The following is a 230,686-nucleotide window of genomic DNA, read 5'->3' on the forward strand; positions in this document are numbered from 1 at the left end:
ATCGAAATCAGCCCCCGCCCCTTGCCCGCCGCATCCAGCAACTTCGCCAGGTTGGCGACGATGCGCCCGCCCGTGGCGGCAAACGGATGCCCCGCCGCCAGTGAGCTGCCCTTGACGTTGAGCTTGCTGCGGTCGATCGAGCCCAGCGCCGTATCGAGCCCGAGACGGGTTTTGCAGTACTCCGGATCTTCCCAGGCCTTCAAGGTGCACAGCACTTGCGCGGCGAAGGCTTCGTGGATTTCGTAGTAGTCGAAGTCCTGCAAGGACAGACCATTGCGCGCGAGCAAGCGCGGTACGGCGTAGACCGGCGCCATCAACAACCCTTCGGCACCGTTGACGAAATCCACCGCCGCCGCCTCACCGTCACGCCAGTAGGCCAGAATCGGTAACCCGCGTGCGTTGGCCCACTCCTCGCTGCCCAGCAGCACCAGTGACGCGCCATCGGTCAGTGGCGTGGAGTTGCCGGCGGTCAGGGTGCCCTTGGCGCTTTTCTCATAGGCCGGCTTGAGCGCGGCGAGCTTTTCCAGCGTGGAGTCCGGGCGCAGGTTGTTGTCGCGGGTCAGGCCCAGGAACGGTGTCATCAGGTCGTTGTGCCAGCCCTCGGCGTAGGACGCCGCCAGTTTCTGATGGCTCTCAAGCGCCAATTGATCCTGTGCCTGGCGAGGGATGTTCCAGGTCTGGGCCATCAGCTCGCAATGCTGGCCCATGGACAACCCGGTACGCGGCTCGCCGTTGCGCGGGAATTCGGGGATCAGATGTTTGGGACGCAATTGCAGGAAGGTTTTCAGTTTGTCGCCGGTGGTTTTCGCGCGGTTGGCTTGCAGGAGGATTTTGCGCAGCCCCTCGCTGACGCTGATTGGCGCATCCGAGGTGGTGTCCACGCCACCGGCGATGCCGCAGTCGATCTGGCCCAGGGCAATCTTGTTCGCCACCAGCAACGCCGCCTCCAGCCCGGTACCGCACGCCTGCTGGATGTCATAGGCCGGGGTGGCAGGCGACAGTCGCGAACCCAGTACGCACTCGCGCGTGAGGTTCATGTCTCGCGACAACTTGAGCACCGCCCCGGCGACCACTTCACCAATGCGCTGGCCGTGCAGATTGTAACGTTCGATCAGGCCTTCGAGGGCGGCGGTGAGCATCACCTGGTTACTGGCCGTGGCATAGGGGCCGTTGGAGCGGGCGAAGGGAATCCGGTTACCGCCGATGATCGCGACGCGGTGCAGTTGGGTCATGAAAAGCTCCTGATGAATGATCTGAACCGAACACAGCCCCCTGTGGGAGCGGGCTTGCTCGCGAAAGGGCCGGCACACTCAACATCGTTGTTGGCTGATACACCGCCATCGCGAGCAAGCTCGCTCCTACAATGTAACCAAGCGTAGGCCTTATCTCGTGGATCGAACGACTGATCGCCATTCATGGTCCACACTTTGATCCCCAGCTTTCGGAGCGTGTTCCATGTCTGACCGCTATATCGACTTCGCCAATTCGTCCATCGGCCATCGCCTGGTCGGCGCCCTGGGGTTGCCGACACCGACCAGACTGGAGCGCTGGCAAGCCGGCCGGTTGCGACCTGTAGAAGGCGCCCTGCTGATTGGAGGCGGGCCGTTGGCCGAACACGTCAGCGCTTTCGCCAACCGTCTGACCGACGCAATCTACAGCTACGGCGCCGAGCCTTCGATGGCCACGGCCTGGATTCCCGGCCACGGACCGAAACTCAAGGCCGTGGTGTTCGACGCCAGTGACCTGCTGCACACCGATCAGCTCAAGCAACTTCGCGAGTTTTTCCAGCCGCTGATGAAAAACCTCGACCACTGTGCGCACCTGGTGATTCTCGGGCGCGATCCGCAAACCTTGCGCGACCCGTTCGCCGCCAGTGCCCAGCGTGCCCTGGAAGGTTTCAGCCGTTCACTGGCCAAGGAGTTACGCAGCGGTGGCACCCTGCAATTGATCTACGTCGGTGAAGGTGCCGAGGGGCAACTGGAAGGCCCACTGCGGTTTTTCCTCTCACCGAAAAGCGCCTTCGTGTCCGGGCAGGTCATTCGCTTGAGTCCGTGTTTGACGCCCGTCACCGACTGGACACGCCCGCTCGCCGGGCGCAAGGCACTGGTCACCGGTGCGGCGCGCGGTATCGGTGCCGCCATTGCAGAAACCCTGGCCCGCGATGGTGCCGACGTCATCCTGCTCGACGTGCCGCCGGCCAAAAACGATCTCGAAGCCCTCGCCTCGCGCCTCGGCGGGCGCACCATCACCCTCGACATCTGCGCCGAAGACGCCGCCGCGCAGTTGATTGAACAACTGCCCGACGGGCTCGACATCGTGGTGCACAACGCCGGCATCACCCGGGATAAAACCCTGGCCAACATGACCCCGGAATTCTGGGACGCGGTGCTGGCGGTCAACCTCAATGCGCCGCAAGTGCTGACCAAAGCCCTGCTCGACAGCGGCGCCCTGCACGACAACGGCCGGGTGATCCTGCTGGCGTCCATCAGCGGCATCGCCGGCAATCGCGGGCAAACCAATTACGCGGCGAGCAAGGCCGGGCTGATCGGATTGGCGCAAGCCTGGGCGCCGCTACTCCACGAGCGCAGCATCAGCATCAACGCCGTGGCACCGGGCTTCATCGAAACACAGATGACCGCGCACATTCCCTTCGGCCTGCGCGAAGCCGGACGCCGCATGAGTTCGCTTGGCCAGGGCGGCCTGCCGCAGGACGTCGCCGAGGCCGTGGCCTGGCTCGCGCAACCGGGCACCGGCGCGTTTACCGGGCAAGCGTTGCGTGTATGCGGGCAAAGCGTTCTGGGGGCTTAAGGATGATCACCGACTGGCACACACTCAACCGCGAACCCGGCCTGCCGGGATTGTACGCACGAGCGGCGACACGGCGAAAAATCACGGGCACCACCCTACCCGATTCGGGTTTGAGTTGCTGGGTCGAAGTCGATCCCAAGCGCCTGGCGGCTTATCGCAAGGTCTGTGGTTTCGCCGACAACGGCCTGCTGCCACCGACCTACCCGCACATCCTCGGGTTTGCCTTGCAGATGCAACTGCTCACGACCAGGGACTTCCCGTTCCCGCTACTGGGCCTGATTCACCTGAGCAATCGCGTTCGTGTACTGCGTCCCATGGGTGGAGTGAATCGGGTGCGCGTCAGCGTGCAAGTGCAGAACCTGCAACCCCACGCCAAAGGCGCGACGTTCGATCTGCTGACCACCCTCGACGATCAGTTGGGGCCGTTGTGGGAAGCAGAAAGCCGGATGCTCTGTCGCGGCGTCAAACTCGAGGGTGAACCGCTCGAAGAGAGCCTGGTATCCAGCCTGGCCCTGAGCGAAGTCGAGCACTGGAAAGCGCCTTCGGACATCGGCCGGCAATACGCCAAGGTGTCCGGCGACTACAACCCCATCCACCTCAGCGCGGCCAGCGCCCGACTCTTCGGCTTCCCGACCGCCATCGCCCATGGCCTGTGGAACAAGGCGCGCACGCTGGCTGCACTGGCCGGGCATCTGCCTGTAGCGAATGTCGAGATCGCGGTGCAGTTCAAGAAACCGGTACGGTTGCCCAGCGAGGTGACGTTACTGGCCAGTGCGCCAGGGCCGAGCGGGGATTTTCAGTTGGTGGGTGTCGGGGAGCTGGAGCATATGGTCGGGCATTGGCGGCCGGTTGCCTGATAAAGCTGATACCTCGACGTGGCGAGGGCGCTGGCTCCTCGCCACAAAAGCTCCGCGGTTAGTTTTGCGGATCGAGATTATCCAACGCCCGGTTCACCGCCAGCTCACCCAGCATGATCACCTGCGCAATCCCCAGCAGGGTGTTGCGCTGCGAGCCCTCCAGAAAACCTGCGAAATCACTCGCCATCACACTCGCCGACGCCAGCGACTCACAGGCGTGGGCCAGCAGGGTCTCGGTATCGATGTCCGGGGCGATGACGAACATAGTGCTGGGTTTGTGAACGGCAGGTGGCTTGGGCGGATTGAGGTAGTGATCGAGGGCGCGGTCGGCGGCTTCGTGGAATTTATTTGAGTGAGGGGATTGGTAGGGAGAAACGTCGTCGGATTCGGGGGGATTTGGGGTGGGTTTGAACATGGTGAAGCTCCATTCTTGGATTTGGAGTTCGCCATCACTGCGACCAAGCAGAAGGGTGGCGAACCGTACGCAGGTTGGTCGACCAGGGAATGGAAACCCGGCAGGGCCTAAGCCCTCCCACGCACAGCTCGCCATTAAGCAAGCACAAAAATGCCGCTCACGCGGCACTGTGCGCCATTCTAAACCCGGGCGACCAAACCCGATCACTGATTTTGCAGCGACCGACAAAGGCTAGAGATCGCGCTTCCGACGGACAACCTGAGAAACATGTCGGAGATTTCCTCGGGATCTGAGGAAAACTACACAGGAATGTGTTGGCTGAAAGGACGTCATCGCGAGCAGGCTCCTACAGTTGGGCTGGGTACATCTGAAAGAAATAGATCGGCTGGCAGGCCGTCTTCGCGGGCAAGCCCGCTCCCACAGGGTCGAGGTACATCCGCCAAATTCAGTTCGGCTGTCAGGCCGCCTTCGCGAGCAAGCCCGCTCCCACAATAAGTCGGCGTACACCCGCTGCTTCTCACCACTCATCAGGCCGAGCGTTAGCTCGCCTGCAGCTCTTGATCTTGATCCACCCGCCCCCTCGGAAGGCTGAGTGGAGGTGTTCATCCGGGGACAGGCGCGCAGCGCCGTTCGACGCAGTCGAACTCATTGCATGTAGGTCGAAGCGAAGCCGACCGGAGGGCAATGCCCCCGGATGAATACCGCAGCGAAGGAACCCCGAGCCTAAGCGAGGGGCCGTACGTAAGGGGCGAGACCTTTTGGTTCCTTTTGGGGCGTTTGCCAAAAGGGACTCGCCGTAAGGGCGAAACCGCCAGCCGCCGTTACCGCAGCAATGGATATGTACACAACCCAAACCTCCATTTTGGCGGAATGATTCTATGCTGACATTACTCAGTGATGGTCAAGGTAGACGCACTCATGAAAGCCAGCCTCCCCCACAAACAAAAAAGTGCCGCCGCGAATGAGTTCGCCCTGGGATTGCTGACCGCCGCCATTCATCCGAATCTGCCGGCGACCCTCACGACCAGTGCGAGCCTGCAATTTTGAGTGCCGGGGACAAACTCTTCGGGCGCCTGCTCCATCGCCATCCGCCGCCCCCGCCGGAGCCGCAAGAGGCACCGCGGGTGCACAGTTTCGGATTGCAGATGCAGCTCAATGCCGAGGGGCGTGTCGTTCAACTGAGCGGTCCGCTGCGGCACTTGCTGGCCCAGCACCCCCCCAGCGAGCAGGCACCGCATCTGTTCGACTTCCTGTTGCCCCACAGCAGCCTCGTCATCGAAGGCTCGCCGGCGGACTGGCAGGGGCAAACCCTGGACCTGGACTTCTACAGCCTCAACGGCCCCCCGCTGCATTTGCGCGGCTGGGCGCAGCCCTTGGCCGATACCTGGTTGTTGCAGATGCTGGACATCGGCGACTTGCTGCTTGAGCGCCTGCAATCGCGCAACCGCGAACAATGCCAGGTGCTGGCGCAGCAAATCGCCGAACAGTTGCGCCTGTGCAGCCTGACGCGCCTGCCCGAGGTGCTGACCGAGCAACTGCAAAGCCTGGCCCAGCGTTTTCAGATCCCCTGCATTGCTCTCGCCTTGCTCGATGAGCAGGAACATGGTTGGCAGATTCACCAGCACTACGCAGCCCTGGATGCACCGCAACTGTGGCAAAACGGTCAACGCCTGGGCACGGGGCTGGACAGTTTGAGCGGCTCGGCACCGCAGCACCTGACCCCGCGCGAACACCCGCGCCTGCAAGGTGCGTTCGGCAATACCGATGGCTTCGCCGTGCCCTATCATGATGCGCAAGGGGTGGTCGCCTGGTTGCTGTGCGGTTTCTTCACGGCGCAAAAACGCGCCCCCGATGTCACGGAACGCGACTGGCTACAAATCACCGCCGCGCTCGCCAGTCCCTTGCTCGGGCGCCTGCGCGAGCACCGGCATCACCTGCAACTGGAACGCCTGGAATCGCTGCAAGCCTTGCTGGGAACAGGCTGGTGGGAAGTTTTCAGCGACAGCGACGAGGTTCAGTTGGCACCTTCGCTGGCCACTACCCTGAACCTTGGAATGTCGCGTTTATCCATGCAGGACTGGCTCGATCAGGTGTATCCCGCCGACCGCGAAGAGCTGCGCATCTGCCTGCAAGACTTGCAGGAGACTGGCACTCCCCTGCTGCTGTGCGTGCGCCTGTATCGCCCCTACGGTGCGCCCGCACCCGCCTGGTATCGCCTGCAAGGCCAGGCTCTTGGCGCGGGGAAAAACCGTCGTCTGGTGGGGTTCATGCTCGACATCAGCGACATCAAGAACCAGGAACAGAGCGCCATCGCCGCCCATGCACGCCTGGACAATCTGATCGCCAGCTCTCCGGCGGTGATTTACGTACAGCGCTATGTCGACGGTGCGTTGCACCCGGTGTTTTTCAGCGACAGCCTGTTGCCACTGCTCGGCTGGACCCTCGCCGACTGCGCACCCGGGGCGCTCGTGGAGCGGGTGCATCCCGACGACCGACCGCAGTATTTCGAGCGCACGCGGCTGTTGCTGCGTGAAGGCTCGGTGCGCGCCCGCTATCGGTTGCGTGACAGTCACGGCGACTATCACTGGCTGCTGGATGAAGCGAAGTTGTTGCGCAACGACCTCGGCCTGCCGGTGGAAGCCGTGGGTCTGTGGCTGGACATCACCGAAGCGACCCTGGCCACCGAACAGGTCAGGCAGAGTGAAGAACGCTACCGGATGTTGGTGGAAGACTCGCCGGCGATGATCTGCCGCTACCAGCCGGACCTGACCCTGACCTTCGGCAACCGCCCGCTGGCCACCTGTCTGGAGTTGGCGCCCGAACAATTGCCGGGGGTGAATCTGGGCGACTGGATGTCCGGGGAACAGCGCACTGCATTCATCCAGCGGCTGAACCGACTGAGCCCCGAGTTTCCGGTCAGCACCGCCGAGATCAACCTGCAACTGCCCGGCTGCGAACACGCCTGGTGGGTCTGGTCCGATCGTGGGGTGTTCGATGAACACGGCCGGTTGCTCGAGGTCCAGGCCGTGGGGCGCGACAACACCGAGGTGAGGCGCGCGCAGCAGCAGCTCACACAAAGCGCGAAAATGGCCACCCTCGGAGAAATGGCCACCGGCCTGGCCCATGAGATCAACCAGCCGCTGAACGTGATGCGCATGGCTATCGTCAACGTACTCAAGCGCCTGAACAACGGCGATGTACAGGTCGATTACCTGATCGACAAGCTCACGCGCATCGACACGCAAGTGCAGCGCGCCGCGCGGGTGGTGGACCACATGCGGGTGTTCGGCCGCCGCTCGGAAACCGAGCAGCAACCGTTCAACCCGGTCCAGGCCATCGAAGGCACGCTCTCACTGTTGTCCGAGGACCTGCGCGACAAAGGCGTCGACCTGCGCATCAGCGAAACCGGTTTTGAAGTGCAGGTGCGCGGCTATGTCGATCAGCTTGAACAGGTACTGATCAACCTGATGGTCAACGCCCGGGACGCGCTGCTCGGCAAGCGCGAAACCCTGCCCGGGTTCAAGCCGTGGATTTCGCTGTACACCGAACGGGATACACACTCGGTACGCCTGTGGGTCGAGGACAACGGCGGCGGTATCGACCCGCGTTTGCTGGAGCGGATTTTCGAGCCGTTCTTCACCACCAAACCGGTGGGCTTCGGCACCGGTCTGGGGCTCTCGGTGAGCTATGACATTGTCGAGAACATGGGCGGCAAGCTGAGCGTCAGGAACTCCACCGAGGGTGCGCGTTTCTGCATAGAACTGCCGATTGTGCTGCCGGATCAGATCGCCGGGGATGGGCGTCCCGAGTGACAACGGAGGTTGGCACCCACCTCGACTTTGTTCAGGTCGATCCCCAGGCTCGCCAGTGCCAGGCATAAAAACCCCTGTAGGGCACAGGGGTTGAGAGACTGGCTGACTCTAGGATGCGTGCGGCGGGTAGTTGGCCAATATCCGCGTGACCGTTTCCCAGATGGCATCGCGACGATCCGTCGGGTTCGGCGTGCGGCTGAGTATCTGTTCGTCACTGCCACGCCACACCAGTTTGCCGTCCTTGCCATCGAGCAGGTCGATCTGGATGGTCGCCACTTTGTAGCTGACGTTGCGGGTTTCGTTATACATGGGGGCGCCGTAGTAGCCATACCACGGGTTACCCCAGCCGCCACCGTAATTGGTGGTCACCTGTTGTTGCCGCTCTTCGACAATCAGGTAGGTCTGCACATTCAAATCGCCCTTGGCGCCTGCGGCGGCCGGGCGCAGACCGCGCTGATCCAGTTGATCGGCAACCGCCTGACGGATGCGCTGCTCGGTCAGGTCGCTCTTGATCCGTGGATCGTCGGGACGGTATTGCAGGGCGGGTTCTTTCCAGGTCCAGCTGCGATAGGCAGCAAAGTCGCGGCTGGCGTCGAAGTCATGATTGACCTGGTTGGCGGCGCAGGCACTGAGCAGCGCGGCCACTGCCAGTAAAACAAAACGGCGGAACATGATGAGTCTCCGGTTGAAGGCATGATCCTGCGGAATGCTTCTTATCTACAAGAAGCTAACTAGGAGGATACGCCGACATTGCCTTTTTCACAGCCTCCCGTATGGCATCGGCCCGCTCGCTTTCGCTGCCCCGGTTGCCGGTTTCAGCGCTGGAGCTCCACACCGGCTGGCCGCTCCTGGCGTCAAACATATCCACCTGAACCACCACGACTTGCTCCTGATAGGTACGAACGACAGGTACGGTGGCGTACCCGCCATATCCAGGGCCGTAGCCGTTGTAGCCACCATAACCGCCGCCGTAATAGTCGTCCTGTACCTGGCGCAAACGGGTTTCCAGGCGCAGGTCGGCGCTGACAAACAGGTCGGCCGGGCGATTGTCGTGCAACGGGCGCAAGCCGCGTTGATCCAGCGCATTGCTGACCGCTTCGGCGATCTGTGCCGAGTCGGCCCAGGCGGTGCCCGGTGGCAGATGCCCGTCGAGCCAGGCCCAACTGCGGTAGCGCCCATAGTCACGGGGGGCTGCCGGGTAAGCGCTGCGGTCAAAGGTGTTGGCGGCCTGGGGCGGCGCCGGTGGCAATGGGTTGGACGTGGCGACATAGGGGTTGCTGCCCTGACAGGCAGCCAGCCCCAGGCAGAACACCAGTACACCTGAATGACTTTTCATTGCGTGCTCCGATCAGACAGGCCGACAGATCCAGTGCAAGTAACGTCCAAGCCCGGCAAAGCTCGGATGACGACGGTGGGCCAGTTCCATTTCCAGCAGATCCGCCAGCTCGGCGCGGGCCTGGAATTCCACCGGCATGTAATCGTGGAAAACCCGCACGCCACTCATGGTTTCGACCTGCCACAGACCTTCAAGTTGCGCCGCCAGCTCGCGCGGATCAAGGGGCTGTTGCGGGGTCAGGCTCTGCTTTTCGCCGGCCATGTCGTTCTTGCGCATCTTGCGGAAATGCCCCTTGAGCAAGTTGCGATATATCAGCGCGTCACGGTTGTAGAACGCCAGGGACAGCCAGCCGTCAGCCTTGGTCAGCTGATGCAGCACCGGCAGGATGGCGTGGGGTTCGGCCAGCCATTCCAGCACGGCGTGGCACAACACCAGGTCGTAGGGTTCGGTGAGTTGCCCGAGCAGCTCCTGCCAGGGTGCCTGAATGAACGTGGCGCTCTGCCCTGCTTCGGCAAAACGCTGGCGGGCGCCTTCGAGCATCGGCTCGGCAGGCTCGGCGAGGGTCACCTGATGGCCGCGCTCGGCCAGCCACAACGACATGTGGCCAAGCCCGGCGCCGATATCGAGCACGCGCAGCGGCCGGTCGGGCAAGATTTCGGCCAGATCGGCCTGCAACACCGCCAGACGGATCGCTCCTTTGGCACCGCCGTAGATTTTTTCGGCGAAACGGGTCGCCAGTTGATCGAAATGACGGTCGCTCATCAGCTGAACCTCCGTTCGCTGTCCGCCAGCTTGCTGCGCACCACGGCGTCCATGTCCAGGCCCAGTTCGCTGCACAGCAGCAATAGATAAAGCACGATGTCACCGACTTCCTGCCCGGCGTGGGCGAGTTTGTCCGCCGGCAACTGGCGTGACTGGTCTTCGGTCAGCCACTGGAAAATTTCCACCAGCTCGGACATTTCCACGCTCGCGGCCATGGCCAGGTTTTTCGGGCTGTGAAATTGCCGCCAGTCATTGCGGTCACGGATGGCGTGCAGGCGTTCGGTCAGTTCAACAAGGTTCATCGGGCTCTCCTGAAGACGTATAGCTTCGGGGGGATCACAGGTGAAGGCAAGTGACAAAGTTGGAGCGGTTGGCATTGTTTTTTTGTGGGAGCGGGCTTGCTCGCGAAAGCTGACTGATAGTCAACATTGATGTTGAATGTCATGACACCTTCGCGAGCAAGCCCGCTCCCACAGGTATTGTGCAACCCTCTATGCTTGTGGAAACTCGGCAGCATGATCGACAGCCCAAGACTCAATTCTCTTTAAACAGGACGTTCACTTCATGCAGGTAGAAGGTTTTTCCGAATGGCTCGGCCAGGTACTCGGCTCGATCATCCGCTTCATCGTTGATGGCCTCAGTGGTCTGTTCAATCTGTTGAGCAACGCCAGCAGCAATTTCATCGAAGGCCTGTCCCAGGCGCTGGGCATGGATACCTCGGTCATCAGCATCGTGACCTTGATCCTCGGCCTGATCCTGCTGTGGTCAGCGATCCGCGCCTTTCTCAATGCGTCGTTCATCATGGGTTTCATCTGGTTGCTGCTGGGGCTGTGGTTGCTCAGCTGGATCATCCACTGACACCACACAAATCACTGTGGGAGCGGGCTTGCTCGCGAAGACGGCAGGTCAGTCGAGTCATTATTGACTGGACGACCGCTTTCGCGAGCAAGCCCGCTCCCACAATTGATCGCGGCTCGCCCTCGATGTGCCGCTACAATGCCCGCTCCTCCAAGGAGCCTGCATGTCCAACCTGACCGCCGACTGGCGCGACCGCCCTACCCATCGCCGGGTCTGGGCACTCGCCGCGCCGATGATTCTCTCGAACATTTCCGTACCGCTGGTGGCATTGGTCGACAGCACCGTCATCGGTCACCTGCCCCACGCCCATCAACTCGGTGCCGTCGCGGTCGGGGCCAGTCTGTACACCTTCCTTGCCTGGGCCATGGGCTTTCTGCGCATGGGCTCCACCGGGTTCGCCGCCCAGGCAGCGGGGCGTGGGGATGGTGCCGCCTTGCGGCAGATTCTGTTGCAAGGCCTGCTGCTCGCCATCGGCCTGGCCGTGGTCCTGGGTGCGGTGGGCGTGCCTTTGAGCGGGGTCGCGTTGCATTTCATGCAACCGTCGGCTGAGCTCGATCAGCTGACCCGCGAGTTCTTCCATACCCGCCTGTTCGGCCTGCCGGCGGCGCTCGCCAGTTATGCCCTGGTCGGCTGGTTCCTCGGCACCCAGAATGCCCGGGCACCCCTGGCGATTTTGCTGAGCACCAACCTGGTCAACATTGCCCTGAACCTGTGGTTCGTCCTCGGCCTGGAATGGGGCGTGGTCGGTGCTGCCCGGGCCTCGGTGATTGCCGAATGGACCGGCGCACTGATCGGTTTGCTGATGACCCGCAAAGCCCTGCGCGCCTACCCCGGGCATATCGTCTGGGCGGCATTGGCGCTGTGGCAGAGTTGGCGGCCATTGCTGGCGGTCAACCGCGATATCTTTATCCGCAGCCTGGCACTGCAATCGGTGTTCTTCCTGATCACTGTGCAAGGCGCACGGCTGGGCGACGCCACGGTCGCGGCCAACGCTCTCTTGCTCAATGGCCTGCTGCTGACCGCCCACGCCCTCGATGGCCTGGCCCACGCTGTCGAAGCCCTGTGCGGACATGCTCTTGGCGCCCGTAACCGCGATGCCCTGCGCCGTTCATTGGTGGTGGCCGGTGGCTGGTCGTTGCTCGCAAGCCTGGGCTTTGCCGCGCTGTTTCTGTTCGCCGGGCATCTGTTCATCGAGATGCAGACCGACATTCAAAGTGTGCGCGACACCGCGTTCATCTACCTGCCCTACCTCGCCGTACTGCCGCTGATTGCCGTCTGGAGTTACCTGCTCGACGGCCTGTTCATCGGCGCCACCCGCGCCCGGGAGATGCGCAACGGCATGCTGCTGACCGTGGCGCTGGTGCTGCCTTTCGGCTGGGCACTGCAAGGCGGGGGCAACCATGGCCTGTGGATAACCTTTCTGTTGTTCATGCTGCTGCGCAGCCTGACCCTTGGCATGATCGCCTGGCGCCTGCGCCGTAACGATGGCTGGTTCGCCGGCGGTATTCACTGATCGGGCGTGGCCCCGACAATTAATTTCGACCTCATGGCCAGGGTGGATCGTTCTGCCACCGGTTTCGCAGGTGATCGAGGCGTTCCTGTTGAGTTCCGCCCGGCAACGGCTGCACGGGCACCGCGTCGGGATACTGCAGGCGTAGCCATATCCAGCCATCAAGCACCGGGCGCTCGCTGAACCCCAGCGCGATCCCCTCCTGCACATGAGCCCACAGGCGGGGAAAATCGACACCGGTGGATCGGCTCCAGCGCCAGGCATGCTGCTCGAGCAGGCAGGTTTGCAATTTTCCCTGCTGCCCAACGCTGAGGCTTTCCTCGACTGCCAACGGGCTGACCGACAACCCCGGGTTGGACAAGCGCTGCCAGCCCTCACACCCCATCGCGCGGTCGGCACAACTACCGCCGAACCAGCGTAACTGGTGGATAGGTCCTAGCCATCGACTCAGTTCAACCGCATCGCAGGCATCGAAAAAATAACTGGCCGTGGTTGGGTTGTAGTAACTCAAAAGGGCCCGGTGCAGGCCAAGCGTGACCGTGAGCATGCGCCGCAAATGCGCCAGCAACGACGAAGCGCCCGCCTCGCTGACCACCAGCAGTCCGGGCCAGCGTTTTCCGTCGACGATGCATAAATCGGCCAGTGCCGGGCAGGTGCGCAGATCGACCAGGACCGGCCCCTGTTCATGCAGTGCATGCCACTCCGTGCCTTCGAACAACCCGAACCATCGGGCCTGGGCAAACATTTGCCGAAGTGTGACACCCGCCTGCGGCGTGCCCGGCACATCCAGCAACAGCCACTGCGGGGGTGCCTCGGGCGTACGTGTGGCAATCATGCTCCAGAGCTCTGGCCAAGCTGCGTCGCCAGACGACAGGTGCACAAAGCCTGTGCGCAATGGTTGAAGCTGCCGCCACCGGGTAGCAGACACAACATCAGCAATGGCTCCCCCGAGCGCAACCATTGCTCCAGGCCCTCATCATGGGTGCAGCCGGGCTGGGGGGTGTCGGCGTCCGTCACCTCGACCGTTGCCGGCGCATGCAGCACCCCGGTTATCTGCGGTTGATCGGGATCGCCCTCGACAAAACCCACGACCAGCTCAGTCCCTTCCCGTATCGGCGTGAACGTCGAACCCTGCAACTGCCTGGCCAGGGGCAGCCAGCAATGACTGGGCGTCGCCCCTTCGCCCTGATAAAGCCAGTCGAATTGCACCGGTACCGGCCTTTGCGGGTCAGGGCTTGGCTCATCGACCTCGACGACCCACGCCCGTTGCGGGCCATGCATCCTTGGTTCGATCGTCGCACAGGGCGGTTTGATGGGTGCCGGCCAGTGCAGGGCACGGGCCTGGTTGTGGTAAGGCGTCGTCGTATCCTGGCTGCCCCAATGCTCAACGCTGGTCAGCAGCCAGAGCCGATTGCAATCGGCAACCGGATGACCGGACAGCGGCATCAGTCGACCGCTGCGCAAGGTTGCCAGGTCCGTCCGGCATTCGGCGCACTGCACGGCCGTCCCACCGCTACGCCGACGTTCGAACTGCCGCACCACCGGTCGATCGCCCTCGCTGCGCAATACCACAGGTTCGCCGGTTGGAAAATGCTGCCGGTCATCACCAAACACCACACAGTGCCCGCGGGCCCGGTGTTCGAAGTGGTAGTGAAGCCCCTCCTGGGCGCACAGTCGCTGGAGAAATTGCAGGTCTGACTCTCGATATTGTGTGCAAAAATCCCGGGGCGGGTATTGGCCACTTAGCTCCAGACGTCGATCCTTGCCGGTAATGCCGTGCTCCTTGAGGATCTGGTCAAGGATTTGCGGCACTGATCGGGCACTGAAGATTCGCTGGCTGAAGCGCTGGGCCAGGCAAGCCAGTTTTGGCCCCAGGCGCACCTGGCAGAGTCGGGGTCCTCTGGCGTGGTCACGCTGGACGAGCTCATGCAATTGTCCATGCACGTAGCTTCCGGCTGGTCCGAAATGCAACGAGGCAGGGCGATACAGCAAACTGGCAAGGTCAAGCACCGGGTCTTCGATCAGCAGTTCCAGGTCGAACACGAACGGCTCGCTGATGGCTTCTCTGCCGGTAAAGACCAGGACCTCTAAGGAATCGGGCAGACCTGCTACATCCAGACGAAATGACGGTTCGCTGACTGGATTGAACATCGGCGTTTCTCTACAGGAGGGGCGGCCGGGGATTCTCGCTGAGAGACATGGCCGAGTAGAGTGCCGAAATACAAATTAGGAAATAACCTACGCGAAAAGAAGACCAAATGCGTTGGGTCGTCGAAGATGCTGGAAATTTCGCCTGGAACAGGAGAATTGCCGCACCAGGTCATCTGAAATTTCCGCAGCGAACGGTAAATTTTCAGACGACCTGATGAGCGTGACGCTTACCTCAGGAAGACAGGTAAGACGAACGGGTCAGCCCCAGACGCAAGGCATCGAGGAACTGCGTGCGCTCGGTTGCGCTGATGCGGGCACTGGCGCACTTGTCGCGGTAGTGGGTCATCAGTTCTTCCGGCGACAAGTGCACGTAACGCAGCATGTCTTCGATGGTGTCGTGGGTTTCGATACCGGCGTGGTACACGCTGCCATCGGCGTTCTGGTAGATGTTCACCGAATCCGTGTCACCGAACAGGTTGTGCATGTCGCCAAGAATTTCCTGGTAGGCACCGACCAGGAACACACCCAGCAAGTAGTCCTCACCTTCTTTCAACGCGTGCACCGGCAAGCTGGTCTCGATGCTCTGCTCGTCGACGTACTGGTTGATCTTGCCGTCGGAGTCACAGGTCAGGTCTTGCAGTACCGCACGACGCAGCGGCTCTTCATCGAGACGGTGCAGCGGGATGATCGGCAGGACCTGGTCGATGGCCCAGGTGTCCGGCAGGCTCTGGAACACCGAGAAGTTGCAGATGTACTTGTCGGCCAGCTTGTCGTTGAGTTCGTCCAGCACCTGACGGTGGGAACGCTGGCGTGCCTTCAACGAGTTGTGCAGGCGACGGCACACGGCGAAGTAGCACTGCTCGGCCAGGGCTTTCTCGGCCAGGGTCAGCTTGCCGTCGGCGTACTGGGAGGCAACATCACTCATGTAGTGCGTGGCGCGCCAGTAGGTTTCGGTGACCATTTCGATGTCGGTCGGACCCAGCAGGTCCACCAGCCACTGCACGGTTTCCGGCAGCGCTTCCTTGTTCTCGATCTGCGGCACGTCGTCGTTGTGTTTCTCGACGTCGGTCACCTGGATCACCAGCATCGCGTGGTGCGCGGTCAGGGAACGGCCGCTTTCGGAGAAGATGTTCGGGTGCGGCAGGCTCTGCGCATCGCAGAATTCCTTGAGCATCCCGACCACGACACCAGCGTAGTCGTCCATGTCGTAGTTGATCGAACTGGCATTACGCGAGTGCGTGCCGTCGTAGTCCACGCCCAGGCCACCGCCGACGTCGATGTGATCCACCGGAAGGCCGAGGTTGCGCAGTTCGCCGTAGTAACGGATCGCTTCCTTGAAACCGTGCTGGTAGTCCGCCAGGTTGGCGATCTGCGAGCCCATGTGGAAGTGCAGCAGGCGAATGCCCTGGTCCAGGCCCGCCGCGCGGAAACGCTCGACCACCGACAGCAGTTGCGCCGCCGACAGGCCGAACTTGGATTTTTCACCGCCGGTGTCCGCCCACTTGCTCGAGGCCAGGGACGACAGGCGCACGCGCAGGCCGACCTGAGGCTTGACCTTGAGCGAAGCCGCTTCTTCGATCACCAGGCCGACTTCGGATTCTTTCTCGATCACGATGAACACGTTGTGGCCGAGCTTCTGGCCCATCAGCGCCAGGCGAATGAACTCGCGGTCCTTGTAGCCGTTGCAGACGATGGTGCCGCCCTTCGGCGCCAGTGCCAGCACCGCCAGCAGTTCAGGCTTGGAGCCGGCTTCCAGGCCGATGGAAACGTTCTGGGTGGCGATGATGTTTTCGATCACCGCTTCCTGCTGGTTCACCTTGATCGGGTACAGCGCGGTGTACTTGCTCTGGTATTCCAGACGCTCGATGTTGGCGTCGAATGCGCCGGTCAGCTGACGCACGCGGTCTTGCAGGATGTCCGGGAAACGGACCAGCAATGGCAAGGACAGGCCGCTTTTGCGCAGCTGGTCGACTTGCTCGTACAGGTCGATAGGCGAGCTGCTCGGACCGTTCGGACGAACTTCGACGCGACCGGCGTCATTGATCGCGAAATACCCGGCCCCCCAATGGCGAATCCCGTAAACACTGCGGCTGTCCGCAACTGTCCATTGGCTGCCATCGTCTTTGCGTGTGCGTCGTACGGACATCGAAGTCCCCTATAAAGAAGTCATAGTGCGTCGCCTGGGTTCAGGCCGGCGCAGTCTAAAGAATGAAAATGACGGTTCGTCAACGAGGCAATAGACCCCGCCGACCGCAGTGAGTTTAGATACCGGTCATGAACAGGCTCTGTGAAAACCATGTAGACGATGCCGGACCTGAATGTCATCAGGACCGGATCAAGCCGAGGGTGGTTTTCACAGAGGCTGCTAGCCGCCGGACTTCTTCGCTTTGAAACCGAGCTTGATCAGTTCTGCCAAGAGTAGCTCGACATGATCGCCCTGGATTTCGATGACACCGTCTTTCAGCGCCCCACCGGTACCACAACGTTTCTTCAACGTCGTGGCCAGGTCCTTGAGCGCGTCTTCAGCCAACGGCACGCCGGTGATGGTGGTCACCGTCTTGCCGCCACGGCCCTTGCTTTCGCGACGCACGCGAGCGATGCCGTCGCCGGCCGGGATAACGGTCTGTCTGCAGATGCAGGCGTCCACCGGTTTACTGCATTCCGGGCAATGACGACCTGCGTCGGTGGAAAATACCAGGCCGCCCAAGGCGGCGAAGGATGCGGCTTTTTTGGCCACCGGCAATCCTCTTCGGAGGACAAAGACTGGTCGCAGCACTTGGGAAGGCTATCGACCGCGAAGCCCCACTCAGGCAGGGGCAGCGCTACTGAAACGGTACGACATTCATTTCACTGTAGGAGCGAGCTCGCGATGGACGTCAACGATGACGCGGGACGTCAGACAGCCCGTGTCGTTCTTGCGTTTTTCGCGAGCAGGCTCGCTCCTACAGGAAGCCATACCGGTTCAGTTTAAAAAGGTCGCGCAGTGTAACGGCAAAAACGCCGATTGCTAAGAGCCAATCGGCGCCAATTTATAGCTGTTTTGCGACGTCGATCCGGCGTGAGCGCAAATAGCGCTTCAATGCGGCCAGAGAGTCCGGGCAATAAGGCTTTTGCTCGATTTCCAGCATGACCTGATCGATAGGGATAAAGCGCGCTTCGAGCACCTCTTCCGGTTGCAGGATCAACGGGCCGTCCCACACCGCCGAGAACGCCGAACACCACAGGCGATTGCCGGTGTCCTCAAAGTAAAAGTGGTCATGGGCGGTCAGTTCCACGCCACTCACGCCCAGTTCTTCCTCCAGCTCCCTTGCCGCCGACTCGGCATAGGTTTCACTGGCGAGCACCATGCCCCCCGCCGCCACGTCCCAGAAACCGGGATAGATTGCCTTGCTCAGGGTGCGGCGATGCACGCACAGCTCGCCAGCGGAGTTGAACAACATAATGTAGGTGCCGCGCCCGATCAGCCCGCGCTCGCGCAAATCGGAACGGACCAGGGCGCCGAGCAGGTTGTCCTGCTCGTCAACCCAGGCGATCTGTTCGGCATCGGAAGCCGCACGGTGCGCGGCCTCCCTGGCATTATCGACCATGACTCAGCCCTGATTGAGCAGTTGACGCAAATCGATCACCGCCGCGTTGGCCCGGGAAATATAGTTGGCCATGACCAGCGAGTGGTTGGCCAGTACGCCGAAGCCACTGCCGTTGAGGATCATCGGACTCCACACCGGCTCCTGCGACGCTTCCAGTTCACGAATGATCTGGCGCACGCTGACCGTGGCGTTCTTCTTGGCCAGCACATCGGCGAAGTCGACTTCAATGGCGCGCAGCAAATGCGAGAGAGCCCAGGCCTGGCCGCGAGCTTCGTAGAACACGTTGTCGATCTGCAGCCATGGGGTTTCGACGATTTCCTCATCGACTTGCGGCGCCACACCCGGCGTCACCACCTCGGTCTTCAGCGCAGTGTTGAGCTTGACCCGGCCCACACTGGCCGACAGTCGTTGCGACAGCGAACCCAGACGGGTGCCGACGTCACCCAGCCAGTTGTTCAGGTTGTCGGCACGGGCATAGAACAACGCGCTCTTCTGGTTAGGATCGGACAGTCGCGCCTGATAGCGGCTCAGGGAATTGATGCCTTCCTGGTACTCGGACTCACTGGACGGCAGCACCCAGCTCTTGTTGTCGAAGTTGAAACGCGGCTCGGCCTTTGCCAGGTCGGCGTCTTCGGCAGACTGCGACTGCGAACGGGCGAAGTCTTTACGCAGTGCCCGGCTCAGGTCGCGGACCTGCACCAGCACGCCATATTCCCAGCTCGGCATGTTGTCCATCCACAGGCCTGGCGGGAATCGGTCGTTGGAAATATAGCCGCCCGGCTTGGTCAGCAAGGTGCCGGCTACGGTCTTGAGGGTTTCCACCGTGGTGTAGCCGACGACCATCTGCTTGCCTTCTTTCTCGGCCGCCAGTTGAGCGGTTTGCTGGACCGGGAACAGCGCCGGCTCCTGGCTCCAGTACCAGCCCAGGACACTCGCCACCAACAGGTAGATGCCCAGCAGAGTGGCCAGCGCCCGGCTGAACAACAGACCACCCAGATAACTGCGGGTCTCCGACTTCGGTTCAGCGGTACGTTCAGGCGCACTGTCTGTGCGGTTCTTCCAGTCCAGCATGGCGATATCCTTTCAAGCTCTTGAGTTCAACGGTTCGACCACAACCATACAACAACGTGCCTTGGCCCGGCACCCGCCATCGCACCGATGTGGAAAATTACCGGGCTTGCGGATCAAAAGAACGTCTGTGCACCCGACGACGCTGCGACCCTCAAAATCCCCCCTAATGGTTTGGATTGCCACCCTAAGGGAATCCCCGACCCTCTAAAGCCCAAAAAAACGGGCCGATCAGCACTGGCAAAAAAATCATGAATGGCCGGCGTTCCGTCACTCGTCCACTTCCACCCCGCGCCCGCCAAGTGCCCTGATTCAGGCACTTCGCCCCTTAAAACCGCGACTTGAAAGGCTAGAACAAGACCGGCCAGTCACAAACTGAATAAAGACACATTGCAGATTATTGACGTACAGCACTCATGTAATGGAAAAGTGGTGCTAGCATAGAGCCACCACTCGACCTCAGTGTGCACCCTAACTAGTAGTCAGGATATGACCGAGCCAGAAGATCCCAGCCGCGAGCGCCTCAAGCACCACTTTGCCCAGCGGGTAATTCATCAGGCTCGTCAGATTCTTGAGATATGGCAGCGCCTGCAACGCAGTGAGTGGTCCACCGCCGACCTTTCGGAACTGAGCGAGGCCAATCTGCGCCTGCTGCGTTTCGCCGAGCGTTTCGAACAACCGGAACACTCGCAACTGGCACGCCACATCGGTCAGTCACTGGAAGCGGTCGACGCCAATCGCGGACGCCTGAGCAGTGGCCTGATCACCGATCTCAACCGCTTGATGCAGCGCCTGTCACGCACCGGCCTGCGCCATGGCGACCAACTCGATCAAACCTTCCTGCCGCCGCTGCGCAAGCCCATCTACGTGATGTTGCAGGATCACGACCGCGCCGAGCGCCTGGCCAAACAACTGGAATTCTTCGGCCTCAGCGCCCAGTCCCTGGACAGCGTAGACGCGTTTCGCTCATCGATGGTCGAGCGCATGCCGGCGGCGATTGTCATGGACGTGGACTTTAGTGGCACCGGTGTCGGCCTGAAACTGGCCGCCGAAGCCCAGGAAGGCCTCGATCATCAGCTGCCGCTGCTGTTCTTCAGCCTGCACGAAACCGACACCCCGACCCGCCTGGCCGCCGTGCGTGCCGGCGGCCAGGAATTCCTTACCGGCACCCTCGAAGCGTCGAGCCTGCTGGAGAAGATCGAAGTCCTGACCTGCGTTGCCCAGTACGAGCCTTATAAAGTGCTGATCATCGACGACTCCCGCGCCCAGGCCTTGCACACCGAGCGCCTGCTCAACAGCGCCGGGATCGTCACCCGCACGCTCATCGAGCCGATCCAGGCCATGGCCGAACTGGCGGACTTCCAGCCGGACCTGATCATCCTCGACATGTACATGCCGGCCTGCACCGGTACGGAACTGGCCAAGGTGATCCGCCATAACGATCGTTACGTCAGCGTGCCGATCATTTACCTGTCGGCCGAAGACGACCTGGACAAGCAGCTCGACGCCATGAGCGAGGGCGGCGACGACTTCCTGACCAAACCGATCAAGCCCCGGCACCTGATCACCACCGTGCGCAACCGCGCGGCCCGGGCACGCAACCTCAAGGCACGGATGGTCCGCGACAGTCTCACCGGGTTATACAACCACACGCATATCCTGCAATTGCTCGAAGACTGCTCGTTCCGCGCCCGCCGCGAAAGCAAGCCGCTGAGCTTTGCCATGCTCGACATTGACCACTTCAAACGGGTCAATGACAGCCACGGCCACCCCATGGGTGACCGGGTCATCAAGAGCCTGGCGCTGTTTCTCAAGCAACGCCTGCGCAAAACCGACTTCATCGGCCGCTACGGTGGCGAAGAGTTCGCCATCGTCATGCCGGATACCGATATCGAAGCGGCCTACAACGTGCTCGATGAAATCCGTCAGCGCTTTGCCGAGATTCACTACCCCGCGCAACCCGAGGATCTGTGGTGCACCTTCAGTGCCGGAGTGGTTGAGCTTTGCGAAAGCTCCGACAGCCTGATGATGGCCAACCAGGCGGACGAAGCGCTGTATCGCGCCAAACACGGCGGACGCAATCGCGTACAGGGCGCACGCACATCAAAGCAAAGTGCCACTTTTTTATCGGAATCGACCGATACGGTCATAACCCTGTAACAGAAACGCAATAACTTCAGGCACTTACCATTTCTGCCGTTGGTAGTCCGTAATGCGCCTGAAGCTGCTGACCAATCTCAATACCCTCCTTCTGGTGGCCGTGTGCGTGGCCCTCGGCGCTACGCTGTGGTGGTCGCAGAAAGCCCTGGAGCGTCCATATCTATTAATGGAGCGCTACCTGGGCCTGTCGCAGCAATTTCAGAATGACGTCGCCCGCAGCATTGAGGATTACCTGGGCAGCGGCGATGCGCTGCGCCTGAGCAGTGCCGCCCAAGGCATCGACAGCCTGCAAAAAGAACTCGGCGAATTGCCACCGGCCTTGGCCGAGGCGTTGCGCCCCAGCCTGTCGACCCTTGAAGAATTCAGCAAGACCGACCTGCTGGCCGCCGGCAAACTGGCAGGTGATCCGCAGGCCTTGCTGCTGCAGGCCGAGCGGGAACTGGGTGCCAGTCTCGATCAGCTCAGCCAGTACGCCAGTGGCAATGCGGCCTACCTCACGCCGCTGCTCACCGCATCGCAACACTTGGGAAAATTGTCCCTGACCCGGGACAAACTGGTCAGCAGCGGCCGCAGCGAGCTGGCCGCCGATGTCGAACGCGAAGTGGCCAACATCCGTATCCAGGCAGAGAAACTCGACGCCCTGCCATTGCTGGGCGTGACCACCAGCAGCGAGTCGAACACCGATGATTTCGCCTCGATGATGGGCCTTGAGAACACGGAAAAAACCGTCACCGAAGATGCCGGCGTCGGCCTGAAGCGCGAGCTCAACAGCCTGCTCATCCGCTATCCGGCCGAGCTCTCGCGCACTCGCGATCAAATCCGCAAGCGCGCCGACCTCAGCGCGGCGACCCACCTGAAAATCGCCGACGTGCAACAGGCCATTGCCGGGATGGAACCGGTGGTGCGCGCCCAGCACGGGCAGATCCAGGGTGAAGTACGGCTGATGCAAGGCGTGATGATCGGCTTGATTCTGTTGATCGCATTGCTGATCGACACCCTGCAACGCAAACTCGCCCGGACCCTGACCAACCTCGCCCCGGCCCTCTCGACCTGGGCCGAAGGTGACTTCAGCCGCGACATTCAACTGGGCAACACCAACCGCGAATTGCATGACATTGAAGCCTCCCTCAACCGCTTGCGCGCTTATCTGGTGGACCTGGTGGGGACCATTCGCCGCAATGCCGAACAGGTGGCCGGCAGCAGCCGCACCCTGGCCGACCTGAGCAACGACCTGCATGAAGGTGCCGAGCATCAGGCCGGTGATACGGCACTGATCCGCGACTCCCTCAGCGAACTGGAAGCGACCATTCAACAAGTCGCCGGCGACGCCAGCCAGGCCGCCGAAGCCAGCCGCCACGCCGGCCTGGCCGTGGAGCACGGACAGAAAGTCATCGGTCTGAGCCTCACCGGCCTGCATGCGCTGGTGGATGAAGTGCAAGGCAATGCGCAAATGATCGAACACCTGGCCGAAGAGTCGGCCACCATCGGCGGCGTGTTGACGGTGATCCGCTCGATTGCCGACCAGACCAACCTGCTGGCCTTGAACGCCGCCATTGAGGCGGCCCGGGCCGGGGAAATGGGTCGAGGCTTTGCGGTGGTGGCCGAAGAGGTGCGCTCACTGGCGCAACGTACCGCCGGGGCCACCGCAGAAATCCAGACGCTGATCGCAGGGCTGCAAACCGCCGCGCGGCAATCGGTGGAGGGCATGCGAGCCCAGGTCGAACACGCCGAAGCCACGGCCAGCCAGGCCCAGGCCGCTGATGGCGCGCTGGATAAAATCGTCGGGGCGATCCAGACCATTTCCGACACAGCGGTACGCATCGCCGATGTCACCGCCCAGCAAAGCGGTGCTGTCAGCGAAATCCGTGACCACAGTGAGCGTATTCATCAGTTGGGAGGGGATAACCTGCTGCGTATCGGCGAAGGCCGTGAACAGGGAGAAAATCTTCTGGTGTTGGGTGGTCGATTGCATACAGCCGTGCAGGCCTTCCGCGTCTGATAGATTGCTTTCGCGAGCAAGCCCGCTCCCACATTGGTTCTGTTGTGTGCACATCATTTGTGAACACCAGAGATCAAATGTGGGAGCGGGCTTGCTCGCGAAGGCATCAGAACATTCACCACAAAGCTCCCCCGCTGCACACCCTGCAACTGTCCGCTATCATCCCCCCAATTCCGATACGCGAGATCGTCATGCGCCGCTTGCTCTGCCTGTTGTTTTTAGTGTTCGTCCTGCCGGCCAGCGCCACTGGTTTGCTGGAGAACCGACCCAGCTCAAGCCTGGGCTCGATCAACAACAGCGCCGACTTCCTGCCGGTGCGCGAAGCTTTCCAGCTGAGTCTGGTTGACAGCACGCCGCAATCGATCAAGTTGCGTTTCGTCGCCGCCGAAGGTTATTACCTCTACCGCCACCGCTTTCAATTTCGCGCCGATCCGGCCGATATCCTCCTCGGCGCGGCGAAACTGCCCAACGGCCAGAAAAAGCACGATGAATACTTCGGCGATGTCGAGGTCTACCACGGCATTCTCGACATCGAATTGCCGCGCACCGACCAACGCGCCTTCACCCTGGTCGTGACCTATCAGGGATGCGCTGACAAAGGCCTGTGCTATCCGCCGGAAACCGAGCGCCTGAGCATCGACGGCAGCGGCGCTCCGGCGACGGCTTATCAATGGAGCTGGCGCGAACTGGCCTTGTTTTTCCTCGCCGGCCTGGGCCTGACGTTCACGCCATGCGTGCTGCCCATGCTGCCGATCCTTTCCGGGGTGGTGCTGCGCGGTCAGGTCGGTGGCTGGCGCGGTTTCAATCTTTCACTGGCCTATGTGCTGCCGATGGCCGCCTGTTTTGCCCTGCTCGGCGCCCTGATGGGCCTGTTCGGCGCCCAGCTCAATCTACAGGCGCGGCTGCAATCGGCCTGGGTGCTGGTGCCGTTCGCGATGTTTTTTGCAGTGTTTGCCTTGGCGATGTTCGGCGTCTTCGAACTCAAGCTGCCGCATGCCATCAGCAGTCGCCTGGACCGCATCGCCGGCCGCACCGAAGGCGGGTCACTGTGGGGCGCCGCGGTGTTGGGCGTGGTCTCCAGCTTGCTGGTTTCACCCTGCGTTTCGGCGCCATTGGCCGGGGCGCTGCTGTACATCAGCGCCAGTGGCGATGCGCTGGGCGGCGGCTTGAAACTGTTCGTGCTCGGCCTCGGCATGGGCGCGCCGCTGTTGCTGGTGGCCACCGGTGGCGCAGCCTGGCTGCCGAAGAGCGGTCCGTGGCTGGTCTACGTGAAAAACGCGATTGGTGTGTTGTTGCTCGGGTTGGCCGTTGGCCTGCTCGGCCGCGTCTTGCCGGGCCAGGTCACCTTGCTGCTGATCGGCTTGCTGGCCGGCGGTGTCGGCTTGTTCATGGGTGCGCTGGAGTTCGTCTATAAACCACCACGCAAACGCCTGGGGCAATTGTTCGGCATGTTCCTGCTGTTTTACGCACTGGCCTGCTGGTATGGCGCCTTCAGCGGCCAGACCGATCCGTTCAACCCGATCGGCCAGCCCCGTATCGCTGACAACAACGGACCCGCGCAAAACACCAGCACCTGGCAAACCGTCAGCACTTCCGCCGATCTGGACCGCGTGCTCGCTGAGGCCCGGTCGTCCGGCACACCGCTGCTGCTCGACTGGTACGCCGACTGGTGCATCAGCTGCAAGGTCATCGAGCGCGAGGTACTGGATGACCCTGTCGTCATCGAACGCCTCAAGGGTTACCGGCTGATCCGCTTCGACATCACCGCCAGCAACGCCGAGCAACGCGCCCTGCTCGATCGCTACCAGTTGTTCGGCCCCCCGGCCCTGATGTTTTTCGGCAAGGACGGTGTCGAACGCGCCGATGTGCGGGTGATCGGCGAGATCAACGCCAGGGACTTCGCCGAACGTGTAACCAGGGCGAATGACCAATTTTAATCAAGCAGTCATATATTTCGCGCAAACATCGGTCATCGTGCTGGCTATTGCAGAGAACTGGACAGTCACAAAGGCTTTGCGGCATAGTCGCCGGGTTCTGACAATTGCTCACAGATAACATAGGAACCGCCGATGGCGACGTTACTCGTTCTGCACGGACCCAACCTGAACCTGCTCGGCACTCGCGAACCGGGCACCTACGGCGCCACGACGCTGGCGCAGATCAACCAGGACCTGGAACGCCGTGCCCGCGAAGCCGGTCACCATTTGCTGCACCTGCAAAGCAACGCCGAGTACGAATTGATCGACCGCATCCACGCTGCCCGCAGTGAAGGCGTGGACTTCATTCTGATCAACCCAGCAGCTTTTACACATACAAGTGTCGCATTACGTGACGCGCTGCTGGCGGTGAGCATCCCATTCATCGAAGTGCATTTGTCTAACGTGCACAAACGCGAACCTTTCCGCCATCACTCTTACTTCTCCGACGTAGCGGTGGGAGTGATCTGCGGCCTTGGCGCCAGCGGTTATCGACTGGCCCTGGAGGCCGCCCTGGAACAGCTTGAACAACAAGTTAACCGCCCCTGACCGACCCTTGGGAGTTGATGATTCATGGATATCCGTAAAGTTAAGAAACTGATCGAATTGCTGGAAGAGTCCGGCATCGACGAGCTCGAGATCAAGGAAGGCGAAGAGTCCGTACGCATCAGCCGTCATAGCAAGACCCCGGCTCAGCAGTACTACGCGCCAGCTCCAATGCATGCTCCGGCTGCCGCGCCTGTCGCTGCCGCCGCTCCGGTTGCCGCTGCCGCACCTGCTGCCGCCGCCGCGCCAGCACTGAACGGCACCGTTGCCCGTTCGCCGATGGTCGGTACGTTCTATCGCAAGTCTTCGCCAACCTCGCCGTCCTTCGTAGAAGTCGGCCAGACCGTGAAGAAAGGCGACACCCTGTGCATCGTTGAAGCCATGAAGATGATGAACCACATCGAAGCTGAAACCAGCGGTGTGATCGAATCCATCCTCGTCGAAGACGGCCAGCCGGTTGAGTACGACCAACCGCTGTTCACCATCGTTTGAACCGCGGAGAGCCTTTGATGACTGCGAAGTTGGAAAAAGTTCTGATCGCCAACCGCGGTGAGATCGCCCTGCGGATCCTGCGCGCCTGCAAAGAGATGGGCATCAAGACCGTCGCCGTTTACTCCAAGGCTGACAAGGAACTGATGCACCTGGGCCTGGCAGACGAATCCGTCTGCATCGGTCCGGCATCGGCCGCCCACTCCTACCTGCACATTCCGGCAATCATTGCCGCGGCCGAAGTGACTGGCGCCACCGCCATTCACCCGGGCTACGGCTTCCTTGCGGAAAACGCCGACTTCGCCGAGCAGGTCGAGAAATCCGGCTTTGCGTTCATTGGCCCGAAAGCCGAAACCATTCGCCTGATGGGCGACAAGGTATCGGCCAAGCACGCCATGATCGCTGCCGGCGTACCGACTGTTCCGGGTTCTGACGGCCCGCTGCCGGAAGACGAAGAAACCGCTCTGCGCATTGGTCGCGAAGTCGGTTACCCGGTGATCATCAAGGCCGCTGGCGGCGGCGGTGGTCGCGGCATGCGCGTTGTGCACAAGGAAGAAGACCTGATTGCCTCGGCGAAACTGACCCGCTCCGAAGCAGGCGCGGCGTTCGGCAACCCGATGGTCTATCTGGAAAAATTCCTGACCAACCCACGTCACGTGGAAGTCCAGGTCCTTTCCGATGGCCAGGGCCAGGCCATCCATCTGGGCGACCGCGACTGCTCGCTGCAACGTCGTCACCAGAAGGTTCTTGAAGAAGCGCCGGCACCGGGTATCGACGAAAACGCACGTGAGGAAGTACTCGCACGCTGCGTCAGGGCTTGCATCGATATCGGCTACCGTGGCGCAGGCACTTTCGAGTTCCTGTACGAAAACGGCCGCTTCTACTTCATCGAGATGAACACTCGTGTCCAGGTAGAGCACCCGGTTTCGGAAATGGTCACCGGCATCGACATCGTCAAGGAGATGCTCAGCATCGCCGCCGGCAACAAGCTGTCGTTCACCCAGGATGACGTGGTCATCCGCGGTCACGCGCTGGAATGCCGGATCAACGCCGAAGACCCGAAAACCTTCATGCCGAGCCCGGGCACGGTCAAGCATTTCCACGCTCCAGGCGGCAACGGCGTTCGCGTCGACTCGCACCTGTACAGTGGCTATGCGGTTCCGCCGAACTACGATTCGTTGATCGGCAAGCTGATCACCTACGGCGCAACCCGCGACGAAGCCATGGCGCGCATGCGCAATGCGCTGGACGAAATCGTGGTCGACGGGATCAAGACCAACATCCCGCTGCACCGCGACCTGACCCGCGATGAAGGCTTCTGCAAAGGGGGCGTGAACATTCACTACCTCGAGCACAAGCTGGCTGGCGAGAAGCACTAAGCTTCGACCCGATCAACAAAGCCGCCTTCGGGCGGCTTTGTTGTTTCTAAAGGTTTCACCCCCCCCTGTGGGAGCGGGCTTGCTCGCGAAGAGGGTGTGTCAGGCAAACATTTATTGACTGGCATACCGCTTTCGCGAGCAAGCCCGCTCCCACAGGCACAGTGGACTCCCACAAAAGCCCCGCGCTCGCGTAAACTTGCGCGCTTCTCGCAGCCCGCTAGGCTGCAATCAATATTTTTCAAAGGTGCCCGCCATGCCTTGGCTGCAAGTCCGTCTCGCCATCAGCCCAGAACAAGCCGAAACCTATGAAGACGCTTTCCTTGAAGTGGGCGCCGTATCGGTGACCTTCATGGATGCCGAAGATCAGCCGATCTTCGAGCCGGAACTCAACACCACGCCGCTGTGGTCCCACACGCACCTGCTGGCCTTGTTCGAAGGCGGCACCGAGCCAGGCCCGGTATTGGCCCATCTGGAGCTGTTGACCGGCAGCCCGCTTCCCGAGCACCACAGCGAAGTGATCGAAGACCAGGACTGGGAACGCAGCTGGATGGACGGATTCCAGCCAATGCGTTTCGGCCAGCGCCTGTGGATCGTGCCGAGCTGGCACGCCGCGCCGGAGCCTGATGCAGTGAATTTGCTGCTGGACCCGGGCCTGGCGTTCGGCACCGGCACCCACCCGACCACCGCACTGTGCCTGGAATGGCTCGACGGCCAGGACCTGAAAGACTGCAACGTGCTGGACTTCGGCTGCGGCTCGGGGATTCTGGCGATTGCCGCCCTGCTGCTGGGCGCCAAGGAGGCCGTGGGTACCGACATCGACGTGCAGGCGCTGGAAGCGTCCCGCGACAACGCCGGGCGCAATAACATCGCTGATGAATTGTTCCCACTGTATCTGCCGGAAGATTTGCCACAGGTTCAAGCCGATGTGCTGGTGGCCAACATTCTCGCCGGCCCGCTGGTTTCCCTGGCGCCGCAGCTGTCGGGCCTGGTCAAGTCGGGCGGTCGCCTGGCGCTGTCGGGCATCCTCGCCGAACAGGGTGACGAAGTCGCTGCCGCCTACGCCAGGGACTTCGATCTGGACCCGATCGCCAATCGCGATGGCTGGGTGCGCATCACTGGCCGTCGGCGCTAGAATGATCGCCTGCATAATCCGGATCGCCGCATGACCGACAGCTTCGTCACCCAGTGCCCGCATTGCCAAACCAGCTTCCGCGTCAGCCATGCCCAGTTGAGCGTGGCTCGCGGGGTGGTTCGTTGCGGCTCCTGCTTGCAGGTATTCAATGCCGCCAGGCAGTTGCTTGAGCAGGCCGGCAAGGAAGCACCGGTCGCGACGCCGCTCCCGCCTGTGCAGCCTGAGGAGCCCCTTGAGCCATCGCCACCGCGCGCCATCAGCCAAAAGCAATGGAGCGCGACCGAACTGGACCTGGACAGTCTCGACCTCGACGAAGAACTCGCCCGGCTCGAACAGCGGGAAATCCAGCCGGCCACCGAACTCGGCCGCCATCGCGACGACTCGCTGAGCGCCCGTCGCGACAGCGCCGGGCAGGACGACGAGGAGCCGTGGTCCGACAGCCTGTTCAGCGCGTCGGCGGCCGATCGTGCGCCAGTCGACGAACCGCTCGACAGCCTTGAAACACCAGAGCCGACGGTCGAAACGAGCAAAACCTCACGCACCGAACCTTCGCTGTCCCTGGAACCGGTTGATCTCGACGACGAATCGCAACCACCCCATTTGCGATTGCACGACCCTCTTGATGCGCCGCTGAACCACGAACGCCTGTCGGCCGCCGACGAGAGCGAAATCGACGACAACCTGCCCTCGATAGAACCGCTGCGCAAGCGACGCGAACGCAGCGAACCGGGCGTACGCGCCGAAGCGCTGCAAGACCTGACCGACGACCCGCTGCAACTGGACTGGCAAAAACGCCGTTCACCTTGGGGCCGACGGCTGTTGTGGTTGCTGCTGGTGCTGATTGCCGCTGGCGCCCTCGCCGGCCAGTACATCGCCTACCATTTCGACGAACTGGCGCGACAGGATCAATATCGCCCGTGGTTCCAGCAACTGTGCCCGCAAATCGGCTGCACCGTGCCCTCCAAAGTCGACATCGCGAAAATCAAAAGCAGCAATCTGGTGGTGCGCAGCCACCCCGAGTTCAATGGCGCCCTGGTGGTCGATGCGATCATCTATAACCGCGCGCCCTTCTCCCAGCCCTTCCCGCTGCTGGAACTGCGTTTCGCCGACCTCAATGGCCATCTGATCGCCAGTCGTCGCTTCAAGCCTGGCGAGTACCTCAATGGCGATCTCGAAGGCATGGCGGAGATGCCTCCGCAAACGCCGATCCACATCGCCCTGGACATTCTCGACCCAGGTGCCAAGGCCGTGAACTACAGTCTGAGCTTCCACTCTCCGGAGTGAAACGCTTCATTACTCCCGGATTAACGCCGGCTTTCTGACTGCTCCAGGCAAACCAAACCACGGGTAATAACAGAATAACTGTTCAGAATTTGTTCAATTCAGCCTTTATCCAGTCATCGAGAGCGGGTATCATGCCAACCCTTTTTCGAACTCTCATGATCCGGCCCCACAACAGGGAAGTCCTATGTCGGCGGTACGCATCGGCCCATACACATTACATAACAGCTTGATTCTCGCCCCCATGGCGGGTGTCACCGACCAGCCCTTTCGTCAGCTGTGCAAGCGCTTGGGCGCGGGACTGGTCGTCTCGGAAATGGTCACCAGCGACATGAGTTTGTGGAACACCCGCAAGTCGCGCATGCGCATGATCCACGAAGGTGATCCCGAGCCACGCTCGGTACAGATCGCCGGTGGGGACGCGCAGATGCTGGCGGACGCCGCCCGTGCCAACGTTGAAATGGGTGCGCAGATCATTGATATCAACATGGGCTGTCCGGCAAAAAAAGTCTGCAACAAGGCTGCCGGTTCCGCACTGTTGAAGGATGAACCCCTGGTAACCGAGATCCTGCAGGCCGTCGTGGCTGCGGTCGATGTGCCGGTTACCCTGAAGATCCGGACCGGTTGGGACCGGGACAACAAGAACGGCCTGACGGTGGCGAAGATCGCCGAACAGGCAGGCATTACGGCGCTGGCGGTGCATGGCCGCACCCGTGCCGACCTGTACACCGGTGAAGCCGAGTACGACACCATTGCCGCAATCAAGCAGGCGGTGTCGATTCCGGTCTTCGCCAATGGCGATATCGATTCGCCAGAAAAAGCCCGGTACGTGCTCGACGCGACCGGTGCCGATGGCCTGTTGATTGGCCGGGCTGCCCAGGGGCGGCCATGGATTTTTCGCGAGATCGACCATTTCCTGCGTACCGGCGAGAAACTCCCGGCGCTGGAACTGATCGAGGTGGAACGCATTCTGCTAGAGCATCTGGCTGCCCTGCACGCCTTCTATGGTGATGTGATGGGCGTACGCATTGCTCGAAAGCATGTGGGCTGGTATCTCGCAACCCTGCCGGGCGCCAGGGAGTTTCGCGCCCACTTCAATCGTTTGGATGGTACGGATGCACAATGCGCCAACGTTCGGGCGTTTTTCGCCGAGCGTTACAAGAGCCTGACAGGGGACGGAGAGTGGGTGGCCGCATGACGATGATGACCGAGACTTTAGTGAGTGGAACAACACCCGTGAGCGACAACGTGAATTTGAAACAGCACCTCAATACGCCAAGCGAAGAAGGTCAGACCCTTCGCGGGAGTGTCGAGAAGGCGCTGCACAATTATTTCGCCCACCTTGAGGGCGCTGCCGTCACGGATGTGTACAACCTGGTGCTCTCCGAAGTCGAGGCTCCCCTGCTCGAGTGCGTGATGAACTACGTCAAGGGCAACCAGACCAAGGCCAGCGAGATGCTCGGGCTTAACCGGGGCACGCTGCGCAAGAAACTCAAGCAGTACGATTTGTTGTAAGCATTCAATCAAACCAGAAAGGCGCCCGCGTAAAACCGGTCGCCTTTTTTGCTGACTTCCTTTGCTTTTGATGGAAATTGAGATGACCGACCAGACTACCCGCCTGCCGATCCGCCGCGCCTTGATCAGCGTTTCCGACAAGACCGGGATCCTCGAATTCGCCAAGGAGCTTGAAGCCCTGGGCGTCGAGATCCTCTCCACCGGCGGGACGTTCAAGCTGCTGCAGGACAACGGCGTTGCCGCAGTGGAAGTCGCGGATTACACAGGCTTCGCGGAAATGATGGACGGCCGGGTGAAGACCCTGCACCCGAAAATCCACGGCGGGATCCTTGGTCGTCGCGGTATCGACGACGCCATCATGAACGAGCACGGCATCAAGCCGATCGACCTGGTAGCGGTCAACCTGTACCCGTTCGAAGCCACCATCAACAAGCCAGGCTGCGACCTGCCGACCGCCATCGAAAACATCGATATCGGCGGCCCGACCATGGTCCGTTCCGCCGCCAAGAACCACAAGGACGTGGCCATCGTGGTCAACGCCAGCGATTACGCCAGCGTCCTGGAAAACCTCAAGGCCGGTGGCCTGACCTACGCCCAGCGTTTCGACCTGATGCTCAAGGCCTTCGAGCACACCGCCGCCTACGACGGCATGATCGCCAACTACATGGGCACCGTGAACCAGTCGGCCGACACCCTGAGCACCGAAGGTCGCAGCGAGTTCCCGCGCACCTTCAACAGCCAGTTCATCAAGGCCCAGGAAATGCGCTACGGCGAGAACCCGCACCAGAGCGCGGCGTTCTATGTTGAAGCCAAGCCTGCCGAAGTTGGCATCGCCACTGCGACCCAGCTGCAAGGCAAGGAACTGTCGTACAACAACGTGGCCGACACCGACGCCGCGCTGGAATGCGTGAAGAGCTTCGTCAAGCCGGCTTGCGTGATCGTCAAGCACGCCAACCCGTGCGGCGTGGCTGTCAGCCCTGATGCCGAAGGCGGCATCCGCAAGGCCTACGACCTGGCCTACGCCACCGACACCGAATCCGCCTTCGGCGGCATCATCGCCTTCAACCGCGAACTGGACGCCGAGACCGCCAAGGCCATCGTCGAACGTCAGTTCGTCGAAGTGATCATCGCTCCGTCGGTCAGCGAAGAGGCCCGCGCCATTGTCGCTGCCAAAGCCAACGTACGCCTGCTGGCCTGCGGCGAGTGGTCGGCTGACCGCGCTGCCGCCTGGGACTACAAGCGCGTCAACGGTGGCCTGCTGGTACAGAGCCGCGACATCGGCATGATTGGCGCCGACGACCTGAAAGTGGTGACCAAGCGCGCACCGAGCGAGCAGGAAATCCATGACCTGATCTTCGCCTGGAAAGTTGCCAAGTACGTGAAGTCCAACGCCATCGTCTACGCCAAGAATCGCCAGACCATCGGTGTCGGCGCCGGCCAGATGAGCCGCGTGAACTCCGCGCGTATTGCTGCTATCAAAGCGGAACATGCCGGTTTGCAGGTAGCCGGTTCGGTGATGGCTTCCGACGCCTTCTTCCCGTTCCGCGACGGTCTGGACAATGCGGCCAAGGCAGGCGTGACTGCCGTGATCCAGCCAGGCGGCTCGATGCGTGATGCTGAAGTGATTGCAGCTGCCGACGAAGCCGGCATCGCCATGGTCTTTACCGGCATGCGCCACTTCCGTCACTAAGTACGACGATCAACTGTGGGAGCGGGCTTGCTCGCGAATGCAATCTGTCAGCGACATTGATGTTGACTGACACACCGTTTTCGCGAGCAAGCCCGCTCCCACAGAAAAGCGGCTCCAGTGCCGCCTCCAGAATTAGCGTCATCCGAGGTTTTTGAAATGAATGTTTTGATCATTGGCAGCGGTGGCCGTGAACACGCCCTGGCCTGGAAAGTGGCTCAGGATCCGCGCGTGCAGAAGGTGTTCGTGGCTCCGGGGAACGCCGGTACCGCCATCGAAGCCAAGTGCGAGAACGTCGCCATCGACGTACTGGCGCTTGAGCAACTGGCAGACTTTGCCGAGAAAAACGTTTCCCTGACCATCGTTGGCCCTGAAGTGCCGCTGGTTGCCGGTGTTGTAGACCTGTTCCGCAGCCGTGGCCTGGACTGCTTCGGTCCGACCGCCGGCGCTGCGCAGCTGGAAGGCTCGAAAGCCTTCACCAAGGACTTCCTGGCTCGCCACAAGATTCCGACTGCCGACTACCAGAACTTCACCGAAATCGAGCCGGCCCTGGCTTACCTGCGTGAAAAAGGCGCTCCGATCGTGATCAAGGCCGATGGCCTGGCCGCCGGTAAAGGCGTGATCGTCGCCATGACCCTGGCCGAAGCCGAAGACGCCGTGCGCGACATGCTGGCGGGCAATGCCTTTGGCGATGCGGGTTCGCGCGTGGTCATCGAAGAGTTCCTGGACGGCGAAGAAGCCAGTTTCATCGTCATGGTCGACGGCAAGAACGTCCTGCCGATGGCCACCAGCCAGGACCACAAACGCGTCGGCGACGGCGACACCGGTCCAAACACCGGCGGCATGGGTGCTTACTCCCCGGCGCCAGTGGTCACCGCCGAAGTGCACAAGCGTGTCATGGATCTGGTGATCTGGCCGACCGTGCGCGGTATGGCCGAGGAAGGCAACGTCTACACTGGTTTCCTGTACGCCGGTCTGATGATCGACAAGGCTGGTAACCCAAAAGTCATCGAATTCAACTGCCGCTTCGGCGACCCTGAGACCCAACCGGTGATGCTGCGCCTGCAGTCGAGCCTGGTGCTGCTGGTCGAGGCTGCTCTGGCCCAGGCGCTGGACAAAGTAGAAGCGCAATGGGATCCACGCCCGAGCGTCGGCATCGTGCTTGCCGCTGGCGGCTATCCTGGTGACTACGCCAAAGGCGTGGCCATCAAGGGGCTGGATGCAGCCGCCGCACTGGAAGGCAAAGTCTTCCACGCCGGTACTGCGCTCAAGGACGGTCAAGTCGTAACGGCCGGCGGTCGGGTGCTTTGCGCAACGGCCATGGGTGCCAGCGTTGACGCTGCACAGCAGCAGGCCTACAAGCTCGCGGCTTCGATTGACTGGGAAGGCTGCTTCTATCGCAAGGACATTGGCTACCGCGCCATTGCCCGCGAGCGTGGCGAAAATCCGGAATAAGGTAAACACCGCGCCAGGCAATGAACACCGTTTATTGCCTGGCTATTCCGGCGCCGCGCATCGTTATATTCTGGCATCAACCTAACGAAGGGATTTCGCCGTGCGCTGGCTCAGGATTGCCATAAGCTTGACCGTCACTTTGCTGACCTTGCTCTGCATGCTACCGGCCCAGGCCGCGCAAGGCAGTGGCTGGGCGGTATTGCTCGACGAACAGGGCGACCTGCAACTGAGCGACATCCGTTCCGCACGTTACACCAATCAATTCAGCCCTATCGAACTCGACCGCATTACCGCCGCCGAACCCGATGGCGCGTTATGGTTGCGATTCAGGCTTGCACCGGGCAAACATGAACAGTTGCTGCGCGTGTTCGCGCCTGACCTGCGCCAGTTCAACATGTACGTACTGGACGGCGACAAGCTGATCGATCAATCCAGCACGGGCAACGAACACCCCCAATCCGAGCGACCATTGCCCAGCAGCGACTTCATGCTGGCCCTGCCGCAAAGCGACACCCCCCTCGACGTATACCTGCGACTGGCCTCCGACCATCAGTTACGCCCCTACATCACCCTGCAGTCAGCGATCATCTCGGCCGCCAACCAGAACCAGACGCTGATTTATGGCCTGCTGTTCGGTTGCATCGCCATGCTGATCCTGCACAACCTCATCCGCTACGCCTACACCCGCTCGCACAGCGCCCTCTGGTTGGCGACATGCGAAGGGCTGTTGATGCTCAGTCTGCTGTTGTTGCTGAATCTCGCCGGCCCCTGGCTGCCGGACTGGCATGCACTGCAAACGCCAGGGGCTTACCTGGCATTATTAATGACCGCACCCTGCGGCCTGATGCTTGCCTATCGTTTCTTCACCCCGCTCGGGCCACATCCGCTGAACCGGTTGCTGCTTGGCGAGGTCCTGCTGATCACCGCCTGCGGCCTGATGCTGCTGTTCGTCAATACCTTGCCGCTGAACTTCATTACCTACGGCCTGGTCGCCCTGGCTGGCCTGACCATGCTGTTCATAAGCGCCTATCACTGGCAAAAAGGTTATCGCCCGGCTCGCCTCTTCGTGGCGGCCATGGTGGTGTTCAACCTCGGGACACTGGTCATCCTGCCTGCTCTGTTGGGGCTGACCCTGATCGAACCCCATGGCCTGATCACCACATTGCTGGCGTTCATCTGCATCAGCGGCCTGTTGATGAGCATCGCACTGAGCGAGCGCCAGCGACGCATCACCGAAGACCGCTTCAGCATCAGTCGTGACCTGGCGGCCAGCAACGCCGAGATCAACGCCAAAGCCGAGTTCCTGGCGAAAATCAGCCATGAAATCCGAACCCCGATGAACGGCGTCCTCGGCATGACCGAACTGCTGCTGGGCACACCGCTATCGGTCAAGCAACGCGACTACGTACAGACGATCCACAGCGCCGGCAACGAACTGCTGACACTGATCAACGAAATTCTCGACATTTCCAAACTCGAGTCCGGACAGATTGAACTGGACGACGTGCAGTTCGACCTCAACGCGCTGATCGAAGACTGCCTGAGCATCTTCCGCGCCAAGGCCGAGCAGCAAAACGTCGAGTTGATCAGTTTCATCCAGCCGCAAGTGCCGCGGGTGATCAGCGGTGACCCGACACGCTTGCGCCAGACGCTGTTGAGCCTGCTTGAAAACGCCCTGAAAAAAACCGATGAAGGCGAAATCCTGATCGTCGTGGCGCTCGACGAGCGCAACACCAAACCACGCCTGCGTATCGCCGTACAGGACAGCGGCGAGCCCATGGACGCCGAAGAGCGCGACGCCCTGATGCATGCCGAACTGCACAGCCGGCATTTTCTTTCGGCCACCCAGTTGGGCGGCAACCTGGGGCTGGTGATAGCCCGCCAGCTGATCCGCTTGATGCAGGGGGAATTCGGGATCAAGAGCGGCAACAACCAGGGCAGCACCCTGTGGCTGACCCTGCCGCTGGACCCGGATCGCCTCGAACACCCGACCTCCGACCTCGACGGCCCGCTGCAAGGTGCGCGGGTATTGGTGGTGGATGACAATGACACCTGTCGCAAGGTGCTGGTGCAGCAATGCAGCGCCTGGGGCCTGAACGTCAGCGCCGCATCTTCCGGCAAGGAGGCGCTGGCTCTGCTGCGCACCAAGGCTCATTTGCGCGATTACTTCGATATAGTCTTGCTGGACCAGAACATGCCCGGCATGACCGGCATGCAACTGGCGGCCAAGATCAAGGAAGACCCGAGCCTGAACCATGACATCCTGCTGATCATGCTCACCGGCATCAGCAACGCACCGAGCAAGATCATCGCGCGCAACTCCGGGATCAAGCGCATCCTGGCCAAGCCGGTTGCCGGCTACACCCTCAAGACCACTCTGGCCGACGAACTGACTCAGCGCAACAAAGGGCTCGTCGCGACCCAGCCCGTGCCAATCGGCCCGATGCTGCCGGTCAAGGTCCCCTGCGACTTCCGCATTCTGGTGGCTGAAGACAACAGCATCTCGACCAAGGTGATCCGCGGCATGCTGAGCAAGCTCAACCTGCAACCGGATACCGCCTGCAACGGCGAAGAAGCCCTGCAGGCGATGAAAGCCCAGCGTTACGACCTGGTGCTGATGGACTGCGAAATGCCGATCCTCGACGGCTTCTCGGCCACCCAGCAATTGCGTGCCTGGGAAGTCGGCAACCAGCGGGTTCGCACCCCTGTGGTGGCGTTGACCGCCCATATCCTTGCCGAACATAAAGAGCGTGCGCGCCAGGCTGGCATGGACGGACACATGGCCAAGCCGGTGGAACTGTCGCAGTTGCGCGAACTGATCGAACACTGGGTCGCCCAGCGTGATCAGCAGAAACGCACGACGACCCCAACGTCCTGAGCCGACAGACGTCGCAACCCCTGATAGACTCCCCCTCGACTTCCCTCGCCAGTGAGCCCGGCACCATGCTCCATGTGTTGTTCAGCGTTTATCTGAAGATGCTGGTGCTCTATAGCCCATTCTTCGTGTTGTCCTGCTTCATCAGCCTGACCCGTGGTTATTCGCGCAAGGAACAGCGTCGGCTGGCCTGGAAAGTAGCGGTCGCCACCCTGGTCTCCAGCGTTCTGCTGTACTTGTTCGGCCGAGTGATTTTCAGTGTGTTCGGCATTACCGTGGACGCCTTTCGTATCGGTGCCGGTAGTGTGCTGTTCATCTCGGCGCTGGGCATGGCACAAGGCAAATCGGCGGTACAGACCGACAATGTGCAGCAGGATGTCACCATCGTTCCACTGACCATCCCGCTGACAGTCGGCCCCGGCACCATCGGTGCCTTGCTGGTGATGGGCGTGAGCCAGCCGCACTGGGACGACAAGCTCACGGCCATTGTCGGCATTGCCCTGGCCAGTTTTACCGTGGGCGTGGTGCTGTTCTTGTCCAGCCGCATCGAACGGATTCTCGGCGACCAGGGGTTACAGATCGTCAGCCGATTGATGGGGTTGTTCGTGTGTGCACTGGCGGCACAGATCATCTTCACTGGGGTCAGGGGCTACCTGGTACCTTGAACATCAAGCACTCCGATTCTGGCCAATCGTGGGGCCAGAGGACTCGAAGCATCCAGATGTCGCCGTGTGCCTCACCGCTGTACGGCGTCTGCTTCGTACTCCTCGCAATCCCCATGGACGCAAACCGGGTAACCCTTCCCCCTCAACATCCCTACATGTTTCAAACAGACCAGAGACAATCAGCCTCTGACCCGGCTTGATTGAATTCACTGCCTGCGACGCACAAATCTTTTAGCCAACACTTCTTTCCGATTCTGCGCCAGGATAAATTCGACATCATCTTTCACTTCGGCGTAAGCAGAAGGATTGAAGGCGAGAAAGTTGGAGCCCTGGTAAATATCGAGACTTGCAATTTTCAAATCCAGAAACAAAACCCCACCACCCACTTGATCTCCGACATGATTAACGGATGAAAACGAAACCATAACCAATCCGTTCTTCGTTTGTTCACAAGGCAGCAAGGCCAGCTTCACACCCTTAGCCTTAGTAACTTCATAGTTGAAAACCTTGATTGTCTCAGGCTCTTTTTCCAATGCCGACAATGTGCTGTCTGCGACGGCACTTAACACGGTTGCACCAGGAATAGCAGCTTTTGCCGCTTCAACGCCCGCTTGGATAATAGTGCTGACAACATTCCTCATTGTCCCGCTGCCAGACCTCTTTTTGTATTCGATGCTCGCGTTGATGGGAACAGAACACCCCATATCCTCCATACACTGGAGAAAGGCTCGGTGCCAAGCGGCGGGGCTATGACTCTCTTTAGTCTCGCGATCGGCCTCCAACTTCGAAAACTTTATGAGATTTTCGATAATCGTCATATTTTCAAGCGAAATATTGTCGCCATAACCAATGAGCGTATTACCCAAAACCAAAGCATCCAGTTCCCTGGTAGGACTTGAATCGCCCAACGCCTTAAGTGAACTCGACGAGGTGGTCGACATTAATGCTTTTGCACGAGGAACACTGTTCAACAACGCCTTTGACCTGGCAAGACGCGCCTTCCCAATTTCGGTGCATTGCTTGTGAGTAATAAAACCTTCCACGACTTCCATATCGGACAATTCCTTTTAAGTTCGTTTAAGTCTCCAACAGAGACAAAACGAATCTAAACCACTCCAACTCCGTCATCAAACCCGATTAAATGTCGACATATGTAAGCATCCATCAACCTTCACAAACGTGCAGCAATTGTCGAGCCATTCGGCTCGAACAACACTGCACTGAACCTTGATATTAACCTAGTTGATATCGCTTAATTTATCACCATAACTACGCGGCGTATAAACCCACGGCACTCCTTGCGAACGATGAAACACACGAGTCGTGGATGAACCAATCAACACCATGGTCCGCATGTCCACCTGTTCTGGAGTCAATTGAGAGAGGGTCGTCACGCGCAATGTCTGCCCCGGGCGTCCGACATCACGCCCTAGCACGACTGGCGTTCCAGGTGCGCGATGTTGGGCGACGATCTCCAGCGCACGCCCCAATTGCCAAGGTCGGGAACGTGAGATCGGATTGTAGAACGCCATTGCCAGATCAGCTTGCGCTGCCAGATCCAGACGTTTTTCAATGATCGACCAGGGTTTGAGGTTGTCCGATAGCGACAGAACACAGAAATCATGACCCAGCGGCGCACCGGCCTGAGCAGCCGTCGCCAGGGAGGCGGAAACACCCGGCAGAATTTCCAGATCGACGTTGTGCCACTGGACGTCGGTGGACTCGTGCAGCGCCTCAAGCACAGCCGCGGCCATGGCGAAAACCCCGGGATCGCCTGAAGAAACCACCACCACCGAACGCCCCTGGGCCGCCAGTTCAAAAGCGTGGCGGGCACGCTGCATCTCTTCGCGGTTGTCGGTGCAATGCAGCACCTGATCGTCGCGAAACGGACCGGCCATACGCACGTAGGTTTCATAGCCCAATACATCGTTGGCGCGGGCCAGTTCAGCCTTCACAGCCGGCACCATCAGTTCTGCAGCCCCCGGCCCAAGGCCGATCACCGCCAGCCGTCCACGCGGACGGCCGATCTGCAACGGGTCCAGCGGCTGCTCTGCTATCGCAATGGCAACAGTGTCGTTACCAAGCATGGAAACGGGCTGACCCATGGCAGTACGCAGACGCTCGCCAAGCACCTTCCCTGCATGGGCAAAGCGCAACGGCACGCCCAATTCAAGCGCTGCCTCACGCAACGCCGCGCTGGCCATTTCGGTATCGGCGGCCAACAGGCAAGCCAGCGACTGCACGGCGATTCTTGCCTGATGCAATGCCTCGCGCACCGCTCCCGCGACGTTCACCAGGCCAGCGTCCACGGCGACCACCACATTGCGCGGGTAGATCAACAACTCGTTGGCCGCGGGTGTCCGTTCGGCATGACTGACATGCACCGCCAGTCGGGCCTGCGCATCTTCGGGCAACTGCGCCTGCGCCAGCCACGGAGCCTCACCCTCAATGCGCACCGTTTCGCCAGCGAGCAAATCGGAAACGAAACGCTTGCCCAACTCCAGATCACCAAGGGCATAGCCACTGGGCGGGTTGAGCAGGCACGTGCCGAAACGCAACTCGCCGCTGGTGGTGATCGCCGCCGCGACTTCCAGCGCGGCGGCAATCTCCCGCGCCATCACATTTACCCCACCAAGACCACCCAGCAGTGGAACCACTGCGCTACCGTCTTCGGCTACCGCCAACACCGGTGGTTCGGCGCCTTTTTCCAGCAACAAGGGCGCTAGCGTGCGGATCACGATCCCGGCCGCGCACAGGGCAATGATCGGCGTGCCCTGTTGATAGAGTTCGCGCAGGGTCGCACCGAACTCCTGATAGACCCGATCCGCGCCTTCGACCCGTTCGGCCAAGCCATGGATCAGGGCGTCGGGATACACCTGCTGAATACTACGCGCGGTGGCGAGGCTGCCATTGCCAAGAATGACAATCGCCGGAACTGGACGGGTCATCAGCCTTGCCACCTTTCACCAGGAACGATGATCAACGAGAAGTACGGCGAGGACATCGGCTCGACCTGATCCAGCGGCACGATCTTCTGATTGGCCATGGTCGCGCGCTCGACGTACAACGCGCGCTCGGCCAGGCCGAGTTCTTCCAGCACTTGGCGAACCTTGGGAAAGTTGCGCCCAAGCTTCATGATCACCGCCGCATCGGCATCGGCCAGGCGACGCTTGAGTTCGTCGTGCGGCAACACACCGGACAACACCGACAGACTCTGATTGCGATACACCAGCGGCGCACCGAGCACCGAGGCCCCGCCGAGCATCGAGCACACACCGGGCACGACTTCGGCCTGATAACGCTCGGCGAGTCGGTCGTGCAGGTACATGTAGGAGCCGTAGAAGAACGGATCGCCCTCGCAGATCACCGCCACGTCGCGACCGGCATCGAGATGCGTCGCCAGTGCGTCGGCTGCGTCATCGTAGAAGTCGCTGATCACTTGCTCGTAGGACAACGGTGCCGGCAAGGCTTCGGTGGTCACCGGGTACACCAGCGGCAACAAATTCTGCGCTTCCTGCAGATGCGCCTCGATGATGCCGAAGGCGTTGCCTTTCTTGCCCTTGGCCACGAAGTACGCCACCACTGGGGATTCGCGCAGCAAGCGCAGGGCCTTGACGGTAATCAGTTCCGGATCACCGGGACCGACGCCGAGGCCGATCAAACGTCCAGGTTGCTGCATCATTCGATCTCCGTGGCGAGGGCATTGACGGCGGCGGCGGCCATGGCGCTACCGCCCAGGCGACCCTGCATGATGACAAAAGGCACGCCACGGCTGTCAGCCGCCAGCGCGGCCTTGGATTCGGCGGCACCGACGAAGCCCACCGGAAAACCGAGGATCAGCGCCGGTTTTGGCGCGCCGGCGTCGAGCATTTCCAGCAAGTAAAACAGTGCCGTCGGAGCGTTGCCGATGACCACCACGCTGCCTTCCAGATGCGGGCGCCACAGTTCCAGCGCAGCGGCTGAGCGGGTGTTACCCAAATCACGAGCCAGTTCCGGAACACTCTCGTCGCGCAAGGTGCAGATCACCGGATTGTTCGCCGGCAACCGCGCACGGGTCACGCCTTCGGAGACCATCCGCGCATCGCACAAAATCGGCGCGCCGGCCGCCAGCGCATCACGCCCGGCCTTGCCCGCACCTTCGGAAAACTGCAGGCCGTCGATGGCCTCGACCATGCCGCAGGCGTGAATGACACGGACCGCGAGTTTCTCCAGATCGTCCGGGATTCGGTCGAGGTTGGCCTCGGCGCGAATGATCGCGAAGGAGTTGCGATAGATCTCCTGACCGTCGCGGATGTAATCAAGCATCAAGGGGGCTCCGTGAGCGGGCGTCGAGCAGGGTCGCGACCGCTTCAATAGTAAGGTTGCGTGCGTGCAGCGCGCCGAAACCCGGCTGCGCTGCATCGCGAAAATAGAGGTCGTAGTGACCGTGGGCGACGGCCAGTAATGTGACGGGCGCCGTATGCGCGGCGGCGCAGGAGCGCGCGCACCCGCTCAAATGGACACTCGGCGTTTGTCCGTGACGTTGCAGCAATGTCGCCAGTTGCAAGGCATCACCCTTGGTCTCGGCCAGGCTTTTACCGCAGCCGTTTGAGCCGGTGCAGGCGATCAACCGGGACAATGGCAGATCGGCTTCGCACTGCAAGCCCAGACATTGCAATTGCCGAATGACCTCAGCGGCGTTTTCCGTGCGGACATTGGGCAACAGCAGGCTTTGCCAAGGCGTGAAGCGCAGACTGGAGTCACCGAACTCCCGCGCCAGTTGTGCCACACCCCGCAGCATCGCCGGATCGAGTCGCCCCAGCGGCGGGACGGCTCCCACATAGACAACACCGGACTCGGCCTGGGGATGGGCACCCATGTGCAAATCACTGGAGCCCGAAACCCGTTGCCAACCGATAACGGCCTGCAGCGGCACTCGCTCAGCCAGTCGAAGCACAATGCCCCCGATCGGGTACTCGGCCAGCAAATGGCGCATTCGCGTCTGCTCGGGGCGCGCCAGTTCAAGGAACAACTCAAGGACCGCGACTACCAGCGCGTGCCCGTCAGCCAGTGCAACCGAACCGGCGGGGCTGTCCGTCGGACATCCCGCCAGACCGAACGCCAGCCGTCGCTCGCCGTCTTGTTCAAACGCCGAGAGCCACAGGTCATGGGGATGCTCGAGCATCGTCAGGTCTTCACCGCCATCAAGCTGCACGGCGAACTTGGCACTGAGGTCGTGGAACGCTTCCTGGTTTTGCAGTGTGGCGAGGATCTGCCCGGCCAGCGGGCGGGTGTCGAACAGCATGCGCCGATCGATCCCGGCACCGGGGCTGAGCATCAGGTTGCGCACATCGTCGCCAGCCGCCGTACGCGGCCCCAGATCGGCGGCCAGCAGGCTGTCGATCAATGCCGCTTGCTCGTTGCCAATGCCGCGGATCTGCAGGTTGGCCCGGTTGGTCGCCTCGATCGCTCCGCTGGCATATCGCTCGGAGGCATCGGCCACAGCGATTGCCTGGTGCGCACGGATGGCGCCACCGTCGAGTTTGATCCGGCAAATACCACCGTCCAATGCCTGGACGACACGCAACAACCCGGGACAGGCGGAAGGGCGCAAGCGGTTGGGTATCTGACGTGACTTCACAGGACGACCGGTACAAGACGAAGGACAGCATTATGCCTGCTTTGTCCGGCCTGATGAAAAGCCCTGGCAGGTTGACGACGAAAAGCGCGTGATCCCCAGCCCAGGCTTTTCGCCTCAAGACTGAATCGCCATCGCAAGTTCTGATTGAACACTCAGTGAAAAACGCTAACAGCAAGAATCAATTCAACCAACCAGACATATTTAAACCACACACCAACCCTTGTACTTTTCACCACAACCCGAATTAAAACAACGGCAAAAAACCAGCTATTTCAAGGGAACAAAAAATGATATATGAAAAAACAACTGGAATATTGACTGCCCACAACCTTATTTCATGCATCGAAGAAATTTCATTGCAGGATTACGACGACTTCACCCATTGCACACAAATAGCCACCCAGTCCGCAGACAGGGTTGGCAGTCGCTTCGCCGACTCGACAACGTGGCTGAATGAATACGTTGCGACGTTGAATTTTTTCGGCTGGTCTGTCTTTCAGGATGCCATCTTCACCCGCACTCAACACTCCGTTTCGAAAAGCATTGCCGAGTTTCTGGTCCAAAGCGCTCAAACCATGCCGGACAGCAGGCAAGGGAACGCTATGATTGACACACTCGACGCATTGAAACCCAACCAGCCGGCGCTTTATTCACTGGACCAACAAAGTTCCCTGGGAGAGCGCTTTCAAGTAATACCCACACGCTACGACTCAAAGGGGTTTCTTGAAATTGCAGTCTTTAATCTTGAGTTAGTTACCACGATCAAAAAAAGTAGTTTTCTATTCTGGAACATGGAAGATCACGCTGCAAAAATCATCCAGCAACGTGCTTATCTTAAACTGGACAAAAACATACTCGAAAGCAAAAGATCGCTCATCGAACGCAAGCGGCTCGAAATCAGAATGAAGAGATTCGACCTGAAAAAGAACCATTAACTGGATAAGCCCTGATCACGTTTACAGACACCAGCGACAGGCGAACTCAATCCACACCGCGCTATGATGCACCACCGCACAGGTCGACACAGACCGGCAGCGTGATGATTTGGCTTCGATTGATAGAAGAGGAACAGCATGACCCCCTGGCTGACAGTGGTAGGCATTGGAGAAGAAGGCTTCAAGGGGCTTGGCAAAAATGCCCGACACGCTCTGCTGAACGCTACGCGGATCATTGGCGGTCAACGGCAACTGGACTTGTTGCCAGCCTGCATCTGCGGCGTACGGCAATTGTGGCCCAGTCCTTTCGCCCTTGAACCGGTTTTGACGAAACAGGGAGAGCCCGTTTGCGTCCTGGCCAGCGGCGATCCGATGTTTTTTGGGGTGGGTGCCAGTCTCTCCCGACATTTATCCAGCGATGAAATGCTTGTTCTGCCCGCTCCCTCTTCCTGCTCGCTCGCCGCGGCGCGAATGGGCTGGCCTTTGCAGGAAGTGGTCACGTTGTCGGTGGTTGCCCGCCCCGTCGCCGCACTCAACGCGCAATTGTCCAGTGGTGTGCGCTTGCTGGTGTTGAGTAACGATGGTAGCAGCCCCGCCGCCATCGCCGCACTGCTGCGTGAACGTGGTTTCGGCCCGAGCCGGATAACGGTGCTCGAACATTTGGGCGGTGAAGCCGAGCGACGTGTCGACGGCATCGCCAATGACTGGACCGATCCTGTGATCGCCGACCTGAACCTGATCGCTATCGAGTGCATCGCCGAGCCGAACACGCTACGCCTGTCGCGACTGGCCGGCCTGCCGGACTCCGCCTTCAGGCACGACGGCCAACTGACCAAGCGCGATGTGCGTGCCATCACCCTCGCGCGCCTGGCCCCGATCCCCGGCGAACTGTTGTGGGATGTCGGCGCCGGCAGCGGTTCGATCGGCATCGAATGGATGCGCGCCCACCCCGGTTGCCGCGCACTGGCCATCGAGGCAGATGCGGGCCGACAAGCGTTGATCGAACACAACCGCGATGCCCTCGGCGTTCCCGGCCTGCAACTGGTTCGCGGCAGCGCGCCGCAGGCACTGACCGGGCTGGAGCGGCCGGATGCGATTTTCATCGGCGGCGGCGTCACCCGCGAGGGCGTGCTCGATACCTGCTGGGCCGAACTCAAACCCGGTGGCCGGCTGATTGCCAACGCAGTCACACTGCAAAGTGAAATGACCCTGATGGCTTGGCGCGAGCAACACGGCGGGGAGCTGACGCGAATTCATATCGCCCAGGCCCAACCGCTGGGCGACTTCGACACCTGGCGCCAGGCCTTGCCGATTACCTTGCTGGACGTGACGAAGCCCTTCGATGCGTGACGAAACCGCCGAACACCCCGCCCCTCTGCGCAGCGGCCTGACCACCGGCAGTTGCGCCACGGCCACCAGCCTCGCCGCCGCGCGTCTGCTGCTGGCTGGCACATCGGCCGATGCGGTGGAAATCGTGTTGCCCAAGGGCAAACAGGTGCAGATGCGCCTGGAGTTCTGCCGCCTCACCGAGGACGGCGCCGAATCGGGAACCCTCAAGGATGCCGGTGACGATCCGGACGTGACCCACGGTGCCCTGCTCTACTCCCAGGTGCGCCTGAGCAGCGAACCGGGGACGCGCTTCAAGGCCGGTCGCGGTGTCGGCACCGTGACCCGGCCCGGGCTGGTGCTGGGAGTCGGCGAGCCCGCGATCAACCCGGTGCCGCGCAAAATGATCAGCGAACACCTGGCCCGACTGGCTGACGAGCTTGGCTACAGCGGCGGTTTCGAGGTCACGGTCAATGTCGAGAACGGCGAGGCACTGGCACTGAAAACCATGAATCCGCGCCTGGGCATTCTTGGCGGTCTGTCGATCCTCGGCACCAGTGGTATCGTCCGGCCGTTTTCCTGTGCGGCCTACATCGCCTCGATCCACCAGGGCATCGACGTGGCGAAAACCAACGGTTACCTGCACATCGCCGCCTGCACTGGCAACGCCAGCGAAGACACCATGCGCCGGGTCTACAACCTGCCGGAAATCGCCCTGATCGAAATGGGCGACTTCGTTGGCGCCGTGCTCAAGCACCTGCGCAAAGTACCTGTGGATAAACTCAGCCTGTGCGGTGGTTTCGGCAAGATCAGCAAACTGGCGGCCGGGCACATGGATTTGCACAGTCGTCATTCGAGCATTGACTTGCCGCAACTGGCGTTATGGGCGGCGCTGGTCGGCGCCGATGCGACGTTGCAGCAGAACATCCGCGAGGCCAACACCAGCCAGCAGGCACTGGCCATGGCCGCCGCAGCCGGGGTTGCCCTGGGCGATGCCGTCTGTCAGCACGCCCTGGAATTTGCCCGCAGCGTGGTGCCGGCGCAGGTTCAGGTGGAAGTCTTCGCCATCGATCGCCAGGGCGGGATCGTTGGCCATGCGGGAGCCTTTCAATGAAGCGCATCCTGTTGCTCGGCGGCGTGACCGAAGCCATGGCCATTGCCCGCACGCTGGGACCGCAGCACATCTACAGCCTGGCCGGCGTAGGTCGGATACCAACGGATCTGCAATGCCAGGTTCGCGTCGGCGGCTACGGCGGCACCGAGGGTCTGGCGCAATTCATTCGCAAAGAAGGCATCGATCTGCTGCTCGATGCCACTCACCCCTACGCCGCCCAAATCAGCCAGAACGCCGCGACCGCCGCGCGCTTGAGCGGCATTCCTTGCTGGGCGCTGCGGCGTCCGGCCTGGCAAGCCCAGGCGGGTGATGACTGGCGGGAAGTCAGCGATTGGGCGGGACTGATCGACGCCCTGAAGCCCTTCCGTCGACCGCTGTTCACCCTTGGTCGCGAGCCCCTGCAACACCTGGACGAAATTCCAGCGGAACAATTCTGGACCCTGCGCGCACTGGATGTGTATCCGGGCAACGAGCGCTGCGAAGTGATTGGCGCACGTGGGCCCTTCCTGATCGACGATGAACGCGAGTTGTTCGAACGGCGAAACATCGACGTGCTGATCAGCAAGAACAGCGGCAGCACGGCGACCGAACCGAAACTGGAAGTCGCACGTGAACGTGGGGTGCCGGTGATTGTCTTGAAGCGGCCGGTGTTGCCGGGGGTTGATCGGGAGTTCCTGACGCCTGAGGAAACAGTTGGCGCGTTGTCGGTCTTCGTTCATTAGGTCAGGATCATTGGCTTGCATGATAAGTAACCTATTTGTTACCATCAGGGCCGCCTGTGATCACACTCGAAGAATACGTACAGGACAACGAAACCAGCCCCTTCAGTCACTGGTTTTCCAACTTGAATGCGCAGGCAGCGCTCAAGGTATCCACCGCGCTGCTGCGCCTTGAGTTAGGAAACACATCAAACATCAAGTGGTTCGACGGGCTCGGCGAGTACCGGATAAATTGGGGCCCGGGCTATAGAATCTATCTCGTTCAAGAAGGGAAACACCTGATCATCCTTTTTGGTGGCGGTGACAAATCCACACAAAAAACTGACATCAAACAAGCGAAAGTACTGATAGCCGAGTTTCGATCCCGAAAAAAGACTGAACGGCACCGGAGATAACGTCATGGCGCTCACCCGAAGTTACAAACACACCATTGCCGAGCGTGCCCAACGTGATCCCGAGTTCGCCCAGGCACTGTTGGATGAGGCTGCTACTCTGTTTCTTAACGGCGAACCCGAAATGGCCCGGATCATCCTGCGCGATCTCATCAACGCCACCGTTGGTTTTGAAGAACTGGCAAAGGAAACGGCAAAGCCCAGCAAAAGCCTCCATCGAATGTTGTCCGCCAAAGGCAACCCAAGCATGGACAACCTGGCTGCAATATTCGCCGTAATTCGCGCTACGCTTGGAGTAGAAATACAAGTACATGCGGTACGTGCGCACTGAGCTGACGTCTTTTTGCTGCGACACCACACCGCACGCCGCCTTTTTACTTATCGGCCCTGATCAGGCTAAATAGCCCGCGCCTGATCGCCCACCCAAACGGATTTTGTCCCATGTCCCGACACCGGCTCGCAATTGCCTGGATAGCCTGCTTCGCAGTGCTGTTCAACATGCTCGCCATGCCGATGTCCGGAGCGATGGCGCAAACGGCGAAGTCATCCGCCGAACAGTTGTTGTGGGGCAGCTTCTGCAGCTCCAGCGGCACCAGGATGGTGGCGATTTCCATCGGCGACCTTGAACAGAAAGCCCCGCAAAGCGACGATCATTCCAACATGCAGCATTGCTGGTGCTGCTCGGGTTCCGCGCCATTGGTGGCGTTGCCGGGGCATACGCCACAACTGTATTTCGCGCACTTCGAGTCCAACCGAAGCCTGCCTGCCACCTCTCTGGAAAGCCCGTCACCGCGCCAGCAATGGCCGAGTCTCAACCCCCGCGCGTCCCCTCTGGTGTGATTTTTTCTCGCAATTGACTGCGTTTTAAATCGTTCCGGAGAATTGCCATGTTGAACAAATTCGTCGTTCTGGCTGCGTTGCTGCTGCCTGCCTGCTTTGCCAATGCCCACGAATACAAGGTCGGCACACTGGAAATCGCTCATCCGTGGTCCCAGGAGTTGCCGCCCAATGCGCCCACCGTTGCGGCGTATTTCGTGATCAACAATCAAGGCAAGACCGCCGACCGCCTGCTCAGCGTCGACACCCCCATTGCGGGCGAAGCGCAATTGCATGAGCACGTGATGCAAGGCGACATGATGAAAATGCAGCACGTACCGAGCGTGGAAGTGCCCGCCGGTGGCGAGGTCACTTTCGCACCCATGGCCTATCACGTGATGTTGCTGGGCCTCAAGGACCGCAGCCTGCTCACTGACGGCAAGCGCTTCCCCATGACGCTGCACTTCGAGAAGTCCGGTGACGTGACGGTCGAAGTCGCGGTGCAGAAGCAGGCGCCGGACGCCATGCAAGAACACAAGCACGCGCAATAACCACCCGCGCTGTATACGCCCATGCGCCCGCTTAGCGCCAGGTCATCCAGGTCACGCAATCAGGCATTGAGCCTGACACGTGGCAGCTGGATCAGCCTGTTTGCCATGCTGATGATCTTTATCGGTCCGCTGATTTCTCAGTCGATGCCGATGGATTCGCGCGCCATGTCGATGAACATGCCTACGGGTATGAGCATGGACATGTCGGCGATGGAGCATGCCGACCATGGCACGCAAGCCACCGCCGAGCATTGCCCGCCAGCCCCGGGGCACCATGTGCTGTGGGAAAAATGCGGCTATTGCAGCCTGCTGTTCAATTGCCCGGCGCTGACCGGTGGCGTGTCTTTCGCCAACTTCGTCATCCCGCCCGTCAACACCTTCACCACACCCTCTGCGCGCCAGGGCCATGCTCGGCCAACCTTCTTCCCCGGCGCCCGTACCCGCGCCCCGCCCGTCGTCGCGTAAACACTCACTTCTGATTTCACACGGTCCGCAAGACAGCCAAAGCAACCTGTGGGAGCGAGCTTGCTCGCGAAGAGGAAGTGTCAGTCAACGTTGATGTCGTCTGGCACACCGCTTTCGCGAGCAAGCCCGCTCCCACAGGGACAGCCTCAGGCTGCCGGCCGTGTCGTTTACGACTGTTCGATGGAAATTGTCATGTCCAGGTTTTCCGCTGTCCCGTGCTTGAGCCCTGCCCAAGCCTCTTATGCCCTGAACGAATCCGGTGTTCGTTTCAGACACGCCACCGCCATCCTGTGCGGTGCATTGCTGGCGCCTTCTGCGCTGGCCGATGATCATGCCGGTCACACCGAAGAACTGAGCCCGACGGTGATTACCGCCGTTGCGCCCAGCTCGCCCCTGACCATCGTCACCAACCCCAAGGACCCGCGACAACCGGTGCCGGCCAGCGATGGCGCCGATTACCTGAAGACCATCCCCGGCTTTGCCATGGTGCGCAATGGCGGCACCAATGGTGACCCGGTGCTGCGCGGCATGTTCGGCTCGCGGCTGAACATCCTCACCAACGGCAGCATGATGCTCGGTGCCTGCCCGGGCCGGATGGACGCCCCGACCTCCTACATCTCGCCGGAAACCTACGACAAGCTCACAGTGATCAAAGGCCCGCAAACCGTACTGTGGGGACCGGGTTCCTCGGCTGGCACTATCCTGTTCGACCGCGAGCCGGAGCACTTCGGCGCACTCGGCACACGGGTCAACGCCAGCGTGCTGGCCGGCTCCAACGGCCGCTTCGACAAACTGGTGGACGCTGCCGCCGGTGGACAATCGGGTTATGTGCGGGTCATCGGCAACACCGCGCACTCCGACGACTACCAGGACGGCAACAACGACACCGTGGCGTCGCGCTATGACAAATGGAACGGCGACGTGGCCGTCGGCTGGACGCCGAATACCGACACCTTGCTGGAACTGACCGCCGGCCGTGGCGATGGTGAAGCCCGCTACGCCGGGCGCGGCATGGACGGCTCGCAGTTCCTGCGCGAAAGCCTTGGCCTGCGCTTCGAGCAATCCAACATCGGCGAGGTACTGGATAAGGTCGAGGCGCAGGTCTACTACAACTACGCCGATCACGTGATGGACAACTACACCCTGCGCACGCCGTCCGGCACCGGAATGATGGCCGGCCCCATGGCCTCCAACGTCGACCGCCGCACCCTCGGCGCCCGGGTCAAGGCCACCTGGCGCTGGACTGATGTGCAACTGATCAGCGGCATCGACGCGCAGACCAACGAACATCGCCAGCGCGGCGCCATGGGCGTCGACACCTACAAGGACCTGCCGTACACCAAGGATGCCGACTTCCATAACTACGGAGTCTTCGGCGAATTGACCTGGTACGCCGCCGACCGTGACCGCCTGATCAGCGGCGCACGCCTGGACCGCGTCTCGGCCAAGGATTATCGGCAGACCACCGGCTCGGGCATGATGACCCGCCCGAACCCGACCGCCGACGACACCCGCGCCGACACCCTGCCGAGTGGTTTCATCCGCTATGAACATGACCTGGCCGACAGCCCGACCACCCTGTATGCCGGCCTCGGTCACTCCCAGCGGTTCCCGGATTACTGGGAGCTTTTCTCTCCCAAGTCCGGCCCCGCCGGTTCGGTGAATGCCTTCGACTCGATCAAACCGGAAAAAACCACCCAGCTCGATTTCGGCCTGCAATACAAGACCGAAGACCTCGAAGCCTGGGCCTCGGCTTACGTCGGGCAGGTGCGCGATTACATCCTGTTCAACTACACCCCGACAATGATGGGTACGACCTCGCAAGCCGAAAACATCGACGCGCGAATCATGGGCGGCGAACTGGGCGCCGCTTACAACTTCACCGACAACTGGAAAGCCGACGCGACCCTGGCCTACGCCTGGGGCAAGAACAGCAGCGATGGCACTGCGCTGCCGCAAATGCCGCCGCTGGATGCGCGTTTCGGCCTGACCTACAGCGAAGACAACTGGAGCGCCGGCGCACTGTGGAGAGTGGTCGCCGCACAAAACCGTATCGACCAGAACAAGGGCAACGTGGTCGGCAAGGACTTCGACAAGACGCCGGGCTTCGGCGTGTTCTCCCTCAACGGTGCCTATCGGATCAACAGCAACTGGAAGGTCAGCAGCGGCGTCGACAACCTGTTCGGCAAGGCTTACGCCGAACACTTGAACCTGGCCGGCAACGCCGGTTTCGGCTACCCGGCCAATGACCCGCAAGCCATCAAGGAACCGGGGCGCACGCTCTGGACCAAGGTGGACATGAGCTTTTAAGAGCATCGCGGGCAAGCCCGCTCCCCTGTAGGAGCGAGCTTGCTCGCGATCGGTTGCGCAGCAACCGCAAAAACAAACAACTAAAAGATCCAGCCAAGCGGAGCACACGTGATGAAACAGCCCAAAGTGAATTTCTACAACCTGGCCTGGCGATGGCATTTCTATGCCGGATTGTTCGTTGCGCCATTCATGGTGATGCTGGCGTTGACCGGCACCGTCTACCTGTTCAAACCGCAGCTCGACTCGCTGATGTACAGCAGCCTGCTCAACGTCCCGGCCGGTCATCACACCGTCCCGGCCGACGACCTGCTGACACGGGTGAAAACGGCTTACCCACAAGGTCAGGTCACCCAGTACCTGCCGCCGGTCAATGCCGAGCGCAGCGCGCAGTTTGTCGTGCTCAACGATGAAAAGGAGCTGAACGTTTTCGTTGATCCGTACCACGGTGACATCCTCGGTGAACAAGATGCCAAGAAGAACCTGCAAGCCATCGCCCGGTCGATTCACGGCGAGCTGATGATCGGCACCGTTGGCGATCGGCTGATCGAACTGGCCGCCGGATGGGGCGTGGTGCTGGTGGTGTCCGGCATTTTCCTGTGGTGGCCGCGCGGTCAGGCGGCAGGCATTTTGTGGCCACGCCTGAACAGTCGAGGTCGCGTATTGTGGCGCGACCTGCACGCAGTCACCGGGTTCTGGGGCGCGTCCCTGCTGCTGGTGATGCTGCTTAGCGGCATGACCTGGACCGGTTTCTGGGGCAAGCAATACGCCGAAGTGTGGAACGTGTTCCCGGCGGCCATGTGGGATGACGTGCCGAAGTCCGACGTCGAGGCACGCAGCCTCAACACCGCCACCCGCCAGAGCGTGCCGTGGGCCATGGAAAACACCCCGATGCCGATGTCCGGCGACCATGCCGAGCACATGGCCCACGACGGCGCAGCGGCCGGTCCGGCATCGCCGACCATCCGCCTGCAGGACGTACAAAACATCGCCAGAGAGCGCAAAGTCGAACCGGGCTACAGCATCACCCTGCCGACCACCGCGACCGGCGTGTTCACCATCGCCGTATTCGCCGACGACCCACGCAATGACGCCACGCTGCACATCGATCAGTACACCGGCAAGGTCCTGGCCGATGTACGCTTCGAGCAGTACGGCACCGTCGCCCGCGCCACGGAAATCGGCGTGATGCTGCACGAGGGCAAGATGTTCGGTGTGTTCAATCAGATCGTCGTGTTGCTGATCTGCCTGATGATTTTGCTCAGCGCGGTCAGCGGCGTGGTGATCTGGTGGAAGCGCCGTCCGCAAGGAAAACTCGGCGTGCCGCCGCTGCGCCATGACCTGCCAAAATGGAAAACCGCGATGGTGATCATGTTCGCCCTGGCAGTGGCCTTCCCGTTGGTGGGTGCTTCTCTGGTGGCGGTGTGGGTGCTCGATCGCGTGCTGCTGTCGCGCTTTACCCGGCAAACTGAGTCGGCTTCATCTTCATCTTGAAACAGGCGAGATGCGCCGGGCGAAAGGCACTGTAAACTCCCCGCGCATCACCTCAGCCCCTTCGCGAGCAAGCTCGCTCCCACAGGGATTGCGTAAGACCTGTGGGAGCGGGCTTGCCCGCGATGGGGCCATCAGCATCACCTCAAGAGTCACTGCATGACCTCGCTGAATCTGACAAACCTTGCCTGGTCCCCACTGGGTCACGGCCATTGCCACCACCAATTCCAGCTGCGTGACGCCTCGCTACACGTGGCCGCCGGTGAGTTCGTCGGGCTGATCGGCCCCAACGGCAGTGGCAAGACCAGCCTGTTGCGGTGTGCCTGGCGCTTCAATCAACCGGAAAGCGGCGAGGTCAGACTCGATCACCAGAACGTCTGGAAGCACTCCTCGCGCTGGTGCGCGCAACGCATCGCCGTGGTGTTGCAGGAGTTCCCTGATGCCTTCGGCCTGACTGTCGAGGAAGTGGTCGCCATGGGCCGCACGCCGCACAAAGGCTTGTTCGATGGCGACACCCTTGAAGACCGCGACCTGGTCAATCAGGCCCTGGAATCCGTCGGCCTCAAGGGCTTCGAAGACCACGGGTTCGCCACTCTCTCCGGTGGTGAAAAACAGCGGGTCATCCTCGCCCGCGCCCTGGCCCAGCAACCACAACTGCTGATCCTTGACGAGCCGACCAACCACCTCGACCCGCGTTATCAGCTTGAGCTTTTGAAGTTGGTCAAGCGCTTGAATATCGGCACCCTGGCGAGCATCCACGACCTCAATCTGGCGGCGGCCTTTTGTGATCGACTGTACGTGATCAACCATGGTCGTATCGTCGCCAGCGGCACGCCGAAAGAAGTCCTGACCGCTGCGCTGCTGCGCAATGTGTTCGGCGTCCAAGCACTGATCGATGAACATCCACTGCACGGCTACCCACGAATCACCTGGATAACCCAACCATGACTTTGCGTTCCCTGCTGCGTTCCTGCCTCTCTCTCGCGATGCTGCTGGGCAGCACCCAGGCATTGGCCGAAGCCACCCGTTACCCGCTGACAATCAAAAGTTGCAACCGCGAAGTGACCTTCAAGCAGGCACCAAAACATGCGCTCAGCCACGACATCAACATGACCCAGATGATGCTCGCCCTCGGCCTCAAACCACGGATGGCCGGTTACAGTGGCATCAGTGGCTGGAAGGCCGTGACGCCCGAGATGCAGACCATTCTCGACGGCCTGCCGGAACTGGCGGCCAAGTACCCGTCGGTGGAAACCCTGCTCGATGCCAACGTCGATTTTCTCTTCGCCGGTTGGGACTACGGCATGCGCGTCGGTGGCGATCTCACGCCGCAAACCCTGCAGCCGCTGGGCATCAATGTGTATGAACTGACCGAGTCCTGCGCCTTCGTGATGAAGCGCCCTGCCGCGACCCTGGAAGACACTTACAACGACCTGCGCAACCTCGGCAAAATCTTCGATGTGCAGGACCGCGCCAACGCGCTGATCGCCGACATGCAGAATCAGATCGCAGAGATCGGCAAGAACCTGCCGGCAGAAAAGCCGCGGGTTTTTCTCTACGACAGCGGCGAAGACCGCGCCATGACGTCCGGGCGCCTCGGCATGCCGCAAGCGCTGATCGATGCCGCTGGCGGGCACAACATTCTCGATGATGTCGACGCGAGCTGGACCCGGGTCAATTGGGAGACCGTGGTCGAGCGCGATCCGCAGGTGATCGTGATCGTCGACTACAGCGAAATCACCGCAGAGCAGAAGATCCGGTTCCTGCTGAATAACAAGGCGCTGCAATCGGTGGACGCGATCAGGAACCAGCGTTTCATCGTCATCCCTTACGTGCAGGCCACGCCGGGTATCGACAATGTGCTGGCAGCGGCAACCCTCGCCAAAGGTTTCCACGGCGAATGATCAATCGTCGTTTTGCGCTGCTGCTGATCGCCCTGGGCGCCGTGCTGCTGGTGTCGTGCGTGGTGTCGCTGGGCTTCGGCCCGGCCCGGGTGCCGGTGGACGTGGTGTGGCGGATCCTGCTGCACAAGCTGTTCGGCATCGGCGCGCAGGACTGGAGCGCCGGCCAGGATCACATCGTCTGGCTGATCCGCGTCCCGCGCATGTTGCTCGGCGCTCTGGTGGGCGCCGGCCTGGCACTGATCGGCGCGGTGCTGCAAGCAGTGACACGCAACCCGTTGGCGGATCCGCACCTGCTCGGCGCCACCTCCGGCGCCACACTCGGTGCGGTGATTGTGATATTGCATGTCGGCGAAATCGGCGGCCTGCTGACGTTGCCGATCGCCGCGTTCATCGGAGCATTGCTGAGCATGCTGGTGGTGCTGATGATCGCCAGTCGCCACGGGCGCCTGGACAGTGACCGGTTGCTGCTGTGCGGCGTGGCGGTCTCGTTCGTGATGATGGCGATCGCCAATCTGCTTCTGTTCATGGGCGACCATCGCGCCAGTTCCGCCGTGATGTTCTGGATGCTCGGCGGCCTCGGCCTGGCACGCTGGGAGCTGCTCACGCTGCCGGCACTGAGTGTGTTGCTCGGACTGGTCCTGTTGCTCGGCATGGCACGACCGCTGAACGCATTGATGGCCGGAGAACAGACCGCCGTCACCCTGGGCCTGAATGCCCGTGCGGTGCGTCTGCGAGTGTTCGTGATCGCTTCGCTGATGACCGGAGTGCTGGTGTCGATCAGCGGCTCCATCGGCTTTGTCGGGCTGATGGTGCCGCACATTGCGCGTCGACTGGTGGGGGCCGAACATCGTCGGTTGCTGCCGGTTTGTCTGTTGCTCGGCAGCGTATTCCTGATGTGGGTCGATGTCGCTGCCCGCACGCTGATCGCCCCGGAAGACTTGCCTATCGGCGTTGCTACCGCGGCGATTGGCGGGCTGTTCTTTATCGGCCTGATGCGTCGCTGCTGACGTAGTGCACGAACTGTGCGCAGTTACAACTCGTCGCGCTGAAACCTGACCGGTGCCAGTGGCGACTGGAGTCGAACGACCTTCCAGTCTTGACCCAACCGCCCCGTGCGATTCCAGAAATGGGCCGCCTGCAATACCCGCAACTCGCCGGTTTCAGCCAGTTTCGAAATGAAGTCTGCCATCGACAATTTCGTTACCCACCGACCGTCGACGAAATCGATCTGGCGGGTCAGCAGCAACTGCTTTTCTGCCTGTGTATTTTCGGGTACGTACTTGATCAGCGCACCATGGGGCGTCGAGTAGTAGTACGCACTGATGTTGAAGCCTTTAGCCTTCAAGGCATGAGTATGAAGCTGCATCAGCATCGGCGAAGTGAAGCTGCTGTAGACCTGCTCTTCATCGGCTGCCAGAGGAGAGACACCCGACAGGTAGAGCTGATGGCTCGCCATCAGTTTATAGCCAGGCGCAAAGCGGGGGACTTCATTTCTGCGGCTGGTATCAGGATCCGTGAGCGTGCGGAAGATCCGACCGAGGCCGGCAAGGCTGTCATCCGTTTGCGGCAATGGCTCCAGTCCGCAATAGGAATAGGTATCGGGTTTGGCCACTATGGCGCTCTCGTAGGTGGTCACCTGCGTGTAGGCACTTCCCGCGCGCCGCTGAATGTAGCTGGCAGCATCGTCGGGATGATGGAATATCGGCCCCATGGGCAGTTCGGGTTTCCAGCTCCAGAGCTCCTGCTCGGACATGCCCGGATGACGCGGTTGCCAGTATCGCGCCACATACCCCTTCGCCCAGCAATCACTGGATACCAGAACCTCCAGTCTCCCGGCCTTGACCATGCGCTGGATGTAATCGCCCAGAGTGAAGGTGCGCAGGCGGATATTACGCAGGTCGGCATGCGCCTGTTCAAGCGAGCCAAAAGCGCTTTGGGCACTCGCCGACTGACTGGCCGCGTCGGGTGGTACCCCTGGTGTGTAGTAGACTTTTTCAAATTGCAACAGAGCACCATCGGCACAAGAAAAATAAATCGGTCTGTAATCATTGCTGATCCTCGCCCTTGCCAATACCTGATGCACTGCCATGGGCGAGAAGAAAAAGCTCCCGAACTCGTCATCACCTGCGTCTTTCTCCTGGCGCGCGGCGCATAGATAAACACTTGAAACGATGTAACCCGATGGCAATTGCCCTTCGGGAAAGACGCGGTCATATGCCAGTGCCGAGTCCTGCACCGCCACCGGCAAAGTGCTGTGATAGGTGCCAAGGCGCTCGTTGTGCAATATGAACCCGAAACCGGGGGCCGCACGTTCGCCCGCCTGCTCATGGGCAAACCGGGCTGCGGCGGACTCTTGAGCAAACATCGGACTGTAACGCGGCTCGCTGCTCGCCTTGGCATACGAATGTGTGCCGGGCTCCACAAGAGCGACATCGAGCCGATCGACCATACGTGGCCGCCCCCAGGCCGGACTGCCGACCACTACCTGCAAATAGCCATTCCTTGCCAGCGAGTCAATCCAGTCGACCGGGCTCAAATCCCCTTCATGGATACGCTTCCTGATCCACTCCGCATCCAGGTCGTGGGGCAGGTTGCCGAAACCGTTCAGCGCGTTGGCCAGATCGGCATGGAACTGCCTCCAGGTCCCGCAACGGTAACGGATCACCGAACCATCCGGCCCGAACAGGTATTCGTCCAGATACCGCCCGCCTCGCTTGAAAGCGGTGTATACAACCTTGACCGAGAGCATGTTGAGGTACAGTTGCCTCTGCTTTTCTTCCAGGATCACCGGCACAGTCCGGCTCTGGCGCGAACGGTAACGGCCAACCATGGAACAACCGGCAGGAAAAAGCCCCGCGCCGATGCTTACGTCCGGGAAGATCCACTCCACAGCGAAATCCTCATGGAGCGCAATCACTGGTTGAGTGGCGACAAACAAGCCGTCCGAACGCTTCAATACCAGACCGCCATAGACCCTGTCGGTGTCAGCAGGAATTTGGGAGCGCGCGGACAACACCGCATCATTGGCAGTCGCGAAGGCCGCGCTCAACCGGCATCGCTCCAGATTCTGGGCGGGACGCCAGTTGGTGTCGACCAGGCCTTCCCTGTCCCACACAGCATTGGTATGCAAGACGCTCAGTGCGCCACTGTTGGCCACCACCTTCACAAAATCGCTGGGGCTCAGTTTTCCGCTGGCCAGGTTGGACTGAACATCATCCAGCCCCATGTTCGGTGTAGCGTTATCGAATAGCTTGCTGTTCGTGCGCATGACGTACTTGAGCAGTGCACCGTCCTGCGTGCCGATATAGGTCGGGATCACGCCGGGCCCTTCAACGACGAGTGGTCGTCGGGAGTCATACACCGCAACGAACAGATCTCTGGGCACGATGAAGTGCCTGGCCAGCCACTCACGATTGGGACGGGTATGGGTGACACGCTGGCGCGAATAAAAATAGGAGTGGCGCTTAAAGGATTCCGGCGCGACCAGTTCCGAGAAGTCGTGGGTCAAGGAAAAAAGACTGCTACGAGAAAACAACTTGTCGCGAACACCATTGACCGCGACAAGCTCCGTCGCGACGTACTCTTCCTTGCCCTGCTGCTTGAGGATAAAGCCGAACCAGGTCTGTTCCTGGTCGGTCTGCCCCCTCATTCGGGAGAAACGGTCCTGCGCGGCTTCATCCGCCGAGGAAAAAATTGCGCTGTAGGCCACCTGTTGCGGCACCGGCCGTTCGCCAAGCGTCGGTAACGGACTCCACTGACCGGTCACCTTGCCCCGGTATCCCCATGGCGCGTTGTCGACGACGATCCGCAATGTGCCTGCCTGCGCCACCTCCCGAACGAATTCGACCGGCAGGATGCTGCCCTGCTCAAGGCCCTGCGCCAGAGCCCCCGGGTTAGTCGGAGTGCCAAGGCGTTGCAACAGGCTCTGCCAGCCTGCACTGTCTTCCTCGAACCACAACAGACTGTCTTCAGCCCCGGACAAATAGGCCGGGACACCTGACGCGACGATGTGGAACAACTCGTGAATGCTAAACATCTGCAAGCTCACGGTCGCGTCCATGCGCGACCACTTCAGGCGCCGTATCTGCGCCGCATCGAGGGTCGACAGCGCCTGATGCGAGTAGAACCAACTGTCTAATTGATGATTGGCCGGATAGACCGGCCGCCCTCGTCCGTCCACCGCAAACAGCTGAGTTTCCAGCAAGTGGTCCCCGGCCTCGACCGGTTCGGTGACGACAAATCTCTGTGCGCCGCGCTTGAAAATCATCGCGACAAACTTGCGGTCACGTCGTTGGCCGATCTGTTCGTGTGCATACCGAGCCGCGTCATCGGCCGAGAGAAATTCGCGGCTCATCTGAGGCACGGCATTGTTCGGGGTTTTGTTCTCATCCATGAAAGTGCTCCAACCTGAAAACAGACTTAAGTGAGCACTCAGGTTATCCAGTGCAAAAATCCCGGGGTGGTACATATGTATATCGCCAGGCACCACTTGGGCGCACAGCCGTGCCCTGCTCGGCATTGCGCGCCCGAGCATGGTGCGGCGCGCAGGGTTCGTCCGCCGGAGATCGCTCTGAATTGACTGTTTTCACCCTTAGGCACAGCCCTTGCTAAAGACCCTTCAGTCGTCCGCATCTGCCAACCATAAAAACTCAATGTTCATGGAGATCGCACAATGAAGCGTCGCAGTTTGATCAAGGCTTTCACACTCTCGGCATCCATTGCCGCGATGGGCATAACCTGGACTGTCCAGGCCGCCGAGACCATCAAGGTCGGTATTCTGCATTCGTTGTCCGGGACCATGGCGATTTCCGAAACGTCGCTGAAAGACATGGCCTTGATGACCATCGACGAGATCAACGCCAAGGGCGGCGTGAACGGCAAGATGCTTGAGCCTGTGGTGGTCGACCCGGCGTCTAACTGGCCACTGTTCGCCGAGAAGGGGCGTCAGTTGCTGACCCAGGACAAGGTCGCCGTGGTGTTCGGTTGCTGGACCTCGGTGTCGCGCAAATCGGTGCTGCCGGTGTTCGAAGAACTCAACGGCCTGTTGTTCTACCCGGTGCAATACGAAGGCGAAGAGATGTCGCCGAACGTGTTCTACACCGGCGCCGCGCCGAACCAGCAAGCGATCCCCGCCGTTGAATACCTGATGAGCGAAGAAGGCGGCAGCGCCAAACGCTACTTCCTGCTCGGCACCGACTACGTCTACCCGCGCACCACCAACAAGATCCTGCGTTCGTTCCTGCATTCCAAAGGTGTGGCCGACAAGGACATCGAAGAGGTGTACACCCCGTTCGGTCACAGCGACTACCAGACCATCGTCGCCAACATCAAAAAGTTCTCGGCGGGTGGCAAGACAGCCGTTATCTCCACCGTCAACGGCGATTCCAACGTGCCGTTCTACAAAGAGCTGGCGAACCAAGGCCTGAAAGCCACCGACGTTCCGGTCGTGGCGTTCTCGGTCGGCGAAGAAGAATTGCGCGGCATCGACACCAAGCCACTGGTGGGCAACCTCGCGGCGTGGAACTACTTCGAATCGGTCGAGAATCCGGTGAACAAGAAGTTCGTCGATGACTGGAAGGCCTACGCGAAGAAACACAACCTGCCAGGCGCCGACAAGGCCGTGACCAACGACCCGATGGAAGCCACTTATGTCGGCATCCACATGTGGGCGCAAGCGGCGGAAAAAGCCAAGTCCACCGATGTCGACAAAGTCCGCGAAGCCCTGGCCGGCCAGACCTTTGCCGCGCCGTCCGGCTACACGCTCACCATGGACAAGACCAATCACCACCTGCACAAGCCGGTGATGATCGGCGAGATCCAGTCTGACGGTCAGTTCAACGTGGTGTGGCAGACCGAAGGACCGATCCGCGCCCAGCCGTGGAGCCCGTTCATCCCGGGTAACGACAAGAAGCCGGAGTATGCGGTGAAGAGCAACTGAGTCACTGGGTGTCGGTTCCAGGCACGGTGCCTGAGGCCGACACAATTCCCTGTGGGAGCGAGCTTGCTCGCGATGAGGGCGGCACATTCAGCATCACTGTGACTGAACCACCGCTATCGCGAGCAAGCTCGCTCCCACATTGATCGCGTAAGGCCAATGACATGCCCACTGCCCTCTACCGCTACATCCTTGCCCTCGCGCTGCTACTGCCGATGGCCACCCATGCCGGCGACGCCGAAGACTTCGTCGCCGCCAATCCCGTGCAGCAAGCCAGGCTGCTGGAAGCCTGGGCCGCGCAGCCCGATCCGGCCCGCATCGAATTGATCAACGCCCTGCAACAAGGCGAGTTGACCATCGACGGGCAACCGAAAACCCTGCGCCTGAACAACCGCCTGCGGGGTCTCATCGATACGGCCCTGGCCAGTCATCAGCTGCTCGCGGCCGACGCCAAAATTCGTCTGGCCGCCGCACAGCAATTGCAGAAAAGCGCCAAACCCGCGCAGCTGAAATTCCTCGACCAGCAACTGGCTGGTGAAAAAGATGAAGGCGCCCACGCAGCCCTCAGCCTGGCCCTGGCCAATCTGCAACTGGTCGACGCCGATCCGGCCGTGCGTCTCGCCGCCGTGCGTCTGCTCGGCGAAACCGGTGATCCACTGGCCCGTACCCGACTCGAAGGCCTGCTCGATCCCGGGGTCGAAACTGACGCCAGCGTACGCACCGCCGCCGAGACCAGCCTCGCCCAGGTCAAACGCAAGCTGCTGGTAGGCGAGATGCTCGGCCAGGCATTCAGCGGTATGTCGCTGGGCTCGATACTGCTGCTCGCCGCACTCGGTCTGGCGATCACCTTCGGCCTGCTCGGCGTGATCAACATGGCCCACGGCGAGATGCTGATGCTCGGTGCCTACTCGACCTACGTGGTGCAACTGATGTTCCAGCGTTTCGCCCCGCAGGCCATCGAGTTCTATCCGCTGATCGCGCTACCCGTGGCGTTTTTCGTCACCGCGGCCATCGGCATGGCGCTGGAGCGCACGGTGATTCGCCACCTCTACGGCCGTCCGCTGGAAACCCTGCTCGCCACCTGGGGCATCAGCCTCATGCTGATCCAGCTGGTACGCCTGGTGTTCGGCGCGCAGAACGTCGAAGTCGCCAACCCCGCGTGGCTGTCGGGCGGGATTCAGGTGCTGCCCAATCTCGTGCTGCCGTACAACCGCATCGTCATCATTGCCTTTGCGCTGTTCGTGGTGGTGCTCACGTGGCTGCTGCTGAACAAGACACGCCTGGGTCTCAACGTGCGTGCAGTCACCCAGAACCGCAACATGGCCGCCTGTTGCGGCGTGCCCACCGGGCGCGTGGACATGCTCGCCTTCGGCCTCGGCTCGGGCATCGCCGGTCTCGGCGGCGTAGCTCTGAGCCAGATCGGCAACGTCGGCCCGGACCTCGGCCAGAGCTACATCATCGACTCGTTTCTGGTGGTGGTGCTCGGTGGTGTCGGCCAGTTGGCCGGTAGCGTGCTGGCCGCATTCGGCTTAGGGGTTGCCAACAAGATTCTCGAACCGCAGATCGGTGCCGTGCTCGGCAAGATCCTCATCCTCGCGCTGATCATTCTGTTCATCCAGAAACGTCCGCAAGGCCTCTTCGCACTCAAAGGACGGGTGATCGACTGATGAACCAGCCCCTGATGCTCAAGGCCACACAAAAGGCCGGCCCGAAAATCACGATTGCCGTCGGCGCGGTGATCCTCGTTCTGCTGCTGGCGTTACCGCTGCTGTCGCTGTTATCGCCGGACAACACGCTGCACGTTTCCGCTTACACGCTGACGCTGGTGGGCAAGATTCTTTGCTACGCCATCGTCGCACTGGCGCTCGATCTGGTGTGGGGTTACGCCGGCCTGCTGTCCCTCGGCCACGGCCTGTTCTTCGCCCTCGGCGGCTATGCCATGGGCATGTACCTGATGCGCCAGGCCTCGGGCGATGGCTTGCCGGCCTTCATGACGTTCCTGTCGTGGACCGAAATGCCGTGGTTCTGGACCGGTACCAGCAGCTTCCTCTGGACCCTGTGCCTGGTGGTTTTGGCGCCGGGGTTGCTGGCCTTGGTGTTCGGCTTCTTTGCCTTCCGCTCGCGGATCAAGGGTGTGTATTTCTCGATCATGACCCAGGCCCTGACCTTCGCCGGGATGCTGCTGTTTTTCCGCAACGAAACCGGCTTCGGCGGCAACAACGGCTTCACCAACTTCCGCACGATTCTCGGCTTCGGCATCACCGAGCCGGGCACCCGCGCGGTGCTGTTTTTCGCCACGGTGCTGTTGCTGGTGGCGAGCCTGTTTATCGGCTGGCGCCTGGCGCAAAGCAAATTCGGACGAGTACTGACTGCGCTGCGCGATGCAGAAAACCGCCTGATGTTCTGCGGCTACGATCCGCGCGGGTTCAAGTTGTTTGTCTGGGTATTGAGCGCGGTGTTGTGTGGCCTGGCCGGTGCGCTGTACGTGCCGCAAGTGGGGATCATCAACCCGAGTGAGATGTCGCCGACCAACTCTATCGAAGCAGCGGTGTGGGTGGCCCTTGGCGGGCGCGGCACGTTGATCGGTCCGTTGCTCGGAGCCGGTGTGGTCAACGGCATGAAAAGCTGGTTCACCGTAGCGTTCCCCGAGTACTGGCTGTTCTTCCTCGGCGCACTGTTCATCGTCGTGACCCTGTACCTGCCCAAGGGTGTGATCGGTCTGCTGAAAAAAAGAGGTGAATCATGAGAGTCACTGCGACAGCTGAATTCATGCTCGAACCAGCGTTTTTTCCTGTGGAGCCCAACAAGGACGCCGGCAGCAGCCGCGATGCCATCGGTCTCGGCCAACGCGCCGGCAAAGGCCTGAACACCCGCCACGGCACCATCCTGACCCTTGAAGACATCAGCGTCAGCTTCGACGGCTTCCGCGCGCTGAACAATCTGAACCTGTACATCGGCGTTGGTGAGCTGCGCTGCATCATCGGCCCCAACGGCGCGGGCAAGACCACACTGATGGACGTGATCACCGGCAAGACCCGCCCCAGTCACGGCAAGGCCTGGTTCGGCGAAACTCTGGACCTGACACAGATGAGCGAAGTACAGATCGCCCAGGCCGGTATCGGCCGCAAGTTCCAGAAGCCGACGGTGTTCGAAGCCTTGAGCGTGTTTGAAAACCTTGAGCTGGCGCAGAACACCGACAAGTCGGTGTGGGCCAGCCTGCGGGCGCGCTTGAGCGGCGAGCAGAAAGACCGCATCGCCGAAGTGCTCGAGACCATTCGCCTGACCAGCTCGGTCAATCGCCCGGCCGGCTTGCTGTCCCACGGCCAGAAGCAGTTCCTGGAGATCGGCATGTTGCTCATGCAGGACCCGCAATTGCTGCTGCTCGACGAACCGGTCGCGGGCATGACCGACGCCGAAACCGAATTCACCGCCGAGCTGTTCAAGAGCCTGGCCGGCAAGCACTCGCTGATGGTGGTGGAACATGACATGGGCTTCGTCGGATCGATTGCCGACCACGTCACGGTGTTGCATCAGGGCAGCGTGCTGGCCGAAGGGTCGCTGGAGCAGGTGCAGGACAACGAGCGGGTGATCGAGGTGTACCTCGGTCGCTAAACTTGCAAACACCTATCCAACTGTGGGAGCGAGCTTGCTCGCGATAGCGGTGTATCAGTCAACAACAATGTTGAGTGTGCCGACGCCATCGCGAGCAAGCTCGCTCCCACAAGGGATCTGAGGAGAGTCTGGAAATGCTGCAAGTCGAAAAGCTGCACCAGTACTACGGCGGGAGCCACATCCTGCGCGGCCTGACGTTTGACGTGAAGGTCGGTGAAGTCACCTGCCTGCTCGGGCGCAACGGTGTGGGCAAGACCACGCTGCTCAAATGCCTGATGGGCCTGCTGCCGGCCAAAGAAGGCGCGGTCAATTGGGAAGGCAAGCCAATCACCACGTTCAAGCCGCACCAGCGAGTGCATGCCGGTATCGCCTACGTGCCACAGGGCCGGGAGATCTTCGGCCGCCTCACCGTGGAAGAGAACCTGCTGATGGGCCTGTCGCGCTTCCCCGGCAGCGAAGCGAAGGAAGTGCCGGCGTTCATCTACGAGCTGTTCCCGGTGCTGCTGCAAATGAAGCAGCGCCGGGGCGGCGACTTGTCCGGTGGCCAGCAACAACAACTGGCGATCGGTCGTGCACTGGTCAGCCGCCCTCGCCTGCTGATCCTCGATGAGCCCACCGAAGGCATCCAACCGTCGGTGATCAAGGAGATCGGCGCGGTGATCAAGAAACTCGCAGCCCGTGGCGACATGGCCATTCTGCTGGTTGAGCAGTTCTACGACTTCGCCGCCGAGCTGGCCGATCAATACCTGGTGATGTCCCGGGGCGAAATCGTGCAACAGGGTCGCGGCGAGAATATGGAAGCTGAAGGGGTGCGCGGGCTGGTCACGATCTGAGCTTCTGTCCACAGCGGGCTCAAAGCACCATTTTGTCGCACCATCTTCCACGCCGCGCCCCCAACTGGTGCGCGGCGACGTTCAACGGTGCTCTCCTTCCAGTGATGCCCTGCGGCACAGCCTTTGCAACCCTCCTGAGGACCTCTCGATAAGCACTGACCATGACTCTTCCTGCATCCGGCGTTTTGTTTACCCCCAGTTGGCATGCCGAACTGGAACTGGGCTACGCCCGGTTCGACAACACCACCCGCCCGGTCCAGCGCCGTCACAAAGGTCCGTTGCGGGTGCAAAAGCACCTTTACGCCGAAGGGCCTGAAGTCTGCCAGCACATCATCGTCCACCCGCCCGGCGGGATTGCCAGCGGTGATCGACTGGACATTTCGGCCAGCGTCGAGCGTGATGCCTGGGCACAAATCACCAGCCCCGGCGCGGCAAAGTGGTATCGCGCCGCCGGCCCCGCCCATCAGCAGCTGAAGTTGAAGGTGGCGGCCGGTGCGACACTGGAATGGTTGCCCCAGGAGACGATCATTTTCAGTGCGGCGCAGGCTGAACTCAGCACCGGGATTGACCTTGAAGGCGATGCCCGTTTGTTCTACTGGGACGTCGTGGCCCTGGGCCGTCCGGCCAGTGGCGAACGCTTCGACCTTGGGCACTTCCAGGCGCAACTGGATATCCGCCACGACGGCCAGTTGCTCTGGCACGAACGCCAGCGCATTGTCGGGGCTGACGGTTTGCTGGACTCGCCCATCGGGCTCGATGGGCAATCGGTGTTTGCGACATTGCTGGTGACGGGTGAAATTGATAGCGAACTGCTGGAGCGCTGCCGCTCGCTGAGCCATGACGTGCGCGGGGATCTGACGCAGTTGCCGGGGTTGCTGGTTGCCCGATGTCTGGCCAGTGAGGCGCTGTTGGCGCGAGGCTGGCTTATCGACTTATGGCGATTGTTGAGACCGGCGTTATTGGGGCGCGAGGCCGCGCCACCACGAATTTGGAACACGTGAAATACGATTCAATGTGGGAGCGGGCTTGCTCGCGAAAGCGGTGTGTCAGGCGACATACGTGTTGAATGAAGGTCCGCGTTCGCGAGCAAGCCCGCTCCCACAGGGTTCTGTGCAAGCAGATCCCACTCTTTTTAATCTGCCCGGATGGATGTCTACGATGGACCTGACCCCACGCGAAAAAGACAAGTTGCTGATCTTCACCGCCGGCCTGGTGGCCGAGCGACGTTTGGCTCGCGGCGTGAAACTCAATTATCCGGAGGCCATGGCCTACATTTCCGCTGCGCTGCTTGAAGGCGCCCGCGATGGCCAGACCGTGGCCGACCTGATGCACCTGGGCACCACCCTGCTGAGCCGCGAACAAGTGATGGAAGGCATCCCGGAAATGATCCCGGAAATCCAGGTCGAGGCCACGTTCCCCGACGGCACCAAACTGGTCACCGTCCACCAACCCATCGCCTGAGGCCGCGCCATGACCTACCACATCCGCGATGCCGTGCATGCCGACCTGCCAGCCATCCGTGACATTTACAACGACGCGGTACTCAACACCACGGCGATCTGGAACGAGCAGGCGGTCGACCTCGGCAACCGCCAGGCCTGGTTCAGCGCCCGGCAATCCCAGGCTTATCCGATTCTGGTGATTGTCGATGCCGACGACACAGTGCTCGGGTACGCCTCCTTCGGCGACTGGCGACCTTTCGACGGTTTCCGTCACACCGTCGAGCACTCGGTCTACGTGCGCAGCGACCAGCGCGGCAACGGCCTCGGTCCGCAACTGATGGAAGCACTGATCGAGCGCGCCAAAGGCTGCGGCAAGCACGTGATGGTCGCCGCCATCGAAAGCGGTAACGCCGCCTCCATTCGCTTGCATGAGCGCATCGGCTTTATCACCACCGGGCAAATGCCGCAGGTCGGCACCAAGTTCGGCCGCTGGCTGGACCTGACTTTCATGCAATTGACCCTCGACCCCGGCGCGCAGCCGCCCAGCATCAACCAGGAGTAATGCCCGATGAACGCCGCCCAACTGCGACGCGTCAACGTCGAAAGCTTTGCGCATTATCGCCAGGGCCTGATCGACCTGCTGCTCGATGCCGTCGGCTATGGCGCCAGTGTCGGCTTCATGGCTGACCTTGATGCGGCCCAGGCCCACGCCTGGTTCGATGAAGTCCAGGACAACCTGAACAAAGGCAGTGTGCTGCTGTGGGTGGTGGTCAAGGACGAGCAGGTACAGGCCAGCGTGCAACTGAGTCTGTGCCAGAAAGCCAACGGCCTGAACCGCGCCGAAGTGCAGAAGCTGCTGGTGCGCGAACATGCGCGGCGTCGCGGTCTGGGCCAGCAACTGATGAGCGCTCTGGAAGCGGCTGCCCTGCAGCAAAAACGCGGCATGCTTTACCTCGACACCGAAGCCGGTTCGCCCGCCGAGGACTTCTACCAATCGCTGGGCTATACCCGCGCCGGTGAAATCCCCGACTACGCCTGCGACCCAAGCGGCCGCTACAAGCCGACCGCCCTCTATTACAAGATTCTCCAAGGAGCCCATTGATGATTCCCGGTGAATACCAGATCCAGTCCGGCGACATCGAACTTAACGTCGGCCGCCGCACGATCAGCCTGGCGGTGGCCAACAGCGGTGACCGGCCGATCCAGGTCGGTTCGCATTACCACTTTTTCGAAACCAATGACGCCCTGAACTTCGACCGCGCCGCCAGCCGCGGCATGCGCCTGAACATCCCCGCCGGCACCGCCGTGCGCTTCGAACCGGGGCAGAGCCGCGAGGTGGAGTTGGTGGACCTGGCCGGGCATCGTCGGGTGTTTGGGTTTGCCGGGCACATCATGGGTGACCTCTAAGTAATGCGATGTCCCCACTGACGCCTTCGCGAGCAAGCCCGCTCCCACAGGGGAACGCGATCGAATGTGGGAGCGGGCTTGCTCGCGAATCTGTGAGCGAAGCGAACAGTCTCAAACTAAATTGAATTCCAGGGCGAACGAATGAAGATTTCCCGTCAAGCCTACGCCGACATGTTCGGTCCCACCGTCGGCGACAAGGTGCGCCTGGCCGACACCGAGCTGTGGATCGAAGTGGAACAGGACTTCACCACTTACGGCGAAGAAGTGAAATTTGGCGGCGGCAAAGTCATCCGCGACGGCCAGGGCCAAAGCCAGCTGCTCGCCGCCGAAGTGGTCGACACGGTGATTACCAACGCACTGATCATCGATCACTGGGGCATCGTCAAAGCTGACGTCGGCCTCAAGGACGGACGGGTCGCCGGCATCGGCAAGGCGGGCAATCCGGACGTGCAACCGAACGTGACCATCGCCATTGGCGCCAGCACCGAAGTCATCGCTGGCGAAGGCATGATCCTCACCGCCGGCGGTATCGACACCCACATCCACTTCATCTGCCCGCAGCAGATCGAAGAGGCATTGATGAGCGGCGTCACCACCATGATCGGTGGCGGCACCGGACCGGCCACCGGCACCAATGCGACCACATGCACCTCCGGGCCGTGGCACCTGGCGCGCATGCTCCAGGCCGCCGATGCCTTCCCGATGAACATCGGCCTCACCGGCAAAGGCAACGCCAGCCTGCCCGAGCCGTTAATCGAACAGGTCAAGGCCGGTGCCATCGGCCTCAAGTTGCATGAGGACTGGGGCACCACGCCGGCGAGTATCGACAACTGCCTGAGCGTCGCCGACCGGTTCGACGTGCAGGTGGCGATCCACACCGACACCCTCAACGAGTCCGGTTTCGTCGAAGCCACCCTCGCCGCCTTCAAGGGCCGCACCATTCACACCTATCACACCGAAGGTGCCGGTGGCGGTCACGCGCCGGACATCATCAAGGCCTGCGGCTTTGCCAATGTGCTACCCAGCTCCACCAACCCGACACGGCCGTTCACCCGCAACACCATTGATGAACACCTGGACATGCTGATGGTCTGCCACCACCTCGACCCAAGCATTGCCGAAGACGTGGCCTTCGCCGAAAGCCGAATCCGCCGCGAGACGATTGCCGCCGAAGACATCCTCCATGACCTCGGCGCGTTCTCGATGATCAGCTCCGACAGCCAGGCCATGGGGCGGGTCGGCGAAGTCATCACCCGCACCTGGCAGACTGCCGACAAGATGAAAAAACAACGCGGGCCGCTACCCGGCGATGGTGCAGGCAACGACAACTTCCGCGCCAAACGCTATATCGCCAAGTACACCATCAACCCGGCGATCACCCACGGCATCAGCCATGAAGTGGGCTCGGTCGAAGTGGGTAAATGGGCAGACCTGGTGCTCTGGCGCCCGGCGTTTTTTGGCGTGAAACCGACGCTGATTCTCAAGGGTGGTGCCATCGCGGCCAGCCTGATGGGCGACGCCAATGCCTCGATCCCGACGCCACAACCGGTGCACTACCGCCCGATGTTCGCCAGCTACGGAGGTTCGCTGCACGCCACCAGCCTGACCTTCATCAGCCAGGCGGCGCAGGATGCAGGCTTGCCCGAAGCCCTGGGTTTGAAAAAGAAAATCGCGGTGGTCAAAGGCTGTCGCGACGTGCAGAAAACCGACCTGATCCACAACGACTACCTGCCGAACATCGACGTCGATTCGCAGACCTATCAGGTCAAGGCCGACGGTGTGTTGCTATGGTGTGAGCCAGCGCAAACCTTGCCGATGGCCCAGCGTTATTTCCTGTTCTGAGCCGTTTGTTGCACCACACACAAAGGCCTCGCACCCAGGGTGTCGAGGCCTTTGTTTTTTCCGTGATTATTGATCGGCCCCAACCCGCAGCCGGTCCAGCCTGGCCCGCGTCATCGCTTCTCGGGTCAGGTTTTTCAGCTGCTGCGTGATCTGTCGGTCGATGTCATCCATGGCTTGACCATACGCCTCTTCAGTCATCAGCCGACCATCCGCAAAGTCAGTTTCAGGTTTGTCCAATTCGCTGCACAGCCCCTTGATTTCCAACTCCACTGCAGCCTTTTCCTCGGTGGTGAGCCGCGTACCTTCGGCCCTGCGCTGCAACGCATCCTGCAAATCGGTGGTGGCGTCGATCCGGCGTTTCAAGCCATTCAATTCCTCGCTGTAAGTCGATTCCAGCCAGGACTTCCAGAGCGGTTGCTCAAAGACCCGGTCGATCAGCAGATCACCCTCCTCCAGCGCCTTGATCCGCTGGAGCGCTGCCTCGATCATCTCTTTGCTGACCTCGGCGATGCTGCGAAACTGCATGCCCCGTGCCTGCCACGGCAAATCCAGGCGCTGCGCCAGATCGGTCATGTAGGCCAAGTGCACTTCCACTTCATCGATAGTGCCGGTTACTTCGCCATCGGCACCGGCCCGACGGAACTGTTCTCCCTTCGCCAATCGCTCAGACACCCGGTGACGGGCGATGGCGCCGAGTTCATCGAGCCGGGATTTACCCAGGGCCAGCTCAAGCAATTGCGTCTCGACCAGATCCACGCGCACGAGGGCGTAGGCCTCGTGAACCATCACTTGCACGCCCATGGCATTGAACAGTTGCGTCCCGCCATCCACGCATTCGGTGGGGGTTGCGGCTTCGTTGAACAACTTGATGCGCAGTTCAGTGTCGCTGGCCATGGCCTCAAGCATGCGCCAGACCTTGGCCGTAAGCTCTGCCTGATAGGTGCCGCCGGCCTTGAAGTCGGCGGATTGGGTGAGCCTGCGGATTTCGTTGAAGAACGGCACTGAATCGAATTCATCCTCGACCGCGTTCCAGACTTCCTGTTTTGCCTGCCATTGCCGCTCAGACATGCCCGTCGCCCAGTCTGAACTGTCGAGTACGCCAAGGGGCGGATAAGGACGCTCCGGGTCCATGCCGACCGACTCGATGTAAGACTTCAGGATGTCGAGATTTTCCGGCGAAATCCAACGCGGATCCCGGCTGATCACGGTGCGCGCCAGCAACTCTGCGCGAAATGAACCGGGCGCGACGTCGGGTATCCGGTTGATCGGGTTAGCGCTCAGATCAAGATAGATAGCGCGCGGTCGCGACTGCGAAAACAGCCCGACAGGCCAGCTGTCCAGCCCTGTTTCGCGCAACAAAAGCACCTGTAAATGCGGCATTCGGCTGATGTTCGGAATGAGCTTCAGGGGGTTACCACTCAAGCGCAGGGACGTCATGCGCGTCAGATTCTTCAGGCGATCTACCGCCACTGCATCCAGTTCAATTTTATTGCCGTCAAGAAACAGGTGGGTGAGATGACGCATGTCCCCCACCGCTTGCGGAACGGCCGTCAGCAGATTGTCTTGCAGATTGAGGTAGCGCACCTGATGGAACGAGTCGAGAAACGACATGTGTCCGGAGCGCAACTGCCCACCGCGCAAGCTCAGGCCGGTGACATGATCGAACTTGGCCTCCAGCCTCGGCAAGGTTTCCAGCAGCTGGCTCAACTTGGGAATGTTGTCCAGTTTCAACGCTTGGGGCCGCACGATGCCGGAAGCCTCGATGCCCTCCGGCCCGGTGCGCTGCCAGCATTGCCTGAGCGCTTTGTAGATGTTGTTTCGCGCATGCCACTGCGCCACGCCCGCCGGGCTTAAACGAAAGGACTCGGTCGGCGAGTTCATCCAGCGTTGCATGGCGTGGTTCAACTGGTTGAACTCGGCCTCAAGCACCGCCAGTCCTTCATGCGCCGCACCTTCGCCCTGACCGAAGTCCGCCAGCAGCGTCTCGACCTCCTCCGAGGTAAAACCCGGATACAGTGCGCGAGCCCGTCGCCGCAAGCCCATGCCGCGCGGGACCTGTTGCGCATAACCCGGCATACCGCCGCGCAAGCGCATGACGCTCGGGTCGTAGGACGGTTTGAGCAAGGGGTTGTCGCGCAGGATCGGCTCGAGCACAGCTCGGTCCAGTGGCTTTTTCTTTACCGCCTGCTCAAGGCCTGCCGCGTCATGGATTTCAAAACCCAGGGCGGCGCGCTCGGTGTCGGGCAATGCGTGCAGCACGGCGGCATATAGATTGTCCGCGCCGTGCAGGTGTTGATCGCCTGCGTCCCGCGCTTCATATCGGCCATTTTCACTGCGGATCAACACTTTTCGGGTCGGCGCGTCGTCCGGGCCGATGCTGTCGTGCAACGTCCCTGAAAAAGAACGTTCGCGAATTTCCAGACGCAGATCCGAGGGCCAGCCCGACAGGGCTGCCAGAGAGCGCAGCTCCAGGCGCTCGGTGTCGGTGTTGTGCAGCTCGCCGAGGTACAGGCCTTCATACGCTCGCGCCACTCGCAGCTGGTGCGCCGCTTCCCAGGCCTGTTGGGACAACCTCAAGGGCACGCGCTGTTTCTCGGCCCAATGTTGCAGGTCCGAAGGGTGTGCTTGCTCCACAAGCGCTTGCGCCACGCTGGTGGAAAGCGACGACTCGTGCCCCTGGAGCAAGCTCACACGGGGATCGTCTGCACGCTCCCGACGCTCGTACAACTTGTCGAACAAACGCCTTTTGCTGCCCCGCGCCTGCTCGGCCAGGCGATCGCGCAAGGCCTTGGTGCGCGCCGTTTTGTCTCCGGAAAACCACTGCCCCAGCATCTCGCGAAGGGCCTGTTCATCCAGAAACCCGACCACACGTGCAGGCAGCGCACCGGCGAGTAGATCCTGCCAGGTCATCTGCAAGGTATCGGTGGGCACCGCGTCGGCATAGCCCTCCTTGATCGCCGCCCCCGACAGGCCCGGCCCCTGGAACACTTCGATGGCCTTGCCCTCGGGCCAGCCCGGCAACTCAGTCATGAAGCGCACGGCAAGATCGGCCCATTCCTGGCCGACCCGGTCGGCCAGGATCTGTTCTGCGCAAGCTTCGGCGTCGACGTACGCCTTGAAGCGCTTGAGGGTATCGGTCAGCAGCGCGGGCGGGGTTTCGTGCTCCACATGCAGCCGGCGCAATGCATTTTCGTGAACGCCACTGACGGTCAGGATCTGCTCCAGTGTTTCATCGGTGAATCCATCCACCGAAGCGCCCAGACGCTTGAGCAATTGACGCCGATCCCATTCCAGCGGTTGATCGAGTTCGGTTTTCCACAGGCCGGCACCGTTGTGCTCCAGCAAGGGCTGATAGGCATCGGCTCGCGAAGGGTGTTGCAGGCGATGCTCGCCAGTGTTCGGGTCCTGTTTGACTTCGTAGCATTTGTCGTCGAGGCGCAGCAGGTCCTGATCCTGGTGCCGGTACAAGCCTTTTTCACCGACGACGCCATCCTTGGGCAAGGTGACCGATTGTTGATACGGCGTCAGGTCCGGATTCCACAACCGCTGCTTGCCGGCGACTTCCACTGGCTTGAGCCCTTCGACAAAGGGCGAAACCTTGATCGGCGTCAACTGACCGCCTGGTAACCCGTGACCGGCGCCCATCAGCGCCAACTGCGCAAAGTTGATCAGCACACCATTGAAGTAGGCAGAGGCCTCTTCCTTGTCGCCTTTGCTCCAGTCTTCGATGCCTTCGGCCACTTCGGCGAGCATCTGCGCAATCATGATGCCCAGCATCGCTTCGCCCAGACCGGGCACCAGCATCGCGGCGAAATTGAACAGGTTCCAGCCAATGTTCAGGTAACTGGTCAGGCGTTTGAAGCGGGCGCTGGCGTCTTCATCGTCGGTCGGCACCGCGATGCGTCGGGCATCGGCGACGGCCTTGTCTCGGCGCTCAACGAACAATGTCACCCACAGGTCGCCCGTGATCTGATTGGTAATGGGCTCTGCATCGGGATTCTCGACCGCCGTTTCACGCCACCATGGCCCCATGTCCAATGGCTCGCGTTGCTGCCAGGTAAACGTCTTCAGACGTTCGTTGACCCGGCTGAAAAACAGCCCCTTGTCCTTTTGCGCCACGAACCGGCTGAAAAACGCCTGGTACTGCGTGTCTCGCAGCTGACCGATCAGGGTTTTCATGAACGCGGCCAGCGAGGGGTACTCCTTGAGCGGATGTTGCGGATCATCCGGTACATAGGCGATCACGTGGCCGGACAAACGACTTTGATGGTAGATGTCGTCGCGGCGCAAAAGCTCATCGTTGAGCCCCTGCGGCCCATTGGCGAAAAACGCCTGCAGCAATTTGAACCGCTCGTACTCCGCACCAGGCAATATCGAGAGGCGCTGCGACCATTCGCTCCAGAACTTCACTGAGTCGGGGGTCAAGGCATCGATCGCCTGCTTGATCTGCGACGGATCGCTGACGGCACTGAACAGCACGATGCCCGTCAACCGAAAGCCCATCAGCGACAATCGGTGGCTATGCAGCGGCCGGTCGTACAGCGTGGTATCGGCCTTGCTCTCGCGTATCTGCCCGAGTTTGCCGTAGGCATGGTCGCTGATATCGCCTTTCAATCGGGCGACCAGTGACGCCACCTGAAAAACGGCTTTTTCACTGGCCACCGACTCGTCCTGCAAGGCGCGTCGCGCTTCAGTTGTGGTCGGCAGCAGGATGGATTTGATATGCCGCTGGTACTGTCCGCCAATGTCGAGGCTGCGGCACATCGATGCAAACCTGGGCAAGGGAATCGCGGTCTCAAGCGCGAGGCTGCCGCGCTCATCCTTACGATAGATACCCGAACTGCTGCGCCAGGCGTCTTCGGTAGTTTCTGCTTCCTCAAAATTGTGCAACGCCGCTTCCAGCAACGTGGACTGTCGAACGCGACTGGCCCCGGTATCAATGACAAAGGCAATTTTACTGGGTACTTCAAGTTGCACGCTGAGCGCGTCGATGTTTTCCACGGCCTTGAAGTTCGCCTGCATCGACGCATTGAGCAGCGGTGTGGCGAAGGCATTGATGTCGTGTTGCAAATCGCCCAGGGACTTGTCCAGCACGCCTTGCAAGCGTCCTTGTTCTTCAATCAACTCCTTCAGATATTGACGGTCGACTTCCCGTGCCGCGCTGTACCACTCGGGCATCTCAGGCCTTGGTTTTCCGAGGGTTTTCATTCTCGACATCGACGCCTTTTTTATCGCGTCGGGTATGGCGCCGAGTACACGATCGTAATGAACGCCGTTGTTTGGGGCGGGCGTTTCCAGCGAGCTGCTTCCATGCAAATCAGACACTGTTTTTTCACCTTGATGGCTGGGTTGGAGCTAACAGACTTATCCACCCACGCCTGAAACAAAAGTCCAAATTACTGTTGGGCCAAGGCTGAAAAAAGGCACGCAAGGTTCGAAAATCAAGGAGCCATCGATAGATATGTACCACCAGAAATGCCTCCGGTTATGCCGCTGCATGAGCGGTCGTGTTTTTTCCGGCAAAGGGACTACTATTCGAATCGCTGTCCCCGATTCATGCTCAGGTAACCGCCATGCGTCTTTCCGAATTCATCGTGTTACATGTTGATCGCATCGTCGATGAGTGGGAGCAGTTCGCCATAACCATCACCCCGGCCGCCGAAACCATGGACAGCGCTGCCTTGCGCGACCATGCCCGGTCGATCCTGCTGGCCTCGGCGCGGGACATGTGCAAACCCCAGACACCTGCCGAACAGGCGGCCAAGGCGCGCGGCGAAGGACCGGAGAAAACCCCCAGCCTCGACGAGGCCGGTGCCAGCCACGGCGAACTGCGCCATACCGTGGGTTTTGATCTGGTGCAAATGACCAGTGAGTTCCGTCACTTGCGCGCCTGTGTCATCCGCCTGTGGGTCAACAGCCTGCAATCGCCTGACCTGGCCTACTTCCAGGACATGATCCGCTTCAACGAAGCCATCGACGAAGCCCTGGCGGAGTCCACGGCCACTTATGCCGAGCAGGTCAATCGCTCTCGGGACATTTTTCTGGCGATCCTCGGCCACGACCTGCGCGCGCCCCTGCAGGCGGTGAGCATGTCCACCGAACTACTGCTGCGCAAAGCCGTGCTCGATGGTGATGCGCTCAAGTGCGCGGTCAATATCCAGCGCAGTACCAGGCACCTGGCGGTGATGGTCGGGGACTTGCTGGAACTGGTGCGCAGCCGCCTGGGCAAGCGTCTGCCGATCGAGCCGGCGCCCATGGACCTGGCCGAAGCGGCGCGCGAAGCGATTGCCCGGGCCAGTGCCGGTCAACCGGAATGCGAACCGACCCTGGATGTACAGGGTGACACACGTGGCACCTGGGACCTGCGCCGGCTCGATCAGATGCTGCAGAACCTGATCGGCAATGCCTTGCAGCATGGTTCAAGCAAACGCGAGGTGAAGTTGACTCTCAAGGGTGAGACCGACAGCGTCCGACTGACAGTGCACAACGACGGAGCCCCGATCCCCTCCGATGCGATCCCGACCATTTTCGACCCGCTGGTGCGCAGCGCCAGTGAAGAGCTCGGCGAGCCTACTACCAGCCTTGGGTTGGGGTTGTTTATCGTCAAGGAAGTGGTCGACGCCCATGAGGGGACGATTGAAGTCAGCTCCGGCGAGATTGATGGCACGACGTTTACCGTGGTGTTGCCCAGAAAGGTCTGATGCTTTTGTGACGAGGGGGCTTGCCCCCGTTCGAGCGCGAAGCGGTCGCAGAATCGGCGAATGTTGTGTGTCAGGCGATTGGCTGTGAGTGGCTTTTGGGGCTGCTTCGCAACCCAACGGGGCGGTGCGGCGGTCCGACAAGCCCCCTCGCCACAAAATCAGTGTTTGTGCTTGTTGGAAATCATTCCACCACCAACCGCCCCAATCGCTGCTTGAGCATGCGGTTCTCGGCCCGCAACTGCTGGACTTCTTCAAGCAGATCCAACGCCAGGGCCACCCCTTCCCATTCCAGGTCCAGATCGCGCCGCAGCTTGGCGGCGCGTTTGGCCAGGGTCAGTTCGTAATCGGTGAAGAGCCAGTCCTTGGGCACGCTGCCCTGAGGTTCGAGGATGCCGTGCTCGACGATTTCGATCACGTAGACGTCCGACAACTCGGTCGCCTCACAGAATTCGGCCATGTCCAGTTGAACGATCAGGGGACTGCTCATAGTCAGTGACTCCTCGGTTCCAAGGGATCAGAAATGCTCTCGCGGGTCGAAAGCGGCTTTTTTCGCCAGCTCCTGCCACAGGGCCTTGATGTCCTCGTCGGATTTCTTCGGCATCACGGCCTTCAACTGCACGAACAGGTAACCGCGCTCACCGGCCTTGTTCATCAGGCCATGGCCCTTGGCGCGCATGCGCTGGCCGTTCTGGCTGCCGGCCGGGACCTTGAGGTTGATCTTGCCGGTGAGGGTCGGCACGGCGACTTCAGCGCCCAGCGCCAGCTCCCACGGTGCCAGTGGCAAGGTGATGATCAGGTTCTCGCCTTCGACGTCAAACTTCGGGTGCGGTGCAAAACGGATCGTCAGGTACAGGTCGCCATTGGCCCCGCCGCCCACGCCCGGAGCGCCCTGCCCCTTGAGGCGAATGCGCTCGCCGTCGCTCACACCGGCCGGAATCTTCACGTTCAGGCTTTTGCTGGTGTTGCTCACATGCTGGCCGGCCGCGTTGTACTGAGGTACCTGGAAGGTCACCTTCTTCGACTCGGTCGACAGCGTTTCTTCGAGAAAAACCCCAAGCTCCATTTCCACGTCCTGCCCTCGACGTCCGGTGCTGCGACGCGACTGTCCACCACCACCAAAACCTGGCCCACGGTTACCGAAGATCGAACTGAAGAAGTCCGAAAAATCGCCCGTGTCCTGGCCACCGCCACCGAAGCCACCACGGCTCTGCCAGCCCGGAGGTCCCTGGAACGGTTGGCCGTGCTGGCCATAGCGCCGCAAGTCATCATATTCGGCACGTTTGTCGGCGCTTTTCAGCGCTTCATAGGCTTCCGAGGCATCCTTGAACCTGGACTCGGCATCCTTTTCCTTGCTGACGTCGGGGTGGTATTTGCGCGCCAGCTTGCGATAGGCGGCCTTGATCGCCTTGTCGTCTGCGGTCGGCTCCACACCGAGAATCTTGTAATAGTCTTTGAAGTCCATCGAGGGAATCACCATCCGTTATCAGAATCGCGCCGCAGGCCACAGCATGCGCTTGTTTGCAGCCATTGGTTTGACCGATCTCAAGTTTGTGACCGGGCGGCGCAGCAGAAGTTTATCGGCAGCAGGCGGGGCTTCTTGCGAGCACTCCCGCGGCTGTCCGGTTGATGCAGGGTAGTTTGGGGGGGATGCCTCATCTTTCAAGGCATTGTCTGCGAAGAATTAGCAGATAACCGGCCTTCGAATCTGGCGCGCTCTGGCATACACTGCGCGGCCGTTTTTTAACCGGAACCTGAAAGACATGAACAACGCATCTCCAGCCCGTGCCTTGGGTATCGACTTTGGCACGTCCAACTCCACTGTCGGCTGGCTGCGCCCCGGCGTGGAAACGCTGATCGCGCTGGAGGACGACAAGATCACCCTGCCGTCGGTGGTCTTCTTCAACATCGAAGAACGTCGCCCGGTGTACGGCCGGCTGGCGCTGCACGAGTACCTGGAAGGCTACGAAGGCCGCCTGATGCGCTCGCTCAAGAGCCTGCTGGGTTCCAAGCTGATCAAGCACGACACCAGCGTCCTGGGCACGGCGATGCCGTTCAAGGACCTGCTCGGGCTGTTCATCGGCCAGCTCAAGAGCCGTGCCGAAGCGTCCGCTGGTCGGGAGTTCGAAGAAGTTGTACTGGGCCGCCCGGTGTTTTTTGTCGACGATGACCCGATGGCCGACAAGGAAGCCGAAGACACCCTGGTAGACGTGGCGCGCAAGATCGGCTTCAAGGAAGTCTCGTTCCAGTACGAGCCGATTGCCGCCGCGTTCGACTATGAGTCAACCATCGAGAAAGAAGAGCTGGTACTGATCGTCGACATCGGCGGTGGTACCTCCGACTTCTCACTGGTGCGCCTGTCGCCGGAACGTCGGGGTGTGGATAACCGCCACGAGGACATCCTCGCCACCGGCGGTGTGCACATCGGCGGAACCGACTTCGACAAACAGCTCAGCCTGCAAGGCCTGATGCCGCTGTTCGGCTACGGCAGCCGCATGAAGAGCGGCGCCTACATGCCGACCAGTCACCACATGAACCTGGCGACCTGGCACACCATCAACTCGGTGTACTCGCAGAAATCGCAACTGGCCCTGGGCAGCATGCGCTATGACATCGAGGACACCGGCGGCATCGATCGCCTGTTCAAGTTGATCGAACAGCGCGCCGGACACTGGCTGGCCATGGAAGTGGAAGAAACCAAGATCCAGCTGACCCACGCCGACAATCGCCACGTGCCGCTGGATCGCATTGAAGCGGGCTTGAGCGTGGACCTCAGCCGTGCGCTGTTCGAGTCAGCCATCGACAGCCTGCTGGAGCGGGTGCGCAACAGCGTCACCCAACTGCTGGCAGACGCCGATGTGCGGGTCGATCAGGTCGATACGGTGTTTTTCACCGGTGGCTCGAGCGGGATTCCAGCGCTGCGCAACAGTGTTTCGGCGATGTTGCCGAAGGCGCGGCATGTGGAAGGGAACATCTTTGGCAGTATCGGTAGCGGTCTGGCGATCGAGGCTGCAAAACGCTACGGTTCGATGGACTGATCCAAAATCTTTGGTGCGCCCTTCGCGAGCAAGCCCGCTCCCACATTTGACCGTATTCCATCTGGAGGAACTCGGTTGAATGTGGGAGCGGGCTTGCTCGCGATGGGGCCAGCTCAGTCAACAAAGATCCAGCGGATCAAACCATCCCCACCTGCTTCAACTCACTCTTGAGATACGCGTAGTAAATCGGCCCCGCCACCACCCCCGGCAGGCCGAACGCGGCCTCGAACACCAGCATCGCCAGCAGCAACTCCCACGACTTGGCACTGATCTGCCCGCCGACGATGCGCGCGTTGAGGAAGTATTCGAGCTTGTGGATAACAATCAGGTAACCCAGCGCCGCCACAGCGACCCAGATCGACAACGACAAACCGACGATGGTGATCAGGGTGTTCGACATCAGGTTGCCGATCACCGGCAGCAGGCCGAGCAGGAACGTCAGCACGATCAGGGTTTTGGTCAGCGGCAGCTTGATACCGAACATCGGCAAGATCACCGCCAGGAAAATCCCGGTGAAGACGGTATTGAGCAAGGAAATCTTGATCTGGGCGAACACGATGTTGCGAAACGCCTGGACCAGCAGGTGCAGACGTTCGAACAACGCCGCGGCCAGCGGTTTGCGCTTGGTCAGGTCCGGCACGCGCTGCAAGGCAATGATCGCCCCCAGCACCATGCCGATCAGCAAGGTCACGAACATGTGCGCCGCGTCCTTGCCCACCAGTTGCAAATCACTGAGGTGTTTGCTGACCCATTCGCCAATCGCCACGCGGAACTCCGCGGCACTGGCCGGCAGATAGGCGTCGATGAACGGCGGCAATTGCCCACGCGCGCGGTCGACCACTCCCATGAATTTGTCGAGGGACGCGCCGGGGTTTTCCGCCTCGTGCAGCAGGAAGCTGAAGGCACCGGCAAAGATCAGCGACAGCACGCTGACAATCAGAGTCCCCAGCAACGCCACCGCCAGCCAGCGCGCACGCCGGCCTTCGATCAGCCGTTGCAGTTGCGGGGTGAGCATGTTGACCAGTTCGAACACGAGCAACCCGGCGAGCAGGCTGGGCAGCAAACGCAGCGGCAGGACCAGCAGCAGTCCGCCAAAAATGATGACCCAGCTGATGACCAGCAAGACTTGACGCTGAGAAAACGTTGGCATACAGCCTCAAAAACGAACGGCGTAAAAAGGATTGGCAGTCTGCCAGCGATCCGGTGCGAGCACTAGGGATTGTGTGGGGCGACCTTAGTGGTGGTTCAGGATTTCTTGCAGCACCTTCTGCGGCCCCATTGTCGGAGCGCCGCCCGGAGCAGGCTCGCTCCCACAGTGGAACTGAGTACACCGGACAAATGTGGGAGCGAGCCTGCTCGCGATGGGGCCAGCTCAGCCACCACTGTCCTTGAGTCGATCTTATTTCTTCTTCAGGCAATCACTCATGAACGCCTTGCGCTCATCACCCTTCAAGGCTTTGGTGGCCGCATCGGCATTGCAGGTTTTCATTTTCTCTTGCTGCGGGGTCAAGGCTTTGCTGGCACCGTTGGCCGCCGGGGTGGCCTTGAGGCAATTGCTCATGAAGGCTTTGCGCTCATCGCCCTTGAGGGTTTTTGCAGTCGCCTCGGCGTTGCAGGTGGTCATCTTGTTCTGTTGGTCTGTGGCGGCGAAGCTTTGGGAACAGAGCAGCAAACCGATCATCAACAAAGGGGCACGCATTATCTTCATGGAGTTTTCTCCGTGTCGCCGCATCGAGAGATGCGGCCTCCACGAGGAGTGTAGTCAAGCCTTGTTACACCTTCCTCCAGACATAAACGATCATTGCGCCGGGGACTCAGCCGCAGACTCTTCAGCCAACACATCCTTGAATGCCTGCTTATAGCCCGCAAAGGCTGAAATCCGTTTTTCGATCACGGATACGGGCAATCGCTCGAACGACACTCCGACTTCCCCCGACAAACCAAATTGTGTTCCCAATAGCTTTAATGAGGTGAATTGGGCATAAGCCCCCGACTTGTACAGTTTGTTCATTTTTATTTGCCTGAAGGTGTTGTCCCGGGAAACCTCCGGCAACTCCGCCCGTCCCGCCGGCACGTCGTTGATAAAGGCAAAGTCTGCGCTGGCGGGGCCGGGCTCAAGTGTTGCAATGGCCGGCAGTTCGAACTTGAAATAGCCCTTGTCCGCCGTATGGGCGGTTGGGAACTCCGGCCACGAATCGGCAACCACCAGTTGCTTGAGATCGGTCAAGTCATCGCCAATAACCACGTACTGATGATCGAATGCGGTGGCTTTGACCAGGTGGATCCGCGAGGTTCTCGGTTGGCTGGCCAGCAGAGCGAAGGTCACCTTGGAGTTTTCCGAACAATTGCCTCCCTTGATTTCAATGGCTTTACGCGCATGTTCGGCGATAGACATCCGTGCAGTGAATTGACCTTCCTGCAGATCCAGTCCTCGCAGCCCCTTGATTTTCGCGATCGCCGAACCACCCTTTTCCCAGATGCTCGGCAACTGGTTGCCCGATAACGGCAACAATTCCTTGGCCCGATAGATGGCGCGCTGTGCCTGGCGCAAGTTGGCCATGACCTGGGGCGTCACTACGGTCGGCTGCGCTGCCGCCGAAACACCCGAATCCAGATCACCTGCATAGCGCTGTAATGCAGCCCAAGGCTCACTGGGCGGCATGTTATTTTCCCTCACTGCACGTTGCAGCGTCTGATATTCGTCGAGACGCCCGGTTTGCTCGAGATTGCGCGCACTGGCGCCCAGATGGCGCTCGGAGTCCGTGAGCACCACTAAACCGTCCTTAGTGAACAGCCGTTGGATCAACGCGTCGTACTGTGCAGGCGACATCAGTTTTTTCAGATCGGGCAACACCTCAATGCTTTGGACCGTGCGCAGATTGGCCTCGTGGCCCTCGGCGTTCGCCTTCACGAATCCATCCCAGAGCGCGTCCTGGCAATCGATCGGCATACTGTCAACCATCAACTTCAGGCCGCGCAGGTAGTTGTATTGTTCAAACGCAGGGATGCTGGGATGGAAGGCGCAACTGACAAACTCGTTGAAGTCTTGCTCGACGACTTGCAACTGCGCTAACTCCCCCGCCAGGGTGGGAGCCCCCCCACGCAGGCGCATGATCGCAGGATCAAACGTCGGAATTTTCAACTCCGGTAAACCGGAAAGAACACTTAACAGCCTGTAGGGTTTCAGGGCATGGTCGCGCAATGCCGCCTTGAGGACCGGACCCTGACCGATATGAATCTGCAACGCATCACGCTCGGCATCGGGTAATGCCTGCAAGATCGAGGTAAACAAATCACCGCCCGAATGCAGGGCATTGCCTTGCTCGTCGCAAGCCTGGAACACCCCGTTGTCGCTCACGACAAGCGTACGCCGGATGGCGGCATCCTCGGGGCCGATGCTGTCCAGTTGTCGGCCATCGAAACGGTAGTGACGCAGCTCGATCCTCACATTGGCATTCCAGCCAGGCAGGTTTTCCAGGGAATGCAACGCCAAGGCGTCGAAGTCCGGATTTTCGACCGAGTCCAGATAAAAACCCTCATACGCACGGCTGATCCGTACGTCCCTGAGCGCCCAATCGGCGCACCCTTGCAGTCGCTCGGGAAGCCTGCGCAGCTTAAGCGCCTGCAACTCCTCCGGGCGCGCCAGCGCGACCAGCTCTTGTGCAACGACACCGGACATTCCTGGAACCTCGCCCTGGATGAACCTTGCCTCGGCACTGACGGCTTGCCCGACATCTCGGTAACGTTTTTCGAACAACGAGGCCTTGCGCCGCTCTGCCAATTGCGCGAGTTGCCCCCTCAAACGCATGGCATTTTGTGTGCGGCTGCCGATCGGTGCATCAGGCTCGTCACCCAGCAGTTGCCGGGTCTCGGCATCATCGAGAAGCAACAGCAAGGTGTCGATCAGGTCGGTATCCGCCAATTGGTCCGTAGAGAAAGAGACAGGTTCGTCATCGGCCCCGATGGCGTACAGCACTCGTCCATCGGCCCCCTTGAGTTCAATCGCTCTGCCGGGCCACAAGCCGTCCAGCAGTTGAAACTGCCAGAGCGGGTCGGCCTGCAAATAGTCCTGTGCACGGGTGCTGCCGATGTTTTGGATGAAGGTGTGGATATCCCGGTCGATCCTGAACCGGGTCACCGTATCGCTCAGCAAAGGGATTGCCCGTTCGTTATCGGCGTACATGCGTACCAACGCACCGATATCGGCACGGCTGACTGTGCGAATGTCGCCGAACTTGTCGGTCAACCCCTCCACCGACGGACCGAGTCGCTTGATCAGCGCATCGGCATCCCAGGTGTGAGGTGTTTCACCCTCGATTACAAAAGCGCCGGTGCCGTTACTCTCCGCCACCGGCTGATAGGCCTCGGGACGGGTCGGATGCTGAACCCGGTGCTTGCCGGTTTGCGGATCGAACTTGAGTTCGAAATGATCATCGTCCAACGACAGAATCTGCCGGCCCTGATGCTGATGCAGACCGTAAACGTCAGGTTTGGAATCCGTCGCCAGACGCAGGTTTTGTTGCCGGTACGGCTGCAGATTTTCCCCCCATAGCCGCTGCTCACCGTTTCTGAGCGTGACTTGACGGGCGCCTTCGAGGAAGGACGACAACCTGGGCTTCACCACTTGAGTGGCGATAGCACCGCCCACGGCAAACGTGCCCAACTGAATCAGGTTTTCAGCGACGCCGACCAGATGCTCCGCCGCTTCAACGTACTTGCCCTGGGCGAGTTCAACGACACCTTCCACGACCCCGTCTACTAGTTGATAGGCGATATACCCCAGCATGAGCTCCCCGAGCACCGGGACAAAGGGGGTCACGACGAGCAAGGCAACCTGCATGATGTCGAAGAGCATTTTTTCCAGGTTTTCGATCCACGCCCAACGTGCGGCGCTGTCCGCATCGGCGGTGATCACGGCCAGCGCGCGCCCGTCGGCAAAAATCTTGTCAACTTGCTGCTGATAGAGATAAACCCACGGATCGCCGTTATAACGGTTGACGGTATCGTTTTCGAACGATACCGCGGCTATCCGCAAATCGGGGCGATCGACTTGAGTTTCGCGCCAGGCAGGCAGATTGGAGCCCGGTTGTGTGCCGTGGTAAGTGATTTCCCACAGTTTCGCGTTGAGCGCGGCGAAGAAATGACCACGCTGGCATTGATCCACGAATCGACTGAAAAACGCCTGATAGCTGCGCCGGGAAGCGCCGGATGCCTGATCGTTACCCCGTAACTGGCGAGTCAGTTCGAGCGCGAACTCGGCCGTCGAGGCATACTCTTTCAGCGGATGCTCGGGATCGTGCGGTACGTAGGCAATGACGCGCCGGACATTCGCACCGGGGATATCGAGATCGGCGGCGATCAGTACAATCCCGGTCAGACGGGTGTCGAGCATGCTCAAGTGGTAGAAACGCACGGGAGCGCCATCCCACACCAGTCCCTTTTTACCCAGGACCATGTTCAACACGGTCAGGTAGGCCGGTGCCCCGATGTCCTTCTTCATCAATGCCAGATGTGCTGCAGCTTTCATGGCGCTTTTCTGACTGGCGACGATCCGGTGCTGCACCGCCTCCCGAGCCATGGCACCTTCGGGAGCCAGATAACTTTCCAGATATTTTTTATATTGGGACCCGATATCCAGAGTTCGGCACAGTGTCTTGAACTGCTCGATCGTTATTCCCAACTTCTTTATTTCAAACCGCCCGATTTCGTCGGGCTTAGTAATAAATGCAGAGTCGCTGGTAAATACTTCGCCCTCGGCAAAATTTTGCAGCGACGCGTTAAGTAACGAGACAGTTCGACTGCCGACACCGCCGGTGACATTGAATGCCCAGGCGGATGTTTTAGCCGGAAAATACAAACGCAGAAAAATTTCACGAACATCGACCACTACACCGAATTGCTTCTTGAGGGCGTTGGTCAGCAGTGGCTGGGCAAAGGACTCGGCATCTTGCAGCTTCCCGAGCATCCGGTCGACCTTGCTCTGCGCCTGCCAACTGAGCTTTGTGGCTTCTTTCGCTGCCACATGTTGCGTGTGGGACGCCGTTTTGCTCCAGGCGGGAATAACTTTGGGTGTGTTGCGTAAATCACCCATCCGCTGAAGAGATGAGTCGACAATCCAGTCGGGAATGGCGTTTTTGATAAAGTTGTAGTGAATACTGTGCTCTTGTTCTACATCGGGATAGTCTGGCCCACTCGCAGACTTCAACAACAAATCTTTCACAATTATTACTCGCAAACTTAGAGAGAGAGGTTCAAAGCCTACAGTGTCCCAATTCTGTTCCCATGAAGTTTGTTTCGGATAATGCCGTATGAAAATTCTTAACGAGTGCGTTAAAACTTCTTGTTGCGTCGATAGTAGTCGGGCGTGCACCCGGCCTGACGCTGGAACATCGCGATAAACGCCGAACCGGTGCTGTAGCCCATGTCGAAGGCGATTTCCTGAATGCTGCGATGGTTGTCCAGTGCTTCAATCGCGGCCAGGAATCGCAGACGCTGGCGCCACTCACCAAAACTCATGCCCAACTCGCGGACAAACTGCCGCGCCAGGGTCCGTTCACTGACGTGAACCTGCGCCGCCCAATGCGCCAAGGGCCGGTTGTCACCGGGTTCGGCTTGCAGGGCCTCGCATATGCCCAGCAGTCCCGGTGTGCTGGCATAGGGCAGGTAACACTCATGCACCGGCGCCTGTTGCAACTGATCCACCAGAACCTGAGCCAGGCGTTTATCCGCGGCCTGCTCGGGAATCTTGACGTCACGGACGGCGAAGTCCTTGAGGATCGCCTTGAGGATGTCACTGATGGCGAGCGTGCAGGCCTGTTGTGGCAGATCCTCGCAGACCGCCGGCGCCAGGCAAACGGCACGGTAGTTGATCGGCTGGTGGCTGTAGAAGCTGTGCTCGATTTCGGGGGGCACCCACACCGCGTATTGCGGCGGCGAGAGGAAACGGCTGCCGTCGACGTCCATGTGCAACACCCCGTGGGCCGCATACTCCAGAGTGCCCCAGGGATGACGGTGCGCAGCGGCGAATTCGTGGGTATTGAAATCGGCGTAGCGGAAGTACACCGCCGAAGGCAATTCGCTGAAATCCAGCAGATCGATGTGTTTACTGCTCATGCTGTCCGTCATCAGGGGCCGGTTGTCTGGATCGAAGTATAGGCTTGCATCCAGACAAGCGGATAATTGCCCTTCATTAACGTTCTGGTTTTTCCCGATGCAATACGCTTATCCCCTGCTGGCCATTTTTATCTGGGCCGGCAACACCGTGATCACCAAAATGTCGGCCGGGGCGATCTTCCCCGCCGAGATCGGCTTCTACCGCTGGCTGCTGGCCGGGTTGCTGTTCACGCCCTTCATGCTCAAACCGGTGCTCGCCCATTGGTCGCAGATCCGCCCGAAACTAGGCAAGATCTTTGTCCTCGGTGTTCTCGGCATGGCGGTCTATCAAAGCCTGGCGTACTTCGCCGCGAGCCTGACCTCGGCTACCAACATGGGCATCATCCTGTCGCTGATGCCACTGATGTCGCTCGCCATGGCGATCATCAGCCTCGGCCAGCGCCTGACCATGGGTGCCCTGGCCGGTGCGGTGCTGTCGTTTGCAGGTGTCCTGGTGGTGGTGTCGGCCGGCAGCCTTGGCACATTGCTCGAACACGGGGTCAACCTGGGCGACGCGATGATGCTGATCGCCACCCTGGCCTACGCGGTCTACAGCACCCTGTTGAAAAAGTGGCAACTGAAACTGCCGCCGCTGGTGCTTCTGTACCTGCAGGTACTGGTGGCCGTGGTGGTGCTGTTCCCGCTGTTCATCGTCTCACCGAAAGTCGGCCCGACCCTGCAGAACATTCCACTGGTGCTGTACGCCTGCCTGCTGGCTTCGATGGTCGCGCCGCTGGCGTGGATGCAGGCCGTGGTGCGTTTGGGACCGAGCCGGACCACGCAGTTTTTCAATTTGCTGCCGCTGATTACCGCATTGATTGCGGCGGTGGTGCTGCATGAGCAACTGGCGATGTATCACCTGGTGGGCGGGGTGTTGACCTTGGGTGGGGTGATCGTTTCCGAGCGTTGGACGACGGTGTTGGGGCGCAAGGTCAGTGTTGCCTGATCTGACGCCATCGCGAGCAAGCTCGCTCCCACAGGTGTTGTGTCGAACCCGTCTGTTGCGAACGACCGAAAACCTGTGGGAGCGTGGCTTGCCCGCGATGAACGATAATGCGGACTAGAGCCCGGCCGCAGCTAACCGCGCCGCATGCTCGACAAACAACCGGATCGGCTCAGCCCCCTTGCCCACCAGCCCCAGCGACTGGTTGACGATATCGAAGTGATCCAGCGGATACTCATCGCCAATCACCGTGCCCAGGTGCGAGCTGTAGCGCCCGACCATGCCGTCGCAATGCCCGGCTTCGCGGACGAAGGTTTTAGCGAATAACCGACAGCTGCGGTTGGTGCCATCCAGCAGGTTGCGCCCGCGATCGGTAATGCCCGGTTGCAAGGTGCCGGACCAGGAGTAATAGCGCACGCCGTTGACCTCCTCCGGCCCATGACCGCCCCAGGTGTCGGGCAGCCCCTGTGGATAACGCTGGTTGAACAGCGCGACGCCAGCGCTGGTGAGGGAGTGATGGGACGCACGGATATCCACCGGCAGCTTCGGCCCCCGGTAACCGGTATCCAACAACCCCATCAGCGCGCCGACGATCCGTAGCAAAAAGCACAGCAGACGACCACGGACGCTCTCGTGGGGATAATGTTCGTGCAGGTAATCGGCGAGCTCCGAACCGTGGTTCGGCCCCGCCACCGAGGTCACCGATGCCACCAGGTCCGGGCGCTTGGCCGCTGCATAACGGGCGGTCAGCGAGCCCTGGCTATGGCCGATCAGGTTGACCTTGTCGGCCCCGGTTTCCCGCAGGATTTCTTCGATACGCGCCAGCAATTGCTCGCCGCGCACTTCGTTCGAATGAAGCGGCGAGACCTGCACCGCGAACACCACCGCTCCGCCGTGGCGCAACGCCTCGACGATCCCGTACCAATACGGATAAAGCACCAACCGGATGAACCCGAGCATTCCCGGGACCAACACCAGCGGGTAGCGCGGGGCAGAACCTTGCGACATGGGCGGACATCCTTGTAGTCGGGCGGTGACGCAAGGCTGGATGCAAGACATCCGCCAAGCATCACCAGCGAAGATGACAAGTCTATGTCATCCGCCCTACTTCAACCCTACCACGCCCGCCACGATCAGCCCGACCGAGACCAGCTTGATCACGGTCAGGCTTTCACCCAGCAGCGCGAAACCGAGAAACACCGTGCCCAGCGAACCGATGGCGGTCCAGATCGGGTACGCAATGCTCACCGGCAGCTCGCGCATGGCCAGGGTCAGAAAATAGATCCCGCCCACAGCGGCCACTACGGTGACCAGCGAAGGCCAGAGCCGGGTGAAGCCCTCGGCGTACTTCATGCCCATGGCGAAGGTGACTTCGAACCCGGCGGCGACCAGCAGAAACAGCCAGGCCATCTAGAACTCTCCGGCCAGCGCCAACAAGCACTGCTCAGCCTCGGCGGCAGAGATTTGAAAGCTGCGCTCGGCGGACTCCTCGCCCTCGGCAGCCACTACGGTGACGTCCGTGATGCCAATGAATCCAAGCACCGTACGCAGTAGCGTGTCGGCATGGTTCATGGCTTCCAGCTCGCCGCCCGGGCCAAAACCGAAGCCGCCACGGCTGGTGATGATCAGGGCTTTTTTGCCCTGCACCAAAGGTTGGTACTGGGCCACGCCATTGTCCAGGGTGTGATCGAAGGTCACCCCCACCCGCACGATCTGATCGATCCAGGCTTTCAAGCCGCTGGGGACGCTGAAGTTGTGCATCGGCGTGGAAATCAGCAACACATCGTGGCCCAGCAGTTCGCCGACCAGCTCGTCGCTGAACGCCAGGTCGGCCTGCATCGACAGTGGCCGGGCATCGGGCTCGGGGTAAAACGCGGCGGCCACGAATGCCTCGTTGACCGGCGGTATCAGCGCCCGACCGACTTCGCGCCGGGTCAACTGCGCGTGTGGATGACGGGCCTGCCAGGCCGCCAGAAACACTTCGGCCAAACGCCGGGAGTGCGAACGATCACCACGGGGGCTGGCATGAACGGCAAGAATTTTACTCATCTGTCTCTCCTCAGGGCTAAACTCAAACGGCTTGTGGTTTGCAGCTTGAAGCTCACTACCGTCCTAGCTCAAATGAGCAGAAATCAGTCTGGATGAATCCATTTCATCCATGGAGTGTTCAATGTTCGCCTCGTTGCCGCTGACCGCCCTGCGCGCGTTTGAATCCGCCTCACGCCTGCTGAGCTTCAAGGCTGCTGCCGAAGAACTCTCGGTGACGCCGACGGCGGTGTCCCATCAGATCCGCTCCCTGGAGAGCTGGCTCGGCGTGCCGTTGTTCGAGCGCCTGCCACGCCAGGTGCGCCTGACCGAATGCGGCGAACGGCTGTTCCAGAGCCTGCATGGGGCTTTTCTGGAAGTGGCGCAAAGTGTCGATACACTGCGTCCGCAACGCAGTGGCGCCAGCCTGACGGTTTCCACCACCGCCGCCTTCGCCGCCCTGTGGCTGGTGCCACGGTTGGGACGTTTCTACGCCCGACACCCGAATGTCAACGTGCGCCTCGATACCCACTGCGAAGTCATCGATCTGCATCAGGACGCCAGTGTCGACCTGGTGCTGCGCTACAGCCTCGATGATTACCCCAACCTGTACGGCCAGTGCCTGTTCGATGAGTCCTTTGGTGTCTACGGTTCGCCTGAACAAGTGGCCCTGGCGTCGAGTCGCACCCCGACACTGATCAGCGTGCGTTGGCACAACTCCAAACTCTATGCCCACGGCTGGGAGGCCTGGTGCGCTCGCTCCGGCGAAACCTGGCTGAGCGGTCGGCCCGCCGTGCGCGAATACGACGAAGAGCATTACGCCCTGCAAGCGGCGATTGCCGGCCAAGGCCTGGTGCTGGCAAGCAATATTCTGGTGTCGGAAAGCGTGGCCAGTGGTCTGTTGTTGCCGTACCGGGGGGAAATCCAGGTCGATGGAGCCGGCTACAGCGCACTGTGCGTGCCGGGGCGTGAGCGACATCCACCGGTGCGGGCATTCTTTGGGTGGTTGCGTGAGGAGGCGTTGGCATCCGGTCATTCGTTGCGATGAACCCTCATCGACTGTCGATGTAAATAACGACAGTAACAATAGTTACCAGACACCCAACATACTGACCACGAAATAAATCAGACTAACCTCCACCGCCCAAACAACAACGCATGACACTCATCAAGTTACAACTACACCATGGACTAACCCCTCCAAAACCTTATATTCAACTGACAGACAAGAGGTCTGCAAAACATATTAAGGACTGAACAACCATGCACATTGAACAACAACTTGAATTTCTGGACAGCCTGCCCGCCCTGCCTGCTCGACGTGTTACCGACTCTCAAGTACTACCGACCATTCGAAACTTCTCCGCAGACGTTCCACTCGATCCCAATAAGGAAAGCGGCACCGTCGGCCCGGACATGATGAATATCTATGTAGCCGGCGTGTCAGTGCAAAATCGCGAAGATGTCGACAGCTGCAAGCTACTGATGAAAAACGCAGCATCACAAAAATACGACATGGTTAAAGAGTTACATCAGTGGTACAACTTTTACACAGAAGGCCTGCGCAGCCTCGGATGGACGATCAACAAGATTCACGCTCAGGACAAAATCATTAAAAGAACCGGCCTTACGATGGACGCCGTCGCCTTTGACATACTTCAGAGTCTGGTCGGAGCAAACGCTCCACGCTTGGCAGCGCTGGCTGGCAAAGCCGTGGAGGGAGTGAAAGGTGAGGACGGTCTGATCCAGATCTACAATCGTAACGCTCAAAAAGGCTATGAGGCGACATTTGATATTTCCCCGGTCTGGCAAACCCGGGAAGGCTCTCCGATGATGATCCTTAGCTGTACAAGTGTGGATGTCAGGGAAAGTACTCGCGGTATTCTTTGGTGGAAATCGACAACTAAATCCACCGCCGTAAAATCACAGGCAACTCCGGTTTACCTCAACACTCAAATCTATGCGCGAGTGCGCAACAAAGTGCTTGAGAAACTGGGTAAAGCTGCTGACGACTACCTCGACACGATCCCGGGTTTTCAGTAACACCTAAACTTCATACTAGAACTGGGACCGATCACTACTGACGGTCTCAGCGCCACACTTACCTTACTTTATTCGATTGAGATCAACATGAAATCATTATCATCCGAGACTTACATCGTCGACGGCAACATCACACTTTTTTTAGGCGAGCACTCCGAGCAATTTAAAAAAGACGTGTTGCATTCCAGTCTACTGGGAAATTTACTCGCTGACAGCACTCCAGGCAAGTGGTTTACATCGTACAGAACCGTACTGGACAAGTTCTACTGGGCACTTAATGGCTTCAAGAATTACGCTCTTCCAAAAAAATCGGCCAGTCTCTTCAGCATTGCCTCCACCGCATTGGCTGACGCATTACAAAAAGAGCAACTGCAACAACTAGGCAACGCACTTTCAAACATTGCGCAACTACCCAGCGAAGCACCTGCCCGCAAGGCACTCCTGAACAGAATTCAAAAAGAAATCGCGACCAGCCACGGAGAAGGATCGCTTACTGTGAGCACATTGTTGACGATCGTCTGCGAAAACAAAAAAAACATCTCCCTTCAAATGTCCTTCGAAACAACTCGCCCCGTGGACATCACCTTTCTTAGGCAGCCGCTCCCTGAAACGGTCATGCAGGGCGATATTGAAACCAGCTTATGGACCACCTATTTGTCCGAAGACAAGTACGCCAAAATCAGAAATCAGGTTGTCGGCAAACTTGGCAGCAAGCCTCAGACTCACTTGTTCCAAATCCTTGAACCAGCTCCAGCATACTGAGCCCACCTTGAAAAGCCTGCGGCATGCCGCTTTCCGGCATTCAAGAGGTCCTAGCCGCAGGTCTTCAGTTTTTCACCGTCTTCGGCGCCTTGCCCGCCTTCATCTGCTCCAGCAACGGCGCGCACTGGTTCGGCTCGCCGCCACTCGGCGCTATCAGCGCCAACAACCCTGCCGCCGGTGCGGCGATCACGCCCAACGCGACCATCCCGGCTCCACGCAACATCAACGGCACGGCCTTGACCCCGGCATCGGGCTTGATGAACTTGCCCCGCACGTACAGCGGCGAACGCAACGAAATCAAACGCCAGCCCTTTGATTCCGGGGTGATGGTCAGGTCCAGTTGTTCGGTCGCCATGTTCGCCGTGCCATCGATGTAAACAATGGCATTCTCTGTGTCGAACACAAACAAGCGGGTACTCGCCAGGCCGGACTGGATGCCGAAGTCGGCGGCGGCGCAGTTGATCTTCACTTCCTTGTCGCCAAAGATCTTGCCGACCACGTAGTTGCCGACGTTCAGCCCGGCCAACTCCATCAACTCGCGACTGATAGCGCCATCGTTGATCAGCATTTTCAGATTGCCATTGGCGCTGCCCAGCAGTTTAGCCACCGAATTGCCGCGCCCGCTGATATCACCGTCGCCGTTGAGTTCGCCGAAACTGGTTTTCATCGGTTCAAAGCCGGGGAACAACTGCTTGAGCTTGAAGCCTCGCGCCGTGAGTCTGGCATGGCCCTCCAGTGGATCGGTGTGGCCGTTCAGGCGAATCTGCGCATCCAGCTTGCCGCCGGCCACACCGAAACGCAGCGGCTCGAGGCTGAGCACGCCATCGGTGAGTACCAGATGGGTATAGAGATCGTTGAACGGCAGTTTTTCGCTGTGCACGATGCGCTTGCCGGTGAACTCGACATCGGCGTCCATATCGCGCCAGCGATCGGTCTTGAACTCTTCGACCGGCAGCACTTTGTCCGCCGGTTGTTTGCTGTCACCGCCTCGGGCCTTCTGCTCGGCGTTGGAGTCGGCACCAATCAGCGGTGCCAGGTCAGCGAACAGCAATTGATTGGACAACAGCGAACCGCTGAGCTTCGGTCGTGGCTGGCTGGCCACGTAGGTCAGGTTGCCATGGATGTCACTTTCACCGATCTTGCCGTTGAATGCTTCATAGTGGAATACCGCGCCACCCGGCTCGTGTAACTTGGCGATCAGATGGCCGTCGGTGGCATAGGGTGGCGTATCCGGCAGGATCACACCGGTCAGCGGGTAGAGATTGCCCAGGCTGGTACCGGCCAGTTTCAGGCGCAGGTCCAGGGCGCCGAGGTTCAGCGGATCGGTCAGGGTGCCGGCCAGTTCGACGCTGGAATCGGCGATTTTTACCTGTGCCTGAAGCGGAAACGGCCGTGCCGCGTCCTGCAACGCCAACAGCCCGCCAATCTTACCCTGGCCCGCGAGCTTCTGGCCGTGGTACTGGCCGTTGACCTTGAGGGCGAATGCATAGTCCTGGGGTGACGAACCCTTCTCCTGCGCGGCTTTCGCCGCTTTGTCGCCGACGATATCGCTGAACGGAATCGGCTTGCCCAATGGATCGATCAGTACGTCGAGTTGGGTCTTCAGGTTCTGGTCGTCGAGGGTGACATGCCCCTTGTCAAAGCCGATCGCTCCGATATCCACCACCCAGCTCGCAGGCTCGGCGTCCGGATCCTTTGGGTCGAATTTGAAGGTCCAGTTGGCGCGCCCGTCAGCCAGGCGTTGCAGGTGGGCATTGGGCTCGGTGAGATCGATACGCGGGATCACCACCCGCTGCGCCAGCAATGCCAGGGGTGAAATACGCAGTTCCACCCGTTTGAGGGTGATCATCTGCGGCTGTTTCGACCAGTCGGGATTGCCCAGGCTCAAGTCTTCGGCCACCACATGAGGCCACGGTACCCAGGCGCGCCAGCCGCCTTCATCGGACTCGGGTTGCCAGACCACCGACAGATTGCCGTTGATGGCGAAAGCGCGGTGCAGCTCTTCGGAAACTTTGGCGTTGAGCGGCGCTTTGATCCGGTTCCAGTCGAAGAACACGATGATCAGCACCAGCATCACCAACAAGGTAAGGAAAGTGGAAAGGGTCCAGACCAACGTCTTTTGAGTGCGCGTCATTGCACAGGGCTCCTGATACGACCGAGCGCCCCGACTGCGACGCACATGTGAAACGGTGAGCCGCAAACGGCTCGCCATGCAAACTACGACTGATAAAAACCCGGCAGGTTTAATCGAAAGACCGATTTCGCCGATTTCGTCCAGTCCAATACTGACCAGCTGGTCGATCTGCGTTACCGGACCTGCACTTTTGCACAACACAGGTGGGTCGAAAACACCCACAAAAGTGCAAGACAACTCGCCGGAAACGCCCGGCCTAGGGCCTCCGCAGCAAACAATCAATTCCGTTGATTATTACCATTGCGTTTATGAACTTTCATATCGATTTATCGAGAGTAGCATTGCTCTCGTGCCCACTTATTCGCACCCCCACGGAGCAAAACAATCATGAAACGCCAACTACTGCTTAGCCTTACACTTTCGATGCTGGCCAGCACTGCCTTTGCCCTGCCAGCGGCTGACCAGGCCACCCCACAAGTGAAACAAGACCACTCGGTGTTCAGCCAGACCGTCGCCGCCGATGGTTCCGACCGCACCCCACAAGGCCAGACCCTTGCCGAAGGCGGTAATGATCGCCTGAAAGAAAAAGGCCTGATCACTCAGGATGGCTCGGACCGTACTCCACAGGGCCAAACCCTGGCTGCCGATGGTTCCGATCGTACCCCACAAGGCCAGACCCTTGCCGCTGATGGTTCCGACCGTACTCCACAAGGTCAAACCCTGGCTGCTGATGGTTCCGACCGTACTCCACAAGGCCAGACCCTTGCCGCCGACGGTTCGGATCGCACTCCACAAGGTCAAACCCTTGCTGAAGGCGGTGGTGACCGCGTGATCGAACGCAACAGCGCCGTGAGCTAAGCTTCATGGCCGCCTTGAAAAAAAGCCCAATCCCCGGATTGGGCTTTTGAATTTTCATAGGCCCGCTTGATAGATGCCACACTTCCCCGCGTGATCCCCCCACAGTCGTTCGACGCCAGCAAAGCCGATTTGCTAGAGTGCGCCGCGTCCCTGTCCAGAAAACGCCCTTGCGATGCTGCCCCGCGCCGAACAGAAACAACAAACCCGTAACGCCCTGATGGACGCTGCCCGGCGCCTGATGGATGGCGGCCGAGGATTCGGCAGCCTGAGCCTGCGCGAAGTCGCGAAAACCGCCGGCATCGTACCGACTGGTTTCTACCGCCATTTTGCCGACATGGATGAATTAGGCCTGGTACTGGTCAGCGAAGTCGGCCAGACATTCCGCGAAACCATTCGTCTGGTACGACACAACGAATTCGTGATGGGCGGCATCATCGATGCCTCGGTGCGGATCTTTCTCGACGTGGTTAGCGCCAACCGTTCGCAGTTCCTGTTTCTTGCCCGTGAGCAGTACGGCGGTTCAGTGCCGGTGCGCCAGGCCATCGGCCGTTTGCGTGAAAACATCAGCTCGGACCTGGCGGCGGATTTGTCACTGATGCCGAAACTGCAGCATCTGGACATCGCCGACCTGAGCGTCATGGCGGATCTGATCGTCAAGAGCGTGTTCGCCACCCTGCCGGACATCATCGATCCGCCAGCCGAAGCCTTGCCAGAGCACCTGACGCCCCAGGCGAAAATCACCCAGCAGCTGCGGTTTATCTTTATCGGCCTCAAGCATTGGCAAGGGCTTGGAAGTACCGAATAAACCTGTGGGAGCGGGCTTGCTCGCGAAGAACGATAACGCGGTGTGCCTGAAAGACCGTGGCGCCGCATTCGCGAGCAAGCCCGCTCCCACAATGATGTGTATCGCCTCAACTTGGTGCGCAAACCAAAAACAACGCACCAACTTCAACCAAAAAACTCACTCCATCGATACAAATCTCACGTCTCCTTCAGCCATTTCCTACACATCATGTCGATTGGCAAGCCCCTTGCTCTAGCCTGAGCATTGTCCATTGCTGGAAGCCTTCCGATGCTGGTGATTCATCGCAGAGTCGACCCTCAACCCGTTTGGGCCGCCGAACTGCACCTGACGTTCGAAGCCCGCAGCAAAAGCCGATTGCGCTGTTTCAGTGCCGAGGGCGAAGACGTCGGGTTGTTTTTGGAGCGCGGCCAGCCGCCGTTGCGTGACGGCGAATGCCTGCAAGCCGAAGACGGGCGAATCGTGCGTGTCTGCGCCCGCCCCGAACAATTGCTGCACGTCACCTGCGCCAATGCCTTCGAACTGACTCGCGCGGCCTATCACCTGGGCAATCGCCATGTCGCCCTGCAGGTCGGCGACGGCTGGTTGCGCCTGCTCGACGATTACGTGCTCAAGGCCATGCTCGAACAACTCGGTGCCGTTGCCGTGAACATCGAGGCGCCATTCCAGCCGGAACATGGCGCCTACGGTGGTGGCCATCATCATTCGCGTCACGGCGATGAAGACTTCAACTACGCGCCGAAACTGCACCAGTTCGGCGTACGCACATGAACCCGGCCTGGGCGCTGTTGCGCCTGGCCAGTCCGCAATTGCCGATTGGCGGCTACAGCTACTCCCAGGGGCTGGAAATGGCTGTGGACAACGGCCGTGTTCACGACCCCGACAGTGCGCGACGCTGGATCAGCGATCAGTTGCTGCTGAATCTGGCACGCTTCGAAGCACCCTTGCTGCTCGCCCATTGCGTGGCCGCCAGCGAGGAAAACTGGGACGAATTGCTGCAACGCTGCGAGGAACACCGCACCAGCCGCGAAACCCGCGAGCTGCATCAGGAGAGCCGGCAGATGGGCTACTCGTTGCAGCAATTGCTCAATGGCTTGCCGGAGCTCGACGCCCCCGCCCGCGCCTTCCTCGAACAGCGCAGCGAGCCACATCTGGCCCTGGGTTGGGCGCTGGCCGCGCGCGCCTGGCAGATCAGCCCGCAGGACGCCCTGGCCGCATGGCTCTGGAGCTGGCTGGAAAACCAGTTGGCGGTGCTGATGAAGACCCTGCCCCTGGGTCAGCAAGCCGCCCAACGCCTGACCAGCGAACTGTTGCCGCTGCTTCAACAAGCTCAACAGAACGCCACTCAAATCGATCCCTATCATTACGGCAGCGCCGCTTTCGGCCTGTCCCTGGCGTGTATGGGCCACGAGCGCCAGTACAGCCGTCTGTTCCGTTCCTAGGGCCATTTATTTTGGAGAATCACATGAACGCACAACCCCTGCGCGTCGGTATCGGCGGCCCGGTCGGCTCCGGCAAAACCGCCCTGACCCTGGCCCTGTGCCTGGCCCTGCGCGAGCGTTACAACCTGGCCGTCGTGACCAACGACATCTACACCCGCGAAGACGCAGATTTTCTGGTGCGCAACGAAGCCCTGGCACCGGAGCGCATCATCGGCGTGGAAACCGGCGGCTGCCCGCACACGGCCATCCGCGAAGACGCCTCGATCAACCTCGAAGCCGTGGATCAGCTCAACCGCCGTTTTCCGGGGCTGGACCTGATTCTCGTGGAGTCCGGTGGCGACAACCTCTCCGCGACCTTCAGCCCGGAACTGTCCGACCTGACCATCTACGTGATCGACGTCTCGGCCGGCGACAAGCTGCCACGCAAGGGCGGGCCGGGAATCTGCAAATCCGACCTGCTAGTGATCAACAAGATCGACCTGGCACCTCTGGTCGGCGCCTCGCTGGAGATGATGAACAGCGACACCCAACGCATGCGCAACGGCAAACCCTTTGTCTTCAGCAATCAGAAAACCGGCCTGGGCCTGGAAGAGATCATTGCCTTCATCGAACGCCAGGGTTTGCTGACCGCGGCCTGATCACGACTTATCAACAAGGAAGCTTATCCATGACACTCAAACGCATTCTCGCCGCCCTGGCCCTGCTGCTGACTCCGGCCCTCGCCTTCGCCCATCCGGGACACGGCGACAACGGCTTGATCGCCGGTATCAGCCACCCACTTGGCGGTCTCGATCACTTGCTGGCAATGCTCGCGGTCGGCCTGTGGGCAGCACAGCAGCAAGGCGCCGCACGCTGGGCGCTGCCGTGCGCCTTTGTCGGCACTATGTTGATTGGCGGGCTGTTGGGTTTTGAAGGATTGAACCTGCCGGCACTGGAGAGCGGGATTGCCGCTTCCGTGTTGGCTTTGGGGCTGGCGGTTGCCTTGGCAGTGCGTCCACCGTTGGTGATGGCGGTGGGTGCGACGGCGTTGTTTGCGCTGTTTCATGGTGTCGCGCACGGGCTGGAACTGCCGGAAATGTCGAGCCCCTGGACCTACGCCGCAGGCTTTGTTGCGGCGACGGCGGTGTTGCACGCGGCGGGTTATGCGCTGGTGCGGGTGCTGCCGCAGGCCGCAGCGCCCCTGGTGCGACTGGCGGGCGCGGCTTCGGCGGCGACTGGCGTGTGGTTGCTGGCAGGTTGACTCTCTAGTGTCTGACCCGGCCTCTTCGCGGGCAAGCCCGCTCCCACATTGGAATGCGTACACCTGTGGGAGCGGGCTTGCCCCGGGCGGCGTTCCGACGAAGGCGGCCTGACAGACACAGCCTCTCTCAGGCCAGCCTCTCTGCTAACATGTCGCGCAATCGCCCCTGCCGTGACGACGCCAGCCAATGCCGCCTGTTTCCCGCTCTGCCTCTCAGCCTGAACTGACCGCCCTGTTCGCCTCGGTGCAACAGCATTTCCTGAACGTCATCGTGCCGCTCTGGCAAGGTCCGGGCTGGAACGCCGATATGGCGTTGCCTTATGAGGCGCTGGATGCCAAACACCAACCGCTGCCACCGCAACGCTACCGGGCCATGGCCTGTGCGCGGCAGTTGTATCTGTTTGCCAGCCTGATCGGTCAGGTGCCGGGCGCCGAAGAGCGTGCCGCCGCGTTGTTCCGCTCCTTGCAGCGGCACTTTCACGATGCCGAGCACGGCGGCTGGTTCTACAGTGTCGATGCACAAGGTGCGCCGCTGGATCAGCGCAAGGATCTCTACACCCACGCCTTCATCCTGTTCGCCTGCGCCCATTACTGGGACAAGGTCCGCGAGCCGCTGGTGGAGTCGGTGCTCAATGCCTCGCTGGAAGTGGTCGCGCAGCGTTTCGCCACGGACGACGGTCTGTACGAAGCCACGCTCGACCGCGACTGGGCATCGCTGGGCAGCGGCCCTTTGCAAAATCCGCTGATGCACCTGGCCGAAGCTTTCCTCGCCACCCTGTCGGTGCGTGACGACCTCGACGTGCAACAGGCGCTCGTCGGGTTATGCACAGCCATGCACGCGCGCTTTATCGATCCGCAGCACGGCGTGTTGATGGAAAAACCGCTGGGATCTGTGGATAACTGGTTTGAACCGGGGCATCAGTTCGAGTGGTATTTCCTGTTGGAATCCTCGGCGCTGTTGCGCAATTCGACGCTGCATGCCGATCTGGAGCGGGCCTTCGCCTTTACCGAGCAAGCGGGCGTTGATCAGCGGACTGGCGCCGTGCGGGCGATGCTCGATTTCGCGCCCGATGGCGGCACCCGGGACGCCACGCAACGCATCTGGGCCCAGGCCGAGTACCTACGCGCATTAACGCTGCGCCCGGACAGCGAAGCGGCTGTGCTGCGTCAATTGCAGGCATTGCAGCAGCGCTCGCTGCATGCCGACGGCTGGTACGAATGCCGTGACGAGCACGGAGAAGTCAGCCGCCGCGACATGCCATCGACCACGCCCTATCACCTGGCGACCTGTTATCGCGGGTTGGCGGAATATCTCGGCTGACTGTTCGGCCGCTTTCGCGAGCAAGCCCGCTCCCACAGGTTGCATACAATCCCTGTGGGAGCGGGCTTGCTCGCGAATGACCTCGAAGAGGTCGCCTTGTCACTCAATCCACTTGCGGTCCCCGGTAAAGCTGATGGTCAGCCATCGCGCAGCATCCGGCTCGCCAAGTTTTGTGGAAATTTCTTCACGCAAACTGTCCAGTTGCCCCACACCGTCCAGCCAGTAATCCTTCGGCAATACGATGTGAATCTCGATAAAACAGGCTCTGCCGTGTTTCTGCACGTAGGAAATGTAATCGTCGAAACCATGCTCGGCCTTCGCCACTTCCATCACCTGACGCACCTTGTCGTCCAGTTGATCCGGGACGATCCCCAGCACATCGCGCAAGGCCGGCCCGAGGATTTTGAACGCCGGGGGGAGCATGCCCAAAGCCAGCAAAATCAGGATCATCGGGTCGACATACACCGCCCACTTGTCGTAACCCTGAGTCTTGAGCAGCAGTGCGATCAGGAAACTCACCAGCAGTCCCGCCGACAGCATCGCGTCCACCAGCCAACTGATGTTGTCGAACTGGATCAGCGATGAGTTGAGCGTGCGATTGCGTTGGCGGACGTAGAAGAAATATATGAGCTCAACGACAGTGAAGAAGGCCGCGTAGAAAATCACCAGACCGAGTTCGACTTCGCGACCACCACTGATGATGCCGAACACACCGTTGAGAAAGGCATAAATGGCCACCAGGAATATGAAACTGCCTTCGATCACCAGCACCATGGGCTCCAGGTGCCAGGAACCGAACTGAAAGCGCTGGTTGCTTTCCTTGGCGATCAGCCGGGCGGTGATCAGCATCAGGACCTTGATGAAGGCCGCGATCAACGAAAAGAAGCCATCGAACAGAATGGATTGGGCGCCCGAAACAAAACCGGTGATGATCCCGGCGAATGTCACGGCGAGCATCAGGAAGGTCGATTGTTTGAGCAGCGCCTGCTCGCCACGATTACTCACTTGATCTCCTCGGATACCTCTAGACCGCCGGGTGCGGCGGATTGCTTGAGGGAGGAGTCTAGCTGATGTCCGGATTTATCCGCTCCGGCCCCTTCGCGAGCAAGCCCGCTCCCACATTGGATCGCGGTCTAATGTGGGAGCGGGCTTGCTCGCGAAGAACGGTGACTCGGTATTAAGCCTTGCCACCACTGCGATCAATAGCAAACCCGGCCCAGGTCTGGCTCACCGGCATCAGCTCCAGGCTGTTGATGTTGATGTGCGCCGGGGCATTGAGCACCCAGAAGATTGTCTCGGCGATGTCCTGTGGCTGAATCGGCTCGGCGCCAGCGTAAGTGGCGTTGTAGCGCTCCTGGTCACCGGCAAAACGCACCAGCGAGAACTCGCTCTCGCACAGGCCCGGCTCGATGTTGCTGACCCGTACGCCCGTGCCTTGCAGGTCGCAGCGCAGGTTCACGGAGAACTGTTTGACGAACGCCTTGGTCGCGCCATACACGTGGCTGCCCGGGTACGGGTAGTTGCCGGCGATGGACCCCAGGTTGACGATACCGGCACCACGACCGTGGGCGATCAGGCGCGGCAACAGCAGACGGGTGCTGTACATCAGGCCTTTGACGTTGGTATCGACCATGGTGTCCCAGTCGTCCAGGTCGCACTTGGGCGCCGGATCAACCCCCAGGGCCAGCCCGGCGTTGTTGATCAACCCGCGCAGTTTTGCAAAAGATGGCGGCAGATTGGCAATCGCCTCCTCCATGGCCTTGCGATCACGCACATCGAGCACCAGGCCATGGACTTCGGTCTGCTTCGACAGCTCGGCGCACAACGCATTGAGGCGCTCTTCACGACGGCCAGTCAGCACCAGTTTCCAGCCGGCCTCGGCAAAACGACGGGCACAGGCTTCACCAAAACCGGAGGTCGCGCCGGTAATAAACAGGGTGTTGGACATCGTGTTCTCCTTGCTTCGGCTGATCGCCAGCCATTGGAATAGAAAATCAGCAGGCAGCATGCCCGGCCTTGTCCACAGCGGCAACCACCGTTCAATCTGTTCAAAAAACACTCAATCCCGGCAACCCCTTGACCAGCGTGGCCTACAGCCATGTGCGCGCACGTTATCCACAGCCCGGTCCACAGTCTTTGGGGGCAAGTGGAAAAGCTGCAAGCCGCTATCCACAAGGCTTTGCGCGGGGTTTTGAAACTTTTTTGCTTGACCCTCAACCGCCTGCTGTGTAGCCCTTGGCCATTTTCATGACTGACGGGTCAAACCGGCGATGGCGCCAAGCCAGTAACCACGGCCTTCAGCCGAGTCTTTCCAGAGTTTAGTCACAGACTTATCCACAGGCTTGTCCACGCCGATTCCATGCATTTTCATCCCGAACAAAAAGGTTGACAAAGCAGCCTGAAAGCTGCGCAAAAACACTTGATCAAAAAACAACCACACCTCTGCAAGCCACGGTTTAAAAGGCCTGTAGCCAGCTACTCCCACGTTATTCACAGCCGGTTCCACAGCAAACGGGGACAAGTCAAAACCGTGGCAAAACAACTATTTGCAGCGGCTTTATGTCGCGCTTTACGAGCTTGGGAATATTGTTTTCCACAATTTCCTGAATGCACGCCGCAGCCCCCCTGTGGGAGCGGGCTTGCTCGCGAAGACGGCGTCACAGCTTGCATCGTGGAGACTGACACACCGCTATCGCGAGCAAGCTCGCTCCCACAGGGTTCAGTGGTGTTTTGAAGATGTAAAAAAGCCCCGGCGATTGCGCGCCGGGGCTTGTGTACAACCACTGAAACTCAGTGCCCGCCGAGATAGGCGCTACGCACATCCTCGTTGACCAACAACTCTTTGCCAGTGCCGGTCATGCGGATTTCGCCGTTGACCATCACGTAAGCCCGGTCAGACAACCGCAGGGCGTGGTTGGCGTTTTGCTCCACCAGGAAGATGGTCATGCCGGTCTTGGCCAGTTCCCGCAGGGTGGCGAAGATCTGCTTCACCACGATCGGCGCCAGGCCCAGGCTTGGCTCATCGAGCAGCAACAACTTGGGCCGGCTCATCAGGGCCCGGGCGATGGCGAGCATCTGCTGCTCGCCGCCGGACATGGTCATCGCCCGCTGGGTACGCCGCTCTTCGAGCCTGGGGAACAGCTCGAACATGCGCTGCATGTCCTCCTTGGCGTACTTGTCGCCAATGGGGATAGTGCCCATCAACAGGTTTTCTTCGACTGTCATGTCGGGGAACACCCGCCGCCCTTCCGGCGATTGCGCAATGCCGTTGGAGGCGATGTAGTGGGACGACTTGTGGGTAATGTCCACGCCCTGATAGAGGATCTGCCCGTCCGCCGCCCTTGGCTGGCCGAAGATCGACATCAGCAGGGTCGACTTGCCGGCACCGTTGGAGCCGATCAGGCTGACGGTTTCCCCTTCGTTGATGTGCAGCGAGACACCTTTAAGGGCCTGGATCGGCCCGTAAAACACGTCCAGTTCCTTGAGCTCGAGGATGGGTTTACTCATACCACCTCCTCTTCTTCCGCGCCCAGATAAGCGGCAATCACTTTCGGATCGTTGCGGATGTCGTCGGGGCCACCCTCGGCGATGACGATGCCGTGGTCCAGCACCACAATGTGGTCGGAGATACTCATAACCATGCCCATGTCGTGTTCGATCAGCACCACGGTCAGATCGTGCTCGTCGCGCAGCAGCCGGATCATCGCGCTCAGCGCTTCGGTTTCCTGAGGGTTGAGGCCGGCGGCCGGTTCGTCGAGGCAGATGATCTGCGGACGGGTGCACATGGCCCGGGCGATTTCCAGGCGGCGTTGCTGACCGTAGGACAGCTCACCGGCCAGGCGGTTGGCGCAGTCCACCAGATCCACCACTTCCAGCCAGTAGAACGCGTGGTCCAGCGCATCGCTTTCGGCCTTGCGATAGCCCTTGGTGTTGAGGATGCCGGCGAGCATGCTGCGATTGACCCACATGTGCTGGGCCACCAGCAGGTTTTCCAGCACCGACATTTCCTTGAACAGGCGAATGTTCTGGAAGGTCCGCGCCAGGCCGGCGCGGTTCACCAGGTGAGTGCCGCCGAACGCCTTGTAGAACAGCCGACTGGCGAAGGATTTCGGCGAAACGAAATCGGTTGGCTTGAACGACTCCCCCAGCAACTTGATGACATTGGTCTGTTGCCCACGAATGTTGAGTTCGATCCTGCCGCCAGAGGCTTTGTAGAAGCCGGTCAGGCAGTTGAACACCGTGGTTTTGCCGGCGCCGTTAGGACCGATCAGGGCGAAGATCGAGTTGCGGTGCACTTTCAGACTGACATCGCTCAACGCCTTGATGCCGCCGAAGTGCATCATCAGTTTTTCTACACTGAGTACGACTTCGCTCATGGCGCTACTCCTTTACGCGGGGTCACACCGGTACGGCTGATCCGAATCAGGCCGCGCGGTCGCCAGATCATCATCAACACCATCAGGATGCCGAACAGCAGCACGCGGTACTCGGCAAAGCCACGCAGCAGCTCCGGGGCGACGGTCAGCACGAAGGCTGCAATTACGACGCCTATGGTCGAACCCATACCACCCAGTACCACGATGGCGAGGATCAGCGCCGATTCGAAGAAGGTGAACGAGGTCGGGTTGACGAAGCCCTGGTAGGTGGCGAAGAAGACCCCGGCCAGACCGGCCGTCGAGGCGCCGATGGTGAACGCCGAGAGCTTGACCAGCACGTGGTTCAGACCCATGGAGCGGCAGGCGATTTCGTCTTCGCGCAGGGCTTCCCAGGCGCGGCCGACCGGCATGCGGGTCAGGCGATGCTTGATGTGCAGCACGGCCAGGACCACCAGGAACAACACGGCGTAGATGAAGTAGTACTTCACGTCGGGGTTGTAGGCGATGCCGAAGAACTCATGGAACGGCACCCCGCCCTCTTTCGCCCTTTTTCCGAACTCGATGCCGAAGAAAGTGGGCAACGGCGCTGCCATGCCATTCGGGCCGCCGGTCAGGGTCAGCCAGTTATTGAGGATCAACCGAATGATTTCACCGAAGCCCAGGGTCACGATCGCCAGGTAATCACCGTGCAGGCGCAGCACCGGGAAACCGAGGATGCAACCGGCCAGTCCGGCGGTAATCGCCGCCAGCGGCAACACCGTCCAGAAGCCCAGCCCAAGATATTGATAACCGAGCGCCAGGCCGTAGGCACCGATGGCGTAGAACGCCACGTAACCAAGGTCGAGCAGACCGGCCAGGCCGACCACGATGTTCAGCCCCAGCCCCAGCAGCACGTAGATCAGCCCGAGGATGACCACGCCCAACAGGTACGAGTTGGAGAAAAACGGGAATACCACCGCGATAACAATCATCAACGGGATGATCCAGCGCAGCCGGGATTTGTAATCAGGCGGCAGTACATGGACCCCGGACCCGGTGGTTTCAAAACCCTCGAGGATTCTCAGGCCCTTGGGGGTTTGCAGGAACAGGCTAAGGGCAAAACGGCCGGCCATGACGATGGCGACAATCCAGGCCACCCGGGTCGCTTCCAGGTTGAAGCCGTAGCCGTCGAGGACTACGCCGACAATCGGGCCGAACACAATCAGGGCCACCAGGCCGGCAAGAATCGCGTCAACCAGGCTTCTTTTGAGATCAATGGTTTTTTTAGTGGTTGAAGACATCGCTTACACCTTCGACACAAGAGGACGGCCGAGCAGGCCTTGGGGCCGAAAGACCAGAACGAGAACGAGCAGCGAGAAGCTGAAAACGTCTTTGTAGTCCGAGTTCACCAGACCGGAAAACAGCGACTCGGAAATCCCGAGAATGATCCCGCCGAGCATCGCGCCGGGCAGTGAGCCAATCCCGCCGAGCACCGCGGCAGTGAACGCCTTGATCCCGATGATGAAGCCGGCATAGAAGTCGAATGTGCCGTAGTTCATGGTGATCAGCACGCCGGCCAGGGCCGCCATCGCTGCACCGATGATGAACACGTAGGAAATCACCCGATCGGTGTTGATCCCCAGGATCGAAGCCATCTTGCGGTCTTGCTGGGTTGCACGGCACATGCGGCCGAGCTTGGTGTACTTGATGACGTAGGTCAGCAGGCCCATCCCGACGAACGCTGCAACCAGAATGAAGACCTTGGTGTAGGTCAACTGAACGAAACCGGTACCGATATCAACGCGCCAGGCACCCGAGAGCAAAGTCGGAACGCCTTGTTGCTTCGCGCCCTGGGAGATCTGTGCGTAGTTTTGCAGGATCAGAGAGATACCGATCGCACTGATCAGCGGTGCGAGTCGAGTGGAGTTACGCAGGGGTTTGTAGGCGACACGCTCGATGACCCAGCCATACACCGCCGTGACGACGATGGTGAAGATCAGTGTGCCAAGCATCAGCAGCGGGAAAGATTCGATACCGAAGTAAGCCAGCAGAGCCAGACTGATTGCCGCGAGGTAAGCGGAAATCATGTAAACCTCGCCGTGGGCGAAGTTGATCATGCCGATGATGCCATAGACCATTGTGTAGCCGATGGCGATCAGGCCATAGACCGACCCGAGGGTCAGGCCGTTGACCAGTTGCTGCAGGAAAATACCATCCATAACGCAATCTCACGCAATGAGAACCTGCACATGTGGCTGTGCGGTTCCTCTAAGGAAAATACAGATATACGTCGGAGCAATGTCAGCCACGATCAGGCAGGCCACCACGGCCCCCTGTAGGAGCGAGCTTGCTCGCGATTGCGGTTTAACATTCAACGAATGAGTTGCCTGCCAGTCCGTCATCGCGAGCAAGCTCGCTCCCACAGGGGAACCGTGGGGTTCACCCGATTGAGTCAGCCCTTACTTCTGTTTTTCCAGCTGGTGGTATTTGCCATCCTTGTCCCACTGGTAAACCACGTAGTCGGAGATTTTCAGGTCGCCCTTGCTGTCCCAGGTCTTCTCGCCCATGACGGTCTTGACCGGGTTCTTCTTCAGCCATGCAGCCGCTTCTTCGCCCTTGTTGGACTTGGCGCCGTTGAAGGCTGCTGCCAGGGTCTGGACCGAAGCGTAGGCGTACAGGGTGTAGCCTTCAGGCTCGGTACCGGCCTTGCGGAAGGCGTCTACCACGGTCTTGCTGTCTGGCAGCAGACGTGGGTCGGCGCCGAAGGTCATCAGCACGCCGTCAACGAATTGCGGGCCACCAGCGGTGGTCACCAGCTCGTCGGTCACGATGCCGTCGTCGGACATGAACTTGACATCTTTGAGGCCTTGTTCACGCAGTTGACGCACCAGAGGACCGGCTTCCGGGTGCAGACCACCAAAGTAGACGACGTCAGCGCCGGCGCCGCGGATCTTGGTCACGATGGTGCTGAAGTCTTTCTCGCCACGGGTCAGGCCTTCATACAGCACAGGCGTTACGCCGCGCTTGACCAGTTGAGCCTTGGTAGCATCCGCCAGGCCCTGGCCGTAGGTGTCCTTGTCGTGCAGCACGACAACTTTCTTGCCCTTGAGCACGTCGACGATGTAGTCGCCGGCCACGATGCCTTGCTGGTCGTCACGCCCGCACATACGGAACATGGCGCTCAGGCCGCGCTCGGTAACGGCCGGGTTGGTGGAACCCGGGGTGATCGCGATGATGCCCGCTTCGTCGTAGATCTCGGAGGCCGGAATGGTCGAGGAGGAGCAGAAGTGACCGACTACGCCGGCGACTTTCTGGTTGGTTAGATCCTTGGCGACCGTCACAGCTTGTTTCGGTTCGCAGGCGTCATCGCCCTTGACCAGTACGATTTTTTCCCCGTTAACCCCGCCAGCCGCGTTGACCGCATCGGCCGCGGCCTGTGCACCCTTCATGTACTGTTCGCCAAATGCCGCGTTGGCGCCCGTCATTGGTCCCGCTACGCCGATCTTGATGTCAGCCTGAGCAAACGCAGAAACACCCAGCGCAGTTGCCACTGCGAGGGCCAGAAAGCCTTTCTTGTAAAACGTCTGGGACATGAGGTGGTGCTCCATGGTTTTTTTAATTGGCACTGCGACTTCACTGAATGCTCAGAGCAAGGGCCGTGCCATCGGTTTTTTATTCTGAAAAAAGTCGCTGCTTTCTTGTTATTTCGACTGTTTCGGTCCCATTTTCATTGGGCGTGCAACCGTCTAAACCGCGGAAGGTAAAACCATTTTTTATTTGAGGCGCAACCCGACTGCGCCATCATTGCAACCGCGGCTTTAAACAACGTGCAACCAGCCTGTAACAACGTGCGTCACCGAAGTGCACACTGCTGGTGCGGAACTGCTACAACCCGCACCACTACAGGCTAGCCGCAGATCGAAAAAGCGCCGCCTCCCACTGCAAAAATCAACATTCAGATCACGATCCGCAGGCACTGGCCTGCGTGATACAGCGAGAATCCCGCCTCATACAGACAGCTGCGCAACCCCACCCCGGCCAATGGCTGCATGGGTGCAAAGGGAATCGGTAGCGCTTGAGGATTTCCGTTACACAGGTAATCGGCAAAGGCCTTGCCGACCACCGTGCCCGTGGTCACGCCCCGGCCGTTGTAACCGGTGACTGCCACCAAACCGGGCGCTGGTTCGAACAGGCGCATCAAATGATCGGGGGTGAAGGCGATGCAACCGGTCCAGGTGCACTCCCATTCCACCGGCTTGAGGTACGGGAAATAGTGTTGCTGCACGCGGTCGGCCCAGGCCTTGAGGAACCAGGCCGGTTTCTGATTGCCATTACCGAGACTGCCAAGCAGCAGGCGACCGTCTTTGTCTCGACGGATACTGCTGAGTACTTGGCGGGTGTCCCAGGAACCTTGGCCACCGGGCAGAATTTGCCGGGCGGCTTCTTCGGTCAGCGGCACCGAGGCCACCTGATAGTAATAACCAGGGAAGAAATTGCGCCGCAATTCCGTCCAGTCGCCTTCGGTGTAGGCATTGGAGGCAATCACCACTTTCTCGGCCATGACCGAACCCTGGGCGGTTTGCACTGACCAGCGCTGGCCCTGACGTTCAAGTCGGGTGACCGGAGAATGATCGAATAATTGACCGCCCAGGCCGATGGCCGCTTTGGCCAGCCCCGTGGTGTAGGCCATCGGGTTGAGCGTGCCCGCACGGCGATCGAGCAGCGCGGCGGCGATCTTTTTCGTGCCGGTGGCTTGCTCGCAGGCCTGACCGGTGAGCAATTCCACCGGCGCACCGCGACGTTTCCATTGTTCTTCACGACTGCGCAAGTCGGCCTCGCCACGGGCGTTATGCGCCATGTGCAGCGTGCCTTCCCGGCGCAACTGGCAATCGATGTTGTACTTGTCCACAAGGCTGAACACCAGGGATGGTGCGGCGCCCAGCATGCGGTTGAGCTGGCTGCCAACCGCCTCGCCAAACCCGGCTTCGATCTCGTCCGGGGGAATCCACATCCCGGCATTGACCAGCCCGACGTTGCGCCCGGAACCACCATGGCCGGCGCGATGGGCCTCCAGCACGCAAACAGTCTTGCCTTGCTCCAGCAGATGCACCGCCGCCGACAAACCGGTAAACCCGGCGCCGATGACGCAGACATCCACCGTGACCTCACCCTTGAGGGCCGAATTGTCCGGCCTTTGCGGCGTCAGTTTTTCCCACAGACACTCTTCGCGTAACGGCATTGCCAGACTCCGAAAATGAAACCTAACCACCCACACAAATCAGTGTGGGAGCGGGCTTGCTCGCGAAAGCGGTATGTCAGTCACCATTAATATCGGCTGACAGATTGCATTCGCGAGCAAGCCCGCTCCCACAGGGGATCACTGTTCGACACGAGACTTAGTCGAACGTAATACCCTGCGCCAACGGCAACTCCAGCGAATAGTTCACGGTGTTGGTCTGGCGGCGCATGTAGCCGCGCCATGCATCGGAGCCGGACTCACGACCGCCGCCGGTTTCTTTCTCGCCACCAAACGCGCCGCCGATTTCCGCGCCGCTCGGGCCGATGTTGACGTTGGCAATGCCGCAGTCGCTGCCCACCGCCGACATGAACTGCTCGGCTTCACGCACGTCGGTGGTGAAGATGCACGAGGACAGGCCTTGTGGCACGGCGTTGTTCAGGCGCAGGGCTTCCTGGAAATCGCTGTAGCCAACCACGTACAGGATTGGAGCGAAGGTTTCGTGGCAGACCACATCGCTTTGCTCCGGCATTTCGACGATAGCCGGCGACACGTAATAGGCATTAGGGAACTTGTCTTGCAGCTGACGCTCACCGCCAAACACCCGGCCGCCCTCACTCAAGGCCTGCTCCAGCGCATCCTGCATGTTGTCGAAACTTTGCTTGTCGATCAGCGGGCCGATCAGGTTGCCTTCCAGCGGATGGCCGATACGCACTTTCGAGTACGCGGCTTTCAGGCGGGTGACGATTTCTTCTTTCACCGACTCATGGGCGATCAGGCGACGCAGGGTGGTGCAGCGCTGACCGGCGGTGCCGACGGCGCTGAACAGAATCGCGCGAACGGCCATGTCCAGATCGGCGCTCGGGCCGAGGATCATCGCGTTGTTGCCGCCCAGTTCGAGGATGCTGCGGGCAAAACGCGCGGCGATTTTCGGCGCCACTTCACGGCCCATGCGGGTGCTGCCGGTAGCGCTGACCAGTGCGACACGCGGATCATCGACCAGGGCTTCGCCGGCATCGCGACCGCCAATAATCACCTGGCTCAGGTGCGGTGGTGCATCGCTGAAGTTCTTCAGCACGCGATCGAACAGCGCCTGGCAAGCCAGTGCGGTCAGTGGCGTCTTTTCCGACGGTTTCCAGATCACCGGGTTGCCACAGACCAGCGCCAGCGTGGCGTTCCAGGCCCAGACCGCCACCGGGAAGTTGAACGCACTGATCACCCCGACAACGCCCAGCGGATGCCAGGTTTCGCGCATGTGGTGGCCAGGACGCTCGGAGGCGATGGTCAGGCCGTACAACTGACGGGACAGGCCGACGGCGAAGTCGCAGATGTCGATCATTTCCTGAACTTCACCCAGACCTTCCTGGGTGATCTTGCCGGCCTCCCAGGACACCAGCTCGCCGAGGTCGGCCTTGTATTCACGCAGGATGTCACCCAGTTGCCGCACCAGCTCGCCACGGCGCGGTGCCGGAACCTTGCGCCACAGTTCGAACGCATGATCTGCGCGACTGATGTGTTGCTCGACTTCAGCAGCGCCTTCCCAGTTAACGGCGGCGATCCTGCTGCCATCGATCGGCGAATGCACCGGCACTTTGCCGTTCTGGTACAGGGCCGGATTCACACCTAGACGATCAAGCAATGCGGCAACCATGGGTCACTCCTCAAGCAAAAGACAGAACACGTGCAGCCGGAAAATCACGGCTGATCAGACCTGTAGTTTTAGCTGCCCGGAGGTTACTCAACAAACGACCTTTAAGAGAGATATCATTCCGTTTATTCATGCTGTGCATTGCTGGCAATAAGAAATAAGAACCAAGGACCGCCCATGCTGAATAAACGCTACTTGCCATCGATCGCTGCATTGCAGTGCTTCGAGGCCGTCACCCGGCATTTGAGCTTCACCCGGGCCGCCGAAGAGTTGAACCTGACCCAAAGCGCCGTGAGCAAACAGGTCGCGCAACTCGAAGAGCTGTTGCAGCACCTGCTGTTTCGCCGGGTGCGCCGCCGCCTGCAGATGACGCCGGCTGGCGATCTGTACCTGGTTGAGGTGAGAAAAATCCTCACGCAGGTCGAGATGTCGACCCATTACCTGCGTTCCTACGGTGGCGAAACGGAAGTCCTGCGGGTTTCGACGCCCCCCACTTTCGGTGCACGCTGGCTGGTGCCGCGCCTGAAAGGCTGGCGCCTGCGGCATCCGTCGATCCACCTGGACCTGTGCAGCGAGCAGGAAGCCGACGACCTGCTGCAAGGCCGCAGCGACCTGGCGTTCTACTTCGGCCAGGGCTCACGGCCCGGCACCGAATGCCTGAAGCTGTTCGGCGAAGAGCTGGTGCCGGTGTGCGCCCCGGGCAGCCTGCCGGACACACCGTTTACCGATCCGACGCAACTGACTGACCTGGTCCTGCTGCAAAACGCTTCCCGCCCCCAGGCCTGGCATGACTGGTTCGACCATCAGGGCTACCACACCGAGCACAGCTACCACGGCCCGCGCTTCGAAACCTTTTACATGTGCATCCGCGCCGCCCAGGTCGGCTGCGGCGTGGCGCTGTTACCCCGTTTTCTGGTGGAAGAGGAACTGGCCGACGGCAAGCTGGTCATTCCCTGGCAGCATGCAATGCCCAGCACCGACGCCTATTACCTTGCGTACCCGGAACACTCGGCAGAAGTGCCCAAGGTGCGGGACTTTGTGAAGTGGATGCTGGAGCAGATCGATAGTCCGGAGATGTCGCAAATTTAGGGTTGCACGCAGTACCTGTGGGAGCGGGCTTGCTCGCGAAGACTGAGTATCAGGCAGCATCACTGCTGGATGTGAAACCGCTTTCGCGAGCAAGCCCGCTCCCACAGGGATCTGTTGTGATCCAAGAAATTGCTGGCAATTCTGCCCTCTGATATGCGCCACTAGCGCCACTGATCAATACCGCTGCAACGCCGGAGATCCCGTTATGAGCGAGAGTGTGTTTGCCGATCGCATCGTGCAGAACCTGCTCGACACCGACTTCTACAAACTGACGATGATGCAGGCGGTGCTGCATAACTACCCGAACGTCGAAGTCGAATGGGAGTTTCGTTGCCGTAACGGCGAGGACCTGCGCCCGTACCTGGCGGAAATCCGCTTCCAGATCGAGCGCCTGGCCGAACTGAGCCTGAGCGCCGACCAGTTGAGCTTTCTGGAACGCATCAGCTTCCTGAAGCCGGACTTCCTGCGCTTTCTCGGGTTGTTTCGCTTCAACCTGCGTTACATCCACACCGGCCTCGAAAACGGTGAACTGTTTATCCGCCTGCGGGGCCCCTGGCTGCATGTGATCCTGTTCGAAGTGCCGCTGCTTGCGCTGGTCAGCGAGGTGCGCAACCGCTATCGCTACCGCGAAGTCGTGTTGGAACAGGCCCGCGAGCAGCTCTACCGCAAGTTCGACTGGCTGAGCGCCAACGCCAGCAGCGACGAATTGTCAGAATTGCAGGTGGCCGATTTCGGCACCCGTCGTCGCTTTTCCTACCGCGTGCAGGAAGAAGTGGTGAATGTGCTCAAGCACGATTTCCCCGGACGCTTCGTCGGCACCAGCAACGTTCACCTGTCCCGGGAGCTGGACATGAAACCCCTGGGCACCATGGCCCACGAATGGATCATGGCGCACCAGCAACTTGGCCCGCGGCTGATCGACAGCCAGATCGCCGCACTCGATTGCTGGGTCCGTGAATACCGTGGCCTGCTGGGGATTGCCCTGACCGACTGCATCACCATTGATGCCTTCCTCGGCGATTTCGATCTGTTTTTCGCCAAGCTTTTCGACGGTTTGCGCCACGACTCAGGCGATCCGGTGGTTTGGGCGGAAAAAGCCATCGCCCACTATCACAGGCTCGGCATCGACCCGATGAGCAAGACGCTGACTTTCTCCGACAGCCTGACCCTGCCCAAGGCTCTGGAGATATTCCGGGCGCTGCGCGGTCGGATCAATGTCAGCTTCGGCATCGGCACCAACCTGACGTGTGATATTCCGGGTGTCGAACCGATGAGCATCGTGCTTAAAATGACCGCCTGCAACGGCCAGCCGGTGGCGAAGATCTCCGACGAGCCAGGCAAGACGCACTGCAAAGACCCGAATTTCGTCGCTTACTTGCGACACGTTTTCCAGGTTCCTGCCGCCCTTTCAAGTACATCAAGCAAGGAGTGAATTCATGCAAGCCGTACAGCGTGAGATTGCTGAACAGCTCAAGGTCCAGCCGCCATTCGCCGACGAAGCCGCCCTTGAGGCCGAAGTCGCCCGGCGGGTGACCTTCATTCAGGACTGCCTGGTCAATTCCGGGCTCAAGACCCTGGTACTGGGCATCAGTGGTGGTGTCGACTCCCTCACCGCCGGCCTGCTGGCCCAACGGGCCGTCCGTGAACTGCGCCAGCGCAGCGGTGATGCCGCCTACAAATTCATCGCCGTGCGCCTGCCCTACGAAACCCAGTTCGATGAACACGACGCCCAGGCTTCAGTGGATTTCATCAAGCCGGACGAGCGCCACACCGTGAACATCGGTCCGGCGGTCAAATCACTGGCCAATGAAGTGGCGGCCTTCGAAGGCAAACATGCGGTGTCGGTGGACTTCGTGCTCGGCAACACCAAGGCGCGCATGCGCATGGTCGCCCAGTACACCATCGCCGGTGCGGCCCATGGCCTGGTGATCGGCACCGATCACGCGGCGGAAGCGGTGATGGGTTTCTTCACCAAGTTCGGTGACGGCGCCTGCGACCTGGCGCCACTGAGTGGCCTGGTGAAAAATCAGGTCCGCGCCATCGCCCGCAGCTTCGGCGCGCCGGAGTCGCTGGTGGAGAAAGTCCCGACCGCCGATCTGGAGGACCTGTCGCCCGGCAAACCGGACGAAGCGTCCCACGGCGTGACCTATGCCGAGATCGATGCGTTCCTGCACGGCAACCCGGTGCGCGAGGAAGCGTTCAGGATCATTTGCGACACCTACAACAAGACCCATCACAAGCGGGTGATGCCGTTTGCGCCTTGAGGCGTGAGTGAATGAAAAAGCCCGCTGAGGAGTGATCCCCAGCGGGCTTTTCTTTGGCCAAAACATGCGTTGATGCTTCTGGCCCCTTCGCGAGCAAGCCCGCTCCCACAGGTACGGTGGTGGCCCTGTGGGAGCGTGGCTTGCCCGCGATGAACGATAACGCGGTGGTCAGTCTTACTTCAGGGTCACGGTGCCTTTCATCATCGAGATGTGGCCCGGGAACGAGCAGAAGAAACCGTATTTTTCATTGGCGTCGAGCTTCGACACGTCAAAGGTCACCGAGTCGGTTTCCTTGGCGCCGATGATCTTGGTGTGGGCGATCACGCGGGCGTCGCCTTCCTTCAGGTAGTTCTTGTCGATGCCGGCGCTCAGGCCGTCGGTGGCGATCGGCTGCATGTCGGCTTCTTTACTCAGCACCCAGTTATGGCCCATGACGTTCTTCGGCAAGCTGCCGGAATGCTTGAGTTCCACGGTAAACGTCTTGCAGCTCTTGTCGATTTCAATAGCCTTCGTGTCGAAAGACATCTGGTCGGTGGAGTCGACGGTGACTTTGCACTCTGCAGCCATCAATTGGCTGCTGGCCAGTGTCAACAGGGATACCGCAACAAGTTTGGCAAACATGGTGAATCTCCAAGGCAGGGTTAAGGAAATCGCGAATAAACAGAAGACTGCCTGAAAACTTCGCAAGTTCATATGACTTGAATCAAAAATTGTATACAACTTTCGCGCTATGGCACCGATGCGAAATATCTACCGGCCAAGTGTCTGGCCCGGGCCTATCATCAGGCCGTCCCCCTTCAAATGGAATGTCTGTCATGTCGATCAACAGCTTGTTGTGCAGTTTGCTGGCCGCCTACGCCTGCGGCGCCAGCGGCACGTACGAAACCCCGGAACACCAAGTCTAGCCCTTGGAGTGCCGCGCGCCTGCCTTTACTCTGTGGCCCTGATCGACCAAGGAGCAAGGCATGTCTTTAACATCCGTTTGTGTATTTTGTGGTGCCAGCACCGGCACCAACCCGGCTTACCGCGAAGCAGCCGTGGCCCTTGGCCGGGCGTTGGCCGAGCGCAAGCTGACCCTGGTGTATGGTGGTGGCGCCGTGGGCTTGATGGGCATCGTCGCCGATGCGGCCCTGGCGGCCGGCGGTGAAGTGATCGGCATCATCCCGCAAAGCCTCAAGGACAAGGAAATCGGCCACAGCGGCCTGACTCGCCTGGAAGTCGTCGATGGCATGCACGCGCGCAAGGCGCGGATGGCCGAGCTCAGCGATGCCTTTATCGCACTACCCGGCGGCCTTGGCACCCTCGAAGAGCTGTTCGAAGTCTGGACCTGGGGCCAACTCGGCTACCACGGCAAACCGCTGGGTTTGCTGGAAGTGAATGGTTTCTACAGCAAATTGACGTCTTTTCTTGATCACATCGTCGGCGAAGGCTTCGTTCGCGAGCAGCACCGTGACATGCTGCAAGTGAGCGAATCGCCGCAAACCCTGCTCGATGCTCTGGATGCCTGGCAACCGTCCATAGCGCCAAAATGGGCCGAGCAAAAACCCAGCTAACGGCTCGGCACCGATACAGGGCAGAATATGCGCCGCTCAACCTCACCTTCGACCCCAGAGGATCGCCCATGGCCAAACCTAATTATTCCTTCGCCAAACGTCAGAGAGACTTGGCCAAGGAGCAGAAGAAAGAGGAAAAGCTTCAGCGCAAGAAAGCTACAGCTGAAGAAGCGACACTGAACCCTGAGGGTGAAGTGGCGGCAGAAGACGATGTTGATGCACCGAAAGACTCGGCGCCCGACGCCTGAGAACCTCCGGGCCGGTTGATCTGATCAGGCCCACCGGATCTGTGTCCAGGGTTGGCAGCTTTGCTGCCGACCCTCACAGGCCAGTCTGAAACACCCCTATCCAGAAACCACTGCACATCCCCTGTGGGAGCGGGCTTGCTCGCGAAAGCGCAGTGTCAGGCAACATCCTTGTTGAATATGAAATTGCTTTCGCGAGCAAGCCCGCTCCCACATTTTGATCCCTGTTACTCCAGTGGCATCACCGTCACCCGAACTTCCGGGTCGTGGTTCCCTCCCCCAAGAATCACCCCCCGCAACGGCGACACATCGGAAAAATCCCGGCCCCAGGCCAGGGTGATGTGCTCCAGTGCCGGCTGCACATTGTTGGTCGGATCGAAATCCACCCACCCCAGCACCGGGCAAAACACTGACACCCAGGCATGGGAGGCGTCGGCGCCGATCAGTCGTGGCTGGCCCGGCGGTGGCTGGGTCAGCAGGTAGCCGCTGATGTAGCGCGCGGCCAAGCCCCGGGAGCGTACGCAGGCGAGCATCAGGTGGGCAAAATCCTGGCAGACCCCGCGCCGACGCTCCAACACTTCTACCAGCGGCGTCGCCACCTGAGTCGCTTCGGCATCGAAGGTGAACTCTCTGAAGATTTTCTCCATCAAAGCCTGAACGCCGAGCAACAGCGGCCGCCCCGTCGGGAAGCAGCTCTCGGAAAATTCGACGAAGTTGCGCTTTAGATGCACGTAAGGTGATTCGAAGCGGTAACGGCAGGCTTCAAGCAATTCGGGCGACAGCGGCTGACTGCTGTAAGTCAGCGCGCTACGGGTGTCTTCCCATGGGGGTGAAAGATTGAAGTCCAGCACGGGCCGGGGAAGTACCTCGATCGTGAGGCTGGCATTGACCAGCAGCTCATCATGAGGACGTTCAAACGCCAGCCGGGTCAGCGGATTGCCGAATACATCCAGTTCATCGCGGCGCGAGGTCGGCTGCGGACTGATCTGCAATTGCCGGTCGGTGCAGCGCTGCCAGGCACAAGGCCGCGGCCACAAATGCGCCAGTTGCTGGGCCAGGGACACCGGGCTGTCGTAGTGATAATGGGTGTCGTGGAAAATCTGGTAGTGAGCGCTCATCAGACGGACACCGTGCGCTGGCTGACATCATCGACATGGGCGAAATGCCGCAGCGCCAGGCGATCGGAAACCTGCCCGCTGGCGTCGGCGATCTCTTGCAGCAGCGCGGCCAGCCCCTCGATGGCAGCGCGAACACTCGCGTCGCCGAACAGCGGGTTTTCCAGGCAGCCCAGATCGAATCGCGCCAGACGCTCGACCAATTGCGGCAGCGCTGCTTCACGCGGCACGCCAAAGTCATCGTTGAGGCGTTTGAGTGTGCGGGTCACCAGTTTCAATTGGAACAACACGGCGTGAGGGTTCTGCTCGTCGAGCAATAGCAGGTCGAGCACCGGGATCAGCTGCGCCACCGCCAGGTATCGAGAACGGTAAGTGATGCTGCTGTTGCCCAGCTCCAGCAACCACTCCAGCCCGGCCTGATCGAAAACCCCGGCGCCCCGCAGGAACGCCGCCAGGCTGCCGCTGAGAAATTGCAGGCGTTCGATTCGCCGACCAATCATCAGGAAACGCCAGCCTTCATCCCGGGTCATGTCGTCCAGGGCAAAGCCGGACAGCGCCGCCAGGGACATCACCAGACGATTGAGAAAATCCAGCAACTCACCGAAATCCGGCTCTTCGGTTTCCAGCTCCATGGCTTCGCGCTGCAACTCCACCAGCGCCTGCCAGTTTTCCCGCGAGAGCTTGCCGCGCACCTGCGAAGCAGCCCACTGCAAGCGTTGCAGGTTGGAACGCAGACTGAACGGCCAGTCATCGCCGAGCAGCGCCGCCAACAGGCGTTCCGGCAACTCGCCCTCCTCGGGCAGCAACATCAGCCGTTCGCCGAGGTCCACCGCTGCCTGCAGGGCTTGCGGGTCGTCGCCGTCGACATAGCGCGCCAGCATGATGCGCAGTAAACGGGCGCTGTCGTCGCAACGCTCGCAATAACGACCAAACCAGAACAGGTTTTCCACCACCCGCGACGGCAAGTACGGATCGCGCCGCACCAGGTCATGCACACCGATGTTGCGTTGGGCCTTCCATTGTTCGCCGCTCGGCGCACGATCGCCCAGCACCCAGGTGTCTTTACTGGCGCCGCCGCGCTGCATCGACACCACTTCGGCATCGGCTTGGGCGGCGACCCGGGTCAAGCCACCGGGCAGTACCCGATATCCCTCGCGGCTGGCCACTGCATACACGCGCATGCCGATGGCACGGGGTTGCAGTTGACCGTCTTCGGCTTGCCAGATCGGCGCCTGGGACAATTGCGCAAGTTCTTGCGCCACATAGGCATAAGGACGCGCCTGCATGCGCTCTGCGAGCTCGTTGCGCTGCTTATCACTCAAATCACGGCCAAATACCGGTGCAAAGCTCTGGGACGGAAACGCCGGTTTGATCAGCAGCTCTGGAAGTTTCTCCAGGGCCTGGGCCAATACCGGCGCTTCGCCGCACCACCAGGTGGCGATGGACGGCAGGATCAGTTCTTCGCCGAACAGGAATTGATTGATCTTCGGCAGGAAACCCAACAGACCAGGCGACTCCAGCACACCGCTGCCGAGGGCGTTGGCCACCAGCACCCGCCCCTGCCGCACAGCCTCAAGCAGCCCCGGCACACCAAGGGCCGAGTCGGTACGCAGCTCCAGCGGGTCGCAGAAATCATCGTCGAGCCGGCGCATGATCGCGTGGACCCGACGCAGGCCACTCAGGGTCTTCAGGTAGACCGTGGCATCGCGCACCGTCAGGTCGCCGCCCTCCACCAGCGGATAACCGAGCTGACGAGCCAGATACAGATGTTCAAAATAGCTTTCGTTGAAACGCCCCGGTGTCAGCAGCACCACCAACGGTGCGTCTCCGTCACTCGGGGCCTGACGGACCAGGGTTTCCTGCAAGGTGCGGAAGAACCCGGCCAGGTGCTGCACTTTCAGATCACGGTACAGCTCGGGAAAGGCCCGGGACACAATCGTGCGGTTTTCCAGCGCATACCCGGCTCCTGAAGGCGCCTGGGTACGATCCGCCGTCACCCACCAACGGCCATCGGGTGTGCGCGCCAGATCCACGGCATACAGATGCAGAAAGGCTCCGTCAGGCGGACTGATGCCCTGACAGGGCCAAAGGAAGTTGTTGTGACCGAACACCAGCTCGGCGGGCAGCAGACCTTCGGCGATCAGCCGTTGCGGACCGTAAAGGTCAGCCAGCACGGCATTGAGCAACCGCGCCCGCTGAGCGATGCCGGCCGACAACTGTTGCCACTCCTCAGCCGCGATGACATGGGGCAGCAGGTCCAGCTCCCACGGCCGGTCCGCGCCCTTGGGGTCTGCATAGACGTTATAGGTAACGCCGTTTTCCTGAATCTGCCGGGTCAGCAGGGCCTGACGCTGCACCAGTTGTGCCGGCGTGCTGCGTTGCAACTGTTCGAACAGCCGGCGCCAGTGCGGGCGCACGGCGCCACTGTCGTCGAGCAGTTCGTGATAGGTGCCCGCCGTCAGCGGGTAGCGGTCTAGCAGGTCAGGCATGGAAAGCTCGGCAGACAGCAATGAACGGTCAGACTAACGCAGGCTCGTGACGCCCGGATATACGAAAAATCCGAGCGTCGCGTACGGTTTAGAAACGTCGCAAATCGAGTGTCATCGGCAACTCGTCGCTGATTTCCAGATTGGGTACAGGAAACTTTCCCGGCGTGTGTCCGATGCGGAAAAAGCGCGCCATTCGCCGGCTCTCCGCTTCGTTGGCATTCACCGGCAAACTGTCGTAGTTGCGCCCGCCCGGATGGGCGACGTGGTACTGGCAACCGCCCAGCGAGCGCTGCATCCAGGTGTCGAGCAGGTCGAACACCAGGGGCGCGTGGACCGCAATGGTCGGTTGCAGGCAGTTAGCCGGTTGCCAGGCACGGAATCTCACGCCCGCGACGAATTCGCCTACACGCCCGGTGGGCTGCAATGGCACCGGAATGCCGTTGCAGGTCAGCAGATATCGCTGGGGCGGCAAGCCGCTGAGTTTGACCTGCAAACGCTCCAGCGAAGAATCCACGTAGCGCACCGTACCGCCCATGGCGCCCTCTTCGCCCAGCACGTGCCAGGGCTCGAGCGCCTGGCGCAGTTCCAGCGCAATGCCGCTGACGGCGTAGTCGCCAACCTTGGGGAAGCGGAATTCCAGATGCGCGGCGAACCATTCGGCCCGCACCGGATAACCGGCGGCGTTGAGGTCGACGATGACATCGGCGAAGTCTTGCTCGATAAAGTGCGGCAACAGGAAGCGATCGTGCAGCTCCGTGCCCCAGCGCGCCAGTTTCGGCGGCGCATAGGGCTCGCGCCAGAACCGCGCAACCAGCGCCCGCAGCAACAATTGTTGCGCCAGGCTCATGCGCGCATGGGGCGGCATCTCGAACGCACGTAGCTCCAGCAATCCGAGGCGCCCGGTGGCACCGTCCGGCGAATAGAGTTTGTCGATGCAGAACTCGGCGCGGTGGGTGTTGCCGGTTACATCGATCAGCAGGTTGCGCAGCAGTCGATCCACCAGCCATGGCGGACACTCCTCACCCGCTTCAGGCATCTGCGCGAAGGCGATTTCCAGCTCGTACAAGGCATCGTTGCGCGCCTCATCGACCCGCGGCGCCTGGGACGTCGGGCCGATGAACAATCCGGAAAACAGGTAGGACAGCGACGGATGGTTATGCCAGTAGCTGATCAGGCTGCGCAGCAGATCCGGGCGACGCAGAAACGGCGAGTCCCCCGGTGTCGCGCCACCCAGCACGAAATGGTTACCACCGCCCGTGCCGGTATGGCGGCCATCGATCATGAATTTTTCAGTGGTCAGCCGAGTCTGGCGCGCTTGTTCGTAGAGGAATTCGGTGCGTTCGACCAGCTCATCCCAGGTCGCGGACGGCTGCACGTTGACCTCGATCACCCCCGGATCCGGGGTGATGCGCAAGTTGCTCAGGCGTGGATCGCTCGGCGGTTCATAGCCCTCCAGCAACACCGGGCACATCAGCTCTTGCGCGGTGGCTTCGATGGCGGCGACCAGCTCGAGGTATTCCTCGACCCGTTCCAGCGGCGGCATGAACAGGTACAAACGGCCTTCCCGCGCCTCGGCACAGAGCGCCGTGCGGGTCAGCCAGTCGGCGGATTCGTCGAACTTCGGTGTGCGCTCCTGCACCTTGGCAGTCTCGCCCTGGCTTTGCAGTTGCGCGGTATCGGGCAGCGGCGGGAAGTCTTGATTCGGGTCCCGTGGATGAATAAACGGATATTCAGCCGCTTTCACCCACGGCTGCGAACCCAGCGGCAAGCGATAACCCAGCGGCGAGTCCCCCGGGACCAGTCGGCAGTGCTCGTCGCGCAGATACCAGCGGCCACTCTGCCACTGATCGCCCTTGGCGGTGCGCGCCAGCGGAAGGACCTGGCCGATGACCTTGTCCAGGCCTTGACTGAAGACCTTGCGCAGGCGCTTACGCTCCAAAGGCTCTTCCAGGCGTGAGTCTTCGGCGCTGACGTTTTGCGGCAACATTCCTTCGCGCCAGAGGTAATAGAAATTGTCTTCGTAGGCCGGGAACACAAAGCGTGTCGGAATCTTCAAGCGTTCGGCGACACTCGCCAGAAAACGCCCGGCCAGCGCACCGTCGGCGCCATAATCCTCCTGCTCGTCGGCGATCAGCGCGCTGTTGTGCCAGATCGGCACGCCGTCACGGCGCCAGTAGCAATTGAGCGACCAGCGCGGCAGTTGCTCGCCGGGATACCACTTGCCCTGCCCGAAATGTACCAGCCCCTGGGGCGCGTAGTGCTTGCGCATGCGCTGGAACAGTTCGGCGGACAACCGTCGTTTATCCGGCCCCAGTGCCGCGGTATTCCACTCGGCGCCGTCCGGGTCATCAATGGACACAAAGGTCGGCTCGCCGCCCATGGTCAGGCGTACATCGCCTTCCAGCAGATCGGCATCGATCTGCCGGCCCAGGGTTTGAATCGCCTGCCACTGGTCGTCGGTGTAGGGCTTGGTGACCCGTGGTGCTTCCCAAATCCGCTCCACGGACATTTCGTGGCTGAATTCGCACTCGCACGGTTCCACCAGGCCACTGATCGGCGCCGCAGAGGACGGATCGGGACTACAGGCCAACGGAATATGTCCTTCACCAGCAAACAGCCCGGAGGTCGCATCCAGGCCGATCCAGCCGGCACCGGGCAGGTACACCTCGCACCAGGCGTGCAGGTCGGTGAAATCCACTTCGGTGCCGGACGGGCCGTCGAGACTTTTGACGTCGGCGGTCAACTGGATCAGGTAGCCCGACACGAAACGCGCCGCCAGTCCGAGGTTGCGCAGCAGTTGCACCAGCAACCAGGCGGAATCGCGACACGAACCGGAGGCCTGGTCGAGGGTGTGCTCAGGTGTTTGTACGCCGGGCTCCATGCGGATCAGGTAGTCGATGTCTTCGCTCAAACGCTGGTTGAGCGCGACGAGAAAGTCCACGGCGGGTAACGGTGTGCGGTCGATGCCGTCCAGGTAGGCCTTGAACTTCGGCGTCAGGGGCAGGGTTTCCAGGTACGGCGCCAGCTCCTTGCGCTCATCCGCGGCATAGCTGAAGGGGATTTTTTCCGCGTAGGGTTCGAGGAAGAAGTCGAACGGATTGAAGATCGCCATTTCGGCCAGCAGATCGACTTCGATTCGCAACTCTTCGGTTTTTTCCGGGAACACCAGCCGCGCCAGGTAATTGCCCTGAGGGTCCTGCTGCCAGTTGATGAAGTGCTGTTCGGGGGAGACTTTCAACGCATAGGACAGAATCCGCGTGCGGCTGTGGGCGGCGGGACGCAGGCGAACGATCTGCGGGCCGAGTTCGACAGCGCGGTCATAGCGGTAATGCGTGACGTGGTGCAATGCGACATGAATCGACACGGCGTGCCTCCTGCGAGCCTTGAGCGTATTGGAAAGCGCGCAAGACTTATGCCATCCAGCAATGCTGGCGCTTTCCTCGGTTGCCTGAGGCAGTACAGCACCAATATCGGGCGATGCGCAGAATTGGCTTGCAAGAGTTGCACGTATTTGTGGCGTTCAGCTGCATAGTCGCTGCCAAACCCGGCCTCTTCGCGAGCAAGCCCGCTCCCACAGGGATCTGCTGCGAACACACAATCGCGGGCAACCTCGAACACTGTGGGAGCGGGCTTGCTCGCGAAGAGGCCAGTTGCCACACCCCACTTTCAGGCTGTGATACAGCCTTTACTCCTCCAGAAACGCAAAACGCCAACCCGAAGGTTGGCGTTCTGTTCAGTTCAAGCGAGGCTTAGCGCGGCACGACCGGCTTGCGGGTCGGCTTTGGCCCTTTGCCTTTGGCCGCATCCTTGCGTTCCTTGGCCGCCTGCTGGTTGCGGGCGAACGCCGCAGCCTTGGCCTGTTCGCGCTTGTCCCACGGGTTGCCGCCATCGCTGGCACGCGGTGGCAGGCCGGTGTGCTGGGTCAGGATCTTGGTGGTCTTTTCCCCTGCAACCTTATGGCTGCCCGCCGGCGTCGAGTTCTTGCGACGGGCGCTCTGGTAGCTGTCAGTCGACGGCTGATGCAAAGGAATCAACTGGTTCTTGCCCGGCCCGATCAGGTCGGCGCGGCCCATGCGGGTCAGTGCCTCACGCAGCATCGGCCAGCCTTTCGGGTCGTGATAACGCAAGAACGCCTTGTGCAGACGACGCTGCTCCTCGCTCTTGACGATGGTCACCGCGTCACTCTTGTAGGTGACCTTGCGCAGCGGGTTCTTGCCCGAGTGGTACATCGCGGTGGCGGTGGCCATCGGCGACGGGTAGAACGCCTGCACTTGGTCGGCACGGAAGCCGTTGCCCTTGAGCCAAAGGGCCAGGTTCATCATGTCTTCATCGGTGGTGCCCGGGTGGGCGGCGATGAAGTACGGAATCAGGTACTGCTCCTTGCCCGCTTCCTTGGAGTACTTCTCGAACATGCGCTTGAACTTGTCATAGCTGCCGATGCCCGGTTTCATCATCTGGTTGAGCGGACCTTCCTCGGTGTGTTCCGGGGCGATCTTCAGGTAGCCGCCGACGTGGTGGGTCACCAGTTCCTTGACGTACTCCGGCGATTCGACCGCGAGGTCATAGCGCAGGCCGGAAGCGATCAGGATCTTCTTCACACCCGGCAATTCACGGGCACTGCGGTACAACTGGATCAGCGCCGAGTGGTCGGTGTTCAGGTTCGGGCAGATGCCAGGGAACACGCACGATGGCTTGCGGCACGCGGATTCGATTTCCGGGCTCTTGCAGGCAATGCGGTACATGTTCGCGGTCGGGCCGCCGAGGTCGGAGATCACGCCGGTAAAGCCCGGAACCTTGTCACGAATTTCTTCGATTTCGCGAATGATCGACTCGTGGGAACGGTTCTGGATGATCCGGCCTTCGTGCTCGGTGATCGAGCAGAAGGTGCAGCCGCCGAAGCAGCCACGCATGATGTTCACCGAGAAACGGATCATGTCGTAGGCCGGGATTTTTTCCTTGCCATACGCCGGGTGCGGAATGCGCGCGTAAGGCATGCCGAACACGTAGTCCATTTCTTCGGTGGTCATCGGAATCGGCGGCGGGTTGAACCAGACGTCGACTTCGCCGTGCTTCTGCACCAGCGCACGGGCGTTGCCCGGGTTGGTTTCCAGGTGCAACACGCGGTTGGCGTGAGCGTAGAGCACTGCGTCATTACGGACCTTTTCCACCGACGGCAGACGAATCACGGTCTTGTCGCGGGTCATGCGCGGGCTGGCCAGGATCTGCACGACCTTGGCTTCCTGCGGATCTTCAACCGGACCTTTTTCCTGCTCGATGGCGCAGGCCTGGGTGTCCTGGGTGTTGACGTACGGGTTGATGATCTTGTCGATCTTGCCCGGACGGTCGATACGCGTGGAGTCGACTTCGTACCAGCCTTGCGGCGTGTCACGACGGATGAACGCGGTGCCGCGCACGTCGGTGATGTCTTCGATCTTGTGACCGTAGGACAGGCGCTGGGCGACTTCGACAATCGCACGCTCGGCGTTACCGTACAGCAGGATGTCGGCGCTGGCGTCGATCAGGATCGAGTTGCGCACACGGTCCTGCCAGTAGTCGTAGTGGGCGATGCGGCGCAGGGACGCTTCGATGCCGCCGAGCACGATCGGCACGTGCTTGTAGGCTTCCTTGCAGCGCTGGCTGTAGACCAGGCTGGCGCGGTCCGGACGCTTGCCGGCCAGGCCACCCGGCGTGTACGCGTCGTCGGAACGGATTTTCTTGTCCGCTGTGTAGCGGTTGATCATGGAGTCCATGTTGCCGGCCGCGACACCGAAGAACAGGTTCGGCTCGCCGAGCTTCATGAAATCGTCTTTGGACTGCCAGTTCGGCTGGGCAATGATCCCGACGCGGAAGCCCTGGGACTCCAGCAGCCGGCCGATGATCGCCATGCCGAACGACGGGTGGTCGACGTAGGCATCACCGGTGACGATGATGATGTCGCAGGAATCCCAGCCGAGCTGATCCATCTCCTCCCTGCTCATGGGCAGGAACGGCGCTGGCCCGAAACATTCGGCCCAGTACTTGGGATAGTCAAATAACGGCTTGGCTGCTTGCATGTCGATAACCGGTGTTGGCTTTCATTGAATTTCGCGGGCGCGGAATATAGCACAAATTTTGACCAATTCCGACGGCCATGGTCGGAAATTGCGCACAACCCATGTGGGAGCGGGCTTGCTCGCGAAGGCAGTGTGTCAGTCGACATAGATGTTGCCTGACACACTGCCTTCGCGAGCAAGCCCGCTCCCACAGGTTATTCGTCGTCGTCGAAGTTATAGCTACCCGGCGCCAGGTTCTCGAAGCGGGTGTACTTGCCGATGAACGCCAGGCGGATAAAGCCGATCGGCCCGTTACGCTGCTTGCCGATGATGATTTCGGCGATGCCCTTGTGCTCGGTCTCCGGGTGATACACCTCGTCGCGGTAAACGAACATGATCACGTCGGCGTCCTGCTCGATCGCTCCGGATTCCCGCAAGTCGGAGTTCACCGGGCGTTTGTTTGGCCGTTGCTCCAGGGAACGGTTGAGCTGCGAGAGCGCCACCACCGGACAGTTGAATTCCTTGGCCAGGGCTTTCAGGGATCGGGAGATCTCGGAAATCTCGTTGGTCCGGTTGTCACCACTGGAGCCCGGGATCTGCATCAGTTGCAGGTAGTCGATCATGATCAGGCCGACATCGCCGTGTTCACGCACCAGACGGCGGGTCCGGGCGCGCATTTCCGACGGGCTGATGCCGGCGGTATCGTCGATGAACAGCTTGCGGTCGTTGAGCAGGTTGACCGCCGAGGTCAGGCGCGGCCAGTCGTCATCTTCCAGCTGGCCGGAACGGACCTTGGTCTGGTCGATACGCCCCAGGGAAGACAACATACGCATGATCAGCGATTCACCTGGCATCTCGAGGGAGTAAACCAGGACGGCCTTCTCGCTGCGCAACACGGCGTTTTCCACCAGGTTCATCGCAAAGGTGGTTTTACCCATGGATGGACGGCCAGCGACGATGATCAGGTCGGACGGTTGCAGGCCGCTGGTTTTCTCGTCGAGGTCGGTGTAGCCGGTGGACAGGCCGGTGATGGCGTTGTCGGTGTTGAACAGGGTGTCGATGCGGTCGATGGCTTTGGTCAGCAGGTCATTGACGCCCACCGGGCCACCGGTTTTCGGTCGGGCCTCGGCGATCTGGAAGATCTGCCGTTCAGCCTCGTCGAGAATCTCGGCGGCAGTGCGGCCTTCAGGGTTGAACGCGCTGTCGGCGATTTCGGTACTGATACCGATCAGCTGGCGCAACGTCGCCCGTTCGCGAACGATCTGCGCATAGGCCTTGATGTTGGCGACGGACGGGGTGTTTTTCGCCAGTTCACCGAGGTAACCGAGGCCACCGACTTGCGAAGTCTGACCTTCCTTGTCCAGTTGCTCGGACAGGGTCACGACATCGATCGGCATGTTCTGATCGGCCAGCTTGGCGATCGCACGGAAAATCAGGCGGTGGTCATGTCGATAGAAATCGCCGTCGGAGACTTGATCGAGCACGCGTTCCCAGGCGTTGTTGTCCAGCATCAGACCACCGAGCACGGCCTGTTCGGCCTCGATGGAGTGCGGCGGCACCTTCAGGGCGGCGGTTTGCAGATCGTATTGCTCGGGAGCGGAGATATCGTTCATGGCCACTTGTGTTTTGGGTGATGAAAAGCAGGGGGTTCAGAAAGACAAAGGGCACGACCTGTAAACAGGATCGTGCCCGATGTTACCGGCAAGCACCCGAGGGTGCCAGCCGACAAGTGCTGCTTAAGCTGCTACCACGACAACGCGTACGGTGGCTTCAACTTCGGCGTGCAGGTGCACGGCTACGTCGAATTCGCCTACGTTGCGGATGGTGCCGTTCGGCAGACGAACTTCGCTCTTCTGCACTTCAACGCCGGAGGCGGTCAGTGCGTCAGCGATGTCGTGAGTACCGATCGAACCGAACAGCTTGCCTTCGTCGCCAGCGGTGGCAGTGATGGTCACTTCCAGCTCGGCCAGTTGGGCAGCGCGGCTTTCAGCCGATGCTTTGCGATCTGCTGCAGCTTTTTCCAGCTCAGCGCGACGCTCTTCGAACGCAGCCAGGTTGGCTGGGGTCGCAGCGGTAGCTTTGCCGTAAGGCAGCAGGTAGTTACGACCGTAACCAGCCTTAACGTTCACTTTGTCACCCAGGTTGCCCAGGTTGGTGACTTTTTCCAGAAGGATCAGTTGCATGTGAAAATCCTCTTAACTTTTAACCTTCACCGTTCGCGTTATCGGCATCTTTCGGTGCCGAACGACCGCGAAAATCAATCAGGCTGTCGACGATGGCCAGGACCACCAGCAACGGATAGATCAGTTGCATGAACAGCAACAGCGTCACGTACAACCCCACCAGCCAGAACCTGGCCAGTCGCTTCTGCGCCACCAACCCGTGAATCAGGGCCAGCCCGGCGAACACCAGCGGTACGCTGCACAACGGCGTCAACATGGCCATCTGTGAACCGAGATTCGGCCCCAGAAGCATGCACGCCAGCAGCAACATCGCCGGCAACAGCGGGATGCGGATGGCGCGAAACTCGCGACCAAAACCGCCCGGGTTGTACAACAACGCCTGCCAGTAACGCCCGACAAGCAGGCTCAGCAAGCTGACGATTTGCAACAACGCCGCAATCAGGCCGGTCAGGACCGGTGCAATCAGGGACGCGAAACGCGCTTGTTCGTCTACCGACAACTTCTGGTAGACATCACCGAGTAGCGACGGCATGACTTTGATCAAAGCCTGCGCCAGCATCTCGATCTGGGGAGCAAAAGCTGTCCCCAACACCACTGAAAACACCACCCCCATCGCTATGCTGACCAGCAGCACGCGGTTCCAGGACTCGCTTGCGCGCAAAACCAACGCAAGGCTCGCAGACCCCAGCAGCACCAGAAGTGCCCGTGGGTCGTCGGAGTAAAGCCACCAGGCCAATGCCGGCAGCAGTCCCAGAGCAAGAACGCCCAGGGCGTCCCGCAATCCGCGCCGCAGGAGCACAAGGCATCCGGCGGCAGCACCCAACCAATACAACAACGGCAATGCCGCGCATCCAGCCACTACCAGAGTGGCCTGCATACGGCCGCGCATGATGAACTCAGCTATGGCCCGCATGCATTCAATCCTTTGCTACGTGTCGACTGCCCGGTCTCAGCGGCCGTGGCTGTCGGTGTAGGCCAGCAGGGCCAGGAAGCGGGCGCGCTTGATAGCGGTGGCCAGCTGACGCTGATAACGAGCTTTGGTACCGGTGATGCGGCTTGGAACGATTTTGCCGGTCTCGGATACGTAGGCTTTCAGAGTGTTGAGATCTTTGTAATCGATCTCTTTCACGTCTTCAGCGGTGAAGCGGCAGAATTTACGACGACGGAAGAAACGTGCCATGTAATTGGCTCCTTAAAAGGTCCGTGGATTACTCGTCAGCGTTATCGCTGTTGTCGCTGTCATCACTATCAGCGCTTTCAGCGCCTTCGTGCTCAGGACGGTCGCGACGCTCACGGCGCTCACTGCGGTTTTCTTCAGCCTTGAGCATCTCGGACTGGCCGGTAACGGCTTCGTCGCGACGGATGACCAGGTTACGGATCACTGCATCGTTGTAGCGGAAGTTGTCTTCCAGCTCGGCCAGGGCCTTGCCGGTGCACTCAACGTTCAGCATCACGTAGTGAGCCTTGTGAACATTGTTGATTGCGTAGGCCAGTTGACGACGGCCCCAATCTTCCAGACGGTGGATTTTGCCGCCGTCTTCTTCGATCAGCTTGGTGTAACGCTCAACCATGCCGCCGACTTGCTCGCTTTGATCCGGGTGGACCAAAAAGATGATTTCGTAATGACGCATGAATGCTCCTTACGGGTTGTAGCCTGCCGCTCAAAAGCGGTCAGACAAGGAGTGAATGACACTTATGGACTTGCGGACGCTAGACACGTTGGTGCCTGCCATCACAGCAAGGGGCGCAATTGTAGAGAAGGGGCGAGGGAGGCGCAAGGTAATTGGCGATTATTTGAACAGTCCGTTCGAACCACCAATCTTCAACATAACGCATAACCAATGTGGGAGCGGGCTTGCTCGCGAATGCGGTACTACATCCAACATCTTTGCTGAATGTTACTCCGCTTTCGCGAACAAGCCCGCTCCCACATTTTGATTGCGTCGAGCTTAGGACTTCTTGGCAGCAGCCTTGGCTTTGACACTGCGCTGACGCTGCGCTTCGAACAGGCAGACACCCGTCGCCACGGAAACGTTGAGACTGCTGACGCTACCGGCCATCGGCAGGTTGACCAGGTAGTCGCAATGCTCGCGGGTCAGGCGACGCATGCCCTTGCCTTCGGCACCCATGATCAGGATGGTCGGGCCGGTCAGATCCTGGTCATACAGGCTGACCTCAGCTTCACCGGCCGTACCGACAACCCACAAGCCGCGCTGCTGGAGCTTTTCCAGGGTGCGCGCCAGGTTGGTCACGGCAACCAGCGGAATCACTTCCGCCGCACCGCAGGCGATTTTTCGTACAACCGGAGTCAGAGTCGCCGACTTGTCCTTCGGCACGATCACGGCCAGCGCGCCCGCCGCATCGGCGGAGCGCAGGCAGGCGCCGAGGTTGTGCGGATCGGTCACGCCATCGAGCACCAGCAACAACGGTGCGCCGTCGGTGCGATCGAGCAGCTCGTCGAGCATCGCCTCGCCCCAGACCTGGCTCGGACTCACGTCCGCGACCACACCCTGGTGCACGCCTTCAACCCAGGCGTCCATTTCACGGCGCTCGGCCTGGCCGACCTGGACCCGGTTTTCGTTGGCCAGTTCGATCAGTGTCTGGACCCGAGGGTCATTGCGACCTTCGGCCAACCAGATCTGCTTCACGCGTTTCGGGTGGTGACGCAACAACGCTTCTACAGCATGTACGCCGTAGATCTTTTCCAACTGACTCATGGCTTGGCCTTAGGTTTACGCGCCCCGCCACTCTTGGCTGGAGCCGAGCCCGCTTTTGGCGGGCCTTTACGATGTTTGCTCGGTTTGGCTGGCTTGCCGCCGACAGCCTTGTCAGGCGTCGACCGACTGGTCTTTCCCCCAGACGCCGCTTTACCGCCGCTTTTCGCACCGGCGAGCAACGCCTGCTTCATTTCACGACTTTTGCGCACTTCGGCGTTTTTCGCCGCTGCATCGCTCGGGCGATAGGCCTCTACAGCCTTTTCCTTGGCAGGACGACGACCGGTTTTCGCCGGGGCCGGTTCTGCTTCGACTTTCGCAGCGGGTGCCGTGCTTTCGGTACCACGCTTCTTGCGGCCGATCGGCGCGCTGATGGTTTTCTCGGCCATCTCGAAGTCGATCTTGCGTTCGTCGAGGTCGACGCGCATGACACGCACTTCCACGGTATCGCCCAAGCGGAAGCTGCGACCGGTACGCTCACCGGCCAGGCGGTGGTGCACAGGATCGAAGTGGTAGTAATCGCCCGGCAGCGCGGTGACGTGCACCAGGCCTTCGACGTAGATATCGGTCAGTTCGACGAACAGACCAAAACCGGTCACGGCGGTGATCACACCCGGGAACGACTCGCCAACGCGATCTTTCATGAACTCGCACTTGAGCCAGTTCACTACGTCGCGGGTCGCTTCGTCGGCACGACGCTCGCTCATCGAGCACTGCTCGCCGAGTTGCTCCAGGGCCGCTTCGTCGTACGGATAGATGCGCGCTTTCGGAATGGTCATCGCACCGGCACGGCGAACGTGCGGGGTGTTCTGCTTCGAATGGATCACGCTGCGAATCGCCCGGTGCGTGAGCAAGTCCGGGTAGCGGCGAATCGGCGAAGTGAAGTGGGTGTACGCCTCGTAATTCAGGCCGAAGTGGCCCTGGTTGTCGGCGCTGTACACCGCCTGGCTCAACGAACGCAGCATGACAGTCTGGATCAGGTGGAAATCCGGACGATCCTTGATGCCGGCCAGCAGTGCCTGGTAATCCTTCGGCGACGGACCATCCTTGCCTTTGTGCAGGGACAGGCCGAGCTCGCCGAGGAACGCGCGCAGCTTTTCCAGGCGCTCCGGTGGCGGGCCATCGTGAACGCGATACAACGCCGGAATTTCGTGTTTCTTCAGGAATTCGGCGGTGGCCACGTTGGCCGCCAGCATGCACTCCTCGATCAGTTTGTGCGCATCGTTGCGCACGGTCGGACGAATTTCGGCGATCTTGCGCTCGGAACCGAAGATGATCCGGGTTTCCTGGGTTTCGAAATCGATCGCGCCACGTACGTGACGGGCCGCCAGCAACACCTTGTACAGCGAGTACAGCTGCTTGAGGTGCGGCACCACGTCGGTGTATTCACCGCGCAGCTTGCGCCCTTCGGTGGCTTTCGGCGTTTCCAGCATCGCGCTGACCTTGTTGTAGGTCAGGCGCGCATGGGAGTGAATCACCGCTTCGTAGAAGCAGTAGTCGGTCATTTCACCGGACTTGGAGATGGTCATCTCGCAAACCATGGCCAGGCGATCGACTTGCGGGTTCAGCGAGCACAAACCGTTGGACAGCTGCTCAGGCAGCATCGGAATCACGCGCTCGGGGAAGTACACCGAGTTGCCGCGAACCTGCGCTTCGGCATCCAGCGCCGAACCGAGTTTCACGTAGCTGGATACGTCGGCAATCGCCACGTACAGCTTCCAGCCGCCCGAGAACAGGCGCAGCTTGCCCGGACGGGCTTCGCAATAGACCGCATCGTCGAAGTCGCGGGCATCTTCGCCGTCGATGGTGACGAACGGCAGATGACGCAGGTCGATGCGTTTCTCTTTGTCTTTCTCTTCGACTTCCGGCTTGAGCTTGCCGGCTTCCTTGAGCACGGCGTCAGGCCAGACGTGAGGAATGTCGTAGGTACGCAGGGCAACATCGATTTCCATGCCCGGCGCCATGTAGTTGCCCACGACTTCAACCACGTCGCCTTGCGGCTGGAAGCGTGGCGTCGGCCAGTGAGTGATCTTCACTTCGACGAACTGACCGATCTGCGCGTTGGCGTTACGACCCGGCGTCACCAGCACTTCCTGCTGGATCTTCGGATTGTCCGCAACCACGAAACCGATGCCGCCCTCTTCGAAGTAGCGGCCGACGATGGTTTCGTGAGCGCGGGACACCACTTCGACGATCATGCCTTCGCGGCGACCGCGACGGTCCAGGCCGGATACCCGGGCCAGGGCACGGTCACCATCGAACACCAGACGCATCTGCGCCGGGCTCATGAACAGGTCGTCACTGCCGTCGTCCGGCACCAGGAAGCCGAAGCCGTCGCGGTGACCGCTGATGCGACCCAGGATCAGGTCAAGCTTGTCCACCGGTGCATAAGTGCCGCGACGGGTATAGATGAGTTGAGCATCGCGCTCCATGGCGCGCAGACGGCGGCGCAGGGCTTCGATCTGGTCTTCTGTGGTCAGACCAAACTCTTCGACCAGTTGCTCGCGGTTAGCAGGCGAACCTCGATCAGCAAGGTGCTGAAGGATCAGTTCGCGGCTAGGAATAGGGTTTTCATATTTTTCCGCTTCACGAGCGGCCTCGGGATCGAGGGACTGCCAATCGGCCATTAGAGAGTTTTCACCTTGTCTATATGCGGGTTAGTTTGGCATAGGCGTAATGAAACGGGAAATTTCAAGCTAAGACGACCCATCTAAAGCCCTGTATCGACACCTCAAAGCTGAATTGCAGACCGTTGGTGAATTTTTTCAGGTTTTTTTGAGGCCGGGGGTTTACAGTTAAAAAGACGCTCCGTATAGTGCGCGCCATCGACGACGGACAACGTTGCCGATACTGCCCAGATGGTGAAATTGGTAGACACGCCAGCTTCAGGTGCTGGTGACCGCAAGGTCGTGGAAGTTCGAGTCTTCTTCTGGGCACCAATTTCGAGCTTGAGATTAGTTCAATTTCAAGGCTCACACAAAAACCCGCGAAAGCGGGTTTTTGCATTTTTGACCACTGGTTTATTAATTTTAAAATCAGGGGTTTACAGATCAAAACGCTCTCCGTATAGTGCGCCACATCAACAGCGGCAACGCTGAAGATGAATGCCCAGATGGTGAAATTGGTAGACACGCCAGCTTCAGGTGCTGGTGACCTTACGGTCGTGGAAGTTCGAGTCTTCTTCTGGGCACCAATTCAAATTCAAGGTTACGACCTTGGATTTCACAAAAACCCGCGAAAGCGGGTTTTTGCGTTTCTGGCATTTGAAAACATCCCCTCTCCCTTGTAGGAGCGAGCTTGCTCGCGATGGTTGCGCAGGCAACGCATTTCTCCAGACACCCCTCGTTTTCGTTCACGCCCATCGCGAGCAAGCTCGCTCCTACAGGATTTATCGGCGCATTTGAGAAACAATATCGTTTATCATTGTTACAAGTTTTTGCAATGTGACAGTGAGGAACCCTGCGAATGATGTTTCGAAATACCCTGCGCCGCGGCCTGATCACCACCCTCCTCGGCCTGGCACTCGCCACTCCCCTCACCCAAGCCGCCGATCCGGTTGCCCTGACCCTCTACAACGGCCAGCACAAAGAAGTCGGCGACGCGGTCGCCAAGGCCTTCGAAGCCAAGACCGGGATCCACGTCAATGTGCGCAAAGGCAGCAGCAACCAGCTCGCCAGCCAGATCGTCGAAGAAGGCGATCGCTCCCCCGCCGACGTGATCTACACCGAAGAATCGCCACCCCTGAACAAACTCGGCGAACAAGGCCTGCTGGCCAAGACCGATGACGCCACACTGGCCGTTCTGCCCAAGGAATACGTCGCCGGTAACGGCACCTGGATTGGCGTGACCGCCCGGGTGCGCGTCGTTGCGTTCAACCCCAAGCTGATCGATGAAAAAGACCTGCCGACCTCGGTGATGGAATTCTCCGATCCGAAATGGCAAGGCAAGGTCGGCTTCGTACCCACCAGCGGCGCCTTCCAGGAGCAAGCGGTCGCGATCATCAAGGTGCACGGCATGGACGCAGCCGAAGAGTGGCTGACCGGTCTGCGAGCATTCGGCAAGACCTACAGCAACAACATGGTTGCGCTGAAAGCGGTGGAAAATGGCGAAGTCGCCACCGTACTCGTCAACAATTACTACTGGTTCGCCCTGCAGCGTGAAAAAGGCCAGCTCGACTCGAAACTGCATTACTTCAGCGGTGGCGATGTCGGCGGACTGATCACGGTTTCCAGTGCTGCGGTGCTCAATTCCAGCAAACACCCCAAGGAAGCACAGCAGTTGCTCGCCTACATGGCCAGCGAGGAAGGCCAGCGCGTGATCACCCAGACCACCGCCGAATACCCGCTGCACAAAGGCATGGAGTCTGATCGCGGACTCAAGCCATTCAGCGAGTTGCAAGCGCCGAAAGTCACGCCAGCCGACCTCGGCAATGCCGAAGAAGCCCTGGACCTGGAACGTGACGTTGGCTTGAACTGATGAGCGCATCGCTATCTGCCACCAGCCTGCGCAGCAACAACGCACCCCGCCGCAAGCGTCCACCGATAGGGTTGATGTTGCCGGTCTTGCTGCTGGTCGTCCTCAGCTTCCTGCCGCTGGCCTATGTCGGACTCAAAGCCTGGCAAGCAGGTTGGGCAGAAGCACTGCATTTGCTATGGCGACCTTATGTGTTCGGCTTGCTGCGCAACACACTCGCATTGATGATTGGCGTCACCATTGTTTGCGGGGTGATCGGCTTGTCGCTGGCCTGGTTGCTCGAGCGCAGCAATCTGCCGGGCCGACGACTGTGGGGCGTGATTCTCTGCCTGCCGTTTGCCGTACCGGCCTTTGTCAGCAGCTTCACATGGGTTTCCCTCAGCGCTCATTTCGAAGGGCTCGGCGGTGCGATCCTGGTGATGAGCCTGTCCAAGTATCCGTTGATCTTTCTGCCCGTGGCGGCAACCTTGCGCAATCTCGATCCGTCCCTGGAAGAGTCGGCTCGCACGCTGGGGCAAAATCGCTGGGGCGTGTTCTTTCGCGTCACCCTGCCCCTGCTCTGGCCTTCGCTGCTGGCGGGTTCGTTGCTGATTGCCCTGCACATGCTGGTGGAGTTCGGCGCCTTGTCGATCATCGGCCTGCAAACCTTCACCACGGCGATCTATCAGCAGTTCGAGTTGGAGTTCAGCAATGCCAACGCGGCGATGCTCTCCGCCGTACTGCTGATGTTGTGCCTGGCGCTGCTGTGGCTGGAGCTGCGCGTGCGCGGCAAGGGTCGACACGTGCGCACCGGACAGGGTGCGGCGCGACGCGCGGAACAGGTTCAACTGGGACCCTGGGCTGTGGCGGGACAGCTTTATTGCCTGTTGCTGGCAATCATTGGCAGCGGGATTCCGCTGGGGATGCTGGTCTACTGGTTGGCGGTAGGAACATCGGCAGCCTTTCCCGTAGCGGCAATCGGCGAAGCATTGCTGTCGTCCCTCGCTCTGTCGCTGGGTGGCGCTGCTCTGTGCCTGGTGCTGGCGGTGCCGGTCGGCCTGCTGGTCGTGCGCTACAAAGGCCAACTGGCGATCTGGGCCGAGCGCCTGCCCTATCTGCTGCACGCGCTGCCGGGGCTGGTTATTGCCCTGACCCTGGTGTATTTCGCCCTGCACTACGTGCCGATGCTTTACCAGACTTCGGCATTGCTGCTGATCGCCTATGCCCTGCTGTTTCTGCCGCTGGCCCAGGCGCCGATCCGCACCGCCCTGAACAAGGCGGCACCGCAGCTTGAGGAGGCGGCGCGCACACTGGGAGCCTCGTCATTCAGTGCCTTCTGCCGAGTGACACTGCCGATTATTTTCCCGGCGCTGGGGGCGGCTTTTGCCCTGGTGTTCCTGGATGCGATGAAGGAGCTGACGGCGACCTTGCTGCTGAGCCCCACCGGACTCAATACACTGGCGACGGAAGTCTGGGCGCATACCGCGAATGTGGAGTTTGCGGCGGCGGCGCCTTATGCGGCGTTGTTGATATTGGTGTCAGGGTTGCCGGTCTATTTGCTGACGACCCGGATGTATCTGAGTCGCTGAAACCGCTTTCGCGAGCAAGCCCGCTCCCACAGTGGTCCTCTGTCGAACACAAATATGATGTTCACAAAGAGCCAATGTGGAAGCGGGCTTGCTCGCGAAGGGGCCGGCACCAACAACCGATCAAGCCCTGAACTGCCCCAGGCTCGCCTTCAACTGCGCCGCCAGACCATCGAGCACCTTGCCGCTCGCCGTAGTCTCCACGACAGCTTGCGCCGCTTTCTCGGCCTGGGCATGAATGGTCTGCACCCGCCCCCGAACTGCCTGCGCGCCCTGCGCCTGATGCGCTGCAGCCTGGGTAGCCAAACCGATCGCCGCATGGACCTGCTCGACGGATGCCTGCACCGACTGCTGCAACCGCGCACTGTCACGCAGCACCAGTAAACCCTCACTGGCCTGGCGCCCGGCCTGACCGATCGCCGCCACCGCCTCACGCGCACCTTGCTGCAAGGCCACGATGTGCGCCTGAATATCGCCGGTGGAGCTTTGCGTCTTGCTCGCCAGCGCCCGCACCTCATCGGCCACCACGGCAAACCCGCGCCCGGTCTCGCCGGCACGCGCCGCCTCAATCGCTGCGTTCAGCGCCAGCAGGTTGGTCTGTTCGGCGATGCCGTGAATCACCGTCAGCACCACCTCAATCTGCTCACTTTGCTGCGCCAGGCGCTCGATCACTTGCGCGCCAGTGTTGACCTGACCCGCCAACTCCTCGATCAGGCTGCCGACTTTCGCCGAGGTCCGGGTGTTTTCATCGGTGGCCTGACGAATGTCCACCACCTGCTTCAGCGCCGCCTGCATGGCATGGCTTTCCGACTGCGCCTCATCAGCCATTTGCGACAAGGCGCGCAAACTCTCCGCCACCTCGTCGCGCTGCATGCCAGCCGCCGCGTCCGCACCGGCGTTGCGCAAGGTCATGGCGCCGATCTCCACGCCGGTACGCTGGGCGACATCCCCCGCCTCACGCACGATCGGCTGCAACTTATCCACAAAGCGATTGACCGCCGAGGCCATGTCGCCGATTTCATCCTTGCTGTTGATCTGCACACGCTTGGTCAGATCACCCTCGCCCGCCGCCAGGTCATCCATGGCAACGATCAGCATTTTCAGGCGATTGACCACTCGGCGACCGAGCACCACCGCCAACAACAGCAGGACACCGAAGCCCACCACCGCCAGACACACGCCGATGCGCCAGCGCAATGTCGTAGCAGCTTCCTGCACGGTGCTGGTGGTATTGGCCTTCATTTCCGCCGCCGTGGACTGCGCCGACTGCAGACGCGAGCGCATGGCCGTTGCGCTGTCAGCAGCCGCACCCTTGAGGCTGTCGCCCACCAGTTGATCGCTGCTGGCGATCAACGCCGAGAAGCGCTTGTCGAGGGCCGCCAGATCAGTCTCCACGGAAGCCGTCGAGACCCCCATCAGGACCTTGCCGATTTCTACGCCGTTAGGATTGATCGGGGCCTCGATGTAGAACACCGAAGGATCGTTCTTCGCCGCATCCAGCACCTTGTCCAGCGCACGCTCGCCCTGGCCTTTTTCCAGCAGCGCCTTGTTGATCGGGTTTTCCCGATTGAGGTAGCGCGTCAGGTGCTGGCCGGTGGCGTCGTCATACACCACGAACAGCACATTGGGATTGCGCTGGGCCCGGCGGGCGAACTCGGAAAGTGTCGGAATGTCGTTGTCCCACATGGCGCGAGGCGCGACGGAAGCCAGAAGCTGTGCCATGTCGCTGGCGGAGTCCTTCAGGTCCTTTTCCAGGGCCGAACGCAATTGCGCCTGCTCCTGCTCAAGACGCGAGGACAAACCGGCGGTCAGGCGCTGACGCGTACTGGTAGAGAGACTGTCGAGGCTCGATGTGACTTCGCGTCCCGCCTGCTCAAGCTCAGCGGAAAGCTTTTGACTGTCCGCGCCCAGGCGCAGGCCCAGATCGGCTTCCAGCGCGGTCACCGTGCTCCGGGTCAGAGCGACAGCTACCAGCACCTGCACCAAAAGGGCGATACCAAGGGTAACGAACACGGGCCGCAACAAACGGCTCTGTAACAATGAGAGAACGGCCGACACTTGATATCCCTCTGCAAAAGCGCCATTAAATTGATGGCACGCCAAAAGTGACGTTTTAGGCAAAGCTAATAGCAAAGGTCATGCCGTCCAGCAGGCATAAACGACAAAGGCCCCAATTAAGGGGCCTTTGTGTTTTACATCAACGACTTATCAAGCAAACGGATGGCGCAGGACGATGGTTTCGTTGCGATCCGGGCCCGTCGAAATAATGTCGATCGGCGCGCCGATCAGCTCTTCGACGCGCTTGATGTAAGCACGGGCGTTAGCTGGCAGCTCTTCCAGGGTTTTGGCACCCACGGTCGATTCGGTCCAGCCCGGCACTTCTTCGTACACAGGCTGCAGGCCCACGTAGCTGTCAGCATCAGTCGGGGCAACGGCCTTGCCTTCTGCATCTTTGTAGCCGACGCAGATGTTGATGGTTTCCAGACCGTCGAGTACGTCCAGCTTGGTCAGGCAGATGCCCGAGATGCTGTTCACATCGATAGCGCGACGCAGGATAACGGCGTCGAACCAGCCACAACGACGGGCACGGCCGGTAGTCGCGCCGAACTCGTGACCTTGTTTAGCCAGGTGCGCGCCGACTTCGTCGAACAGTTCCGTCGGGAATGGACCCGAACCTACACGGGTGGTGTAAGCCTTGGTGATGCCCAGGATGTAGTCCAGGAACATAGGGCCGACACCCGAACCGGTAGCAACGCCGCCAGCGGTGGTGTTGGAACTGGTCACGTACGGGTAGGTACCGTGGTCGATGTCCAGCAACGAACCTTGTGCGCCTTCAAACATGATGTCTTTGCCAGCACGACGCAGGTCGTGCAGCTCGGCAGTCACGTCCAGCATCAGCGGCTTGAGCAGCTCAGCGTAGTCTTTGCACTCGGCCAGGGTCTTGTCGAAGTCGATGGCTGGTTCTTTGTAGTAACCAACCAGCATGAAGTTGTGGTAATCCACCAGTTCACGCAACTTGTCTTCAAAGCGCGGCATGTTGAGCAGGTCGCCAACACGCAGGCCACGACGTGCAACCTTGTCTTCGTATGCCGGGCCGATGCCACGACCGGTAGTACCGATCTTCAGCTCGCCACGGGCCTTTTCACGGGCCTGGTCCAGCGCAACGTGGAAGGACAGGATCAGCGGGCAGGACGGGCTGATACGCAGGCGCTCGCGCACCGGTACGCCCTTCTCTTCCAGCTTGGTGATTTCCCGCAGCAGAGCGTCGGGTGCAACCACCACGCCGTTGCCGATCAGGCACTGCACGCCTTCGCGCAGCACGCCCGACGGAATCAGGTGCAAGACGGTCTTCTCACCGTCGATCACCAGGGTGTGGCCAGCGTTGTGGCCACCCTGGTAGCGCACTACGGCGGCAGCATGTTCGGTCAGCAGATCAACGATCTTGCCTTTGCCCTCATCACCCCATTGGGTGCCCAGGACTACGACATTCTTACCCATAACACTTGTCCTCATTCGCGCAAACTTGGTGCCGGCGGCAGCCGGCAGGAAAACTCAAGAAGCCAGTGGCGATACTTGCCAAAGCCCGTTCTGCTGAATCAATTGCCGGTCGCAGTCCGCTTCACGGGCGGCGGCCAAAGGTTGTCCAGGCAATGCCTGAACGACACGCTGACCCTCACTGCGCAACTGGCAAACCTGCTGCCAGAGTGCCGCATCCGTACTGTCAGGCATCCAGATACCGCCAGACGGTAGCTCGATCTCAGCACGCCCCAGGGTCACCAGGGTTTTCAAATCGGTGGAGAAGCCGGTCGCCGGACGGGCGCGACCGAAGTCGGCGCCGATGTCGTCGTAACGACCGCCCTGGGCAATGGACTGGCCAACACCCGGTACGAACACAGCGAACACCACACCGGTGTGGTAGTGGTAGCCACGCAGCTCGCCCAGGTCGAAATACAGCGGCAGCTCAGGGAAACGCACGGACAGCCGCTCGGCAATCGCCAGCAAGTCGTCCAGCGCTGCCAGAACAGGGGCCGGCGCCTTGGCCAGACGCTCGCGGGCCGCAGCCAGCACTTCACGACCGCCACACAGGTCGACCAACGCCCGCAGCATGCCCGATAGATCGGCAGGCAAGCCTTCGGTCAAGGTAATGACCTCGTCGATGGCCTTACGTTGCAAGGCATCGAACAACTGCTGCTCGACTTCACCGGACAAACCGGCCGCACGGGCCAGGCCGCGATAGATGCCAACATGACCGAGGTCCATGTGCACATCCGGCACATCGGCCAGTTGCAGCATGGCCAGCATCAGGCTGATGACTTCGACGTCGCTGCTCGGACTGCCGTCGCCGTACAACTCGGCACCCAGTTGAATCGGGCTGCGCGAGGACGACAGGGCGCGAGGCTGAGCGTGCAGGACACTACCGGCATAGCACAGGCGGCTTGGGCCTTCACGACGCAGGGTATGCGCATCGATGCGCGCCACTTGCGGCGTGATGTCGGCGCGGAAACCCATCTGACGGCCCGATTGCGGGTCGATGACCTTGAAGGTGCGCAGATCCAGGTCCTGGCCCGCGCCGGTCAGCAGGGATTCCAGGTACTCGATATGGGGAGTCACGACAAACTCGTAACCCCAGCTCTGGAACAGATCCAACACCTGACGACGCGCGACTTCAATACGCGCAGCTTCCGGTGGCAGTACTTCTTCGATGCCATCTGGCAGAAGCCAGCGGTCTACCGTTGCCATTACGCCTTCCCCTATCTCCGGGCGACCAGCCTGTCGGCGAGCCTTGAGTGAAGCAGAAAATGGTCGGCTTGCGCACAAACCACGCGCATGAGCGACGGAGCGAAAAGCCCTTCTACCGGCTTCGCCAACCACTTTCCTCGAAAAACTGTCGAGCCAATCGGCCCGGCATCTGCTTGAACACAGCAATCAAACATGCAGACGCAAAAAAGCCGGGAATTTCCCGGCTGCCGCATCATACACACGTTTTCCCAAAGGATCACCCCGCCAGAGGTTTTAGCCGCCCGGCGGGGGATAATTCAGGTCAACGCCGTATCAAGGCTTGGCTTTTTCCAGGTAATGGAAGAAGTCGCTGCTTGGGTCGAGGACCATGACGTCGGATTTGTTCGCGAAGCTTTCACGGTAGGCGCGCAGGCTACGGTAGAACGCGTAGAACTCCTGATCCTGACCGTAGGCCTTGGAGTAGATCGCAGCAGCCTGGGCATCGCCGTCACCGCGAACCTCTTCGGATTCACGATAGGCTTCAGCCAGCAGCACGCGGCGTTGACGATCGGCGTCGGCACGGATGCCTTCGGCCAGTTCGTTACCCTTGGCGCGGTGCTCGCGAGCTTCACGCTCACGCTCGGTGCTCATACGCTCGAACACACTGCGGTTCACTTCTTTCGGCAGGTCGATGGTCTTGACCCGAACATCGACCACTTCGATGCCCAGCTCTTTCTCGGCCATCTTGTTCAGCGATGCCGTGATATCAGCCATCAGCGCATCACGCTCACCCGACACCACTTCGTGCAGGGTGCGCTTACCGAACTGGTCACGCAGGCCCGATTCCAGACGACGGGAAAGACGCTCGTCGGCGATCTGCTTGAGGCCGGAAGTCGCGGTGTAGTAACGCTCTGCGTCCTTCACGCGCCACTTGGCGTAGGCATCGACCATCACGGCTTTCTTTTCCAGCGTCAGGAAGCGTTGCGTCGGTGCATCCAGCGTCATCAGGCGTGCGTCGAATTTACGCACCTGGTTAACGTAGGGCACTTTCACATGCAGGCCTGGCTGAACATCGGTCTGGACCACGCGACCGAACTGCAGCAACACCGCACGCTCGGTCTGAGCCACGATGTAGAAGCAGTTCCAGGCAGCGATCGCCACGACGACGCCGACAATAAGGGCGATCAGCGATTTATTGCTCATCAGCGACTCTCCCTGGTACGTGCTGGCTGTTGCTGCAGATCAGCTGCCGCACGCGCATTCGCTTCATTGCTGGTGGCTGCCGCACTGCTCACCTGGGTGCTGGTGCTGCGACCACTTTCGACCATCTTGTCCAGAGGCAGGTACAACAGGTTGTTCTGGCCGTTCTTGTTGCCGGTCACGAGAACCTTGCTGGTGTTGGTGAAGACTTCCTGCATGGTGTCCAGATATAGACGCTGGCGGGTGACTTCAGGGGCCTTGCGGTACTCGGCGACCAGCTTGGTGAAGCGATCGGCCTCACCCTTGGCGCGCGAGACGGTCTCGTCACGGTAACCATTGGCATCCTCAAGGATGCGCTGGGCCTGACCACGAGCTTCCGGCACGACGCCGTTGGCATAGGTTTCGGCCTGGTTGCGCGAACGCTGTTCGTCTTCCCGGGCACGGATCACGTCATCGAAGGCTTCCTGGACTTCGCGCGGTGCCGCTGCGCTCTGTACGTTGACCTGGGTGACGGTGATACCGGTGCGATAGGTGTCCATGAAGCGTTGCAGACGCTCCTTGATCTCGCTGGCCATCAACTCACGACCTTCGGTCAGTACCTGGTCCATCGCGGTGGAACCCACCACATGGCGCAAGGCGCTGTCGGTCGCGTGCTGCAGGCTGATTTCCGGCTGATCGACGCTCAGCACGAAATCCTGCAGGTTGCTGATCTTGTACTGCACGGTCAGCGGCACTTCGACGATGTTCTCGTCTTCGGTCAGCATCTGGCCCTGCTTGGTGTAGGCACGCTCACGCGTGACGTTCTCCATGTACTTCTTGTCGATCGGCGGGAAGTAGATGTTCAGGCCCGGACCCACGGTCTCGTAGTACTTGCCGAAGCGCAGCACCACAGCTTGCTCCTGCTCGTCGACGACATAGACCGCGCTGTACAGCCAAACGGCCGCCAACACGACCAGACCGATGCCGAGCAGGCCGCCAAAGCCGCCACTCTTGCCCGGACCACCGCCGTCGTCGCCACCACGTTTCTTACCACCACCGAACAAACCGTTCAGGCTTTCCTGCAGCTTTCGGAAGGCCTCGTCGAGATCCGGTGGCCCCTTGCGGTCGCCGTTGTTACGACGCTTGCCACCCCAAGGATCCTGATTATTCGAGTTGCCACCCGGCTCATTCCAAGCCATAGCGCTCTCCATCTGATAAAGCAAAGACGCACCCACGGCGCGCCGACCAATGCTACAGAATGCCTGTCACCACGGCACAACCGCTTTCTCAGGCTTTTATTGCAAAGTGTGTTGCTCGATGAACTCCATCGGTTGCAAACCTTCGCGACTCACCAGCCGATTCAATTCGGCCCGTGGCAAACGAACGGCCAGCAAGCTGATGCCTTCGTCATCGTGTTCTTCCTTTTGTACCGCACCGAGTTCGAAAAACTGCGCACGCAGTCGAGCAAATCGGTTCGGCAAGCGCAAGGTACCAACAAACAACTCATCGCCAAGCAACTCGGCCACGGCCTGCTTGAGCAGATCAAGACCTGTGCCATCTTTCGCCGAAAGCCAGACCCGCTGCGGTTTGCCATCGGCATCGCGCTGGATCTGCGGCTCCACGCCCTCGAGCAAATCGAGTTTGTTATAGACCTCCAGGATCGGCAAGTCTTGAGCCCCGATCTCTCCAAGAACCACCATGACCTGTTCAATCTGGGCCATGCGCTCAGGCTCATGGGAGTCGATCACGTGCAGCAACAGGTCGGAGTTGCTCGACTCTTCGAGCGTAGCCCGAAATGCCTCGACCAGCTTGTGTGGCAAGTGACGAATGAAGCCCACGGTGTCAGCCAGCACGATCGGGCCGAGGTCATCGAGCTCGAGCCGGCGCAAGGTCGGGTCGAGGGTGGCGAACAACTGGTCAGCCGCAAAGACGTCGGAGTCGGTCACCGAGTTGAACAGCGTCGATTTGCCGGCGTTGGTATAACCCACCAGCGAAACCGTCGGAATGTCAGCCCGTTTGCGGCCACGGCGCGATTGTTCACGCTGGCTGCGGACCTTTTCCAGGCGCCCCTTGATCTGCCGCAGGCGAACCCGCAACAGGCGCCGGTCGGTTTCCAGTTGGGTTTCACCCGGACCGCGCAGGCCGATACCGCCTTTCTGCCGTTCAAGGTGAGTCCAGCCGCGAACCAGCCGCGTACTCATGTGCTCAAGCTGGGCCAGTTCGACCTGGAGCTTGCCTTCATGGGTGCGGGCGCGCTGGGCGAAAATATCGAGAATCAAACCCGTGCGGTCGATCACACGACACTCGAAAATACGTTCGAGGTTACGTTCCTGACTGGGCGTGAGGATGTGATTGAAAATCACCAGATCGACCTGTTCGGCCTGGACCAGGTCGCGCAACTCTTCGACCTTGCCGCTGCTGATCAGGGTTTTGGCGGTTGGCCGATGACGCGGCACGTTGAAAAACGCGACGGTCTCGGCGCCAGCCGAAATTGCCAACTCCTGAAACTCCTGCGGATCTTCGCGCGCCTCAGGGTCCTGACCATCCAAGTGAACGAGAATGGCTCGTTCACCACCACCGTGGCGCTCAAAGAACAAAGGAGACTCCTATCAGGCGTTACCTGGCTCAGCATCACCTGCATCGGATTCGGTTGCGCTAGGCAGACGAATTGGACGAACCGGCACCACTGTAGAGATGGCGTGTTTGTAGACCATCTGGCTGACGGTGTTTTTCAGCAGGATAACGAACTGGTCGAAAGACTCGATCGTGCCTTGCAGCTTGATACCGTTGACCAGGTAGATGGACACCCCAACTTTCTCTTTACGTAAAGTATTCAAGTAAGGGTCTTGTAGCGAATGCCCTTTTGACATGTGCCGCACTCCTTTAAGGATTCAATATAAAAAATAGGTAATCAGATGGCTTTGGCCGTCACACCCCCAAGGATAGACGGCAATTGCAAGGACTCAGCTCAATATGGAGATGGTCCCAAGGTATTTCAAGGCGCGCGGCAGATTGTCGCAATCCAGACTGTCCAGCCAATGCAGATCAGTCCAACTGCGCAGCCAGGTGAACTGGCGTTTCGCCAATTGGCGCGTGGCAATGATCCCACGCTCCTGCATCTCGGCTGACGTCAGCTTGCCATCCAGGTAGTCCCAGACTTGGCGATAGCCTACTGCACGTATAGACGGCAACCCGGTATGCAGGTCTCCTCTATTACGCAGGGCTACGACCTCGTCAATGAATCCCTGTTCCAACATTAAAGTGAATCTTTGTTTAATTCGCTCGTGCAGTACCTGGCGATTTGCCGGAGCAATGGCCAAGTTCGCGACAGTATAGGGCAATTGTTGCAGTCCCGAAGCGGCTGCTTCAGTACTTTGCGCAGATTGTTGCAAACGCAGGGCGGTCATGCTTTGACCGCTGACACGATAAACTTCCAGTGCTCGACTCAATCGCTGGGGATCGTTCGGATGTATTCGAGCCGCGGACTCCGGATCGATCACCGCCAATTGTTCGTGCAAGGCTTGCCAGCCAAGGCGCGCAGCCTCTTCTTCGATTTGCGCACGGACCTCGGGATCGGCGGCCGGCATATCTGCCAGACCTTCAACCAAAGCCTTGTAATAGAGCATGGTGCCGCCCACCAGCAGCGGAATTTTTCCCCGTGCGGTGATATCGGCCATGGCTTCCAGGGCGTCACGGCGGAAATCCGCAGCCGAATAGCTCTCGGCCGGGTCGAGAATATCGATCAGACGATGCGGATATTGCGCCAGCAGCTCTTTGGAAGGCTTGGCGGTGCCAATGTCCATGCCACGGTAGACCAGCGCCGAATCGACACTGATCAACTCGCAAGGCAGGACCTTGGTGAGCTCGATGGCCAGGTCGGTCTTGCCGGCGGCGGTCGGGCCCATCAGGAAAATCGCAGGTGGGAACTGGCTCATCAACGACCGCGCAAGAACAGTTTGTCCAGATCGTCCAGGCCCAGTTGGGTCCAGGTCGGTCGGCCATGGTTGCATTGACCACTGCGTTCGGTGTTTTCCATGTCACGCAGCAGACCGTTCATTTCCGGCAGGGCCAACCGCCGATTCGCACGAACCGCGCCGTGGCAGGCCATGGTCCCGAGCAATTCGTTCAGGTGCGCCTGAATGCGGTCGCTGGTGCCGAACTCCATCAGGTCAGCCAGGACGTCAGCGACCAGCCGGTTGGCTTCGGCCTGCTTGAGCAGTGCCGGAATCTGCCGTATCGCCAGGGTTTCCGGGCCCAGACGCTGCAATTCAAAGCCCAGGCGCTGGAACCAGGCGACATGCTCCTCGGCGCAATCGGCTTCACGCTGACTGACGGCCAGGGACTCCGGCACCAGCAACGGCTGGCCGCTCAGGCCTTCACTGGCCATCGCCACCTTCAGACGCTCATACATGATCCGCTCGTGGGCGGCGTGCATGTCCACCAGCACCAGGCCCTGAGCGTTTTCCGAAAGAATGTAGATGCCCTTGAGTTGTGCCAGCGCATAACCGAGCGGCGGGATGTCGTCCTGCCCGGCCGGCAGCGCGACGGCATTGGCCTCGGGCAGCGGTGCAAAAAACTCGCGATAGGCGGCCTGCGCTTCGGCGACAGGTGCACCGGACTGCGGTCGCGGCGTGTATTGATATTGATAACCCGCGCCAGCCCCCGAACCCGCCGGCGTATTGAACGACGGCTGAGCCTGAGGCTGTTCCAGCAGCGCATTGGCGGCCAGGCGCATTTCGCCCTGGGGTCCGAATTCACCAGCTTCGAGGCCGGTAGGCCGGACGATGGCCGTGGCAACCGGCGCCGCCAGTTGATCGTCGGGGCGCACATCGCCCAAGGCGCGATGCAAGGTGCCGTAGAGGAAGTCGTGAACCATGCGCCCTTCACGGAAGCGCACTTCGTGCTTGGTCGGGTGCACGTTGACATCGACGCCGGTCGGATCGACTTCGAAAAACAGCACGAAGGTCGGGTGCCGACCATTGAACAGCACGTCGCGATAGGCCTGGCGTACCGCGTGGGCCACCAGTTTGTCCCGCACGGCACGGCCATTGACGAAGAAATACTGCAAATCGGCCTGGCTGCGGTTGAAGGTCGGCAGGCCGACCCAGCCCCAAAGATGCAGGCCGTTGCGCTCGATTTCGATCGGCAGTGCCTGCTCCAGGAAACCCGGCCCGCAGATCGCCGCCACGCGCCGGGCACGGGCCGCATCATCATGGGCCTCGTGCAGGCTGAGGATGGTCTTGCCGTTATGGCGCAGATGGAACGCCACATCGAAGCGCGCCAGGGCCAAGCGCCTGATCACTTCTTGCAGGTGATCGAATTCGGTTTTTTCGGTCTTGAGAAACTTGCGCCGCGCCGGCGTGTTGAAGAACAGGTCGCGCACTTCAACCGAAGTGCCCACCGGGTGGGCCGCAGGTTGCACACGGGGCGCCATGTCACGGCCCTCGGTCTCTACCTGCCACGCCTGATCGGCGTCGCGGGTGCGGGAGGTCAAGGTCAGGCGCGCGACGGAGCTGATCGATGCCAGGGCCTCGCCGCGAAACCCCAGGCTCATGACCTGCTCGAGGTCTTCCAGGTTGCGGATCTTGCTGGTGGCGTGACGGGCCAGGGCCAACGGCAGGTCATCGGCGGAAATGCCACTGCCATCGTCGCGCACCCGCAGCAGCTTGACGCCGCCCTGCTCCACATCGACGTCGATGCGTTTGGCGCCGGAGTCGAGGCTGTTTTCCAGCAGTTCCTTGATCACCGAAGCCGGGCGCTCGACCACCTCACCCGCCGCAATCTGGTTCGCCAGCCGCGGGCTGAGCAGCTCGATGCGAGCGCTGTTGTTCACGACCTGATTCATTCTTTGGCCGCCAGTTCAGTGCCCGGAATGGTCAAGTGTTGACCAACCTTGAGTTCATCGCTCGACAGGTTGTTGGCGCTGCGCAGGGTGGCCGGCGCAACCTGATAACGAACGGCGATCATCGCCAGCGTCTCGCCAGGGTTTACCCGATGGTCACGTGGACCTTGGGCGATTTTTCCGGAATCACGCAGCCAGGCAATGTAAGTGCCTGGCGGCGGGTTCTGCTGGAAGAACTGGCGCACGCCGCTGCTGATCGAACGCGCCAGCGCCTGTTGATGGCTTGACGCAGCAAGCTTCGAGGCTTCGTTGGCGTTGGAGATGAACCCGGTTTCCACCAGGATCGACGGAATATCCGGCGACTTCAGTACCATGAACCCGGCCTGTTCAACCCGCTGCTTGTGCAGTGGCGTGACCCGACCGATGTTGCTCAAGACTTTCTGGCCAACGTTCAGGCTGGAGGTCAGGGATGCCGTCATCGACAAGTCGAGCAGCACGCCGGCGAGCATGCGGTCTTTGTCATCGAGGCTGACGTTGCCGGCACCACCGATCAGGTCGGAGCGGTTTTCGCTGTCGGCCAGCCAACGGGCGGTCTCGGAGGTCGCGCCGCGATCGGACAGGGCAAATACCGAGGCACCGAAAGCGGCGGCAGAAGGCGCGGCGTCGGCGTGGATCGAGACGAACAGGTCGGCGCCTTTCTTGCGGGCGATTTCGGTACGGCCGCGCAACGGAATGAAGTAGTCGCCGGTACGGGTCAGTTCGGCACGGAAACCTTTCATGCCGTTGACCTGGCGTTGGGTTTCGCGGGCAATCTGCAGCACCACGTCTTTCTCGCGCTGGCCTCGGGAGCCGGAAGCCCCCGGATCTTCGCCACCGTGACCGGCGTCGATCACCACAATGATGTCGCGTTTGCCGGCCGGGGCTGGCGGCAATTTGATTGCAGGCTCCGCAGGCGTGACCGGCACGGCAGGCACCGTGGCGACCGACGGTGTCGGCGCAGGCGGTGGCGCGGCGTCGGCGGCGTTATCGAACAGGTCGACCACCAATCGGTTACCGTACTGAGCGTTCGGCGCCAGGGAGAAGCTTTTCGGCGTCACGGCCTTTTTCAGGTCGATGACCACCCGCAGGTCCGTCGGCGTGCGCTGGGCCGAGCGCATGGCGGTAATCGGGGTGTTCGAGGTGTTGACGTTGAGCGGCGCACCGAGGGTAGCGCCATTGATGTCGATGACCAGGCGGTCCGGAGCCGTCAGGGTAAAGACGCTGTGTTGCACCGGGCCGGTCAGGTCAAACACCAGTCGCGTGTTGTCCGGTGCCCGCCACAGACGAACACTGTTGACCTTCGAATCGGCCACAGCGTCGACGGTCACCGCCAAGAACAACACCCCTACGGCAGCCACCAACGCGCGAAAGCGCATACCTAACCCCATCATCTATTTGGATTCCAATGCCAAAGCGGCACACCAGGCCTCGCCACGCGAGCCCTGGGATAAAATTTTCAGCGAACGCCCGCTGTCTTGCGGGCTAATGGTAATGGTCAGGTCAGGCTTTGGCAAAAAGCCTGCACCTTTATCGGGCCATTCGATCAGACACAGGGCATCGTCTTCGAAGTAGTCGCGGATACCGAGGAACTCTAGCTCTTCCGGATCGACCAGACGGTACAAATCAAAATGGAAGGCGCGAATGTCGCCGATCTCGTAGGGTTCGACCAGGGTGAAGGTCGGGCTTTTGACTGCCCCGACATGTCCCAGACCGCGAATAATGCCTCGGGACAACGTGGTTTTGCCCATCCCCAGGTTGCCCTCAAGGAAGATCAGGCCATGGCCTTGGGTGATTCGGGCAATGCGTGCGCCAAAGTCGCTCATGGCCTGTTCATCGGCCAGGTACAGGGTTACTTCAGACACGGTGCTTGCTCCTCCAACAACTGACGAATGGCTGGGATCAGATCACTGGCCGCCAGCCCACGGCCCAATTTTCCTTGTTGCTCGCCGGCATTGGCGTGCAGCCAGACCGCCAGGCAGGCCGCGTCGAACGGCTCCATGCCCTGGGCCAGCAATGCGCCGAGCAAACCGGCCAGCACGTCGCCCAAACCGGCGGTGGCCATGGCCGGGTGCCCCTGATGACACAGCGCCAGACGTCCATCGGGATGGGCGATCAGGCTGCTGGCACCTTTCAGGACGACGACAGCTGTATATTTTTTACTCAATGCATGGGCTGCGGCGGGACGGTCAGACTGAACGTCGGCAGTGCTCACCCCAAGCAAACGTGCCGCCTCCCCCGGATGCGGGGTAATCACACAACCCCTGGGCAGATCGACCTGTCCACCCGCCAACAGATTCAAGGCATCGGCATCCCAGACTTGCGGCAAAGGCGCATTGGCCGCAGCCGACAGCAGGCTGCGCCCCCACCCTGCCTGACCCAGGCCCGGCCCGACCACCAGCACCGATACCTTCTCAAGCAACCCCATCAGTTGATTGGCCGACGACGTGCCCAGCACCATGGCTTCCGGAATTCGAGAAAGCGCTGGCGAAACGTGTTCCGGACGGGTGGACAGCGAAACCATGCCCGCACCGCTGCGCAGAGCACTTTGTGCACTCAGCAAAATTGCCCCACCGTAACCGCGATCACCGCCAATGAGCAGCACATGGCCGAACTTGCCTTTGTGGGATGCCGGTGCCCGGGACACCAGACGCGGCAGGTTAGCGATACACAAACGCCGAGCCGTGAACGCAGTACCGTCCAGCAACTGCGGATCTGCCTGCAGATCGTTGAACACCAACTCACCCGTCACATCCGCGGCATCACCGGTGAACAACCCCACCTTCAAGCCAATGAACGTGACCGTCAGGTCGGCATGCACTGCATGACCAAGGATACGGCCCGTATCCGCGCACAACCCTGACGGAATATCCACCGCCGCTACCGGCAGTCCGCTGGCATTGATCGCGGCGATGGCGCTGACATAGGGATTACGCACGTCACCGCTCAGACCGGTGCCAAGCAAAGCATCCAGCACAATGCCGCGCAATCCGGATTGTGCCGTCCAGGGCTCGATGAGCACATGTTCAGACACCGCCTCGGCATGGGCCGACGCCGCATCACCCTGCAAGCGCTGCGGATCGCCCACCGCCAGCACCCGCACCGACCAACCGGCACGCTGGGCCAGTACGGCCACCAGGTACCCGTCGCCTGCGTTGTTGCCATGTCCGGCCAGCACGCTCAGCTCGTTTGCTGTCGGCCACTGCCGCACCAGCGCCCGCCACGTCGCCCGCGCCGCGCGCTGCATCAATTCGAAGCCCGCCGTGCCGGCGGCGATCAGGCTCGCGTCGAGTGCTCGCACCTGGGCGGCGCTATACAGCACGTCGGGTAATTCATCTTTAGTGTGCGGCATGCGTCTTCGGGCTCCGATGTCTGGCAGAATTATACGCATCTCAGCCCCGGTTTCTCTCGTCTCATGCCCGCTATTACCACAGATCTGCCCGCCCTCGCCCAATCCATCAAGGACTGGGGCCGCGAGCTGGGCTTTCAGCAAGTCGGCATCAGCGGTCTCGACCTGGCCGAGCATGAGCAGCACTTGGAGCGCTGGCTCGAAGCCGGCTACCACGGCGAAATGGATTACATGGGCGCCCACGGCAGCAAACGCTCGCACCCCGAAGAGCTAGTGCCGGGCACTTTGCGCGTGGTGTCCCTGCGCATGGATTACTTGTCCGGCGACACGCAGATGGCAAAAATGCTCGCCCAACCGGAAAAAGCCTACGTCTCGCGTTATGCCCTGGGTCGCGATTACCACAAGCTGATCCGCAAACGCGTGCAACAACTGGCGGAAAAAATTCAGGCGCAGATCGGCCCGTTTGGCTACCGCGCCTTCGTCGACAGTGCCCCGGTGCTGGAAAAAGCCATCGCCGAACAGGCGGGGCTTGGATGGATCGGCAAAAATACCCTGGTCTTGAACCGCAAGGCCGGCAGTTACTTTTTTCTCGCCGAACTGTTCGTCGACCTGCCGCTGCCGGTCGACCCGCCCCATGCCACCGAACACTGCGGGCGGTGCAGTGCCTGCCTCGACATCTGCCCGACCAACGCCTTCGTCGGCCCCTATGTGCTGGATGCCCGACGCTGCATTTCCTACCTGACCATCGAACTCAAAGGCGCGATCCCTGAAGACCTGCGGCCACTGATTGGCAACCGGGTGTTCGGTTGCGATGACTGCCAGATTGTCTGCCCATGGAACCGCTTCGCCCGCCCTTCCGGTGAAAGCGACTTCAAGCCGCGGCACAATCTGGACAACGCCGGGCTGGCGGAACTGTTCATGTGGGATGAAGAGAAATTCCTGAGCAGCACCGAAGGCTCGCCGCTGCGCCGGACGGGCTATGAAAACTGGTTGCGCAACCTGGCGGTAGGCCTGGGCAATGCGCCTTCAACGATTCCGGTGCTGGAAGCGCTGAAGGCGCGACGGGAACATCCTTCGGAACTGGTACGTGAACATGTCGCGTGGGCGTTGCGGCAACACGCCGAACGTCAGGCTTCGTCGTTATAGACGAACTTGGGCATTTCCCAATGAAAACGGATCGCCAGCAAGCGCAGCAGAAAACCGCCGAACAAGGTGATCAGAATCGATTGTTCATCGGGTAATTGCAGATAGATGCAGAGCATGTAGCACCACGCCGCGGCGAACGAAACGCTGGCATAAAGCTCACGCCGGAAGATCAGCGGAATATCGTTGCAGAAAATGTCCCGCAGGATGCCGCCGAAGACGCCGGTGATCACGCCGCTAACGGAGGCGACCAACATGCCATGGCCCATTTCCAGGGCGGTAATGCAGCCGATCAGGGTGAACGCCACCAGGCCCATGGCGTCGAGCACCAGGAACAGTGAGCGCAAATGCCGCATCCAGCGAGCCGTGAACACTGTGATCATCGCGGCTGCCGTGGTCAGCACCAGATATTCCGGGTGTTTGACCCAGGTCAACGGGTAGTGCCCGAGCAGCACATCGCGCACCGACCCGCCACCCAGCGCCGTGACGCAAGCGATCAGCACCACACCAAACCAGTCCATACCCCGCCGGCCGGCAGAGAGGGCGCCAGTCATGGCTTCGGTGGTGATGGCGATCAGGTAGAGCATCAGCAGCATAGTGGCGGTCCTTGCAGAAAGGCGCGCAGTCTACTCAGTTCACCCTGGCACCAAAAGAGGGCGCCTGAGATTCGCTCCAACCATCCAAGGTGACTGAACTGACGCCATCGCGAGCAAGCTCGCTCCCACAGGTGCAACGTTGCACCTGTGGGAGCGAGCTTGCTCGCGATGGGGCCGGAACGGACGACCGTGAATCAGAATTTGATGAAATGCTTGCGGTAGTGCTGCAGCTCAGCGATCGATTCGCGGATGTCGTCCAGAGCCAGGTGCGTGCTGCCCTTCTTGAAGCTGTCACGCACATCCGGTGCCCAGCGCGCAGCCAGCTCTTTGAGGGTCGACACGTCGAGGTTGCGGTAGTGGAAGAAGCTTTCCAGGGATTTCATGTGGGTATAAAGGAAGCGACGGTCCTGGCAGATGCTGTTGCCGCAGATCGGCGACTTGCCCTTCGGCACCCACTTCTCCAGGAAGGCGATGGTTTCGGCTTCGGCTTCGGCCATGCTGATGCAGCTGTCGCGAACCCGCTGGGTCAGCCCGGAACCGCCATGCTGACGGGTATTCCACTCGTCCATGCCGGCAAGGATTTCGTCGCTGTGGTGAATGGCGATCACCGGGCCTTCGGCCAGGGTGTTCAGGTCACTGTCGGTGACGATGGTGGCCATTTCGATGATGACGTCGGTGTCCGGGTTCAGACCGGTCATTTCCAGGTCGATCCAGATCAGGTTCTGTGGGTTTTGCATGTGTCGGCTCCTAGGCAATGCTGCGCAGTTTAGCCTAGGCCGGTGGCCGGGCGTGCTAAACTCGCGGCCGTTTTACCTAATCGCTGCATTCTTGATACGGAACACCCATGGCCAAACGCCAACTCAATCGTCGTCAAAACTGGCGCATCGAAAAGATTCAGGGCGAACGCGCTGCCCGCGCCGCCAAACGCGAGTCCTCGGCCGTCGAGGCACTTGAGGGCGGCGATCTGGGCCCGGAACAGCACGGCCTGGTGATCGCGCACTTCGGTGTACAGGTCGAGGTCGAGGCCCGCGACGGCGAACTGGCCGGCCAGGTATTCCGTTGCCACCTGCGCGCCAACCTGCCGGCGCTGGTGACCGGCGATCAGGTGGTCTGGCGTGCCGGCAACCAGGGTATCGGCGTGATCGTGGCGCAACTGCCGCGCAACACCGAGCTGTGTCGCCCGGACAGCCGTGGTCAGCTCAAGCCGGTTGCGGCCAACGTCGACATGATCGTCATCGTGTTTGCACCGCTGCCCGAGCCCCATGCCAACCTGATCGACCGCTACCTGGTGGCGGCCGAGCATGCAGGCATCAAGCCACTGTTGCTGCTGAACAAATTCGACCTGATCGACGAAAACAACGCTCCTGCACTGAATGCCTTGCTCGCCGTATACCGCACCCTGGGCTATCCGGTGCTGGAAGTGTCGGCGCACCACGGCAACGGCATGGAGCAATTGCAGACACAGCTGGACGGACGCATCAGCGTATTCGTCGGCCAGTCCGGCGTCGGCAAGTCGTCGCTGGTCAACAGCCTGCTGCCGGATGTCGAAACCCGCGTCGGCCCGTTGTCCGAACTGTCCGGCCAGGGCACCCACACCACCACTACCGCGCGGTTGTTCCACTTCCCCGGTGGCGGTGAGTTGATCGACTCCCCGGGTATCCGCGAATTCGGCCTGGGCCACGTCAGCCGTGCCGACGTCGAAGCCGGCTTCATCGAGTTCAACGACCTGCTTGGCACCTGCCGTTTCCGTGATTGCAAGCATGACCGCGAACCCGGTTGCGCCCTGCTCAAGGCCCTTGAAGACGGCCGCGTGCAGCAACAGCGGATGAACAGCTACCGCTCGATCATCGCCAGTCTGCCGGAAAACGGCTACTAAACAGACGTGTCGACCACCCTGCCTTCAGCGGGGTGGCCGGCGGCTGGATCTTCCCCCCGCTTAAACATCAGACCTTTCTGTAAGACCTGTGCACGCTCGCTTGTAGGGCATTTCTCTTTCCGCGCCGCCCCCTTGTAGCCGCCCTGTATTCGCCTAAGTTCTAGCCCTCTTCGCACTCCAGCGACTCCGAGGGACACCTATGCAAACCTACCACCTGTTCATCAGCCACTCGTGGAACTACCCCGACGCCCACGACAATCTCGTGCGCCTGCTCAACGCCAAGCCTGGTTTCACGTACAAGAATTTTTCGGTTCCACCGGACAACCCGATTGTCGGCGCGAAAACCGACAAACAACTTGAGGAGGCCATCGAAAACAAGATTCGCCCGTGTTCGGCGGTGTTGATCATGGCCGGGATGTACTCCACCTACAGCAAGTGGATCAACAAGGAAATCGAAATCGCCAAGCGCATGGGCAAGGTGATCATTGCGATCAAGCCGTTCGGTGCCGAGCGCATTTCCACGGTGGTACGTGACGCGGCACATGCCGAATGTGCGTGGAACACCAACAGCATCATCAGCGCGATTCGCGAGCATACGGCGGTGTAACCATGCGCAAGGGACTGTTTATCGGCATCAACGACTACACCCATGTGTCGCGCCTGAGCGGTTGCAGCAATGACGCCATGGCCATGGCCTCCGTGCTGAAAACCGACGCCAATGGCGATCCTAACTTCAAGAACATCGTGCTGACTTCCGCCGAGGACTTCCTGAGCAGGGAAAAACTCGAAGACCAGATTCGCGAGCTGTTTTCCGGTGACTGCAACGTCGCGCTACTGTACTTCGCCGGTCACGGCAGCTTCGACACCGACACCGACGAAGGCATGTTGATCCCGCAGGATTACAAGAGCGCCAAGGACGGGATTCGCCTCAGCGACATCCTCAACTGGGCGAGCAAGGCCACCAAGATCAAAAACAAAGTGATCATTCTCGATTGTTGCCAGAGCGGCTCGGCCGGCGAACTGCGCGCCTTGCGCAGCGAAGGCAGTGTGGTCGGCGAAGGCATGACCATTCTGACCGCCTGTAAAAAGGAAGAGCCGGCGATGGAGGGCATGCAGCACGGCGTGTTCACCGGATTGCTGCTCCAGGCCCTGCACGGCGGAGCCGCGAACATCCTGGGCAAGATCACCCCCGGCAGCCTCTATTCGTTTGTCGACAATACCCTTGATGCCTGGGAACAGCGTCCGGTGTTCAAGACCAATGTCTCGCAGTTCATTTCCCTGCGCGAAGTGTCACCGCTGATCCCCAAGGAAATCCTGCGCAAACTCCCCGAATGGTTTGCCGAAGCAGAGTCGGTGTACCCCCTCGCCCCCAGCTTTGAGCCCACCGAGCCCGAGTTCAACCCGGAACAGGGCGAGGTCTTCGCCCAGTTGCAAAAGTGCAACCGCCACAGCCTGGTCGAACCGGTGGACGCCGAACACATGTATTACGCCGCCATCCACTCCACCGGCTGCCGCCTCACCGCCCTCGGCGCCTATTACCGCGAACTCGCGATCAAGGGACATTTCTGATGCCAGTGTTTATCAGCTACCGCCACATGGACCGCGCCCACGCGATCAACATCAACACGCGCCTGATGCAGGCCAACATCAAGACCTACCTCGACGTACTGGATGCCGAATCCCAGACCACCGACGACATCACCGGGGTGATCACCCGCAACATCAGCGAATGCACACACCTGCTGGCGGTGGTGTCGGAGAAAACCGCACTGTCCTGGTGGGTGCCGTTCGAAATCGGCGAAGCGACCATCACCAACCGGCGCATCTGCTCGTTCAAGACCGGCCCGACAGAGCTGCCGCTGTACCTCGAAAAATGGCCGAAGCTGACCAGCGACCGGGACATCGAGTTCTTCATCGATGCCTATCGCAACGAGTCGATGCTCAAGCGCTCGATGTCACTGGATTCTGTGACCGGTAGCGAGTCGGTGCGTAGCGTTAACAGGACTAACGCTGATCGATTCCACACGGATCTCAAGTCCAGGATTATTCGTGGCTTCTGAGTTGCCCACCTAAAAAACCATATCGCCAGATATGGTTTTTTGGCACTGAAAAACGAGCCTTCACCTTTTAGTTACTTGAGTCATGAAACTGCCGCAAAATCGAAGCCTTTTATTCAATAAAAGAAAATCACTTAGAGCCAATGAGCAAACTAAAGCTATTGCTTATTATCCTTAGCTCTAAAAACCTGTCAGATATGACAGTAGATCAAAGCAAAAAAAACACTGACCATATTGCCTGAGGCTGAGCACTTGAAAAGTTCGGATGGAGCGATAACCCCGACAATTCACCGCGCTTTCTTCTCTGAGGTTTTACGAGCAGAGGTTGACTGATCACAGCCAGCCTGGCTGACACCTTCAACACCGAGAACCTATATATGAATATTAAAAAACCAGCTCAGAAGCACGATAAACAACCAATGAACGGGAAGGTAGCTGCAGTGATGCGCCTGGTAAACGCAGAACGCACATTCGACTCATTTATTTTGTATGGCGATAGCAACTCGGAGCATCGTTACATTAACGCGTCATCCCAAAATAGCGACTACATTTTGTTCAAAATCCCGGCAAGCTGGGGACTGGGCCCTCATGATTTAAAATCGCACCCTGGGGTTATTATATTTGAGCCCTCTGCGGGGTTTCCGAACGATTGGCCGTGGAGTGCACAACGAGGGGAAATATTTATTACTGACATTAGCGATAAAAACTTTGAAGGCCGGTTTGTTTGTTATGAAAGCGCTGACGATAGTGAGGACAAACCTGGATTAATAGGTGGAAACTTTAAGATAGATTTCACTTCAGCCAATAAATAACTTATATTTTTATAGAGTCCGCATTCACACACAGTGCACCCTGCTGAAAAAATGCCCGTATCGCTAGATGCGGGCATTTGTCTTCCGCGCGAGATCTATGGCAGGGAAATCACTGCTTCACGGCCGGAGCACCGGGGCCACCCGTTTTCGGCGCTGGATCATCGAACAGGTTCAACCGTTCACGAAGCTCGTGCGCCGGCAGCGGTTCCTTGTCCGCCGGCAACGCGTTCGGGTCGACCGGTGCAGCCGGTGCGGCTCCCGGCGCAGCCGAACCTTGCGGTGCATCAGGAGCAGGTTCAGCACCTTGCGAACCTTCGATGGCACGCTGGGCTTTCTTGGTCAGCACCACGATGTCGATACGGCGGTTCACCGGGTTGAACGGATGCTCGCGATCGAACAGGGCCGACGAGGCATAACCGACCACGCGCGCCACCTGCGCATCCGGATAGCTGCCCGCCACCAGCGCACGTCGTGCGGCGTTGGCACGGTTGGCAGACAATTCCCAGTTACCGAAATCACCGGTGCCGGTGTATGGCTTGGCATCGGTGTGGCCGCTGATACTGATCTTGTTCGGCACCGCCTTGATGGTGTCGGCCATGGCCAGCAGGATGTCTTCGAAATACGGCTTCAAGCGAGCAGAACCTGAATCGAACATCGGGCGGTTTTCCGCGTCCATGATCTGGATTCGCAGGCCGTCCGGCGTGATTTCGAACAGGATCTGATCCTTGAACTTCTGCATCTGCGGGTTTTCTTCGACCTTGTTCTGCAGTTCTTGCAGCAACAGCTCGAGGCGCTCTTTTTCGACCTGCTCGGCCATGCCTTCGACCTGATCGGTATCGATGGTGACCTTGTCCGGCTGCGGCTGGGACTTCACCTCGGGGTTGAGAGTGTTTTCCGGTGCCAGGGTCGGCGTGCCGCCCAGATCGATGATGTAGGGCGTGCCACTTTCGGAAAAGCCGATCGGATCCTTGAAGTAACCGGCGATGGCAATTTTCTGTTCCGGCGTGGCGGTGGACAGCAGCCACAACACCAGGAAGAACGCCATCATCGCCGTGGCGAAGTCGGCGAAGGCGATTTTCCACGCGCCCCCGTGATGCCCGCCGGCGATGCGCTTGACGCGCTTGATGATTATCGGCTGGTTATTTTCCATGGCTTAACGACCGCGAACCGCTTGTTCCAGCTCGGCGAAGCTTGGACGGTGCGCCGGGTACAGGACCTTGCGCCCGAACTCCACGGCCAGCGATGGCGGCATGCCGGAAGCCGAAGCCACCAGTGAGGCCTTGATGGCTTCGTAGACGTTCAGCTCTTCCTTGGCATCATGGGCCAGGGAATGGGCCAGCGGGCCGAAGAAGCCGTAGGCGGCGAGAATACCGAAGAAGGTACCCACCAGTGCCGCACCTACGTGCAGGCCGATGGACTTCTGGTCGCCTTCACCCAGCGAAGCCATGGTCACCACGATACCCAGTACCGCCGCGACGATACCGAAACCGGGCATGGCGTCGGCGATGCCGTTGACCGCGTGGGATGGGTGTTCGAGGTCTTCCTTGAGGCTGAACAGCTCCATGTCGAACAGGCCTTCCAGCTCGTGGGGAGCCATGTTGCCGGAAGACATGATGCGCAGGTAATCGCAGATGAACGCGGTCATGCGCTCGTCCTTGAGTACCGTCGGGTACTTCGCGAAGATCGGACTCGCAGCGGCATCTTCGATGTCGCCTTCGATGGCCATCATGCCTTCGCGGCGGCTCTTGTTGAGGATCTCGTAGATCAGGCCCAGTACTTCAAGATAGAAGCCGTGGTTGAAGCGCGAACTGAACATGCTCAGGGACTTCTTGAGCACGTGCATCGTCATGTAGCCGGGGTTGGCCTGCAAGAAGGCGCCGAGGGCAGCACCGCCAATGATCATGACCTCGAAAGGTTGTATCAGGGCGGCAATCTTGCCGTGGGAAAGCACGTATCCGCCGAGCACGCTCGCGAATACGACGATGATGCCGATAATTTTAGCCATAGGTTAGGAGAGCACTTACTGAGTCGGGTTCAAGGTCATATTCGGAAGTTAAAAAATCTCTTCTTCTACTTATCGGCAAAACTGCGCCAGACTATAGCCCGTTCAGGCGAAAAGCTAATTTGACCCCATCCGGGCACAGGTAATGTTGACGATGATCGCCTCCCACCATGGTTAACGAAACGAACGTTCCAACGCCAAAACCAACGACCCTCGAAGGCTGGGTCAAGCTGCTCGATGGCGTACGTCTTCCCGTCCCGCAAGCCAGCCATGACCGTGTCTGCAAGGCCATCCGCGATAATCGCAGCTCGCTGCGCGACATCGCCGACCTCATGCAAGGCAGCCCGGCCCTGGCCTTGAGCGTGATTCGCGAAGCCAACCGGCATAACCATGGCAGCATGACCGAGCCTGCGGAAAACCTTGAAATTGCAATCAACCGCCTCGGTTTGAAGCGCACCGAAGAGCTGCTCGCGCGGCTACCCGCCGAACCCGAGCTCGAGATTCCCAAAGCCCTGCGTCAGTTGCAGATGATCAGCCAGCACGCCACGCAACAGGCCAACGGTTTTTTTGCCAGCCGCCTGGCGCGCCTGTGGCAGGACATCCACTGGGGCAGCCTGCTGTTTCTTTCGCCCCTGTGGCCGCTGGCACTGACCCATCCGAAACTGCTCGAAGACTGGGAGCTGCGGGTCATCCATAAAGGCGAGTCGGCACGCAAAGTCGAGCAGCAACTGTTTGGCGTACGCCTGCTGGATATCGGCCAGGCGCTGGTGGAGGTCTGGCGCTTGCCGATCTGGGTGCAGCAAGGCTATCGATTGCTGCTCACCGAGCAGCGGGAACTGGTGAAAGTCCTGCGCATCGCCCGTGACAGCGACCATCCACTGCGCCAGCAGAATCGCCTCGATGACGATCCGACCCTGCGCCGCTGGCTCAATCAACCGGCCAATACGGTGCTGCTGGCCAATGGACTGGCGCTGTCGGCGCAACACGCCTGGGACAGCCCCCACAGCGAGCGCTGGCAGTACCTGACCAGCCTTTACCTGCAAATGCCGATGGACGAACTGCAGCAGCAATTGCACCAGCAAGCCGCCAACAGCGCACGCCAACACGCCATGCCCGACCTCTGGCACCCCGCCGAGTCGCTGATCTGGCCGTGGGGCATGAACCGTGTCCATGCAGGCTTGCTGCCGGCAGCGGCACCTACCGCCGAAGACCTGGCGAAGTGGCGCAAGCAATGCGCCGAGTTGCTGGTCGAGCCGAGCCGTTTCACCAACGCCATGCACCTGACCATCGCCGCCCGTGACGCCCTCGTGGCCTGCGGCATGCGCCGGGTGATGATCCTGATGGCCGATCGCACCCACACCAACCTGCGCGTGCACCAGACAGCCGGCCTGTCGAAGGAAGCGGCCGGGTTGAATTTCGTGGTCAGCCAGAGCAACGTGTTGCAACGCCTGCTCGCGCAGCAGGCCCAGGTGCGCCTGACGCCTGCCAACAACGCGCAATTCTCGGCCCTGTTGCCCAATAGCCTGCGCTCGCAGTTCAGCGGTGAACACTTGCTGCTGCGTTCGCTGATCAACAATGGCCGGGTGATCATGATCGTCGTGGCGGATCAAGGCGGCGGGCCGTTTTCGGAAATTTCCGTACAGGCCTTCGGCAAAACCGCACAGTGCATCGAGAAAGCCCTGCACAGCTTTAGCCACCGTGGCCAATAAGCTGCGTTACAATCCTCCCTTTTGTGCTCTGGAGACCTCACATGTCTGACTTCTCTGGCTTGCCGCTGGTGATCGAGCCGAGCGACTTGCTCCCTCGCCTCGACGCCCGCGAACTGATTCTGGTGGACTTGACCAGTGCCGCCCGCTACACCGAAGGGCACATTCCCGGCGCGCGCTTTGTCGATCCAAAGCGTACGCAGCTCGGCCAGGCCCCCGCCCCGGGGCTGATGCCCCCGCAGGCAGCACTCGAAACGCTGTTTGGTGAGCTGGGGCACAACCCCGATGCGGTCTATGTGGTGTATGACGACGAAGGCGGCGGTTGGGCCGGACGCTTCATCTGGCTGCTGGATGTCATCGGCCACAGCAAGTACCACTATATTGACGGTGGCCTGACAGCCTGGCTGGCAGCAGGCTTGCCCATGTCGATCCAGATCCCGCCGCACGTGGGCGGTCCGGTTGCATTGACCCTGCACGATGAACCCACCGCCACCCGCGAGTACCTGCAAAGCCGTCTCGGCGCCGCCGACCTGGCAATCTGGGATGCGCGCGGGCCGCTGGAGTACTCCGGCGAGAAAGTCCTGGCAGCCAAGGGCGGACACATTCCCGGCGCGATCAATTTCGAATGGACCGCTGGCATGGATCGGGCACGCCAGCTGCGCATCCGCACCGACATGCCGCAGATCCTCGAACAACTCGGGATCAGCAAAGACAAAGAAGTGATTACCCACTGCCAGACACATCATCGTTCTGGTTTCACCTATCTGGTGGCCAAGGCTCTCGGTTATCCGCGGGTCAAAGGCTACGCCGGCTCCTGGGGCGAATGGGGCAATCATCCCGATACCCCGGTAGAAATTTAAGATTTTTAAGGACCGTTAATGAACAAGCGTCTGTTTCTCCTCGGCCAGTACCTGCTGCCCCACAACTTGCTCTCCCGTCTGGCCGGCTGCATCGCCGAATGCCGCGTGCGCTGGTTCAAGAATGCCTTCACCGCCTGGTTCGCCAAGCGTTATCAGGTGGACATGTCCCAGGCGCTGGTCGAAGACCTGACCGCCTACGAGCACTTCAACGCGTTCTTCACCCGCGCACTGAAAGACGGCGCCCGTCCGCTGGACGAAACCCCGGGCGCGATCCTCAGCCCCGCCGACGGCGCGATCAGCCAGCTCGGCCCGATCGAGCACGGCCGCGTGTTCCAGGCCAAGGGCCACAGCTTCAGCGTGCTGGAACTGTTGGGTGGCGATGCGGCAAACGCTGCGCCGTTCATGGGTGGCGACTTCGCGACCATCTACCTGTCGCCGAAGGACTACCACCGCGTGCACATGCCCCTGGCCGGCACCCTGCGCGAGATGGTCTACATCCCGGGTCGCCTGTTCTCGGTCAACCAGACCACTGCTGAAAACGTTCCGGAATTGTTTGCCCGCAACGAGCGCGTGGCGTGCATTTTCGACACCGAACGCGGGCCGATGGCCGTGGTGCTGGTGGGTGCGATGATCGTGGCGTCGATTGAAACCGTGTGGGCCGGTCTGGTGACACCGCCGAAGCGCGAGCTGAAAACCTTCCGTTACGACGAAGCCGCACGCGCGCCGATCCACCTGGAAAAAGGTGCGGAACTGGGTCGCTTCAAACTGGGTTCGACCGCCGTCGTGCTGTTCGGGCCGGATCAGGTGAAGTGGGCTGAAGAAATGACCGCCGGTACAGCCGTGCAGATGGGTCAGGGCATGGGCTCACCAAAAGCCTAAAGACCGAGCTGCATACCTGTGGGAGCGGGCTTGCTCGCGAAAGCGGACTTACAGTCAACATAGATGTTGAATGTGATGACGCCTTCGCGAGCAAGCCCGCTCCCACATTGATTTGCGGCGCTTAGAGCTGCCCGTCGCGATCGCGGAAACCCAGCAGGTAGAGCACACCATCCAGCCCCAAGGTGGAAATCGCCTGCTTGGCCGACTGCTTGACCAGCGGCTTGGCCCGGAACGCCACGCCCAACCCGGCAATTGCCAGCATCGGCAAGTCATTCGCACCATCGCCGACCGCAATGGTCTGCTCCAGGCGCAAGCCTTCCTTGTGTGCCAGTTCCTTCAGCAAATCCGCCTTGCGCTGTGCATCGACAATCGGCTCGACCGCCACGCCGGTGACTTTGCCGTCGACCACTTCAAGTTCGTTGGCGAACACGTAGTCGATACCCAGCTTGGCCTGCAATTGCTTGGCGAAGTAGGTGAAGCCGCCCGACAGGATCGCGGTCTTGTAGCCCAGGCGCTTGAGCTCGGCGAACAGGGTTTCTGCGCCTTCGGTCAGGCGCAGCGAGGCACCGATGGAGTCCAGCACATTGACGTCCAGACCTTTGAGCAAGGCCAGGCGCTCCTTGAAGCTGGCGCGAAAATCCAGCTCACCGGCCATTGCCCGCTCGGTGATTTCCGACACTTTGTCGCCGACGCCGGCCGCCTTGGCCAGCTCATCGATCACTTCGGCTTCGATCAGCGTTGAATCCATGTCGAACACCGCCAGGCGACGGTTGCGACGGAACAGCGAATCTTCCTGGAAGGCGATGTCGACGTTCAGTTCCTGGGCGACGCTGAGGAATTCGGCACGCAGCGCCTGCGGATCAGCCGCCTCGCCACGCACGGAAAACTCGATGCAGCCCTTGCCCTTGTCGGCCGGGGTGTCCAGCGGCATGCGCCCGGACAGGCGATCGATGTGGTCGATGTTCAGGCCATATTTGGCGGTAATCGAGCTCACGGCCTGCAACTGCCCGGCTGTCACCTTGCGGGTCAACAGGGTCACAATGTGGCGCTTTTTGCCCTGATTGCCGACCCACTGCTGGTAATCCTGTTCGGACACCGGCGTGAAACGCACCTGTTGATCGAGTTCATAGCCCTTGAACAAGATGTCCTTGAGCACGGACTTGCCTTGCTCGGTGTCGGGAATTTCAACCAGGATGCCGAACGACAAGGTGTCGTGGATCACCGCCTGACCGATGTCGAGAATGTTCACACCACCCTGGGCCAGAACGCCGGTAATGGCCGCAGTCAGACCCGGACGGTCGACTCCCGTGATGTTTATCAGGACGATTTCGCGCAAGGCGCACCCCCGCAAGTGGAAAAAAACCGCATTCTACCCACTTTCAGTGACCATCGGGCACCGTGAGCGCTTTGACGGTCTAGGGCCTGTCGCTATACTGCGCGTCAACTTCACGGACAAAAGAGCCGAGCTCAAGTGAACCGGCCCACGCCAGTAAAAACCGACAACTTCTTCCTGCTGATCTTCCGGGCACTGCGCCACCGCCGTGTACCGATTGCATTGCGCATCGCCAGCCATAACGTGATCCTGGTCGCCCTGGCTCTGGTCATCTATGCCGGTGTGATGGGCCTGCAGTTCAAGCAGGCCATGCACGAGCAGGCGGATGCGCTGGGCGAAAGCCTGACCACGCAGACGGCCACCTCGGCCACCGAGCTGCTGGTGTCCAACGACATCCTCAGCCTCAACGTGCTGCTCAACAACCTGACCAAGAACAAGCTGGTGGCCCACGCCGCCATCTACAGCCCGGACAACCGCATCCTTGCCGAATCCGGCCAGCGTCCCAAGCATGGCCTGCTGGGCGAAGCCGAGGGCATGTACCAAAGCAAGATCACCTTCCAGGACGTGACTGCCGGGCAATTGCGCATCAGCCTGGACATGGACCAGTTCCAGCAGCCGATGACCATCAGCCTGCAAAGCATGGGCATTCTGAGTGCAATCCTGCTGGCCCTGTCCCTGGCCCTGAGCCTGCGCATGGGGCGTTATCTCTCCACGCCGCTGCTGCAATTGCGGGTGTGGCTGCGCAATATCGATGAATTCACCCCGGCCACCGACCGCCAGGACGAAATCGGCGACCTGGCGCGCCAGCTGCACGCCAACTTCGCCCCGGAACCGGCCCCTGTGCCAGAACCGGAACCGGAGTTCGACGACATGGATGACGAGGCCGACCCGGCCTTCGAAGTCCGTAACCTGCGCGATCCGAGTTTCGACGAGAGCCGCCCGGTAGCGGCGCTCAAACCAGCGCCACGACAGATCGTCAGCACCGTTGAAGACGACGATGACGAAGACCCGTTCGCCGATCTGCGCGACGAGTCGCTGGACAGCACCCCACAACCGGTGATTCGCAAAGCCACGCCGAGCGTACCGCAACACAGCGCGGTGCTGGCGGTGCAACTGGGCTCCCAGGAGCAACTGCGACGCCTGCCGCGGGCGCGTCTTGAAGAACTGCTCGAGCGCTATCGCGATTGCCTCGACCAGGCAGCTTCCCTGTATCAGGGCGAAGTAGAGACCTTGAACGATGGCAGCACGCTGATGCTGTTCCACACCGAAGACAGCGGCGACGATTACCTGACCAACGCCATTTGCTGTGGCGAACTGCTGCGGGCCTTGGGCCACCAGTTGCAGATCGAAGTCGCGGACAGTGGCATCACCCTGCAATTGCAGCTGGGGCTGACCCTGGGCGACGAACTGTTCGGCCTGAGCCAGATCGACTTGCTGCTGACCGACCCTGCCCAGGACGCCCTGGCCCTGTCGCAACACAGCCGCAACCTGCTGCTGGTGGAGCGCAAGATCAGTGACGACGTGTTGATTCGCCAGCGCGCGCGGATCCGCCCGATCGCCAGCCCTGAAGGTGCGTGCTGCGTGGAACGGTTGATGGAGCCGTATCCGTCGATGCTTGAGCGGCAATTGGCGCGGATGCATGAGCGTCGCGCTTAAGCCTTAACCTCGATATGAAGAAGCCCGCAGATGAGTGATCGTCTGCGGGCTTTTTTGTCGCCTGTTCTGGCCTCTTTGCGAGCAAGCTCGCTCCCACACTTGATCCGGGTTAGCCCAAGGGTGTGCTCACTGAAGATCCCCTGTGGGAGCGGGCTTGCTCGCGAAGAGGCCAGAACAGGCGCTAGATATCTCCAACCTGTAAAAACAACAAAGCCCGCATCAATGCGGGCTTTGTATGGATTCAGTCCACACTTAGAAGCGGAACACTTCCATATCCGTACGAATAGGCGCGGCCATCGGGATCTTCGGCTGCTTTTCCTGTTCTACCGCAGGTGCTGCCGCCTTGGCTGCCGGCTTGCGTGGGGCTTCGGCGATCGGCGGCTGATTGGCCAGGGGCTTGAGCGCCACCGACAGTTGTTCGGCCAGGCGTTGCAACAACACACCCTGTGCCTGGACCTGAGCCGCCGTGGTACCGGCATGCTGTTCCTGCAAATGGATGATGCGGTTGTCGCGGACCTGCCCGCGACGGTCGATCAGGCGCCATTGCGCGTCAAGGATCGCCGGTTGTTTTTCACCCGAATCCAGGCGCGTGATGGTCAGCAGCACCTGAACGTCCGGGGTGAAGCCCACTGTCGCCGGGGCCAGCACTACGCGCTGACTGTCCAGGCGACCCGCGACCTGGCGCAGCAGCAGCTGATCGATATCCGACGAAAGGCTGCCAGCCCAACGACCGTCGGTCGAGGCTTGCAGGCTGCCATCGGGCTGACGCTGCAACAGGGTTTCGCGTTGCAGGTAGTCGGCCACGGTGACCGGCCCCAACAATACCGCCATGCCCGCGTTCTGTGCGGGCTGAACCGGACTACCAGCGTCCAGTTGATACAACGACACCGGCTGGTGAACGCTGCAACCCGCCAGGCCAAGAACGCCGGCGAGCAAAAGAATAAAAGGAAGGCGCAGAGCAGTCATCGTCCCATCCAGGTGGTCGCTAAAAGGCTGACCACAGTGAAAATACTCAATAAATATGAAGAACGCGCGGCAACGCCGGCGCTTGAAAGGCCATATCATCCGTGAATATGCGTTCCGACTCCAGCGTAAAGCGCCGAACTACGGGTTAATTCGTAGTTCGGCGCTTCTAAGTCGCCTAATTGAGGTTTTCGACGAGCAGCGCGTCTACCCTCTGGAAGCCACGCGGCAACTTGTTGCCACGACGACCACGTTCACCCTTGTAGTGTTCGAGATCGTCCGCTTTCAGTGACAAGGTACGTTTCCCGGCCTGCAACACCAGTGTTGCACCGTCCGGCAATACCGCGATGTCCGTCACATACTCTTCACGACTGGCCACTCGCTCACCGGGAATCCCGATGATCTTGTTGCCTTTGCCTTTACCTAATTGTGGCAGGTCGCTGATTTTGAAGATCAGCAGGCGACCTTCGGTCGTCACCGATGCCAGCCAGTTCTGCTCACGATCGGCCACAGGACGCGGCAGCATGACCTTGGCGTTGTTCGGCAGGCTCAACAGGGCCTTGCCCGCCTTGTTCTTGGCCTGCAGGTCTTCACCCTTGACCACGAAGCCGTAGCCGGCGTCGGAGGCGATCACGTACAGCGCATCGTCTTCCGGCATCAGCACGCACTCGAAACTCGCCCCTGGCGGCGGCGTCAGGCGACCGGTCAGCGGCTCGCCCTGGCCACGGGCCGACGGCAAGGTGTGGGCGGCCACCGAATAACTGCGGCCCGTGGAGTCGATAAACACGGCAAACTGGTTGGAGCGCCCGGCTGCCAGTGCCTTGAAGCCGTCCCCGGCCTTGTAGGAAAGCCCGGTGGCGTCGATTTCGTGGCCTTTGGCGGAGCGAATCCAGCCTTTTTCCGACAACACGACCGTCACTTTCTCGTTCGGCAGCAGGTCGTGCTCGGTCAGGGCCTTGGCTTCGGCGCGCTCGACAATAGGCGACCGGCGGTCATCACCGTAGGTTTCAGCGTCCTTGATCAGTTCGCTGCGCACCAGTTTTTTCAACTTGGCTTCGCTGCTGAGCAGGGCTTGCAGCTTGGCTTGTTCCTTGAGCAGTTCATCCTGCTCGGCACGCAGCTTCATCTCTTCCAGCCGCGCCAACTGACGCAGACGGGTGTCGAGGATGTAGTCGGCCTGGATTTCGCTCAGGGCGAAGCGTTCGATCAGCCTGGCCCGTGGCTGCTCCTCGGTGCGGATGATGTGGATCACTTCATCCAGGTTGAGGTAGGCAATCAGCAAACCGTCCAACAGATGCAGGCGACGCTCGACCTTGTCGAGGCGGAATTGCAGGCGACGACGCACGGTCTGCACCCGGAACTCCAGCCACTCGACCAGCAGCGCCCGCAGGTTTTTCAGCTGCGGCTTGCCGTCCAGGCCGATGATGTTGATGTTGACCCGGTAGCTCGACTCCAGCTCGGTGCTGGCGAACAGGTGCTGCATCAGCGCATCGTGGTCGAAGTTTTTCCGTGCGCCCGGAATGATCACGATCCGGCACGGGTTTTCGTGGTCGGATTCGTCACGCAGGTCGGCAATTTGCGGCGCCTTGGACGGCTTGGCCTGCATCATCGCGGCGATCTGCTCCAGCACCTTGGCGCCCGAGACCTGATGCGGCAGCGCGGTGACGATGATGTCGCCGTCTTCGATGTGATACACGGCGCGCATGCGCACAGAACCGCGACCGGTTTCGTAGATTTTCAGCAGGTCGGCGCGCGGGGTGATGATTTCCGCTTCGGTCGGGTAGTCCGGGCCCTGGATGTGTTCACAGAGCTGTTCGACCGTGGCCTTGGGCTCATCGAGCAAACGCACGCACGCCGTGGCGACTTCCCGCAGGTTGTGCGGCGGCACGTCGGTGGCCATGCCCACGGCGATACCGGTGGTGCCGTTGAGCAGGATGTTCGGCAGGCGGGCCGGCAACACCAGCGGCTCGTCCAGCGTACCGTCGAAGTTCGGGCCCCAATCCGCCGTGCCCTGGCCCAGTTCGCTGAGCAGCACTTCGGAATAACGCGACAGCCGCGCTTCGGTGTAGCGCATGGCGGCGAAGGACTTGGGATCATCCGGCGCACCCCAGTTGCCCTGGCCGTCGACCAGCGTATAGCGATAGCTGAACGGCTGGGCCATCAGCACCATGGCTTCGTAGCAGGCCGAGTCGCCGTGGGGGTGGAATTTACCGAGCACGTCACCGACAGTACGTGCCGACTTCTTGTGCTTGGAATCAGCGTCCAGCCCCAGCTCGCTCATGGCGTAGACGATACGCCGCTGTACCGGTTTCAGGCCGTCGCCGATATGCGGCAGGGCACGGTCCATGATCACGTACATGGAGTAGTTGAGGTAGGCATTTTCGGTGAAGTCAGCCAGTGACCGGCGTTCTACACCGTCCAGGCTGAGATCAAGGGAGTCGCTCATGCGGGCCTCATCGGTTCGTTGTCTGGCGCAGCAGCATGGTGCCACCGCGCTGGGTAAATTCAAGTTTGTTCAGTGCGCTCATGCCGAGCAACACTTGATCGCCATGCAGCCCCGGGGCCACCAGTGCGCGTACATCCCGCAGCACGATGTCGCCCAGCTGCAGCCGCTCGATACGGGTGCGATAGCCCTGGCTCAGGCCATTGGCCGTGCTCAGGGTCACGCCGAATCCTTCTTCCAGCTTCAAACGCTTGGCCAGGTCCGCCGGAATCGACACATCTGTCGCCCCGGTATCGAGCATGAAGTCCACCGGATGGCCGTTGATCTGACCGCTGGCGACAAAATGCCCCTGCGCATTGCTCACCAGTTTCACCTCAATGAAACCCTCGCCCTGCTCCGAGCTGACCACCACGTTCGGATTTTGCTGACGCGCTTCCCACTGGCCGAAAAAACGCGTGGCCAGAAACAACGCGGCACACCAGGCCAGTACCATAAACACCCGGCCGATGCGCTGCCCCGGGCTTCGTTGTCTCATGACTTGGCACTCCAGCCACCTTCCGGTGCAGCAAAACGCCAGACTACCGGACGGACTTCGCCATCGGCGCGAGCACCGTTGTTGTTGTCGATACCGATCCAGGCACCGTCAGCGTCCACTACCAGCGCTTCCGCGAGGCCATAATCCTGTGGATAACGCCGATTTTCCTGCAATGCCTCTTCGGCAAACGACCAGCAACGCTCGACCTTGGCGGTCAGCGCATCTCGGCGGCAGACCTCGAACGCATTGCGCTCCAGGGTAAACAGCTTGCCGTTGAACAATGACAGATCGGCAAAATCCCGAGGCATCGCTCTGGCGTGGGGAAACTGTGCGGGTTGCATTTCATTCCCGGCTTCACTCAGCAGCACGCATCCACCATCGCAGTCCCACACCGATTGCTTGCGCTTGATCAGCAGCAACCCGCGGTTCTCGCGCTCGGCAGCCAACCACAACTGGTCACCTTCAGGATTGATTGCCAAGCCTTCGAACAGTGCATTGAAGCGCAACAACATGCCTCTGGCCCGGGCTTCGCGCGCCATGAGCGGCGAAATCTTCAGCCAGGAAGTCGGCCCGGTTGGCGGTATTTGCAACACCGCTGCATGGGATTCGCTGACCACGTAACGATTGCCGGCGCGGTCACAGGTGATGCCTTCGAAATCCAGATTGCCGCCACGCACGAACGAAGCGGCCCAGGTCCGCGAACGCAATCCCCAGGGCAACCCGCTGTCAGGTACTTCAGGTACGCCGATGCCCACGGCCTGTGCGCGCCAGACGTTGGCCCGGGTATCGAGACGATAGATCTGATCATCGTCACGGTCGGAGACCGTCCACAGCTCCTTGCCGCACTGGGCCAACCCGGACAGGTTGCCGCCGCGCATGCCATCGACGGCATGCTCGGACAACAGACGCAGTTGCGGTGTCGGTTCGCCAGACACCGTCATTGAGGTCAGCAGCAACGCACACGCCAGGGCAAAGCCCAAGCGCATCAGCCCAGCACCTCGGCCAGGTTGCCCTTGGACTCCAGCCAGGTCTTGCGGTCACCGGCACGCTTCTTCGCCAGCAGCATGTCCATCATCTCCGAGGTAGCCTCGAAATCTTCCAGGGTCAACTGCACCAGACGCCGGGTGTTCGGGTCCATGGTGGTCTCGCGCAACTGCGGCGGGTTCATTTCGCCCAGACCCTTGAATCGGGTGACCTGCGGCTTGCCGCGCTTCTTCTCGGCCACCAGGCGATCGAGAATCCCGTCGCGCTCGGCTTCATCGAGGGCGTAGTAGATCTCTTTGCCCAGGTCGATGCGGTACAACGGCGGCATCGCGACGTAAACGTGACCGGCATCGACCAACGGGCGGAAATGCTGGACGAACAAGGCGCACAGCAAGGTCGCGATGTGCAGACCGTCGGAGTCGGCGTCGGCGAGGATGCAAATCTTGCCGTAGCGCAGCTGGCTCATGTCCGCCGCGCCCGGATCGACACCGATGGCCACGGCGATGTTGTGCACTTCCTGGCTGGCCAGCACTTCGCTGCCGTCGACTTCCCAGGTATTGAGGATCTTGCCGCGCAACGGCAGGATCGCCTGGAACTCCTTGTCCCGCGCCTGCTTGGCCGAACCGCCGGCGGAATCACCTTCGACCAGGAACAGCTCGGAACGCATCGGGTCCTGTCCGGCACAGTCGGCCAGTTTGCCCGGCAGCGCCGGGCCTTGGGTAACGCGTTTGCGCTCGACCTTCTTGCTGGCCTTGAGGCGACGGCCGGCGTTGTTGATCGCCAGTTCCGCCAGCAACATGCCGGTTTCCGGGTTGGCATTGAGCCACAGGCTGAACGCATCCTTGACCACACCGGAGACGAACGCCGCCGCTTCACGGGACGACAGGCGCTCCTTGGTCTGCCCGGAGAATTGCGGTTCCTGCATCTTCATCGACAGAACAAAGGCGATGCGTTCCCAGACGTCTTCCGGTGCCAGCTTCACACCACGCGGCAGCAGGCTGCGGAATTCGCAGAACTCGCGCATGGCGTCGAGCAGGCCCTGACGCAGACCGTTGACATGGGTACCGCCCTGGGCCGTCGGGATCAGGTTGACGTAGCTTTCCTGCACCGCATCGCCGCCTTCCGGCAGCCACAGCAGCGCCCAATCCACGGCTTCCTTGTTACCGGCAAAAGCGCCGCAGAACGGTTCGTTCGGCAGGCGCTCGAATTCGCTGACCGCATCCACCAGATAGGAACGCAGGCCGTCTTCGTAATGCCATTCGACTTTCTCGCCGGTGGCCTTGTCTTCAAAACTGACCAGCAAGCCCGGGCACAGAACGGCCTTGGCCTTGAGCACGTGCTTGAGGCGGCTGATGGAGAATTTTGGTGAGTCGAAGTATTTCGGGTCCGGCGCAAAGAACACGCTGGTCCCGGTATTGCGCTTGCCGACAGTACCGACGACTTCAAGCTCGGTGGCCTTGTAGCCATCCTTGAAGGTCATCTGGTATTCGTTGCCGTCACGTTTTACACGCACCCGCACTTCGGTGGACAAGGCGTTGACCACGGAAATACCCACCCCGTGCAAGCCGCCGGAGAACTGGTAGTTCTTGTTGGAAAACTTGCCACCGGCATGCAGCTTGGTGAGGATCAACTCGACGCCCGAAACACCTTCCTCGGGGTGAATGTCCACCGGCATGCCTCGGCCGTCATCGCTGACCTCCAGGGAATGGTCGGCATGCAGGATCACCTGCACCGATGTGGCATGCCCGGCCAAGGCTTCGTCGACACTGTTGTCGATGACTTCCTGGGCAAGGTGGTTCGGCCGACTGGTGTCGGTGTACATGCCGGGGCGTTTGCGCACCGGGTCGAGGCCCGAGAGGACTTCGATGGCGTCTGCGTTATAAGAGCTAGCGCTGGGAGTGGCCATGGGGTCTCGTCGTCAGTGTTCGGTGAAAAAAGAATTCATGGGGCTATCGCTCACAGTGCAGTGAAATCGATTGCCTGATACAAATCGGCGCCAATGCCGGCAAAACTCAACATGGCCGGCAATTGCCCGGCAAAACCCTGGAAACTGTGGTCGCCGCCGGCCTGGATACGCAAGGCGCATGCCCGGTAATACTGCTGGGCGAGGCGATAGTCCAGCGTTTCGTCAGCCGTCTGCAACCATACCTGATAACGCTGTGGATCCTGGGGCGCCGGCACTTCCAGTTCGGCCAGGGCCACCACGTGGTCGTGGGTCATTTCCCAGGTCTCTTCGGTATACAGGTTTTTCTGCGTCCCCAGATAGCCGTCGAACATCCGGTGCGGGCTGACGGCAGGGTTGATCAACAGGGCTTTCAAGCCATGGCGCTCGGCCAAGTGAGTGGCATAGTAGCCGCCGAGAGAGCTGCCGACCAGCAGTGGCCGCCCCAGCTCGGCAATCGCCTGCTCCAGCTGCTCGATAGCCTGGCGCGGGTGATGGTGCAATGCCGGAACGCGCAGGTGTTCGCTCAGGCCCAGACGCTCCATCACCTCGACCAACTGACAGGCCTTCTTCGACAACGGCGAGCTGTTGAAGCCGTGGATATAAAGGATCGAACCGGACATTTGAGCTCCCTGTGCGTCGGCTAAAGAGGCGGAGTTTACAGGGACTCGGGGAATCGGGGATATCCACAGAATCCACGGTGTCTGTGTAGACGCCTTCGCGAGCAAGCCCGCTCCCACACTGGACCTGCGTCGGTCACAAGCTCCCCCTGTGGGAGCGGGCTTGCTCGCGAAGGGCGCGACTAGGTTTTCCAGAAAAAATGAAAAAATCAGTAGCCGTTGGAACCGTAATCCACAGTGAAATCAAACCCGGTAACCCGCTCCACCCCGGTTTCCAGCCGCCCGTCGGGCAGCAGTCGCAACCAGCGATAGCCCGGCGCCTGTTCCCCGACCTTGAAATCTTCGCTGCCCGGCTCGAACTGGATGCAGGTAGAGGGCGAGGCGATCAAACGTACGCCGTTGCGCATCCGGTCGATTTCCTGGTGCACATGCCCCCACAACACCGCACGTACCTGCTCGAAGCGATCCAGCACGGCGAACAGCGCCTCGGGATTGCGCAAGCCGATCGGTTCCATCCATGCACAACCGATGGACACCGGGTGATGGTGGAAGCACACCAGATGATGGCGCTCCGGCGCTTCGCTCAACGAGCGGGCGAGCAACTGCAGCTGTTCATCCTGCAAATAACCCGGCACCGAGCCTGGCACCGCCGAATCGAGCAACGTGACCCGCCAGTTGCCGATATCCACCACCGGTTCGAGCAAAGCGCTCTGCACCGCCGCCTCGGCCATGATCTGCGGCTCATCGTGATTGCCGGGAATCCAGCGCGCCGGCGCATCGAGCTGACGCGTCATGTCGCGAAACTGTTGGTAGGACTCCAGCGTCCCGTCCTGGGACAGATCACCCGTGGCCAGGATCAAGTCAATCCGCGGCTGTTGCGCGCGCACCAGTTCGATGACCTTTTGCAGGCTGTCGCGGGTGTTCATGCCCAGCAACGCGCGGTCCGCTTCGGCAAACAGGTGACTGTCGGAGAGTTGCACCAGCAACGCCGGATCGGCGGTGGTCAATGTGGATACGCTCGGCAAGGCGTTCTCCCAGGGCGTGATCACGGGGATGGGTAAGTGCCGCAATTATGCTGGGGGATGACCGAAAGGGGAAACTGTTGAACCTGACACAGTTCACAACTGCGTTGCTCGTTTAACGGACAACTTCGTACTCATGCCCCAGCGCCAGGCAATGGCTCAGCCACTCGCCCAGAAACATGTTCAGCTGGGCCTTTTCGTCCGGCTGGTGCATCGAGGCGTTCGGGTAAGGATAGATGCCGCGAAAGCGTCGTGCATGTTCGGCGCTGACCACTTCGGCCATGCGCGCGTCGTGATAGACCTGCACTTCCAGTTGCGGCACCGGCAGCCAGGGCAGGCTGTGTTCCTGACGCACTTGCAGGGTCGTGGTGTAGGGGCAGGTCAGCAGGACTTCCAGGGCCAGCACACCGAGCATCTGGTCGCCATGGGTCACGGCGATGCGCCGCGCGGCGGGCTCGCTGCGCATGTCCGGCAGCAGTCGCATCAAGCGCGCGTAGTTCGCCTCGCAGGACGCTTGCAGCCCCACCAGGTCCACCCGATAGCGATCGCGCAGCTTGTTTACGACCATAACCCCCTCACTTCAACGCGGTTCAAAGCCAGCCATTGCAAGGCAATGATGCTCGCCGCGTTGGCAATACGCCCGTCGCGCACGGCTTGCAGGGCATCGTCGAAAGCCCAGACCGTGACGCGGATGTCTTCTGCCTCTTCCTCCAGCCCATGCAGGCCGCCAACCCCGGTAGTGTCGCAACGCCCCAGGTACAGATGCACGAATTCGTTGCTGCCGCCCGGCGATGGAAAGTATTTGGTCATCGGCCAGAGCGCCCCGATTTCAAGCCCAGCTTCCTCCTGCGCTTCGCGGTGAGCAACTGCTTCCGGCACTTCATCCTTGTCGATCAGACCAGCGACCAGTTCGATCAGCCACGGGTTGTCGGTCTTGCCCATGGCGCCGACGCGAAACTGCTCGATCAGCACCACTTCATCGCGTTGTGGATCGTAAGGCAGCATGCATACCGCGTCATGGCGAACGAACACTTCACGATTGATCTCGCGACTCATGCCCCCGGCGAACAATTCGTGGCGCAAGTGCACGCGTTCGAGTTTGTAGAAGCCCTCGTAGCACTTTTCGCGCCGCACGATATCAACGGCGGTCGGAATGGCGTTGGCAAAATCCGTCATGACTATCCTCTTTTACTGCAAATCCTGTTCGAGGCTGCTTTTTTCCTGGGCCTCGACTTCGCGCCATCCTAACGCGCCCGTGACGTTTGATGCAGCCCCTTTCCCGTCAGCGGGATGGACGGTGAGGGCGAAACCCACTCTAATTAGCTTAGTGGCGAACTGACTGCTTTGTTGAGAGTCGAAGCCGGTAACTTTTTGCCTTCCCTGTTTCAGAAAGGACGCTCATGTCGCTTTTCAAAATCGCCTCCGTGGCCGCTATCGCCCTGACCCTGGGCGCTTGCGCGAGCCTGTTCCAGCCCAACTACCGGACGCCGCTGGAAACCACCCGCGACGCCTCCGAGCAACTCAAGCCCGGTTGCAGCAACCCGGATTGCCCGCTGGTCAACATCGACACCCTGCACTTCCCGGACGAGCCTGCACTGGACGGCATCATCGAAAAGCGCCTGCTGCAAATGACCCGCACCTCGCCCGACGCGCCGATCGCCCCGACCCTGGCGGCCTATCGCGAAGAGTTTTTGCGCACCGCCGGACCGCGCTTCAGCAGCTATCTGCAGGCAAAGGTACGTGAGCAGCATGACGGCTTGGTGATCGTCGAATTGTCCAGCTACCTGGACACCGGCGGTGCCCATGGCACCCCAGGTCGAGGGTTCATCAACTATTCACGCCAACAGCATAAAGTGCTGACGCTGTCGGACATGCTGGTGCCTGGGCAGGAAGACGCGTTCTGGAAAGCCGCGCAAGTGGCACACAACAGCTGGTTGATCAGCACCAAGCTCGATCAGGAACCGGAGTTCGTGAAGAGCTGGCCGTTCCAGAAAACCCGGAACGTGGCGCTGACCTACGGCGGGGTAATCCTCAAATACGAAACCAGCACCATCGCGCCTTACGCGCTGGGCCATGTCGAACTGAAGATCCCCTACCCTCGCCTGAACGGCATCATCAAGCCCGAGCTGTTTCCCGGCCGTAACTGAAGGCCCGACCCAGCACTAGCTGGAGCAACCCTGCCACTACCAGTGCCGGCAGGGTTGCGCCGACATCCGGATACAGGTTGGCCAGCAAGTGATAGGTGCTGACCCCGCCCAGCCAGGCGAGCAGCGCCGGCCAGCGCAACGCGGCTGACGCCACCTGGCCACTGCGTTTGCGCAGGATGAAGTGATCCACCAGCACTACGCCGAACAACGGCGCAAACACCGAACCGATCAGCAGCAGGAAGTTCTGGTACTGGGCCAACGGCGCCAGCAGGGCAATCAGCGTGCAGATAACGCCGATGGCCAACGCCAGGTGCTCGACTTTGGCGCGCAACAGAATCCCGCTGGACACCGCCGCCGAGTGAATATCGGCAAAGGCGTTTTCCGATTCATCCAGCAGAATCAACAACAGCGGAATCCCCAGGCCGGCGCCGGCCAGCGCCAGCAGCAAGGCATTGACTTCACCGCTCGGCGCGAACGCCAGGGTGTAGGCCACGCCCAGGCTCATCAGCCAAAAATTGCCGATGAAGAAACCGATGGCGGTGCCGCCGAAGACGTTTTTCGCCCGTTTGCCGAAGCGCGAGTAGTCGGCGATCAGCGGCAACCACGAGAGCGGCATGGCAATGGCGATGTCGAAACCCACGGCGAACGGCATCGAACCGTCACCGGCCTGGGCCCACAATGCGGCCAGGTCAGCCTTGGCGAACAGGTTCCAGGTCAGCCAGACACACGCGGCCAGCAGCAGCCAGATGCCCCATTTGCGCAGGATCTGGCGCACGAAAGTCAGCGGACCGCTGACCGCGAGCAAGGTCGCCAGTGCGCCGAAGAACAGCGTCCACAGCACGGGATTGGACAGCAGGCTACCTTCGTTGAAGGCCTTCGCGCCCAGCAGGCTGGCAGCATCGCGCATGACGATGATTTCGAACGAACCCCAGCCGATCAATTGCAGCAGGTTCAGTACCGCCGGCAGGCTTGCGCCTTTGGCGCCGAGGCTGAGTTTGAGTGCGGCCATCGACGACAGGCCGGTGTCGCTACCGATCACGCCGACCGCCGCCAGCAGCAGAACGCCGACCAGGGTGCCAAGAAAAATTGCCAGCAACGAACCGGACAGGCCAAGGCCCGGCGCGAGCAATGCACCAGTCTGCAGGACCATCAGGCCGATACCGAGGGAGAACCACAGGGAAAACAGATCGCGGCCGCCGAATACACGCTTGTCGGTCGGCACCGCGATATCGGGGGAGTAAGTGCTGGGTTGAATGCTCAAGGGTGTTATCTCAGAGGAATATGTTTTGTCATTGAGAGTTTCGCTGTCTGATCTGGCGCTTTCGCGAGCAAGCCCGCTCCCACATTGGTCCTGCGTACACAGGTCGAATGTGGGAGCGGGCTTGCTCGCGAAGGCGGCGCCACAGGCACCGCCAATCCAGGACCAGATCAAACTTTCTGATACAGCTGACTGCCTTCCTGCTTGAAGCGCTCGGCCTGTTCGGCCATGCCTTGGGCGACGTCCACGTCGACCGCTTCGATCCGCTGGTTGGCCGCATACTCGCGGACTTCCTGGGTGATCTTCATCGAGCAGAATTTTGGCCCGCACATGGAGCAGAAGTGCGCCACCTTGGCCGAATCCTTCGGCAGGGTTTCATCGTGATACGAACGCGCGGTGTCCGGATCGAGCCCCAGGTTGAACTGGTCTTCCCAACGGAATTCAAAACGCGCCTTGCTCAAGGCATTGTCGCGGATCTGTGCGCCCGGATGCCCCTTCGCCAGATCGGCGGCATGCGCGGCGATCTTGTAGGTGATGATCCCGGTCTTCACGTCATCCTTGTTCGGCAGGCCCAGGTGCTCCTTCGGCGTCACGTAGCAGAGCATCGCGCAACCAAACCAGCCGATCATCGCCGCACCGATACCGGAGGTGATGTGGTCGTAGCCTGGCGCGATGTCGGTAGTCAGCGGGCCAAGGGTGTAGAACGGCGCCTCGTCGCAGCATTCGAGCTGCTTGTCCATGTTCTCTTTGATCAACTGCATCGGCACGTGGCCCGGGCCTTCGATCATGCACTGCACGTCGTGTTTCCAGGCAATCTTGGTCAGCTCGCCGAGGGTCTCCAGTTCGCCGAACTGCGCTTCGTCGTTAGCGTCGGCAATCGAGCCCGGACGCAGGCCATCGCCCAGCGAGAAGCTGACGTCGTAGGCCTTCATGATTTCGCAGATGTCTTCGAAATGGGTGTAGAGGAAGTTCTCTTTGTGGTGCGCCAGGCACCACTTGGCCATGATCGAACCGCCACGGGAGACGATGCCGGTCACGCGCTTGGCGGTCATCGGCACGTAGCGCAATAGCACGCCGGCGTGGATGGTGAAGTAGTCGACGCCCTGCTCGGCCTGCTCGATCAGCGTGTCGCGGAACAGCTCCCAGGTCAGGTCTTCGGCCACACCGCCGACTTTTTCCAGGGCCTGGTAGATCGGCACCGTACCGATCGGCACCGGCGAGTTACGGATGATCCACTCGCGGGTTTCGTGGATGTGCTTGCCCGTGGACAGGTCCATGACCGTGTCCGAACCCCAGCGAATGCCCCAGGTCAGTTTCGCCACTTCTTCTTCGATGGACGAACCCAGTGCACTGTTGCCGATGTTGCCGTTGATCTTCACCAGGAAGTTACGGCCGATGATCATCGGTTCCAGTTCGGTGTGGTTGATGTTGGCCGGAATGATCGCGCGGCCACGGGCGATTTCGTCACGGACGAATTCCGGGGTGATGATTTTCGGCACACTGGCGCCGAAGCTGTGGCCGGCGTGTTGCTGGTCCAGCAGGCCGGCGGCGCGGGCCACTTCCAGCTTCATGTTTTCGCGGATGGCGACGTATTCCATCTCGGCGGTGATGATGCCTTTGCGCGCGTAGTGCATCTGGCTGACGTTGGCGCCAGGCTTGGCGCGGCGCGGGTTGTTGACGTGGGCGAAGCGCAGCTTGGTCAGCTCCGGATCGGCAAGTCGCTCCTGGCCAAAATTCGAACTCAGGCCGCTCAGGCGCTCGGTGTCGCCACGGGATTCGATCCACGGCGAACGCACATCGGCCAGGCCTTTGCGCACATCGATGATCACATTGGGGTCGGTGTACGGGCCCGAGGTGTCATACACCACCACCGGTGCGTTGACCTCGCCACCGAAGTCGGTCGGCGTCACGTCCAGGCTGATTTCGCGCATCGGCACGAGGATGTCCGGGCGAGTGCCCTGAACATAGATTTTTTGCGAGCGGGTAAACGGCTGAACCGATTGCTGATCGACCTTGGCCGAATCACTCAGGTTGGTGGCGATTTTTGCTTTTGTAGTCATCACGGGCTCTCCAGACACACATCCAGGCAGTGGATTTTTGTCGGAGCGAACCTGTAAACGAATGGACGCACGGGCGCTGGGAAAACCAGCTGTGCTGTGCTCAGTGCTCGAGGGGTGTTCGATTGTCGAACAACATCCCGGACGAAGCACAAGAGGACTCGCCGGGTGACGAGAAATCTTGTTCCCTACGCAGGCGCTAACCTGATCAGGTTCAACGGGATCCGAAATTATTCGATCTCAGCCTCAAAGCAAGGCACCCCGACAAGAACCCGGCCAGTCTAGACACAACTGGCAAAGAACGCCAACCCCACGGCAAACACCATGATGAATGGCGTAATTACACGCAGTATCAGGATTGTTGCCGTCCGAATGCACAACTACACTCGCTACGCTGAGCCGCGCATTGACGCTGTCAAAGCAGGGCCTTAGCCTTGGCGCTCAAATTACCTCTGTAATATCAATTCTAGGGATCGTCTATGCTGCGCAAACTCTCACTGGCCCTCGCCGTGTCTTGTGCGTCCAACGGAATGGCCTGGGCAGCAGATGTGCCCTTATCGGCCAAGACGGACCTGGTCAGCGTGTATCAAGAAGCCGTCAACAACAACGCCGACCTGGCGGCTGCCATCGCCCAATATGGCGCGCAGAAAGAAGTCGTGCCCCAGGCCCGCGCCGGGCTGCTGCCGAACCTCTCGGGCGGCGCCAATGTTTCCGAGGTGCGTACGTCGCTCGATCAACCTTCGGGCACGACCAACCGCGATGCTCATTCCTACCAGGCCACCCTGGCGCAGCCGCTGTTCCGCGCCGATCGCTGGTTCCAGTTCCAGGCCGCCAAGGAAGTCAACGAACAGGCCGCCCTGCAACTCTCGGCGACCGAGCAAAACCTGATCCTGCAAACCGCTGACAGCTATTTCAACGTGCTGCGCAGCCAGGACAACCTGGCTTCGACCAAGGCCGAAGAAGCGGCGTTCAAACGCCAGCTCGATCAATCCAATGAGCGTTTCGATGTCGGCCTCTCGGACAAGACCGACGTATTGAACTCACAGGCCAGCTACGACACCGCTCGCGCCAACCGCATCGTTGCGCAGCGCCAGGTGGACGACGCCTTTGAAGCATTGATTACCCTGACCAACCGTCAGTACAACTCGATCTGGGGCATCAGGCATGACTTGCCGATCCTGCCGCCAGTACCGAACGACGCCAAGGCCTGGGTCGAAACCGCGGGCAGGCAGAACCTCAATCTGTTGGCCAGCAACTATGCCGTCAGCGCCGCCGAACAAACCGTCAAGCAGCGCAGGTCCGGGCACTTGCCAACGCTTGACGCGGTCGCCAAGTACGAGAAAGGCGACAACGATGCGCTGGGCTTCAGCAATCCGGTTCCCTTGGGCCAACCCTACGGCGGCAACGTCGAGCAAACGACCGTGGGCCTGCAACTGAACATCCCGATCTACAGCGGTGGCCTGATCAACTCCCAGGTGCGTCAGTCCTATGCACAACTGGACCAGACCGAACAGCAACGCGAATCCCTGCGCCGCAGCATCGTGGAAAACACCCGCGACCTGCACCGCGCGGTGAACACCGATGTCGAGCAGGTACAGGCGCGCAAGCAATCGATCATCTCCAACCAGAGCGCGGTGGAAGCGACTGAAATCGGCTATCAGGTGGGTACGCGAAACATCGTCGACGTGCTGGATGCGCAGCGCTCGCTCTACACCTCGGTTCGCGACTACAACAACACCCGCTACGACTACATCCTCGACAACCTGCGCTTGAAGCAACAGGCCGGCACGTTGAATCCGGGGGACCTGCAAGTCCTGGCACGCTGGCTCAACCCGAACTACAACCCGGACAAGGACTTCCTGCCGCCGGATCTGGCCAAGGCGGCAGAGGAGCAGTTGAAAGCGCGGCCTGATCAGTAAAAGCAAAAGCTTCGCGAGCAAGCCCGCTCCCACATTGAGCTGCTGTCGTACACAAAACCTGTGTTCACAGAAGATCCAATGTGGGAGCGGGCTTGCTCGCGAATGAATACAACTCGGTCTAACGCTCGATCAACCGCCCCAACCCATCCAGCAACCGCTGCAACGCCCCCTGATTGGTGCGCATCACCGTCAACCCGGCCTCAGCCATGCGCTGCGCATCTCGCGGCAGTTCGAACAGTCGCTGCACCGCCACCGCCAGCCCTTCGGCATCTTCCACTTCCTGCAACGCCCCGGCACTGCGCAACTGCGCGGCGATTTCGAGGAAGTTGAAAAGATGCGGACCGCTCAACACCGGTTTAGCCAGGGCCGCCGGCTCCAGCAGGTTATGCCCGCCATTCGGCACCAGGCTGCCACCGACAAATGCGCTGTCCGCCAGGGCGTAGAGAAACAGCAACTCGCCCATGGTGTCGCCCAGCAGCACTGAAGTATTCGCACTGACCGCTTCGCCGCTGGAGCGCCGGACCGTGGCAAACCCTTGTTGCTGGCACAACCCGAACACCGAATTGAAGCGCTCAGGATGACGCGGCACCAAAATCAGCAGGGCATCGGGGTGACTGGCCAACAACTGACGGTGGGCCGCCAGCACCACCTCGTCTTCGCCGTCATGGGTACTGGCCGCGATCCACACCGGTCGTTCCAGCGCCTGCCATTGCCCGCGCAGCTCAACGGCGCGCTCCAGCAGTTGCGGGTCGATGGTCAGGTCGAACTTGATCGAACCGGTCACTTCGACGGTTTCCGTCCGCGCGCCCAGGTCGCGCAAGCGCTGGGCCTCGGCTTCGGTCTGCACCGCGAACAGACTCATCTCGGCCAGCATCGGCTGGGTCAGCCTGGGGAACCGGCCGTAACCTCTGGCCGAACGCTCGGACAGCCGCGCATTGGCCAACGCCACGGGGATCCCGCGTTTGGCACATTGATGGATGTGGTTGGGCCACAGCTCGGTTTCCATGATCACCGCCAGTTTCGGCTGGACCCGATCAAGGAAGCGCCGGGCAGCGCAAGGCAGGTCATAGGGCAGATAGCAGTGCTGGATGCGCGGCTCATTGGCGAACAGTGCATGGATGCGTTCCGAACCGGTCGGGGTCATGCAGGTCACGGTGATCGGCAGATTCGGATAACGCGCCAGCAAGGCGCGAATCATCGGTGCGGCCGCAATGCTTTCGCCCACCGACACGGCGTGCACCCAGATGCCGCCCGGTTTCATCGTCGGCATCCCGTAGGAAAAGCGCTCGCCGATGCGCCTGGCATACGCCGGCGCCTTGCGCGCGCGCAGCCAAAGCCGAATCGCTACCAAAGGCAGCCCCAGATAAAACAGCGCGGTGTAGAGAGTTCTATTCATGGCGGCGGAGTTTATCGGCTTTTTTCGCCTATCGTCTGCAAGTGCACGGCAAAACGTTCGGCGAGCCAGCGCGCGGCCGGACCGAGCGGTTCATCCCGGCGCCATACCAGTTCCACCACCAAGGCCGGCGGGGTCCATTCGCTGACCAATTCGACCATCTGGTTCTGATAGGTCGGGTACTGCACCACGTGGCGTGGCAACCAGGCCCAGCCGAGGCCGCGCACCAGCCATTCGGCCATCACATAAAAGCTGTCGGCGCGCCAGACCTGCGGGCTGGCCGGATCACTGCCGGGATAAATGCTCGACTCTGTGGACATCAGCAACTGCCGATGTTGCGCCAGTTGCTGGCCGTCCACTGTGCCCTTGCGCGCCAACGGATGATCCTTGCCGCACACCGTGACCATTTCCACGCTGCCCAGCACCCGCCGCTCAAGAGCCTCGGGAATCTGATCGTGAAAGAACAGCAGCCCCAGATCGGCGCGCCGCTCCACCAGCTTGCGCGCGACATCGCCTTGGGCGGCGCTGGTCAGTTGCACTTCAAGGCTGGGGAATTTTTCCGCCAGGGCTTCGAAGCTTTCGATGATCGGCTGATAAGGCATCGCCTCATCCTGCGCCACACGCAGTCGAGCTTCCTGCCCGCGCATCATCGCCAGCGCCCGGCCATTGAGCCGTTCGCACTGGCGCAACACTTCCCGCGCTTCGTCCAGCAAAGCCGTGCCGGCTTCAGTGAGTTTCGGCTGACGGCCGCTGCTGCGGTCGAACAGGCTGACGCCCAGGTCTTCTTCCAGCAACGCTATCGAACTGCTGACTGCCGACTGCGCCTTGCGCTGATCGCGCGCCACAGCAGAAAACGAACGCTGCTCCGCTACGCTCACAAACAACCGCAGCTGCTCCAGATTCCATTGCATGCTCATGGCTCAACCCATCTCTCAAACAGATAGGTAATGACTTTACCGCATCTGGCGAATCTCTAGAATGCCGACCTCAGAGAGCAACACTTCACACGAGGATTGACCCATGACCGCTTACTACTACCTGGCCATTGCCATCTGCGCCGAAGTGATTGCCACTGTTTCGATGAAAGCGGTCAAAGGCTTCAGCACCCCGCTGCCACTGGTGCTGGTCATCGTCGGGTACGGGATCGCCTTCTGGATGCTGACCCTGGTGGTGCGCAGCGTTCCGGTGGGCGTGGCGTACGCCGTGTGGGCCGGCATGGGAATCGTGATGGTCAGCGTCGCGGCCCTGTTTATCTATGGGCAGAAGCTGGACGTGCCGGCGATGATGGGGATGGCGCTGATTGTGCTGGGTGTCGTGGTCATCCAGCTCTTCTCCAAGACTGCGGGGCATTAACGACTACTCCCTTTGGCAATCCGATCAATTGTGGCGAGGGGGCTTGCCCCCGCTGGGTCGCGAAGCGGCCCTAAAACACGCAAGCACGGAGTTAACAGATGCACTGTGCAGTCGGGTATTACGACTGCTACGCAGTCGAACGGGGGCAAGCCCCCTCGCCACAGGTTTTGTGCTCACCTCTTGATCCAGTAAATCCCCTCCACTTCGAGTCTGTATACTGCGCCCTCGTCTTGAACACAGAGGTCGCCGAATGCCATCCGTTATTTCCACCGACGTGCTGATTGTCGGCGCTGGTGTCGCCGGCCTCTGGCTGAATGCGCGCCTGCGTCGCCAGGGTTTTTCGACCGTGCTGGTGGAAAGCGCCAGCCTCGGCGGCGGGCAGAGTGTCAAGTCCCAGGGCATCATCCACGGGGGCGCCAAATACGCGCTGCATGGCGCCCTGACCGGTGCCTCGGAAGCCATCGCCGACATGCCGCGCCGCTGGCGTGAAGCCTTGGCTGGCGACGGCGAACTGGACCTGTCCGGGGTGCGCCTGTTGTCCGAAGCCCATTACCTCTGGTCCCCTGGCACCCTCGCCGGCAACCTCACCAGTTTCTTTGCCAGCAAAGCCGTGCGCGGGCGTGTCGATCAGGTCAAGGGCGAGCAATTGCCGCCAGCCCTGCAAGACAAACGTTTCAAGGGCAAAGTCTATCGCCTGGCGGAACTGGTGATCGACGTGCCAAGCCTGATCCAGCGCCTGGCCGATCTGGCCGGAGATGGCTTGCTCGCCGGGCAGAAGATCGAGCCGCTGCTCGAAGGCGGCGTGCTGGTCGGCCTGAAGGTGGACGAGCGCGAGATCCGTGCCCAACGCATCGTCCTGAGTGCCGGCGCCGGAACCGCGGCATTGCTTGAAACGCTGGGCCTGAGCCAGCCCGCCATGCAGCGCCGCCCGTTGCACATGATCATCGCCAAGGGGCCAAGCCTCAAACCGCTGTACGCCCACTGCCTGGGTGGTGGCACCAAACCGCGCATCACCGTGACCACGCACCCGGCGGCAGATGGCCAATGGGTCTGGTACCTGGGCGGCGATATCGCGGAATCCGAAGGCGTGACCCGTGAGCCCGCCGAGCAGATCGCCACCGCACAGAAAGAACTAGGTCAATTGCTGCCATGGATCGACCTGAGCACAGTGCAATGGGCCACCTTGCGCGTGGATCGCGCCGAACCGCTGCAATCAGGCCTGACCCGTCCCGACAACGCCTTTGTGGCCGAGGAAGGCCGACTGCTGGTGGGTTGGCCGACAAAACTCGCCCTGGCACCGGACTTCGCCGACCGGGTGATCGCCAGCCTGACCCGCGACGGTATCCAGCCAAGCCACCCGGCAGCACTGCCTGAACTGCCGAAGCCGCCGATGGGCGTACCGGCCTGGGAGCAACTGCTGCCATGAGCCAACCGACCCTGCACGACCTGCATCGCCCGTTGGGCAGCACCGGCCTGCTGGTTTCACCCCTGGGCCTGGGCACCGTGAAACTGGGCCGCGACCAAGGGGTGAAGTACCCCAACGGCTTTCAGATTCCCGATGACGATGAAGCACGCAGGCTGCTCAAACTCGCCCGCGACCTGGGCATCAACCTGATCGACACCGCCCCGGCCTATGGTCGCAGCGAAGAACGCCTCGGCCCGTTGCTGCGCGGTCAGCGTCAGGATTGGGTGATTGTCAGCAAGGTCGGCGAGGAGTTTGCCGACGGCCAGTCCCGTCACGATTTCAGCGCCGCACACACTCGAATGTCGGTGGAACGCAGCCTGCACCGCCTGGAAACGGACTTCATCGACCTGGTGCTGGTGCACTCCGATGGTAACGACCTGGCGATCCTCAATGACTGCGAAGTCTACGACACCCTCGCCGCGCTCAAGGCCGAAGGCAAGATTCGCGGCTTCGGCTTTTCCGGCAAAACCGTCGACGGTGGCCTCAAGGCACTGGAGCAAGGCGATTGCGCGATGGTCACCTACAATCTGAACGAACAAAACGAGAAGGCCGTCATTGACTATGCTGCTGCACACGGCAAAGCCATTCTGGTCAAGAAAGCCCTCGCCAGTGGTCATGTCTGCCTGAGTCCGGGCGTGGATCCGGTGCGCGCCAGTTTCGAGTTGTTGTTTGAACATCCGGGTGTTGCCAGTGCTATTGTCGGGACCATCAATCCGCTGCACCTCGCCCACAATGTCGCGACCGTTGCCCAGGTCCTACGTAGCCACTGACGCCGCTCACGCGGCCTTAAGCAGGAGCCGACATGTCGCGTACGCTCATCAGAAAGAACCCGAGCAACTTCAAGACCCTGCCGTTATTCGTCGAAGCGACCCCCGAAGGCCTGGCTTATCAGAGCGTCGGCAGGCCGCTGAATTTTTCCCAGACTCTGCAACGTCGTCGACCGGTGACGGTCGGCGACAGCGAACGGTTTGCCCTGGAGCTGGCCAACCTCGGGGTTTCGGTGCGCCTGACCCTGCATTGGCAGAATCGCGACTATTGGGTGCTGGTGCGCCAACGCCGGCAGGACCGTGGCGATGTGGTGCTCAAGCTGATCTCCGGTTATGTGCCCGCCCATGAACTGAATCTGCCCTTGCACACGGCGATCCAGGAAATAGCCGAAGAATGCCTGCTGGAAACCCCGGAAGGCTGGCTCGGTGGGCGGTTCAACGACACCTGGCTGCCAGCGCCCTACTCGGCCGCCCTGCATTACCGTGAAGCCCTGCCGTTTCGCTTGTCGCCACTGTCTGGCTCGGCGCGACCGGTACGTTGCGCCAACCTGATGCTGATGGAGCGTCCGCGGGCTTACGTGCATTTGCCAACGGCGTCACTGCAACTGATCTACGACTTGCGCCTGGACGTTCCCAAGGAAGCCAAATCCCTGAGCCTGTTCCATGTCGATGAACGACTGGAAGGCGATCAACTCGTCGCCCGCCTCGACCGCAAGCGCCCCGATCTGTACTTGATGCCCTTGCAGGACGGCCACCCGATGGCTGAGCTCTACACCTTGAAAAAGGATCAGCTGTGTCCCGCCAGCACGCGCGGACTGTACCTGGCCGAGAGTTTTGCCCGACAGGAAGGCTGGCTGGTTCGCGACGAGCGAATTCGCTGGAAGGACTGGGTGAGGCAGCAGGGCCTGACCCCGCCGGGGAAGGATTCGGGCCTGGCGCGGTTACGCGGGAAGGCCAAGCTCTTGCTGAAGAAAATAGTGCCGCGTAAAGCGGCACGATAGGAAGATCACGTGGATTCTTGTGGCGAGGGGACTTGCCCCCGTTCGGCTGCGAAGCAGTCGGAGAACCCGTGCATGCGGTGTACCTGATACCCCGCAGTTGCAGGTTTTAGGGTCGCTTCGCAACCCAACGGGGGCAAGCCCCCTCGCCACAGCAAGCCCCCTCGCCACAGGTGGCCGCAGATTATTCAGACTTGCGGATCTTCTCGACAATCGCGGTGGTCGAGCTGTTTTCCACCAGCCCCAGCACTTTCACGGTACCGCCATAGGCCGTCACGATGTCCGCGCCGACCACCTGGTCGATGCCGTAGTCGCCGCCCTTGACCAGCACGTCCGGCTTGACCGCGCTCAGCAGGTTTTCCGGGGTGCCTTCCGAGAAGCTGATCACCCAGTCCACCGCACCCAGGCCGGCCAGTACGGCCATGCGCCGGTCGACACTGTTGATCGGACGGCCAGGCCCTTTCAGGCGGCTGACCGATGCATCGTCGTTGATCGCCACGATCAGGCGATCACCCTGAGCCCGCGCCTGCTCCAGATAGGTCACATGACCGGCGTGCAGGATGTCGAAGCAACCGTTGGTGAACACGATCCGCTCGTTGTGCGCGCGGGCATCATCGACCGCCAGCAACAGCTGCTCAAGGCCCAGCACTCCACGCTCGGAACCTTCCTCGCGCTGAATCGCACGACGCAGTTCAGGCGCACTGATGGCCGCCGTACCTAGCTTGCCGACCACAATACCGGCCGCCAGGTTGGCCAGGGCCACCGCGTGGGGCAACTCCTCACCCGCAGCAATCGCGGCCGCCAGGGTGGAAATTACTGTGTCGCCGGCACCGGTCACGTCAAACACTTCACGGGCCCGGGCCGGCAAGTGCAGCGCTGGATGATCCGGGCGCAGCAAGGTCATGCCGTGCTCGCCACGGGTCACCAGCAAGGCACCGAGGTCCAGGTCGTGCATCAGTTGCGCGCCCTTGCTCACCAATTCGTGCTCATCGGCGCAACCACCGACGATGGTTTCGAACTCGTTGAGGTTTGGCGTGATCAGGCTCGCACCACGGTAGATCGAGAAATCCTTGCCCTTGGGATCGGCCAGCACCGGAATGCCGCGGGCGCGGGCAGCCTGGATCAGCGCCTGATGGTTTTTCAGCGCGCCTTTGCCGTAGTCGGACAGCACCAGCACCTTGATGCCTTCGAGCAACTCATCGACCTGCGCGGCCAGCGCCAGCGCGTCGGTGGCGAAGGGTTCTTCGAAGTCGATACGCAGCAATTGCTGGTGACGGCTCATGACCCGCAGCTTGACGATGGTCGGCTGGTGCGCAATGCGCTGGAAGATGGCCCGCACGCCGGCGCCCTTGAGGCTGTTGACCAGACTGTTGGCGGCTTCATCGTCGCCGGTGACACCGACCAGCGAAGCCGGAGCCCCCAAGGCGGCAATGTTCAAGGCAACGTTGGCAGCACCGCCCGGGCGGTCTTCGATGTGATCGACCTTGACCACCGGCACCGGTGCCTCAGGAGAAATCCGTGAGGTACCACCATGCCAGTAACGGTCGAGCATGACATCGCCGACCACCAAGACAGGGGCTTGATCGAATCGCGGCATGGACAACTTCATGGTGCAACCCACATACAGAATGAACAGGGGCGCGATATTAACACAGGGTTGGTGTCGGCTAGTGCGGTGGCTGCAACCGGATGATTCGCCAACATTTTTTGCTCATTTTTTGAGCAATAAACCCGCTAGGCGAAATCAACAAAGTCACGGTAGTGGCTGACCGGTTTCGACGGGAGTGCGAAAGGGCGAGCCAGGCTCGCCCTTTCGGGGTCAGGCGATGTCTTCGGCCGGGGCGTCGAGGCCCATCGCGTTGAGGCGCGAGTAGTAGCCGTTTTGCGCCAGCAGTTGTTCATGGGTGCCGCGCTCGACGATTTTCCCCTGATCCATGACCAGGATCAGGTCGGCCTTCTCGATGGTCGACAGGCGGTGAGCGATCACCAGCGTGGTGCGACCTTTCATGACCTGGTCCAGGGCTGCCTGAATATGCCGCTCGGACTCGGTATCGAGCGCCGAAGTCGCCTCATCGAGGATCAGCAGCGGAGCATTCTTCAACAGTGCCCGGGCAATCGCCAGGCGCTGGCGTTGGCCACCGGACAGCAGCACGCCGTTTTCCCCGACCTGGGTGTCCAGGCCTTCAGGCAATTGAGCGATGAAGTCCATCGCGTAGGCATCCTTGGCCGCCTTTTCAATGTCTTCACGGGGTGCGCCAGCCAGGTCGCCATAGGCGATATTGTTGGCCACGGTATCGCTGAACAGGGTCACGTGCTGAGTCACCTGGGCGATATGCCGACGCAGGTTCAACAGCTTGTACTGTTCCACTTCGACGCCATCGATCAGGATTTCGCCCTTGTCGTGGTGATAGAAACGCGGAATCAGGTTGGCCAGGGTCGACTTGCCGCTGCCCGAACGTCCCACCAAGGCCACCATTTGCCCGGGCTCGACCGAGAAACTGATGTCATTGAGCACCTGACGCTCGGTGTCAGGATAGGTAAAACTGAGGTTGCGCACATCCAGGCGACCGCTGACCACATCACGCTCGACGGTGCCGGTATCGACTTCAGGCTGGACATCCAGTTGCTCGAAGATACTTTCAGCGCCGGCCACGCCCTTCTGGATGGTCGAGCTGACTTCGGACAGCTGGCGAATCGGCTTGGGCAGCAGGCCAGCCAGAGTGATGTAGGCCACCATGTCGCCGGCCGACGCATCGCCCCGCAGGAACAGCACCAGGAACATCAGCACGGCCATGGCGGTGTAGATCACCAGTTGCAGCAACGGCGTGTAGATGGCGCCGGTGCGGGTCATGCGCAATTGCTTGTCGGTGTTGCCCTGGCTGGCATCGAAGAAACGTTTCTCTTCGTACTTTTCACCGCCGAAGCTGCGCACCACGCGATAGCCCTGGATCGTTTCGGACGCCACATGCGTCACGTCCCCCATGGCCAGCTGGATTTTCTTGCTCTGCTTGCGGAATTTCTTGCTGGCCGTGCGCACCATGAGGGCGATCAGCGGCAGGATAGCGACCATGACCAGCGTCAGGCGCCAGTTCATGTACAACAGCGAGGCAAACAGGAAGATCACCGTCATGCCTTCACGGATTACGACCTTGATCGCATCTGTTGCCGCCCCCGTGACCATGGTCACGTTGAAGGTAATACGTGAAATCAGGTGCCCCGAGTTATGCTTGTCGAAATACCGGTTTGGCAACACCAGCAGGTTGTTGAACAACTGGACCCGCAAGTCATGGACCAGGCCCAGGGAAACCTTGGCCAGGAAGTAGTTGCCCAGATACGACCCCAACCCCTGCCACGCGGCGATCAGGATGATCAACAATGGCACCGCCTGCAGCAGTTGCAGATCCCGCAGGTAGGGCACTGTTGGAAACAGCACCGCTTCAGGATTGGATAGACCGTCGACAAAGTACTTGAGGATGTAGCCCAGCATTGGCTGTGTCGAAGCGAAAATCAGAAAACCGACGATGCTGATCAGAAACAGGCTGATATACGGCCGGACATAGCCGAGCAGGCGGAAGTAGATTTTCAAGCTCGATGGGCTTGCGCAGAGACTGGAGTCGGTCATATCACGCGAATGTCGATGAAAAGGACGCTGACTTTACCACAGCTTCCCCAGGGTTCTGGCAATCGCATACAGTCTGTGTATTGTGGCGCGTCAAATAGCCACCCGATGTCCCTGCCTTGGTATGGTCGCTCAATTCAGGAATAAGTTACCCAGCATGCAATTAAACGTTTTGAACAGCACGTCCAACAGAATCTTCGATTTCATTTGTTTGTGGATCCTTCCGCTCGGTTATCTGTTGCTGCTTTGTGCGCTGTTTTTCCTGCCGGGGCGCAGTGTGCATCACAAGCTTTATTATGGCCTGTTCAGCATTCCGGCACTCTTTGCACTGTGCCTGCGGCCGCGGCTCGGCAAAGAGTTGCTGCGCGAGCCGATTGTCATTGCAGCCCTGCTATTTATGGCGTGGGCACTGCTCAGCCTGTGCTGGAGGCCAGACGACGACATCGACTTTGGCCAGTTCAAACCGCCATTGCACACCTTGTTGCTGTTCGTAGGCTGCTACCTGCTGGTGCGCTTTCGCAGCGAAATCATCCAGCCCCTGCTGTTCTGCGCCGCAACGGTGGCACTGGTCATCTCTGCCTACAACCTGTACAGGTTCGACCAGATCTACCAACCGGAAATGCGCTTGATCGGTGTAGGCGCATTCGACAATCCACTGCTCAGCTCCCACGTTTTCGGCTTTTTTTGTACCTATTGGCTGAGCCTGAGCATGACCTGCAAGCGACGCCAGGTACTTTGGCTGAGCGTACCGGCGATGGCGATCATGTTTGCCGCAGTGCTGGCCACCGGCTCCAGGACCCCACTGGTTGCACTGACGCTGGCGGCGCTATGGCTGTGTTTCATCTGCTGGAATCAACGCTCGGTCTTCATGCTTGGCACCATGTTCTTCGCCGGTACGGCGACTTTCGCGTTGTTTGCGGACAAAATCTTCGAAAGAGGCAGTTCCTTCCGCATCGAGCTCTGGCAATTGACCCTGAGCCGGATCGCTGAACACCCATGGATCGGGCACGGTTACAACGCCGCACTGAGACTGGATCCCGGCGTAGGCTACAACCTTCAGGAGCCCCATAGCTTTGCCCTTGGCGTGCTCTACTACGTCGGCATTATCGGCCTGCTGCCATGGCTGTTCTTTGTTGTATGGAGCTTCATCAGCAGCCGGCGCCATCGTGTGCAACCGCTGTTTATCATCGCCTCAGCCTGGCTGGCCTTCGGTATCGGTGCAGGCCTGACTGAAGGTGGCGGGATCATCTCTCGCCCCAAGGAGCACTGGTTCCTGCTATGGATCCCCTTGGCGCTGATTGCCGCATTGAGCATCAATCAACGTGCCCGGCGCCTGCTGGACACGCCGATCAAGACGGCGACACCAAGCGCCCTGCAACAGCTGACTGCCGATGCCAGGGTCATCGAAGAGGATGGTCTGGGCCCCAAGGTCCTGCGCCTGACCGATGGCAGTTTTCTCAAGCTGTTCCGTCGCCGTCGCTGGTATACCTCGGGCAGTTTCACGCCCTACTCCGATCGGTTTGCCGTCAATAGCGTGCAACTGCGCGGCATGGGCATCCCGACACCGCACATCCTCGACCTTTACCGGTTCGAAGACGGCAGCACCGCCGTGCATTACTCCCCGTTGCCAGGCAACACGCTGCGCCAGATCCTGCAAGGCATCACCGCCCCGGCGGTGCGCCAGGCACTGGTGGAGCGCTTCGGTAAATTCATGGCTCAACTGCACCAGCAAGGGGTCTACTTCCGCTCCCTGCACCTGGGCAATGTGCTGGTGCTGGAGGACGGCGAGTTCGGCCTGATCGACCTGGCCGACCTGCGAATTTACCCCTCGGCATTGAGCCCTTCCCTGCGTCGGCGTAATCTGCGCCACATGCAGCGCTATGCATCGGATCGGCATTGGTTGTTCGAGGATCACTTCGAAGCACTGCTGCTGGGATACGCCGCAACGGCCTCGAAAGCCGACGTGGATAATTTGCACAGGCACGTGCTGGCCGGTAGTCCTCCGGCCCAGGCTCACTGATGACAGAAACCAACCCGCTTATCGCGATGGCGGCCTACCTGCTCGCCATCGCGACCGCTGCGCTACTGTTGCGCAGCGTGCCGAAAATCCCCCGAGAGCTGGAGCATTGGGGCGAAAGCCGCTTTGCCGGCATCGACGGCTTACGCGGGTATCTGGCCTTCGGCGTGTTCGTGCACCACTCGATCATTACCTGGATCTTTCTGAAAACCGGCGTGATCGACTTTCCACCGAGCAACTTCTACTCGCAGCTCGGCCAGGGTAGCGTCGCCCTCTTTTTCATGATCACCGGCTTTCTGTTCTGGAACCGCTTGCTCACCCACGGACGGCAGCACGACTGGCTGGCATTTGCGGTATCCAGGCTGTTTCGCCTCTACCCGCTATACCTGCCGCTGATGTTGACCGTGTTTGTCTGTGTGTTCTATTTGCAGGACTGGGAACTCAAGGACTCCGGCACCCAACTCATTGGCCAGACCCTGGCCTGGCTGATCTTCGACCGGCCAGACGTCAACCAGTACCACCAGACCGGCATGCTGATCTCCAACGTCACCTGGACGCTGGGGTACGAGTTGTTTTTCTACCTGGCCCTGCCACTGGCCGCCATGGTGTTCATTTATCGCGGCGGCTGGATGCAGACGGTGCTGTGCCTGATCGGCATCTATACCCTGTACCAGGTGGTCGGCTGGGAACACTCGCTGAAGAAGCACTTCCTGGCCAGCTTCCTCGGCGGCATCGCTGCGGCGTACTGGATTCGCCGTCCACAATGGGTCGCCTGGAGCCTGTCTCCACTGGCGGGCATCGTCGCCCTGCTCGCGCTGGCGATCGCCTTTACGGCGTTCAACCGGGCATTCAACCTGGGGGCGCTGCTGCTGCTTTCACTGTTCTTTGTGATCGTGGCGTCCGGCAATACCTTGTTCGGCGCCCTGAGACCACGCAGCATCCGCTGGCTGGGGGAAATCAGCTACAGCACGTATCTGCTGCACGGTTTCGTGCTATGGGTACTGGTGCAGCGACTGCCGCCGATATTGCACCTTGACGTCCGGCAAGCCTGGGTCTTCCTGCCGTTGCTGGCCGTGTGCAGTTGCCTGCTGATCATCATCAGCAGCCTGACTTACCTGTACATCGAAAAGCCCGGTATCAATGCCGGCAAGAAAACCCTGCACTGGTTGCGCCAGAACAGGAAGCCGAGGAAAGAACTTCCGGAGGAAACAGCTCAACAACGTTGAGCCGTTTCCGGGGCATGCCTGCGAGGACAATGCCCCGCCTTCCCCCCCTTGAATCCAGCCTCCGGCTCAGTCTTTCTCCAGCCGTGAGAAATACATCCGGCCCAGTCCACGCCAGGTTTTCTTGTTCCAGGCCTTGAACGGAATCTGCGCCAGCAACTCCCGCGCCAGCTTGCGATCACGGTTGGCGGTCTTGAGGAACATGGAATTGAGGAACTTGTAGCGCACCTCGTCATACAGCGGGTGATCGCTGAAGAGCGCGTAGGTGCGCAGGATGCTATCGATCATGAAGCGGTGATTCTTGTAGGAGTTGGTGGCGTGCTTGCGATAGCGCGCCATCAACACATTCAGACCATCGATGAAGTAACCGGCATGGGTCACCTTCAGCTCGATCAGCAAGTCTTCCAGGCGAATGGTCGGGTCGAAACCGCCCACCTTGTCCAGCGCTTCGCGGCGGATCATCAGGGTAGGCGCCGGAGGATAGGGCTTGCGCTCGAGGAACATGTCGTCGAAATCCAGACGACGGAACGGCACATCCCGACGCTGGCGCTTCTCGGGGTAGAGATTGCCGTCGGCATCGATCAGTTCGATGTTACCGGCGCAAATGCCGACCTCGGGCTTGCCCTCCATATGCGCGACCTGAGTGGCGATTCGCTCCGGCAGCATGATGTCATCCGAACCGAACGGCACGATCAGGCTGCCCTTGGCCCGGGCAATTGCACCGTTGAGGGTGTTGGTCAGCCCCTGGTTTTCCTGAACCCGGAAGTCGAAGCCATGGATGGCCTGCAATGCCTTGATCCGCTCGACGCTGTCATCCTTCGAGCCGTCGTCGACCACCAGCAACTCGATGTTCCGATAGGTCTGGTTGAGGACGCTGAGAATGCTTTCCTCGATGTAAGGGGCATGGTTGTACGACGCGATGATGACCGTGACGATGGGTTGCGCGTCGTTCATGGCTGCTCCTTGCGGGCCTGTTCCAGGCCGGAATCGATCAGATTGAGGTATTCGCGACGGAACTCCTCAATGTCATGGTGTTGCTGCAGATAACGGAAGGACTGCTCGCCCTTGGCCTTGAGCTCGTCATCCGAAAGGCCAAGGTAAGTGTCCAGCGCCGCCTGCAGCGTCGGCACATCCTTCGGCGTAATCGCCAGGCCACCGGCCCCCTCGATGAGCGGCAACATGGCCGGCACGTTCGAGGCGATCACCGGCAAATGCCCGCTCATGCCTTCGAGCAGCGCCAGCCCGAGGCCTTCGGCCAAAGAAGGCATGGTCCAGATGTCGAAAGCTCGAATGTACTGCAGGGCAATTTCCTTGAACCCCAGCAAATGGGCGCGACCGCTGAGGCCGAGGCGGTCGATTTCCGCGGCCAGGCGCGACTCTTCGCGGCCGGCACCAATGATCGCCAGTTGGGTATTGGGGTACTTGTCCTTGAGTGCCGCGAAGGCCTGCAGCAAATAGATATGGCCCTTGACCGGCACCAGTCGCCCCAACGCACCGATCAGCCGCACCGACGGATCGATGCCCAGCATTTCACGGGCCTTTTCACGACTGTGTTGTAGACCTTCGGCCTGCTCGATGTCGATGGCATTGGTGATGGCATAGGTATTCTGATCGGTGAAGCCGCAGTCACAGTCCAGCAGATACTGTTTCACCGCTGGCGACACGCCGACGAAGCGCCAGTGACGATCGATCAGGCGCTGGGTCTGGCGGCGCCGGTAAAAACGGTCGTACTCGCCAAAGCCGTGGGAAATGCCGATGCACAACGGCACTTTCAACCAGCGGTTGAGCGCCAGCATCATGTTCACCGGCTTGAAGCGGTTGCAGATCACTACATCGAATTTTTCCCGACGGCAGAACTTGTACAGCTGCCACATGGCCCGCAGGCGCATGCCCTTGAGGGACTTGTCGGAAAATTCGAAGTACACCGAACGGTCGGCTCGGCTCACTGCTTCGCCCGGCCCGGGTTTGCCGCGCAGAAACGCGGCGGTCACTTCATAGCGATCACCGGGCAGGGCCTTGACGATTTGCTCCGCGAGGTCGGCGAAATCATGGGCTTTGACGTTGTAGTCAGGCTGCAGCTGCAGGACCTTCGACCGCTGACTCATAACTCTCCCCGCTGAGAAACATTGCCTGGTGTGTGCTTGATGGACCACAAAAGCTCGTGGCGCCGGACGGCCTTGCGAAAGAATTCGTTCTGGCCATAGCTGGACGGCAACCGGCCGGCCAACAAACGTTGTATCAACCGACGCAAGCGACGCTTGAACGGCATCGCCGATTGCAGGTCGTGCATCATGCCCAACGCCATGGCCTTGTCTCGCTGCTGCTCCAGCGGCAAGGGCAGGCAATAAGGCTGCATCGGCTGGGCCGGATCGAAGGCCGGCGGCAGGGCGATGCCATCACCGGTATCGCCCATCGGCCAGCGGTCGTTGTCGTGCAGGTGGTTGGCATAGCCCAATAGCGTGGTCGGCTGCCAGTCCAGGCCTTGCAAGGCTTCGAGAACTGCCGCCTGGGCGCAGATATGATCGGGATGCGGATCGAGGGTCGGATGCGGCAGGACGATGACCTCGGGGCGGGCCCGCAGCAGCAACTCACGAAGATCCGCCAGCAGATTGTTCCAGGTCGGCGCGCCATCGGCATCGCCCGGTAGCGTGAAAGGATTCAACTGACGGAACAGCCGGGTATCGTCCAGGTCCGCTTCCCGCGATCCCGCGGTCACCGCAGGCGCGGCCTGCATGCTCGCCAGTTGCAGGCAGAAATAACCCAGTTGTACGCAGTGGGCCTCGGGTACACCGGCCCAACGTGGCACGGTGATGCTGTCCCAGGTGCGCAGGCGGCCTTTCAAGCGGGCCGCATCGACCTTGTTCAGTCCCATCTGCCGGTAGTGTTCGGCTTCGATTTCGCCCGCTGTCAGCGTGACGATCCAGGTTTCGTCGGCTTGGCTGTACAAACCGTAGGCTGCCAGCTCGGCATCATCGGCGTGGGGCGCGATGACCATCACCCTTTGACGCCGATAATCCGGATGTTCCAGTGCCCACAGCACAGGCTCACCGAACACACGACAGAAACGCCCGCGCAAGCGCAGCTCACCACGCGACAGCGCCTGAGCCTGACCACTGAGATTGAGGTAACGCAGGCCGTTTACGCCTCGTTCGAAGGTTTGTCGATCAGGGTTTTCGCCCCCCGCCAACTCGACCACTGGATCGATAAAACGTCCCAGCCAGGTGCTTTTCACCCGCAGGGCCAGCACCAGCGTCGCATCGTCGACCAGCATCACGCCCTCGTCCAGCCGCAAATGTTCACCGTTCAGGTGCACCTTGGGCTGGGGCGTGTAGGGCGGAAAGCTGTATTGGTAATCGTCTTTCGGTGAGTAGAACAGGTGGTCGGCAAACCAGGCTTCGTGGGCAACCCAACCCAGAACCGCCAGCACCAGCGGCAACCACCAGGCCACCAGTACACCCATGACGATCAACAGCACCAGCGCAATCAGCAGGCCGATACGTTTGTTGCGCCGATGGCGCTTGAGCAGTTGCTGTTTGCGGCTCATGGTTTGGCTCATACGGTGAAGACCGGCACGGGGTTGCACCAGCGATCCTTGTATTCACGGTCGGCGCGACCGAAGGAAAAGCGCAACGGTTTGTCCTGCGCCCGGGCATGCTCCCAGGCGCTTTGCGTATTGATGAAGCTCAATACGCTACCGGGGCTGAATTCGCGGGTTTCGGGGTCAACGCCGCCGTTGATGTACTCGACGCTGATCCATTCCGGCGCTTCGACGCGGTACACCAGTTGAATCGCAATCGGCGCATCGTTGAGGAAGATCACCGAACCGATCAGCAACTCGCGCAGCAGCTCGAGGACTTCGGCCATGCGCGCAGCGCCGGTGGCCGGAAACCCCCAACGACGCTGGAACAGATCACAGTAGATCGCCGCCAATTCAGCGCTGGAAAATTCGCCGACCGGACGCACCACACCGCCCGCCTCTTCCAGCAGACGCAATTCACGGCGCTGGTTGTAGCGAAACTTCTTCGACAGCTCTTCCGGGGTACGGGCCATGGCCAGTTGTTCTGTCTGCAACTTCATGCCGCTGAAGCGGGTTTCGTTGAGTGCCGACAAGTAGCGTGCACGATGGCGCAGAGGAGCCTGAACATCAGCGGCGGCCGGCAAAATCAGCTCGGCATTGCCGAGATCGAACAGGCCTTTTTTGCCGTTGCGCTTGAGCACATCCTTGGACAGCGCCACATCGCGGCCCCAAGTCGGGATCGCGGCCTTGACTTCGCCCTGTTGCTCCCAGGCCAGGTATCGCACCGGAATGCCGGCAAGATCCGCCAGACGTTCGACCACCAGAGGGTGAGTCGCGACGCTTCCGCCAAATTGCTGCCAGGCTTTTGCGTAGGTAGAGGCGTCAACGGGCGACCAGCCACGTTCGCGCCAGCCTTGGAATCGGTTGAGCATCAGCCCCTCGGTGCCAGATCGGTAACTTGCGGCAGACGCCAGAAGGTGTCGCGCACCGCACGGTCGGAGAAACGCTCACGCAAGCGATCGAGCATCATCTCGGCGCATTGACGGCGCTGTTGATCATCCATACCCGCCAAATGTTGCAGGCCTTGTGCAAGGTGTTCAGCATCGCCGAGCGGGAACAGAATGCCCACGCCTTCGACCACTTCCTTCGCCCCGCCACACGCTGTGGCGAGCAAGGGTACGCCAGCGGCCATTGCCTCCAGCAGCACCATGCCGAACGGTTCGTGATCGGAACTCAGGGCAAATACATCAAAGGCGCGGAAATAATTGCGCGCGTCCGGCACCTGACCGAGGAACAGCACCCGATCACCGATACCCAGCTCCCGAGCCAGCTCCTTGAGATCCTGCTCCAGACGCCCCTTGCCGAGAATCACCAGTTGGCTGTTGCCCGGAAGCCCCGGCAACGCCGCAGCAAAACCGTGCAGCAGAGTAGCCTGATCCTTGTCCGGGTGCAGTCGGCCAACGTTGCCGACAATCCACGCATCAGCCGAGAGACCGAGGGTTTCCCGAGCTTCGCGAGCGGAAACCTGACTGGCTTGCAGCGCAGGCACGTCAATGCGGTTGTAAAGGGTTTGAATACGCGTCGCCGGCCATTTCGGCAGGCATTGGCGCATGTCGTCGCGCACCGCATCGGACACACCGAGCAGGCTCAGACGCTTGCGGAAAATATGCGCGAACAGTTTGCGCGTGCCGCGCTTGTAATCGTCAAACGCGTGGTGCACGCCAATCACCGGCAACGAAGTGCCGAGCAAGGCGATGTAGATCGGCTTGAAGCGATGGGCGATGCAGAAACTGAAGTTGCGCGACGCGGCGATCTTGCGCAGATCGCCGATGGCACCCAGCTTCAGGCCGCGAATGGCCTTGGAGCTGTATTCCATGAACAACACTTCATCGGAAGCACACGCTGCGGCCACCTCGCTATCGGCAGCCCCGGTCAGAAAGACCGTGGTCACCCGATAACCGGTGCCCGCGAACAGACTGGCGTACTGCCGTGCGCAGTCCAGGAACGGCCCGTCATAGCCGTGGCAGAACTGCAGCACATGGCGTTCAGCCGAGCGAGTCATAAGCGTTTGCGCCCTCTTTGACCACCAGGATGTCTTCCATGATCAGGTACTGCAGATCGGAGCCGAAGAACATATTCAATGCATCGGTCGGCGAGCAGATCATCGGCTCGCCACGACGGTTGAGCGAGGTGTTGAGCGACACGCCGTTGCCGGTGAGCACTTCCAGCGCTTTCATCATGTCGTAGTAGCGCGGGTTATATTCGCGCTTGAGCACCTGGGCCCGGGAGGTGCCGTCTTCGTGGACGACTTCCGGCACGCGGGTTTTCCACTCTTCAGCCACTTCGAAGGTGAAGGTCATGAACGGAGCCGGGTGATCGATCTTGATCATCTGCGGCGCCACGGTGTCGAGCATCGACGGGCAGAAAGGCCTCCAGCGCTCGCGGAACTTGATCTGGTGGTTGATGCGGTCGGCCACGCCCGGCACGCTTGGGCAACCGATGATCGAACGCCCGCCCAGTGCACGCGGACCGAACTCCATGCGGCCCTGGAACCAGGCCACCGGGTTGCCATCGACCATGATTTTGGCGATCTGCTCCGGCATGTTGTCGAGCTTGCGCCAGGTCGGCTTGTTCTCGTGACGGGCGCATGCGGCAATCACGTCTTCGTTGCTGTACGACGGGCCGAGGTAGACGTGTTCCATCTTCTCGACCGGCACGCCGCGGGCGTGGGACACATAGGCAGCCGCGCCGACTGCGGTACCGGCATCACCGGACGCCGGCTGTACGAACAGCTCTTTGACGTCGTCGCGGGCGATGATTTTCTGGTTCAGCTTGACGTTCAACGCACAGCCACCGGCATAGGCCAGTTTGCCGGTTTCCTTGAGCACGTCGCCCAGGTAGTGGTCGATCATCTGCAGCGCAATCTTTTCGAACAGCGCTTGAATGCTGGCGGCGTAGTGGATGTAAGGCTCGTCGGCGATGTCGCCTTCGCGCTTTGGACCCAGCCACTCGATCAGTTTCGGCGAGAAGTAGTAACCCTTGCCCTTTTCTTTGTAGCGACGCAGGCCGATGACGTTGGCGTAGTCGGTGTTGATCACCAGTTCGCCGTTTTCGAACGAAGCCAAGCGCGAGAAATCATATTTGCTGGCGTCGCCGTACGGCGCCATGCCCATGACCTTGAACTCACCGTCGAGCATATCGAAACCGAGGAACTCGGTGATCGCGCCATACAGGCCGCCGAGGGAGTCCGGATCGAAGAATTCCTTGATCTTGTGGATCTTGCCGTTTTCGCCATAACCGAAGAAGGTCGTGGCGTACTCGCCCTTGCCGTCGATGCCCAGGATCGCGGTTTTCTCTTTGAAACCGGAACAGTGATAAGCGCTGGAGGCGTGGGCAAGGTGGTGCTCGACCGGCTCGATCTTGATCTTCTTCGGATCAAAACCCAGCTGCTCCAGGCACCAGACGATCTTGTTGCGATAGCGCTTGTAGCGACGATTGCCCATCAGGATCGCGTCGAGTGCACGGTCCGGGGCGTACCAGTAACGCTTGGCGTACTGCCAGCGGGCCTTGCCGAACAGACTGATCGGTGCGAATGGAATCGCGACCACGTCAACGTCGGACGGCTTGATACCGGCCTGTTCCAGGCAGAATTTCGCCGATTCGTAGGGCATGCGGTTCTTTGCATGTTTATCGCGTACGAAGCGTTCCTCTTCAGCCGCCGCGACCAGCTTGCCGTCGATATACAGGGCTGCGGAAGGATCATGGCTAAGGGCGCCGGACAGGCCAAGAATCGTCAATGCCACAGGGGTCTAGCCTCTTTAGTCTGCATGCAGGCGCAAGCGCCTCAAAAATTAATGTGCCCTCGCAATGAGCGAGAGACAGCTAAAGGGCGGGATTATAGCGTAAAAGCGGCGGCAAACCTCTAGCCGCAAGCGGCACGCAACCACGGCCGGGACCTCACGGCATTTTTTATCCGCGCGCAGGCCGCCAATAGATGGCGATACTGCCGTCCACGCTTTGCCGGTAAATCGTGTACGGCAAGACAACGGTATCCAGCGCGCCAGACACGGCCAGGTCCACCAATACGAGCGGCACAAGGACACCCGTAGGGTCTGGCGGTGCATTCAAGACACAGAAGTCGTAGGCGAGGCCGCTGTAGACCCGTGGAATGGATTGGCAATAGGTCTTTTGCCGACGCAGCCCCTGCGCGGCTTGGGCTTCATCCTGCAGGACGGTGGCGGCGGTCCCGCACCCCGTTAGCGACACTGATAAAACACCCGCTGAAACTGCCATTTTGATCGTCACAGCCTACCCTCCGAGAACGTCAGGCAAACTAGCATCCGGGCGATTTGGGCCACAGTTCATGACTTCCCAAGATCGCGTAGGACGGTTCACAAGAACTTGTCGCCCTTCTCGGCTGGCAGTTCCGGCCCCTTCGCGAGCAAGCCCGCTCCCACATTAGCTCTCCAGCGAACACAATATTTGTGGGCGACATAGATCAACTGTGGGAGCGGGCTTGCTCGCGAAAGGACCGAAGGTCCGATTCAGCCCGCGCTGGAGATGTCTTTGGGAAGACGCTGATCGATGACCTGATAAAGGGCACTGCCCTCAGGCCAATTGCGCATGAACCGCGCGCGATCCCTTGCATACGCTGGGGAGAAACTACCGAGGGAGCCGTGCTGGCACATCGAATCGAGGTCGATCAACGCCCAGCGATCCTGCTGCCAGAACAGGTTATGCCCCTTGAAGTCGCCATGGCTGATGCGTAGACGAATCAACTCGGCGAACAGATGATCCAGTGCCGCCAGCTCGGCTTCCGGTGCATCACCACGCTCCACATACGGCGCAAAACGCTCGATGATGTCCGGCCCCGGCAGGTACTCGGTGATCAGGTAAGCCCGGCTACGCAGCCACAGGAAACGCTTTTCCAGCAACGCCAGCGGCTTGGGCGTGGCAATCCCGAGGAACGCCAGGCGGTTACCTTCGCGCCATGAATGCCAGGCCCGGCTCGGGCGCCAGAAGCGCTTGAGCCAGTGGGCAAAACCCTTGATGTTGTAGCGCTTGATCACCAGCGTGCGGCCATCCACCTCGACCTTGCCGACGCTCGCCGCACCGCCGGTCTTGTACAGGTGCCCTTGATCGAGCAAGGCATCGGCCTGCTCCAGCACAGGCACCATCGACGGCACTTCCTCGCGGCGAATCGCCCGTAACCCGAAGGCTCCGCGCTGGACGCTGAACAGCGTGCACTCGCGGCCGACCTTGATCAGGAAGTCCTTGAGGCGCCAACTGCGGACCTTGTCGATCTGCTTCTGCAACGCCTCCATGGGCAAGGCGTGTTCGCCGTTGCTAAGCAGGTAATACACCAGCAACTCTTCAATGAAGGGTTCAATCGACTTCGGCAACTGGGCGAAGAACACCCCGAGGTTTTCCAGGACCTTCTGCCGGGACAGCGGCTGACCAGCTGTCTCGCAGCAGATACCTGCGCCATCGATCAGGTACAGGCGACCACCCTGACGCAGCAAATTGTCCAGGTGCAGGTCTTCCTGCCACAGGCCCTTGCGATGCATCTGTCCGATCGCGCCCAACGCCTCGGCCAACACCGCCCCTTGCCCATCGGACAGTACGGGCTGCTGCTCCACCTGTTTCCAGGTGTCGCCCAGGCTTTCGGCATGCTCAAGGAAATCAAACAGCAGCCAGCCACCCTCGCCGTCCTTCAGGCCATCGGCCAACAGCTGCGGCGTGGTCAGCCCCTGGGCAGAGAGCAGGCGCACGCCATCCAGTTCACGCTGAAAATGCCGTGCAGCCTTGTTGCCGACCAGCAATTTGGCCAACACCGGCCGGCCACGCCAGACGCCAGCACCGACATAACGCTGCCCCGGCAACACCCGCAACAGGCTCAGCAGTTGCAGCTCGGCGGGGCCGGCGGCGTCGGCCAACGAAACGCTCAGCGGCAAAACGGGAGTGCGGCCTGCGGTCTTCAGTTCGGATAAACGCATCAGCGCGGCCTCTTTTGGCTACGCCGCGCAGTCAATCGCTGCAGCCAGCTATCGATCAGCGAGCTGTCCTGCGGCTGATCCAGATAGGCGGCCAGCAATTGCCGCAGTTGCGACTCGCCCCACTCGGGCGCACGGCGCGTCAGCGGCTCCAGGTCCTTGATTCGGTCACGCTGCCCGTACAGCAGCGGCCGGGTCTTTTCCAGGTCGATCAATTGAGCCTGATAGCCGTTGCCGGTGGCGCGCATGAAAATGTGCTTGGGATAGAAACACCCATGCACCTGGCGTGCGGCGTGCAGCTGCCGGGCCAGTTCGCCACTGGCCTTGAGGATTTCCGAGTGCTGCTCAGGGCTCAATTGAGTCCAGCGCTGCAACAGCGAGTCGAGGTCGTCCCAACCGTCCAGGGCACGGGTCAGCAGGATCGCGCGGACCTCGCCATTGACCTTGCGCTCCCCGTAGAACACCGCTTCGAGCGCCGGAATGCCCATCTTCCGGTAACGGGAGATGTTGCGAAACTCGCGAGCGAAACTCGGCTCGCCGAACGGTGCGCGCAAGGTGCGGGTCAGGTAGTTGCTTTGACGCTTGAGGTAGAAACCATGACCTTCCAGATCCAGCCGAAACACGCTGCTCCAGCCGCCGCCAACGGTGTTGGGTTCGTCCACCGCATCGAGCTGTTTGGTCCAAAGTGCCTCGAACGTGCCGAGGCCATGGCGCTCAAGCAGCGCACGGTCTTCAGCGGCCAGAAAGTCAGTCATTCGCGTCCCTCGAAAAATCTCACCACGTGCCGGATGCGTTTTTTGTCCGCAGCGTTGAGCCGGGTCCGGTTGCGGTATTGCAGGTAAAAGCGCAGGCGCTGTGTAGCCGACAATTGATATTTGGCGACCTTGTCCAGGCACGCCAGATCCTTGGTAATACGGTACTTGAGCCAGAAACCGCGCCAGAAATCGCCGTTGGGGCAATCGATCAAAAACACTCGAGCCTGATCGTCGATCAGCAGGTTGCGCCACTTCAAATCATTATGGGTGAAGCGGTGGTCGTGCATGGTCCGGGTGTATTGGGCCAGCTGACGACTGACGGTATTGACCCAGGCGCGGTCCGCCAGCTTCGGGTCGTGGCGCTCGGCCAGTGCCGACAAGTCCTCGGTACCCGGCAGCTCCCGGGTAATCATCGCGCCGCGAGCGTAGGCCGCACCGCGCCGCTCCAGCCCCCAGGCCACCACTTCGGCAGTGGGGATACCCCACTTGGCAAAGCGCTTGAGGTTCTGCCATTCCATCTTCACCCGAGGCTTGCCCAGGTAACGCCGCAAGCCTTTGCCGGCGCCCACATACCGTTTGACGTAATAGTTGACGCCATTGCGCTCGACACGGATGACCTCCGAGAGCGCGTCACGGGTCAAACGCTCGCCTTGCAGCGCAAACACAGCCTCGAGGCTGCCGAAGTCATCGGCCAGCTCGCTGTAGGCCGGTTCCAGCTTCCAACCCGACATCAGAGCGCATCCCCGTATCGCTGTTTACGCTCGTAGAGCTTGTTGGCCTTGCCGTCGAGCCATGCCAGCAAAGCTGCCTCTTCACACAGGATCTGTCGTATCGGTTGCTGGAAATAGCCTTTGAGGAAACGCAGCTTGTCGCGGCGGGTCAGGCCGATGTCCAGCGCGGAAAAGTACAGGGCAGCCAGGTCCTTGTTGCGCCAGCGTAAGGTGATCGCCGGACGGGTCTGGGCACGGTGCAGGTCGATCACCGAAAGCTTGAAGTCGTCGGCGGTCACCGGTTTGTCGGTGTGCAGCAGGAAATGGCAGATGTAGCAGTCGCGGTGGTTGACCCCGGCGCGGTGCATCATGCCGGTCATGCGCGCGACTTCGGCGATCAGTGCGCGCTTGAGTTTTGGCTCCGGTGGCTGTCGGGTCCAGTTGATGCTGAAATCTTCCAGGCTGACCGTCGGCGCCAGCTCTTCGGTGACGATGAACGAATGTTGATCGGCCGGGTTACGGCCCTTCTCGCCATACGCGACGGCGGTCATGGTCGGCACGCCGACTTCCTGCAGTCGCTGAATCGCCTTCCACTCCTGACCGGCACCCAGTACAGGAAGCTTGGCCGTCAGCAGGTTCTTGAATATTTCGCCCCAGCCGATGCCACGGTGGATTTTCACGAAAAACCCGTTGCCGTCGACTTCCGTGCGTAATGTCCGGCGTGCTTCCAGCTCGCGGTACACCTCGCCCTTGAGCCCCTCGACTTCGGCGAACGGGTCGCGTCCGGCCCAGAGGCTCTTGAACGGTTCAGCCAGCATCAACTTCATTTAAGCGTGCTCCGCCAGAATCACATCCGCCGCGTGCTGCGGCATGCTGTAGAGGTCGGCCGTTTCGGCGAAGGCCAGACCATTGCGGCTCCAGGCCGCCCTTGCTTGAGCGTCGTTCAACATGCCGGTCAGGTACTGCGTCAGCTGTGCCTGATCGAACGGTTCGTCCAGCACCAGGCCAGCATCGGCCTCGGCGATGTAATGGGCGTAACCGCACACCGCGCTCACCAGCACCGGCAAGCCGGCCACCAGGGCTTCGAGCAGCACGGTGCCGGTATTCTCGTTGTACGCCGGGTGGATCAACAGATCGGCACCCAACAGGAAACGCGGAATGTCACTGCGCCCTTTGAGGAACGTGACGTTGTCGCCCAGCCCCAAGGTCGCGCTCTGCATCTGGAATAACTTGGGGTCATCCTGGCCAATTACAAACAGCCGGGTGCGCTTCTTAAGATCAGCGGGCAATGCCGCCAGCGCCTTGAGGCTGCGATCGACGCCCTTGGTCTTGAACCCGGAGCCGATCTGCACCAGCAGCAGTTCATCGTCCTTGAGATTGAATTCAGCGCGGAACCCGGCACGAATTTCATCGGCATCGGCCGGCCGACGACGATCCTGGGCGATACCCGGTGGCAGCAGGTGAAAGCGCTCCAGCGGCGTGTCGTAATGCTTGATGAACAGCGGTTGCTGGACCTCGGAAATCATCAGCACTTCGGTCTTCGCCTCTTTGGCAAACACCGCCCGCTCGTATTCGGCGAAGTGGCGATAGCGGCCCCAACGGCGATACAGCGAGTTACGCAGGTTCTGCGCCTTGTCTTCGAAACAGCCGTCGGCGGCGTAGTAGACGTCCAGGCCCGGCATCTTGTTGAAGCCGATCAGGCGGTCGACCGGGCGCTTGGCCAGGTCCGCCTCCATCCATTCGCTGAGCTTTTCGTTGCGCCGATGGTTGAAGAACGCCTTGACCGGCGCCACCAGCACTTCGAAACCCGGCGGTACGTCGCCTTCCCAAATCAGCGTGTAGACGCGAATCTGATGGCCGCGCTTTTGGCACTCCAGGGCGATTCGCATGAAATCGCGCTGCAAGCCGCCAAATGGAAAATACTTGTACAAGACAAATGCCAATTGCATCAGCGCAGCTCCTCAGCCATTAACAACGTGCTCAGTCGGCTCGCGACACGCTCGGGATTCAGACGCGTGAAGCACAACGGCCACTCGCGTTTCAGGTCAAACTGACGGGCATCTTCAGCCGTCGGTTGATAAGTGCATTTCTTTTGCAGGCACGGCGCACAAGGGAAGTCGCTGGCCAGGTGAATCTGCACCTTGCCATAGGCGCCGGTCAGGCCCGGGTTGGTCGGGCCGAACAGCGACAGCGTCGGCACATCCAGCGCGGCGGCCAGATGGCCCAGGCCGGTGTCCACCGCCACGCAGGCTTGCGCGCCCGCCAGTACCTTGCCGACACCGGCCAGGTTCAGTTTGGGCAACACCTCGGCGTGTTTGAAACCGGCTGCGATGCGCTCGGCCCGGGCTTTCTCCAGCGCATTGCCCCACGGCAGTTTCACCCCTACGCCCAGGTAGCCGACCCGCTCGGTCAGCTCACGCCAATAGGCTTCGGGCCAGTGCTTGGTGTCCCAGGTGGTGCCGTGCAGAAACACCACGTACGGATTCTTGCGCGGCAATTCCACCAGGCGCTCGATATTCAGTCCGTAGGCGCCCAGGCCTTTGGGCAAGTCATAGCCCAACGCGATGGCGAACAACTGACGCACTCGCTCCACCGCGTGCTGCCCGCGGGCAACGGCCAGGCGTCGATCGTAAAAGCGCGCAGCGATGGGCTCGCGTGCAGAGCTTTTATCGAGACCGGCCACCGGCGCCTTTACGTAACGGGTCAGCCAGGCGCTTTTCAGCAGGCCCTGGGCGTCGATCACCAAGTCATATTTCGTGGCGCGAACGCTTTGCTTGAAGCGCTTCCACTCACCGCTCTTGATGGTCTGCCAGATGTTTTTGCGCCAGCGACGTATCGCCACCGGAATCACCTTGCCCACCGCTGGATGCCAGGTCGGGATCTCGGCAAAGCCTTCTTCCACCACCCAGTCGAATTTGATGCCGGGGATCGCCCGCGCCGCGTCGGTCAACGCCGGCAACGCATGAATGACGTCGCCCAGCGAAGAAGTCTTGATCAACAGAACCCGCAAGCTATTTGACCTCGACCGGAGTGCCTTGCAACCGCTGCAGGGCTTCGTTCACCGCTTGCGGCATGAGTTGGCGCAAGCAGTTGTAATGGCCGAAACGGCAGGTGCGGTCGAAGCATGGGCTGCATTCGATGCCCAGGCGAACGACTTCGACGTGCTCGGCCAACGGTGGCGTGAAACCTGGCGACGTCGAGCCGTAGACCGCCACCAATGGGCGATTCAGCGCGGCGGCAACGTGCATCAGGCCGGAGTCGTTGGACACCACCGCATCGGCGCAGGACATCAGGTCGATGGCTTCGGCCAGCGAGGTGCCGCCGCTGAGGTTGACCGATTCTTCACGCAGGCCGGGAATCAGCCGCGCGCGGATGTCTTCGCCCACGGCGTGGTCGTTTTTCGAACCGAACAGCCAGACTTGCCAGCCTTCGCGGATCTTCGTTTCGGCAACCTTGGCGTAATGCTCGGACGGCCAACGCTTGGACTCACCAAACTCGGCGCCGGGGCACAGGGCCAACACCGGGCGGTCGAGGGTCAGGCCGAACTTGGCAAGCGCCGCTTCGCGGGTAACCGGGTCGATCTGCAGGCTCGGACGTGGATACGGCTTTGGCAACTCAAAGCCCGGCTCGTAAGCCAGGGCCATGAAGCGCTCGATCATCAGCGGATAACGATCCTTGTCCAGCGTGCGTACGTCATTGAGCAGGCCATAGCGAAACTCGCCACGCCAGCCGGTGCGCTTCGGGATGCCGGCAAAGAACGGCACCAGCGCCGACTTCAGGGAATTGGGTAACAGGATCGCCTGGTCGTACTGGCCTGCCAGGGATTTGCCGATGCGCCGACGCGTTGCCAGTTCCAGGACACCGTGACCGAGCGGAAAGCTCAAGGCCTGGCGAACTTCGGGCATGCGCTCAAGAATCGGCCGGCTCCACTCGGGGGCCAGCACGTCGATTTCGCATTGCGGGTGGCGTTGTTTCAGACACTGGAAAAGTGTCTGCGCCATCACCATGTCACCGACCCAACTGGGCCCAACGATCAGAATTTTCATGTGGTTTCCATAAACGAACCGGGGAGGCCTACGCCTCCCCGCCTCGAAAATTCTACAGAACAACGCAAATCTACTGTAGGAGCGAGCTTGCTCCGGGCGGCGATCCGACGATGAACCTGAAACCCCTCAGGGTGTCAGGCTCGCCGCGTTATCGTTAACGACCATCGCGAGCAAGCTCGCTCCTACAGGGAATATTGGCGTATCAAATATCCCGTTTCAGCTTAGCCCCAGCTCACGCCAGATCCGCATGACCTGCCGCCGTTCGTCCGCGAACTGATCGCCCGGAATCACCCCGGGGTCCTTCTGCAAGGCCTGCCGGTGGGCGGCGGAACGGTACGCTTTATACGCTTCACGCAACAGGCTGGCATCTTCGACGGGCATCAACCCTTCATGTTCCAGCTCTTCCAGAATGCGGATGTTGTCCGTCCAGCGTAGCAATGGCGGGTGTGTTTCGGACCACGCCAGGGCCGCGTATTGCACCATAAATTCAATATCGACGATACCTCCGGCGTCCTGCTTGATATCGAACGGCGCCGTGGCTTCGAAGGCATTTGCCCCGGTGCCGGCCGCGGTGCTCTTGCTGCCGAGGTTATCGCGCATCTTGGCGCGCATCTCGCTGACTTCCTGGCGCAGGGTCGGCAGATCACGTGTTTTGCCCAATATCGCGGCACGGACTTTCTCGAAGGCCTGGCCGACATCCTGACTGCCCACCAACACCCGCGCGCGCACCAATGCCTGATGCTCCCAGGTCCAGGCCTCGTTTTCCTGATAGCGGGCAAACGCGCCCAGGGAACTCACCAGCAAGCCCGACGCCCCGGATGGTCGCAGACGCATGTCCACTTCATACAACTGTCCGGAGTTGGTCTGTGCCGTCAGCAAGTGAATGATCCGCTGCCCCAATCGGGTGAAAAATTGCGCGCCATCGATGGATTTGGCTCCATCGGTTTCAGCCTGTGGATCGCCATCGTGGATGAACACCAGGTCCAGGTCCGAACCATGCCCGAGTTCCAGGCCGCCGACTTTCCCATAACCGACAATGATGAAGCCGGGATCGCACAAGGTGCCATCGGTGCGCAGCGGCGTGCCGTACTTGGCCACGGTTTGCCGCCAGGCCAGTGCCAGCACTTGCTCCAGGATCGCCTCGGCGAGCCAGGTCAGGTAATCGCTGACTTTCATCAGCGGCAGGCTGCCGGCGATTTCCGAGGCGGCCACTCGCAAGCGGTGCGCCAGCTTGAAATGGCGCAGAGCTTCCATTTGCTGTTCGAGGTCGTCCTCGGGAATCCGTGTCAGGCGCTCGCGCAACTCTGCCGCCAGCTCTGGCGCCAATGGCGGTTTGAACAGCCGGCCTTCGTTGAGCAATTCGTCGAGCAGCAGCGGGAAGCGGGTGATTTGCTCGGCGATCCACGGGCTCGCCGCGCACAGCGTCAGCAAACGCCGCAACGCACTGGGGTTCTCGGTCAACAGCACCAGGTACGCGGAACGACGGGCCACGGCTTCGACCAGCGGCAACACCCGTTCCAGTACCAGATCCGGATTGTCATGTTCCACGGCCTGTGCCAGCAAACGCGGAATAAAAGCATCGAGACGTTCGCGACCCAGACGCTGCATCGCCCTCAATTGCGGGCTGCCGCGCAAGCCAGCCAGGGCTTTCAAGGCTTTTGGGGCATCCTTGAAACCACCCTCTTCCAGTTGACGGCAGGCGGCCTCATCGTCCTGGGCCTCTTCCCACAGCGGCAACCACTCACCGCCGACCACCACTTCGCTTTCGGCGCCCTGTTCTTCATCGGGATCGGCGATCACCTGCCCGAAGTGCCAGGCCACTCGGCCGCGCCAATACATCAGTTGTTCGTGGAACGCCGTCCAGTTCGCGAAGCCCAGCATAAAGGCAATGCGCGCCTGATCCTGCTCGCCATCGGGCAACATTTGCGTCTGGCGATCGGCAATCGCCTGAATCGCGTGTTCGGTGTAACGCAGGAATTCGTAACCTTCACGCAGCTCGCTGATCACGTTCGGCGGCAGGTACCCCTGACCTTCCAGCGTGCTCAGCACCTTTAATAGTGGGCGCTGCTGCAAGCTCAGATCGCGGCCGCCGTGGATCAACTGGAACGCCTGGGCAATAAACTCGACTTCGCGAATACCGCCGGAACCGAGCTTGATGTTGTCGGCCATGCCCTTGCGCCGCACTTCCTGCTGGATCAGCTGCTTCATGGTGCGCAGCGCTTCGATGGCGGAAAAGTCGAGGTAACGCCGGTAAACGAATGGCCGCAGCATCTCTTGCAGTTGCGCGCCGGCTACTTGATCCCCGGCCACCACCCGCGACTTGATCATCGCGTAGCGTTCCCAGTCGCGCCCCTGGTCCTGGTAATACTGCTCCAGCGCGTTGAAGCTCAGCACCAGCGCGCCCGCCGAACCGTAGGGACGCAAACGCATGTCGACGCGAAATACAAAGCCGTCGACGGTCATCGGGTCCAGGGCCTTGATCAGCCGCTGGCCCAGACGGATGAAGAACTCCTGGTTATCCAGCGGGCGTTTGACGCCAACTGTTTCGCCACCCTCGGGATAGGCAAAAATCAGGTCGATGTCCGATGACAGGTTCAGCTCCACGGCACCGAGCTTGCCCATGCCGAGAATGACCATCTGCTGCGGCTCGCCGCTGCGCCGCCCGGTCGGCACGCCGAACTGCTGGCAATGCCGCACGTACAACCATTGATAGGCCTGATCGATGCTGGCATCGGCCATGTCCGAAAGGTCGCGGCAGGTCTGGATCAAATCGGCCTGGCGGGTCAGGTCGCGCCAGATGATCCGCACCTGATGGCGTGCACGCTGGCGGCGCAAGGCGCGGCCAAGCTGATCATCGGTCTCGGCCACGTTCGCGGCGGCCGCGATCTGCCCGCACAACTCACCGGGAGCGAAGCCGCGGTCCAGTTCGCCGGACTGCACCAGCCCCAGCAACATCAAAGGGTCACGAACACACTGTTCAATCACGAAATCGCTGGCGGCGGTGACGCGGGCAAATTGCGCCCAACGTTCCGGCGTCCAGGCAGACAACCCGTGGTCATCGTCCAGAGCGGCGACGGCAGCCCGGAACGACTGCTCGGCACGGGTGACAAACGGCAGGAGAATGGCGGGCAGTTCGGCAAGCGAGGGGAGGCTCATGGTCTATCCTTGATCGGCGTGCAACGGGCTGCATGTAGTGGTTTTCGAAAACCCACTACCTGAGGGAGTGTCGAACAAAAGTTAGAAATAGCTGAAATTTCTTTTATTTTGGCAGCCAGCATCAAGCTTTTACCTTTTGTAGTTGGAAAAAGACCAACCTTAACGATTATTCTCACAACGCAGCCGGGGGCCACAAGCCGCTCTTCTGTAGTTTTACTACTCGTATATACATTAGACGGGCTGAAATGCCGGATGATTTGTAGTAAAACTACACGCCGCCGGAACAACCTGTCGGCAATCCAAGAATTCATAACGTCTGCCCACAAGGCCAGTCGCTAACTCAGGCAACCGATTCTGGTAGCCTTTCCGCCCTGGAGCAAGCCATGCAAGACCTCGATCCCGTCGAAACCCAGGAATGGCTGGACGCCCTGGAATCGGTTCTCGACAAAGAAGGCGAAGACCGTGCTCACTATTTGATGACCCGTATGGGTGAACTGGCGACCCGCAGCGGTTCGCAGTTGCCTTACGCCATCACCACGCCTTACCGCAACACCATCCCGGTAACCCACGAAGCACGCATGCCTGGCGACCTGTTCATGGAACGCCGCATTCGCTCGCTGGTACGCTGGAACGCGATGGCCATGGTAATGCGTACGAACCTGAAGGATTCTGACCTCGGCGGTCACATCTCCAGCTTCGCCTCCAGTGCGACCCTGTATGACATCGGCTTCAACTACTTCTTCCAGGCCCCGACCGAAGAACACGGCGGCGACCTGATCTACTTCCAGGGCCACACCTCGCCAGGCGTTTACGCCCGCGCATTCATGGAAGGCCGCATCACCGAAGACCAGATGAACAACTTCCGCCAGGAAGTCGACGGTCAGGGCCTGTCGTCCTACCCGCACCCTTGGCTGATGCCTGACTTCTGGCAGTTCCCGACCGTATCCATGGGTCTGGGCCCGATCCAGGCGATCTACCAGGCACGCTTCATGAAGTACCTGGAACACCGTGGTTTCATCCAGCCAGGCAAACAGAAAGTCTGGTGCTTCCTGGGTGACGGCGAGTGCGACGAGCCGGAATCCCTGGGCGCTATCTCCCTGGCCGGCCGCGAGAAGCTGGACAACCTGATCTTCGTCATCAACTGCAACCTGCAGCGCCTCGACGGCCCGGTTCGCGGCAACGGCAAGATCATCCAGGAACTCGAAGGCGTGTTCCGCGGTGCTCAGTGGAACGTGACCAAAGTCATCTGGGGCCGTTTCTGGGACCCACTGCTGGCCAAGGACGTCGACGGCATCCTGCAACGCCGCATGGACGAAGTCATCGACGGCGAGTACCAGAACTACAAAGCCAAAGACGGCGCGTTCGTACGTGAACACTTCTTCAACACGCCAGAACTCAAGGCGATGGTCGAAGATCTGTCCGACGACGAGATCTGGAAACTCAACCGTGGCGGCCACGACCCGTACAAGGTCTACGCGGCGTACCACGAAGCGGTCAACCACAAAGAACAACCGACCGTCATCCTGGCCAAGACCATCAAGGGTTATGGCACCGGTGCCGGCGAAGCGAAGAACACTGCGCACAACACCAAGAAAGTCGACGTCGACAGCCTGAAGTTGTTCCGCGACCGCTTCGACATCCCGGTCAAGGACGATGAACTGGAAAACCTGCCATTCTTCAAACCGGAAGAAGGCAGCGCCGAAGCCCGTTACCTGAGCGAGCGCCGTACCGCACTGGGCGGCTTCGTACCTCAGCGTCGTGCCAAGAGCTTCAACATCCCGACCCCGCCACTGGAAACCCTCAAGGCGATCCTGGACGGCTCGGGCGACCGCGAAATCTCCACCACCATGGCCTTCGTGCGGATCCTCGCGCAACTGGTCAAGGACAAGGAAATCGGTCCACGCATCGTACCGATCATCCCGGACGAAGCCCGTACCTTCGGTATGGAAGGCATGTTCCGTCAGCTGGGCATCTACTCCTCCGTCGGCCAGCTCTACGAGCCAGTCGATAAAGACCAGGTGATGTTCTACAAGGAAGACCAGAAGGGCCAGATCCTCGAAGAAGGCATCAACGAAGCGGGCGCCATGAGCTCCTTCATCGCTGCCGGTACTTCGTACTCCAGCCACAACCAGCCGATGCTGCCGTTCTACATCTTCTACTCGATGTTCGGCTTCCAGCGTATCGGCGACCTGGCCTGGGCCGCTGGCGACAGCCGCACCCGTGGCTTCCTGATTGGCGGCACCGCCGGCCGTACCACCCTGAACGGTGAAGGCCTGCAACACGAAGACGGTCACAGCCACCTGCTGGCCGCGACCATCCCGAACTGCCGCACCTACGATCCAACCTACGGCTACGAGCTGGCGGTGATCATTCAGGACGGCATGAAGAAGATGACCGAAGAGCAACAGGACGTCTTCTACTACATCACCGTGATGAACGAGTCGTACCAGCAGCCAGCCATGCCGGCCGGTGCCGAAGAAGGCATCAAGAAAGGCATGTACCTGCTCGAAGAAGACAACCGCGAAGCGGCGCACCACGTTCAGCTGATGGGCTCCGGCACCATCCTGCGTGAAGTCCGTGAAGCAGCGAAGATCCTGCGTGAACAGTTCAACGTCGGCGCCGACGTGTGGAGCGTTACCAGCTTCAACGAACTGCGTCGCGACGGCCTGGCCGTTGAGCGCACCAACCGTCTGCACCCTGGCCAGAAGCCTAAGCTGAGCTATGTGGAAGAGTGCCTGAACGGCCGTCAAGGTCCGGTCATTGCCTCTACCGACTACATGAAACTGTTCGCCGAGCAGATCCGTCAGTGGGTACCGTCCAAGGAATTCAAAGTCCTGGGCACCGACGGTTTCGGCCGAAGCGACAGCCGCAAGAAACTGCGTCATTTCTTCGAAGTCGACCGTCATTTCGTGGTGTTGGCAGCCCTGGAAGCACTGGCTGACCGTGGCGATATCGAACCTAAAGTGGTGGCTGAAGCCATCGCCAAGTTCGGGATCGACCCGGAAAAACGCAACCCACTGGACTGCTGAGGAGAGATTCTGTGAGCGAACTCATTCGCGTACCTGACATCGGCAGCGGTGAAGGTGAAGTAATTGAACTGTTTGTGAAGGTCGGCGACCGTATCGAAGCCGACCAGAGCATCCTGACACTTGAGTCGGACAAGGCGAGCATGGAAGTGCCTGCGCCGAAGGCCGGTATCATCAAGAGCCTGAAAGTGAAGCTGGGCGATCGCCTGAAAGAAGGCGACGAACTGCTGGAGCTGGAAGTCGAAGGTGCCGCTGCTGCGGCTCCTGCGGCTGCCGCACCGGCGGCCAAGGCTGAAGCCAAACCGGCTGCTGCACCTGCCGCCGCTCCTGCTCCTGCTCCTGCTGCGCCGGCTGCTGCCAGCGTTCAGCAAGTGCACGTGCCGGACATCGGTTCGTCGGGCAAGGCCCAGATCATCGAGATCCAGGTCAAGGTCGGCGACACCGTCGCGGCTGATCAGTCGCTGATCACCCTGGAGTCCGACAAGGCGAGCATGGAAATCCCGTCGCCTGCCGCTGGCGTGGTCAAGGCCATCAGCGTCAAGCTCAACGACGAAGTCGGCACCGGCGACCTGATCCTGGACCTGGAAGTGGCGGGTGCTGCTGCACCGGCTGCTGCTCCGGCCCAGGCTGCCGCTCCGGCACCCGCCGCTGCACCTGCTGCTGCCGCAGCCCCGGCCGCTCCAGTGGCCGACAGCGTTCAGGACATCCATGTTCCGGACATCGGTTCGGCGGGCAAGGCCAAGATCATCGAAGTCCTGGTCAAGGCCGGCGACACCGTTGTGGCCGACCAGTCGCTGATCACCCTGGAATCCGACAAGGCGAGCATGGAAATCCCGTCGCCAGCCACTGGCGTGGTGGAAAGCGTTTCCATCAAGCTCGATGACGAAGTCGGTACCGGTGACCTGATCCTCAAGCTGAAAGTCAAAGGCGCCGCTCCTGCTGCACCTGTTGCTGCGACTGCACCTGCCGCTGCTGCTCCGAGCGCTCCGGCTCCAGCCGCTGCTGCTCCGGCTGCCGCTGCTCCTGCTGCTGCCCCGGTTGCCGCTCCAGCCAAGCCAGGCGCCAAAGTTCACGCCGGCCCTGCCGTGCGTCAACTGGCCCGCGAATTCGGCGTCGAGCTGAGCGCCGTTGGCGCCAGCGGCCCGCACGGTCGCATCCTGAAGGAAGACGTGCAGGTTTACGTCAAAGCCATGATGCAGAAGGCCAAGGAAGCACCGGCCGCTGCTGCTGGCGCAACCGGTGGCGCGGGCATCCCGCCGATTCCGGTCGTGGACTTCAGCCGCTTCGGTGAAATCGAAGAAGTGCCGATGACCCGCCTGATGCAGGTCGGCGCCGCCAACCTGCATCGCAGCTGGCTGAACGTACCGCACGTGACGCAATTCGACTCGGCGGATATCACCGAGCTCGAAGCGTTCCGTGTTGCCCAGAAAGCCGTTGCAGAAAAGGCCGGCGTCAAGCTGACCATCCTGCCGTTGCTGCTCAAGACCTGCGCGCACCTGCTCAAGGAACTGCCGGACTTCAACAGCTCGCTGGCGCCAAGCGGCAAAGCGATCATCCGCAAGAAATACGTGAACATCGGCTTCGCCGTCGACACCCCGGATGGCCTGCTGGTACCGGTCATCAAGAACGTCGACCAGAAGAGCCTGCTGCAATTGGCCGCCGAGGCTGCTTCCCTGGCTGAAAAAGCCCGGACCAAGAAACTCTCGTCGGACGAGATGCAAGGCGCCTGCTTCACCATTTCCAGCCTCGGCCACATTGGCGGCACCGGCTTCACGCCGATCGTCAACGCGCCGGAAGTGGCGATCCTCGGTGTTTCCAAGGCAACCATCCAGCCAGTCTGGGACGGCAAAGCCTTCCAGCCGAAACTGATGCTGCCGCTGTCGCTGTCCTACGATCACCGTGTGATCAACGGCGCCGCTGCTGCACGCTTCACCAAGCGTCTGAGCGATCTGCTGGGCGACATCCGCACCATGCTCCTGTAACACCGACCGGCCCTCCTTCTCCGGAGGGCCTGTTGCGTTCCACGTTTCCGAGCGCCACGCTCGTACCTCAACCCCGCCAATTTGGCGGGGCTTTTTTTTGCCTGAAGTTATTACTTAAAACGTCTTCCTACATTTGTGGCTGATACCGCCCACAACTCGAGTCCATTTCTGCCAGATATTTTTTCGGGCCAAATAACTAGTCTTGGCTGGAAGACTACTTATTACATCCGAAACAACCATCTGACTAATTCATTAGCAGCCGAATGGACTCAATCATGTTCAATCCAACTGTCGGCCCGATTATTGGCCACACCACAACTAATCACGCGCGTATTTTTTTGCGCGGTGAACACAACAAAAACACTTTGGTATTTGCTGGCATTCGTTATAGACGACAAGGCGAAGATCACTGGTCAAAAGGTAACTTTGCGAAACTCGAACCCGAGCATGACATGTGCGAAGTCTTTGCACTAAACAACCTGCTCGCCGACTCCGACTATGAATATCAGGCCGGGTGGTTCAGCCCGACGGGGCCGGCGCACACCGTCGACACGGTGAAGGAACTCCCGCTGCAATGGCCACGGCAGGTTTATCATTTGCGTACCCGCTCCAGCCAGGCCGGCCTGCCAAGAGCCTACATTGTCGGCTCCTGCCGATACCTGCGCATGACCGCAGGCATCGCATTCGCCCCTCACTTGGGCGACAGAATCTTCGCTTCAATTTCACGCTTGGTGGAGCAAGCCAGTCCTCCCGTCAGTGCGCTGGTGATGACGGGTGACCAAATCTATGTCGATGACTTGAACATCATTGCTCCTGATCGGGAACTCAAGGAAATCCTGCAAAAATATCGCGTGGCGTTTTCGCAGATAAATATCGCCAGCCTAATGTCCAGCCTGCCCACTTACATGATCCTTGACGACCATGAAATAGAGGACAACTGGCCCGCCAACAAGAGCAAGTCCGATGACTACTTATATGCAAACGCAATCAGAGCCTATGAGTTATATCAGGCCAGCCATAGTCCAGCCCATGCACTAACCGATGATGGACTTATCAATAAACGATTGGACAAATACTGGTATCAATTTACTGAAGGTGATATCGAATGGTTTGTTACCGACAGTCGAACCCGACGCAACCTGTCGGCCACTGACCGACGCATTCTCGACGCAGCCCAGGAACAAGCCTTGTGCGACTGGCTGATCCACAGCCCGGCGCGGGTCAAATTCGTGGTCACCAGTGTCATGTTCTACCCTGATCGCAAACGCACGGATGATGACGCCTGGCAGGCCTTTCCAGAACAACGGCTACGGTTGCTGGAGACCATTCGCACACACCGCATCAAGAATGTCTTCTTCATTTCCGGCGATGTCCACGGCTCGCTGACCAGTCGGCTGAGCCACAGCGAGGATGCGGACTTCGAGGTCCACACCATCGTCTCGTCACCGCTGTGCAACAGCAAAATGCTGCCCTATGCCACGACCGCCACATTCGTCCTCGATCACCCCCTGGCCCGCACCGCCGCAGGCGACTATCGACATGAACTGACCAGCAAGGTGATCAGCCAGGATAATTTTGCACACCTGGTCGTCGATGCCGGGCAGCTTCAGGTGAATTTCCACGACCGGGAGGGCAAGCATTTGCAGTCCATTGGCATCCCGATTCGCTGACCCGGAAACAGATCGCAGTCACTGGCAATACTTGCAAAACTGCGATTTTTCAGCGACTGGCAATACTTTTTGCCACCGACTGAAGAAAACTTGTCGTCTGCCGACATATTCTTATAGCACTTGGCCTTCATCTCTCTTGTCAGTCGGTGTCGCAATGATGCAACCTTGCCGCAGGCAACAGTAAAGAGGGCGAGAGCCCAGCGCGTTCAGCATATTCGAAGCGAGTTTCCCTCCATGAAAAGCCAGCCCGATGCCGCCAGCCGTATGGTGGCCGAGGTAGTGACGCAGTTGCCTGTGCCCTCGCGGCTCGGCATGCTGCGTTTCGAACGGCTTAATGAACCCAGCTGGGCGCTGCTGTTTCTCGATCCCAATTGCGAACGCCAGTTCGGCCTGCCAGCCGTGGAACTGTGTGCGCTGGTGGGCTCGCCCTACGCCAGCCTGATGGAGCCGCTAGCGCGCTATCAACTGCACGACGCAGTCCAGCAACAGCTGACTGAAAGCCCGCACTACCTGATCCGCTATACCCTGCACACCGCCGCTGGCTCCCTGACTCTGCTGGAGCTGGGCGAAGCCTACAAACAACACAATCGACACCTGTTGCGCGGCTACCTGCTGGTCATCGACGGCCTGTTCGAGGATGACCCGCTGCAACCGGCCATGGACCTTGAAACCCAGAACTCGCGCCTGCAAATCGCCCTGGAACTCAATCAGCGCACCCAGCAGGAGCAACTGCTGCATCTGGAGCGGGTGCGAGCCCAGCAGGATCTGATCCTGCTGCTCACCCGTCAACGCTACAGCAGCAACAACTCCTTGCGCGAAGCCGCCGAGCTGATCACCCGCAGCGCCTGCGACATCTACGAAATCGACAGTGCCAGCCTGTGGCACCTTGAAGGCTCGATGCTGGTGCCGATCTCGGCCTATCACCGCACGAATCAGGAATACCTGCTGCCGCAACCGATCGACGTCAGTCTTTTCCCCGATTATCTCGACGCCCTGCACACCGGCCGCGCCATCGACGCCCATAACGCCATGCGCGACCCACGCACCCGGGAGATGGCCGAAAGCCTGCGCCCGCGGGACGTCAACGCAATGCTCGACGCCAGTATCCGCGTCGATGGCCAGGTGGTCGGCGTTTTGTGCCTGGAGCAAACCGGGGCAACCCGCGCCTGGCAGTCGGATGAAATCGCGTTCGCCGGAGAACTGGCGGACCAGTTTGCCCAGGTCATCAGCAACCACAACCGGCGAACCGCCACCAGCGCCCTGCACCTGTTCCAGCGCGCGGTCGAACAAAGTGCCAACGCCTTTTTGCTGGTCAACTGCGATGGCGTGGTGGAATACGTCAACCCGAGCTTCACCGCGATCACCCAATATTCCACCGAAGAAGTGCACGGTCAGCGCCTGTCAGAACTACCGGCCCTGGAGAACCTCAGCGAACTGCTGTTCGATGCACCTTCGGCGCTGGCCAAGAGCAACAGTTGGCAAGGTGAATTCAAGAGCCGCCGGAAAAACCTCGAACCCTACTGGGGCCAATTGTCGATCTCCAAGGTTTACGGCGACAACCGCGAGCTGACCCACTACATCGGCATCTACGAAGACATCACCCAGACCAAGCTCGCCCAACAACGCATCGAGCGCCTGGCCTACACCGACAACCTGACCAACCTCGGCAACCGCCCGGCGTTCATCCGCAACCTCGATGAACGCTTCGCCCGGGACAGCGACGCGCCGATCAGCCTGTTGCTGGTGGACATCGACAACTTCAAGCGGATCAACGACAGCCTCGGCCACCAGACCGGCGACAAACTGCTGATCAGCCTGGCCCGGCGCCTGCGCAACAGCCTGATCCCGAGCGGCAGCCTGGCACGCTTCGCCAGTAACGAATTCGCCGTGTTGCTGGACAACAGCGACCTCACGACGGGCCAGCAAGTGGCCAACCAGTTGCTGGCGACCCTCGACAAACCGATGTTCGTCGACAACCAGTTGATCAGTGTCACCGGCTCCGTGGGCCTGGCCTGCGCGCCACTGCACGGGCGTGACCCGCAAACCCTGATGCGCAATGCCGGGCTGGCGCTGCACAAGGCCAAGGCCAACGGCAAACATCAGGTGCAGGTGTTCACCGAAGCGCTGAACGCCGAGGCCAGCTACAAGCTGTTCGTCGAAAACAACCTGCGCCGCGCCCTGACCCAGAACGAACTCGACGTGTTCTACCAGCCCAAGCTGTGCCTGCGCAGCGGTCGCCTGCTGGGGATGGAAGCCCTGCTGCGCTGGGACCATCCGGAAAAGGGCATGATCCGCCCGGATCAGTTCATCAGCGTCGCCGAGGAAACCGGGCTGATCATTCCGATCGGCAAGTGGATCGCCCGCCAGGCCTGCCGCATGAGCAAAGCGCTGACCGCCGCCGGCCTGGGCAACCTGCAAGTGGCGATCAACCTGTCGCCCAAGCAGTTTTCCGACCCGGACCTGGTGGCCTCCATTGCCAACATCCTCAAGGAAGAAGCCCTGCCGGCGCATTTGCTGGAGCTGGAGCTGACCGAAGGCCTGCTGCTGGAGGCTACCGAAGACACCCACTTGCAGCTCGACCAGCTCAAGCGCCTGGGCCTGACTCTGGCCATGGACGACTTCGGCACCGGTTACTCGTCGCTCAGTTACTTGAAAAAATTCCCCATCGACATCATCAAGATCGATCGAAGCTTTATCCACGAAATCCCGGACAACCAGGACGACATGGAAATCACCTCCGCGGTGATCGCCATGGCCCACAACCTGAAACTCAAGGTCGTGGCTGAAGGCATCGAAACCGCCGAGCAGTTGTCGTTTCTGCGCCGCCACCGCTGCGACGTCGGCCAGGGCTACCTGTTCGACCGCCCGATCCCGGGCAACGAGCTGATCGACAAGCTCAAACGCTACCCGCGTGGCCCAATCGCCTGACAGACACAGAACCTGTGGCAGACATAAACTCTGAGGCAGGCAAAAAAACCTGTGGGAGCGAGCTTGCTCGCGATAGCGGTGGACCAGTCAGCCCCCATGACACCGACACACCGCTATCGCGAGCAGACTCACCCCTACAGGGGTAGTGCGTATCGGGCAGGTATTGGGCACACTGACGGTCTGTTTATTTACAACCCAACCTGACTGAGAGGACTGATCATGGTTCTGCGCTCGGAAATTCTGGTGAACAAAAACGTGCTCCCTACTAAAGAACAAGCTCTGCCTGGCCGCGAAACCGCGATGACCCTGCCTGAAAAGCACTTTGTGTTTAAAGACACCCCCTTGCTCGGCCCGTTCTTCGAAGATGTCGACTTCGCGATCTTCGGCCTCGGCTGCTTTTGGGGCGCGGAACGCCGCTTCTGGCAGCGTGAAGGCGTGGTCAGCACCGTGGTCGGCTACGCCGGCGGTTTCACACCGAACCCGACCTACGAAGAAGTCTGCTCGGGCCTGACCGGTCACGCCGAAGTGGTGTTGGTGGTGTACGACAAGGCCAAGGTCAGCTACGAAGGACTGCTGGCGATGTTCTGGGAACTGCACAACCCGACGCAAGGCATGCGCCAGGGCAATGACATCGGCACCCAGTACCGTTCGGTGATCTACGCCACTAGCCCGGAACAACTGGACGCGGCGCTCAAGAGCAAGGAAACCTACCAGGCCGAGCTGTCCAAGGCCGGTCTCGGTGAAATCAGCACCGAAATCGACCAGGCCCCGACCGTCTACTTTGCCGAGACGTATCACCAGCAGTACCTGGCGAAAAATCCGGAAGGCTACTGCGGCATCGGCGGTACCGGCGTGACCTGCCCGATCTGACAACTGACTGTATGAGCGAGCCCGCTCGCGAAAAACCAAAGGACGCCGCTGGGCATCCGGTTTTACGCGTTAACGTTCACGACCTTCGCGAGCAAGCTCGCTCCTACAGATCAACTCTCGGCAATCAACCAGTCCATCCGCCACCCACCCTGGGTCTGCCCAAGCTTCTCGGACAACCACGGCAGCAGCTCACGCAATTCTTCCTCCAGCCCCCACGGCGGATTGGCAATCGCCAACCCGGAACCGTTCAGGCTGTTGGGCGTATCCAATGGATGCACCAGCAACTCCACCCGCAACAACTTCGGCGCACCGGTACCGGCCAGGTCCTGATAGAAGCGGCGCAGCGCGCGCTGATCCTTCACCGGGTACCAGATTGCCGCCACGGTCTGACGCATCCGGCCAATCGCTTCCTTCAATGACGCGGCACAGCGCTGCATCTCATCGAGCTTCTCGAACGGCGGATCGATCAACATCACCGCACGTTTCTCCGGCACGGGCAGCAAGGCCCGGGACACGTGCCAGCCTTCACCCAGGTGAACCTTGACCCGGCGATCACCGGCCATGTTGTCCTTGAGCAGCACGCCATCTTCCGGGTGCTTCTCGTTGAGCAACACACGATCCTGCGGACGGGTCAGGCGCCGCGCCAACTCCGGCGACCCCGGGTAATAGCGCAACTGGCCATCCGGGTTCATCTCGTGCAGCACCTGCATGTAATCAGCGGTCAGGATCGGCAGATCCGGCTGATCCCACAAACGCGCAATGCCTTCCAGGTACTCACCGGTACGATTGGCCTGATCACCCTGAAGGTCATACAGACCGATGCCGGCGTGGGTATCGAGATAGGCAAACGGCTGCTCCTTGCGCGACATCAGGGCGATGAGGCGGGTCAAGGTCAGGTGTTTGAACACATCGGCGTGATTGCCGGCATGGAAGGCGTGGCGATAATTCATGGCTGCTCCTGCGAAGGCCGGGAAGTTTACCTTTTACCGGCCGGCAAGTCAGGGGTTGGCGGCTGAGCGGGTCAGTTGAGGCACTGCACACCCTTGTGGCGAGGGGGCTTGCCCCCGTTCGACTGCGAAGCAGTCGCCAACCCCAAGTACTGCGGTGTGCCTGATAACACCGGGTCGCTGAACTCAGGGTTGCTGCGCAACCCAACGGGGGCAAGCCCCCTCGCCACAAAAGCCGCCTGGCGCTACGCAGAAGGCCGTGCCCGCAACCGCCGCCCAACCACATCCAGCACATCACAGCCATCGCGCAACGTAATTGCGCAGAGCAAGGCGAAATCGCTGAGGATGAACGACTCGCACTCGATTGAGCCGCGCATGGACAGGTTCTCAAGCACTTGGGTTACTGCGCGGATTCTGTAGTTGGCGGCGTCGGTGAGGATGTCGAGTGGTGCGTGGGTGTCGACGAACAGGGTGGGCATATCGGTGCAGTTGCTGGTCAATGCCATGAAGCGGTTGTCGGGATGGGGGATCGGCTTTTCGTAGGGCGGATCGGGGTGAATTGTTTTCATTTTTTAAACCTCTGGTAGAAGTGAGGGCTACCATCGGCCTTCCTACAGGCTTGGGTGGCAGCCATACGCGGGGTAGGAATATCGAGACCAGAGAACTCGACCACGCCGAAGCGTGCCCGCGCACAGCCGCCGCAACAGATCTTACGGGCGCACGTTAGTGGCCGCAAATCAGGTGTCGACGTCAAAGCGTTTCTGGTCTTAACGGGTTCCTACACCCCACCACTGAATTGTCAGTGACCGCCAAAGATTATCGACGGAAATCGCATCGCACCACTTCATGAAAACCGCTAGGTTTTGAAGGAAACGTCCTAGGACCTTGCCCGGAAAAATTCGCAGCAACCCCAATCCACCAAAGAGATTTGAGACTGTTGCGCTCAAACTGGGTAAGTCGTTGGAGGATAGTGTTATTCCGTAACGCATCCTCCTAACCCGCCTGACGAGAAAGTGGCATAAAGAATGGGCACGCCAACCTGGTTGGGTGCCCATTTTTTGTTGGGGGGGAAGATTTTTAAGTCGATCTGATCTTCAAGTGAACTTTAATTATATCCAGTCAGTCGCTGTACCAACGCCACCTAATAACAAAAGCAATCCACACAGAATCAGTACTCCCCAGCGCCAAATGACAAGCTGGCGCTTAAGTGAACCAGGAAGACTGTTTAGGTCGCTAGCACTTAGAGTGCCATTTCTAATATGGCGATCAGGGAACGCGACAAGTGCTGCGATTCCCGCAATCAAATGTAAGTGGCCCCATGCACCGAGATGTCGATAGCGAGATAAAGCCATGACTGCAGTACTGTTTTTCAGATGTTTTAGCATCACGTCTATCTTGGTGTAGGACAAGTAAAGTGCTAACCCCATCCAAATGAATATCATCAGCAGAACCACGCCACCGAAAATGCCGAAAATCAATTTTGCAGGTGTCATTAATTCATCTCGTAAACGATGTCGCCAAATAACTCACCAAGCCCGCTACCCACTGCGCCGCCTACTAACGATCCCGCTGTGACCACCACGCCACATACTAAGGTTCCGACTCCTGCCGTGGTCGCGCCGACCGCGAGGCAAATCCCACCAACTGTATTAGCGGTTAAGGCTGTACCTATTATTGCGCCTCCTGCGATGCCACCGGCGAAACTCCCCGCCTCAGTAAATTTAACTCGCCTGCAGGCCTCGGGATTTCCCGCCGTGCACACATCCTGCACCTTCATGGCCGACGCCCCGCCACCAATAGCCGAGCCGACCCAGCTACCGTACTTGAGGTATTTGGAAGCCTTGGCCACCCCATCAAGATGAGTCGCGTAACCTGGCATCTGCCCTACGCCGCCAGCATCCGTCCAGCGATGAACCAGGCTGGGAGGCGAGAGGAACATTGCACGATTCAAATTGGAGTGGTCGGGGAAACCGATACCCTTGCGCGTCAGGCTTGTCAGGTGGATATCGAGTTGAGCGAGCAGTTTTTGACGCTCTGCCAGAAACGTCGGTGAGCTCAGGTGGCCATCGCGCAGAAATGAATTCTGATGCAACGCTTCGATTTTTTTCAGGGTGTCGCTTACGTTATCCAGATTGTTTTTGAGAATACTCGCGCCCACGCCGATTGCGGTCGAGCCATGGCCCAGGAAGGTCTGGATGGCATCACGGTGCTGCACCATGAAATCCGCCTCCTCCGGGCTGAGCGTTTCAAGCACCTGGTTGGTCTTGGCCGCCACGTCCATGAGCAGGGCTTCTTCACGGGTGCACTGGTAGTTGTTCGGGTCGCTCAGCACGATCATCGAGCCGGCTTTGACGTCGCGCAGGTTGGGATTGAGCAGTTTGAATTTGCCCATCACCGCCGGGTCGCGCAGGGTGAATAGCGAGGCTTCAAGTTGTTCGCGGGTTGTGCTTTTGGGCACGATATAAAAGCCGGGTTCCGGAACGTCGAGACCAGTGGGCTGTGATCGAGACGACGCACTTGGCACTGACGTAAAGCTGGATGGACGCTGCGCGGTCGAATTGCTGGTGGCTGTCATCGAAGGCGTAGTCGCGGCCGATTGTGCGGTTGCCCTGGCTGCTTTCGGTGCAGGGGGTTCATTGACATAACTCCCCTCGAAATTCGAAGGGAGTAGTTTGGCTCGACAAGGGCAACCACTGAAACTATCCAGCGTGCCGGCCACTCGTCGCCCCTCGCTCAGGACGTGAGAGACGCCGCCGATGATCCGGTAGCTCTGCTTATCTTTTCCGCAACTGACCAGATCACCCTCACGCGCATGGATGAGACCGAAATTGAAGGTGTGGTCCCCCTCCAGAACGGTGCCGCCGCAGTCAGTTTTGTCACCTAGCCCAATGTAATGCCCGATAGCCATGTCTTGATATCCCTTTCAACTGGCGCCCCCACCCCTTGGGGAAATGCACCGTTGTTAACGATGAGTTATCCCGGTTCGGAAATGAGTCGGGCTAGCGCAAAGTACGTGAGCAGAGAGGTAATTCAAGGCATCTGGGCAAATCAGGAAACCTCCTACAAGTCCTGCAGAAAAGGGTTACGAAGCGGAAATAGGAGCCAAAGTGAACGCAAAAAAAACGGCCCGCAACCTGAGGCTGCGAGCCGTTCTTTTATCAGCGATGGGTAGAGTTCAACCCATCACTCATCACTTGTTCAGGCGGTAATCATTCTCTGCAGCAGCAAAACGCTGGAACATGCCGGCAGTCGGCGTGCCCATCTTGCTGACGAAGTAGATCGCCAGGCTGGCGAAGATGAAACCAGGGATGATTTCGTACAGGCCCAGCAGTTCGAAGTGTTTCCAGACGATCACGGTGATCGCGCCGACCAGGATACCGGCCAGTGCGCCGTTGCGGGTCATGTCTTTCCAGATCACGGAGATCAGCACGACCGGACCGAATGCGGCACCGAAACCGGCCCAGGCGTAGCTCACCAGACCCAGTACACGGTTTTCCGGGTTGGACGCCAGGGCGATCGCCACCAGGGCAACCAACAACACCATGGCACGGCCGACCCACACCAGTTCCAGCTGCGAAGCGGACTTACGCAGGAAGGTCTTGTAGAAGTCTTCGGTCAGGGCGCTCGAGCACACCAGCAACTGGCAGCTCAGGGTGCTCATGACGGCAGCCAGAATGGCCGACAGCAGGATACCCGCGATCCATGGGTTGAACAGGATCTTGGCCAGTTCGATGAACACACGCTCGTGGTTCTCGGTGACTGCGCCAGCCACGTCCGGGTGCGCCGAGAAGTAGGCGATACCGAAGAAGCCGACTGCCACGGTGCCGCCCAGGCACAGGATCATCCAGGTCATGGAAATGCGA

191 protein-coding genes, 2 tRNA genes and 1 riboswitch (1 of these 194 cut by a window edge) are annotated in these 230,686 nt (G+C 60.5%); of the genes, 90 read left to right on the top strand and 103 right to left on the bottom strand.

The window, feature by feature from the left end; all coding sequences use genetic code 11:
• On the bottom strand, window positions 1-1,232 hold a 1,232-nt coding region (locus KGB29_RS24830; RefSeq protein WP_223509031.1), incomplete at its 3' end, for an acetyl-CoA C-acetyltransferase.
• A 223-nt stretch (window positions 1,233-1,455) separates the two neighbouring features.
• On the opposite strand from KGB29_RS24830, the gene KGB29_RS24835 reads away from it, so the two are divergent.
• A complete protein-coding gene (locus tag KGB29_RS24835; protein ID WP_150813542.1) occupies window positions 1,456-2,808 on the top strand; it encodes a 3-oxoacyl-ACP reductase in 1,353 nt (450 codons plus the stop codon).
• 2 nt (window positions 2,809-2,810) lie between these two features.
• Window positions 2,811-3,665 (top strand): MaoC family dehydratase, encoded by an 855-nt coding sequence (locus KGB29_RS24840; RefSeq protein WP_154910393.1) that lies wholly within the window; start codon window positions 2,811-2,813, stop codon window positions 3,663-3,665.
• 58 nt (window positions 3,666-3,723) lie between these two features.
• On the opposite strand, the gene KGB29_RS24845 is transcribed toward KGB29_RS24840, so the two are convergent.
• Entirely contained in the window at window positions 3,724-4,080 is a 357-nt protein-coding gene (locus KGB29_RS24845) for a DUF6124 family protein (protein WP_090452940.1), read from the bottom strand.
• A 918-nt stretch (window positions 4,081-4,998) separates the two neighbouring features.
• Between KGB29_RS24845 and KGB29_RS28660 the strand changes: the two genes are divergently transcribed.
• Together KGB29_RS28660 and KGB29_RS24850 are read left to right on the top strand one after the other, a co-directional pair.
• A complete protein-coding gene (locus KGB29_RS28660; protein WP_256355997.1) occupies window positions 4,999-5,127 on the top strand; it encodes a hypothetical protein in 129 nt (42 codons plus the stop codon).
• On the top strand, window positions 5,124-7,892 hold the full coding sequence (locus KGB29_RS24850; protein WP_154861075.1) for an ATP-binding protein: 2,769 nt from the start codon (window positions 5,124-5,126) through the stop codon (window positions 7,890-7,892). Before KGB29_RS28660 ends, KGB29_RS24850 begins: the two co-directional genes overlap by 4 nt.
• A 108-nt stretch (window positions 7,893-8,000) precedes the next feature.
• Here KGB29_RS24850 and KGB29_RS24855 read toward each other — a convergent pair whose 3' ends face one another.
• Genes KGB29_RS24855 through KGB29_RS24870 form a run of 4 tightly spaced genes read right to left on the bottom strand, consistent with a single transcriptional unit; the run spans window position 8,001 to window position 10,292 of the window.
• Window positions 8,001-8,564: a DUF4136 domain-containing protein gene (locus tag KGB29_RS24855; RefSeq protein WP_057712146.1), complete on the bottom strand. Its 564-nt coding sequence runs from the start codon at window positions 8,562-8,564 to the stop codon at window positions 8,001-8,003.
• Between the two features lie 55 nt (window positions 8,565-8,619).
• On the bottom strand, window positions 8,620-9,228 hold the full coding sequence (locus KGB29_RS24860) for a DUF4136 domain-containing protein (protein ID WP_057712147.1): 609 nt from the start codon (window positions 9,226-9,228) through the stop codon (window positions 8,620-8,622).
• Window positions 9,229-9,240: 12 nt separating this feature from the next.
• Window positions 9,241-9,990 carry a methyltransferase domain-containing protein gene (locus KGB29_RS24865; protein WP_154910391.1) on the bottom strand — a complete coding sequence of 250 codons (750 nt, stop codon included), beginning with the start codon at window positions 9,988-9,990 and terminating at the stop codon, window positions 9,241-9,243.
• The gene (locus tag KGB29_RS24870) at window positions 9,990-10,292 is read right to left on the bottom strand and encodes a MazG-like family protein (protein WP_085727452.1); all 303 of its coding nucleotides are present in this window, start codon (window positions 10,290-10,292) and stop codon (window positions 9,990-9,992) included. The genes KGB29_RS24865 and KGB29_RS24870 overlap by 1 nt, the downstream gene beginning before the upstream one ends.
• Window positions 10,293-10,554: 262 nt before the next feature.
• Between KGB29_RS24870 and KGB29_RS24875 the strand changes: the two genes are divergently transcribed.
• On the top strand, window positions 10,555-10,848 hold the full coding sequence (locus KGB29_RS24875; protein WP_154910390.1) for a hypothetical protein: 294 nt from the start codon (window positions 10,555-10,557) through the stop codon (window positions 10,846-10,848).
• Between the two features lie 163 nt (window positions 10,849-11,011).
• Window positions 11,012-12,361 (top strand): MATE family efflux transporter, encoded by a 1,350-nt coding sequence (locus tag KGB29_RS24880; RefSeq protein WP_154910389.1) that lies wholly within the window; start codon window positions 11,012-11,014, stop codon window positions 12,359-12,361.
• 31 nt (window positions 12,362-12,392) lie between these two features.
• Here the strand turns inward: KGB29_RS24880 and KGB29_RS24885 are convergent, their stop codons facing one another.
• From KGB29_RS24885 to KGB29_RS24910, 6 genes are all read right to left on the bottom strand, one after another.
• Window positions 12,393-13,193, bottom strand: a complete 801-nt coding sequence (locus KGB29_RS24885) for a DUF4123 domain-containing protein (protein WP_223616496.1) — start codon at window positions 13,191-13,193, stop codon at window positions 12,393-12,395.
• Window positions 13,190-14,509 carry a type VI secretion system Vgr family protein gene (locus KGB29_RS24890; RefSeq protein WP_154910387.1) on the bottom strand — a complete coding sequence of 440 codons (1,320 nt, stop codon included), beginning with the start codon at window positions 14,507-14,509 and terminating at the stop codon, window positions 13,190-13,192. Before KGB29_RS24890 ends, KGB29_RS24885 begins: the two co-directional genes overlap by 4 nt.
• Window positions 14,510-14,741: 232 nt before the next feature.
• Window positions 14,742-16,655 (bottom strand): arginine decarboxylase, encoded by a 1,914-nt coding sequence (gene speA / locus KGB29_RS24895; protein ID WP_057712154.1) that lies wholly within the window; start codon window positions 16,653-16,655, stop codon window positions 14,742-14,744.
• Between the two features lie 219 nt (window positions 16,656-16,874).
• Window positions 16,875-17,246 carry a translation initiation factor Sui1 gene (locus tag KGB29_RS24900; protein WP_057712155.1) on the bottom strand — a complete coding sequence of 124 codons (372 nt, stop codon included), beginning with the start codon at window positions 17,244-17,246 and terminating at the stop codon, window positions 16,875-16,877.
• Window positions 17,247-17,538: 292 nt separating this feature from the next.
• A complete protein-coding gene (locus KGB29_RS24905) occupies window positions 17,539-18,096 on the bottom strand; it encodes an NUDIX hydrolase (RefSeq protein ID WP_057712156.1) in 558 nt (185 codons plus the stop codon).
• A 3-nt stretch (window positions 18,097-18,099) separates the two neighbouring features.
• Window positions 18,100-19,167, bottom strand: coding sequence for a DUF2333 family protein (locus KGB29_RS24910; protein WP_150813551.1), 1,068 nt, complete (start codon window positions 19,165-19,167; stop codon window positions 18,100-18,102).
• 486 nt (window positions 19,168-19,653) lie between these two features.
• Here KGB29_RS24910 and gcbA point away from each other — a divergent pair, with 486 nt between their 5' ends.
• The 14 genes from gcbA to KGB29_RS24980 all read left to right on the top strand — a co-directional run bounded on the left by gcbA (window position 19,654) and on the right by KGB29_RS24980 (window position 38,323).
• On the top strand, window positions 19,654-21,324 hold the full coding sequence (gene gcbA / locus KGB29_RS24915) for a diguanylate cyclase GcbA (protein ID WP_057712158.1): 1,671 nt from the start codon (window positions 19,654-19,656) through the stop codon (window positions 21,322-21,324).
• Between the two features lie 955 nt (window positions 21,325-22,279).
• Window positions 22,280-23,323, top strand: a complete 1,044-nt coding sequence (locus tag KGB29_RS29025) for a methyl-accepting chemotaxis protein (RefSeq protein WP_411740519.1) — start codon at window positions 22,280-22,282, stop codon at window positions 23,321-23,323.
• Window positions 23,324-23,514: 191 nt separating this feature from the next.
• The gene (locus KGB29_RS24925; RefSeq protein WP_154861082.1) at window positions 23,515-25,260 is read left to right on the top strand and encodes a protein-disulfide reductase DsbD; all 1,746 of its coding nucleotides are present in this window, start codon (window positions 23,515-23,517) and stop codon (window positions 25,258-25,260) included.
• A gap of 132 nt (window positions 25,261-25,392) precedes the next feature.
• Window positions 25,393-25,848 carry a type II 3-dehydroquinate dehydratase gene (gene aroQ, locus KGB29_RS24930; protein WP_007971361.1) on the top strand — a complete coding sequence of 152 codons (456 nt, stop codon included), beginning with the start codon at window positions 25,393-25,395 and terminating at the stop codon, window positions 25,846-25,848.
• 24 nt (window positions 25,849-25,872) lie between these two features.
• Window positions 25,873-26,337, top strand: a complete 465-nt coding sequence (gene accB, locus KGB29_RS24935) for an acetyl-CoA carboxylase biotin carboxyl carrier protein (RefSeq protein ID WP_008053948.1) — start codon at window positions 25,873-25,875, stop codon at window positions 26,335-26,337.
• A gap of 17 nt (window positions 26,338-26,354) precedes the next feature.
• Window positions 26,355-27,713, top strand: coding sequence for an acetyl-CoA carboxylase biotin carboxylase subunit (gene accC, locus KGB29_RS24940; protein WP_057712161.1), 1,359 nt, complete (start codon window positions 26,355-26,357; stop codon window positions 27,711-27,713).
• 253 nt (window positions 27,714-27,966) lie between these two features.
• Window positions 27,967-28,845 carry a 50S ribosomal protein L11 methyltransferase gene (gene prmA / locus KGB29_RS24945; protein ID WP_090452919.1) on the top strand — a complete coding sequence of 293 codons (879 nt, stop codon included), beginning with the start codon at window positions 27,967-27,969 and terminating at the stop codon, window positions 28,843-28,845.
• A 30-nt stretch (window positions 28,846-28,875) separates the two neighbouring features.
• A complete protein-coding gene (locus KGB29_RS24950) occupies window positions 28,876-30,129 on the top strand; it encodes a DUF3426 domain-containing protein (protein WP_154910385.1) in 1,254 nt (417 codons plus the stop codon).
• Window positions 30,130-30,313: 184 nt separating this feature from the next.
• A complete protein-coding gene (dusB, locus tag KGB29_RS24955; protein ID WP_057712163.1) occupies window positions 30,314-31,324 on the top strand; it encodes a tRNA dihydrouridine synthase DusB in 1,011 nt (336 codons plus the stop codon).
• The gene (gene fis, locus KGB29_RS24960) at window positions 31,321-31,641 is read left to right on the top strand and encodes a DNA-binding transcriptional regulator Fis (RefSeq protein WP_015093301.1); all 321 of its coding nucleotides are present in this window, start codon (window positions 31,321-31,323) and stop codon (window positions 31,639-31,641) included. The genes dusB and fis overlap by 4 nt, the downstream gene beginning before the upstream one ends.
• Window positions 31,642-31,723: 82 nt before the next feature.
• Window positions 31,724-33,331, top strand: a complete 1,608-nt coding sequence (purH, locus tag KGB29_RS24965; protein ID WP_102669203.1) for a bifunctional phosphoribosylaminoimidazolecarboxamide formyltransferase/IMP cyclohydrolase — start codon at window positions 31,724-31,726, stop codon at window positions 33,329-33,331.
• Window positions 33,332-33,487: 156 nt separating this feature from the next.
• Window positions 33,488-34,783, top strand: coding sequence for a phosphoribosylamine--glycine ligase (gene purD / locus KGB29_RS24970; RefSeq protein ID WP_154910384.1), 1,296 nt, complete (start codon window positions 33,488-33,490; stop codon window positions 34,781-34,783).
• A 100-nt stretch (window positions 34,784-34,883) separates the two neighbouring features.
• Window positions 34,884-37,661: a hybrid sensor histidine kinase/response regulator gene (locus KGB29_RS24975; protein ID WP_154910383.1), complete on the top strand. Its 2,778-nt coding sequence runs from the start codon at window positions 34,884-34,886 to the stop codon at window positions 37,659-37,661.
• A 65-nt stretch (window positions 37,662-37,726) separates the two neighbouring features.
• Window positions 37,727-38,323 (top strand): MarC family protein, encoded by a 597-nt coding sequence (locus KGB29_RS24980; RefSeq protein WP_150813560.1) that lies wholly within the window; start codon window positions 37,727-37,729, stop codon window positions 38,321-38,323.
• Between the two features lie 206 nt (window positions 38,324-38,529).
• On the opposite strand, the gene KGB29_RS24985 is transcribed toward KGB29_RS24980, so the two are convergent.
• The 5 genes from KGB29_RS24985 to cobG all read right to left on the bottom strand — a co-directional run bounded on the left by KGB29_RS24985 (window position 38,530) and on the right by cobG (window position 43,928).
• A complete protein-coding gene (locus KGB29_RS24985; protein ID WP_154910382.1) occupies window positions 38,530-39,375 on the bottom strand; it encodes a hypothetical protein in 846 nt (281 codons plus the stop codon).
• A 186-nt stretch (window positions 39,376-39,561) separates the two neighbouring features.
• Window positions 39,562-41,271, bottom strand: coding sequence for a precorrin-3B C(17)-methyltransferase (cobJ, locus tag KGB29_RS24990; RefSeq protein WP_154910381.1), 1,710 nt, complete (start codon window positions 41,269-41,271; stop codon window positions 39,562-39,564).
• Window positions 41,271-42,002 (bottom strand): precorrin-2 C(20)-methyltransferase, encoded by a 732-nt coding sequence (locus tag KGB29_RS24995; protein ID WP_057716525.1) that lies wholly within the window; start codon window positions 42,000-42,002, stop codon window positions 41,271-41,273. The genes cobJ and KGB29_RS24995 overlap by 1 nt, the downstream gene beginning before the upstream one ends.
• Window positions 42,002-42,628, bottom strand: a complete 627-nt coding sequence (locus tag KGB29_RS25000; protein ID WP_057712171.1) for a precorrin-8X methylmutase — start codon at window positions 42,626-42,628, stop codon at window positions 42,002-42,004. The genes KGB29_RS24995 and KGB29_RS25000 overlap by 1 nt, the downstream gene beginning before the upstream one ends.
• A complete protein-coding gene (gene cobG, locus KGB29_RS25005) occupies window positions 42,621-43,928 on the bottom strand; it encodes a precorrin-3B synthase (RefSeq protein ID WP_154910395.1) in 1,308 nt (435 codons plus the stop codon). Before cobG ends, KGB29_RS25000 begins: the two co-directional genes overlap by 8 nt.
• 302 nt (window positions 43,929-44,230) lie before the next feature.
• Between cobG and KGB29_RS25010 the strand changes: the two genes are divergently transcribed.
• The 14 genes from KGB29_RS25010 to KGB29_RS25080 all read left to right on the top strand — a co-directional run bounded on the left by KGB29_RS25010 (window position 44,231) and on the right by KGB29_RS25080 (window position 56,970).
• The gene (locus KGB29_RS25010; RefSeq protein WP_154861088.1) at window positions 44,231-44,878 is read left to right on the top strand and encodes a hypothetical protein; all 648 of its coding nucleotides are present in this window, start codon (window positions 44,231-44,233) and stop codon (window positions 44,876-44,878) included.
• A gap of 138 nt (window positions 44,879-45,016) precedes the next feature.
• Window positions 45,017-46,228: a precorrin-6y C5,15-methyltransferase (decarboxylating) subunit CbiE gene (gene cbiE, locus KGB29_RS25015; protein ID WP_154910380.1), complete on the top strand. Its 1,212-nt coding sequence runs from the start codon at window positions 45,017-45,019 to the stop codon at window positions 46,226-46,228.
• Window positions 46,221-47,318, top strand: coding sequence for a cobalt-precorrin-5B (C(1))-methyltransferase (locus KGB29_RS25020; protein ID WP_154910379.1), 1,098 nt, complete (start codon window positions 46,221-46,223; stop codon window positions 47,316-47,318). The genes cbiE and KGB29_RS25020 overlap by 8 nt, the downstream gene beginning before the upstream one ends.
• Window positions 47,315-48,040: a cobalt-precorrin-6A reductase gene (locus KGB29_RS25025; RefSeq protein WP_154910378.1), complete on the top strand. Its 726-nt coding sequence runs from the start codon at window positions 47,315-47,317 to the stop codon at window positions 48,038-48,040. Before KGB29_RS25020 ends, KGB29_RS25025 begins: the two co-directional genes overlap by 4 nt.
• Window positions 48,041-48,096: 56 nt before the next feature.
• Entirely contained in the window at window positions 48,097-48,432 is a 336-nt protein-coding gene (locus tag KGB29_RS25030) for a type II toxin-antitoxin system RelE/ParE family toxin (protein ID WP_057712177.1), read from the top strand.
• Between the two features lie 4 nt (window positions 48,433-48,436).
• Window positions 48,437-48,760, top strand: coding sequence for a DNA-binding protein (locus KGB29_RS25035; RefSeq protein ID WP_008016808.1), 324 nt, complete (start codon window positions 48,437-48,439; stop codon window positions 48,758-48,760).
• 110 nt (window positions 48,761-48,870) lie between these two features.
• The gene (locus KGB29_RS25040; protein WP_154910377.1) at window positions 48,871-49,269 is read left to right on the top strand and encodes a DUF2946 domain-containing protein; all 399 of its coding nucleotides are present in this window, start codon (window positions 48,871-48,873) and stop codon (window positions 49,267-49,269) included.
• A 47-nt stretch (window positions 49,270-49,316) separates the two neighbouring features.
• Complete coding sequence (locus KGB29_RS25045) at window positions 49,317-49,796, top strand: copper chaperone PCu(A)C (protein ID WP_154910376.1); 480 nt, start codon at window positions 49,317-49,319, stop codon at window positions 49,794-49,796.
• Between the two features lie 21 nt (window positions 49,797-49,817).
• The gene (locus tag KGB29_RS25050; protein WP_150813569.1) at window positions 49,818-50,261 is read left to right on the top strand and encodes a DUF2946 domain-containing protein; all 444 of its coding nucleotides are present in this window, start codon (window positions 49,818-49,820) and stop codon (window positions 50,259-50,261) included.
• A 192-nt stretch (window positions 50,262-50,453) separates the two neighbouring features.
• On the top strand, window positions 50,454-52,571 hold the full coding sequence (locus tag KGB29_RS25060; protein ID WP_154910375.1) for a TonB-dependent copper receptor: 2,118 nt from the start codon (window positions 50,454-50,456) through the stop codon (window positions 52,569-52,571).
• Between the two features lie 111 nt (window positions 52,572-52,682).
• Window positions 52,683-54,062, top strand: coding sequence for a PepSY-associated TM helix domain-containing protein (locus tag KGB29_RS25065; RefSeq protein ID WP_154910374.1), 1,380 nt, complete (start codon window positions 52,683-52,685; stop codon window positions 54,060-54,062).
• Window positions 54,063-54,218: 156 nt separating this feature from the next.
• On the top strand, window positions 54,219-55,007 hold the full coding sequence (locus tag KGB29_RS25070) for an ABC transporter ATP-binding protein (RefSeq protein WP_154861093.1): 789 nt from the start codon (window positions 54,219-54,221) through the stop codon (window positions 55,005-55,007).
• Complete coding sequence (locus KGB29_RS25075) at window positions 55,004-55,963, top strand: ABC transporter substrate-binding protein (RefSeq protein WP_154910373.1); 960 nt, start codon at window positions 55,004-55,006, stop codon at window positions 55,961-55,963. Before KGB29_RS25070 ends, KGB29_RS25075 begins: the two co-directional genes overlap by 4 nt.
• Window positions 55,960-56,970, top strand: a complete 1,011-nt coding sequence (locus tag KGB29_RS25080) for a FecCD family ABC transporter permease (protein WP_154861095.1) — start codon at window positions 55,960-55,962, stop codon at window positions 56,968-56,970. The genes KGB29_RS25075 and KGB29_RS25080 overlap by 4 nt, the downstream gene beginning before the upstream one ends.
• Window positions 56,971-56,993: 23 nt before the next feature.
• On the opposite strand, the gene KGB29_RS25085 is transcribed toward KGB29_RS25080, so the two are convergent.
• Window positions 56,994-60,356 carry a hypothetical protein gene (locus KGB29_RS25085; protein ID WP_154910372.1) on the bottom strand — a complete coding sequence of 1,121 codons (3,363 nt, stop codon included), beginning with the start codon at window positions 60,354-60,356 and terminating at the stop codon, window positions 56,994-56,996.
• Window positions 60,357-60,635: 279 nt separating this feature from the next.
• On the opposite strand from KGB29_RS25085, the gene urtA reads away from it, so the two are divergent.
• The 11 genes from urtA (at window position 60,636) to ureC (ending at window position 71,034) form a co-directional block, all read left to right on the top strand.
• On the top strand, window positions 60,636-61,901 hold the full coding sequence (gene urtA, locus KGB29_RS25090) for an urea ABC transporter substrate-binding protein (RefSeq protein WP_154910371.1): 1,266 nt from the start codon (window positions 60,636-60,638) through the stop codon (window positions 61,899-61,901).
• 161 nt (window positions 61,902-62,062) lie between these two features.
• Window positions 62,063-63,565, top strand: a complete 1,503-nt coding sequence (gene urtB / locus KGB29_RS25095) for an urea ABC transporter permease subunit UrtB (protein WP_154910370.1) — start codon at window positions 62,063-62,065, stop codon at window positions 63,563-63,565.
• Entirely contained in the window at window positions 63,565-64,644 is a 1,080-nt protein-coding gene (gene urtC, locus KGB29_RS25100) for an urea ABC transporter permease subunit UrtC (RefSeq protein ID WP_150813577.1), read from the top strand. The genes urtB and urtC overlap by 1 nt, the downstream gene beginning before the upstream one ends.
• Complete coding sequence (urtD, locus tag KGB29_RS25105; protein ID WP_150813578.1) at window positions 64,641-65,510, top strand: urea ABC transporter ATP-binding protein UrtD; 870 nt, start codon at window positions 64,641-64,643, stop codon at window positions 65,508-65,510. Before urtC ends, urtD begins: the two co-directional genes overlap by 4 nt.
• 134 nt (window positions 65,511-65,644) lie before the next feature.
• Complete coding sequence (gene urtE, locus KGB29_RS25110) at window positions 65,645-66,343, top strand: urea ABC transporter ATP-binding subunit UrtE (RefSeq protein ID WP_154861099.1); 699 nt, start codon at window positions 65,645-65,647, stop codon at window positions 66,341-66,343.
• Window positions 66,344-66,504: 161 nt separating this feature from the next.
• Window positions 66,505-67,344, top strand: coding sequence for an urease accessory protein UreD (locus KGB29_RS25115; protein ID WP_154910368.1), 840 nt, complete (start codon window positions 66,505-66,507; stop codon window positions 67,342-67,344).
• Window positions 67,345-67,501: 157 nt separating this feature from the next.
• Window positions 67,502-67,804 carry an urease subunit gamma gene (locus tag KGB29_RS25120; protein ID WP_057712192.1) on the top strand — a complete coding sequence of 101 codons (303 nt, stop codon included), beginning with the start codon at window positions 67,502-67,504 and terminating at the stop codon, window positions 67,802-67,804.
• 9 nt (window positions 67,805-67,813) lie between these two features.
• Window positions 67,814-68,347, top strand: a complete 534-nt coding sequence (locus tag KGB29_RS25125; RefSeq protein ID WP_150813580.1) for a GNAT family N-acetyltransferase — start codon at window positions 67,814-67,816, stop codon at window positions 68,345-68,347.
• A gap of 6 nt (window positions 68,348-68,353) precedes the next feature.
• Window positions 68,354-68,887, top strand: a complete 534-nt coding sequence (locus KGB29_RS25130; protein ID WP_150813581.1) for a GNAT family N-acetyltransferase — start codon at window positions 68,354-68,356, stop codon at window positions 68,885-68,887.
• A complete protein-coding gene (locus tag KGB29_RS25135; protein WP_150813582.1) occupies window positions 68,887-69,192 on the top strand; it encodes an urease subunit beta in 306 nt (101 codons plus the stop codon). Before KGB29_RS25130 ends, KGB29_RS25135 begins: the two co-directional genes overlap by 1 nt.
• A gap of 141 nt (window positions 69,193-69,333) precedes the next feature.
• Window positions 69,334-71,034 (top strand): urease subunit alpha, encoded by a 1,701-nt coding sequence (ureC, locus tag KGB29_RS25140; protein WP_150813583.1) that lies wholly within the window; start codon window positions 69,334-69,336, stop codon window positions 71,032-71,034.
• 66 nt (window positions 71,035-71,100) lie between these two features.
• Here ureC and KGB29_RS25145 read toward each other — a convergent pair whose 3' ends face one another.
• On the bottom strand, window positions 71,101-76,359 hold the full coding sequence (locus KGB29_RS25145) for an NEL-type E3 ubiquitin ligase domain-containing protein (protein ID WP_154910366.1): 5,259 nt from the start codon (window positions 76,357-76,359) through the stop codon (window positions 71,101-71,103).
• Window positions 76,360-76,607: 248 nt separating this feature from the next.
• Between KGB29_RS25145 and KGB29_RS25150 the strand changes: the two genes are divergently transcribed.
• On the top strand, window positions 76,608-77,735 hold the full coding sequence (locus KGB29_RS25150; protein WP_150813585.1) for a sensor histidine kinase: 1,128 nt from the start codon (window positions 76,608-76,610) through the stop codon (window positions 77,733-77,735).
• A gap of 181 nt (window positions 77,736-77,916) precedes the next feature.
• Here KGB29_RS25150 and KGB29_RS25155 read toward each other — a convergent pair whose 3' ends face one another.
• Both KGB29_RS25155 and KGB29_RS25160 read right to left on the bottom strand, forming a co-directional pair.
• Complete coding sequence (locus tag KGB29_RS25155) at window positions 77,917-78,222, bottom strand: chaperone modulator CbpM (protein WP_154861105.1); 306 nt, start codon at window positions 78,220-78,222, stop codon at window positions 77,917-77,919.
• Window positions 78,223-78,249: 27 nt separating this feature from the next.
• Entirely contained in the window at window positions 78,250-79,197 is a 948-nt protein-coding gene (locus KGB29_RS25160) for a DnaJ C-terminal domain-containing protein (protein ID WP_150813586.1), read from the bottom strand.
• A 298-nt stretch (window positions 79,198-79,495) separates the two neighbouring features.
• Between KGB29_RS25160 and KGB29_RS25165 the strand changes: the two genes are divergently transcribed.
• Window positions 79,496-80,770, top strand: a complete 1,275-nt coding sequence (locus KGB29_RS25165) for an Hsp70 family protein (RefSeq protein ID WP_008001051.1) — start codon at window positions 79,496-79,498, stop codon at window positions 80,768-80,770.
• 136 nt (window positions 80,771-80,906) lie between these two features.
• On the opposite strand, the gene KGB29_RS25170 is transcribed toward KGB29_RS25165, so the two are convergent.
• From KGB29_RS25170 to KGB29_RS25185, 4 genes are all read right to left on the bottom strand, one after another.
• Window positions 80,907-81,920 (bottom strand): AI-2E family transporter, encoded by a 1,014-nt coding sequence (locus KGB29_RS25170; protein WP_056725372.1) that lies wholly within the window; start codon window positions 81,918-81,920, stop codon window positions 80,907-80,909.
• Between the two features lie 249 nt (window positions 81,921-82,169).
• On the bottom strand, window positions 82,170-82,478 hold the full coding sequence (locus tag KGB29_RS25175; RefSeq protein ID WP_150813587.1) for a PsiF family protein: 309 nt from the start codon (window positions 82,476-82,478) through the stop codon (window positions 82,170-82,172).
• A 90-nt stretch (window positions 82,479-82,568) separates the two neighbouring features.
• Window positions 82,569-86,990 (bottom strand): dermonecrotic toxin domain-containing protein, encoded by a 4,422-nt coding sequence (locus KGB29_RS25180; RefSeq protein ID WP_223508069.1) that lies wholly within the window; start codon window positions 86,988-86,990, stop codon window positions 82,569-82,571.
• Window positions 86,991-87,100: 110 nt separating this feature from the next.
• Entirely contained in the window at window positions 87,101-87,883 is a 783-nt protein-coding gene (locus KGB29_RS25185) for an AraC family transcriptional regulator (protein WP_150813588.1), read from the bottom strand.
• A gap of 97 nt (window positions 87,884-87,980) precedes the next feature.
• Here KGB29_RS25185 and KGB29_RS25190 point away from each other — a divergent pair, with 97 nt between their 5' ends.
• Window positions 87,981-88,868 carry a DMT family transporter gene (locus KGB29_RS25190; protein ID WP_150813589.1) on the top strand — a complete coding sequence of 296 codons (888 nt, stop codon included), beginning with the start codon at window positions 87,981-87,983 and terminating at the stop codon, window positions 88,866-88,868.
• A 114-nt stretch (window positions 88,869-88,982) separates the two neighbouring features.
• Here the strand turns inward: KGB29_RS25190 and KGB29_RS25195 are convergent, their stop codons facing one another.
• The 3 genes from KGB29_RS25195 to KGB29_RS25205 all read right to left on the bottom strand — a co-directional run bounded on the left by KGB29_RS25195 (window position 88,983) and on the right by KGB29_RS25205 (window position 90,914).
• Window positions 88,983-89,873, bottom strand: coding sequence for an esterase/lipase family protein (locus KGB29_RS25195; RefSeq protein WP_154861107.1), 891 nt, complete (start codon window positions 89,871-89,873; stop codon window positions 88,983-88,985).
• A 96-nt stretch (window positions 89,874-89,969) separates the two neighbouring features.
• Window positions 89,970-90,275 (bottom strand): DMT family transporter, encoded by a 306-nt coding sequence (locus KGB29_RS25200; protein ID WP_046039891.1) that lies wholly within the window; start codon window positions 90,273-90,275, stop codon window positions 89,970-89,972.
• Window positions 90,276-90,914: an FMN-dependent NADH-azoreductase gene (locus KGB29_RS25205; RefSeq protein WP_154861108.1), complete on the bottom strand. Its 639-nt coding sequence runs from the start codon at window positions 90,912-90,914 to the stop codon at window positions 90,276-90,278.
• 109 nt (window positions 90,915-91,023) lie between these two features.
• Between KGB29_RS25205 and KGB29_RS25210 the strand changes: the two genes are divergently transcribed.
• The 3 genes from KGB29_RS25210 to KGB29_RS25220 all read left to right on the top strand — a co-directional run bounded on the left by KGB29_RS25210 (window position 91,024) and on the right by KGB29_RS25220 (window position 93,695).
• Window positions 91,024-91,938, top strand: a complete 915-nt coding sequence (locus tag KGB29_RS25210; protein WP_174245500.1) for a LysR substrate-binding domain-containing protein — start codon at window positions 91,024-91,026, stop codon at window positions 91,936-91,938.
• A gap of 215 nt (window positions 91,939-92,153) precedes the next feature.
• A complete protein-coding gene (locus KGB29_RS25215; RefSeq protein ID WP_223616497.1) occupies window positions 92,154-92,933 on the top strand; it encodes a hypothetical protein in 780 nt (259 codons plus the stop codon).
• 87 nt (window positions 92,934-93,020) lie between these two features.
• Window positions 93,021-93,695: a hypothetical protein gene (locus KGB29_RS25220; RefSeq protein WP_154910365.1), complete on the top strand. Its 675-nt coding sequence runs from the start codon at window positions 93,021-93,023 to the stop codon at window positions 93,693-93,695.
• A gap of 64 nt (window positions 93,696-93,759) precedes the next feature.
• Here the strand turns inward: KGB29_RS25220 and KGB29_RS25225 are convergent, their stop codons facing one another.
• Window positions 93,760-95,829, bottom strand: coding sequence for an AsmA family protein (locus tag KGB29_RS25225; RefSeq protein WP_154910364.1), 2,070 nt, complete (start codon window positions 95,827-95,829; stop codon window positions 93,760-93,762).
• A 387-nt stretch (window positions 95,830-96,216) separates the two neighbouring features.
• Here KGB29_RS25225 and KGB29_RS25230 point away from each other — a divergent pair, with 387 nt between their 5' ends.
• The 7 genes from KGB29_RS25230 to KGB29_RS25260 all read left to right on the top strand — a co-directional run bounded on the left by KGB29_RS25230 (window position 96,217) and on the right by KGB29_RS25260 (window position 101,492).
• Entirely contained in the window at window positions 96,217-96,687 is a 471-nt protein-coding gene (locus tag KGB29_RS25230; RefSeq protein WP_057712211.1) for a hypothetical protein, read from the top strand.
• A 172-nt stretch (window positions 96,688-96,859) separates the two neighbouring features.
• A complete protein-coding gene (locus KGB29_RS25235; protein ID WP_057712212.1) occupies window positions 96,860-97,492 on the top strand; it encodes a TetR family transcriptional regulator in 633 nt (210 codons plus the stop codon).
• 267 nt (window positions 97,493-97,759) lie between these two features.
• Window positions 97,760-98,260 (top strand): urease accessory protein UreE, encoded by a 501-nt coding sequence (gene ureE / locus KGB29_RS25240; RefSeq protein WP_154861112.1) that lies wholly within the window; start codon window positions 97,760-97,762, stop codon window positions 98,258-98,260.
• Complete coding sequence (locus KGB29_RS25245; RefSeq protein ID WP_154910363.1) at window positions 98,257-98,931, top strand: urease accessory protein UreF; 675 nt, start codon at window positions 98,257-98,259, stop codon at window positions 98,929-98,931. The genes ureE and KGB29_RS25245 overlap by 4 nt, the downstream gene beginning before the upstream one ends.
• A 23-nt stretch (window positions 98,932-98,954) precedes the next feature.
• Window positions 98,955-99,569: an urease accessory protein UreG gene (gene ureG / locus KGB29_RS25250; RefSeq protein WP_090452850.1), complete on the top strand. Its 615-nt coding sequence runs from the start codon at window positions 98,955-98,957 to the stop codon at window positions 99,567-99,569.
• 29 nt (window positions 99,570-99,598) lie between these two features.
• Window positions 99,599-100,171: a HupE/UreJ family protein gene (locus KGB29_RS25255; protein WP_150813599.1), complete on the top strand. Its 573-nt coding sequence runs from the start codon at window positions 99,599-99,601 to the stop codon at window positions 100,169-100,171.
• A 187-nt stretch (window positions 100,172-100,358) separates the two neighbouring features.
• Window positions 100,359-101,492, top strand: a complete 1,134-nt coding sequence (locus KGB29_RS25260) for an AGE family epimerase/isomerase (protein WP_154861114.1) — start codon at window positions 100,359-100,361, stop codon at window positions 101,490-101,492.
• Between the two features lie 99 nt (window positions 101,493-101,591).
• Here the strand turns inward: KGB29_RS25260 and KGB29_RS25265 are convergent, their stop codons facing one another.
• The 10 genes from KGB29_RS25265 to KGB29_RS25310 form a co-directional block, all read right to left on the bottom strand.
• Window positions 101,592-102,497: a cation diffusion facilitator family transporter gene (locus KGB29_RS25265; RefSeq protein WP_154910362.1), complete on the bottom strand. Its 906-nt coding sequence runs from the start codon at window positions 102,495-102,497 to the stop codon at window positions 101,592-101,594.
• A gap of 172 nt (window positions 102,498-102,669) precedes the next feature.
• Window positions 102,670-103,440 (bottom strand): SDR family oxidoreductase, encoded by a 771-nt coding sequence (locus tag KGB29_RS25270; RefSeq protein ID WP_150813602.1) that lies wholly within the window; start codon window positions 103,438-103,440, stop codon window positions 102,670-102,672.
• A 297-nt stretch (window positions 103,441-103,737) separates the two neighbouring features.
• Window positions 103,738-103,986: a hypothetical protein gene (locus tag KGB29_RS25275; protein WP_150813603.1), complete on the bottom strand. Its 249-nt coding sequence runs from the start codon at window positions 103,984-103,986 to the stop codon at window positions 103,738-103,740.
• A 296-nt stretch (window positions 103,987-104,282) separates the two neighbouring features.
• Window positions 104,283-104,999 carry an ABC transporter ATP-binding protein gene (locus tag KGB29_RS25280; RefSeq protein WP_057712220.1) on the bottom strand — a complete coding sequence of 239 codons (717 nt, stop codon included), beginning with the start codon at window positions 104,997-104,999 and terminating at the stop codon, window positions 104,283-104,285.
• Entirely contained in the window at window positions 104,996-105,868 is an 873-nt protein-coding gene (locus KGB29_RS25285) for an ABC transporter ATP-binding protein (protein WP_150813605.1), read from the bottom strand. Before KGB29_RS25285 ends, KGB29_RS25280 begins: the two co-directional genes overlap by 4 nt.
• Window positions 105,865-107,148 (bottom strand): high-affinity branched-chain amino acid ABC transporter permease LivM, encoded by a 1,284-nt coding sequence (gene livM / locus KGB29_RS25290; protein ID WP_090452840.1) that lies wholly within the window; start codon window positions 107,146-107,148, stop codon window positions 105,865-105,867. Before livM ends, KGB29_RS25285 begins: the two co-directional genes overlap by 4 nt.
• A gap of 3 nt (window positions 107,149-107,151) precedes the next feature.
• Entirely contained in the window at window positions 107,152-108,066 is a 915-nt protein-coding gene (locus tag KGB29_RS25295; protein ID WP_007979705.1) for an ABC transporter permease subunit, read from the bottom strand.
• A 240-nt stretch (window positions 108,067-108,306) separates the two neighbouring features.
• On the bottom strand, window positions 108,307-109,440 hold the full coding sequence (locus KGB29_RS25300; RefSeq protein ID WP_008048115.1) for an ABC transporter substrate-binding protein: 1,134 nt from the start codon (window positions 109,438-109,440) through the stop codon (window positions 108,307-108,309).
• A 362-nt stretch (window positions 109,441-109,802) separates the two neighbouring features.
• Entirely contained in the window at window positions 109,803-111,086 is a 1,284-nt protein-coding gene (locus KGB29_RS25305) for an NAD(P)/FAD-dependent oxidoreductase (protein ID WP_057712223.1), read from the bottom strand.
• 157 nt (window positions 111,087-111,243) lie between these two features.
• On the bottom strand, window positions 111,244-112,734 hold the full coding sequence (locus KGB29_RS25310) for an aldehyde dehydrogenase family protein (protein WP_102669255.1): 1,491 nt from the start codon (window positions 112,732-112,734) through the stop codon (window positions 111,244-111,246).
• Between the two features lie 174 nt (window positions 112,735-112,908).
• Here KGB29_RS25310 and KGB29_RS25315 point away from each other — a divergent pair, with 174 nt between their 5' ends.
• From KGB29_RS25315 to nadE, 3 genes are all read left to right on the top strand, one after another.
• Complete coding sequence (locus KGB29_RS25315; RefSeq protein ID WP_150813606.1) at window positions 112,909-113,820, top strand: LysR family transcriptional regulator; 912 nt, start codon at window positions 112,909-112,911, stop codon at window positions 113,818-113,820.
• Between the two features lie 205 nt (window positions 113,821-114,025).
• Window positions 114,026-115,252 (top strand): nicotinate phosphoribosyltransferase, encoded by a 1,227-nt coding sequence (gene pncB, locus KGB29_RS25320; protein ID WP_090452834.1) that lies wholly within the window; start codon window positions 114,026-114,028, stop codon window positions 115,250-115,252.
• Window positions 115,253-115,256: 4 nt separating this feature from the next.
• Window positions 115,257-116,084 carry an ammonia-dependent NAD(+) synthetase gene (gene nadE / locus KGB29_RS25325; RefSeq protein ID WP_057712227.1) on the top strand — a complete coding sequence of 276 codons (828 nt, stop codon included), beginning with the start codon at window positions 115,257-115,259 and terminating at the stop codon, window positions 116,082-116,084.
• 174 nt (window positions 116,085-116,258) lie between these two features.
• On the opposite strand, the gene azu is transcribed toward nadE, so the two are convergent.
• Complete coding sequence (gene azu, locus KGB29_RS25330) at window positions 116,259-116,705, bottom strand: azurin (protein WP_057712228.1); 447 nt, start codon at window positions 116,703-116,705, stop codon at window positions 116,259-116,261.
• Between the two features lie 344 nt (window positions 116,706-117,049).
• Between azu and KGB29_RS25335 the strand changes: the two genes are divergently transcribed.
• Together KGB29_RS25335 and KGB29_RS25340 are read left to right on the top strand one after the other, a co-directional pair.
• Window positions 117,050-117,637, top strand: coding sequence for a TIGR00730 family Rossman fold protein (locus tag KGB29_RS25335; protein WP_057712229.1), 588 nt, complete (start codon window positions 117,050-117,052; stop codon window positions 117,635-117,637).
• Between the two features lie 68 nt (window positions 117,638-117,705).
• Window positions 117,706-117,885: a hypothetical protein gene (locus tag KGB29_RS25340; protein ID WP_057712230.1), complete on the top strand. Its 180-nt coding sequence runs from the start codon at window positions 117,706-117,708 to the stop codon at window positions 117,883-117,885.
• 224 nt (window positions 117,886-118,109) lie between these two features.
• Here the strand turns inward: KGB29_RS25340 and KGB29_RS25345 are convergent, their stop codons facing one another.
• From KGB29_RS25345 to rnr, 11 genes are all read right to left on the bottom strand, one after another.
• On the bottom strand, window positions 118,110-119,000 hold the full coding sequence (locus KGB29_RS25345; protein ID WP_150813607.1) for a transglutaminase N-terminal domain-containing protein: 891 nt from the start codon (window positions 118,998-119,000) through the stop codon (window positions 118,110-118,112).
• On the bottom strand, window positions 119,000-121,486 hold the full coding sequence (locus tag KGB29_RS25350; protein WP_154861118.1) for a circularly permuted type 2 ATP-grasp protein: 2,487 nt from the start codon (window positions 121,484-121,486) through the stop codon (window positions 119,000-119,002). The genes KGB29_RS25345 and KGB29_RS25350 overlap by 1 nt, the downstream gene beginning before the upstream one ends.
• 88 nt (window positions 121,487-121,574) lie before the next feature.
• Window positions 121,575-124,850, bottom strand: a complete 3,276-nt coding sequence (locus KGB29_RS25355) for a DUF2126 domain-containing protein (RefSeq protein ID WP_154910361.1) — start codon at window positions 124,848-124,850, stop codon at window positions 121,575-121,577.
• 385 nt (window positions 124,851-125,235) lie between these two features.
• Window positions 125,236-127,539 (bottom strand): YgiQ family radical SAM protein, encoded by a 2,304-nt coding sequence (locus tag KGB29_RS25360; protein WP_007994999.1) that lies wholly within the window; start codon window positions 127,537-127,539, stop codon window positions 125,236-125,238.
• A 194-nt stretch (window positions 127,540-127,733) separates the two neighbouring features.
• On the bottom strand, window positions 127,734-129,131 hold the full coding sequence (gene dnaB / locus KGB29_RS25365; RefSeq protein ID WP_007915846.1) for a replicative DNA helicase: 1,398 nt from the start codon (window positions 129,129-129,131) through the stop codon (window positions 127,734-127,736).
• A gap of 123 nt (window positions 129,132-129,254) precedes the next feature.
• Window positions 129,255-129,701 (bottom strand): 50S ribosomal protein L9, encoded by a 447-nt coding sequence (rplI, locus tag KGB29_RS25370; RefSeq protein WP_007973276.1) that lies wholly within the window; start codon window positions 129,699-129,701, stop codon window positions 129,255-129,257.
• 19 nt (window positions 129,702-129,720) lie between these two features.
• Entirely contained in the window at window positions 129,721-130,614 is an 894-nt protein-coding gene (locus tag KGB29_RS25375) for a hypothetical protein (protein ID WP_056725445.1), read from the bottom strand.
• Between the two features lie 36 nt (window positions 130,615-130,650).
• Window positions 130,651-130,881: a 30S ribosomal protein S18 gene (gene rpsR / locus KGB29_RS25380; protein WP_002551829.1), complete on the bottom strand. Its 231-nt coding sequence runs from the start codon at window positions 130,879-130,881 to the stop codon at window positions 130,651-130,653.
• Window positions 130,882-130,909: 28 nt separating this feature from the next.
• Complete coding sequence (gene rpsF, locus KGB29_RS25385; RefSeq protein ID WP_008048087.1) at window positions 130,910-131,332, bottom strand: 30S ribosomal protein S6; 423 nt, start codon at window positions 131,330-131,332, stop codon at window positions 130,910-130,912.
• A gap of 318 nt (window positions 131,333-131,650) precedes the next feature.
• On the bottom strand, window positions 131,651-132,418 hold the full coding sequence (gene rlmB / locus KGB29_RS25390; protein WP_007973273.1) for a 23S rRNA (guanosine(2251)-2'-O)-methyltransferase RlmB: 768 nt from the start codon (window positions 132,416-132,418) through the stop codon (window positions 131,651-131,653).
• A complete protein-coding gene (gene rnr / locus KGB29_RS25395; protein WP_056725446.1) occupies window positions 132,415-135,042 on the bottom strand; it encodes a ribonuclease R in 2,628 nt (875 codons plus the stop codon). Before rnr ends, rlmB begins: the two co-directional genes overlap by 4 nt.
• Window positions 135,043-135,267: 225 nt before the next feature.
• Between rnr and KGB29_RS25400 the strand changes: the two genes are divergently transcribed.
• The 4 genes from KGB29_RS25400 (at window position 135,268) to KGB29_RS25415 (ending at window position 138,456) form a co-directional block, all read left to right on the top strand.
• Window positions 135,268-135,354, top strand: a tRNA-Leu gene (locus KGB29_RS25400).
• Between the two features lie 167 nt (window positions 135,355-135,521).
• Window positions 135,522-135,608, top strand: a tRNA-Leu gene (locus KGB29_RS25405).
• A gap of 272 nt (window positions 135,609-135,880) precedes the next feature.
• Window positions 135,881-136,891, top strand: a complete 1,011-nt coding sequence (locus KGB29_RS25410) for an extracellular solute-binding protein (protein ID WP_154910359.1) — start codon at window positions 135,881-135,883, stop codon at window positions 136,889-136,891.
• Window positions 136,891-138,456 carry an ABC transporter permease gene (locus KGB29_RS25415; RefSeq protein ID WP_154910358.1) on the top strand — a complete coding sequence of 522 codons (1,566 nt, stop codon included), beginning with the start codon at window positions 136,891-136,893 and terminating at the stop codon, window positions 138,454-138,456. The genes KGB29_RS25410 and KGB29_RS25415 overlap by 1 nt, the downstream gene beginning before the upstream one ends.
• Window positions 138,457-138,576: 120 nt before the next feature.
• Here KGB29_RS25415 and KGB29_RS25420 read toward each other — a convergent pair whose 3' ends face one another.
• The 12 genes from KGB29_RS25420 to KGB29_RS25475 form a co-directional block, all read right to left on the bottom strand.
• Window positions 138,577-140,511: a methyl-accepting chemotaxis protein gene (locus KGB29_RS25420; protein WP_150811890.1), complete on the bottom strand. Its 1,935-nt coding sequence runs from the start codon at window positions 140,509-140,511 to the stop codon at window positions 138,577-138,579.
• 150 nt (window positions 140,512-140,661) lie between these two features.
• Window positions 140,662-141,951: an adenylosuccinate synthase gene (locus KGB29_RS25425; protein ID WP_057712238.1), complete on the bottom strand. Its 1,290-nt coding sequence runs from the start codon at window positions 141,949-141,951 to the stop codon at window positions 140,662-140,664.
• 54 nt (window positions 141,952-142,005) lie between these two features.
• Window positions 142,006-143,193 carry an ATP phosphoribosyltransferase regulatory subunit gene (locus KGB29_RS25430; RefSeq protein WP_007973265.1) on the bottom strand — a complete coding sequence of 396 codons (1,188 nt, stop codon included), beginning with the start codon at window positions 143,191-143,193 and terminating at the stop codon, window positions 142,006-142,008.
• Between the two features lie 312 nt (window positions 143,194-143,505).
• Window positions 143,506-144,375, bottom strand: coding sequence for a protease modulator HflC (gene hflC, locus KGB29_RS25435; protein WP_007973264.1), 870 nt, complete (start codon window positions 144,373-144,375; stop codon window positions 143,506-143,508).
• Window positions 144,375-145,550 carry an FtsH protease activity modulator HflK gene (gene hflK, locus KGB29_RS25440; protein ID WP_057712240.1) on the bottom strand — a complete coding sequence of 392 codons (1,176 nt, stop codon included), beginning with the start codon at window positions 145,548-145,550 and terminating at the stop codon, window positions 144,375-144,377. Before hflK ends, hflC begins: the two co-directional genes overlap by 1 nt.
• 96 nt (window positions 145,551-145,646) lie before the next feature.
• The gene (gene hflX / locus KGB29_RS25445; protein WP_057712241.1) at window positions 145,647-146,948 is read right to left on the bottom strand and encodes a ribosome rescue GTPase HflX; all 1,302 of its coding nucleotides are present in this window, start codon (window positions 146,946-146,948) and stop codon (window positions 145,647-145,649) included.
• A gap of 12 nt (window positions 146,949-146,960) precedes the next feature.
• A complete protein-coding gene (hfq, locus tag KGB29_RS25450; RefSeq protein WP_003221112.1) occupies window positions 146,961-147,221 on the bottom strand; it encodes an RNA chaperone Hfq in 261 nt (86 codons plus the stop codon).
• Window positions 147,222-147,314: 93 nt separating this feature from the next.
• Complete coding sequence (miaA, locus tag KGB29_RS25455) at window positions 147,315-148,286, bottom strand: tRNA (adenosine(37)-N6)-dimethylallyltransferase MiaA (protein ID WP_150812098.1); 972 nt, start codon at window positions 148,284-148,286, stop codon at window positions 147,315-147,317.
• Window positions 148,286-150,196, bottom strand: a complete 1,911-nt coding sequence (mutL, locus tag KGB29_RS25460) for a DNA mismatch repair endonuclease MutL (protein ID WP_150811892.1) — start codon at window positions 150,194-150,196, stop codon at window positions 148,286-148,288. Before mutL ends, miaA begins: the two co-directional genes overlap by 1 nt.
• Window positions 150,193-151,623 carry an N-acetylmuramoyl-L-alanine amidase gene (locus KGB29_RS25465; RefSeq protein ID WP_150811893.1) on the bottom strand — a complete coding sequence of 477 codons (1,431 nt, stop codon included), beginning with the start codon at window positions 151,621-151,623 and terminating at the stop codon, window positions 150,193-150,195. The genes mutL and KGB29_RS25465 overlap by 4 nt, the downstream gene beginning before the upstream one ends.
• Window positions 151,624-152,094, bottom strand: coding sequence for a tRNA (adenosine(37)-N6)-threonylcarbamoyltransferase complex ATPase subunit type 1 TsaE (tsaE, locus tag KGB29_RS25470; RefSeq protein ID WP_007973252.1), 471 nt, complete (start codon window positions 152,092-152,094; stop codon window positions 151,624-151,626).
• Window positions 152,082-153,581, bottom strand: a complete 1,500-nt coding sequence (locus tag KGB29_RS25475) for an NAD(P)H-hydrate dehydratase (RefSeq protein WP_154910357.1) — start codon at window positions 153,579-153,581, stop codon at window positions 152,082-152,084. Before KGB29_RS25475 ends, tsaE begins: the two co-directional genes overlap by 13 nt.
• A 63-nt stretch (window positions 153,582-153,644) precedes the next feature.
• On the opposite strand from KGB29_RS25475, the gene queG reads away from it, so the two are divergent.
• Window positions 153,645-154,724: a tRNA epoxyqueuosine(34) reductase QueG gene (queG, locus tag KGB29_RS25480; RefSeq protein ID WP_057712246.1), complete on the top strand. Its 1,080-nt coding sequence runs from the start codon at window positions 153,645-153,647 to the stop codon at window positions 154,722-154,724.
• On the opposite strand, the gene KGB29_RS25485 is transcribed toward queG, so the two are convergent.
• Window positions 154,706-155,317 carry a trimeric intracellular cation channel family protein gene (locus KGB29_RS25485; RefSeq protein WP_057712247.1) on the bottom strand — a complete coding sequence of 204 codons (612 nt, stop codon included), beginning with the start codon at window positions 155,315-155,317 and terminating at the stop codon, window positions 154,706-154,708. The genes queG and KGB29_RS25485 overlap by 19 nt on opposite strands.
• Before the next feature lie 194 nt (window positions 155,318-155,511).
• A complete protein-coding gene (gene orn, locus KGB29_RS25490; RefSeq protein WP_154910356.1) occupies window positions 155,512-156,054 on the bottom strand; it encodes an oligoribonuclease in 543 nt (180 codons plus the stop codon).
• Between the two features lie 107 nt (window positions 156,055-156,161).
• On the opposite strand from orn, the gene rsgA reads away from it, so the two are divergent.
• The 5 genes from rsgA to KGB29_RS25515 all read left to right on the top strand — a co-directional run bounded on the left by rsgA (window position 156,162) and on the right by KGB29_RS25515 (window position 160,062).
• Window positions 156,162-157,193 (top strand): small ribosomal subunit biogenesis GTPase RsgA, encoded by a 1,032-nt coding sequence (rsgA, locus tag KGB29_RS25495; protein ID WP_007978809.1) that lies wholly within the window; start codon window positions 156,162-156,164, stop codon window positions 157,191-157,193.
• Between the two features lie 199 nt (window positions 157,194-157,392).
• Window positions 157,393-157,800: a TIR domain-containing protein gene (locus KGB29_RS25500; RefSeq protein WP_154910355.1), complete on the top strand. Its 408-nt coding sequence runs from the start codon at window positions 157,393-157,395 to the stop codon at window positions 157,798-157,800.
• Window positions 157,801-157,802: 2 nt separating this feature from the next.
• Window positions 157,803-158,762: a caspase domain-containing protein gene (locus tag KGB29_RS25505; protein ID WP_154910354.1), complete on the top strand. Its 960-nt coding sequence runs from the start codon at window positions 157,803-157,805 to the stop codon at window positions 158,760-158,762.
• Entirely contained in the window at window positions 158,762-159,253 is a 492-nt protein-coding gene (locus KGB29_RS25510; protein WP_154910353.1) for a toll/interleukin-1 receptor domain-containing protein, read from the top strand. Before KGB29_RS25505 ends, KGB29_RS25510 begins: the two co-directional genes overlap by 1 nt.
• 374 nt (window positions 159,254-159,627) lie before the next feature.
• Window positions 159,628-160,062 (top strand): hypothetical protein, encoded by a 435-nt coding sequence (locus KGB29_RS25515; RefSeq protein WP_154861129.1) that lies wholly within the window; start codon window positions 159,628-159,630, stop codon window positions 160,060-160,062.
• Window positions 160,063-160,171: 109 nt separating this feature from the next.
• Here KGB29_RS25515 and motB read toward each other — a convergent pair whose 3' ends face one another.
• Together motB and motA are read right to left on the bottom strand one after the other, a co-directional pair.
• On the bottom strand, window positions 160,172-161,212 hold the full coding sequence (motB, locus tag KGB29_RS25520) for a flagellar motor protein MotB (protein ID WP_154861130.1): 1,041 nt from the start codon (window positions 161,210-161,212) through the stop codon (window positions 160,172-160,174).
• 3 nt (window positions 161,213-161,215) lie between these two features.
• Entirely contained in the window at window positions 161,216-162,067 is an 852-nt protein-coding gene (motA, locus tag KGB29_RS25525; protein ID WP_008048039.1) for a flagellar motor stator protein MotA, read from the bottom strand.
• Between the two features lie 167 nt (window positions 162,068-162,234).
• Here motA and KGB29_RS25530 point away from each other — a divergent pair, with 167 nt between their 5' ends.
• The 3 genes from KGB29_RS25530 to asd are packed head-to-tail and all read left to right on the top strand — an operon-like array spanning window position 162,235 to window position 165,509.
• Window positions 162,235-163,773: an HDOD domain-containing protein gene (locus KGB29_RS25530; RefSeq protein ID WP_154861131.1), complete on the top strand. Its 1,539-nt coding sequence runs from the start codon at window positions 162,235-162,237 to the stop codon at window positions 163,771-163,773.
• 41 nt (window positions 163,774-163,814) lie between these two features.
• A complete protein-coding gene (locus KGB29_RS25535; RefSeq protein WP_150811899.1) occupies window positions 163,815-164,630 on the top strand; it encodes a rhodanese-like domain-containing protein in 816 nt (271 codons plus the stop codon).
• Window positions 164,631-164,648: 18 nt separating this feature from the next.
• Window positions 164,649-165,509: an archaetidylserine decarboxylase gene (gene asd, locus KGB29_RS25540; protein ID WP_008048034.1), complete on the top strand. Its 861-nt coding sequence runs from the start codon at window positions 164,649-164,651 to the stop codon at window positions 165,507-165,509.
• Window positions 165,510-165,630: 121 nt separating this feature from the next.
• Here asd and serB read toward each other — a convergent pair whose 3' ends face one another.
• Window positions 165,631-166,845, bottom strand: coding sequence for a phosphoserine phosphatase SerB (gene serB / locus KGB29_RS25545; RefSeq protein ID WP_057395688.1), 1,215 nt, complete (start codon window positions 166,843-166,845; stop codon window positions 165,631-165,633).
• Between the two features lie 135 nt (window positions 166,846-166,980).
• On the opposite strand from serB, the gene KGB29_RS25550 reads away from it, so the two are divergent.
• A complete protein-coding gene (locus KGB29_RS25550; protein WP_154910352.1) occupies window positions 166,981-168,498 on the top strand; it encodes an AhpA/YtjB family protein in 1,518 nt (505 codons plus the stop codon).
• Between the two features lie 252 nt (window positions 168,499-168,750).
• Here the strand turns inward: KGB29_RS25550 and KGB29_RS25555 are convergent, their stop codons facing one another.
• The 9 genes from KGB29_RS25555 to KGB29_RS25595 form a co-directional block, all read right to left on the bottom strand.
• Entirely contained in the window at window positions 168,751-169,464 is a 714-nt protein-coding gene (locus KGB29_RS25555) for a membrane integrity-associated transporter subunit PqiC (protein WP_057712257.1), read from the bottom strand.
• A 175-nt stretch (window positions 169,465-169,639) separates the two neighbouring features.
• Window positions 169,640-171,907 (bottom strand): DNA topoisomerase IV subunit A, encoded by a 2,268-nt coding sequence (gene parC / locus KGB29_RS25560; RefSeq protein WP_057396215.1) that lies wholly within the window; start codon window positions 171,905-171,907, stop codon window positions 169,640-169,642.
• Window positions 171,908-171,914: 7 nt separating this feature from the next.
• Window positions 171,915-172,439 carry a TIGR02281 family clan AA aspartic protease gene (locus tag KGB29_RS25565; protein WP_057712259.1) on the bottom strand — a complete coding sequence of 175 codons (525 nt, stop codon included), beginning with the start codon at window positions 172,437-172,439 and terminating at the stop codon, window positions 171,915-171,917.
• Window positions 172,436-173,425, bottom strand: a complete 990-nt coding sequence (locus tag KGB29_RS25570; protein WP_154910351.1) for an esterase-like activity of phytase family protein — start codon at window positions 173,423-173,425, stop codon at window positions 172,436-172,438. The genes KGB29_RS25565 and KGB29_RS25570 overlap by 4 nt, the downstream gene beginning before the upstream one ends.
• Entirely contained in the window at window positions 173,425-175,329 is a 1,905-nt protein-coding gene (parE, locus tag KGB29_RS25575) for a DNA topoisomerase IV subunit B (RefSeq protein ID WP_090452794.1), read from the bottom strand. The genes KGB29_RS25570 and parE overlap by 1 nt, the downstream gene beginning before the upstream one ends.
• Before the next feature lie 50 nt (window positions 175,330-175,379).
• Window positions 175,380-175,988, bottom strand: a complete 609-nt coding sequence (locus tag KGB29_RS25580; protein WP_154910350.1) for a YqiA/YcfP family alpha/beta fold hydrolase — start codon at window positions 175,986-175,988, stop codon at window positions 175,380-175,382.
• A gap of 206 nt (window positions 175,989-176,194) precedes the next feature.
• The gene (cpdA, locus tag KGB29_RS25585) at window positions 176,195-177,010 is read right to left on the bottom strand and encodes a 3',5'-cyclic-AMP phosphodiesterase (RefSeq protein WP_057712263.1); all 816 of its coding nucleotides are present in this window, start codon (window positions 177,008-177,010) and stop codon (window positions 176,195-176,197) included.
• A gap of 112 nt (window positions 177,011-177,122) precedes the next feature.
• Entirely contained in the window at window positions 177,123-177,575 is a 453-nt protein-coding gene (locus KGB29_RS25590) for a DUF1249 domain-containing protein (RefSeq protein ID WP_007977461.1), read from the bottom strand.
• Window positions 177,566-178,183 (bottom strand): NUDIX domain-containing protein, encoded by a 618-nt coding sequence (locus KGB29_RS25595; RefSeq protein ID WP_150811903.1) that lies wholly within the window; start codon window positions 178,181-178,183, stop codon window positions 177,566-177,568. Before KGB29_RS25595 ends, KGB29_RS25590 begins: the two co-directional genes overlap by 10 nt.
• A 224-nt stretch (window positions 178,184-178,407) precedes the next feature.
• On the opposite strand from KGB29_RS25595, the gene KGB29_RS25600 reads away from it, so the two are divergent.
• The gene (locus tag KGB29_RS25600; protein WP_154861135.1) at window positions 178,408-179,154 is read left to right on the top strand and encodes an RsiV family protein; all 747 of its coding nucleotides are present in this window, start codon (window positions 178,408-178,410) and stop codon (window positions 179,152-179,154) included.
• On the opposite strand, the gene cytX is transcribed toward KGB29_RS25600, so the two are convergent.
• Together cytX and thiC are read right to left on the bottom strand one after the other, a co-directional pair.
• Window positions 179,123-180,415: a putative hydroxymethylpyrimidine transporter CytX gene (gene cytX / locus KGB29_RS25605; RefSeq protein ID WP_154861136.1), complete on the bottom strand. Its 1,293-nt coding sequence runs from the start codon at window positions 180,413-180,415 to the stop codon at window positions 179,123-179,125. The two genes, KGB29_RS25600 and cytX, sit on opposite strands and share 32 nt — an antisense overlap.
• Before the next feature lie 167 nt (window positions 180,416-180,582).
• Window positions 180,583-182,472 carry a phosphomethylpyrimidine synthase ThiC gene (gene thiC, locus KGB29_RS25610; protein ID WP_008063536.1) on the bottom strand — a complete coding sequence of 630 codons (1,890 nt, stop codon included), beginning with the start codon at window positions 182,470-182,472 and terminating at the stop codon, window positions 180,583-180,585.
• Window positions 182,473-182,637: 165 nt separating this feature from the next.
• Window positions 182,638-182,743: riboswitch (TPP riboswitch) on the bottom strand.
• A 205-nt stretch (window positions 182,744-182,948) separates the two neighbouring features.
• Between thiC and KGB29_RS25615 the strand changes: the two genes are divergently transcribed.
• Window positions 182,949-184,388, top strand: a complete 1,440-nt coding sequence (locus KGB29_RS25615) for a TolC family outer membrane protein (protein WP_154861138.1) — start codon at window positions 182,949-182,951, stop codon at window positions 184,386-184,388.
• Between the two features lie 118 nt (window positions 184,389-184,506).
• Here the strand turns inward: KGB29_RS25615 and waaA are convergent, their stop codons facing one another.
• Together waaA and KGB29_RS25625 are read right to left on the bottom strand one after the other, a co-directional pair.
• Window positions 184,507-185,784 carry a lipid IV(A) 3-deoxy-D-manno-octulosonic acid transferase gene (waaA, locus tag KGB29_RS25620; protein WP_154910349.1) on the bottom strand — a complete coding sequence of 426 codons (1,278 nt, stop codon included), beginning with the start codon at window positions 185,782-185,784 and terminating at the stop codon, window positions 184,507-184,509.
• 11 nt (window positions 185,785-185,795) lie between these two features.
• Entirely contained in the window at window positions 185,796-186,698 is a 903-nt protein-coding gene (locus tag KGB29_RS25625) for a LysR family transcriptional regulator (protein ID WP_173677909.1), read from the bottom strand.
• A 103-nt stretch (window positions 186,699-186,801) separates the two neighbouring features.
• Between KGB29_RS25625 and KGB29_RS25630 the strand changes: the two genes are divergently transcribed.
• The 4 genes from KGB29_RS25630 to KGB29_RS25645 all read left to right on the top strand — a co-directional run bounded on the left by KGB29_RS25630 (window position 186,802) and on the right by KGB29_RS25645 (window position 190,367).
• A complete protein-coding gene (locus tag KGB29_RS25630) occupies window positions 186,802-187,134 on the top strand; it encodes a DMT family transporter (RefSeq protein ID WP_150811907.1) in 333 nt (110 codons plus the stop codon).
• Between the two features lie 250 nt (window positions 187,135-187,384).
• Window positions 187,385-188,560: an NAD(P)/FAD-dependent oxidoreductase gene (locus KGB29_RS25635; protein ID WP_154910348.1), complete on the top strand. Its 1,176-nt coding sequence runs from the start codon at window positions 187,385-187,387 to the stop codon at window positions 188,558-188,560.
• On the top strand, window positions 188,557-189,369 hold the full coding sequence (locus KGB29_RS25640; RefSeq protein ID WP_057712273.1) for an aldo/keto reductase: 813 nt from the start codon (window positions 188,557-188,559) through the stop codon (window positions 189,367-189,369). Before KGB29_RS25635 ends, KGB29_RS25640 begins: the two co-directional genes overlap by 4 nt.
• Before the next feature lie 32 nt (window positions 189,370-189,401).
• Window positions 189,402-190,367 (top strand): hypothetical protein, encoded by a 966-nt coding sequence (locus KGB29_RS25645; protein WP_057712274.1) that lies wholly within the window; start codon window positions 189,402-189,404, stop codon window positions 190,365-190,367.
• A gap of 181 nt (window positions 190,368-190,548) precedes the next feature.
• On the opposite strand, the gene hldE is transcribed toward KGB29_RS25645, so the two are convergent.
• Window positions 190,549-191,973, bottom strand: a complete 1,425-nt coding sequence (hldE, locus tag KGB29_RS25650) for a bifunctional D-glycero-beta-D-manno-heptose-7-phosphate kinase/D-glycero-beta-D-manno-heptose 1-phosphate adenylyltransferase HldE (protein ID WP_090452776.1) — start codon at window positions 191,971-191,973, stop codon at window positions 190,549-190,551.
• A 210-nt stretch (window positions 191,974-192,183) separates the two neighbouring features.
• Complete coding sequence (msbA, locus tag KGB29_RS25655; RefSeq protein WP_057712276.1) at window positions 192,184-193,986, bottom strand: lipid A export permease/ATP-binding protein MsbA; 1,803 nt, start codon at window positions 193,984-193,986, stop codon at window positions 192,184-192,186.
• Between the two features lie 154 nt (window positions 193,987-194,140).
• Between msbA and KGB29_RS25660 the strand changes: the two genes are divergently transcribed.
• Both KGB29_RS25660 and KGB29_RS25665 read left to right on the top strand, forming a co-directional pair.
• The gene (locus KGB29_RS25660) at window positions 194,141-196,003 is read left to right on the top strand and encodes an O-antigen ligase family protein (protein ID WP_154910347.1); all 1,863 of its coding nucleotides are present in this window, start codon (window positions 194,141-194,143) and stop codon (window positions 196,001-196,003) included.
• Window positions 196,003-197,226, top strand: coding sequence for an acyltransferase family protein (locus KGB29_RS25665; protein ID WP_150811911.1), 1,224 nt, complete (start codon window positions 196,003-196,005; stop codon window positions 197,224-197,226). Before KGB29_RS25660 ends, KGB29_RS25665 begins: the two co-directional genes overlap by 1 nt.
• Window positions 197,227-197,292: 66 nt before the next feature.
• Here KGB29_RS25665 and KGB29_RS25670 read toward each other — a convergent pair whose 3' ends face one another.
• The 15 genes from KGB29_RS25670 to glnE all read right to left on the bottom strand — a co-directional run bounded on the left by KGB29_RS25670 (window position 197,293) and on the right by glnE (window position 215,400).
• A complete protein-coding gene (locus tag KGB29_RS25670) occupies window positions 197,293-198,177 on the bottom strand; it encodes a glycosyltransferase (RefSeq protein WP_102669306.1) in 885 nt (294 codons plus the stop codon).
• Entirely contained in the window at window positions 198,174-199,328 is a 1,155-nt protein-coding gene (locus KGB29_RS25675) for a glycosyltransferase family 4 protein (protein ID WP_057712280.1), read from the bottom strand. The genes KGB29_RS25670 and KGB29_RS25675 overlap by 4 nt, the downstream gene beginning before the upstream one ends.
• Complete coding sequence (locus tag KGB29_RS25680) at window positions 199,325-200,767, bottom strand: PIG-L deacetylase family protein (RefSeq protein ID WP_154910346.1); 1,443 nt, start codon at window positions 200,765-200,767, stop codon at window positions 199,325-199,327. The genes KGB29_RS25675 and KGB29_RS25680 overlap by 4 nt, the downstream gene beginning before the upstream one ends.
• An 8-nt stretch (window positions 200,768-200,775) precedes the next feature.
• Window positions 200,776-201,672 (bottom strand): antimicrobial resistance protein Mig-14, encoded by an 897-nt coding sequence (locus tag KGB29_RS25685; RefSeq protein ID WP_154910345.1) that lies wholly within the window; start codon window positions 201,670-201,672, stop codon window positions 200,776-200,778.
• The gene (locus KGB29_RS25690) at window positions 201,672-202,802 is read right to left on the bottom strand and encodes a glycosyltransferase (RefSeq protein ID WP_057712282.1); all 1,131 of its coding nucleotides are present in this window, start codon (window positions 202,800-202,802) and stop codon (window positions 201,672-201,674) included. Before KGB29_RS25690 ends, KGB29_RS25685 begins: the two co-directional genes overlap by 1 nt.
• Entirely contained in the window at window positions 202,786-204,543 is a 1,758-nt protein-coding gene (locus KGB29_RS25695; RefSeq protein ID WP_150811915.1) for a carbamoyltransferase, read from the bottom strand. Before KGB29_RS25695 ends, KGB29_RS25690 begins: the two co-directional genes overlap by 17 nt.
• Window positions 204,544-204,709: 166 nt before the next feature.
• Window positions 204,710-205,045, bottom strand: a complete 336-nt coding sequence (locus KGB29_RS25700) for a YceK/YidQ family lipoprotein (protein ID WP_154861144.1) — start codon at window positions 205,043-205,045, stop codon at window positions 204,710-204,712.
• 239 nt (window positions 205,046-205,284) lie between these two features.
• The gene (locus KGB29_RS25705; RefSeq protein WP_154861145.1) at window positions 205,285-206,736 is read right to left on the bottom strand and encodes a lipopolysaccharide kinase InaA family protein; all 1,452 of its coding nucleotides are present in this window, start codon (window positions 206,734-206,736) and stop codon (window positions 205,285-205,287) included.
• A complete protein-coding gene (locus KGB29_RS25710) occupies window positions 206,736-207,488 on the bottom strand; it encodes a lipopolysaccharide kinase InaA family protein (RefSeq protein ID WP_057712286.1) in 753 nt (250 codons plus the stop codon). The genes KGB29_RS25705 and KGB29_RS25710 overlap by 1 nt, the downstream gene beginning before the upstream one ends.
• Window positions 207,485-208,219, bottom strand: a complete 735-nt coding sequence (locus tag KGB29_RS25715; protein ID WP_154861146.1) for a lipopolysaccharide kinase InaA family protein — start codon at window positions 208,217-208,219, stop codon at window positions 207,485-207,487. The genes KGB29_RS25710 and KGB29_RS25715 overlap by 4 nt, the downstream gene beginning before the upstream one ends.
• Window positions 208,219-209,025, bottom strand: coding sequence for a lipopolysaccharide core heptose(I) kinase RfaP (rfaP, locus tag KGB29_RS25720; protein ID WP_057712288.1), 807 nt, complete (start codon window positions 209,023-209,025; stop codon window positions 208,219-208,221). The genes KGB29_RS25715 and rfaP overlap by 1 nt, the downstream gene beginning before the upstream one ends.
• Window positions 209,026-210,147: a glycosyltransferase family 4 protein gene (locus KGB29_RS25725; protein ID WP_046039743.1), complete on the bottom strand. Its 1,122-nt coding sequence runs from the start codon at window positions 210,145-210,147 to the stop codon at window positions 209,026-209,028.
• Entirely contained in the window at window positions 210,147-211,208 is a 1,062-nt protein-coding gene (waaC, locus tag KGB29_RS25730) for a lipopolysaccharide heptosyltransferase I (RefSeq protein WP_223616498.1), read from the bottom strand. Before waaC ends, KGB29_RS25725 begins: the two co-directional genes overlap by 1 nt.
• A gap of 1 nt (window position 211,209) precedes the next feature.
• Window positions 211,210-212,244, bottom strand: coding sequence for a lipopolysaccharide heptosyltransferase II (waaF, locus tag KGB29_RS25735; protein WP_150811919.1), 1,035 nt, complete (start codon window positions 212,242-212,244; stop codon window positions 211,210-211,212).
• A gap of 216 nt (window positions 212,245-212,460) precedes the next feature.
• On the bottom strand, window positions 212,461-215,400 hold the full coding sequence (glnE, locus tag KGB29_RS25740) for a bifunctional [glutamate--ammonia ligase]-adenylyl-L-tyrosine phosphorylase/[glutamate--ammonia-ligase] adenylyltransferase (RefSeq protein ID WP_154910344.1): 2,940 nt from the start codon (window positions 215,398-215,400) through the stop codon (window positions 212,461-212,463).
• 383 nt (window positions 215,401-215,783) lie between these two features.
• Between glnE and aceE the strand changes: the two genes are divergently transcribed.
• The 5 genes from aceE (at window position 215,784) to msrA (ending at window position 225,876) form a co-directional block, all read left to right on the top strand.
• Window positions 215,784-218,429 (top strand): pyruvate dehydrogenase (acetyl-transferring), homodimeric type, encoded by a 2,646-nt coding sequence (gene aceE, locus KGB29_RS25745; RefSeq protein WP_057712293.1) that lies wholly within the window; start codon window positions 215,784-215,786, stop codon window positions 218,427-218,429.
• An 11-nt stretch (window positions 218,430-218,440) separates the two neighbouring features.
• A complete protein-coding gene (gene aceF, locus KGB29_RS25750) occupies window positions 218,441-220,408 on the top strand; it encodes a dihydrolipoyllysine-residue acetyltransferase (protein ID WP_154910343.1) in 1,968 nt (655 codons plus the stop codon).
• Between the two features lie 275 nt (window positions 220,409-220,683).
• Entirely contained in the window at window positions 220,684-222,078 is a 1,395-nt protein-coding gene (locus KGB29_RS25755) for an alkaline phosphatase D family protein (protein WP_154910342.1), read from the top strand.
• A gap of 234 nt (window positions 222,079-222,312) precedes the next feature.
• Complete coding sequence (locus KGB29_RS25760; protein ID WP_150811923.1) at window positions 222,313-225,006, top strand: putative bifunctional diguanylate cyclase/phosphodiesterase; 2,694 nt, start codon at window positions 222,313-222,315, stop codon at window positions 225,004-225,006.
• A gap of 219 nt (window positions 225,007-225,225) precedes the next feature.
• Entirely contained in the window at window positions 225,226-225,876 is a 651-nt protein-coding gene (msrA, locus tag KGB29_RS25765) for a peptide-methionine (S)-S-oxide reductase MsrA (RefSeq protein WP_090452759.1), read from the top strand.
• 110 nt (window positions 225,877-225,986) lie between these two features.
• On the opposite strand, the gene KGB29_RS25770 is transcribed toward msrA, so the two are convergent.
• The 5 genes from KGB29_RS25770 to putP all read right to left on the bottom strand — a co-directional run.
• Window positions 225,987-226,826: a 23S rRNA (adenine(2030)-N(6))-methyltransferase RlmJ gene (locus KGB29_RS25770; protein WP_057712298.1), complete on the bottom strand. Its 840-nt coding sequence runs from the start codon at window positions 226,824-226,826 to the stop codon at window positions 225,987-225,989.
• A 242-nt stretch (window positions 226,827-227,068) separates the two neighbouring features.
• Window positions 227,069-227,392: a hypothetical protein gene (locus tag KGB29_RS25775; RefSeq protein WP_154910341.1), complete on the bottom strand. Its 324-nt coding sequence runs from the start codon at window positions 227,390-227,392 to the stop codon at window positions 227,069-227,071.
• A 540-nt stretch (window positions 227,393-227,932) separates the two neighbouring features.
• Window positions 227,933-228,316, bottom strand: a complete 384-nt coding sequence (locus KGB29_RS25780) for a hypothetical protein (RefSeq protein WP_102671111.1) — start codon at window positions 228,314-228,316, stop codon at window positions 227,933-227,935.
• Complete coding sequence (locus tag KGB29_RS25785; RefSeq protein WP_154910340.1) at window positions 228,316-229,731, bottom strand: PAAR domain-containing protein; 1,416 nt, start codon at window positions 229,729-229,731, stop codon at window positions 228,316-228,318. Before KGB29_RS25785 ends, KGB29_RS25780 begins: the two co-directional genes overlap by 1 nt.
• A 282-nt stretch (window positions 229,732-230,013) precedes the next feature.
• Window positions 230,014-230,686: the final stretch of a sodium/proline symporter PutP gene (gene putP / locus KGB29_RS25790; RefSeq protein WP_154910339.1), read on the bottom strand. Its footprint extends 812 nt past the window's final position; 673 of the gene's 1,485 nt are visible here — the last part of the coding sequence; the start codon falls outside the window, past its right edge; it ends in the stop codon at window positions 230,014-230,016.

The sequence above is a fragment of the Pseudomonas sp. BF-B-30 genome (genome assembly GCF_019956305.1).
GTDB lineage: Bacteria > Pseudomonadota > Gammaproteobacteria > Pseudomonadales > Pseudomonadaceae > Aquipseudomonas > Aquipseudomonas jessenii.

Excerpts from the sequence above, each read along its gene's own strand:
- KGB29_RS25505 (WP_154910354.1), top strand. The coding sequence starts at position 157,803 with ATGCGCAAGGGACTGTTTATCGGCATCAACGACTACACCCATGTGTCG.
- KGB29_RS25160 (WP_150813586.1), bottom strand. The coding sequence starts at position 79,197 with ATGGACTTCAAAGACTATTACAAGATTCTCGGTGTGGAGCCGACCGCA.
- KGB29_RS25555 (WP_057712257.1), bottom strand. The coding sequence starts at position 169,464 with ATGACTGCTCTGCGCCTTCCTTTTATTCTTTTGCTCGCCGGCGTTCTT.
- parE (WP_090452794.1), bottom strand. The coding sequence starts at position 175,329 with ATGGCCACTCCCAGCGCTAGCTCTTATAACGCAGACGCCATCGAAGTC.
- cbiE (WP_154910380.1), top strand. The coding sequence starts at position 45,017 with ATGACCCCCTGGCTGACAGTGGTAGGCATTGGAGAAGAAGGCTTCAAG.
- KGB29_RS25020 (WP_154910379.1), top strand. The coding sequence starts at position 46,221 with ATGCGTGACGAAACCGCCGAACACCCCGCCCCTCTGCGCAGCGGCCTG.
- KGB29_RS25060 (WP_154910375.1), top strand. The coding sequence starts at position 50,454 with ATGTCCAGGTTTTCCGCTGTCCCGTGCTTGAGCCCTGCCCAAGCCTCT.
- KGB29_RS25165 (WP_008001051.1), top strand. The coding sequence starts at position 79,496 with ATGAACAACGCATCTCCAGCCCGTGCCTTGGGTATCGACTTTGGCACG.
- KGB29_RS25535 (WP_150811899.1), top strand. The coding sequence starts at position 163,815 with ATGTCTGACTTCTCTGGCTTGCCGCTGGTGATCGAGCCGAGCGACTTG.
- gcbA (WP_057712158.1), top strand. The coding sequence starts at position 19,654 with ATGACCGAGCCAGAAGATCCCAGCCGCGAGCGCCTCAAGCACCACTTT.
- livM (WP_090452840.1), bottom strand. The coding sequence starts at position 107,148 with ATGTCTTCAACCACTAAAAAAACCATTGATCTCAAAAGAAGCCTGGTT.
- ureE (WP_154861112.1), top strand. The coding sequence starts at position 97,760 with ATGCTGGTGATTCATCGCAGAGTCGACCCTCAACCCGTTTGGGCCGCC.
- mutL (WP_150811892.1), bottom strand. The coding sequence starts at position 150,196 with ATGAATCAGGTCGTGAACAACAGCGCTCGCATCGAGCTGCTCAGCCCG.
- msbA (WP_057712276.1), bottom strand. The coding sequence starts at position 193,986 with ATGACCGACTCCAGTCTCTGCGCAAGCCCATCGAGCTTGAAAATCTAC.
- glnE (WP_154910344.1), bottom strand. The coding sequence starts at position 215,400 with ATGAGCCTCCCCTCGCTTGCCGAACTGCCCGCCATTCTCCTGCCGTTT.
- rnr (WP_056725446.1), bottom strand. The coding sequence starts at position 135,042 with ATGGCCGATTGGCAGTCCCTCGATCCCGAGGCCGCTCGTGAAGCGGAA.
- urtB (WP_154910370.1), top strand. The coding sequence starts at position 62,063 with ATGCCCACTGCCCTCTACCGCTACATCCTTGCCCTCGCGCTGCTACTG.
- KGB29_RS25530 (WP_154861131.1), top strand. The coding sequence starts at position 162,235 with ATGGTTAACGAAACGAACGTTCCAACGCCAAAACCAACGACCCTCGAA.
- KGB29_RS25425 (WP_057712238.1), bottom strand. The coding sequence starts at position 141,951 with ATGGGTAAGAATGTCGTAGTCCTGGGCACCCAATGGGGTGATGAGGGC.
- aroQ (WP_007971361.1), top strand. The coding sequence starts at position 25,393 with ATGGCGACGTTACTCGTTCTGCACGGACCCAACCTGAACCTGCTCGGC.
- KGB29_RS25510 (WP_154910353.1), top strand. The coding sequence starts at position 158,762 with ATGCCAGTGTTTATCAGCTACCGCCACATGGACCGCGCCCACGCGATC.
- KGB29_RS25245 (WP_154910363.1), top strand. The coding sequence starts at position 98,257 with ATGAACCCGGCCTGGGCGCTGTTGCGCCTGGCCAGTCCGCAATTGCCG.
- KGB29_RS25220 (WP_154910365.1), top strand. The coding sequence starts at position 93,021 with ATGAAATCATTATCATCCGAGACTTACATCGTCGACGGCAACATCACA.
- accB (WP_008053948.1), top strand. The coding sequence starts at position 25,873 with ATGGATATCCGTAAAGTTAAGAAACTGATCGAATTGCTGGAAGAGTCC.
- KGB29_RS25690 (WP_057712282.1), bottom strand. The coding sequence starts at position 202,802 with ATGACTCGCTCGGCTGAACGCCATGTGCTGCAGTTCTGCCACGGCTAT.
- KGB29_RS25770 (WP_057712298.1), bottom strand. The coding sequence starts at position 226,826 with ATGAATTATCGCCACGCCTTCCATGCCGGCAATCACGCCGATGTGTTC.
- KGB29_RS24870 (WP_085727452.1), bottom strand. The coding sequence starts at position 10,292 with ATGAACCTTGTTGAACTGACCGAACGCCTGCACGCCATCCGTGACCGC.
- motA (WP_008048039.1), bottom strand. The coding sequence starts at position 162,067 with ATGGCTAAAATTATCGGCATCATCGTCGTATTCGCGAGCGTGCTCGGC.
- KGB29_RS25350 (WP_154861118.1), bottom strand. The coding sequence starts at position 121,486 with ATGCCTGACCTGCTAGACCGCTACCCGCTGACGGCGGGCACCTATCAC.
- KGB29_RS25360 (WP_007994999.1), bottom strand. The coding sequence starts at position 127,539 with ATGCAAGCAGCCAAGCCGTTATTTGACTATCCCAAGTACTGGGCCGAA.
- KGB29_RS24925 (WP_154861082.1), top strand. The coding sequence starts at position 23,515 with ATGCGCCGCTTGCTCTGCCTGTTGTTTTTAGTGTTCGTCCTGCCGGCC.
- KGB29_RS25205 (WP_154861108.1), bottom strand. The coding sequence starts at position 90,914 with ATGAGTAAAATTCTTGCCGTTCATGCCAGCCCCCGTGGTGATCGTTCG.
- KGB29_RS25590 (WP_007977461.1), bottom strand. The coding sequence starts at position 177,575 with ATGGTCGTAAACAAGCTGCGCGATCGCTATCGGGTGGACCTGGTGGGG.
- KGB29_RS25170 (WP_056725372.1), bottom strand. The coding sequence starts at position 81,920 with ATGCCAACGTTTTCTCAGCGTCAAGTCTTGCTGGTCATCAGCTGGGTC.
- KGB29_RS25065 (WP_154910374.1), top strand. The coding sequence starts at position 52,683 with ATGAAACAGCCCAAAGTGAATTTCTACAACCTGGCCTGGCGATGGCAT.
- dusB (WP_057712163.1), top strand. The coding sequence starts at position 30,314 with ATGTCGGCGGTACGCATCGGCCCATACACATTACATAACAGCTTGATT.
- KGB29_RS25705 (WP_154861145.1), bottom strand. The coding sequence starts at position 206,736 with ATGCGTTTATCCGAACTGAAGACCGCAGGCCGCACTCCCGTTTTGCCG.
- rpsF (WP_008048087.1), bottom strand. The coding sequence starts at position 131,332 with ATGCGTCATTACGAAATCATCTTTTTGGTCCACCCGGATCAAAGCGAG.
- waaF (WP_150811919.1), bottom strand. The coding sequence starts at position 212,244 with ATGAAAATTCTGATCGTTGGGCCCAGTTGGGTCGGTGACATGGTGATG.
- KGB29_RS25335 (WP_057712229.1), top strand. The coding sequence starts at position 117,050 with ATGTCTTTAACATCCGTTTGTGTATTTTGTGGTGCCAGCACCGGCACC.
- KGB29_RS25570 (WP_154910351.1), bottom strand. The coding sequence starts at position 173,425 with ATGCGCTTGGGCTTTGCCCTGGCGTGTGCGTTGCTGCTGACCTCAATG.
- nadE (WP_057712227.1), top strand. The coding sequence starts at position 115,257 with ATGCAAGCCGTACAGCGTGAGATTGCTGAACAGCTCAAGGTCCAGCCG.
- KGB29_RS24885 (WP_223616496.1), bottom strand. The coding sequence starts at position 13,193 with ATGATTGCCACACGTACGCCCGAGGCACCCCCGCAGTGGCTGTTGCTG.
- KGB29_RS25665 (WP_150811911.1), top strand. The coding sequence starts at position 196,003 with ATGACAGAAACCAACCCGCTTATCGCGATGGCGGCCTACCTGCTCGCC.
- KGB29_RS24835 (WP_150813542.1), top strand. The coding sequence starts at position 1,456 with ATGTCTGACCGCTATATCGACTTCGCCAATTCGTCCATCGGCCATCGC.
- rlmB (WP_007973273.1), bottom strand. The coding sequence starts at position 132,418 with ATGAGTCAGTTGGAAAAGATCTACGGCGTACATGCTGTAGAAGCGTTG.
- KGB29_RS25715 (WP_154861146.1), bottom strand. The coding sequence starts at position 208,219 with ATGTCGGGTTGGAAGCTGGAACCGGCCTACAGCGAGCTGGCCGATGAC.
- KGB29_RS25600 (WP_154861135.1), top strand. The coding sequence starts at position 178,408 with ATGTCGCTTTTCAAAATCGCCTCCGTGGCCGCTATCGCCCTGACCCTG.
- KGB29_RS25010 (WP_154861088.1), top strand. The coding sequence starts at position 44,231 with ATGATATATGAAAAAACAACTGGAATATTGACTGCCCACAACCTTATT.
- KGB29_RS25635 (WP_154910348.1), top strand. The coding sequence starts at position 187,385 with ATGCCATCCGTTATTTCCACCGACGTGCTGATTGTCGGCGCTGGTGTC.
- KGB29_RS24890 (WP_154910387.1), bottom strand. The coding sequence starts at position 14,509 with ATGTTCAATCCAGTCAGCGAACCGTCATTTCGTCTGGATGTAGCAGGT.
- KGB29_RS25430 (WP_007973265.1), bottom strand. The coding sequence starts at position 143,193 with ATGGCAACGGTAGACCGCTGGCTTCTGCCAGATGGCATCGAAGAAGTA.
- azu (WP_057712228.1), bottom strand. The coding sequence starts at position 116,705 with ATGTTTGCCAAACTTGTTGCGGTATCCCTGTTGACACTGGCCAGCAGC.
- KGB29_RS24855 (WP_057712146.1), bottom strand. The coding sequence starts at position 8,564 with ATGTTCCGCCGTTTTGTTTTACTGGCAGTGGCCGCGCTGCTCAGTGCC.
- KGB29_RS25670 (WP_102669306.1), bottom strand. The coding sequence starts at position 198,177 with ATGAACGACGCGCAACCCATCGTCACGGTCATCATCGCGTCGTACAAC.
- KGB29_RS25760 (WP_150811923.1), top strand. The coding sequence starts at position 222,313 with ATGAAAAGCCAGCCCGATGCCGCCAGCCGTATGGTGGCCGAGGTAGTG.
- KGB29_RS25315 (WP_150813606.1), top strand. The coding sequence starts at position 112,909 with ATGCTGAATAAACGCTACTTGCCATCGATCGCTGCATTGCAGTGCTTC.
- KGB29_RS24875 (WP_154910390.1), top strand. The coding sequence starts at position 10,555 with ATGCAGGTAGAAGGTTTTTCCGAATGGCTCGGCCAGGTACTCGGCTCG.
- KGB29_RS25125 (WP_150813580.1), top strand. The coding sequence starts at position 67,814 with ATGACCTACCACATCCGCGATGCCGTGCATGCCGACCTGCCAGCCATC.
- motB (WP_154861130.1), bottom strand. The coding sequence starts at position 161,212 with ATGGAAAATAACCAGCCGATAATCATCAAGCGCGTCAAGCGCATCGCC.
- KGB29_RS25785 (WP_154910340.1), bottom strand. The coding sequence starts at position 229,731 with ATGGCTATCGGGCATTACATTGGGCTAGGTGACAAAACTGACTGCGGC.
- hflC (WP_007973264.1), bottom strand. The coding sequence starts at position 144,375 with ATGAGCAATAAATCGCTGATCGCCCTTATTGTCGGCGTCGTCGTGGCG.
- KGB29_RS25485 (WP_057712247.1), bottom strand. The coding sequence starts at position 155,317 with ATGCTGCTGATGCTCTACCTGATCGCCATCACCACCGAAGCCATGACT.
- KGB29_RS25630 (WP_150811907.1), top strand. The coding sequence starts at position 186,802 with ATGACCGCTTACTACTACCTGGCCATTGCCATCTGCGCCGAAGTGATT.
- KGB29_RS25280 (WP_057712220.1), bottom strand. The coding sequence starts at position 104,999 with ATGAGTAAACCCATCCTCGAGCTCAAGGAACTGGACGTGTTTTACGGG.
- KGB29_RS25580 (WP_154910350.1), bottom strand. The coding sequence starts at position 175,988 with ATGTCCGGTTCGATCCTTTATATCCACGGCTTCAACAGCTCGCCGTTG.
- KGB29_RS25070 (WP_154861093.1), top strand. The coding sequence starts at position 54,219 with ATGACCTCGCTGAATCTGACAAACCTTGCCTGGTCCCCACTGGGTCAC.
- KGB29_RS25780 (WP_102671111.1), bottom strand. The coding sequence starts at position 228,316 with ATGACACCTGCAAAATTGATTTTCGGCATTTTCGGTGGCGTGGTTCTG.
- KGB29_RS25475 (WP_154910357.1), bottom strand. The coding sequence starts at position 153,581 with ATGCCGCACACTAAAGATGAATTACCCGACGTGCTGTATAGCGCCGCC.
- KGB29_RS25150 (WP_150813585.1), top strand. The coding sequence starts at position 76,608 with ATGCGTCTTTCCGAATTCATCGTGTTACATGTTGATCGCATCGTCGAT.
- KGB29_RS24980 (WP_150813560.1), top strand. The coding sequence starts at position 37,727 with ATGCTCCATGTGTTGTTCAGCGTTTATCTGAAGATGCTGGTGCTCTAT.
- KGB29_RS25295 (WP_007979705.1), bottom strand. The coding sequence starts at position 108,066 with ATGGATGGTATTTTCCTGCAGCAACTGGTCAACGGCCTGACCCTCGGG.
- KGB29_RS25500 (WP_154910355.1), top strand. The coding sequence starts at position 157,393 with ATGCAAACCTACCACCTGTTCATCAGCCACTCGTGGAACTACCCCGAC.
- KGB29_RS25615 (WP_154861138.1), top strand. The coding sequence starts at position 182,949 with ATGCTGCGCAAACTCTCACTGGCCCTCGCCGTGTCTTGTGCGTCCAAC.
- KGB29_RS25565 (WP_057712259.1), bottom strand. The coding sequence starts at position 172,439 with ATGAGACAACGAAGCCCGGGGCAGCGCATCGGCCGGGTGTTTATGGTA.
- purD (WP_154910384.1), top strand. The coding sequence starts at position 33,488 with ATGAATGTTTTGATCATTGGCAGCGGTGGCCGTGAACACGCCCTGGCC.
- waaA (WP_154910349.1), bottom strand. The coding sequence starts at position 185,784 with ATGAATAGAACTCTCTACACCGCGCTGTTTTATCTGGGGCTGCCTTTG.
- KGB29_RS25375 (WP_056725445.1), bottom strand. The coding sequence starts at position 130,614 with ATGCGGGCCATAGCTGAGTTCATCATGCGCGGCCGTATGCAGGCCACT.
- KGB29_RS24840 (WP_154910393.1), top strand. The coding sequence starts at position 2,811 with ATGATCACCGACTGGCACACACTCAACCGCGAACCCGGCCTGCCGGGA.
- KGB29_RS25300 (WP_008048115.1), bottom strand. The coding sequence starts at position 109,440 with ATGTCCCAGACGTTTTACAAGAAAGGCTTTCTGGCCCTCGCAGTGGCA.
- KGB29_RS25305 (WP_057712223.1), bottom strand. The coding sequence starts at position 111,086 with ATGCCGTTACGCGAAGAGTGTCTGTGGGAAAAACTGACGCCGCAAAGG.
- KGB29_RS25230 (WP_057712211.1), top strand. The coding sequence starts at position 96,217 with ATGAAACGCCAACTACTGCTTAGCCTTACACTTTCGATGCTGGCCAGC.
- msrA (WP_090452759.1), top strand. The coding sequence starts at position 225,226 with ATGGTTCTGCGCTCGGAAATTCTGGTGAACAAAAACGTGCTCCCTACT.
- KGB29_RS25185 (WP_150813588.1), bottom strand. The coding sequence starts at position 87,883 with ATGAGCAGTAAACACATCGATCTGCTGGATTTCAGCGAATTGCCTTCG.
- speA (WP_057712154.1), bottom strand. The coding sequence starts at position 16,655 with ATGTCCGTACGACGCACACGCAAAGACGATGGCAGCCAATGGACAGTT.
- KGB29_RS25135 (WP_150813582.1), top strand. The coding sequence starts at position 68,887 with ATGATTCCCGGTGAATACCAGATCCAGTCCGGCGACATCGAACTTAAC.
- KGB29_RS25175 (WP_150813587.1), bottom strand. The coding sequence starts at position 82,478 with ATGAAGATAATGCGTGCCCCTTTGTTGATGATCGGTTTGCTGCTCTGT.
- KGB29_RS25685 (WP_154910345.1), bottom strand. The coding sequence starts at position 201,672 with ATGCTCAACCGATTCCAAGGCTGGCGCGAACGTGGCTGGTCGCCCGTT.
- urtA (WP_154910371.1), top strand. The coding sequence starts at position 60,636 with ATGAAGCGTCGCAGTTTGATCAAGGCTTTCACACTCTCGGCATCCATT.
- hfq (WP_003221112.1), bottom strand. The coding sequence starts at position 147,221 with ATGTCAAAAGGGCATTCGCTACAAGACCCTTACTTGAATACTTTACGT.
- KGB29_RS25660 (WP_154910347.1), top strand. The coding sequence starts at position 194,141 with ATGCAATTAAACGTTTTGAACAGCACGTCCAACAGAATCTTCGATTTC.
- KGB29_RS25775 (WP_154910341.1), bottom strand. The coding sequence starts at position 227,392 with ATGAAAACAATTCACCCCGATCCGCCCTACGAAAAGCCGATCCCCCAT.
- KGB29_RS25085 (WP_154910372.1), bottom strand. The coding sequence starts at position 60,356 with ATGGATGAGAACAAAACCCCGAACAATGCCGTGCCTCAGATGAGCCGC.
- fis (WP_015093301.1), top strand. The coding sequence starts at position 31,321 with ATGACGATGATGACCGAGACTTTAGTGAGTGGAACAACACCCGTGAGC.
- queG (WP_057712246.1), top strand. The coding sequence starts at position 153,645 with ATGCCCGCTATTACCACAGATCTGCCCGCCCTCGCCCAATCCATCAAG.
- KGB29_RS24880 (WP_154910389.1), top strand. The coding sequence starts at position 11,012 with ATGTCCAACCTGACCGCCGACTGGCGCGACCGCCCTACCCATCGCCGG.
- KGB29_RS25035 (WP_008016808.1), top strand. The coding sequence starts at position 48,437 with ATGGCGCTCACCCGAAGTTACAAACACACCATTGCCGAGCGTGCCCAA.
- KGB29_RS25050 (WP_150813569.1), top strand. The coding sequence starts at position 49,818 with ATGCGCCCGCTTAGCGCCAGGTCATCCAGGTCACGCAATCAGGCATTG.
- KGB29_RS25000 (WP_057712171.1), bottom strand. The coding sequence starts at position 42,628 with ATGCTTGATTACATCCGCGACGGTCAGGAGATCTATCGCAACTCCTTC.
- KGB29_RS25025 (WP_154910378.1), top strand. The coding sequence starts at position 47,315 with ATGAAGCGCATCCTGTTGCTCGGCGGCGTGACCGAAGCCATGGCCATT.
- hldE (WP_090452776.1), bottom strand. The coding sequence starts at position 191,973 with ATGAAGTTGTCCATGCCGCGATTCGATCAAGCCCCTGTCTTGGTGGTC.
- KGB29_RS25675 (WP_057712280.1), bottom strand. The coding sequence starts at position 199,328 with ATGAGTCAGCGGTCGAAGGTCCTGCAGCTGCAGCCTGACTACAACGTC.
- KGB29_RS24905 (WP_057712156.1), bottom strand. The coding sequence starts at position 18,096 with ATGGTCGATAATGCCAGGGAGGCCGCGCACCGTGCGGCTTCCGATGCC.
- KGB29_RS25235 (WP_057712212.1), top strand. The coding sequence starts at position 96,860 with ATGCTGCCCCGCGCCGAACAGAAACAACAAACCCGTAACGCCCTGATG.
- purH (WP_102669203.1), top strand. The coding sequence starts at position 31,724 with ATGACCGACCAGACTACCCGCCTGCCGATCCGCCGCGCCTTGATCAGC.
- accC (WP_057712161.1), top strand. The coding sequence starts at position 26,355 with ATGACTGCGAAGTTGGAAAAAGTTCTGATCGCCAACCGCGGTGAGATC.
- KGB29_RS25040 (WP_154910377.1), top strand. The coding sequence starts at position 48,871 with ATGTCCCGACACCGGCTCGCAATTGCCTGGATAGCCTGCTTCGCAGTG.
- miaA (WP_150812098.1), bottom strand. The coding sequence starts at position 148,286 with ATGAGCCAGTTCCCACCTGCGATTTTCCTGATGGGCCCGACCGCCGCC.
- KGB29_RS24950 (WP_154910385.1), top strand. The coding sequence starts at position 28,876 with ATGACCGACAGCTTCGTCACCCAGTGCCCGCATTGCCAAACCAGCTTC.
- KGB29_RS25465 (WP_150811893.1), bottom strand. The coding sequence starts at position 151,623 with ATGATGGGGTTAGGTATGCGCTTTCGCGCGTTGGTGGCTGCCGTAGGG.
- KGB29_RS25345 (WP_150813607.1), bottom strand. The coding sequence starts at position 119,000 with ATGAGCGCTCACTACCAGATTTTCCACGACACCCATTATCACTACGAC.
- KGB29_RS25625 (WP_173677909.1), bottom strand. The coding sequence starts at position 186,698 with ATGAGCATGCAATGGAATCTGGAGCAGCTGCGGTTGTTTGTGAGCGTA.
- urtC (WP_150813577.1), top strand. The coding sequence starts at position 63,565 with ATGAACCAGCCCCTGATGCTCAAGGCCACACAAAAGGCCGGCCCGAAA.
- asd (WP_008048034.1), top strand. The coding sequence starts at position 164,649 with ATGAACAAGCGTCTGTTTCTCCTCGGCCAGTACCTGCTGCCCCACAAC.
- KGB29_RS25270 (WP_150813602.1), bottom strand. The coding sequence starts at position 103,440 with ATGTCCAACACCCTGTTTATTACCGGCGCGACCTCCGGTTTTGGTGAA.
- orn (WP_154910356.1), bottom strand. The coding sequence starts at position 156,054 with ATGCAAAACCCACAGAACCTGATCTGGATCGACCTGGAAATGACCGGT.
- KGB29_RS24845 (WP_090452940.1), bottom strand. The coding sequence starts at position 4,080 with ATGTTCAAACCCACCCCAAATCCCCCCGAATCCGACGACGTTTCTCCC.
- KGB29_RS25260 (WP_154861114.1), top strand. The coding sequence starts at position 100,359 with ATGCCGCCTGTTTCCCGCTCTGCCTCTCAGCCTGAACTGACCGCCCTG.
- KGB29_RS28660 (WP_256355997.1), top strand. The coding sequence starts at position 4,999 with ATGAAAGCCAGCCTCCCCCACAAACAAAAAAGTGCCGCCGCGAATGAG.
- KGB29_RS25515 (WP_154861129.1), top strand. The coding sequence starts at position 159,628 with ATGAATATTAAAAAACCAGCTCAGAAGCACGATAAACAACCAATGAAC.
- KGB29_RS25255 (WP_150813599.1), top strand. The coding sequence starts at position 99,599 with ATGACACTCAAACGCATTCTCGCCGCCCTGGCCCTGCTGCTGACTCCG.
- thiC (WP_008063536.1), bottom strand. The coding sequence starts at position 182,472 with ATGACTACAAAAGCAAAAATCGCCACCAACCTGAGTGATTCGGCCAAG.
- rplI (WP_007973276.1), bottom strand. The coding sequence starts at position 129,701 with ATGCAACTGATCCTTCTGGAAAAAGTCACCAACCTGGGCAACCTGGGT.
- KGB29_RS25725 (WP_046039743.1), bottom strand. The coding sequence starts at position 210,147 with ATGCAATTGGCATTTGTCTTGTACAAGTATTTTCCATTTGGCGGCTTG.
- KGB29_RS24865 (WP_154910391.1), bottom strand. The coding sequence starts at position 9,990 with ATGAGCGACCGTCATTTCGATCAACTGGCGACCCGTTTCGCCGAAAAA.
- KGB29_RS25080 (WP_154861095.1), top strand. The coding sequence starts at position 55,960 with ATGATCAATCGTCGTTTTGCGCTGCTGCTGATCGCCCTGGGCGCCGTG.
- rsgA (WP_007978809.1), top strand. The coding sequence starts at position 156,162 with ATGGCCAAACGCCAACTCAATCGTCGTCAAAACTGGCGCATCGAAAAG.
- aceE (WP_057712293.1), top strand. The coding sequence starts at position 215,784 with ATGCAAGACCTCGATCCCGTCGAAACCCAGGAATGGCTGGACGCCCTG.
- KGB29_RS25200 (WP_046039891.1), bottom strand. The coding sequence starts at position 90,275 with ATGGCCTGGCTGTTTCTGCTGGTCGCCGCCGGGTTCGAAGTCACCTTC.
- cobJ (WP_154910381.1), bottom strand. The coding sequence starts at position 41,271 with ATGACCCGTCCAGTTCCGGCGATTGTCATTCTTGGCAATGGCAGCCTC.
- KGB29_RS25115 (WP_154910368.1), top strand. The coding sequence starts at position 66,505 with ATGACTCTTCCTGCATCCGGCGTTTTGTTTACCCCCAGTTGGCATGCC.
- KGB29_RS24985 (WP_154910382.1), bottom strand. The coding sequence starts at position 39,375 with ATGGAAGTCGTGGAAGGTTTTATTACTCACAAGCAATGCACCGAAATT.
- KGB29_RS25045 (WP_154910376.1), top strand. The coding sequence starts at position 49,317 with ATGTTGAACAAATTCGTCGTTCTGGCTGCGTTGCTGCTGCCTGCCTGC.
- KGB29_RS25340 (WP_057712230.1), top strand. The coding sequence starts at position 117,706 with ATGGCCAAACCTAATTATTCCTTCGCCAAACGTCAGAGAGACTTGGCC.
- rpsR (WP_002551829.1), bottom strand. The coding sequence starts at position 130,881 with ATGGCACGTTTCTTCCGTCGTCGTAAATTCTGCCGCTTCACCGCTGAA.
- KGB29_RS24860 (WP_057712147.1), bottom strand. The coding sequence starts at position 9,228 with ATGAAAAGTCATTCAGGTGTACTGGTGTTCTGCCTGGGGCTGGCTGCC.
- KGB29_RS25155 (WP_154861105.1), bottom strand. The coding sequence starts at position 78,222 with ATGAGCAGTCCCCTGATCGTTCAACTGGACATGGCCGAATTCTGTGAG.
- ureG (WP_090452850.1), top strand. The coding sequence starts at position 98,955 with ATGAACGCACAACCCCTGCGCGTCGGTATCGGCGGCCCGGTCGGCTCC.
- parC (WP_057396215.1), bottom strand. The coding sequence starts at position 171,907 with ATGAGCGACTCCCTTGATCTCAGCCTGGACGGTGTAGAACGCCGGTCA.
- KGB29_RS29025 (WP_411740519.1), top strand. The coding sequence starts at position 22,280 with ATGATCGGCTTGATTCTGTTGATCGCATTGCTGATCGACACCCTGCAA.
- KGB29_RS25415 (WP_154910358.1), top strand. The coding sequence starts at position 136,891 with ATGAGCGCATCGCTATCTGCCACCAGCCTGCGCAGCAACAACGCACCC.
- KGB29_RS24995 (WP_057716525.1), bottom strand. The coding sequence starts at position 42,002 with ATGCAGCAACCTGGACGTTTGATCGGCCTCGGCGTCGGTCCCGGTGAT.
- KGB29_RS25595 (WP_150811903.1), bottom strand. The coding sequence starts at position 178,183 with ATGACGGATTTTGCCAACGCCATTCCGACCGCCGTTGATATCGTGCGG.
- KGB29_RS25645 (WP_057712274.1), top strand. The coding sequence starts at position 189,402 with ATGTCGCGTACGCTCATCAGAAAGAACCCGAGCAACTTCAAGACCCTG.
- KGB29_RS25710 (WP_057712286.1), bottom strand. The coding sequence starts at position 207,488 with ATGACTGACTTTCTGGCCGCTGAAGACCGTGCGCTGCTTGAGCGCCAT.
- urtD (WP_150813578.1), top strand. The coding sequence starts at position 64,641 with ATGAGAGTCACTGCGACAGCTGAATTCATGCTCGAACCAGCGTTTTTT.
- KGB29_RS25190 (WP_150813589.1), top strand. The coding sequence starts at position 87,981 with ATGCAATACGCTTATCCCCTGCTGGCCATTTTTATCTGGGCCGGCAAC.
- KGB29_RS25680 (WP_154910346.1), bottom strand. The coding sequence starts at position 200,767 with ATGAGCCGCAAACAGCAACTGCTCAAGCGCCATCGGCGCAACAAACGT.
- KGB29_RS25195 (WP_154861107.1), bottom strand. The coding sequence starts at position 89,873 with ATGTCGCAAGGTTCTGCCCCGCGCTACCCGCTGGTGTTGGTCCCGGGA.
- KGB29_RS25210 (WP_174245500.1), top strand. The coding sequence starts at position 91,024 with ATGGAGTGTTCAATGTTCGCCTCGTTGCCGCTGACCGCCCTGCGCGCG.
- dnaB (WP_007915846.1), bottom strand. The coding sequence starts at position 129,131 with ATGAACGATATCTCCGCTCCCGAGCAATACGATCTGCAAACCGCCGCC.
- KGB29_RS25640 (WP_057712273.1), top strand. The coding sequence starts at position 188,557 with ATGAGCCAACCGACCCTGCACGACCTGCATCGCCCGTTGGGCAGCACC.
- KGB29_RS25285 (WP_150813605.1), bottom strand. The coding sequence starts at position 105,868 with ATGAGCGAAGTCGTACTCAGTGTAGAAAAACTGATGATGCACTTCGGC.
- KGB29_RS25075 (WP_154910373.1), top strand. The coding sequence starts at position 55,004 with ATGACTTTGCGTTCCCTGCTGCGTTCCTGCCTCTCTCTCGCGATGCTG.
- pncB (WP_090452834.1), top strand. The coding sequence starts at position 114,026 with ATGAGCGAGAGTGTGTTTGCCGATCGCATCGTGCAGAACCTGCTCGAC.
- prmA (WP_090452919.1), top strand. The coding sequence starts at position 27,967 with ATGCCTTGGCTGCAAGTCCGTCTCGCCATCAGCCCAGAACAAGCCGAA.
- hflK (WP_057712240.1), bottom strand. The coding sequence starts at position 145,550 with ATGGCTTGGAATGAGCCGGGTGGCAACTCGAATAATCAGGATCCTTGG.
- KGB29_RS25130 (WP_150813581.1), top strand. The coding sequence starts at position 68,354 with ATGAACGCCGCCCAACTGCGACGCGTCAACGTCGAAAGCTTTGCGCAT.
- KGB29_RS25310 (WP_102669255.1), bottom strand. The coding sequence starts at position 112,734 with ATGGTTGCCGCATTGCTTGATCGTCTAGGTGTGAATCCGGCCCTGTAC.
- KGB29_RS25410 (WP_154910359.1), top strand. The coding sequence starts at position 135,881 with ATGATGTTTCGAAATACCCTGCGCCGCGGCCTGATCACCACCCTCCTC.
- ureC (WP_150813583.1), top strand. The coding sequence starts at position 69,334 with ATGAAGATTTCCCGTCAAGCCTACGCCGACATGTTCGGTCCCACCGTC.
- rfaP (WP_057712288.1), bottom strand. The coding sequence starts at position 209,025 with ATGAAGTTGATGCTGGCTGAACCGTTCAAGAGCCTCTGGGCCGGACGC.
- KGB29_RS25215 (WP_223616497.1), top strand. The coding sequence starts at position 92,154 with ATGCACATTGAACAACAACTTGAATTTCTGGACAGCCTGCCCGCCCTG.
- KGB29_RS24910 (WP_150813551.1), bottom strand. The coding sequence starts at position 19,167 with ATGCTGGACTGGAAGAACCGCACAGACAGTGCGCCTGAACGTACCGCT.
- urtE (WP_154861099.1), top strand. The coding sequence starts at position 65,645 with ATGCTGCAAGTCGAAAAGCTGCACCAGTACTACGGCGGGAGCCACATC.
- KGB29_RS25225 (WP_154910364.1), bottom strand. The coding sequence starts at position 95,829 with ATGACGCGCACTCAAAAGACGTTGGTCTGGACCCTTTCCACTTTCCTT.
- KGB29_RS25120 (WP_057712192.1), top strand. The coding sequence starts at position 67,502 with ATGGACCTGACCCCACGCGAAAAAGACAAGTTGCTGATCTTCACCGCC.
- KGB29_RS25755 (WP_154910342.1), top strand. The coding sequence starts at position 220,684 with ATGTTCAATCCAACTGTCGGCCCGATTATTGGCCACACCACAACTAAT.